Source organism: Marivivens sp. JLT3646, from assembly GCF_001908835.1.
GTDB classification, from domain to species: Bacteria; Pseudomonadota; Alphaproteobacteria; order Rhodobacterales; family Rhodobacteraceae; genus Marivivens; species Marivivens geojensis.
In genome coordinates, this window is sequence record NZ_CP018572.1 from 2,639,282 (window position 1) to 2,867,593 (window position 228,312).

The 228,312-nt window shown below is 53.9% G+C and carries 230 protein-coding genes, 3 tRNA genes and 1 riboswitch (2 of these 234 only partly in view); of the genes, 109 read left to right on the forward strand and 124 right to left on the reverse strand.

Features of this window, described 5'->3' with window-relative positions:
- The 4 genes from BSK21_RS13180 to BSK21_RS13195 form a co-directional block, all read right to left on the reverse strand.
- On the reverse strand, positions 1-196 hold the 5' end (the start) of the coding sequence (locus BSK21_RS13180) for an LON peptidase substrate-binding domain-containing protein (RefSeq protein ID WP_067547392.1). It extends 431 nt beyond the left edge of the window; 196 of the gene's 627 nt are visible here — the first part of the coding sequence; it begins with the start codon at positions 194-196; its stop codon lies beyond the left edge, outside the window.
- Positions 197-223: 27 nt separating this feature from the next.
- Complete coding sequence (locus BSK21_RS13185; protein ID WP_067547563.1) at positions 224-1,123, reverse strand: co-chaperone YbbN; 900 nt, start codon at positions 1,121-1,123, stop codon at positions 224-226.
- Positions 1,124-1,204: 81 nt separating this feature from the next.
- Positions 1,205-1,993 carry an exodeoxyribonuclease III gene (locus BSK21_RS13190; RefSeq protein WP_067547394.1) on the reverse strand — a complete coding sequence of 263 codons (789 nt, stop codon included), beginning with the start codon at positions 1,991-1,993 and terminating at the stop codon, positions 1,205-1,207.
- A gap of 182 nt (positions 1,994-2,175) precedes the next feature.
- Positions 2,176-2,862 (reverse strand): response regulator transcription factor, encoded by a 687-nt coding sequence (locus tag BSK21_RS13195; RefSeq protein WP_067547397.1) that lies wholly within the window; start codon positions 2,860-2,862, stop codon positions 2,176-2,178.
- A gap of 164 nt (positions 2,863-3,026) precedes the next feature.
- On the opposite strand from BSK21_RS13195, the gene ribA reads away from it, so the two are divergent.
- Together ribA and BSK21_RS13205 are read left to right on the forward strand one after the other, a co-directional pair.
- Positions 3,027-4,100 carry a GTP cyclohydrolase II gene (gene ribA / locus BSK21_RS13200; protein ID WP_067547400.1) on the forward strand — a complete coding sequence of 358 codons (1,074 nt, stop codon included), beginning with the start codon at positions 3,027-3,029 and terminating at the stop codon, positions 4,098-4,100.
- Positions 4,097-4,591, forward strand: coding sequence for a L,D-transpeptidase (locus BSK21_RS13205; RefSeq protein WP_067547403.1), 495 nt, complete (start codon positions 4,097-4,099; stop codon positions 4,589-4,591). The genes ribA and BSK21_RS13205 overlap by 4 nt, the downstream gene beginning before the upstream one ends.
- Before the next feature lie 3 nt (positions 4,592-4,594).
- Here BSK21_RS13205 and BSK21_RS13210 read toward each other — a convergent pair whose 3' ends face one another.
- Positions 4,595-5,248 (reverse strand): YggS family pyridoxal phosphate-dependent enzyme, encoded by a 654-nt coding sequence (locus BSK21_RS13210; RefSeq protein ID WP_067547406.1) that lies wholly within the window; start codon positions 5,246-5,248, stop codon positions 4,595-4,597.
- 236 nt (positions 5,249-5,484) lie between these two features.
- On the opposite strand from BSK21_RS13210, the gene BSK21_RS13215 reads away from it, so the two are divergent.
- The gene (locus tag BSK21_RS13215) at positions 5,485-6,597 is read left to right on the forward strand and encodes a porin (protein WP_067547409.1); all 1,113 of its coding nucleotides are present in this window, start codon (positions 5,485-5,487) and stop codon (positions 6,595-6,597) included.
- 106 nt (positions 6,598-6,703) lie between these two features.
- On the forward strand, positions 6,704-6,844 hold the full coding sequence (locus tag BSK21_RS15955; RefSeq protein WP_156529525.1) for a hypothetical protein: 141 nt from the start codon (positions 6,704-6,706) through the stop codon (positions 6,842-6,844).
- Here the strand turns inward: BSK21_RS15955 and BSK21_RS13220 are convergent.
- Entirely contained in the window at positions 6,841-7,419 is a 579-nt protein-coding gene (locus tag BSK21_RS13220; RefSeq protein ID WP_232230437.1) for a site-specific integrase, read from the reverse strand. The two genes, BSK21_RS15955 and BSK21_RS13220, sit on opposite strands and share 4 nt — an antisense overlap.
- 927 nt (positions 7,420-8,346) lie before the next feature.
- Between BSK21_RS13220 and BSK21_RS15960 the strand changes: the two genes are divergently transcribed.
- The 3 genes from BSK21_RS15960 to BSK21_RS13235 all read left to right on the forward strand — a co-directional run bounded on the left by BSK21_RS15960 (position 8,347) and on the right by BSK21_RS13235 (position 9,879).
- On the forward strand, positions 8,347-8,676 hold the full coding sequence (locus tag BSK21_RS15960; protein ID WP_074039071.1) for a DUF6626 family protein: 330 nt from the start codon (positions 8,347-8,349) through the stop codon (positions 8,674-8,676).
- Between the two features lie 427 nt (positions 8,677-9,103).
- Positions 9,104-9,463 carry a hypothetical protein gene (locus BSK21_RS13230; protein WP_067547413.1) on the forward strand — a complete coding sequence of 120 codons (360 nt, stop codon included), beginning with the start codon at positions 9,104-9,106 and terminating at the stop codon, positions 9,461-9,463.
- A gap of 98 nt (positions 9,464-9,561) precedes the next feature.
- On the forward strand, positions 9,562-9,879 hold the full coding sequence (locus BSK21_RS13235; protein ID WP_156529527.1) for a hypothetical protein: 318 nt from the start codon (positions 9,562-9,564) through the stop codon (positions 9,877-9,879).
- A gap of 118 nt (positions 9,880-9,997) precedes the next feature.
- Here BSK21_RS13235 and BSK21_RS13240 read toward each other — a convergent pair whose 3' ends face one another.
- Positions 9,998-10,960: a site-specific integrase gene (locus tag BSK21_RS13240; RefSeq protein WP_067547420.1), complete on the reverse strand. Its 963-nt coding sequence runs from the start codon at positions 10,958-10,960 to the stop codon at positions 9,998-10,000.
- Positions 10,961-10,987: 27 nt separating this feature from the next.
- Here BSK21_RS13240 and BSK21_RS13245 point away from each other — a divergent pair, with 27 nt between their 5' ends.
- From BSK21_RS13245 to holA, 5 genes are all read left to right on the forward strand, one after another.
- Positions 10,988-12,124, forward strand: coding sequence for a porin (locus BSK21_RS13245; protein WP_082959378.1), 1,137 nt, complete (start codon positions 10,988-10,990; stop codon positions 12,122-12,124).
- A 190-nt stretch (positions 12,125-12,314) separates the two neighbouring features.
- Positions 12,315-12,746 (forward strand): DUF3576 domain-containing protein, encoded by a 432-nt coding sequence (locus tag BSK21_RS13250; protein WP_067547573.1) that lies wholly within the window; start codon positions 12,315-12,317, stop codon positions 12,744-12,746.
- Positions 12,747-12,821: 75 nt separating this feature from the next.
- Positions 12,822-15,374: a leucine--tRNA ligase gene (leuS, locus tag BSK21_RS13255; RefSeq protein WP_067547423.1), complete on the forward strand. Its 2,553-nt coding sequence runs from the start codon at positions 12,822-12,824 to the stop codon at positions 15,372-15,374.
- Positions 15,361-15,867: an LPS assembly lipoprotein LptE gene (gene lptE / locus BSK21_RS13260; protein ID WP_067547426.1), complete on the forward strand. Its 507-nt coding sequence runs from the start codon at positions 15,361-15,363 to the stop codon at positions 15,865-15,867. Before leuS ends, lptE begins: the two co-directional genes overlap by 14 nt.
- On the forward strand, positions 15,864-16,886 hold the full coding sequence (gene holA / locus BSK21_RS13265; protein WP_067547429.1) for a DNA polymerase III subunit delta: 1,023 nt from the start codon (positions 15,864-15,866) through the stop codon (positions 16,884-16,886). Before lptE ends, holA begins: the two co-directional genes overlap by 4 nt.
- 52 nt (positions 16,887-16,938) lie before the next feature.
- Here the strand turns inward: holA and BSK21_RS13270 are convergent, their stop codons facing one another.
- From BSK21_RS13270 to BSK21_RS13295, 6 genes are all read right to left on the reverse strand, one after another.
- Positions 16,939-17,148, reverse strand: coding sequence for a hypothetical protein (locus BSK21_RS13270; RefSeq protein WP_067547432.1), 210 nt, complete (start codon positions 17,146-17,148; stop codon positions 16,939-16,941).
- 83 nt (positions 17,149-17,231) lie between these two features.
- Complete coding sequence (locus BSK21_RS13275) at positions 17,232-17,873, reverse strand: YjbF family lipoprotein (protein ID WP_067547435.1); 642 nt, start codon at positions 17,871-17,873, stop codon at positions 17,232-17,234.
- Positions 17,870-19,987, reverse strand: a complete 2,118-nt coding sequence (locus tag BSK21_RS13280; protein ID WP_067547438.1) for a YjbH domain-containing protein — start codon at positions 19,985-19,987, stop codon at positions 17,870-17,872. The genes BSK21_RS13275 and BSK21_RS13280 overlap by 4 nt, the downstream gene beginning before the upstream one ends.
- 170 nt (positions 19,988-20,157) lie before the next feature.
- Positions 20,158-21,327 carry a TIGR03862 family flavoprotein gene (locus tag BSK21_RS13285; protein ID WP_074039042.1) on the reverse strand — a complete coding sequence of 390 codons (1,170 nt, stop codon included), beginning with the start codon at positions 21,325-21,327 and terminating at the stop codon, positions 20,158-20,160.
- Between the two features lie 70 nt (positions 21,328-21,397).
- Positions 21,398-22,006 carry an enoyl-CoA hydratase/isomerase family protein gene (locus tag BSK21_RS13290; protein ID WP_067547441.1) on the reverse strand — a complete coding sequence of 203 codons (609 nt, stop codon included), beginning with the start codon at positions 22,004-22,006 and terminating at the stop codon, positions 21,398-21,400.
- A complete protein-coding gene (locus BSK21_RS13295; protein ID WP_231924734.1) occupies positions 22,003-22,770 on the reverse strand; it encodes an SDR family oxidoreductase in 768 nt (255 codons plus the stop codon). The genes BSK21_RS13290 and BSK21_RS13295 overlap by 4 nt, the downstream gene beginning before the upstream one ends.
- A 107-nt stretch (positions 22,771-22,877) precedes the next feature.
- On the opposite strand from BSK21_RS13295, the gene BSK21_RS13300 reads away from it, so the two are divergent.
- The 3 genes from BSK21_RS13300 to BSK21_RS13310 all read left to right on the forward strand — a co-directional run bounded on the left by BSK21_RS13300 (position 22,878) and on the right by BSK21_RS13310 (position 26,580).
- Complete coding sequence (locus tag BSK21_RS13300; protein ID WP_067547444.1) at positions 22,878-24,377, forward strand: DUF2125 domain-containing protein; 1,500 nt, start codon at positions 22,878-22,880, stop codon at positions 24,375-24,377.
- Positions 24,378-24,476: 99 nt separating this feature from the next.
- Positions 24,477-25,823 carry a TldD/PmbA family protein gene (locus BSK21_RS13305; protein WP_067547446.1) on the forward strand — a complete coding sequence of 449 codons (1,347 nt, stop codon included), beginning with the start codon at positions 24,477-24,479 and terminating at the stop codon, positions 25,821-25,823.
- Positions 25,816-26,580 (forward strand): 3'(2'),5'-bisphosphate nucleotidase CysQ, encoded by a 765-nt coding sequence (locus BSK21_RS13310; RefSeq protein ID WP_318254749.1) that lies wholly within the window; start codon positions 25,816-25,818, stop codon positions 26,578-26,580. Before BSK21_RS13305 ends, BSK21_RS13310 begins: the two co-directional genes overlap by 8 nt.
- Here BSK21_RS13310 and BSK21_RS13315 read toward each other — a convergent pair.
- Positions 26,577-27,797, reverse strand: a complete 1,221-nt coding sequence (locus tag BSK21_RS13315; protein ID WP_067547452.1) for a glycosyl transferase — start codon at positions 27,795-27,797, stop codon at positions 26,577-26,579. The two genes, BSK21_RS13310 and BSK21_RS13315, sit on opposite strands and share 4 nt — an antisense overlap.
- A gap of 3 nt (positions 27,798-27,800) precedes the next feature.
- Positions 27,801-28,670 carry a mannosyl-3-phosphoglycerate phosphatase gene (locus BSK21_RS13320; protein ID WP_231924736.1) on the reverse strand — a complete coding sequence of 290 codons (870 nt, stop codon included), beginning with the start codon at positions 28,668-28,670 and terminating at the stop codon, positions 27,801-27,803.
- A 124-nt stretch (positions 28,671-28,794) separates the two neighbouring features.
- Between BSK21_RS13320 and BSK21_RS13325 the strand changes: the two genes are divergently transcribed.
- The 3 genes from BSK21_RS13325 to lpxK are packed head-to-tail and all read left to right on the forward strand — an operon-like array spanning position 28,795 to position 31,232.
- Positions 28,795-29,040 carry a DUF4170 domain-containing protein gene (locus tag BSK21_RS13325; protein ID WP_067547455.1) on the forward strand — a complete coding sequence of 82 codons (246 nt, stop codon included), beginning with the start codon at positions 28,795-28,797 and terminating at the stop codon, positions 29,038-29,040.
- Positions 29,041-29,047: 7 nt separating this feature from the next.
- Positions 29,048-30,253 (forward strand): 3-deoxy-D-manno-octulosonic acid transferase, encoded by a 1,206-nt coding sequence (locus tag BSK21_RS13330; RefSeq protein ID WP_082959380.1) that lies wholly within the window; start codon positions 29,048-29,050, stop codon positions 30,251-30,253.
- A 1-nt stretch (position 30,254) separates the two neighbouring features.
- Positions 30,255-31,232, forward strand: a complete 978-nt coding sequence (gene lpxK / locus BSK21_RS13335; RefSeq protein WP_067547461.1) for a tetraacyldisaccharide 4'-kinase — start codon at positions 30,255-30,257, stop codon at positions 31,230-31,232.
- Between the two features lie 46 nt (positions 31,233-31,278).
- On the opposite strand, the gene BSK21_RS13340 is transcribed toward lpxK, so the two are convergent.
- Both BSK21_RS13340 and BSK21_RS13345 read right to left on the reverse strand, forming a co-directional pair.
- On the reverse strand, positions 31,279-31,911 hold the full coding sequence (locus tag BSK21_RS13340) for a DsbA family protein (protein WP_067547464.1): 633 nt from the start codon (positions 31,909-31,911) through the stop codon (positions 31,279-31,281).
- 11 nt (positions 31,912-31,922) lie between these two features.
- The gene (locus BSK21_RS13345) at positions 31,923-32,435 is read right to left on the reverse strand and encodes a DUF721 domain-containing protein (RefSeq protein WP_067547467.1); all 513 of its coding nucleotides are present in this window, start codon (positions 32,433-32,435) and stop codon (positions 31,923-31,925) included.
- An 88-nt stretch (positions 32,436-32,523) separates the two neighbouring features.
- Between BSK21_RS13345 and mutY the strand changes: the two genes are divergently transcribed.
- Positions 32,524-33,549 (forward strand): A/G-specific adenine glycosylase, encoded by a 1,026-nt coding sequence (gene mutY, locus BSK21_RS13350; protein WP_067547471.1) that lies wholly within the window; start codon positions 32,524-32,526, stop codon positions 33,547-33,549.
- Positions 33,550-33,600: 51 nt separating this feature from the next.
- Positions 33,601-34,734 (forward strand): alkane 1-monooxygenase, encoded by a 1,134-nt coding sequence (locus BSK21_RS13355; RefSeq protein ID WP_067547474.1) that lies wholly within the window; start codon positions 33,601-33,603, stop codon positions 34,732-34,734.
- 89 nt (positions 34,735-34,823) lie between these two features.
- On the opposite strand, the gene BSK21_RS13360 is transcribed toward BSK21_RS13355, so the two are convergent.
- The 3 genes from BSK21_RS13360 to BSK21_RS13370 form a co-directional block, all read right to left on the reverse strand.
- On the reverse strand, positions 34,824-35,927 hold the full coding sequence (locus BSK21_RS13360) for a site-specific DNA-methyltransferase (RefSeq protein ID WP_067547477.1): 1,104 nt from the start codon (positions 35,925-35,927) through the stop codon (positions 34,824-34,826).
- A 106-nt stretch (positions 35,928-36,033) separates the two neighbouring features.
- Positions 36,034-36,657: a ribonuclease HII gene (locus BSK21_RS13365; protein ID WP_067547480.1), complete on the reverse strand. Its 624-nt coding sequence runs from the start codon at positions 36,655-36,657 to the stop codon at positions 36,034-36,036.
- An 81-nt stretch (positions 36,658-36,738) separates the two neighbouring features.
- Positions 36,739-37,212, reverse strand: coding sequence for a hypothetical protein (locus tag BSK21_RS13370; protein ID WP_067547483.1), 474 nt, complete (start codon positions 37,210-37,212; stop codon positions 36,739-36,741).
- 410 nt (positions 37,213-37,622) lie between these two features.
- Between BSK21_RS13370 and BSK21_RS13380 the strand changes: the two genes are divergently transcribed.
- Positions 37,623-38,327: a response regulator transcription factor gene (locus BSK21_RS13380; protein WP_197498112.1), complete on the forward strand. Its 705-nt coding sequence runs from the start codon at positions 37,623-37,625 to the stop codon at positions 38,325-38,327.
- 3 nt (positions 38,328-38,330) lie between these two features.
- Here BSK21_RS13380 and BSK21_RS13385 read toward each other — a convergent pair whose 3' ends face one another.
- On the reverse strand, positions 38,331-38,642 hold the full coding sequence (locus BSK21_RS13385; RefSeq protein WP_156529528.1) for a hypothetical protein: 312 nt from the start codon (positions 38,640-38,642) through the stop codon (positions 38,331-38,333).
- Positions 38,643-38,739: 97 nt separating this feature from the next.
- Complete coding sequence (locus tag BSK21_RS13390) at positions 38,740-39,087, reverse strand: hypothetical protein (protein ID WP_067547500.1); 348 nt, start codon at positions 39,085-39,087, stop codon at positions 38,740-38,742.
- Positions 39,088-39,743: 656 nt separating this feature from the next.
- On the opposite strand from BSK21_RS13390, the gene BSK21_RS13395 reads away from it, so the two are divergent.
- The 13 genes from BSK21_RS13395 to BSK21_RS13470 all read left to right on the forward strand — a co-directional run bounded on the left by BSK21_RS13395 (position 39,744) and on the right by BSK21_RS13470 (position 54,625).
- Positions 39,744-40,637, forward strand: coding sequence for a hypothetical protein (locus tag BSK21_RS13395; protein WP_156529529.1), 894 nt, complete (start codon positions 39,744-39,746; stop codon positions 40,635-40,637).
- A gap of 11 nt (positions 40,638-40,648) precedes the next feature.
- On the forward strand, positions 40,649-41,605 hold the full coding sequence (locus BSK21_RS13400) for an inverse autotransporter beta domain-containing protein (protein WP_067547505.1): 957 nt from the start codon (positions 40,649-40,651) through the stop codon (positions 41,603-41,605).
- Positions 41,606-41,611: 6 nt separating this feature from the next.
- Positions 41,612-42,676 (forward strand): hypothetical protein, encoded by a 1,065-nt coding sequence (locus BSK21_RS13405; protein WP_067547508.1) that lies wholly within the window; start codon positions 41,612-41,614, stop codon positions 42,674-42,676.
- Positions 42,677-42,782: 106 nt separating this feature from the next.
- The gene (locus tag BSK21_RS15965; protein WP_156529531.1) at positions 42,783-43,424 is read left to right on the forward strand and encodes a hypothetical protein; all 642 of its coding nucleotides are present in this window, start codon (positions 42,783-42,785) and stop codon (positions 43,422-43,424) included.
- 206 nt (positions 43,425-43,630) lie between these two features.
- On the forward strand, positions 43,631-44,272 hold the full coding sequence (locus tag BSK21_RS15970; RefSeq protein WP_156529531.1) for a hypothetical protein: 642 nt from the start codon (positions 43,631-43,633) through the stop codon (positions 44,270-44,272).
- A 460-nt stretch (positions 44,273-44,732) separates the two neighbouring features.
- The gene (locus BSK21_RS13425; RefSeq protein ID WP_067547520.1) at positions 44,733-45,248 is read left to right on the forward strand and encodes a hypothetical protein; all 516 of its coding nucleotides are present in this window, start codon (positions 44,733-44,735) and stop codon (positions 45,246-45,248) included.
- A gap of 83 nt (positions 45,249-45,331) precedes the next feature.
- Positions 45,332-45,904 carry a hypothetical protein gene (locus BSK21_RS13430; protein WP_067547523.1) on the forward strand — a complete coding sequence of 191 codons (573 nt, stop codon included), beginning with the start codon at positions 45,332-45,334 and terminating at the stop codon, positions 45,902-45,904.
- A 282-nt stretch (positions 45,905-46,186) separates the two neighbouring features.
- Complete coding sequence (locus tag BSK21_RS13435) at positions 46,187-47,734, forward strand: class I SAM-dependent DNA methyltransferase (RefSeq protein ID WP_067547526.1); 1,548 nt, start codon at positions 46,187-46,189, stop codon at positions 47,732-47,734.
- A complete protein-coding gene (locus BSK21_RS13440) occupies positions 47,734-48,477 on the forward strand; it encodes a restriction endonuclease subunit S (protein WP_067547529.1) in 744 nt (247 codons plus the stop codon). Before BSK21_RS13435 ends, BSK21_RS13440 begins: the two co-directional genes overlap by 1 nt.
- Before the next feature lie 28 nt (positions 48,478-48,505).
- Positions 48,506-49,263, forward strand: a protein-coding gene (locus tag BSK21_RS13450; protein ID WP_156529556.1) for an IS5 family transposase whose coding sequence is annotated in 2 segments (ribosomal slippage) — positions 48,506-48,827 and positions 48,827-49,263 — 759 coding nt in all. Because the reading frame shifts where the segments join, the coding sequence is not laid out codon by codon here.
- A 94-nt stretch (positions 49,264-49,357) separates the two neighbouring features.
- On the forward strand, positions 49,358-52,453 hold the full coding sequence (locus BSK21_RS13455; RefSeq protein WP_067552788.1) for a type I restriction endonuclease subunit R: 3,096 nt from the start codon (positions 49,358-49,360) through the stop codon (positions 52,451-52,453).
- Between the two features lie 1,368 nt (positions 52,454-53,821).
- Positions 53,822-54,046, forward strand: coding sequence for a hypothetical protein (locus BSK21_RS13465; RefSeq protein WP_156894217.1), 225 nt, complete (start codon positions 53,822-53,824; stop codon positions 54,044-54,046).
- Positions 54,047-54,169: 123 nt separating this feature from the next.
- Entirely contained in the window at positions 54,170-54,625 is a 456-nt protein-coding gene (locus BSK21_RS13470; RefSeq protein WP_067552779.1) for a hypothetical protein, read from the forward strand.
- A 194-nt stretch (positions 54,626-54,819) separates the two neighbouring features.
- Here BSK21_RS13470 and BSK21_RS13475 read toward each other — a convergent pair whose 3' ends face one another.
- Positions 54,820-55,398, reverse strand: a complete 579-nt coding sequence (locus BSK21_RS13475) for a hypothetical protein (protein ID WP_074039043.1) — start codon at positions 55,396-55,398, stop codon at positions 54,820-54,822.
- 136 nt (positions 55,399-55,534) lie between these two features.
- Entirely contained in the window at positions 55,535-56,011 is a 477-nt protein-coding gene (locus tag BSK21_RS13480; RefSeq protein WP_067552773.1) for a hypothetical protein, read from the reverse strand.
- A gap of 260 nt (positions 56,012-56,271) precedes the next feature.
- Between BSK21_RS13480 and BSK21_RS13485 the strand changes: the two genes are divergently transcribed.
- The gene (locus BSK21_RS13485) at positions 56,272-56,823 is read left to right on the forward strand and encodes a hypothetical protein (RefSeq protein WP_156529627.1); all 552 of its coding nucleotides are present in this window, start codon (positions 56,272-56,274) and stop codon (positions 56,821-56,823) included.
- Between the two features lie 67 nt (positions 56,824-56,890).
- Here BSK21_RS13485 and BSK21_RS13490 read toward each other — a convergent pair whose 3' ends face one another.
- On the reverse strand, positions 56,891-57,613 hold the full coding sequence (locus BSK21_RS13490) for a hypothetical protein (protein WP_067552767.1): 723 nt from the start codon (positions 57,611-57,613) through the stop codon (positions 56,891-56,893).
- Between the two features lie 166 nt (positions 57,614-57,779).
- Between BSK21_RS13490 and BSK21_RS13495 the strand changes: the two genes are divergently transcribed.
- Entirely contained in the window at positions 57,780-58,418 is a 639-nt protein-coding gene (locus BSK21_RS13495) for a recombinase family protein (protein WP_067552764.1), read from the forward strand.
- Between the two features lie 62 nt (positions 58,419-58,480).
- Positions 58,481-58,801 carry an H-NS histone family protein gene (locus BSK21_RS13500; RefSeq protein ID WP_197498231.1) on the forward strand — a complete coding sequence of 107 codons (321 nt, stop codon included), beginning with the start codon at positions 58,481-58,483 and terminating at the stop codon, positions 58,799-58,801.
- Between the two features lie 48 nt (positions 58,802-58,849).
- On the opposite strand, the gene BSK21_RS13505 is transcribed toward BSK21_RS13500, so the two are convergent.
- The 3 genes from BSK21_RS13505 to BSK21_RS13515 all read right to left on the reverse strand — a co-directional run bounded on the left by BSK21_RS13505 (position 58,850) and on the right by BSK21_RS13515 (position 60,818).
- Positions 58,850-59,218, reverse strand: coding sequence for a hypothetical protein (locus tag BSK21_RS13505; protein WP_067552758.1), 369 nt, complete (start codon positions 59,216-59,218; stop codon positions 58,850-58,852).
- Positions 59,219-59,359: 141 nt separating this feature from the next.
- A complete protein-coding gene (locus BSK21_RS13510) occupies positions 59,360-60,589 on the reverse strand; it encodes a site-specific integrase (RefSeq protein ID WP_067552756.1) in 1,230 nt (409 codons plus the stop codon).
- A gap of 152 nt (positions 60,590-60,741) precedes the next feature.
- A tRNA-Arg gene (locus BSK21_RS13515) sits at positions 60,742-60,818 on the reverse strand.
- 111 nt (positions 60,819-60,929) lie between these two features.
- Between BSK21_RS13515 and BSK21_RS13520 the strand changes: the two genes are divergently transcribed.
- From BSK21_RS13520 to BSK21_RS13550, 7 genes are all read left to right on the forward strand, one after another.
- On the forward strand, positions 60,930-61,955 hold the full coding sequence (locus BSK21_RS13520) for a LacI family DNA-binding transcriptional regulator (RefSeq protein ID WP_067552753.1): 1,026 nt from the start codon (positions 60,930-60,932) through the stop codon (positions 61,953-61,955).
- A gap of 152 nt (positions 61,956-62,107) precedes the next feature.
- A complete protein-coding gene (locus tag BSK21_RS13525) occupies positions 62,108-63,559 on the forward strand; it encodes a circularly permuted type 2 ATP-grasp protein (protein ID WP_231924845.1) in 1,452 nt (483 codons plus the stop codon).
- A 3-nt stretch (positions 63,560-63,562) separates the two neighbouring features.
- Complete coding sequence (locus tag BSK21_RS13530) at positions 63,563-64,507, forward strand: alpha-E domain-containing protein (RefSeq protein ID WP_067552750.1); 945 nt, start codon at positions 63,563-63,565, stop codon at positions 64,505-64,507.
- Positions 64,504-65,307: a transglutaminase family protein gene (locus BSK21_RS13535; protein ID WP_067552747.1), complete on the forward strand. Its 804-nt coding sequence runs from the start codon at positions 64,504-64,506 to the stop codon at positions 65,305-65,307. Before BSK21_RS13530 ends, BSK21_RS13535 begins: the two co-directional genes overlap by 4 nt.
- A gap of 12 nt (positions 65,308-65,319) precedes the next feature.
- Positions 65,320-66,051 carry a proteasome-type protease gene (locus tag BSK21_RS13540; protein ID WP_067552744.1) on the forward strand — a complete coding sequence of 244 codons (732 nt, stop codon included), beginning with the start codon at positions 65,320-65,322 and terminating at the stop codon, positions 66,049-66,051.
- 180 nt (positions 66,052-66,231) lie between these two features.
- Positions 66,232-66,525: a hypothetical protein gene (locus tag BSK21_RS13545; protein WP_067552741.1), complete on the forward strand. Its 294-nt coding sequence runs from the start codon at positions 66,232-66,234 to the stop codon at positions 66,523-66,525.
- A gap of 160 nt (positions 66,526-66,685) precedes the next feature.
- On the forward strand, positions 66,686-67,108 hold the full coding sequence (locus BSK21_RS13550) for a hypothetical protein (RefSeq protein WP_156529626.1): 423 nt from the start codon (positions 66,686-66,688) through the stop codon (positions 67,106-67,108).
- 93 nt (positions 67,109-67,201) lie between these two features.
- On the opposite strand, the gene BSK21_RS13555 is transcribed toward BSK21_RS13550, so the two are convergent.
- Positions 67,202-67,277: transfer RNA gene (locus BSK21_RS13555), tRNA-Lys, on the reverse strand.
- A 94-nt stretch (positions 67,278-67,371) separates the two neighbouring features.
- Between BSK21_RS13555 and dapF the strand changes: the two genes are divergently transcribed.
- Genes dapF through BSK21_RS13575 form a run of 4 tightly spaced genes read left to right on the forward strand, consistent with a single transcriptional unit; the run spans position 67,372 to position 70,730 of the window.
- Positions 67,372-68,184 carry a diaminopimelate epimerase gene (gene dapF, locus BSK21_RS13560; RefSeq protein WP_067552735.1) on the forward strand — a complete coding sequence of 271 codons (813 nt, stop codon included), beginning with the start codon at positions 67,372-67,374 and terminating at the stop codon, positions 68,182-68,184.
- Positions 68,181-69,434 carry a tRNA (N(6)-L-threonylcarbamoyladenosine(37)-C(2))-methylthiotransferase MtaB gene (gene mtaB, locus BSK21_RS13565; RefSeq protein ID WP_067552732.1) on the forward strand — a complete coding sequence of 418 codons (1,254 nt, stop codon included), beginning with the start codon at positions 68,181-68,183 and terminating at the stop codon, positions 69,432-69,434. The genes dapF and mtaB overlap by 4 nt, the downstream gene beginning before the upstream one ends.
- 40 nt (positions 69,435-69,474) lie before the next feature.
- Positions 69,475-70,098, forward strand: coding sequence for an FMN-binding negative transcriptional regulator (locus tag BSK21_RS13570; protein WP_067552729.1), 624 nt, complete (start codon positions 69,475-69,477; stop codon positions 70,096-70,098).
- Between the two features lie 29 nt (positions 70,099-70,127).
- The gene (locus BSK21_RS13575; protein WP_067552726.1) at positions 70,128-70,730 is read left to right on the forward strand and encodes a glutathione S-transferase; all 603 of its coding nucleotides are present in this window, start codon (positions 70,128-70,130) and stop codon (positions 70,728-70,730) included.
- Positions 70,731-70,733: 3 nt separating this feature from the next.
- On the opposite strand, the gene BSK21_RS13580 is transcribed toward BSK21_RS13575, so the two are convergent.
- Entirely contained in the window at positions 70,734-71,396 is a 663-nt protein-coding gene (locus tag BSK21_RS13580; RefSeq protein ID WP_067552723.1) for an outer membrane protein, read from the reverse strand.
- 330 nt (positions 71,397-71,726) lie between these two features.
- Here BSK21_RS13580 and petA point away from each other — a divergent pair, with 330 nt between their 5' ends.
- From petA to BSK21_RS13595, 3 genes are read left to right on the forward strand one after another with little or no spacing between them, the layout of a single operon-like run.
- Positions 71,727-72,287: a ubiquinol-cytochrome c reductase iron-sulfur subunit gene (gene petA, locus BSK21_RS13585; protein ID WP_067552827.1), complete on the forward strand. Its 561-nt coding sequence runs from the start codon at positions 71,727-71,729 to the stop codon at positions 72,285-72,287.
- A 12-nt stretch (positions 72,288-72,299) separates the two neighbouring features.
- Positions 72,300-73,613 (forward strand): cytochrome b, encoded by a 1,314-nt coding sequence (petB, locus tag BSK21_RS13590; RefSeq protein ID WP_067552720.1) that lies wholly within the window; start codon positions 72,300-72,302, stop codon positions 73,611-73,613.
- 17 nt (positions 73,614-73,630) lie between these two features.
- Entirely contained in the window at positions 73,631-74,494 is an 864-nt protein-coding gene (locus tag BSK21_RS13595) for a cytochrome c1 (protein ID WP_067552717.1), read from the forward strand.
- Positions 74,495-74,548: 54 nt separating this feature from the next.
- Here BSK21_RS13595 and BSK21_RS13600 read toward each other — a convergent pair whose 3' ends face one another.
- The 3 genes from BSK21_RS13600 to thiB are packed head-to-tail and all read right to left on the reverse strand — an operon-like array spanning position 74,549 to position 77,733.
- On the reverse strand, positions 74,549-75,247 hold the full coding sequence (locus BSK21_RS13600; RefSeq protein ID WP_067552714.1) for an ATP-binding cassette domain-containing protein: 699 nt from the start codon (positions 75,245-75,247) through the stop codon (positions 74,549-74,551).
- Positions 75,234-76,781 carry a thiamine/thiamine pyrophosphate ABC transporter permease ThiP gene (locus BSK21_RS13605; RefSeq protein ID WP_367639218.1) on the reverse strand — a complete coding sequence of 516 codons (1,548 nt, stop codon included), beginning with the start codon at positions 76,779-76,781 and terminating at the stop codon, positions 75,234-75,236. The genes BSK21_RS13600 and BSK21_RS13605 overlap by 14 nt, the downstream gene beginning before the upstream one ends.
- Positions 76,750-77,733, reverse strand: coding sequence for a thiamine ABC transporter substrate binding subunit (thiB, locus tag BSK21_RS13610; RefSeq protein WP_067552707.1), 984 nt, complete (start codon positions 77,731-77,733; stop codon positions 76,750-76,752). Before thiB ends, BSK21_RS13605 begins: the two co-directional genes overlap by 32 nt.
- A 43-nt stretch (positions 77,734-77,776) precedes the next feature.
- Positions 77,777-77,879, reverse strand: a riboswitch (TPP riboswitch).
- A 97-nt stretch (positions 77,880-77,976) separates the two neighbouring features.
- Between thiB and aroC the strand changes: the two genes are divergently transcribed.
- Entirely contained in the window at positions 77,977-79,080 is a 1,104-nt protein-coding gene (aroC, locus tag BSK21_RS13615; protein ID WP_067552704.1) for a chorismate synthase, read from the forward strand.
- 44 nt (positions 79,081-79,124) lie between these two features.
- Here aroC and BSK21_RS13620 read toward each other — a convergent pair whose 3' ends face one another.
- The 3 genes from BSK21_RS13620 to BSK21_RS13630 form a co-directional block, all read right to left on the reverse strand.
- Complete coding sequence (locus BSK21_RS13620) at positions 79,125-79,994, reverse strand: DMT family transporter (protein ID WP_067552701.1); 870 nt, start codon at positions 79,992-79,994, stop codon at positions 79,125-79,127.
- A gap of 84 nt (positions 79,995-80,078) precedes the next feature.
- Positions 80,079-80,366, reverse strand: coding sequence for an HU family DNA-binding protein (locus tag BSK21_RS13625; protein WP_067552698.1), 288 nt, complete (start codon positions 80,364-80,366; stop codon positions 80,079-80,081).
- A 132-nt stretch (positions 80,367-80,498) separates the two neighbouring features.
- A complete protein-coding gene (locus BSK21_RS13630) occupies positions 80,499-81,965 on the reverse strand; it encodes an AMP nucleosidase (RefSeq protein WP_067552695.1) in 1,467 nt (488 codons plus the stop codon).
- Positions 81,966-82,156: 191 nt separating this feature from the next.
- On the opposite strand from BSK21_RS13630, the gene BSK21_RS13635 reads away from it, so the two are divergent.
- Together BSK21_RS13635 and BSK21_RS13640 are read left to right on the forward strand one after the other, a co-directional pair.
- On the forward strand, positions 82,157-82,909 hold the full coding sequence (locus BSK21_RS13635; RefSeq protein WP_197498227.1) for a DUF4253 domain-containing protein: 753 nt from the start codon (positions 82,157-82,159) through the stop codon (positions 82,907-82,909).
- Between the two features lie 39 nt (positions 82,910-82,948).
- Positions 82,949-83,797 carry an SDR family oxidoreductase gene (locus BSK21_RS13640; protein ID WP_067552689.1) on the forward strand — a complete coding sequence of 283 codons (849 nt, stop codon included), beginning with the start codon at positions 82,949-82,951 and terminating at the stop codon, positions 83,795-83,797.
- Here BSK21_RS13640 and dxs read toward each other — a convergent pair.
- The 6 genes from dxs to BSK21_RS13670 are packed head-to-tail and all read right to left on the reverse strand — an operon-like array spanning position 83,794 to position 88,975.
- Complete coding sequence (dxs, locus tag BSK21_RS13645; protein WP_067552685.1) at positions 83,794-85,719, reverse strand: 1-deoxy-D-xylulose-5-phosphate synthase; 1,926 nt, start codon at positions 85,717-85,719, stop codon at positions 83,794-83,796. The genes BSK21_RS13640 and dxs overlap by 4 nt on opposite strands.
- 7 nt (positions 85,720-85,726) lie before the next feature.
- On the reverse strand, positions 85,727-86,584 hold the full coding sequence (locus BSK21_RS13650) for a polyprenyl synthetase family protein (protein WP_082959481.1): 858 nt from the start codon (positions 86,582-86,584) through the stop codon (positions 85,727-85,729).
- Positions 86,584-86,826, reverse strand: coding sequence for an exodeoxyribonuclease VII small subunit (locus BSK21_RS13655; RefSeq protein WP_067552682.1), 243 nt, complete (start codon positions 86,824-86,826; stop codon positions 86,584-86,586). The genes BSK21_RS13650 and BSK21_RS13655 overlap by 1 nt, the downstream gene beginning before the upstream one ends.
- On the reverse strand, positions 86,823-87,749 hold the full coding sequence (locus tag BSK21_RS13660; RefSeq protein ID WP_074039045.1) for a histone deacetylase family protein: 927 nt from the start codon (positions 87,747-87,749) through the stop codon (positions 86,823-86,825). Before BSK21_RS13660 ends, BSK21_RS13655 begins: the two co-directional genes overlap by 4 nt.
- Positions 87,750-87,779: 30 nt before the next feature.
- The gene (locus BSK21_RS13665; RefSeq protein ID WP_067552679.1) at positions 87,780-88,481 is read right to left on the reverse strand and encodes a response regulator; all 702 of its coding nucleotides are present in this window, start codon (positions 88,479-88,481) and stop codon (positions 87,780-87,782) included.
- Positions 88,478-88,975, reverse strand: coding sequence for a MarR family winged helix-turn-helix transcriptional regulator (locus BSK21_RS13670; protein ID WP_067552676.1), 498 nt, complete (start codon positions 88,973-88,975; stop codon positions 88,478-88,480). Before BSK21_RS13670 ends, BSK21_RS13665 begins: the two co-directional genes overlap by 4 nt.
- Positions 88,976-89,124: 149 nt before the next feature.
- On the opposite strand from BSK21_RS13670, the gene BSK21_RS13675 reads away from it, so the two are divergent.
- Positions 89,125-89,991 carry a branched-chain amino acid aminotransferase gene (locus BSK21_RS13675; protein WP_067552673.1) on the forward strand — a complete coding sequence of 289 codons (867 nt, stop codon included), beginning with the start codon at positions 89,125-89,127 and terminating at the stop codon, positions 89,989-89,991.
- Positions 89,992-90,025: 34 nt separating this feature from the next.
- Here BSK21_RS13675 and BSK21_RS13680 read toward each other — a convergent pair whose 3' ends face one another.
- The 3 genes from BSK21_RS13680 to BSK21_RS13690 form a co-directional block, all read right to left on the reverse strand.
- Positions 90,026-90,940 carry a DMT family transporter gene (locus BSK21_RS13680; RefSeq protein ID WP_067552670.1) on the reverse strand — a complete coding sequence of 305 codons (915 nt, stop codon included), beginning with the start codon at positions 90,938-90,940 and terminating at the stop codon, positions 90,026-90,028.
- A 102-nt stretch (positions 90,941-91,042) separates the two neighbouring features.
- Complete coding sequence (locus tag BSK21_RS13685; protein ID WP_067552667.1) at positions 91,043-91,540, reverse strand: DUF1097 domain-containing protein; 498 nt, start codon at positions 91,538-91,540, stop codon at positions 91,043-91,045.
- 116 nt (positions 91,541-91,656) lie between these two features.
- Complete coding sequence (locus tag BSK21_RS13690) at positions 91,657-92,442, reverse strand: ABC transporter permease (RefSeq protein WP_231924844.1); 786 nt, start codon at positions 92,440-92,442, stop codon at positions 91,657-91,659.
- A 166-nt stretch (positions 92,443-92,608) separates the two neighbouring features.
- Between BSK21_RS13690 and BSK21_RS13695 the strand changes: the two genes are divergently transcribed.
- Positions 92,609-94,639, forward strand: coding sequence for a 4Fe-4S binding protein (locus tag BSK21_RS13695; RefSeq protein WP_232230438.1), 2,031 nt, complete (start codon positions 92,609-92,611; stop codon positions 94,637-94,639).
- Positions 94,636-95,517, forward strand: coding sequence for an FAD:protein FMN transferase (locus BSK21_RS13700; RefSeq protein ID WP_067552661.1), 882 nt, complete (start codon positions 94,636-94,638; stop codon positions 95,515-95,517). Before BSK21_RS13695 ends, BSK21_RS13700 begins: the two co-directional genes overlap by 4 nt.
- Before the next feature lie 53 nt (positions 95,518-95,570).
- Here BSK21_RS13700 and BSK21_RS13705 read toward each other — a convergent pair whose 3' ends face one another.
- From BSK21_RS13705 to pedF, 6 genes are all read right to left on the reverse strand, one after another.
- A complete protein-coding gene (locus BSK21_RS13705; RefSeq protein WP_067552657.1) occupies positions 95,571-96,356 on the reverse strand; it encodes a xanthine dehydrogenase family protein subunit M in 786 nt (261 codons plus the stop codon).
- 14 nt (positions 96,357-96,370) lie between these two features.
- Complete coding sequence (locus tag BSK21_RS13710) at positions 96,371-98,734, reverse strand: xanthine dehydrogenase family protein molybdopterin-binding subunit (RefSeq protein ID WP_067552654.1); 2,364 nt, start codon at positions 98,732-98,734, stop codon at positions 96,371-96,373.
- Positions 98,735-98,765: 31 nt separating this feature from the next.
- Positions 98,766-99,251 carry a (2Fe-2S)-binding protein gene (locus tag BSK21_RS13715; protein WP_067552651.1) on the reverse strand — a complete coding sequence of 162 codons (486 nt, stop codon included), beginning with the start codon at positions 99,249-99,251 and terminating at the stop codon, positions 98,766-98,768.
- Between the two features lie 26 nt (positions 99,252-99,277).
- Positions 99,278-99,802, reverse strand: a complete 525-nt coding sequence (locus BSK21_RS13720; protein WP_067552819.1) for a CoxG family protein — start codon at positions 99,800-99,802, stop codon at positions 99,278-99,280.
- Between the two features lie 74 nt (positions 99,803-99,876).
- The gene (locus BSK21_RS13725) at positions 99,877-100,785 is read right to left on the reverse strand and encodes an ABC transporter substrate-binding protein (protein ID WP_082959480.1); all 909 of its coding nucleotides are present in this window, start codon (positions 100,783-100,785) and stop codon (positions 99,877-99,879) included.
- Positions 100,785-101,477: a cytochrome c-550 PedF gene (gene pedF, locus BSK21_RS13730; protein WP_067552649.1), complete on the reverse strand. Its 693-nt coding sequence runs from the start codon at positions 101,475-101,477 to the stop codon at positions 100,785-100,787. The genes BSK21_RS13725 and pedF overlap by 1 nt, the downstream gene beginning before the upstream one ends.
- Before the next feature lie 150 nt (positions 101,478-101,627).
- On the opposite strand from pedF, the gene BSK21_RS13735 reads away from it, so the two are divergent.
- From BSK21_RS13735 to BSK21_RS13755, 5 genes are all read left to right on the forward strand, one after another.
- Positions 101,628-102,800 (forward strand): ABC transporter substrate-binding protein, encoded by a 1,173-nt coding sequence (locus tag BSK21_RS13735; RefSeq protein ID WP_067552646.1) that lies wholly within the window; start codon positions 101,628-101,630, stop codon positions 102,798-102,800.
- A gap of 3 nt (positions 102,801-102,803) precedes the next feature.
- Entirely contained in the window at positions 102,804-103,763 is a 960-nt protein-coding gene (locus tag BSK21_RS13740; RefSeq protein ID WP_067552643.1) for a YVTN family beta-propeller repeat protein, read from the forward strand.
- Positions 103,764-103,774: 11 nt separating this feature from the next.
- A complete protein-coding gene (locus BSK21_RS13745) occupies positions 103,775-104,494 on the forward strand; it encodes an ABC transporter ATP-binding protein (RefSeq protein ID WP_067552640.1) in 720 nt (239 codons plus the stop codon).
- On the forward strand, positions 104,491-105,279 hold the full coding sequence (locus tag BSK21_RS13750; protein ID WP_067552636.1) for an ABC transporter permease: 789 nt from the start codon (positions 104,491-104,493) through the stop codon (positions 105,277-105,279). Before BSK21_RS13745 ends, BSK21_RS13750 begins: the two co-directional genes overlap by 4 nt.
- 77 nt (positions 105,280-105,356) lie before the next feature.
- Positions 105,357-105,905: a tetratricopeptide repeat protein gene (locus tag BSK21_RS13755; protein ID WP_067552633.1), complete on the forward strand. Its 549-nt coding sequence runs from the start codon at positions 105,357-105,359 to the stop codon at positions 105,903-105,905.
- On the opposite strand, the gene BSK21_RS13760 is transcribed toward BSK21_RS13755, so the two are convergent.
- The gene (locus BSK21_RS13760) at positions 105,902-106,519 is read right to left on the reverse strand and encodes an ABC transporter ATP-binding protein (RefSeq protein ID WP_067552630.1); all 618 of its coding nucleotides are present in this window, start codon (positions 106,517-106,519) and stop codon (positions 105,902-105,904) included. The two genes, BSK21_RS13755 and BSK21_RS13760, sit on opposite strands and share 4 nt — an antisense overlap.
- Positions 106,520-106,543: 24 nt before the next feature.
- Positions 106,544-107,518 carry an ABC transporter substrate-binding protein gene (locus BSK21_RS13765; protein WP_067552627.1) on the reverse strand — a complete coding sequence of 325 codons (975 nt, stop codon included), beginning with the start codon at positions 107,516-107,518 and terminating at the stop codon, positions 106,544-106,546.
- A 211-nt stretch (positions 107,519-107,729) separates the two neighbouring features.
- On the opposite strand from BSK21_RS13765, the gene BSK21_RS13770 reads away from it, so the two are divergent.
- The 4 genes from BSK21_RS13770 to BSK21_RS13785 all read left to right on the forward strand — a co-directional run bounded on the left by BSK21_RS13770 (position 107,730) and on the right by BSK21_RS13785 (position 113,765).
- On the forward strand, positions 107,730-109,487 hold the full coding sequence (locus tag BSK21_RS13770) for a PQQ-dependent methanol/ethanol family dehydrogenase (protein ID WP_067552624.1): 1,758 nt from the start codon (positions 107,730-107,732) through the stop codon (positions 109,485-109,487).
- A 154-nt stretch (positions 109,488-109,641) separates the two neighbouring features.
- A complete protein-coding gene (locus BSK21_RS13775) occupies positions 109,642-110,316 on the forward strand; it encodes a response regulator transcription factor (protein WP_067552813.1) in 675 nt (224 codons plus the stop codon).
- A gap of 60 nt (positions 110,317-110,376) precedes the next feature.
- Positions 110,377-111,549 carry an FIST N-terminal domain-containing protein gene (locus BSK21_RS13780; protein ID WP_067552621.1) on the forward strand — a complete coding sequence of 391 codons (1,173 nt, stop codon included), beginning with the start codon at positions 110,377-110,379 and terminating at the stop codon, positions 111,547-111,549.
- Positions 111,546-113,765 carry a PAS-domain containing protein gene (locus tag BSK21_RS13785; protein WP_067552618.1) on the forward strand — a complete coding sequence of 740 codons (2,220 nt, stop codon included), beginning with the start codon at positions 111,546-111,548 and terminating at the stop codon, positions 113,763-113,765. The genes BSK21_RS13780 and BSK21_RS13785 overlap by 4 nt, the downstream gene beginning before the upstream one ends.
- On the opposite strand, the gene BSK21_RS13790 is transcribed toward BSK21_RS13785, so the two are convergent.
- From BSK21_RS13790 to BSK21_RS13825, 9 genes are all read right to left on the reverse strand, one after another.
- On the reverse strand, positions 113,762-113,950 hold the full coding sequence (locus BSK21_RS13790) for a hypothetical protein (RefSeq protein WP_067552615.1): 189 nt from the start codon (positions 113,948-113,950) through the stop codon (positions 113,762-113,764). The two genes, BSK21_RS13785 and BSK21_RS13790, sit on opposite strands and share 4 nt — an antisense overlap.
- Positions 113,951-113,988: 38 nt before the next feature.
- Positions 113,989-115,029 carry a tRNA epoxyqueuosine(34) reductase QueG gene (gene queG / locus BSK21_RS13795; RefSeq protein ID WP_067552612.1) on the reverse strand — a complete coding sequence of 347 codons (1,041 nt, stop codon included), beginning with the start codon at positions 115,027-115,029 and terminating at the stop codon, positions 113,989-113,991.
- Positions 115,010-115,675: a glutathione S-transferase family protein gene (locus tag BSK21_RS13800; protein ID WP_067552609.1), complete on the reverse strand. Its 666-nt coding sequence runs from the start codon at positions 115,673-115,675 to the stop codon at positions 115,010-115,012. The genes queG and BSK21_RS13800 overlap by 20 nt, the downstream gene beginning before the upstream one ends.
- 81 nt (positions 115,676-115,756) lie before the next feature.
- Positions 115,757-116,491, reverse strand: coding sequence for a monofunctional biosynthetic peptidoglycan transglycosylase (mtgA, locus tag BSK21_RS13805; RefSeq protein ID WP_067552606.1), 735 nt, complete (start codon positions 116,489-116,491; stop codon positions 115,757-115,759).
- Between the two features lie 285 nt (positions 116,492-116,776).
- Entirely contained in the window at positions 116,777-117,757 is a 981-nt protein-coding gene (locus BSK21_RS13810; RefSeq protein WP_067552603.1) for a hypothetical protein, read from the reverse strand.
- A 19-nt stretch (positions 117,758-117,776) separates the two neighbouring features.
- Positions 117,777-117,983: a hypothetical protein gene (locus BSK21_RS15975; protein ID WP_067552600.1), complete on the reverse strand. Its 207-nt coding sequence runs from the start codon at positions 117,981-117,983 to the stop codon at positions 117,777-117,779.
- Between the two features lie 176 nt (positions 117,984-118,159).
- Positions 118,160-122,698, reverse strand: a complete 4,539-nt coding sequence (gene gltB, locus BSK21_RS13815) for a glutamate synthase large subunit (RefSeq protein ID WP_074039046.1) — start codon at positions 122,696-122,698, stop codon at positions 118,160-118,162.
- A gap of 75 nt (positions 122,699-122,773) precedes the next feature.
- Positions 122,774-123,469: a hypothetical protein gene (locus BSK21_RS13820; RefSeq protein WP_082959479.1), complete on the reverse strand. Its 696-nt coding sequence runs from the start codon at positions 123,467-123,469 to the stop codon at positions 122,774-122,776.
- Between the two features lie 8 nt (positions 123,470-123,477).
- Positions 123,478-124,914, reverse strand: coding sequence for an NAD(P)-dependent oxidoreductase (locus BSK21_RS13825; RefSeq protein WP_067552807.1), 1,437 nt, complete (start codon positions 124,912-124,914; stop codon positions 123,478-123,480).
- A gap of 219 nt (positions 124,915-125,133) precedes the next feature.
- On the opposite strand from BSK21_RS13825, the gene BSK21_RS13830 reads away from it, so the two are divergent.
- A complete protein-coding gene (locus BSK21_RS13830; RefSeq protein WP_067552597.1) occupies positions 125,134-125,937 on the forward strand; it encodes an undecaprenyl-diphosphate phosphatase in 804 nt (267 codons plus the stop codon).
- Between the two features lie 51 nt (positions 125,938-125,988).
- On the opposite strand, the gene BSK21_RS13835 is transcribed toward BSK21_RS13830, so the two are convergent.
- Positions 125,989-126,972, reverse strand: coding sequence for a complex I NDUFA9 subunit family protein (locus BSK21_RS13835; RefSeq protein WP_067552594.1), 984 nt, complete (start codon positions 126,970-126,972; stop codon positions 125,989-125,991).
- A 139-nt stretch (positions 126,973-127,111) separates the two neighbouring features.
- Between BSK21_RS13835 and BSK21_RS13840 the strand changes: the two genes are divergently transcribed.
- The 8 genes from BSK21_RS13840 to BSK21_RS13875 all read left to right on the forward strand — a co-directional run bounded on the left by BSK21_RS13840 (position 127,112) and on the right by BSK21_RS13875 (position 132,073).
- Positions 127,112-127,198: transfer RNA gene (locus tag BSK21_RS13840), tRNA-Leu, on the forward strand.
- Positions 127,199-127,358: 160 nt separating this feature from the next.
- Complete coding sequence (locus BSK21_RS13845) at positions 127,359-127,970, forward strand: ribonuclease D (protein ID WP_067552592.1); 612 nt, start codon at positions 127,359-127,361, stop codon at positions 127,968-127,970.
- A 1-nt stretch (position 127,971) separates the two neighbouring features.
- Positions 127,972-128,937, forward strand: coding sequence for an SIS domain-containing protein (locus BSK21_RS13850; RefSeq protein WP_067552589.1), 966 nt, complete (start codon positions 127,972-127,974; stop codon positions 128,935-128,937).
- Between the two features lie 105 nt (positions 128,938-129,042).
- Complete coding sequence (locus BSK21_RS13855; RefSeq protein WP_156894218.1) at positions 129,043-129,537, forward strand: LPS export ABC transporter periplasmic protein LptC; 495 nt, start codon at positions 129,043-129,045, stop codon at positions 129,535-129,537.
- A gap of 4 nt (positions 129,538-129,541) precedes the next feature.
- Positions 129,542-130,030: a lipopolysaccharide transport periplasmic protein LptA gene (gene lptA / locus BSK21_RS13860; RefSeq protein WP_067552583.1), complete on the forward strand. Its 489-nt coding sequence runs from the start codon at positions 129,542-129,544 to the stop codon at positions 130,028-130,030.
- Complete coding sequence (gene lptB, locus BSK21_RS13865) at positions 130,030-130,782, forward strand: LPS export ABC transporter ATP-binding protein (protein WP_067552580.1); 753 nt, start codon at positions 130,030-130,032, stop codon at positions 130,780-130,782. Before lptA ends, lptB begins: the two co-directional genes overlap by 1 nt.
- Before the next feature lie 224 nt (positions 130,783-131,006).
- Positions 131,007-131,573: a ribosome-associated translation inhibitor RaiA gene (gene raiA / locus BSK21_RS13870; protein WP_067552577.1), complete on the forward strand. Its 567-nt coding sequence runs from the start codon at positions 131,007-131,009 to the stop codon at positions 131,571-131,573.
- Between the two features lie 35 nt (positions 131,574-131,608).
- The gene (locus BSK21_RS13875; RefSeq protein ID WP_067552574.1) at positions 131,609-132,073 is read left to right on the forward strand and encodes a PTS sugar transporter subunit IIA; all 465 of its coding nucleotides are present in this window, start codon (positions 131,609-131,611) and stop codon (positions 132,071-132,073) included.
- On the opposite strand, the gene BSK21_RS13880 is transcribed toward BSK21_RS13875, so the two are convergent.
- From BSK21_RS13880 to cysQ, 9 genes are all read right to left on the reverse strand, one after another.
- Positions 132,070-133,494, reverse strand: a complete 1,425-nt coding sequence (locus BSK21_RS13880) for a sulfotransferase family 2 domain-containing protein (protein ID WP_067552571.1) — start codon at positions 133,492-133,494, stop codon at positions 132,070-132,072. The two genes, BSK21_RS13875 and BSK21_RS13880, sit on opposite strands and share 4 nt — an antisense overlap.
- A 3-nt stretch (positions 133,495-133,497) precedes the next feature.
- Positions 133,498-135,195 carry a beta-1,6-N-acetylglucosaminyltransferase gene (locus tag BSK21_RS13885; protein ID WP_067552568.1) on the reverse strand — a complete coding sequence of 566 codons (1,698 nt, stop codon included), beginning with the start codon at positions 135,193-135,195 and terminating at the stop codon, positions 133,498-133,500.
- A complete protein-coding gene (locus BSK21_RS13890; protein ID WP_067552565.1) occupies positions 135,192-136,202 on the reverse strand; it encodes a glycosyltransferase family 2 protein in 1,011 nt (336 codons plus the stop codon). The genes BSK21_RS13885 and BSK21_RS13890 overlap by 4 nt, the downstream gene beginning before the upstream one ends.
- Before the next feature lie 29 nt (positions 136,203-136,231).
- Entirely contained in the window at positions 136,232-137,446 is a 1,215-nt protein-coding gene (locus BSK21_RS13895; protein WP_198039376.1) for a glycosyltransferase family 1 protein, read from the reverse strand.
- Positions 137,427-138,410 carry a UDP-glucose 4-epimerase GalE gene (gene galE, locus BSK21_RS13900; RefSeq protein WP_067552563.1) on the reverse strand — a complete coding sequence of 328 codons (984 nt, stop codon included), beginning with the start codon at positions 138,408-138,410 and terminating at the stop codon, positions 137,427-137,429. Before galE ends, BSK21_RS13895 begins: the two co-directional genes overlap by 20 nt.
- A gap of 11 nt (positions 138,411-138,421) precedes the next feature.
- A complete protein-coding gene (gene galU, locus BSK21_RS13905) occupies positions 138,422-139,315 on the reverse strand; it encodes a UTP--glucose-1-phosphate uridylyltransferase GalU (RefSeq protein ID WP_067552560.1) in 894 nt (297 codons plus the stop codon).
- Between the two features lie 126 nt (positions 139,316-139,441).
- Positions 139,442-140,680, reverse strand: coding sequence for a glycosyltransferase family 2 protein (locus BSK21_RS13910; protein ID WP_067552557.1), 1,239 nt, complete (start codon positions 140,678-140,680; stop codon positions 139,442-139,444).
- Positions 140,677-141,477 (reverse strand): 3-deoxy-manno-octulosonate cytidylyltransferase, encoded by an 801-nt coding sequence (locus BSK21_RS13915; protein ID WP_067552554.1) that lies wholly within the window; start codon positions 141,475-141,477, stop codon positions 140,677-140,679. Before BSK21_RS13915 ends, BSK21_RS13910 begins: the two co-directional genes overlap by 4 nt.
- Positions 141,478-142,275, reverse strand: coding sequence for a 3'(2'),5'-bisphosphate nucleotidase CysQ (cysQ, locus tag BSK21_RS13920; protein WP_067552551.1), 798 nt, complete (start codon positions 142,273-142,275; stop codon positions 141,478-141,480).
- Positions 142,276-142,416: 141 nt separating this feature from the next.
- On the opposite strand from cysQ, the gene BSK21_RS13925 reads away from it, so the two are divergent.
- Entirely contained in the window at positions 142,417-143,238 is an 822-nt protein-coding gene (locus tag BSK21_RS13925) for an ABC transporter permease (RefSeq protein ID WP_067552548.1), read from the forward strand.
- Here the strand turns inward: BSK21_RS13925 and BSK21_RS13930 are convergent, their stop codons facing one another.
- The gene (locus BSK21_RS13930; protein ID WP_231924841.1) at positions 143,239-143,886 is read right to left on the reverse strand and encodes an alpha-ketoglutarate-dependent dioxygenase AlkB; all 648 of its coding nucleotides are present in this window, start codon (positions 143,884-143,886) and stop codon (positions 143,239-143,241) included.
- A 161-nt stretch (positions 143,887-144,047) separates the two neighbouring features.
- On the opposite strand from BSK21_RS13930, the gene dnaK reads away from it, so the two are divergent.
- The 3 genes from dnaK (at position 144,048) to radC (ending at position 148,018) form a co-directional block, all read left to right on the forward strand.
- On the forward strand, positions 144,048-145,949 hold the full coding sequence (dnaK, locus tag BSK21_RS13935; protein ID WP_067552545.1) for a molecular chaperone DnaK: 1,902 nt from the start codon (positions 144,048-144,050) through the stop codon (positions 145,947-145,949).
- 72 nt (positions 145,950-146,021) lie between these two features.
- Positions 146,022-147,164, forward strand: coding sequence for a molecular chaperone DnaJ (dnaJ, locus tag BSK21_RS13940; protein WP_067552542.1), 1,143 nt, complete (start codon positions 146,022-146,024; stop codon positions 147,162-147,164).
- Between the two features lie 92 nt (positions 147,165-147,256).
- Positions 147,257-148,018, forward strand: a complete 762-nt coding sequence (gene radC, locus BSK21_RS13945; RefSeq protein ID WP_067552539.1) for a DNA repair protein RadC — start codon at positions 147,257-147,259, stop codon at positions 148,016-148,018.
- On the opposite strand, the gene BSK21_RS13950 is transcribed toward radC, so the two are convergent.
- The 3 genes from BSK21_RS13950 to secA form a co-directional block, all read right to left on the reverse strand.
- Positions 148,015-149,577 carry a phosphate ABC transporter substrate-binding/OmpA family protein gene (locus BSK21_RS13950; RefSeq protein WP_067552536.1) on the reverse strand — a complete coding sequence of 521 codons (1,563 nt, stop codon included), beginning with the start codon at positions 149,575-149,577 and terminating at the stop codon, positions 148,015-148,017. The two genes, radC and BSK21_RS13950, sit on opposite strands and share 4 nt — an antisense overlap.
- Complete coding sequence (locus BSK21_RS13955; RefSeq protein ID WP_067552798.1) at positions 149,574-150,602, reverse strand: hypothetical protein; 1,029 nt, start codon at positions 150,600-150,602, stop codon at positions 149,574-149,576. Before BSK21_RS13955 ends, BSK21_RS13950 begins: the two co-directional genes overlap by 4 nt.
- A gap of 172 nt (positions 150,603-150,774) precedes the next feature.
- The gene (gene secA, locus BSK21_RS13960) at positions 150,775-153,471 is read right to left on the reverse strand and encodes a preprotein translocase subunit SecA (protein WP_074039047.1); all 2,697 of its coding nucleotides are present in this window, start codon (positions 153,469-153,471) and stop codon (positions 150,775-150,777) included.
- A gap of 185 nt (positions 153,472-153,656) precedes the next feature.
- Between secA and BSK21_RS13965 the strand changes: the two genes are divergently transcribed.
- The 4 genes from BSK21_RS13965 (at position 153,657) to BSK21_RS16240 (ending at position 156,334) form a co-directional block, all read left to right on the forward strand.
- Positions 153,657-154,499, forward strand: a complete 843-nt coding sequence (locus BSK21_RS13965) for a peptidylprolyl isomerase (protein WP_067552533.1) — start codon at positions 153,657-153,659, stop codon at positions 154,497-154,499.
- Between the two features lie 4 nt (positions 154,500-154,503).
- Entirely contained in the window at positions 154,504-155,718 is a 1,215-nt protein-coding gene (gene argJ / locus BSK21_RS13970) for a bifunctional glutamate N-acetyltransferase/amino-acid acetyltransferase ArgJ (protein ID WP_067552530.1), read from the forward strand.
- The gene (gene mutT / locus BSK21_RS13975; RefSeq protein ID WP_067552527.1) at positions 155,715-156,119 is read left to right on the forward strand and encodes an 8-oxo-dGTP diphosphatase MutT; all 405 of its coding nucleotides are present in this window, start codon (positions 155,715-155,717) and stop codon (positions 156,117-156,119) included. Before argJ ends, mutT begins: the two co-directional genes overlap by 4 nt.
- Before the next feature lie 80 nt (positions 156,120-156,199).
- Positions 156,200-156,334 carry a hypothetical protein gene (locus BSK21_RS16240; RefSeq protein ID WP_292251242.1) on the forward strand — a complete coding sequence of 45 codons (135 nt, stop codon included), beginning with the start codon at positions 156,200-156,202 and terminating at the stop codon, positions 156,332-156,334.
- A gap of 84 nt (positions 156,335-156,418) precedes the next feature.
- Here the strand turns inward: BSK21_RS16240 and infB are convergent, their stop codons facing one another.
- From infB to pip, 6 genes are all read right to left on the reverse strand, one after another.
- Positions 156,419-158,941, reverse strand: coding sequence for a translation initiation factor IF-2 (gene infB / locus BSK21_RS13980; protein ID WP_067552524.1), 2,523 nt, complete (start codon positions 158,939-158,941; stop codon positions 156,419-156,421).
- Complete coding sequence (locus tag BSK21_RS13985; protein ID WP_067552522.1) at positions 158,938-159,573, reverse strand: RNA-binding protein; 636 nt, start codon at positions 159,571-159,573, stop codon at positions 158,938-158,940. Before BSK21_RS13985 ends, infB begins: the two co-directional genes overlap by 4 nt.
- Positions 159,574-159,591: 18 nt before the next feature.
- Positions 159,592-161,199 (reverse strand): transcription termination factor NusA, encoded by a 1,608-nt coding sequence (gene nusA / locus BSK21_RS13990; RefSeq protein WP_067552519.1) that lies wholly within the window; start codon positions 161,197-161,199, stop codon positions 159,592-159,594.
- Between the two features lie 5 nt (positions 161,200-161,204).
- Positions 161,205-161,792: a ribosome maturation factor RimP gene (gene rimP, locus BSK21_RS13995; protein ID WP_067552516.1), complete on the reverse strand. Its 588-nt coding sequence runs from the start codon at positions 161,790-161,792 to the stop codon at positions 161,205-161,207.
- 131 nt (positions 161,793-161,923) lie between these two features.
- Positions 161,924-163,450: an ABC transporter substrate-binding protein gene (locus BSK21_RS14000; protein WP_067552513.1), complete on the reverse strand. Its 1,527-nt coding sequence runs from the start codon at positions 163,448-163,450 to the stop codon at positions 161,924-161,926.
- A 125-nt stretch (positions 163,451-163,575) separates the two neighbouring features.
- Entirely contained in the window at positions 163,576-164,550 is a 975-nt protein-coding gene (gene pip, locus BSK21_RS14005; protein ID WP_067552510.1) for a prolyl aminopeptidase, read from the reverse strand.
- Between the two features lie 55 nt (positions 164,551-164,605).
- On the opposite strand from pip, the gene ubiG reads away from it, so the two are divergent.
- Entirely contained in the window at positions 164,606-165,343 is a 738-nt protein-coding gene (gene ubiG / locus BSK21_RS14010) for a bifunctional 2-polyprenyl-6-hydroxyphenol methylase/3-demethylubiquinol 3-O-methyltransferase UbiG (RefSeq protein ID WP_067552507.1), read from the forward strand.
- Here ubiG and BSK21_RS14015 read toward each other — a convergent pair.
- The 4 genes from BSK21_RS14015 to BSK21_RS14030 are packed head-to-tail and all read right to left on the reverse strand — an operon-like array spanning position 165,340 to position 167,605.
- A complete protein-coding gene (locus BSK21_RS14015) occupies positions 165,340-165,783 on the reverse strand; it encodes a MarR family winged helix-turn-helix transcriptional regulator (protein WP_067552504.1) in 444 nt (147 codons plus the stop codon). The two genes, ubiG and BSK21_RS14015, sit on opposite strands and share 4 nt — an antisense overlap.
- Positions 165,764-166,612 carry a carbon-nitrogen hydrolase family protein gene (locus BSK21_RS14020; RefSeq protein ID WP_067552501.1) on the reverse strand — a complete coding sequence of 283 codons (849 nt, stop codon included), beginning with the start codon at positions 166,610-166,612 and terminating at the stop codon, positions 165,764-165,766. The genes BSK21_RS14015 and BSK21_RS14020 overlap by 20 nt, the downstream gene beginning before the upstream one ends.
- Complete coding sequence (gene grxC, locus BSK21_RS14025) at positions 166,609-166,863, reverse strand: glutaredoxin 3 (protein WP_067552498.1); 255 nt, start codon at positions 166,861-166,863, stop codon at positions 166,609-166,611. The genes BSK21_RS14020 and grxC overlap by 4 nt, the downstream gene beginning before the upstream one ends.
- Positions 166,864-166,891: 28 nt before the next feature.
- Entirely contained in the window at positions 166,892-167,605 is a 714-nt protein-coding gene (locus BSK21_RS14030; RefSeq protein ID WP_067552495.1) for a double zinc ribbon domain-containing protein, read from the reverse strand.
- Positions 167,606-167,702: 97 nt separating this feature from the next.
- Between BSK21_RS14030 and BSK21_RS14035 the strand changes: the two genes are divergently transcribed.
- Both BSK21_RS14035 and hemH read left to right on the forward strand, forming a co-directional pair.
- Positions 167,703-168,452 (forward strand): SAM-dependent methyltransferase, encoded by a 750-nt coding sequence (locus BSK21_RS14035; protein ID WP_232230439.1) that lies wholly within the window; start codon positions 167,703-167,705, stop codon positions 168,450-168,452.
- A 51-nt stretch (positions 168,453-168,503) separates the two neighbouring features.
- On the forward strand, positions 168,504-169,577 hold the full coding sequence (hemH, locus tag BSK21_RS14040) for a ferrochelatase (protein WP_156529625.1): 1,074 nt from the start codon (positions 168,504-168,506) through the stop codon (positions 169,575-169,577).
- A 55-nt stretch (positions 169,578-169,632) separates the two neighbouring features.
- On the opposite strand, the gene BSK21_RS14045 is transcribed toward hemH, so the two are convergent.
- Both BSK21_RS14045 and BSK21_RS14050 read right to left on the reverse strand, forming a co-directional pair.
- Positions 169,633-169,818, reverse strand: coding sequence for a hypothetical protein (locus BSK21_RS14045; RefSeq protein WP_067552489.1), 186 nt, complete (start codon positions 169,816-169,818; stop codon positions 169,633-169,635).
- A 153-nt stretch (positions 169,819-169,971) separates the two neighbouring features.
- Positions 169,972-170,556 (reverse strand): L,D-transpeptidase, encoded by a 585-nt coding sequence (locus BSK21_RS14050; protein ID WP_067552486.1) that lies wholly within the window; start codon positions 170,554-170,556, stop codon positions 169,972-169,974.
- A gap of 168 nt (positions 170,557-170,724) precedes the next feature.
- Between BSK21_RS14050 and BSK21_RS14055 the strand changes: the two genes are divergently transcribed.
- The gene (locus BSK21_RS14055; protein ID WP_067552483.1) at positions 170,725-171,243 is read left to right on the forward strand and encodes a CAP domain-containing protein; all 519 of its coding nucleotides are present in this window, start codon (positions 170,725-170,727) and stop codon (positions 171,241-171,243) included.
- On the opposite strand, the gene BSK21_RS14060 is transcribed toward BSK21_RS14055, so the two are convergent.
- From BSK21_RS14060 to BSK21_RS14080, 5 genes are all read right to left on the reverse strand, one after another.
- Positions 171,240-171,734 (reverse strand): murein L,D-transpeptidase family protein, encoded by a 495-nt coding sequence (locus tag BSK21_RS14060; protein ID WP_067552480.1) that lies wholly within the window; start codon positions 171,732-171,734, stop codon positions 171,240-171,242. The two genes, BSK21_RS14055 and BSK21_RS14060, sit on opposite strands and share 4 nt — an antisense overlap.
- Before the next feature lie 85 nt (positions 171,735-171,819).
- Complete coding sequence (locus BSK21_RS14065; RefSeq protein ID WP_067552479.1) at positions 171,820-173,013, reverse strand: class I SAM-dependent RNA methyltransferase; 1,194 nt, start codon at positions 173,011-173,013, stop codon at positions 171,820-171,822.
- A gap of 22 nt (positions 173,014-173,035) precedes the next feature.
- On the reverse strand, positions 173,036-174,178 hold the full coding sequence (locus tag BSK21_RS14070; protein ID WP_067552476.1) for a CCA tRNA nucleotidyltransferase: 1,143 nt from the start codon (positions 174,176-174,178) through the stop codon (positions 173,036-173,038).
- Positions 174,169-174,762: a CoA pyrophosphatase gene (locus BSK21_RS14075; RefSeq protein ID WP_067552472.1), complete on the reverse strand. Its 594-nt coding sequence runs from the start codon at positions 174,760-174,762 to the stop codon at positions 174,169-174,171. Before BSK21_RS14075 ends, BSK21_RS14070 begins: the two co-directional genes overlap by 10 nt.
- A complete protein-coding gene (locus tag BSK21_RS14080; RefSeq protein ID WP_067552469.1) occupies positions 174,746-175,750 on the reverse strand; it encodes an Hsp33 family molecular chaperone HslO in 1,005 nt (334 codons plus the stop codon). The genes BSK21_RS14075 and BSK21_RS14080 overlap by 17 nt, the downstream gene beginning before the upstream one ends.
- A gap of 77 nt (positions 175,751-175,827) precedes the next feature.
- On the opposite strand from BSK21_RS14080, the gene BSK21_RS14085 reads away from it, so the two are divergent.
- The gene (locus tag BSK21_RS14085) at positions 175,828-176,259 is read left to right on the forward strand and encodes an NUDIX hydrolase (protein ID WP_067552467.1); all 432 of its coding nucleotides are present in this window, start codon (positions 175,828-175,830) and stop codon (positions 176,257-176,259) included.
- Here the strand turns inward: BSK21_RS14085 and BSK21_RS14090 are convergent.
- Positions 176,256-177,020: a hypothetical protein gene (locus BSK21_RS14090; protein ID WP_067552464.1), complete on the reverse strand. Its 765-nt coding sequence runs from the start codon at positions 177,018-177,020 to the stop codon at positions 176,256-176,258. The genes BSK21_RS14085 and BSK21_RS14090 overlap by 4 nt on opposite strands.
- A gap of 126 nt (positions 177,021-177,146) precedes the next feature.
- Here BSK21_RS14090 and BSK21_RS14095 point away from each other — a divergent pair, with 126 nt between their 5' ends.
- The gene (locus BSK21_RS14095) at positions 177,147-178,373 is read left to right on the forward strand and encodes an argininosuccinate synthase (RefSeq protein WP_067552461.1); all 1,227 of its coding nucleotides are present in this window, start codon (positions 177,147-177,149) and stop codon (positions 178,371-178,373) included.
- A 70-nt stretch (positions 178,374-178,443) separates the two neighbouring features.
- Positions 178,444-178,728 (forward strand): SCP2 sterol-binding domain-containing protein, encoded by a 285-nt coding sequence (locus BSK21_RS14100; protein WP_067552458.1) that lies wholly within the window; start codon positions 178,444-178,446, stop codon positions 178,726-178,728.
- Here BSK21_RS14100 and BSK21_RS14105 read toward each other — a convergent pair.
- From BSK21_RS14105 to BSK21_RS14120, 4 genes are all read right to left on the reverse strand, one after another.
- Positions 178,725-179,444, reverse strand: a complete 720-nt coding sequence (locus BSK21_RS14105) for a branched-chain amino acid aminotransferase (protein ID WP_067552455.1) — start codon at positions 179,442-179,444, stop codon at positions 178,725-178,727. The genes BSK21_RS14100 and BSK21_RS14105 overlap by 4 nt on opposite strands.
- On the reverse strand, positions 179,444-180,349 hold the full coding sequence (locus BSK21_RS14110) for a D-amino acid aminotransferase (RefSeq protein ID WP_067552452.1): 906 nt from the start codon (positions 180,347-180,349) through the stop codon (positions 179,444-179,446). The genes BSK21_RS14105 and BSK21_RS14110 overlap by 1 nt, the downstream gene beginning before the upstream one ends.
- Positions 180,350-180,519: 170 nt before the next feature.
- Positions 180,520-181,386: a ribokinase gene (locus BSK21_RS14115; RefSeq protein ID WP_067552449.1), complete on the reverse strand. Its 867-nt coding sequence runs from the start codon at positions 181,384-181,386 to the stop codon at positions 180,520-180,522.
- A 4-nt stretch (positions 181,387-181,390) separates the two neighbouring features.
- Positions 181,391-183,646, reverse strand: coding sequence for an NADP-dependent malic enzyme (locus BSK21_RS14120; RefSeq protein WP_067552446.1), 2,256 nt, complete (start codon positions 183,644-183,646; stop codon positions 181,391-181,393).
- 143 nt (positions 183,647-183,789) lie between these two features.
- Between BSK21_RS14120 and mutS the strand changes: the two genes are divergently transcribed.
- A complete protein-coding gene (gene mutS, locus BSK21_RS14125; RefSeq protein ID WP_074039073.1) occupies positions 183,790-186,390 on the forward strand; it encodes a DNA mismatch repair protein MutS in 2,601 nt (866 codons plus the stop codon).
- 38 nt (positions 186,391-186,428) lie between these two features.
- On the opposite strand, the gene BSK21_RS14130 is transcribed toward mutS, so the two are convergent.
- Together BSK21_RS14130 and hrcA are read right to left on the reverse strand one after the other, a co-directional pair.
- Positions 186,429-186,992: a nucleotide exchange factor GrpE gene (locus tag BSK21_RS14130; RefSeq protein ID WP_067552428.1), complete on the reverse strand. Its 564-nt coding sequence runs from the start codon at positions 186,990-186,992 to the stop codon at positions 186,429-186,431.
- 9 nt (positions 186,993-187,001) lie between these two features.
- Positions 187,002-188,060, reverse strand: coding sequence for a heat-inducible transcriptional repressor HrcA (gene hrcA, locus BSK21_RS14135; protein ID WP_067552425.1), 1,059 nt, complete (start codon positions 188,058-188,060; stop codon positions 187,002-187,004).
- A 114-nt stretch (positions 188,061-188,174) separates the two neighbouring features.
- Here hrcA and rph point away from each other — a divergent pair, with 114 nt between their 5' ends.
- From rph to hemW, 3 genes are read left to right on the forward strand one after another with little or no spacing between them, the layout of a single operon-like run.
- Positions 188,175-188,885 (forward strand): ribonuclease PH, encoded by a 711-nt coding sequence (gene rph / locus BSK21_RS14140; RefSeq protein ID WP_067552422.1) that lies wholly within the window; start codon positions 188,175-188,177, stop codon positions 188,883-188,885.
- The gene (gene rdgB / locus BSK21_RS14145; RefSeq protein WP_067552419.1) at positions 188,882-189,493 is read left to right on the forward strand and encodes an RdgB/HAM1 family non-canonical purine NTP pyrophosphatase; all 612 of its coding nucleotides are present in this window, start codon (positions 188,882-188,884) and stop codon (positions 189,491-189,493) included. The genes rph and rdgB overlap by 4 nt, the downstream gene beginning before the upstream one ends.
- A complete protein-coding gene (hemW, locus tag BSK21_RS14150) occupies positions 189,486-190,643 on the forward strand; it encodes a radical SAM family heme chaperone HemW (protein ID WP_067552416.1) in 1,158 nt (385 codons plus the stop codon). Before rdgB ends, hemW begins: the two co-directional genes overlap by 8 nt.
- Here the strand turns inward: hemW and BSK21_RS14155 are convergent.
- The 7 genes from BSK21_RS14155 to BSK21_RS14185 form a co-directional block, all read right to left on the reverse strand.
- Complete coding sequence (locus BSK21_RS14155) at positions 190,640-191,542, reverse strand: ParB/RepB/Spo0J family partition protein (protein ID WP_067552413.1); 903 nt, start codon at positions 191,540-191,542, stop codon at positions 190,640-190,642. The genes hemW and BSK21_RS14155 overlap by 4 nt on opposite strands.
- A 10-nt stretch (positions 191,543-191,552) precedes the next feature.
- Positions 191,553-192,353: a ParA family protein gene (locus BSK21_RS14160; protein ID WP_067552410.1), complete on the reverse strand. Its 801-nt coding sequence runs from the start codon at positions 192,351-192,353 to the stop codon at positions 191,553-191,555.
- Entirely contained in the window at positions 192,346-192,951 is a 606-nt protein-coding gene (gene rsmG, locus BSK21_RS14165; RefSeq protein ID WP_067552407.1) for a 16S rRNA (guanine(527)-N(7))-methyltransferase RsmG, read from the reverse strand. The genes BSK21_RS14160 and rsmG overlap by 8 nt, the downstream gene beginning before the upstream one ends.
- A complete protein-coding gene (gene mnmG / locus BSK21_RS14170) occupies positions 192,948-194,816 on the reverse strand; it encodes a tRNA uridine-5-carboxymethylaminomethyl(34) synthesis enzyme MnmG (protein WP_067552440.1) in 1,869 nt (622 codons plus the stop codon). Before mnmG ends, rsmG begins: the two co-directional genes overlap by 4 nt.
- An 11-nt stretch (positions 194,817-194,827) precedes the next feature.
- Positions 194,828-196,108 carry a tRNA uridine-5-carboxymethylaminomethyl(34) synthesis GTPase MnmE gene (gene mnmE, locus BSK21_RS14175; RefSeq protein WP_067552404.1) on the reverse strand — a complete coding sequence of 427 codons (1,281 nt, stop codon included), beginning with the start codon at positions 196,106-196,108 and terminating at the stop codon, positions 194,828-194,830.
- A 22-nt stretch (positions 196,109-196,130) separates the two neighbouring features.
- Complete coding sequence (gene rho / locus BSK21_RS14180) at positions 196,131-197,402, reverse strand: transcription termination factor Rho (RefSeq protein ID WP_067552437.1); 1,272 nt, start codon at positions 197,400-197,402, stop codon at positions 196,131-196,133.
- 111 nt (positions 197,403-197,513) lie between these two features.
- Entirely contained in the window at positions 197,514-197,990 is a 477-nt protein-coding gene (locus BSK21_RS14185; protein WP_074039048.1) for a CopD family protein, read from the reverse strand.
- 398 nt (positions 197,991-198,388) lie between these two features.
- Here BSK21_RS14185 and BSK21_RS14190 point away from each other — a divergent pair, with 398 nt between their 5' ends.
- From BSK21_RS14190 to dnaQ, 4 genes are read left to right on the forward strand one after another with little or no spacing between them, the layout of a single operon-like run.
- Complete coding sequence (locus tag BSK21_RS14190; RefSeq protein ID WP_067552401.1) at positions 198,389-198,988, forward strand: nucleoside triphosphate pyrophosphatase; 600 nt, start codon at positions 198,389-198,391, stop codon at positions 198,986-198,988.
- Positions 198,985-199,815, forward strand: coding sequence for a shikimate dehydrogenase (locus BSK21_RS14195; RefSeq protein ID WP_067552398.1), 831 nt, complete (start codon positions 198,985-198,987; stop codon positions 199,813-199,815). Before BSK21_RS14190 ends, BSK21_RS14195 begins: the two co-directional genes overlap by 4 nt.
- Positions 199,812-200,405: a dephospho-CoA kinase gene (coaE, locus tag BSK21_RS14200; protein ID WP_067552395.1), complete on the forward strand. Its 594-nt coding sequence runs from the start codon at positions 199,812-199,814 to the stop codon at positions 200,403-200,405. Before BSK21_RS14195 ends, coaE begins: the two co-directional genes overlap by 4 nt.
- A complete protein-coding gene (dnaQ, locus tag BSK21_RS14205; RefSeq protein ID WP_067552392.1) occupies positions 200,398-201,135 on the forward strand; it encodes a DNA polymerase III subunit epsilon in 738 nt (245 codons plus the stop codon). The genes coaE and dnaQ overlap by 8 nt, the downstream gene beginning before the upstream one ends.
- Here the strand turns inward: dnaQ and secB are convergent.
- Together secB and BSK21_RS14215 are read right to left on the reverse strand one after the other, a co-directional pair.
- Positions 201,128-201,625 (reverse strand): protein-export chaperone SecB, encoded by a 498-nt coding sequence (gene secB / locus BSK21_RS14210; RefSeq protein WP_067552434.1) that lies wholly within the window; start codon positions 201,623-201,625, stop codon positions 201,128-201,130. The two genes, dnaQ and secB, sit on opposite strands and share 8 nt — an antisense overlap.
- A 74-nt stretch (positions 201,626-201,699) precedes the next feature.
- Entirely contained in the window at positions 201,700-202,173 is a 474-nt protein-coding gene (locus BSK21_RS14215; protein WP_067552390.1) for an FxsA family protein, read from the reverse strand.
- Between the two features lie 105 nt (positions 202,174-202,278).
- On the opposite strand from BSK21_RS14215, the gene BSK21_RS14220 reads away from it, so the two are divergent.
- The 3 genes from BSK21_RS14220 to BSK21_RS14230 are packed head-to-tail and all read left to right on the forward strand — an operon-like array spanning position 202,279 to position 204,553.
- Positions 202,279-202,935 carry a Tim44/TimA family putative adaptor protein gene (locus BSK21_RS14220; protein WP_067552387.1) on the forward strand — a complete coding sequence of 219 codons (657 nt, stop codon included), beginning with the start codon at positions 202,279-202,281 and terminating at the stop codon, positions 202,933-202,935.
- 56 nt (positions 202,936-202,991) lie between these two features.
- Positions 202,992-203,966 (forward strand): murein transglycosylase A, encoded by a 975-nt coding sequence (locus BSK21_RS14225; RefSeq protein ID WP_156529624.1) that lies wholly within the window; start codon positions 202,992-202,994, stop codon positions 203,964-203,966.
- Positions 203,966-204,553 (forward strand): Smr/MutS family protein, encoded by a 588-nt coding sequence (locus BSK21_RS14230; RefSeq protein WP_067552381.1) that lies wholly within the window; start codon positions 203,966-203,968, stop codon positions 204,551-204,553. Before BSK21_RS14225 ends, BSK21_RS14230 begins: the two co-directional genes overlap by 1 nt.
- A 2-nt stretch (positions 204,554-204,555) precedes the next feature.
- Here BSK21_RS14230 and hslU read toward each other — a convergent pair whose 3' ends face one another.
- The gene (gene hslU / locus BSK21_RS14235; RefSeq protein ID WP_067552378.1) at positions 204,556-205,857 is read right to left on the reverse strand and encodes an ATP-dependent protease ATPase subunit HslU; all 1,302 of its coding nucleotides are present in this window, start codon (positions 205,855-205,857) and stop codon (positions 204,556-204,558) included.
- Between the two features lie 112 nt (positions 205,858-205,969).
- On the opposite strand from hslU, the gene BSK21_RS14240 reads away from it, so the two are divergent.
- Positions 205,970-206,224 (forward strand): BrnA antitoxin family protein, encoded by a 255-nt coding sequence (locus BSK21_RS14240; protein ID WP_067552375.1) that lies wholly within the window; start codon positions 205,970-205,972, stop codon positions 206,222-206,224.
- Here the strand turns inward: BSK21_RS14240 and hslV are convergent, their stop codons facing one another.
- From hslV to regB, 9 genes are all read right to left on the reverse strand, one after another.
- Positions 206,225-206,782, reverse strand: a complete 558-nt coding sequence (gene hslV, locus BSK21_RS14245; RefSeq protein ID WP_067552372.1) for an ATP-dependent protease subunit HslV — start codon at positions 206,780-206,782, stop codon at positions 206,225-206,227. It lies immediately after the preceding gene.
- Between the two features lie 109 nt (positions 206,783-206,891).
- Positions 206,892-207,212, reverse strand: a complete 321-nt coding sequence (gene trxA / locus BSK21_RS14250; protein WP_067552369.1) for a thioredoxin — start codon at positions 207,210-207,212, stop codon at positions 206,892-206,894.
- Positions 207,213-207,265: 53 nt separating this feature from the next.
- The gene (addA, locus tag BSK21_RS14255; RefSeq protein ID WP_067552366.1) at positions 207,266-210,634 is read right to left on the reverse strand and encodes a double-strand break repair helicase AddA; all 3,369 of its coding nucleotides are present in this window, start codon (positions 210,632-210,634) and stop codon (positions 207,266-207,268) included.
- Positions 210,631-213,615 carry a double-strand break repair protein AddB gene (addB, locus tag BSK21_RS14260; RefSeq protein ID WP_318254773.1) on the reverse strand — a complete coding sequence of 995 codons (2,985 nt, stop codon included), beginning with the start codon at positions 213,613-213,615 and terminating at the stop codon, positions 210,631-210,633. Before addB ends, addA begins: the two co-directional genes overlap by 4 nt.
- On the reverse strand, positions 213,605-214,273 hold the full coding sequence (locus BSK21_RS14265) for a nucleotidyltransferase family protein (protein ID WP_067552362.1): 669 nt from the start codon (positions 214,271-214,273) through the stop codon (positions 213,605-213,607). Before BSK21_RS14265 ends, addB begins: the two co-directional genes overlap by 11 nt.
- Positions 214,270-215,175 (reverse strand): aminoglycoside phosphotransferase family protein, encoded by a 906-nt coding sequence (locus BSK21_RS14270; protein ID WP_067552358.1) that lies wholly within the window; start codon positions 215,173-215,175, stop codon positions 214,270-214,272. Before BSK21_RS14270 ends, BSK21_RS14265 begins: the two co-directional genes overlap by 4 nt.
- A complete protein-coding gene (gene tsaE, locus BSK21_RS14275) occupies positions 215,168-215,626 on the reverse strand; it encodes a tRNA (adenosine(37)-N6)-threonylcarbamoyltransferase complex ATPase subunit type 1 TsaE (protein ID WP_067552355.1) in 459 nt (152 codons plus the stop codon). Before tsaE ends, BSK21_RS14270 begins: the two co-directional genes overlap by 8 nt.
- A 41-nt stretch (positions 215,627-215,667) precedes the next feature.
- Positions 215,668-217,227, reverse strand: coding sequence for a PAS-domain containing protein (locus BSK21_RS14280; protein WP_198039377.1), 1,560 nt, complete (start codon positions 217,225-217,227; stop codon positions 215,668-215,670).
- Between the two features lie 66 nt (positions 217,228-217,293).
- Positions 217,294-218,649 carry a sensor histidine kinase RegB gene (gene regB / locus BSK21_RS14285; RefSeq protein ID WP_067552349.1) on the reverse strand — a complete coding sequence of 452 codons (1,356 nt, stop codon included), beginning with the start codon at positions 218,647-218,649 and terminating at the stop codon, positions 217,294-217,296.
- An 80-nt stretch (positions 218,650-218,729) separates the two neighbouring features.
- On the opposite strand from regB, the gene BSK21_RS14290 reads away from it, so the two are divergent.
- Positions 218,730-219,356, forward strand: coding sequence for an SCO family protein (locus BSK21_RS14290; RefSeq protein ID WP_067552346.1), 627 nt, complete (start codon positions 218,730-218,732; stop codon positions 219,354-219,356).
- A 54-nt stretch (positions 219,357-219,410) separates the two neighbouring features.
- Positions 219,411-219,962: an ActR/PrrA/RegA family redox response regulator transcription factor gene (locus BSK21_RS14295; RefSeq protein ID WP_067552343.1), complete on the forward strand. Its 552-nt coding sequence runs from the start codon at positions 219,411-219,413 to the stop codon at positions 219,960-219,962.
- A gap of 3 nt (positions 219,963-219,965) precedes the next feature.
- Here BSK21_RS14295 and BSK21_RS14300 read toward each other — a convergent pair whose 3' ends face one another.
- Positions 219,966-220,562, reverse strand: a complete 597-nt coding sequence (locus tag BSK21_RS14300) for an HD family hydrolase (protein WP_067552339.1) — start codon at positions 220,560-220,562, stop codon at positions 219,966-219,968.
- 85 nt (positions 220,563-220,647) lie between these two features.
- Here BSK21_RS14300 and ahcY point away from each other — a divergent pair, with 85 nt between their 5' ends.
- Both ahcY and BSK21_RS14310 read left to right on the forward strand, forming a co-directional pair.
- Positions 220,648-222,030 carry an adenosylhomocysteinase gene (gene ahcY / locus BSK21_RS14305; RefSeq protein WP_067552336.1) on the forward strand — a complete coding sequence of 461 codons (1,383 nt, stop codon included), beginning with the start codon at positions 220,648-220,650 and terminating at the stop codon, positions 222,028-222,030.
- A gap of 228 nt (positions 222,031-222,258) precedes the next feature.
- Positions 222,259-222,600, forward strand: coding sequence for a DUF2853 family protein (locus BSK21_RS14310; protein ID WP_067552333.1), 342 nt, complete (start codon positions 222,259-222,261; stop codon positions 222,598-222,600).
- 164 nt (positions 222,601-222,764) lie between these two features.
- Here the strand turns inward: BSK21_RS14310 and BSK21_RS14315 are convergent, their stop codons facing one another.
- From BSK21_RS14315 to tsaD, 4 genes are read right to left on the reverse strand one after another with little or no spacing between them, the layout of a single operon-like run.
- Positions 222,765-223,178, reverse strand: coding sequence for an EVE domain-containing protein (locus BSK21_RS14315; RefSeq protein ID WP_067552330.1), 414 nt, complete (start codon positions 223,176-223,178; stop codon positions 222,765-222,767).
- The gene (locus BSK21_RS14320; RefSeq protein WP_067552327.1) at positions 223,178-223,450 is read right to left on the reverse strand and encodes a YciI family protein; all 273 of its coding nucleotides are present in this window, start codon (positions 223,448-223,450) and stop codon (positions 223,178-223,180) included. Before BSK21_RS14320 ends, BSK21_RS14315 begins: the two co-directional genes overlap by 1 nt.
- Before the next feature lies 1 nt (position 223,451).
- Positions 223,452-224,411, reverse strand: a complete 960-nt coding sequence (locus tag BSK21_RS14325; protein ID WP_067552324.1) for an NAD(P)H-dependent glycerol-3-phosphate dehydrogenase — start codon at positions 224,409-224,411, stop codon at positions 223,452-223,454.
- On the reverse strand, positions 224,408-225,499 hold the full coding sequence (tsaD, locus tag BSK21_RS14330; protein ID WP_067552321.1) for a tRNA (adenosine(37)-N6)-threonylcarbamoyltransferase complex transferase subunit TsaD: 1,092 nt from the start codon (positions 225,497-225,499) through the stop codon (positions 224,408-224,410). Before tsaD ends, BSK21_RS14325 begins: the two co-directional genes overlap by 4 nt.
- A 69-nt stretch (positions 225,500-225,568) precedes the next feature.
- Here tsaD and BSK21_RS14335 point away from each other — a divergent pair, with 69 nt between their 5' ends.
- The 3 genes in view from BSK21_RS14335 to BSK21_RS14345 are tightly spaced (at most 60 nt apart) and all read left to right on the forward strand, a layout consistent with a single transcriptional unit that may run on beyond the window.
- On the forward strand, positions 225,569-226,267 hold the full coding sequence (locus BSK21_RS14335; protein ID WP_067552320.1) for a uroporphyrinogen-III synthase: 699 nt from the start codon (positions 225,569-225,571) through the stop codon (positions 226,265-226,267).
- Between the two features lie 60 nt (positions 226,268-226,327).
- Positions 226,328-227,548: a COG4223 family protein gene (locus tag BSK21_RS14340; protein WP_156529623.1), complete on the forward strand. Its 1,221-nt coding sequence runs from the start codon at positions 226,328-226,330 to the stop codon at positions 227,546-227,548.
- A gap of 10 nt (positions 227,549-227,558) precedes the next feature.
- On the forward strand, positions 227,559-228,312 hold the 5' portion of the coding sequence (locus tag BSK21_RS14345) for a heme biosynthesis protein HemY (protein ID WP_067552312.1). Its footprint extends 689 nt past the window's final position; only the first 754 of its 1,443 coding nucleotides appear in the window; its start codon is at positions 227,559-227,561; its stop codon lies off the right edge, out of view.

Below are 228,312 nucleotides of genomic sequence, written 5' to 3' on the forward strand. Positions count from 1 at the left end.
CGATACGATGCAACCCACGCCCACCATTTGGCTGAATCATTCCCAACAACCGCTCAGGCGTCTTCATGACGTCCTCGATCATCGCAAGATATCGAGGTTCAAAGATATGCAATGGGAGCTTTGCGCGCGGCAGCAACAAAGCTCCCGGAAGCGGGAATACCGGAATAGCGAGCGGTAGATCGGATGATGTCCTCATAACCCGCAAAGTAGGACGTCCCGTCCGTCAGGCAAATATCATCGACGACAAACGGCGGCGGCCGTTCAGAACAATCGGGTCATTGGGCTTGAGAGCGTCGAATATCTGGAACATTTGAGCTTTGGCAGCGCCATCATTCCATTCCCGATCACGACGGAACATTTCCAAGAGTTCATCTACTGCTTCGGCAACTTGTCCTGCCGCATGCAATGCCTGCGCAAGATCCATCCGAAGCTGCATGTTATCAGGGTCTGCAGCGACCGCAGCACGCAGGTCATCGACTGGCCCTGCCTTTTCAGCCTGTCGAGCCAGCGCAATTTGTGCAAACGCCGCTTCGATTGGGGCCGCTTTGGAAATTGACACGGGAACGCCGTTCAACACAGCTTCTGCCTGATCGAGGTCACCCATCGCAACATAACACCGCGCCAGACCACCAAAGGCCGCTGCATTTTCGGCTTCTTCACCAATAATGGCACCGAACACTTCAGCCGCATCGGTCGCGTTACCTTCGGCAAGCATATTTTCAGCTTCGTCCAGGGCAGCCTCTAGGCCCTCAGCACCACCCAAAGACGCTAATTTTGAAACGAACTCTTCGATCTGGCTTGGTGGGATGGCACCTTGGAACCCATCAACGGGCTGGCCTTGGAAAAACGCATATACAGTTGGAATGGACTGAACGCGCAACTGGCCGGCGTAGCCTTGGTTTTCATCCACGTTGACTTTGACCATTTTCACAGCCCCACCAGCCTTGGTCACCGCAGCTTCAAGCGCAGGCCCAAGCGTTTTGCACGGACCGCACCACGGCGCCCAAAAATCTACGATGACCGGAACCTCTTTGGACGCTTCGATAACATCCTGCACAAAGGTTGCGTCGGTTGTGTCAATGACCAGATCGCTGGTCGTTTTTTGTCCGCCAAGTTCGAGCATCATGCCCTCCTAGAATTCTATTTGCCCTTATATGAGCAGCCTGCGACGGGAAGACAAGTTACATCCCGTTAATGAAATGTTTTAAATGTCGAAGGTCGCGAAAACTGGTGCGTGATCGCTTGGTTGTTCCCATCCGCGCACGTCGCGTCTGATCCGACTGGAGTGCGCGGCATTCGAAATATCTGGCGTCGCCCAAATATGATCCAAACGACGACCTTTATCGGCTTCGTCCCAATCCTTCGCACGATAGGACCACCAGCTATAGAGCAGCCCCTCAGGAATATCCTGCCGCGTAATATCAACCCAATTTGCTGACTCTTGAACTTGGGCAAGGTGTTCAACCTCGATCGGAGTGTGGCTGACGATCTTCAACAGCTTTTTGTGATCCCAAACGTCATCTTCGCGCGGAGCAATATTGAAATCACCAACGATCACGGTCTTTTCTGGCTTGGTCTGGTGAAAGTAGTCCCGCATCTCGGTTAGATAGTCGAGTTTTTGACCGAACTTCTCGTTCTTTTCACGGTCAGGCTCATCACCGCCCGCAGGAATGTAAAAGTTCTGAATCGTCACACCGTTCTCAAGCCGCCCTGCAATATGACGCGCATGATTGAGCGTTGCAAAATCTCGAGCATCCGTTTCGACAATGGGCATCTTGGACAGGATCGCCACTCCGTTATAGCCCTTCTGGCCACGTGCGATCATGTAATTGTAGCCCAGCGCCTGAAACGCCTCGAACGGGATCTTCTCGACGGGGCTTTTGCATTCCTGCAGGCAGAGCACATCTGGCATATCTTCGGTCATAAGCCGAGACACGAGTCCTTCGCGCAAGCGGACAGAGTTGATGTTCCAAGTGGCCAGCGAAAAAGTCATATCCTTCTCCATATTTCAGACAGATGTGTAGCGTGAACATGCGACTACGACCACCAGTATCACGCAGAAAAAAGCCCCCGCGAATTGCGGGGGCGAGTCCAACAGGGAGGATGATGGCGTGACCCTGCCATCAAGGGAACGATTCAACCTATACGACATTTTGGTCGTATTTTATACTCAAATCAGGCGACCAACCGATATCCACCGCTCTCTGTGACCAAAAGGCGAGCATTGGATGGATCGGGTTCGATCTTTTGACGTAGGCGATAGATATGCGTCTCGAGCGTGTGCGTCGTGACACCCGCGTTGTAACCCCAGACCTCGTGAAGCAGCACATCGCGCGGCACAACGCCATCAGTCGACCGATATAGATACTTGAGGATGTTGGTTTCTTTTTCCGTCAGACGGACCTTTTTATCGTCCTCAGTCAGCAGCAGTTTCTGCGCTGGCTTGAACGTGTATGGCCCGATTTGGAACATAGCGTCTTCGGACTGTTCATGGGTCCGAAGCTGTGCACGGATGCGAGCCAGCAGAACGGGGAATTTGAATGGTTTGGTAATGTAGTCATTGGCCCCAGCATCCAAACCTAAAATCGTGTCGCTGTCGGTATCATGCCCCGTCAGCATCAGGATTGGACATTTGACACCTTGCTTGCGCATCACCTTACAAAGCTCGCGTCCGTCCGTGTCAGGCAAACCAACATCCAGAATCACGAGATCATAGATCCCTTCTTTGACGCGACCGATCGCGTCGTGACCGTTGCCAGCCTCAAAAACATCGAAGTCTTCGGTCATAATTAATTGTTCGCCCAGCGCTTCGCGCAGGTCATCGTCGTCATCGACAAGCAAAATGCGTTTGAGTTGTGCCATAGCGTTTTTGGCCTCCATTCACGTCTGATTGAACATCTGTGACTTGGTACGCTTTAGAGCAAGGTTTCCGACAAAAATTCACGCGGTCGTGTCGTAGAGAAGGGAAATGTTTCAATTCCCTGCAAATCACCCTAGTTAAGTCAGACAAAGCAAAGGTTTCGACGATGGGATTTGCACCCGATATTACAGAACGACTAGCGCGTGCCCGTGCCGATTTACGCATGGGTGTTCCTGTTGTGCTGGAAAGTGGCGCGCTCATTCTAGCGGCGGAAACACTAAACGCAGCCCGTTTGGCCGAGGTCCGTGCAATGGGTGCGGCCAGTATTGCGATCACATCTCACCGCGCTTCGACACTCAAGGTCGCAGCCTACGACGGCGATCTGACACGTATCGCGTTGCCTGTTGATGCTGCGCTGACATGGGTTCGCGGCATTGCCGATCCGGCTGATGACCTGAGACAACCCATGAAAGGCCCGCTCCACGCACGTCGTGAGGGTTCTGCAGAACCCGCCCGTGCGGCAATTGCCCTGACTAAAGCCGCGCGTTTACTACCGGCGGCGATCATGGTGGACCTCCCCAATCCAGTGAGCTTTGCACAGTCCCATAATCTTACAGTCGTTCCCGATTCTGCCGCAGTTGCCACGGATTTGTCGCCACTCGACCCAATTATCGCGGCCCGTATGCCACTCGACGTTTCAGAAGCAGGCCGCTTGCACATCTTCCGCCCGCACGACGGCGCCGAAGAACACTATGCTGTGGAAATCGGGCAGCCCCCGCGGGACAAACCCGTTTTGGCGCGTCTTCATTCCGCTTGTTTTACTGGCGATGTTCTCGGTAGCCTGAAATGCGACTGCGGTCCGCAATTACGCGGAGCGTTGGCGCAGATGGGTCAAGAAGGCGCGGGCGTCCTCTTATATCTCAATCAAGAAGGACGCGGCATTGGCCTCGCCAACAAAATGCGTGCCTACTCGCTTCAGGATCAAGGCTTTGACACTGTCGAAGCAAACCACCGCTTAGGGTTCGAAGACGACGAACGCGATTTTCGCATCGGAGCAGAGATTCTGCGCCGGATGGGGTTCAGCTCGGTTCGGTTGCTCACCAATAACCCTGCAAAAGTCGCTCGTATGAACGATAGCGGGATCGAAGTCGTGGAACGCGTCGCCCTCAAGGTCGGTGAAAATCGCCACAACCACCATTACCTTGCGACGAAGGCTTCGAAATCAGGGCACCTCCTGTGACACCGCTCGATCTGGTTGTCGGCCCGACGGGCTTACGTTTCATGAACCGTCATTTCGCCTGCAACATCGGGCGCGGCGGTGTCACGGACAATAAACGCGAAGGCGACGGCGCAACCCCACGTGGACAACACCGCATCGTTGGCATGCTCTATCGACCGGATCGCATCGCGAAACCAACCGACTGGGCGGTGCCGATTGGTTACGGTGATCTATGGTCCGACGATCCCAACCACGAGGACTACAACCTCATGGTTCGCGCACCCTACCCGCACAGCCACGAAACACTTCGGCGCGCTGATCCGCTATATGACCTTGTTCTGATTCTAGATTGGAACTGGCCCTACGCAGCCAAGGGACGCGGCTCTGCCATTTTCATCCATCAATGGCGTCGCCCCGTTTATCCGACCGAAGGCTGCGTGGCCCTTTCACGACGCGACCTGCATTGGATCGCACCTCGGATCAGCTACCAAAGCCGAGTTTATATACTATAGCCCTTAGCCGTAGTCGCGCTTACCAAAGATTGCCGACCCGACGCGGACATGAGTCGCACCAAAGGCAATCGCCTTTTCAAAATCGGAACTCATCCCCATCGAAAGCCCCTCAAGGCCGTTCCGTTCCGCAAACTTACGCAAAAGCGCAAAGTGCATCGACGCTTCCTCGTCCGCTGGCGGAATACACATCAAACCCCTAATCGGCAGATCAAGCGACCGGCATTCCGACACAAAGGAATCGACCTCTGCCGGCAAAATCCCTGCCTTCTGCGGCTCCTCACCCGTGTTCACCTGGATAAAGAGGTCAGGACAAGACCCGATCTCTTGGGCGATACGCGCAATCGCATGTGCCAGTTTCGGACGATCGACCGAGTGGATCGCATTTACCAACTCCATCGCCGCCCGAGTCTTATTGGTTTGCAGCGGCCCAATCAGATGCAAATCGATTCCGTCGAACTGTTCGCGAAAGGCGGGCCACTTTCCTTGCGCTTCTTGAACCTTGTTCTCACCAAAGACTCGCTGCCCTTCGCGCAAAACAGACTCCACTTTGGTATTGGGCTGTACTTTTGAGACAGCGATCAAAGTGACGCTTCCCTCAGCGCGACCACTTTCGGCCTCAGCTTTAGCAATGCGGTTTTTGATGTCCGACAAACCCATAACGCGCTCCTGATCGTCTTTTGTTTTAAGGCGGCTACGCAGGACATAGGCCGATCACGCCCCCCTGTCACCCGCCATTTCCGCGATAGACGGGTGTGTCCTTCGTGCATCATTTTTGATCAAGGCACCGAGCGAACGGGGCAAATGACTTGAGTGGTGGGGGCTTTGGGCGCACATATCCTGCCAATGCTAGGTTCACTGGCATTCATGTGAATGCAAATACACGAGGGTAAACCATGAAAAAGATCCTTCTCGCTTCCGTCGCACTGACAGCTTTCGCTGGCGCAGCTGCTGCTGAAGTTACTCTGTCGGGCGACGCTAAACTCGGCTGGAACGATGACCACGAAGGTGGCGTATACGCTGTTGCTAACGTTGATATCACCGCTTCCCAGACTCTGGACAACGGCATCACTGCAGGTTTCGTATATGGTATGGAACTTGAGCAGCTGGAGAACGGTGCGCTTCAAGCTGGCGATTTTGATAACAACCTGAAACTGACCATTGGCAATGACATGTTCACCCTGTCTGGCGGTCAAGCGGAAAACGCTGCGTTCGGCACCTGGTCTGGCGTTGCTGACATGGCACAAGACGGCTTCTCTGAGCATGATGCTGAAGAAGTACTTCGCCTCGACCTGAACTTCGGTCAAGTATCGACTGCTGTTTCGGGCATTATCAACCCAATCAGCCAAGACCTCGTACAGATGTCTTACGGTGTTGCTGCTGATCTCGGCGCTGTATCTGTAGTGGCTTCCTACCAGGAAGCAGGTCCGGCTGCTGTTGGCAGCAACACCGCTACCGACGCTACTGCTGCCAACGTGGGCTACATTGATGATGACGCTGAAGACTACAACGCTGACGAAATCTTCGCAGTATCTGCGGCATTTGCTGCTGGCGGCGCTGACTTCGTAGTAGCATATGCCGACAACCGCACCGATAACGAAGACTCGACCGGTATGTCCGTGTCCTACGCTATGGGCGACTACACTCTCGGCGCTCACTACGTATCTGAATCGGCAAACGCTGACGATACCTTCGGTGTAAGCGTTGCTTACGCTGCTGGCGCACTCGCTGCAGACGGCTCGTGGACTTCGGTCAACGACGTTGTTGAGTACAGCCTCGGTGCTTCTTACCAGGTCGACGACGCAATCGTAGTTGGTGTTGCACTGCTTGATGGTGATGACGCAACTGCAGACGATCACGGCACAGCAGTCTACATGACCTATGACCTCGGCGCTGGTGCAGCTCTGAAGGCTTCGTATGCAGACGCAGCAAATGCTGCTGGCGCAGCTGTGGATGACGTTGCTGGCTACCGTGCTGGCTCGACCATCGAGCTGTCCTTCGCATTCTAATCTGACCCTGTCAGTTTGAATGAGAGAGCGGCGCTTCGGCGTCGCTCTTTTCTTTTGGCACAGCCGATTCTAACTTTGCTCCAACCAACACTTCGACGAGGCTGTAATGCATAAGATCGCCCTACTCTTGACTGCAATGCTGCTGCTCAGCGGCTGTGGCACAGCCAAAGGCTTCCTCGATGGCACAGGTAGTGTGCTGGAAGGCATGGCTACTGATGTGCGCGGCTTGGGCGGGATGCTGAACTAAACCAGCTCCACTGCACGTGCCAACTGCACTTCGTTTACGTCGATGTATCGCTGCGTTGTTACGATGCTGCGATGCCCAGCCAAAGCAGCCAACACACGCACATTTACTCCGCTGTTTGCCAGCTTGGTGATGAATGTTCTGCGTCCGCTGTGACTGCTTGCCCCTTTTAGCCCAGCTGCACTGTAGATGTTTAGAAACAGCTGACACATGGTATTGGCTGAGAAAGCACCGCCTATCTGTGTTTGAAACAGCGGTGTGTCTGGCTTGCGCTTGCGAATGACTGGGTAATAGTCAGCGAGCGCCTTGTTGAGCTTGCGTCCTACAAACACTCTGCGCTCAAATCCGCCCTTGGTCTGCTCTGCTGCGAGTACGAAGCTGTCGCGTACTTTGCCTGAGTCCTCGTACACATCTGCTATCTTGAGCCCTGCAATCTCGATTACACGCAGCCCTGCAAGGAAGCTAAGCTGTAGGATCGTTCGATCACGTACGCAGTGTCTCCGTGCTCGACAGTAGTTCAATACCATCTTGATCTCGTCTTCGCTCAGTGTACGTGCTTGCGCCATCTTCTGCTCCATTCTCTCATCTCTGGCAGTACACACAGCATAAGCTCTGAGAGCCTGGTTGGACGACCGAAGATGGCTCCACTGCGAGGCTCAATAACTTCAAATACTTAGCGTGTTCTCTCAGCAAAACACGATTTTATGAGAGGTTGGGTGTCAACAAATGCCGCAAAACTGAACAGCAGTATTGAACCAGAAAAAATCGGTTGGTTGGCGAAGTTGATAAATAACTATGTAAGGCAACACATAGGCGCACAAACAAAGGTAGACACTGATTTAGATTTGGCAGGCAGTACTACAGGCACAACTACAAACGAGATAAAGGTTAGCACGCCGACTGTAATAGTGCCGCAAATCCGTTCTGATGTGAGACGGTGAGTAAACGTACTGCTCGTTGTACGCTTCAATCAACTACCCCATCCTTGTCGGTGGGATGCTTAAAGTTGCAAAGGCATAAATGTTCAGCCAGCCAGCAGCTTTGATTGTCGTAATAGTGTGGTGAATGATGTGTGCTCATGTATGTGCAGCACAGTCAGCAAGTGAAACGGATGACAGCCTCGATAAGAGACCCGTTATCACATGAGATAGCTCAGCTGTATGGGTCTCATGTGTGCGTATGATGCGCTGGTAATAGAGATGATAGCAAAACCTGCTCTCCCAGTAATGGTTCAGCGATACAGCCTGACATAGCGACGCGAAAGGCGTGCGTGTTTAGATCGATGCCCAAAGGGGCGTTGATCTAACTGCTCGGCGAAAGGGATTTAGATAATAGATCATCAATAGATGTCTAAATGATCACCAAGCACAGCAAGCGAAGTGCATACGAAGCGCGATGTGTGAAGGTGATACACAGACGCTATAGCGGATGTGTTGAAACAGCTGAGCACGAATAACTGCCATCATGTGTTGATTGATAAATACATCAACAAGGAGGTGGTATGGATGACTGTTGGATTACTGGAACAGATACGTGATCAGTTGAAGAGCTGTAATGCTGTAAGCAGTGAACGCGAGTTCTGCGAGCAATGGCTGGGCAAGAGTGCGTGTTATATGCGTACATTACGATTTACGGGTACAGCGCCCAGTGCCGATGCACTCAGTGTCTGTGCCAGCAAGCTCAAGTGGCATGAAGGACATTTGTCTCAGAGCACACAAAGTCATCATGTGCATTGGGCTGGGGTGTTTGGCAAACTGCACACGCAGTGCATCAAAGCGATTGAAACCCAAGCAGAGCGCAAGTGGCGCAGCCGAAATGGGGTATTGCATCAATGAGAGCAGTGCTGCAAAATCTGCTGGTGGAGTACTTAGCGATTTGGGGTGGTGATTTAGCAGCCCCAGCAAGGCACAAGCTGTGAGTGCGCTGTCAGATATACAGCGTGCGTTGAACGTGGTGCGACGCATTGCAAACGAAGAAGCTTATAGCACCAAGCTGTCTGCATTGGCTCTTATGCATGATGCGATGGGAGATGTGCTGACGAAGCTGCGCGACACTGACAAACCCAAAGCACAGCCTCGTCCTCGTGCTCCCAAGCCGCCCACTATGCCCGTGCCTAAGCCAACCGCTCCTTCGCCACAAAGCCCCAATCCGCCAAAGCCTACTCCTCGCCCATTTACTGAGCCAGAAATCGCTACAGAGAAATAAACTTGCCCAACATCAGTGTGGCTCTAAGTATCACTATGGCACTATATGGAGGATACAATGCCGACACTCGCAGAACTGATGAAGAAACACAATGTAACACCAATGCAAAGCCCAAGTGCTGGGCCACGCTCTAAACTACTGGTGCAAGCAGAACGTATGCTGTCCACGATTGATACTTACAAGGATGTAAGTGAGCTAAATGGTGACACAACGCAGTACTGGTGGGCACCACAAAGCGTTGATGGCAAGCGCCGTCTAAGTGCTCGCTACGGCGGCAAAGTGGTAGAGGGCTTTATTACCTATGCCGACAATAGTCTCGAAGGTGTGCGTGATGCACTGCAGAACTTCCACGCTATCATCAAAGACAGCACCGATGAGACTTGGGCTGCAGAAGAAGAGCGCCGCAGAAAAAAGTAATACGGCGTGTTGTACGAATGTATGAGCAAGTTGACACTGGGCCGCTGTATGACCAAGCGGTCCAGTTGTTGAGCACCTACAGATCCGTTGCGGCACGCATGGCAACTGCAAGAGCCAGTACACGTGGCAAGCTGGATAGACGGCTTGAGCAGTTAGGTGAGCAAATCTCTGAGCGTTTGGGTGAGCTGGCAGAGCATGAACGCATGGCGTTGACTGGCTGGCGTGATGGCATAATCGCTGGCACTTATGACGTTGATCATGAAGCCCTAATGGAACAGCCTTATGAAAGCATACGTCGCATAGATCGCTGGACTGAAGAATATGATCCCGCTGACTATGAGACGACACAGCCGGTATCTGCATCATCCAATCCCAATGCAGAGCTACTCAAGTTCTTACGCACGGGGCTGGACTGAGGCGTTTACTCAGCAACAGAACACAGGATCATCTGTGCGATTTTGGCGTATTTGTTGCGATTTATAGCTGTTCAATATCTGCTTGCAGTTGGGGCTGACTGGCATAGTGATGCAGGGATCAAATACGATCCAAGTCGATAGCGCCTGCAATAATATCTACGCGATCCTGCAAAGTATTAGGGAACAGCTGAGCATACCGTTCCGTCATCGAAATATGATAATGCCCCAACAGTCGCTGCACTTCGTAGATACTGGCGCCATTGTTGATCAGTAGACTTGCATATGTATGACGAAGATCATGCATACGCACTGACGGCAAAGCAGCACTTTCTCTCGCTTCTACAAAGGCATTATGCAGGCTTGTATATGGGGCTCGAGTACGGGGATTGGCAAAGATCCAACTGTCACGTGTTGTCGGCACACCCAAAACTTCTGATCGCGCTTTGACTTGCTGCAGCACTGACAGCGCCTTGTCACTCAACATAACTGTTCTGCTGCGCCCACTTTTACTCACAGCGACAAACAGTTCCTTCTTGCGCTCATCAATATCAGTCCACCGAGCAAGTCTAAGTTCGCTCTTCCGCGCACCCGTCAACAACAGCAGCTTTACGAATAGATGCAGATACGGATGACTGCTGCGCTTACAGGCACTGAGCAAGCGTCGTATCTCAGCTTCAGTTAGGAACCGCTGCACGTAGTCTCCAACGGGCAACTTTCTGATCGCTGCGCCCTTGAACACGTTCTTGTCCAAGTATCCCCAATGGACGGCGATGTTTAGGATACGGTTCAGCATCGATGAGTGCTTATTTACCGTTGCGGGTTTGTAGCCAGCATCAATCTGATGCAGCACCCAGCTATCCAAGTCCTCACTGGTAATCTCTCTCAGCGGCTTTTGACCCAGTGATGAGCGGATGTGCTTGTTGAACACATAGTAGTCCAGCTGACTACGACGCTTGGTAGCCTTTGCAAACGCATAGTACTTTGCATCAAAGAAGTCTGCGAGCGTTACAGCTGGCTCTGCAGCTTCGCTCACAGCCACGCTCTTCTTGTCCTTGCCGAATAACTTCGAAATCGGTCGCATATCGAATATCTCCTTGCTACAACGCTAATGTCAGCTGCACACAAGGACGACCAAGTTCTTGATTTAGGTAGTGAAAAATACTCCGACTACCATTCCGCTATCCTTCTCGCTTCCGTCGCACTGACAGCTTTCGCTGGCGCAGCTGCTGCTGAAGTTTCCTTCTCCGGCTCGGCAACTGTTGGCAACCTAAACGGCTATACAGCTGGCTCCAGCGACACAACGACCGATGGCATGTACTGGGATGCGGATCTCGGCGTGTCGATGTCTCAAGAGCTCGACAACGGCATCACCGCTGCAGCTTCGTTCACCATTCTGATCGCGGATGGAAACAACGGTAACACTGATCTCGACACTGACGAAGACTTCGTATTGTCCTTGTCGTCTGACATGGGTTCGCTGTCATTTGGCGACGTTGAGTTTGCTGCTGTTTCCGCATGGAAATCTGCTGGCGACATGGCTACCGATGGCTTCCGCGAAGTTGATGATGAATCCGTTCTCAAAGGTGAAGTATCATTCGGCAGCGTAACTGCTGCTGTTGCATACGTAGCTGACTCGACTGTCACGACCGACTCGCTGACCGACCTGAGCGCTGCTGTGACTGCAGACCTCGGCGCAGCTACCGCCGTAGTCGCGTTCCAGGAAGAGACTGCTGACCAAGATGAGATGTTTGGTATCAGCGTAGCAACGTCGCTGTCTGGCGTTGACCTGACTGTTGCGTACTCGTCCAACAACACCACCGATAAAGACTCGACTGGCATTAAAGCTGTATACACCATTGATGCTGTGAAGTTGACCGGCTTCTACGTAGCAGAATCTGATCAAGAAGATGGTTACGGCCTGACCGTTGATTATACTGCGGGTGCATTGAAAGCTCAGGCATTCTTCGCGAACGTAAACGATCTGGACGAAACCCGTCTGCAAGGCTCCTACGACCTTGGCAACGGTCTTGTTCTGACTGCTGGTACAATTGACGGCGACAGCAACACCGATGGCGATTTCGCTAACTACATCGTTGCTGAATACGACCTGGGTGGTGGTGCATCGCTGATGGCTTCGTATGCTGACCTGAACAACGATGGTGCTACCGCATACAATGACATCGATACTTTCGGTGGTTACGAGCTGAATGCTGGCACCACTCTTGAAGTATCCTTCGCATTCTAATCTGACCTCGTCAGTTTGAATGAGAGAGCGGTCCTTCGGGGCCGCTCTTTTCTTTTGTGACCACAGGTTTATCCCTTAAGCCTTGTGACAGGCTCTGCCCCACGTTACACATTTTGCGACGTCGGCCCCAAAGCGGGGTCATGGACATGAGGGCAATACTGTGACCGCTTTCCAAAAAACGACCCGCGCGATGCTGGTGACCACAATGGCCTTGGGCCTATCGGCCTGTTCGGGCGGCTTTAGTTCGCCGTTCAGCGGCTTATTCGGCGGCAAATCGAACGATGCTGGCGCTGTGCGTCAGGCAACGCGGACCGCTGGATCAGAATCTGTGGCCGTGAACCGCTACCTCTGGGCCGCTTCGATCGATGTTCTGTCGTTCTTGCCAGTTGAGAGTGTTGACCCCTTCACAGGCGTGATCGTCTTTGGCTACGGCACCCCACCGGGTGGTGGCCGCGCATACCGTGCGACTGTACATATCTCTGACCCTGCGCTTGATGCTCGTTCGCTCAATGTCGCGCTGCAATCGCGCAATGGTGCGGTCAGCCTTGAGACACAGCGCGCTGTTGAAGACGCAATCCTCGCCCGTGCTCGTCAGATCCGTATTCAAGACCGCGGCCTATAGAAACTGCCGCGAAAACCTTTTAATACCGCGCCGGGCCCTGTTGCCCGGCGTTTCCATGTCCCAAAGGACCGATCCATGTCCCGCTATACAGCCGCTGATATCGAACAAAAATGGCAAGCCGCCTGGGAACAGGCTGGCGTATTCACCGCAAAACGCGATGAGACAAAGCCGAAATACTACGTGCTCGAGATGTTCCCCTATCCGTCGGGCCGCATCCATATGGGTCACGTGCGGAACTACACGATGGGTGACGTGGTAGCGCGTTTCAAAATGTCGACAGGTCACAATGTTTTGCACCCAATGGGCTGGGACGCGTTCGGTATGCCCGCGGAAAACGCAGCGATGGCATCGGGCGGCCATCCCAAGGACTGGACCTATAAGAACATCGCCGACATGCGCGGCCAGATGAAACCGCTTGGCCTGTCGATCGACTGGAGCCGTGAGTTCGCGACCTGCGATCCAGAGTACTATGGCCAGCAGCAGGCGCTATTCATCGACATGCTAGACAAGGGTCTGGTCTATCGAAAGAACGCCGTGGTAAACTGGGATCCAGTCGATATGACCGTTCTGGCGAACGAACAGGTGATCGATGGCAAAGGCTGGCGCTCTGGTGCCGATGTTGAGCGCCGCGAGCTGACCCAGTGGTTCTTTAAGATCTCGGATATGGCTGGTGACCTGCTGGACAGCATCGATGACCTCGATGATTGGCCGGCCAAGGTAAAGCTGATGCAGGCCAACTGGATCGGTAAATCACGCGGCCTGCAGTTCTCGTTCGAACGCACCGACGCTGGTGAGGCGATTGAGGTTTATACCACACGCCCTGACACTCTGATGGGGGCCTCCTTCGTTGGCATTTCGCCCGATCACCCGATTGCGAAAGAGCTGGAAGCCAATAACCCAGAGATCGCGGCATTTGTCGCTGATTGCCGCAAGGGTGGCACGACCGAAGAAGCGCTGGAAAAAGCAGAAAAGAAGGGCCTTGATACAGGTATTCGTGTCAAACATCCGCTGGACCCGTCCAAAGAGCTTTCTGTTTGGATCGCGAACTTCATTTTGATGGACTATGGCACGGGTGCAATTTTCGGTTGCCCTGCACACGACCAACGTGACTTTGACTTCGCGACGAAGTACGGCCTCGATATTACGCCGATCTTTGTTGCGGATGGCGCGGAAGAAGAGACCCTGACAGAAGCCTATACCCCGCTGAAGTCGGAAAAGGTCCGCTATATCCGTGGCTTCGCAGGCCAAGACGTTCAAACTGGTGAAGAGGGCGTGACTAGCGCAATCGACAAGGCTGAGGCCGAAGGCTGGGGGACGGGCGTGACCAAATTCCGCCTGCGTGATTGGGGGCTTTCGCGTCAGCGCTACTGGGGCTGCCCGATCCCAGTCGTTCATTGCGACGACTGCGGCGTTGTTCCTGAGAAAAAAGAAAACTTGCCTGTTCAGTTGCCTGACGATGTCACCTTTGACGTACCGGGCAACCCGCTGGACCGTCACCCAACGTGGCGCGATTGCGCTTGCCCGTCTTGTGGCAAACCAGCCCGCCGCGAAACGGACACCATGGATACCTTCGTGGATTCGTCGTGGTATTACGCGCGCTTCACATCGCCACGCGCTGATACTCCGACAGTTCAGGCTGATGCTGACTACTGGATGAACGTAGACCAGTATATCGGTGGCATTGAGCACGCGATCCTTCACCTGCTTTATTCACGCTTCTTCGCACGCGCGATGAACGTGACGGGTCACTTGCCCGATAGCGCACGCGAACCGTTCAACGCGCTCTTCACCCAAGGCATGGTGACACACGCCATCTACCAGACGACCAACCCTGAAAATGGTCGTCCTATCTATCACTATCCCGAAGCGATTGAGCTGCGGGACGGTAAGGCATTCGTCATCGCGACGGGCGAAGAGGCACAGATCATTCCGTCTGCCAAAATGTCGAAATCTAAGAACAACGTAGTCGACCCGTTGAACATCATTTCATCGTTTGGCGCTGATACCGCCCGCTGGTTCGTTTTGTCTGATAGCCCGCCAGAGCGCGACGTCGAATGGACCGCCGCTGGTGCAGAAGCAACGGCAAAGCACCTTGCTCGTGTGTTCCGCATCTGCGCAGACATTGCAGAGATGGACGACGCCACGACCGAGAACGATCTGGAGCTGCTCAAGGCAACGCACAAAGCGATCTTTGACGTAACCCAAGGCTTTGAATCATTTGGCTTTAACGCCGCGATTGCGAAACTCTACGCGTTCACAAACCTCCTGCAGAAATCATCCGCTGGCGGTAAGGCAAAGAAAGAAGCAGCGCGCATTCTGGCCCAACTGATGTCGCCGATGACACCGCACCTGTCCGAAGAACTCTGGTCGCTCTTGGGCGGTGAGGGACTTGTGACCACAGCTGCGTGGCCCGTTGTCGACGAAGCCATGCTGGTCGAAGACACAGTCACCCTGCCGATCCAGATCAACGGCAAACGCCGCGCGGAAATCAGCGTGCCTGCTGATATGTCGAAGGAAGAGGTTGAAAAGCTCGTCCTTGAGAACGAAGCTGTGGTCAAAGCGCTGGACGGTGGCCAGCCGAAAAAACTGATCGTGGTTCCAGGTCGTATCGTCAATGTCGTCGTCTAAATCCCTTACCCGCTATACCCGCCGCGCCCTCTTAGTGGGGGCCGTGGCAGTATTGGCGGGGTGTGGGTTTACGCCGATCTACGGCAACAATGGTTCTGCATCCAACCTGCGGGGCAAGGTCGCTTATGACACGCCTGACACGTTGGATGGCTATCATTTGCGCGAACGCCTCCAACGACGTTTGGGACAGACTGAAACGGCTGAATACCAACTGACCGTCAGAACGACTCTCAGCAGCAGTTCGGTCGGGATCGCAGAAGACTCAACTGTTTTGCGCGCGACATTGACGGGAACTGCTACCTTCTCTTTGGTTGATGGCACGGGTTCTATCGTCACAAACGGCACGGTCGAAACCTTCAGCGGTTACTCGACCACTGGGAACGTTGTGTCGACCCGTTCGGCTGAACAAGATGCACATGAACGTCTCTCGATCGCTCTCGCCGACCTCATCGTAGCCCACATTCTTGCGGCTCAAGTCGCTGATAAGCCATGAAATTAGGTGCACGCGAAGCGTCTGGTTACTTCCGCAAACCAGACCCGAGCAAGGCCGGCCTATTAATCTATGGCACCGACGGCATGCGCGTGGCGCTTCGCCGCAAAGAAGTCGTCGATGCCCTCGTCGGGCCACAAGGTGAAGCGGAAATGCGTTTCACTCGCATAGCCGCTGCCGATTTACGCAAAGACGGCGCTCTGCTGAACGACGCGATCAAGTCCCAAGGTTTCTTCCCGGGACAACGCGCGGTCTTAGTTGAAGATGCCGCCGACGGTCTGGCAGATACAATCCGCGTTGCGCTGTCGGATTGGAGGGATGGCGACGCACAAGTGATCGTGACAGCGGGTTCGCTGACCGCAAAGTCGTCGTTACGCAAATATTTCGAAGCCCACCCAAACGCATTTGCGATTGGAATCTACGACGATCCACCTGCCCGTGACGAAATCGAAGCCAGCCTTGTCGCAGCAGGACTTAAGGCGATTGGTCGCGATGCAATGGACGCTATCGTCGCATTGTCGCGGACTCTTGATCCAGGTGATTTCCGTCAGACAATCGAAAAACTAGGCCTCTACAAACTCAACGATAGCAGCGAGTTAAGCGTCGAAGATGTCGATGCGTGTCGGCCTCAGTCGGCGGAAGCTGGTGTGGATGATCTATTGAAGGTTGTTGCTGATGGGCAGCCCCAGCTAATCGCACCGCTTTTGCGAAGGCTTTACGCGCAAGGCGTCAATCCCACTGGTTTATGCATAAACGCAAACCGCCATTTTCGCGCTCTGCACACTGTCGCATCAGACCCTGGGGGACCGTCGTCAGGTATCGGGCGGCTTAGGCCACCAGTGTTCGGCCCGCGTCGTGACGCAATCCTTCGACAAGCCAGCACATGGGGTCGTGAACGACTAGAGCGCGCTTTGAGCGAGCTTTTGACCACCGACCTCACACTCCGTTCATCCTCAAAAGCACCTCAGCAAGCCCTAATGGAGCGCGCTTTGGTCCGCCTCGCGATGATGGGCAAACGGTAAAACAAAAAGGGCGGACCAATGGCCCGCCCTTTAAAAACTCTATTTGGACCGATTAGGTGCCCGAAGAAGACGACGAACCAGCAACTGCAGCAATTGCGCCCAGTGCCAGCAGCGGAAGTACAAACTTCGAGAGGCCTGGCTTCGGTGCCACGGCCACAACACCAGTGTTAACTGGCTGTTGAACAACAGCGTTCATGCCACCAGCGTGAGCAGAAGTTGCTGCAACTACGGCAACAGCCGCTGCGAGAAATACTTTACGCATTAGATATGCTCCAATTGAATACCAAACTAGACTTTGGATACCCCGAAAAACCCTCGCAATCAACTTTCAACTTTGAATTGATCTTAGAATTGCTGCGTTGCGGCATGTCCGACGCTTTTGCCAAGCCATTGCTGTGACTGAACGACGTCGCGGGACCCATTCACCCAATAATAATTGGCGAATGCGACGTCTTCGCTTCGGCAGGTCTCCTGCAGTTTCGTTGCCCCAAAGCTACGGTCAAGAATCGTGACTTGATCCTGCCCGACGGTCTCAAGCTCACACGAGAATTCCATTCGGATAACGTCATCAGAAGAATCAAGTTGTTCGATACGACGGGAATAAGTTCCCGTACCACGGCGCAAGGCTGCCGAAAGGCCACGTGTATCAGCGGCATAGATGTCTTCACCAAATCCACGCGTTGCTACGACAATCCCGCCATCAAGCGTGATGGTCATCCCGATAGACGAAATCCATGTCTCTTGATTTCCGTTGGACCCGATCTTTTGAAAGACGTCTGCTACCTCCAACGACGGAACAGCGGCCAAGATGACAGGAATTTCCGACGCAGCTAGATCGGCGAAGGTGTAGGTCGGAATGGCCTCTGCATCGGGCTGAGTAAAGCGTGACTTAACTGCAGCCGACACTTTCGATGCCGTGTTTCCTTCGACCAATGGACCGCAGGCAACGAGCGCTGAAAATGCGACAAATATAAGTGGATTTTTCATCGCCAGAACCGTCCCCAAGAATCACCAAAGTCTGAAATGTCACCAGACCGAATTGCATCGTAAAGTCGCCCATCCACATCAAGCCGCGCACCGCCGTCTCGAGTTAACGAACTCAATCGGGTGTCGACTAGCTGCGTTGAAGGCATACCGGTCGCCCAATCCATCGGAATAGTTAGACGGATACCTTTATCAAACGAGCCTTCACCAAAGTCTTCAAACGGAACGTCAGTAAAGGTTGCATAGGCCCCAATTCGCCAACCGTTTTGGAATTCTCGATCCACAGAAACGGTCGCACCCCAATCGCCTGCCAAATACCGACCCGCATCAACTTGCAGGTGGAAGTCATTTTGCATTGCCCAATAGGCGGACAAATGGCCCGTGATGACATTGTAGTCTTGGAATCCGAGGCCCTGATCAAAATCACGCTGCGCGGTGTAGTTCAGCTCAACCCCAAATGCGAGGTCGCTATCAACTGGCCTCCAGAGTAGCTCTGTCGAAATACCGCCGAACATGGGCTCAAGATAACCGAAGGTTACCCGTGAAAAGAGTTCCGAGGCGGGGCGGCCATACCAAGCAAATGTCAGGTAATCGATCCCTCCATCACCTTGATCGGCATAATATGGCGCGTAGCGACGAACGGGTTCGATTGTCGAAGCGGAAATCGATGGATTGTCGATCCGGTTGTCGTAAAACGATTTACGGACTGAACCCGCAACGACGATATTTGGACGAATTTCGTACCGCATCGCAGCTTCGATACCGACTTCGACGGTGGCAGGATTCCGGCTATCGAAAAGCGTTAGCTCTCCATACGGCATGATGCCCCACTTAAAACTGCTCGTTTGAGTCGGAACAAGATCCGCGTCATCACCAACCGTCGCCTCAGACACATCAGCGCGAGCATAAACCGCTTCGGCAGACCCAACTTGGTTTTCGAGATTCTCCAAATCACTCCGTTTAATCGTCGTCGTAGAAGTCGGAACGCCCAATCGGGTTGGCTCGAAAATGAAAGTCTCAACTGACGGTGGCAGCGCATAGGTCAGCACGCGCGAAATACGCCCGACGGCCTGTGCCTCGGATCTGTATTGGGTATTCTCATACCGAAGGCGGATAGAGGTATCGGTGAGTTCAATACCCTGAATAACGATCCCATCTTGACCGAGTGCTTCAACGAGAGCGGTCTGAATGGTCTCATCTGACAACACCGATCGATCCCACGTACGAGCGGCGCGCAAGTCCTCTGGCCGCACGACGACTGGCATCGGCGCGGTATCGTAACCGCCAACCGCAGGACGACGATTTGGGTTCAAAACCGATGTAGCCGTAACGCCGATTTCGCTACCGTAGAGCGCATATATGCCAAGTTCGTAGTTTTCGTTAGGGTGATACTTGAGGCCAAAGTTCAACGGCGACTTATGGTCGAACGTCCCGTTGGCTACCTCGCGATCGTAGGCATCTGAGGAATACTCAGCTGCGAAAGTCAGCGAAGGGTTAATCTGCCATTCGACCCCACCGAACACTGCGGCGTCACCACGAAAATAGAGGTCATATGCAGGAACACCACCTCTGCCATATATGCTGCTGCGCGACGGACGCGTTTCCATTGCGCTCGCAATTGCACCTAGCGGGTTGGTAAAGCCGTTATAACTCCCCATTCGGCCCCAACCGATGCCTGCGGTGGCTCGCAAATTGGTGCCAATTGTTTTTGTTCCGACGACATACTCAGAAGTTAGAACGCCCGTTCCCATAAAGTCACGCAGCCCGACAGCAACAGCCGGAAGCCATTCGGATTCGTTACGCAGCTGATATTGGAAATCAAAGCTCCTATCATAAAGCGTACCCGTATCCACGCCAGTATAATCAGGGATGATTGAATAGCGAAACGTGCCCGACAACCTCGGCAAAATCTGAAAAGTGATAGAGACGCGGGTTTGATCTTCGAAGGCCGATATCTGGCTCGATAGATCTGCATCCTGCGCGGACAAGGCTGATGGCATTTCAATGATACCGATCGTCCCGTACATTGAATATTCAGGACGCCAATCCTGCGCCATTACTGTGGTTGGCCCAAAAACCGAGGCCGCCAGTGCGAGCAATCCGCGCAAAACAGTCATCAAAACTCTCCTAAATTCGGAGTTCTTGTACCTTTCGAAATCTAAAATACAAACATCGCATGAAGTCTTGATGCGAGTAATCTCTCAGGGTTGCGAAACTGCATCCCTCTTGGACTCTTCGCGCGCATAAGATTTAGCCCGCCTTGGGCCACCCAAAAAATGGGATCTCGTTATTGCCCGCCCGCGTCGAGTTGCGCCGCATACTCAATCGCCGCCAGCGCCGCATGCCGCCCCGTCGCCAGACACCCCGTAATTAAATACCCGCCTGTTGGAGCTTCCCAATCGAGCATTTCGCCAACGCAAAACACGCCCGCACGGCCTCGCATCATAAAGCCATCATCCAAAGCGTCGAACCTCAGACCGCCCGCGACAGAAATTGCCTCATCTATGGGGCGGGGGCCGCTATGTGGAATGGATAGATTTTTCAACAAGTTCGCCAGATCATCAGGGAATGGACGGCCAAACTCATTCAAAAGGGCAATTTTCACTGGATCGAGGCGAAGCAATTTTCGGAGGACATTCGAGAGTGACTCTTTGCCTTTCCGAGAGAGCTTTTTTCGGATGTCCTCAACGCTCAGAGACGGCAAAAGGTCGATGGTCAATGGTGCGCCATCACGAACTGCAGCCGATATTGCATAAATCCCGCCGCCTTCGATCCCACGCGACGAGATCACGAATTCTCCGCTGGATTTTTGGGCACCCGCCACGAGCGTGCACCCCTTAACTGGCGAGCCGAAATGGGACGACATATGGTTCGACCATGGAACGATGAACCCCATGTTGGCGGGTTTGAACGGTGCGATGTCGTCAGGGAACTGATCAGCCCATAGCCCATCAGACCCAAGCCGCGCCCAACTCGCACCACCGAAGGCGAGGATGACGATATCGGCCGATACGGATTGCATGCCAACAGGTGTCTCAAAAACCCAATCGTCACCGTCCCAACCCGTCCAACGCCACCGCGTTTGCAACTTTACCTGCTGGGCATCCAACCGCTTGAGCCACGCCCGCACCAGCGGTGACGCCTTCATCACCACGGGGAACACGCGTCCCGTAGAGCCTATGAATACTTCTTGGCCGAGGTCATTTGCCCACTCGATAACTTGGTCAGGGCCGAAAGCGGACAAAGCCGCAACCATCGAGGCAGGAATGTCGCCATAGGCGCCTAGGAACCCAGACCCAACTTTGGTCAAGTTCAAACCTGATTTACCCGCCATCAGAAATTTGCGCGCGGGTGACGGCATCGCATCGGCGATCAAAACGGAATGCCCAGCAGCCGACAGAACATCTGCCGCCATCAAGCCCGCTGGACCCGCACCGATCACCAATGCCTTTGCCAAATGCCTGCTCCGTCTGAAAACACTTAACCGACGGGTAACATGGGGCAGGTCAGGTTCCAACTACCGGCGATTAACCGACAAGACCTTTGATACCCGCGATATGGCTTGGATTTGCGGTCAACGCATCTGTAGCTATCTCGCGGACCGTGGGCATCAACTCTTCAACCTCGACCAAACGATCAACAAGCCCAAAGGACAGCGCCTCGTCGGCGGTGATCTTTTGACCACCCATCAGGATCAGTTTCGCGCGGCTTGGACCAATTAGCGCAGCCATTCGTTTCGGATCAGACGGTTGCGGCAAAAATCCCAGCTTCATGACGGGATAAAAGAACTTTGCCGACGGGACAGAAATCCGCAGATCACACGCCAAAGCCATCCCAAAGGCACCACCCGCCAACGTGCCATTGAGCGCAGCAATCGTCATGCATGGCAGCGCGGCAATCGCACCAGACAGGCGTTCCCATACGGGGTTAGTGGCTAAACCTGCGCGGGCCTCGTCCAAGTCAGCACCCGCGCTGAATACCTTGCCTGCGCCCGTGATGATGAACACCTTGGCAGCGGTCGCAGATTCCGCAAATTCAGCCAGTTGGGTCAGCATCTCTTCGGTCAGAGAATTCGCTTTCTCTTGGCGGTCAATCGTAGCGATCCAAAGATCACCCTCTTGGTCAAAACGGATCATGCCACACCTATTGCCTTGCGTATTTCAGGCTCTCTTAGTTTCACATCCTGCCCCAAATAGACATCGGCCTCTTCGCCGCACATCCAGACCAGAGCCTTAGCGGGCCACTCCGGTGGAATATGATCCGACCATTCGAGTTCCGCCACGGGGCCTAAGCCTGAGGATTTGATATCCCGCTGCATCTGGGTCGCGACAGTGCCAGGCGACAACCCCAAAGCACGGATACCTGCGGCCCGATATTCAAGGTCGATGTGACGGGTCAACATGTAGGTTCCAGCTTTTGATGCACAGTATGCTGACCAAGATTCGTAGGGGTTATGCGCAGCGCCTGAAGAGATGTTCAAAATGGTCCCGCACCCTTTTGAAATCATGCCGGGCAATACAGCGCGTGCACCGTGAAATACGCCTTTGAGGTTCACATCGACGGCAAGACCCCACTGATCCACATCGGTCTCGGCAAGCGGTGCCATTGGCGCAATGACACCCGCGTTGTTCACCAAAACATCGATGCCGCCGAACTGTGAAAGCGTGCGTTCAATGGCAGATTGAACCGAATCGAATGACGCAACATCGCAGGGAATAGCCTGTGCATTTGGCCCAATCTCTGCAGCAATCTCTGCAATCCGATCCGCACCGCGCGCCAAAAGAACAACATTTGCGCCTTGTTCCGCAAATTCTCGTGCTGCAGCCTCACCAATGCCTCGGCTGGCACCCGTAATAGCGACCGTTTTACCTGTCATCTTCATGTTTTCTTTCTCCGTCATCTTTATCGCAGCCGACTGAATGGTTACTTTTAGACATAAGTGATCACTGCCATGACACTTTAATGGCAAAATATTTTTCAAGAGTTGTCTGGGAAAGGATACCCACTATGAATACTAGCAAATTTGGCGCAAGCGTTTGCCTTGCCGCACTATTCACCGCTCCCGCAGCTTTTGCAGATGTTACTGCCCAAGAGGTTTGGGCCAATTGGAAGTCCCAAATGGCCATGTACGGCACCGATATGATCACATTCGGTGCGGAGACGATGTCGGGCAACACGCTGACGATCGAAAGCACCACATACGATGCTGATCAGGACGGCATTACGATTAAAGCGGAGATGGGACCGATTATCCTGACCGAAAACGGCGATGGCACTGTTTCGGTCAAGATCCCCGAGCAATACCAAATGTCGATGGGCAACTCCGAAAACTTCGCCGAAAACCACGCGACCATTTCCATCGCTGTTGCCAACTTTGATATGGTCGCCAGCGGAACTGCGGACGCGATCAATTACGATGTTTCGGCGGATTCTTATCTGCTTGAACTGGCAGAGGCGTTTGACGGCGGAAAACCCGTACCGATTGAAGCAAACCTCAAGCTCAACGGATTGTCGGGCGTCTATTCAGTCCTCACAGGCGATCTACAGACTATCGGCTATGATCTGTCGGCGACCTCAATGGATGTGTATTTCGACCTGAACGAAGAGTTCGAGAAAATGAACTTGTCTGGCCAAACAACGGGCATGTCCCTTGCGTCGACCATGATTGTGCCAACTGATCTTGACCAAAAATCGCCCGAGACAATGTTTATCGACGGTGCCGAGATGTCGTTCGATTACACCGCAGGCCCCTCAACTTACATCATAAGCGTCACGGATAGTTCTGGCACGATCAACATGGCAAGCGCGACCGAATCTGGCCACCTCAGTTTTGGTTTGGATAAGGACGCTATGACGTTTGCTGCGCTCTCAACTGGTTTGAAGTTCCAAGCCATGGGTGGGCAGGTTCCGCTGCCTCTGGATATCACTGCAAGCGAATACGGAGTGAGCTTTGAAATGCCTCTGGCTAAGACCGAAGACCCCGCTCCGTTTGCGGCAGGGATCACCCTGACGGACCTTGGCCTCAACGACATGCTTTGGATGATGGCAGACCCACAAGGCATCCTGCCTCATGACCCGATCACCTTCCAAGTCGCTGTAACGGGCGCGGCCAAGCTGTTCTTTGACGTAATGGACCCGAAACAAGCCGCAGCGCTTGAGCAAACCGATGTTCCGGGCGAACTGCACTCTCTGACCCTTCAAAACCTGAAACTCGCCATAGCTGGAGCAGAGATCACAGGGACGGGTGATTTCACCTTTGATAACACTGATCTCCAAACCTACGGCGGCTTCCCACGCCCCGAAGGCAGCCTGTCTTTGGTCGGCAAAGGCATCAATGGGCTCTTGGATAAGGTCGAACAAATGGGTCTGCCCGTCGGTGATCAGATCATGACCGCACGGATGATGTTAGGCATGTTCACCCAGTCAACTGGTGAAGATCAGATCGAAACTACCATCGATATGAATGCCCAAGGCAACGTGATGCTTAACGGTCAACGTATCAAGTAAATCAACAGCCCGTCCCAGTGACTTCGGGGCGGGCACACGATGCCGGACTTGCAGGGACAGGCCCTGCGGTCTAGGTCATGGGTGACCAAAGGTGTGCCCATGACAAAATCGCTTTCTGACCTGACCAGCCTACTTCTCGATCTCGCCCGTAAAAGCGGTGCCGATAGTGCCGATGCATTGGCCGTCGATGGAACTTCGGTCCACATCGACGTTCGAGGTGGAGCGTTGGAGGCCGCCGAACGATCCGAAGGCGTCGATGTCGGCTTGCGCGTGTTAGTCGGCCAACGGCAGGCCTGCGTATCGACCTCAGACACACGACCCGATGCGCTTCGCGAATTGGCAGAGCGCGCGGTCGCGATGGCCCGCGTGGCCCCCGAAGATCGGTATGCTGGGTTGGCAGCTGTAGAACAACTTGCCAAGGATACCGATAGCAGCAGGTTAGAACTCTTCGACCCAACGCCTGAGCCTGATCCAGCCATGTTGCAAGACGATGCAGCCCGCGCCGAAGCGGCTGCATTGGCAGTCGACGGCGTAGAACAAGTGATTGGCGCATCTGCAGGCTACAGTCATCGCCGCGTCCACCTTGCTGCAACGAACGGGTTCGCAGCTGGGTATGAGCGGTCAGACCGTGGCATTTCCTGTGGTGCACTCGCTGGAACGGGCGGCGGGATGGAGCGTGACTATGATCACGACAGCCGCATTTTTCAGTCCGATATGCGCGACGCGGCGGACATCGGTCGCACCGCAGGGGAACGCGCAATCGAACGCCTCAACCCGCGCCGCCCCAAAACCGGCAGCTATCCAATCCTATTGGATGAGCGCATTTCTTCGTCGCTGATCACCCACCTCTTGCAGGCGGTAAACGGCAGCATGATCGCACGTGGTTCATCGTGGGCACGAGGCCTGAAAGGCACCCAAGTCCTCCCCGAAGGTCTGTCGTTAATAGAGGACCCACACCGCCCACGCGCGAGCGCGTCTCGTCTCTTCGACGCCGAAGGGTTACCTACAGCCCGTCGTGCGATTGTTGAAAATGGCGTCCTAACTGACTGGACCCTCGACCTCGCCACAGCGCGGCAATTGGGACTGACCAGCAACGCCCACGCGGCTCGCAGCACTTCTTCAACGCCCAGCCCCTCTGTGACGAACGTTGCCTTGACCCAAGGCGACAAATCCCGTGCTGAACTCATCCGCGATATGGGTACGGGATTGTTGGTAACCTCGTTCATCGGTTCAACTATCAACCCAAACACGGGCGACTATTCCCGCGGTGCCGCTGGTTTCTGGATCGAAAACGGCGAAATCACGTATCCCGTCAATGAGATCACCATCGCAGGCAATCTCATCGAGATGCTGAAACGGATCACTCCCGCCAATGATGCCCGCCAACACCTAAGCCGTGTTGTACCATCGCTCTTGGTCGAAGGGCTGACGCTTGCCGGTGACTGATCTCGACCTTCTAATAGTCGCGGCCCGCAAAGCTGGCGATATCGCAGCGGACTTTTTTAAGTCAGCGCCTAAGGTATGGGACAAACCCGCTGGGCAAGGCCCAGTGACCGAAGCCGACCTGGCTGTCGATACCATGCTGCGGGCGACGCTGACCGCAGCGCAGCCCGACTATGGTTGGCTGTCCGAAGAGACCGACGACACTTCGGATCGCCTATCAACAACCCGCCAGTTCATCGTCGATCCGATCGACGGAACCCGCGCGTTTATTGACGGTTCCAAAGACTGGGCCCATTCGCTCGCCATTGTCGAAAACGGACAAGTTATAGCGGGCGTCGTTTATCTACCTATGAAAGACCAAATGTTCGCTGCGTGGCACGGCAAAGGTGCAACGCTAAACGGTGAAACTCTGCATATTGGGGGAACCGCAACACCGCCAACGATCCTCACGAACACGCCGACGATGGATGTAACGAACTGGAAAAACGCACAGCCGCCTAAGGTCGACCGCCATTTCAGATCGTCACTTGCCTACCGTATGTGCCTCGTCGCGGAAGGTCGTTTCGACGGTATGATCACGTTGCGCCCAAGTTGGGAATGGGACATCGCTGCAGGCGCTCTGATCCTCGCTGAGGCGGGTGGCACCGTGACCGACAAAAAGGGCGCGCCGCTGCGCTTTAACAATCCTCATCCGCAGGTGAACGGCGTTATCGGTGCAGTACCAACCTTCCACCAAACCCTCGCAGATCAACTGCTCTAACCAAATTCTGCGTTGTCGCCTGCTACGGCCTTTAGCATATCAGTCAGGATCGCAGGATCGGCAGCGTTTACGCGGCTCCAGTTCGGGATGAACGGCGTTTCCATCGGGTTATCGAGGAACACGCTTCCTGCCTGCATGATATTCGCAGCGAACAGCTCAACCGCAGTCTCTTCGGCGTGCCGATCAAGATCAAGACCGTTCATTCTCGCGTCGTTGTAGTAGGTATCGATGAGGTCGAGGGCCATTCGGTAATAGGTCGCTTTGATCGAACGAAAGACCTCTTCGCTCAGCACCGTGCCATCGGCAGCAAGCTTGCGATACAGGGCTTTGCAAATGTCGACCGACATCCGGCTGAGCCCCTTGTTCGCATCATCAAGGGAAAGATCCTGATGTTTGTGATCATAGCGATCGCTGATCTCGACCTGACAAACGGCCTGCGGCGATAGGTTCCGCCAAGCCTCGGACAAGAGGCCAATTTCTAACCCCCAGTCTGACGGAATGCGCATATCCGGCAAAATCGCCGTACGCATCGCGAACTCCCCTGCGAGCGGGTATCGAAACGACGATAGGAAATCGAGGTAATCTCGCTGCCCCAAGACCTTCTTTAGCGACTGCAGAAGCGGCGTAACCAGCAAACGACTAACCCGCCCATTGAGCTTGCGATCCGCTACGCGAGGATAAAAACCTTTGGACATTTGATAGGGGAATGCAGGGTTGGCGACGGGATACACAAGCCGCGCCAACATATCCGCCGAATAGGTCACGACATCACAGTCATGCACGGCAACGACTGCAGCCTCCGCTTGGGCCAATGTGTACCCAATACAGAACCAAACATTCCGTCCTTTGCCCGGTTCGTTTGGCGACAAGTCCAGCTTTTTCAAACGTTCATCAATCGCCTGCAAACGCGGGCCATCATTCCAAAGAATGTCGTGGTTCACCTTGAGACGAGAAAAGAACTGCCGCGCATATCGGTATTCCGCTTCGGTTGCACGATCTAGACCGATGACGATTTTGTTGAGGTACGGCACCTTATTCAGTTCGTTGATGATGGCGGGCAAGGCCTCGCCTTCAAGTTCTGAAAACAACGATGGAAGGATGAGGTTGATTTTGCGGTTCATCCCAAAAGTAGACAACTCATTCGTCATCGCTTCGGTGGATGCAGTCCGCAAATTGTGCAGGGTCGCGATGCTTCCGCTTTGGTGAAAATCGGCCAAGGGTCAAACCTCCTGTTGTTTTCTGTTCGGCTCCGGATTCCAAATTTCAACGTATTTCAGAACCGCTTCGTTCCAGCCCGCAGGCCCAACCAGTTTCGTACGAATAATGCGCCCATCGGCCTCTCCGATGAGAGGTGGCAGCGGCGCAGCATTGGGATTCTTCACCACCACGCCCAATGACGCCGCTTGCAACATTTCAATATCATTCGGCGCATCGCCCAGCGCCATCGTTCGACAAGGCGCGAAGCGCGATGAAAGCTCTCTCATCCGATCCGCCTTGGTGGTGCCGCGCGAGAGGGTCAGGAACCGCCCGCCACGCCGTGCTTGCACTCCATGCTCAGCCAAAACCGCTATAAATTCCACTTCCGCTTGCGCGTTTCCGCGCCACACCCCAGGTTCAGAAAATTGACGGGCATAAGCCAATCGTGCCTCAGGCATGGACAATCCAGTTTCATGCGCAATGCCCTCTACACCCCAATCGGTGAACCCTTCAAAATCACGGCGCAAGGTATTCGGTATCTGTGAGAGAACTCGCATAATCCTGTCATGATCCACTCGATCATTTCCAGCGGTCGCTCCACCTTCAAGAATGCCAGCACCATTCTCTACGATTGCAGGCATATGGCCGAACCCAATTGCATCCCGAAGCTGTTGAATTTCGGCGGCAGTCTTTGAACTCGCTAAGATCAGCGGAATATTCCGCGCTCTCAATCGATCCAATGCAGGCGCAGCAGGCGCCCAAGAGTAAGTTTCATGATCCAGAAGAGTTCCATCCAGATCGGTGAACACGGCGATGCAGGGCAATGCGGTCCTCTTTTCTTCTCCTGTAGGGTTGGCCATGAACGACCAGAAGGCAAGTAAAAATTTCTGCACCGCAGCAAACCCTTGAACTGCAGAAGGTTAGGGCAAATCTGTATCGGAACCATGACGGTGGTTCTCTTGACCCTTTGCCGCCAATGCTTAGGGTGGCGCACATCCAACACAGCGGAGTTTCCCCATGGCCAATCGTCTGCATCTCGTCTTTGGTGGCGAACTTGTTGATCCCAGCACCACGACTTTCAAAGACGTCAACAATATCGATATCGTCGGTATGTTCCCCGACTATCAGTCTGCCCATGATGCATGGAAAGCAGCGGCTCAGCGCACCGTTGATGACGCACACACACGCTATTTCATCGCTCACATCCACAGGCTGCGGGACGAAGGCCTCGCGGCTTCCCCAACCGAAGAACTGGGTCTGTAATCCCTAAATGGCATCGTCATTGTTCCTGAACCTCTACCTCTTGGCCCGCCCCTGCGGGTCAGGCGAGGCCATAGGCGCAAACGAACCTGCCCCCCCGTCCCAACCCGTCATTTGGGTGCACTGTCGAAACACCGCAGATGCTGACCACATTAGACGGGTCATGTGGCAAATGCAGGACGACCTCGAACAGGTTGCATTTGTCGTGACGGGATCGTCGCTAGACACTGACATCTCGCCAGACCCGATGATCACGGTATCAAAAGGACCAGGCCGAAACCTTCGGGATATTTCGCGGTTCATTGAACACTGGAAACCCATCGGACTGATGTGGATTGGGGGACAAGTTGATCCCGCGATCATAGCAGCAGCCGACCGATGTTCGTTTCCGAAATACCTGATCGCTGCGGACGCAAACGACTTTATCCCTGAAGGGCGGAAGTGGCTCTTTGGGATGCGCCGCTATCTTCTTTCGGTTTTCAACGACGTCCTCGCCGCTGATAAATCCAGTGCCGAACGGTTTCGCCGTTGGGGTGTCGCTTCTGACCGCGTCGAAGTCATAGGACATTTCGATGATCAAGCGCCCGTTCTGTCATGCAACGACGCGGAACGTGCCGATTTCGCAAAAACCGTCGACACCCGTCCGATCTGGCTCGTCGCAAATGCGATCCCCGCCGAGATAAACTTGATCATTGAAGCGCACCGCAGCGCATGCCGCAGGTCACATCGGTTGCTTTTGATCCTCGTTCCTCAGGACACACGCCAAGCACCCGAACTCGCCGCGAAACTCATCGATGCTGGATTTGAAACCGTTCTGCGGTCGGAAGGCGACCCGACCGAGACAACCCGTGCACTGGTCGCCGATCTCGATGGTGAATTGGGGATGTGGTATCGGGTTTCGCCGATTACTTACATGGGCGGCACGTTGACCAGAGGCAGCCGCCATCCGTTTGAGGCCGCGGCACTTGGCTCTGTTGTCGTGCATGGACCTACAACGGCACCCTATGCTCGATTCTATATGCAGCTCGACAATGCGGGGGGTGCGGCACCGATTGCAAACGGCGCAGCACTGGCCAAAACAATCGAAGACCTGCTATCTCCTGACCTTACCGCTCAGATTGCACACGCCGCTTGGGATGTCACATCGCGCGGTGCAGAAGTTACAAACCGGATTGCCGCTCTGATCAGCACAATCCTAGACAAGGCCGAAGGATAGGATGCGCGCGCCCGACTATTGGTTCACCCCCGCAGACAAGCCCGCGCTTATCGCGCGGCTATTGTCTCCTATTGGGGCGCTCTATGGGTTTGTGACTGCGCGCCGCGTGGCTAAGTCGGGGTATCAAGCTTCTGTCCCCGTGATCTGTGTCGGCAACATCAACGTTGGCGGAACAGGCAAAACACCAACGACAATCGCACTGGTCCAAAGGCTTATTGCCCTCGGATTCACCCCTCATGTTGTGTCACGCGGGTATGGCGGCAAAACCATTGGCCCAACTCAGGTTCGGGAGAGAGACCACAGTGCCGAAGATGTAGGCGACGAACCCCTTCTGCTCGCAGCATTTACCCCCACTTGGGTCGCGCAGGATCGTGCGGCGGGCGTTAAAGCGGCAGAAGCGGCTGGGGCGGACGTCATTTTGCTCGACGATGGGTTTCAGAACCCGTCAGTGGTGAAAAACCTGAGTATCGTCGTCGTCGATGCGGCGCGTGGCTTTGGCAATCGGCGCGTCATGCCCGCTGGTCCACTTCGTGAAACGGTTGAGGCAGGACTGAAGCGCGCACAGATCGTACTGTCGATTGGAACCAACGGCCTGCCATTGGGGAACGTGCCTGTTCCGCGCGTTAATGGACGACTAGCACCGCTACAGACGGGAATGCCGTGGGCGGGAATGCCTGTTCTCGCTTTCGCAGGGATAGGCAATCCAGAGAAATTCTTTGCCACGCTGCGCGAGCTGGGTGCAAATGTCATTCACGGTGAACCTCTACAAGATCACCAACCACTGACACCCGCCCTCATGCTCCGCCTAGAGGCAGAGGCCCAAATGCGCGGCGCTCAGTTGGTCACGACTGAAAAAGACGCGGTTCGTCTGCCAGATTCGTTCCGGTCAAAAGTGCTGACCGTTCCAGTGAGACTAGAGCTCGAAGACTGGGGGCCAATCGACAGCGCACTCTCCGCGATCGGCATCACCCAAAAATAAAGGGCAGCCATAGGCCGCCCTTCCAACCTGAAACATCGTTTCAGTTTTATTCTGTGTAGCCAGCCTCGGTCAGCTTTTCATCGAGAATTGCTGCGAACTCTTCATAGCTCATGTTCGAATATTTCTGACCTTGGATCAGGAATGACGGCGTTCCTTCGATGTTGTCACGAACGCGGTTCTCTTCGTACCAAGCGACCAAAGCCTGCGCGGTATCGGCGTCCTGCATACAAGCATCCAGTGTCGCGTCATCAAGTCCCGCAACCTTGCCAATATTACGAAGATTCGCAGCGATCTGCGCAGGTTCACCCTGTGCCCAATCACGCTGGCGTTCGAACATCATCGACACTATCCCGTGGAAGCGCATTTCGCCACCACAGCGCGCAATCATCGAACCCCACAGGCCGTAGCGGTCGAAAAAGACCTCACGGAAGACAAAGCGCGCTTTGCCCGTGTCGATATAGTTCGCTTTGATCTGCTGGAACTGATTGGCATGGAAATTCGCACAATGCGGGCAGGTGAAGGACGCATATTCTACGATCTCTACTGGCGCATCAGGATTGCCCAGCACCATATCTGGGATACCAGCGGCAGCCTCTGCCTCTTGGGCAAATAAGGGGAGGGTCATACCGCCAGCCATCATGGCTGCACCGGCGGTGGTGAGGAAAAGACGTCGTTTCATTACTGCCTCTGTCAGGTTTTCCGTTTGCTTAACACATTGGTCGCCAAAAGCTCTAAGGCTTGGCGCAATCCATCGTCTCCGACACCCTGCCCGATATCGCGGGCCTGTTCGACCACTTCAGGGGCGGGCGCGGGTTTCTCTGCTTTGGGCGCATGGCTAAATGCCACCTGCCCGTCGCTAAATCCGGTCGGTGCCGTCTGCGTGACCTTCACTCGCGCAATTGCACGGTAGCCATAGCATCCGTTCACTTTTTGCAGGATTTGTTCTTTCTGCATCTCAAGGATCGGAGCCATCGATCCAGTGGTCAAAAGCGTGAGCGTCGCACCCATGCCGTTCCGCCCATACGACACGTTCACAGGTCGCGCAATTGAGGCCGTCTGCTGCCCCACGATCTCTTCCCAGTGGGTCAAAAGACGCGACACGGCAAAGCCACGGGACTCGCTTGCCTCGCGGATGCGGGTCTGCATCAGGCTTACGGCGCGGGAAAAACCGCGTGTGGTTCCATTGGAGCGTGGCTGTTTCATCTTAGTGACCTATGTTACCGACCGAGACGGCAGTTGCCAGCGAAACCACTGTTACAGGAGCTAAAGATTGCGTGACGGCCTAAGTGACATGCTTTTGGAATGGTATGACCGACATGCCCGCGTCATGCCATGGCGCACATCGCCCGCAGATCGCAAGGCGGGCGTTATGCCCGATCCCTATCGTGTGTGGCTGTCAGAGGTGATGTTGCAGCAAACGACCGTCGCCGCCGTCAAAGACTATTTCCGCCGTTTCACCGAACGCTGGCCTACGGTAGTTGACTTGGCAAACGCTACCGACGCCGATGTCATGGCTGAATGGGCAGGCCTTGGCTACTATGCCCGCGCGCGGAATTTGCTGAAATGCGCCCGCGCGGTGGTGGCGGATCATGGCGGGAGATTTCCTGACACGCGTGAGAGTCTGTTGTCCCTCCCTGGAATCGGGCCCTACACCGCAGGTGCCATTTCTTCGATCGCGTTCAACAGATCTGAGGTTGTCGTGGACGGCAACGTCGAACGTGTGATGTCGCGGCTCTACAACTTCCATACACCGCTACCTGCTGCCAAGCCCGAACTTACGGAGCTCGCTCTTGGCCTGACGCCAAAGGATCGCGCCGGCGACTACGCTCAGGCCGTCATGGACCTCGGCGCGACCATTTGCACACCCAAAAGCCCAGCCTGCGGGATCTGTCCGTGGCGCGATAGGTGTCAGGCCCGCATCGAAGGAACCGCAGCTGAACTACCGAAAAAGGCCCCAAAACAGCCGAAACCGGTCCGATTTGGCATTGCCTACGTCGCTCGCAAGCCCGACGGTTCGTTCCTTTTGGAGACACGGCCAGATAAAGGGCTTCTGGGTGGGATGCTCGGCTGGCCCGGATCGGACTGGAACGATGCGCCTATGGCAGCGCCACCAATAGAAGCTGCGTGGCAAACGCTCAATGTTGAAGCTCTACATACGTTCACTCATTTCCATCTGCGCCTGAGTATCGAAATCGCGCATGTTCCCGCAGAGGCCGAACCAGAAAATGGGGTGTTTATGACTTTAGACCCCAGTGCGCTGCCCACAGTCATGCGCAAGGTCTATGACCTCGCGGTGGGTGCTTTCGGCACTGATTGAAACCCTAAACCCATAGGCGTAACATTCAGCCAAAGGTAGAGGATCGATCATATGACGCCCGCAAAATCGGTTGGATCATTCACAAAAGCCCTGCCGTTTTGGCTCTCATTAGCTCTCGTCCCGCTACCTGTTCTTGGTGCTGTATACGGCGGTTGGACTTTGGCACTGACGCCGCTACTCGCGTGGCATATCTTTACCGTCGTTGACGCCGTCGCTGGTCTAAACGAAGAAAACCCAGACCTCGAAACCCCAACGAAAGACCTATTTTGGTATCGGCTGATCACCATGATCTGGCCTCCCGTGCAGTTCATGATGATTTTCGGACTTCTGGCTTATGTCACATCGACAACCCATCTGAGCGTCGGCGAAAGAATCGCAGTGATGCTCGATGTTGGTATTCTCTCGGGCACGATTGGAATCGTGTATTCGCATGAGTTACTGCACCAGAAAAATACGTTCGAACGGTGGCTCGGGGACATTCTTTTGTCGATGGTCCTCTATTCGCATTTCCGAACCGAACACCTACTGGTCCACCATATCTACGTCGGCACGCCGAAGGATGCCGTGACGGCTCGCTACAACGAAGGGTTCCACCGTTATTTCGCGAGGGTCCTAGTGACATGCCCACCGTCTGCTTTTGACGCTGAACGCAAGATGCTTGCCCGTCGAAACCTCGCCTGGTGGCATCAGAGCAATCCGTTTTGGCGGTATGCGGCCCTGCAGCTGATGATGCTTTCCATTGCGTTTGCGATTGGCGGGATCGCTGGCCTTGGCCTCTTTATAGTTCAGGCCTTCATGGCCATCCTTGCCCTCGAACTAACCAACTATGTTGAACACTACGGACTGACCCGTAGGCATTTGGGTGACGGGAAATACGAACATGTCAAACCGCATCATTCGTGGAATGCGTCTCATACCGGCACGAACTGGCTGCTGATCAACCTTCAGCGCCATTCGGATCACCACTACAAACCCGATAGACGGTTCCCGCTCTTACAAACCTACGATGAGACCGAAGCGCCGCAGTTGCCATTCGGTTATCCGCTTATGGCAATCGCTGCGCTAGTGCCCCCAGTTTGGCGGCGCTGGATGAATCCCAAGGTCCGAGCATGGCGTCGGCAATACTACCCCGACATAACCGATTGGTCGGCCTATAAAACCGCCAGCAATCCAATGCCTCGATAGCAAAAAGCCCCGCCGAACAAACGGCGGGGAGGTATGAGCCTACGACAGCCGAGCAGGGCTGGTGGCTCTGGCGGTAACTCTTGATCAGCTTAGGCTGACATTTCCGAGCGGATCTGCTGGCGCAGAAGATCAATCGGAACAGTCTGACCGTCCCGTTTGAAGTGCCAGTAGGTCCAGCCATTACACGACGGTGCGCCTTCGAGATGAGCGCCGACCTGATGGATCGACCCCTTCATATCCCGACCGACAATTGAACCATCCGCACGCACCTTGGCCGTGTGACGACCATTAATGCTGAACAGCTCTTCGCCGGGACGAAGCAGACCACGTTCGACCAAAACGCCAAAAGCCACACGCGGCTCTGCCCGTTTGGACTGAGAAACCTCAAGCGCTTCTTTGTCGAACTTGCGAACAGCTTCGATGCGTTTCTTCGCGACAAGACGGTACGCTTCTTCGCGCTCAATGCCGATAAATTCGCGACCCAGCATCTTGGCAACTGCACCAGTCGTGCCTGTGCCAAAGAAGGGGTCCAGAATCACATCCCCCGGGTTTGTCGTGCCGAGCAGAACACGATGGAGGAGCGATTCCGGTTTCTGTGTCGGATGCGCCTTATCGCCTGCATCATCTTTCAAACGCTCATGACCTGTGCAGATCGGTAGAACCCAGTCAGATCGCATCTGCACACCTTCGTTCAAAGCCTTTAGGGCCTCGTAGTTGAAGGTGTATTTGCTGGCTTCTTCTTTCGATGCCCAAATCAGGGTCTCATGCGCGTTGGTCAGACGTTTGCCGCGGAAGTTGGGCATGGGGTTCGACTTGCGCCACACCACGTCATTCAAAATCCAGAACCCTTGGTTCTGAAGTTCGGCACCCATCCGAAACACGTTGTGGTAACTGCCGATTACCCAGATTGCACCGTTCGGCTTAAGCAAACGGCGCGCCGCTGCCAACCAATCACGGGTGAACTGGTCATAGGCCGCAAAGGACGAAAACTGGTCCCAGTGATCATCAACGGCATCGACTTTGGAGTTATCGGGGCGATGAAGATCGCCACGAAGTTGGAGATTGTAGGGCGGGTCCGCAAAAATGAGGTCCACGCTATTTGCGGGAAGCGAATTCATTATTTCAATGCAATCGCCCGCAAGAATACTATTCAGAGGGAGCGCTGCCGCGCCCTTCTCTTCTGCTCTGATCATTTTACTGCCTCGTATAACCGGCGGATTTTTCCGCTCTATGGTTGGCCTTAAGATGAGTCAGAGGGGGGACGGTGTCAAAAAGTTTTTTGAATCAAGCCTTTAAGTTTTATTCTTGATACAAGATGTTGTGCACGGGTTTAAACGATCGCCTATGATGTGGTGTAACCCCTTTTTTTACGAGTGCTTCGAGGTGTTCTTTCGTCCCGTAGCCAGCATTTCGCTCCCATCCGTAGCCTGGAAACTGTTGCGCTAAGTCCACCATAATTTGATCTCGACACATTTTTGCCGCAATTGAGGCGGCCGCGATTGAGACGGAACGGGCATCTCCCTTTACGATGGCCTCCGCGGGAATCTGGATATCTTTGGGAATCTTATTGCCGTCGATCAACGCATAGTCAGCAGGAATAGACAGTCCATCGAGAGCTCGGCACATCGCCAAGTGCGTTGCATGATAGATGTTGAGACTATCCACCTCTTCCACTGATGCATGGGCGATCGATACGTCCGCCACATCCAAGAGCGCCTCTAACAAGATTGCGCGCTTTTTCGGGGTCAGCTGTTTAGAATCATTCAGGCCGTCGGGCACCTGCGCGGGATCGAGCACGACAGCACAGGCCGTCACGGGGCCACATAAAGGACCGCGACCCACCTCGTCCACACCTGCGATACGAAGGTAACCAAGATCCATCGCGGCGCGTTCAAATGAAAAATCAGGAGCAATCTTTGTCATAGCTCCACCTAAAACGGGGCGAGGGTAATTGTCCAACCCTCGCCCGCCCGCGGCACCTTTGGTGCCTGCTGCTCGACCTTGTTATCGACGTTCCTCGCGGAACCCGTATTGACGAAGGCACGACGCATTGTAGCCATTTCGCGTGTGACCATTTCGGCGATAGGTCGTCTGGCAATCGCTGGGGAGTGCGTCGAAGTTCGCGTAAGTCCGACGCAGACAACGGCTGTTATACAACTCTCGTGTTTCACCACGGCGGTTCAGTTCGATGCTGCATGCTTCGGGCAAAGGCGAGACACGGCGGGCGTTATGGCCCCAATTGTCACGACGATGATCATCATGACCGCGCGCACCTTCCCTGCGGTTTGGGTAGGTTTGCGGCGGTGTGACCTGAACTTGCGCTCGTCCATTATTGTCAGAAAGAGCCGCACCGACGATGGCGATCATAGCCAATCCTGCCAGCGCCTTTGCTACATCATCATTGCCAGCCTGCGCTGTGGTGGGCACCGAAAGCGCCAGCGAAAGTGCGGTCAGTCCCGCGGTAACTGTCTTGAACATGGTGTGTCCTTTCTTCGTCTGACGCGATGGTGCGTCGTGATGAAAGGACGATGGGATCGTCGCCGTGTGTCGCTCAATATCAGTGCTGAGCCATTGAATAACACGCCCTCACAATCATTAGGTTATTGAATAGCACTGCACCTTCTGGTGTTCTGATTGCATCATGAAACACGCGATATCCTTCATTCTTTTCCTGATGGCGTCGACTGCGCATGCAGATTGCTACGCAGACTATAAGGCCAAACAGGATTCCCCATTGCGTCTGCAATACGGGGTCGCTCGCATCGACGGGCCATGCACTGCCGCGCAAGCTGAGGCAGAACTCTCACCCCGCCTTGAAACTGCGGGCTGGGTATTATTGAACGTCATGGATGTATTTGACGAAACCGGACTCGAACAAAGACGGGACAGTGCAGGTGAATTCTATCTCCGCTTCTGAAACACGCGCGACAGGCAACAAATTCGTTCTCGGCGGGATCGCCGCTGTGGTGCTGATCCTACTGGTCACCGCAGTGGTGATGTTCGCAAACCTGCCAGACGCAAATGCGTTCAACGCACGGGTCGAACAGATCTTTGTTGAGAATGACGGATTCACTTCACAGGCTGAACTGAAACTGCTGGAAATCCTCGCCCAATCGGGCACCGCGTTTTCGGACACAATCGCGTCTTATCAGACTCTGATCTATGTCCTACTGGTTTTCGCGACTGCGCTTCTAATCGCGGCCATCACGTTCCTTGTTATGCTTGCGCAACTCAATCGACGGATGGGCCACATCGAACGAAAAGGAATCGAAGTAAATTCATTGTTGATCAGCCGCGACCAAAACACCGTCTATCTGAACAACTTTGAATTCAAACTTACCGAAGCTGCGATCGAAACGCTTTCTGTTCTTGCCGAAGCACGCATGGACGACGATGTGTTGTCAGGTGCAGAGATAGAGGCCGTGATTTCCGGCCGAAACGCTGCCGACTGTGACGAAGCGGCGGGTGCGACCCGCATCAAACGCTTGCGCGACACGTTGGGCAATCAGATGGTCAGCGAGTTGTTGGTCAAAAACATCGCGCGGCGCGGCTATATGCTCGCCATCGATAAAAACGTCATACGGATGGTGTGATCGTTAGCTCAAGAAGTAGGGATCGGCGCGGCGCCAGTAATGCATCAGATCACGCCCTTTAACCGGCGATATGCCCATTGCCTCTGCAGCCAGAACGTCACCCGCGACTAAGGCCGCCATTTTGTAGGCAATCTGAGGGCCGCGTGCTGCGCGGCCATCTTTAAATACGTCTTCGATTTGAGCAGCAGCCGAGGTGAGAGCAAAACAAATCATCAGCGCTTTTTGCTCGGGCCACCGTTGCGCGATATGCCGAACGACACCCCTGATCCGCTCTGGATCACCAGCTGCCAATTCGCCGATAGCGAACTCGATCATATGATCTAACTCTGAACCGTTCATACCCACCTAGCCCCCAAGGCTTTACCATTTCTTAACGATTCTTAGCTCAATCAACTAGTTACAATTCAGAAACTTACTGTATCCGCAGGAAATTCGGATCAACCCGACGCCAGAAATGCAAGAGGTCCTCGGCAACCGAAGGAACCTGCCCCATCGACTGAACGGCATGCACATCCGCCGAAATCAAAGCAGATAGACGATAGCCCAGTGGGATCACAGGATCGGACGCAGCTGCCTCGCCAAAACTGTCTTCGATCGCTTCAGTTGCAGAGGTGACCGCGTATACAAGCGCCAATGCCGGCTGATCTGGCCAACGCTCAGCCATTTTGCGCACCATCGCACGCTTGCGATCCTCGTTCCCCGACAGGAGTTCCTCCATCGCAAATTCAATCATTTCATCTAATGGCGCGGCTCTCGTCATTGCCCCATGTCCTCGTCAAAATTTGCCCCACGCAACGACTTTATTCAATCTTTCCGCGAATGTCCTGCATTTGTTAAGATTTTGATTAATTCCTAAAATACAGAGACTTTGCTGCTTCATAGTGGCGCAAAATCACGAACACATCCGTACATATTTGTATCGCTAAAGTTGTGCGGAATATTGGGATTTGGTGACCCCGACAGGACTTGAACCTGTAACCTGCCCCTTAGGAGAAGGAAGTCTTAAAAATTTATCATTTTAAATCAATAAATTAGTATATAAGTGTTTATTTTGTAAACCATTTGTGAATTCCGATACCTAATTAATTTATTGATTTTATTATACTTTATTAAAGGTCAAACAGTCAGAGAAAGCACCAAAAATTTAGTAACTTTCATACAACACTATCGTGGCTGAACCGTGATTTTCAACCAATTCAAGAATGACCACGAGGATGCTCGAACCGAGACGACTAGAGTCGTATTCTGGTTTTGCGCTCTTAGCCCAACCCAAGACTGTCCTTTTCATTCCAGACAGCTATCCCAATGAGAGAGATCAGGTACCTTGACCGACGACAACTTAGATCTGTCAATGAGTATCATTATTGGACCTCAAATCCCAATGGTCGTGACAACTCAAGAGTTTGGGACATCGCAATGAAAAAGACAGCATTACCAATATTGATATCTATTGCCGCACTATCGGCAGCGACAGCACATGCACAAGACCACCGCTGCTCCGACAGCTCAGACTACGCTGCTCATGCAAGCAATCCCGAAAGAGATGGTGCATGCTATGCGACACCACAATCTCTCACTCTGAAAGTTCATGAGTTCGGATTGTGCAAAAGTGCGTCTTCGCCGTCTGACCAAGCGGATTGCACAACATTATTTTTGAGTGCTGCAGGTAGAGACATGCAGATGGCTTCAGGTCAAAGCCTGTCCTTGATGGATCAGGTCTCGCTCGAAGAAGGGACGTATACGCACGCCTATCTCGTTTTGAATACTTTTGTGAAAATGGAGACTGTCCTCGACTTTGGAACAGATCCGAGCAATTTTCGTACTGATCTTCAAGGAAGAACTGGGCGATACTGTTTTACCAATGGGCAAGACTATAACACGAACCCTGATGACATAGTTGAATGCTCGAACTCTTTAACCAACTTGGCTGAAGCATCCGAAACTGTGGGTCTTGGTGACGATAACGGGTACAATAATACGATGCTCGGCTACCAAGTTAGCATTGGCGGTGTAACGGTCGATATGGACCTCTACATGTTAGACAGCTCGGGCGATCTGTCGACAAACGACAACGACGACTTTGCTATTTACGCAAGCCAAGCCCTCACGAGTAGCGTCTCTATCGGTCAAAATACATCCAATCTTGATATCGCCGTTGCAGTATCAGACTCCTCGGAAGTTACTTTTTCGCCAGCAGGTTTAGGCAGTTTCACGGTCAGTGGCGGCGTACCAGTTACCTGCAGCAACTCTGATGGTTGTGTTTACGACATGGCTTGGACCGGTCTCCAGTTCGTCATCACCGCACAATAACGAGGTTACATATGAAAAATTTTCTCATTTCGACCGCACTGTGCTCCGTCTTTGTCGTCAGCAGCGTCTCATTTCCGTATGCGAATGAAATCGAGACAGTGAAGAGCCGCATCAGTTCGACTTTGGTTCAAATTGCTCAATCTCCAGACCCTGCAGCGGTTATGGAAGACCTCGCAAAAGACTATGTCTTGGGGGAGGTAAACAACCAAATCAACCTGCTCGAAGAACAAGCCCTTCAAAACAGCAACTGGAAATACCTTGGGGTTACTCTTGGCTTCGAAAACGATGAACCATCTCTGGAAGTAATGTCGGTCTACGGGCTACACGAAACCTCGAACTGGTTCTTCTTTAACCAATCCTCACTCAATACCTATGATCAACGGACAACGCTGAACGTTGGATTTGGTGCTCGTCACATTAATGATGCCGAAAGCCTGATTTTAGGAGCTAACGCATTCTACGATTACGAGTTTGGATCGGAGCATCGTCGGGTCGGAGTTGGGGTCGAAGCGTTTACAGAAGACCTTGAGTTCCGAGCGAATGGATACCGAGCCCTGACAGGCGAAATCCTGTATGACTCTGTATATGAGACTGCGTTGGACGGTTATGATGTAAAGCTTACTTACAACATGCCTGAGTATCTCAACTCATCCCTCTATTTCCTCACCGAATACTGGGAAAACGACAGCGGATACAGCACTGACAAGAACTCACTTGGCTTAACGGCAGAACTTGCCCCCAACCTCACTGCAAATCTAGCCGTTGCGAAAACAGGTGATGAAGACGCTCAGGGTGAGGTTAGCATCGCTTACTCGATCCCATTTGGCGGTGGACACCAAAGAACTAATTCGAGATCCGCCTCCTCTTCACCAAGATCACTTCGAAATATGCTCTACATTCCAGTCGAACGTGAAAACAGAATTCACAAATCTTCAGTCCGCCTCGGCGTGACAATGAGTGGAGTGTAAGGTCTAATGACTGGGCATCACCTGCCTTCGTTAGAACGAAGGCAGGTGATCAGTTTTTATGATCATTACATTTTTCGGATAGTGAAAGCTCTGACCATGTTAAAATTCGACAAGACAAACAGAACTCTCTCAAAACTCTCCGAAACCAACTTCAAAAAAGAGAACTTGCTTGAAAGAACGGACCTGCAAGCGGCAATCGTTTCTTCGTGGGATGCCTTTAGGAACGAGATTGGCTTTTCATCTGCCGTCTTAATCGGACAAGAGATCAACCCTGACGACTCGACTTCTGACAGGCTTGATATCCTAGCATTGGATGCTGAGGATTCTTCGTTAATCATCTTTGAGCTGAAGAGAGACAAGAATAAACTCCATTTACTTCAAGGACTTACCTATGCAGCGATGGCTTCAAGTAAGACCAAAGATGAACTTCGTTCAATTGCATCCGCTCAAAAGTGTTATGAATACGAAGAACTTCTTGAGATCCTCGATACGACTGAACTCCAAAGCGATATCAAGATTGTTCTGATCGCTGAGGCATTCCATCCGGAAGTAATCATAACAGCGGATTGGCTTACAAATTACGGAATCACGATATATGCTTTCGCCATCGATGTTCATAACGTTGAAGGTGAAACCCACCTTCGGTTTGAACAACGGTATCCACTGAAAGAGCTGACAGACGTTTACGAAAGTCGGAAGAAGCGAGCTGATAAACCAGAACTCAAGCAGCTTTCTTGGAACGATGTCATATCAACTTGCGAATATTCATTTGCTGAACGAGCCATATCTATGTGTCGCCTACTGCAAGAGGGTGACCCATCACGTAAGCGCTTTGTCCGAATAGTGAAGGAATTTGAAGGCTTTCAGGAGCTGAGCTTTATGTTCCGGCGCAAGCACGTCAATGTCTACCTCAAGGGCGGAAGCGAAGAAACATTCCGACATTTGGTGTCGAAACTACCTCAATCTGTTGAAACAAAGACGGGAACTTGGCGGGATGGATACAGTCTTCAAATGACAGAAGAAGTCGAATTTTCGACCTTAGTGAATTTGGATGACCGCTTCAGATATTGAAGAGACCAAAGCGTTCTACCTTTCTCTCACGAACTGGACCCATTGAAGATTTTTGTAATCAATTCAGTCAAAAATTTGATTGGCGCTCGAACGATACGGAGTAACGATGAGCCTGAAGATCGTCGACGACGACATTTATGATCAAGATGGTAACTGGCTGAAGAAAATTGAGTGTCCAAAGTCTGCTCAGCTCAAGGATATGCAGTCTTTGTCCAGCACCATGTCAAAGTGCAGTCTATGTGATCATGTAGTGCATAACACAGACCTTCAAGCACTGCTGTGGTATCCTGAGAAACGCCGGTATGACACAGCCAAGCAAAAGAATGGAGAAAGCCGTGGCTGCGAAGACGACGAAGCGCCAGACTACGCCAACGCTGCAAGAAAGGCTGTCAGAAATCGATTGGGATCTTCTGGAGGAACTGGACCAGCAGGACGAGGGTCAATACCTTCCAATGCAGGACAACCAGACACCATCAGAGGGTCGATTGATCCTAAACTACGCCAATCCTCTGGACTTGGCGGAGGACAAGGAATCTTCTCCTCAGCCACTCCCCAAGGGTCTCCTCAGCAAGTAACCCAAGAGGAAGTAAAGCAAGCAGCATCTGATGTTGCTGAGGTCTTCACTATTGGTAAGGCTGGAACGAAGTATGAGAAAGGTATCAAGGACATCCCAACAGCACTACGTCTAGCTAAAGCACTAGATTACGCTGTGCAGACATTTGGTGTCGAAACTACCTCCATCTGTTGAAACAAAGACCAGAACTTGGCGGGATGGATACAGTCTTCAAATGACAGAAGAAGTCGAATTTTCGACCTTAGTGAATTTGGATGACCGCTTCAGATATTGAAGAGACCAAAGCGTTCTACCTTTCTCTCACGAACTGGACCCATTGAAGATTTTTGTAATCAATTCAGTCAAAAATTTGATTGGCGCTCGAACGATACGGAGTAACGATGAGCCTGAAGATCGTCGACGACGACATTTATGATCAAGATGGTAACTGGCTGAAGAAAATTGAGTGTCCAAAGTCTGCTCAGCTCAAGGATATGCAGTCTTTGTCCAGCACCATGTCAAAGTGCAGTCTATGTGATCATGTAGTGCATAACACAGACCTTCAAGCACTGCTGTGGTATCCTGAGAAACGCCGGTATGACACAGCCAAGCAAAAGAATGGAGAAAGCCGTGGCTGCGAAGACGACGAAGCGCCAGACTACGCCAACGCTGCAAGAAAGGCTGTCAGAAATCGATTGGGATCTTCTGGAGGAACTGGACCAGCAGGACGAGGGTCAATACCTTCCAATGCAGGACAACCAGACACCATCAGAGGGTCGATTGATCCTAAACTACGCCAATCCTCTGGACTTGGCGGAGGACAAGGAATCTTCTCCTCAGCCACTCCCCAAGGGTCTCCTCAGCAAGTAACCCAAGAGGAAGTAAAGCAAGCAGCATCTGATGTTGCTGAGGTCTTCACTATTGGTAAGGCTGGAACGAAGTATGAGAAAGGTATCAAGGACATCCCAACAGCACTACGTCTAGCTAAAGCACTAGATTACGCTGTGCAGACATTCGGTGTCGAAACTACCTCCATCTGTTGAAACAAAGACCAGAACTTGGCGGGATGGATACAGTCTTCAAATGACAGAAGAAGTCGAATTTTCGACCTTGGTGAATTTGGATGACCGCTTCAGATATTGAAGAGACCAGAGCGTTCTACCTTTGCAACAAGAACTGGACCCATTGAAGATTTTTGCAATCAATTCAGTCAAAAATTTGATTGGCGCTCGAACGATACGGAGTAACGATGAGCCTGAAGATCGTCGACGACGACATTTATGACCAAGATGGTAACTGGCTGAAGAAAATTGAGTGTCCAAAGTCTGCTCAGCTCAAGGATATGCAGTCTTTGTCCAGCACCATGTCAAAGTGCAGTCTATGTGATCATGTAGTGCATAACACAGACTTTATGTCTGAAAGTGACATCATGACCCTCTTGAGGCGAGATCCAAAGGCATGCCTTAAAATTAGTGTTTCTAATCCCATATTTGAGGTTCAATCATGATAGATGGTCTATATCCAGGGGGCGAAGAACGCCTTACTAACTTTAATGAGCTGCCAGTTGTTAAGACTTGCTACGCCACTGATGAATTAAACGAAGCAGTGCAGATTGGGCATCAAGTCTGCGTCTTGCAAATCAAAGAGAGCCGTGACCTGAAATTAAAGGGGTTGTTACTGCGCAACCGCCTGTCTGGTGAGTACCGTCTCGTTTCTGATCGAACCATGTTTGTGCAGTACGGAAATGTAATCGAATATTCTGATGAAGAATGGGAAACGATCCATGAGGTCAAAGGATATGCTCGCAACAGACCAGCATCGCAAGGTTGGGGGGCATATATTCTTCCATTAGGAATAAGGTCTGGTGACAAAGTTTATATCGAAGATCTCATTGAAGATATCGTTGCGGATAGCTTCTGGTACTCCGTGCATCCGGCTGTTGATGCTGTAGGCGTTTGGAACGGGACTTCAATCGACATTGATCGCAGCATTTATAAGCGGTTTATGCGGATCGGATGAGGTCGTTTCAATAATCGCTCAACTCTGACCGTATGACCATCAGTCACTATCTCCCTTAGCATGAGCAGTCATTAGGCTTACAAATGAAATATTTATTGTCCTTATCACTCGTCATGGTTTGGGGTGTGTCAGCAGCGCTCGCTGCAACTCTCTCTATAGAGGACCAGCGTGCGATTGACGCTATAACCGCTGAGTTCCAAGAGAGGTGTGATGCTGCACAGGGTAATTTTCGTGACATCGATGCTGATATGGACATCCCGCTCAGCGGTGAGCTGACCTTGGGCGAAAGTAAGGTTTATCAAATCCCAATTACTACTGAAGGAAAACTCGCAACAGTTTTGGTGCCTGAGTTTCGATGCACAAATATAGGCTATGCGTGGTGTGGCACGGGTGGCTGTGGTTTCTTCATTATAGTCGATGGCGTTCCTTATCGAAATTGGGGCAGCCACCAACCACAGTCGATAACCATTCCGACACATACCAGCGAACAAGTTGTGATTATATATCCACAACACGGTAGCTCTTGTGAAACAGCCTCAGACCAAAAAACGTCCGGTTTTGACCCTTGTTTTTCTCTTTTGATTTGGAACGAACGCTTGTCGACGTTTGTGTCACCTGATGGCTCGATTGAGCTATGGTTTCCAAATATGCCTTGATGAAAAATGACCTTAATTTCTAATTTCTTGGCATCAACAGTACTGTCTCAAATTCAAACCTAAAATCGTCGAATAATGAAGAATTCTGTCAACTGCCGGGAAATCCTACTTCTGGCTGGATGACCATCGACTTCAGCAACTGCTATTTACACTGAATCGCTACTTATCCTGTGTGGTGAGAATGTCATCTCGAAGCATGAAAAACTTTCCCCTTATGCTTGCGTTTATCGGCACTTATGACAATCTAGTAGCATAGATTTCTAAGTATTGGCAGCGAGTTAGATGAGCGCAGACTTCAAACAAACACTATGGAAAGCCGCCGACAAACTTCGGGCGCAGATGGATGCTGCTGAGTACAAGCACATCGTCTTGGGGCTTATCTTCCTAAAGTATATTTCTGACACCTTCGTTAAGCAGCAAAACAAGATCCGAGAGATGGTGTCGGATCCTAACTCGGAATACTTCATCGCAGAGGATCCGGCTGAGTATGCAGACGAGTTGGAAGAACGGGATTATTACACCCAAGACAACGTTTTCTGGGTGCCTCAAGAAGCACGTTGGGAAGCGCTGAGAGCCAAGGCTAAGCAGCCTGACATTGGCTCAATGATCGATAACGCCATGACGGCGATTGAGAACGAGAACAATTCGCTCAGAGGTAAGTTAGATAAGCGGTTTGGTCGTGCTCAATTGGGTCAAGGCGTGCTGGGCGAGTTGATCGACCTGATCTCGACCATTGGCTTCGCCGATAAGTACAACTCCTCCGATCTCCTTGGCGAAGTCTATGAATATTTCCTCGGTCAATTTGCTTCAGCAGAGGGTAAGAAAGGTGGTCAGTTCTATACTCCATCTCACGTAGTGAAGACACTTGTCGCTGTGCTGTCCCCTCACTCTGGGCGGGTCTATGACCCCTGCTGTGGCTCTGGAGGTATGTTTGTTCAGAGCGAAGAGTTCGTAAGAGCACACGGTGGTCGTGTTGATGACATCTCGATTTATGGTCAAGAAAGCAACCCAACCACTTGGCGCTTGGCAGCAATGAACCTAGCAATTCGTGGGTTCTCGGCTGATCTTGGCAAAGAGCCTGCGGATACGTTCGCAAGGGACCAATTTCCTGACCTCAAGTTCGACTACATCATGGCAAACCCGCCGTTTAACATCTCGGACTGGGGTGGTGAGAAGTACGAGGGCGACACACGCTGGAAGTTTGGGCGCCCGCCAGTTGGAAATGCCAACTACGCTTGGCTTCAGCATATGCTGTGGAAACTTCGTCCGGGCGGTCAGGCAGGTGTCGTGCTTGCTAACGGGTCGATGAGTTCAAACACAGGTGGCGAAGGTCAGATCCGAGAAGCGATGGTTCGAGGTGACGTTGTCGAAGTGATGATCGCATTACCCGGTCAGTTGTTCCTCAATACACAGATCCCAGTGTGTCTTTGGTTCCTCACTAACGACAAGACAATTAACGGACGAGACCGTAGAGGTGAGACTTTGTTCATTGATGCTCGTCAGTTGGGAACGATGGAAACTCGTGTTCTTAAGGTTTTCACCGATGAGGACATTACCAAGATTCAAGAGACGGTTCAGTCGTGGAAGACGGGTGAAGGTTACGAGGACATTGCCGGATTCTGTAAGTCAGCGTCTCTGGAAGAGGTTGAGAAGAATGGTTTTGTACTGACGCCCGGTAGATTTGTGGGAGCAGAAGAAACATCGATGGACACAGACGTGTTTACGCAAACGATTAAAAAATTAACAGAGTCACTGCATGCTCTGCATGATAAGTCTTCGAAGTTAGACCAAGAGATTGTTTCAAACCTATCTATCTTTGAGGATGTGTAGTGCGCTTAGTTCCTGTTGATACTTACCTTAACTTTGGAAACGGAAAAAAACGCCCTGCCGATGAGGGAAACGGAACGTTCAAGGTATTTGGTTCCAACGGAGTTATTGGTCACTGCGATGAATTCAATAATCCCGCCGGAACTATAATAATAGGTCGTGTCGGGTCTTATTGTGGTTCGGTGCATTACAGTCCACGGCAGTGCTGGGTTACTGATAATGCAATCAAAGGCACAGCAAAGACTGGTGCTGATGCTCGCTATTGTTACTACTTATTGTTAACGAGGGATTTGCATTCGTTGAGAGGCGGTTCCGGACAACCCCTTATCAATCAAACAAGTCTTAAATCCCTTGAAGTACCCGAACGAAGTTTATCTGACCAAAGAGCTATCGCCCACATCCTCGGCACCTTAGACGACAAAATCGAACTCAACCAAAAAATGAACCAAACTCTTGAAGAGATTGCCAAGGCAATCTTCAAGTCATGGTTTGTAGACTTTGATCCTGTGCGAGCAAAGACAGAGGGTCGCCCCACAGGTCTTCCCCCTGAAATCAGTGACCTGTTTCCTGGTGAGTTGGTGGACTCAGAGATTGGGGAGATTCCGAAGGGGTGGGGCGTATTCAAAGTAAAGGATGAAGCAATCCGGTTAAAGGTAGGAAAGCTGTACAGCAATAAAACCGTTGAAGAAGAAGGTTCTATCCCTGTTCTAGGGTCAGGACCCATTGATTTCCCTGGGATGGCGTGATTCACGGTCCGAAAAACGAGCGGTGAACATGTCTGATCTGTTTTGGCTGACCGACGCCCAGATGGCGCGTCTTGAGCCCTTCTTTCCGAAGTCCCACGGCAAGCCACGCGTCGATGACCGACGTGTGCTGAGTGGGATTATCTTCATCAATCGCAATGGCTTGCGGTGGCGGGATGCCCCCACCGCCTACGGTCCGCACAAAACGCTCTACAACCGTTGGAAACGATGGAGCGACAAGGGTATCTTCGCGCGAATGATGGCCGGTCTGTCTGCCGAGCACGGCGAGACGAAGACCGTGATGATCGACGCGACGTACCTCAAGGCCCACCGAACAGCGACCAGCTTGGGCGTGAAAAAGGGGGGCGTGGACGCCTGATTGGTCGGACGAAGGGCGGCATGAACACCAAATTGCACGCTATCTGCGACAGCCAGGGCCGACCGCTGAACCTCTTCGTGACGGCTGGGCAAGTCAGCGACTACATTGGCGCACGGGCATTGTTGAGCAGCTTGCCGGATGTTGATTGGCTGCTTGGTGACCGTGGCTATGACGCCGACTGGTTCCGGGAAGCGTTGAAAGACAAAGGGATACGCGCCTGCATCCCTGGCCGCAAACAGCGCAAGACCACCGTGAAGTATGACAAGCGCCGCTACAAACGGCGCAACCGGATCGAGATCATGTTTGGCAGGCTCAAGGACTGGCGCCGGGTGGCAACCCGCTACGACAGATGCCCGAAGGTCTTCCTCTCAGCAATCGCCCTCGCAGCGATCGTCATTTACTGGCTATGAGTCCTGACCCTAGAGACACACTCCTCCCCAAACTTATCTCCGGTGAACTCCGCATCCCTGACGTCGAGAAGTTCCTTGAGGAGGCGGGTATCTGATGGCGCTGGTGACGGAGGATCTTGTCGAACAGCAAAGTATCGAGTGGTTCAAAGATCTCGGTTACAAATACGTTTGTGGTTATGACATCGCTCCCGATGGCGAGACACCTGAGCGGACTGATTATCGTTCAGTCATACTCAAAGATCGCCTTCTCTCTGCTCTGAAACGCATCAATCCCGACATCCCAAAACCAGCGATTGATACGGCGCTGTCACAACTTTCAAACCCCAATATCCCAGCCCTGATGTCTGCCAATAGACAGGTGCATTCATGGCTTACAAATGGTGTGAAAGTCACGTTTCACGAAGGCAACCAAGAAGTCGGTCGACAGCTCAAGGTTATTGATTTCGACAATCTCGACAACAACGATTGGTTAGTCATCAATCAGTTCACTATTCATGGTCATAAACAAACCCGCCGCCCTGATGTTTTAGTTTTCATCAATGGTCTGCCACTTTCGGTGATTGAGCTTAAAAACGCTGCAGACGAAAACGCCGACATCTGGGCAGCCTATAATCAGCTTCAAACTTACAAGACGGATATCCCCGATCTCTTCAACTACAACACTTGCATGGTGATCTCAGACGGGATCTTTGCACGGCTTGGATCGCTTTCTGCCAATGAAGAGCGGTTTATGAACTGGCGGACGATCGATGGCATTGAGGTTCATCCGCTTGGCAAGCACCGAGAGCTTGAGACCCTGATTAAAGGGCTTTTCAACAAAGAGGTTTTCCTCAACTATCTTAGGTACTTCTGCCTGTTTGAAGATGATAAGACGGTGATCAAAAAGATTGCTGGGTATCACCAGTTCCATGCGGTCCAAGCTGCTGTTGAAAGTGTAGTCAAAGCTTCCTCTCGGGATGGAAACAAGAAAGGCGGAGTTGTCTGGCACACCCAAGGTGCAGGCAAGAGCATTGAGATGGCTTGCCTTGCTGGACGTTTGATTGCCGAACCTCGACTTGAAAACCCAACCTTGGTTATGGTGACCGACAGGCAAGATCTGGATGGTCAGCTTTTTGGTGTCTTTGCTGGCGCTGGCGACCTTCTAGGAGAAACACCTAAACAAGCAAACTCCCGTGCTGAACTGAGAGAACACCTTCGCAATCGACCGTCTGGTGGCATCATTTTTACGACGATCCAAAAGTTTGGTCTCGATGCTGATGAAGACAAGTTTCCCGTGCTGTCTGATCGCCACAACGTGGTTGTGATCGCCGACGAAGCCCATCGCACGCAGTACGGTTTCAAAGCAAAGATTGACGGAGAGACTGGCGCCATCAAGTTCGGTCTCGCCAAGTCACTGCGGGATGCGCTGCCCAATGCCACTTTCCTCGCATTTACAGGTACGCCGATCTCGCAAGATGATCGGGACACACAGGCAGTGTTTGGCAACTATGTCTCTATTTATGACATCCAACAGGCAGTCGAAGATGGTGCGACTGTACCGATATATTACGAGTCTCGCCTTGCCAAAATTAACCTTAACCATGAGGCGCTGCCGACCATCGACGATGAGGTAGAAGACATCCTCGACAGCGAAACAGCAGATGAACGTGAGAAGGAAAAAGCTAAGTCACAATGGTCGGCACTAGAAGCAATTGTTGGGACTGATGCTCGCCTTCAAGAAATCGCTGAAGACCTAATCAAACATTATGATACCCGCAGCCAAACCCAACCGGGCAAAGCAATGATTGTCGCTATGTCCCGAGACATTTGTGTTCGTCTCTATGACCAGATCATAAAGCTGAAGCCCGAGTGGCATTCAGATGACCACATGCAGGGTGTAATAAAGGTTGTGATGACCGCTTCGGCATCAGACAAAGCCTATCTTCAGCCACACCATACGAACAAAGCGCAGAAGAAAGACTTGGAAAAGCGCTTCAAGAACCCTGACGATCCGCTGAAGATCGTGATTGTCCGTGATATGTGGTTAACGGGCTTTGATGCTCCCTGCCTTGCAACCATGTACATCGACAAACCAATGCAAGGAGCCAACCTTGCGCAGGCTATTGCTCGGGTTAACCGTGTCTTCAAGGATAAGCCAGGTGGACTGGTTGTTGACTACATCGGCATTGCACCACAGCTCAAAGAAGCCCTAGCGACCTACAGCGCAGCCAAGGGCAAGGGTCGTCCAACCATCGATAGCAGCGAAGCTCTGCGGATACTAAAAGAGAAGATCCAAGTTGCTCGTGATATCCTCCATCCTATCGATTGGAGCGATTTCAGAACCAAGGCTTTGGCTCTTATCCCCGATTGTATGGACCATATACTTGGACAAGAAGACGGTAAGCGCAGATATGCGGATACAGTGCTTCAAATGACAAAGGCATTTGCACTTTGTGGGACGCTCGACGAGGCGCTGGAACTTTCGCCCGAAGTAGCTTTCCATCAAGCCGTGCGAGCACCACTCATTAAAGGAGACAAAGGCGACACGCCTCCTAGGGATGTCAATTACGAGCTCAGGCAATTGGTGTCACAAGCCGTGGTGGGTGAAGGTGTATCTGACATCTTTAAACTTGCGGGCTTGGATAGCCCTGACATCTCAATTCTATCCGAGGACTTCTTAGCTGAGGTGATGAAGATGCCTCACAAGAACTTGGCTGTCGAACTTCTGCAAAAGCTGATCAAAGACGAGATCAAATCCAAGTTCAAAACCAACGTCGTCAAACAGCGCAAGTTCAGCGACCTTCTGCAAGCCTCACTTGGAAAATATGCAAACAGGGCAATTGAAGCTGCTCAGGTGATTGAGGAGCTGATCGCAATGGCTAAGGCTTTCCGAGACGATCTAGCCCGGCGGGATAGCCACAATCTGAGCGACGAAGAAGAAGCCTTCTATGATGCCTTAGCCAAAAATGAGTCTGCTCAGCAGGCAATGGGCGAAGAAGTTCTCGTGGAAATGTCTCGAGAAGTTGCCAAGAAGCTAAGAGAGAACCTGACGGTCGACTGGGCTGTTCGTGATAGCGTAAGAGCAAAGCTTCGTATTCTAATCCGTACGCTACTACGCAAATACAAGTACCCGCCTGATCAATCGAAAGATGCTGTGGAAATGGTTCTACGTCAGGCTGAAGTGATTTCTGAGTTTGAGATGGCAGCTTAAGGAGAAAAAGTTTTGGCGGGAAGCGACACGATCCTCTGATTGAACGTTAGAAGCTAAAACTCCATGAATAGGTGTTGACCGAAAAATAGTAAAAGTTTGGTATGGGTGTTGAGTGATAACTTTTACTATTTTTGAAGATGCGTTTAAGCAAGCCATGCCTTTCCAAGCACGAAGTGCTAGTCCCAGCTGTAATTAATCAATGGATTTCACTTGAAGTTATGAAACAGCGTAGCATTTGGCATTTCAAATTTTGTCAGAAATTTTAATATTTTTTCAATTTCACCATAAAGATAGGACCTTTGGCGTATAAATAGCTATATCATTCACCAGCTATTTACACCATCATGCCTACTCCTAACGATTTTAAGACTTACTATCTCGAACACCGAGTCCCTAATCCTGTGAATATTACCTTAACCCAGAAGCAATTTTCTGATGGGATATGGTTGGACGACTTACGCTCCGAGCAGAATTTTCGTCACTTTTCCAACAAATTGAACTCAAGAATATTTGGTAACAAGTTCAAGAGGTTTGGCAAGAAGCTATCGATGTTGGTGGTACGAGAGAGTGACGGTACACACCGTCATCACCTACATTGCATTATTGAGTGTCCAGAACACATTTCTGAACCATTCTTCTATGCGATTGTTAAGAGTTGCTGGTCCTCTACGAAGTTTGGTTATAACCAAATCCACTTTGAAAAACCTACTACCGATGATCGTGAACTTGGCTGGGTCAATTATTGCCTCAAGCTACGCACTAAATCAGTTTATTCCGATAGTATCGATTGGTCGAACTCCACCTGTTTCGAGCTTTGTTGAGTATAGACTCCTAAGCAGCTCTACCGATGCGTTTTGCACTATCATGACTTGGTCAAACCTAACGGTTTACCTTTAATTCTTAGTATTACCTAATGCCAAGTAAATTAAATATTAAAACCAATAAACCCAATAACAAACCAATCAAAATCAATTCAGTCAAAGGAAAGCATTATGAAGTATCAGCTAATGAATTTTAACATTTCATATGAACTTAAAGCAGTTCTAGACGAGCTATCTAAGCGAAAGCATATGTCCAGAACATCAATTCTAAACGATCTAATCGCTACTCACTGCCCACAAGAACTGAGGATCATGAGACAGCTATCTGAGGATTTCAGCCAATGATCTCTTCACTCTCAAGCCCAAGCAGCAAGTACGACCTCTCTCGTTCGATCCTAAAGCTTCAAAACCCAAAGATTGAAACACATGAGATCCTAGACACTAAAGACCTCCAGAAGCTGGACCGACGGCTTAAGGAGCTGAACCGTACCAGCCAGCTATCAGTTGTGATTATTAGGAGCTGAAGATGGTACGATTTAAGACGTTCATGACCGAAGGTCGTTATCCAGTTTGGACAAAGGCAGTAACGGTAGGTCTCGTGATCAAGATCAGAAGCTTGTCTATTGCGATTGAGCAAGAACAGGATCCTGTGAAGCAAAACAAGCTGATTGCTCAACAGAATAAGCTGATAGCATATCTGAACGGACTTGGGATTGCCGTTAACACAAATGATCCAAGGTTGATGACAAGTGTTCGATCTAAGCTGAAGTAATCGGCATTGTGCTTGCTGGGTATGGAAAGAAGTCGTGACGCCTGACAAAGACATTTGAAACAAGGTATTGCGATTCGTCAGAGCTGTGTCACTCTACGCTTAGTATCGAGGCTGGAGTTAGCGATGAATTATACAACCGAACAGCTTAAGCAGATGTTCAATGAACGTCATGGATCGAAAGAGATCGAGCAGCTAATCACTAATGCGAAGCGGATCGGTCACGAAGAAGCAGTACAAATTGGCGAACAGCGACTCGCACAAGTGTTTCACGATGCACAGACAGGTCAGTGTCCAGTTCACAACGCTCTGATGAAGCAAGTTCAAGCCTATGAAGCAGTGTTGAGTGAAAAAGCGAAGTCAAAACAGGTAGCTTCATATTCTAGACAAAAAATTAAAAAAGTCGGTGCGGTACAGATGTTGAAGGACCTGTTGAACAAGGACTCTGACACGATTGGTCTCAATAAGCTGCGAGAGACCGGAAACCTACAAGCGGCATATGAAAACGTAGTGATTGCACATCAATCTTATTTTAAGCCTGATGAAATTGCTGAAGCAAAGCGTCGTTTAGGGATCGCCTAACGACCTCCAAAGCCAAAAAACAAGCTATACTGGAATCTCAAATCACAACAAGAATACAGTTTGTTTTGCGTCAAGTTTCAAAAGAATGTTGACCCAGAAAAAGAAAAACCCCTCACTAAGGAGGGGTCAGTTGGTCTAAGCCAAAATAATTTAAGAAACTTTAGTTTAGACTAAGGAGAAATGTAGTAAAATACTTAAAATTGACTATAAACCATTTCTTTTTTGCTGAACTTCAAGATTTTGCTAATCGTATTTTTGATAATACGAAATGGTCGGTCCAGAAATCTATGCTTTAGTGCATACACAACATTCCACTTGAACCAGTATCTAAATAGTTCAGAGTTCGTTTTGACCTGTGTGTAGCCGCATTGATCGATGTAAAAATCTTTGACGAAGGATCGTCGATTGCTTTCAATTTCGAAATTGTTGATGATAAAGCCGTTAAAGTCGTCATTTCGATCAAACATAGATAATTTCGTTGGAATAATTGGGACAAAACCTTCCATGTCCATCCACTGTTCATTGAAGAATCTATTTTTGAACTCTAGCTTGAGGAGTTCTGTAATCTCCTCGTGTCGCATTTTCATTAGAATTGGTTGATTTTTGATATAATCGTCCAGAAGAAATTGTGGAGCATTTAAGGAACTTAGGTGATCCGTTAGATCATCAATTTCTTTTAGGGTACATTCCCAAAAGATACTAAAAAGTTCATCCAGCTTTACATCAATTTCTGAAATGATTTGGTCCATTGAATTGATAGTGTCTTTAGTCATTTTATAGTCCTTTTCCTATTTGACTTCATATTTAAAATTTAACATTTTCCCGTTGATGGATTTAGGACAATAGAAGGATCAACTACTGTCCCATTCGATCTACAATTTTTTGATAAGTGAGGAGATTTCAGAAACTCTATTTGAATTTTTCAAACGTCTTTGGACCGAATCCAACGATATAATCACCATCAAATGTCGAGAGATCAATCACACCTTCTTCCAAGACTTCATCAATCCGCTTCTCTGTTGCTATCGAATATTCAGCGTTCTCTCCCAAAGTGAAAAAACCATAATCAATTACTTCACTTCCATCGATATGGGAAATGTGGAAGCAACTATTGAACAAGAAATTCAAATCTTTGGATTTTCGATAAAAGTTAATTCCAAAATTCATTACTGACAAAAGATCCATACCTAACCACTTTTTAAGAAGCCTGTGTGGAGTGCAGCGAACGATACCAAACGGCAACCTCATGTGGTTGATGTATTCGCAGCGTTCCTTAAGCGTCATTTTTTGAACATGTTTCTTCCTTAGCTCTTTGGTCAAATACAATGGATCAAAACCCATCTGCTTCATAATTAACGAAATTTGCTTATCTGTAATTTTTGACATTTTTTGCCCTTTTCTGAGGATGTATATTTCATAACAAACCGAATATTTTGTTTGATATAGATAGTATAAAGTGAATAATGGGGTAAATTTAGGACAGTAGAAGTGAAGCAGTGATGTCCCAAAAGCCGATAAACATTTCTATGAGATCGAAGAAGCAACACATTCGGTTATGGTTTGAGTGTTTGCAAATCTGCCACTCAAATCCTGAGTATTCCGAGAATCTAGAGAAATCGAAGAACTTCTATAAAGAGTGGGGCGATGTGAAAGACATCAAGTTTGATGCTTGGTGGAAGGATCACAAATATCTGTTCGACGAAGTAATGGTAAAAGAAGTTTCCAAGGTCTCCAGCTCACCAAACACATTGACCCTTAGTATTCCACTTAACGAGAGCGTCTCGACGATTATAAAAGACGTAAAGCGAATTGTTGAGCAGAAGCAATCTGAACGTTTAGCTGAACTAGGGGAGAACGAGACCAACCGAAAATCAAAGAGAGTAGGAGTAGGGAAGTACAGTTTCACACAGAAAGAAATTAAAGGTTTGTTCCATTACCAGAACTTAGAAATGTATAAAATTTTTCTAAAACTGAATAAACCTTCAATCAACCGTAACTTCTTGATAGAAGTCAGGAAGAATTTTGACAGTCGAGTACGTTCTCAACTGCGCAGGACGATGGTTAACCTACCTCAGATTAACGACTTTGATAGGTTCAAGACAAACGCTGATTTTGAAGATGTCATTCGATCCGTGCGGAGAAGTCTCAAATCAGTCGAAAAGACACTTCTTAATGTAAGCGAGGGGCGTTTCCCCTAATTTTTGCAATTCTCTGGGAATGATTGAAAAGCTTCTCAATCATTCCCTAATTTCAATTATTTCACTATTATTTATTTAAATATTCTCTTTTTGATTGATATTCATATTCAAAAATCAATACCAGGAGTTTTGTGTGTTTTTGGCTATTTGACAATACCGGCGAATTTCGCACTATGTCCATTTTTTCTTCAAGCCAACGTCCGTAATCTTGGAACCAATTTTCGCTATCTTCATCCGACAAATTTATCCGAAAAGGTTCCTTTTCCTCCTCGCTCATGTCGCACCAAAGGAAAGCCTCAACAATTTTACGATCTTCTTCTCCAATATTATTATCGTTTTCCAATTCATCGATAGAGCATTCATTTAGATTATTCATCATATCTTCAGGCAGCGACGAGCTTTCGTCTTCATTTAACTTCAATCGAATATTGTAAAGTGTATACTCACAGGAATCCCGAAACGGATCGCTAATTTTCGATAGGTCTGAAATAATCTCGATATTGCTCATCCGTTGATAGAAAGTGGTTTTCCGATCCACATAATCGGAAACGTCTTTGAGATTATCCAGGATATCTGCAAGCTCATCCTCAAACTTATTCTGACCATAAGCCTGAAATTCGGAAATGAATTGCTCAATTTCTGTTGTATCGATGTGATCTGGGATAGCACAAGCTTCAAGCATTTTAAGAAAAGTGTCATAGTCACATAGCTGCGCTTCACCCTTCGTGATCTCAATGATTTTTTTATTAAGTTCATCGAATGCTTTGATAATTTTGGTTGTATAGTTCATAATAGGTTTCCTTTAGTTAATGTCCCATGCATTAAATTTACACAACCCAACCGTTCAGCTTTAGGACTTCAGTTGGAACAACTGCTGTCCGATTTGTTGTCAATAAGGTTGTTTATATCGATACCGTCCTAAACAAACGTTGGTCTGTTGAGGACGGATTTCGGTTATGGTTGATTATGTGGTCTATTATCGTGTCTCCACTGCGAGGCAGGGGCGATCAGGATTAGGGCTGGAAGCTCAGAGACGAATGGTTGAAGGCTTTCTTCAATCCAGTGATATCGTACTCGAAGAATTTACCGATATTGAGTCAGGGAAGAATGATGGTCGGACAGGACTGAACAAAGCAATTGCATTGGTGAAGAAGACCAAAGCAAAGCTTCTGATCCCAAAGCTTGATCGCTTTTCACGTAAAGTATCGTTTATCTCAGGAATAATTGACCAAGGGGTCGAATTGGTGGTGTGTGAACATCCCAATGTAAGCACCTTCTTCCTTCACCTCCTTGCTTGCTTTGCGGAAGAGGAGAGACGGCAAATCTCCGAACGTACCAAGGCAGCATTATCTGTGGCGAAGAGTCGTGGTGTTGTTTTGGGAAAGAATGCTCAAGTCTTGGCAAAGCAAAGACGTTCAGAAAAACGAGTACGAGCTGAAAGTCTCAGAATTGTATTTGAACAAGCGTACCTTGAGACAGGTTCAGCAAGCGGAACTGCTAAATGGCTTAACCAAAACAGTATTCCTTCGCCCAATGGAAAAATCTGGCATGTCCAGCCGACAATCAATTACCTCAAAGCCCTTAAATTAATTTAATATGACCAATCTTGATTTTTAGTTTTATTAACGTTAAATCGACCCCGTTGCAAAAATGGGGGATCCAAATGGACCTTAACAATCTTTCGCTAAATGAATTGAAGAAACTCCGCTCGGATGTAGATAAAGCAATTTCTTCTTATGAGGACCGTCTGAAGAAAGACGCTCTCGCCGCTGCTCAAGCTGCTGCAAAAGAACATGGTTTCGATCTTGGTGAGTTGCTGGGTGGAACTGCTAGTAAGCGCAAATCCAAGGGTGCAGTTGCACCTAAGTACGCTCACCCAGAGAATTCCAGCCTGACCTGGACTGGTCGTGGTCGTCAGCCAAAATGGATCAAAGAAGCTCTTGGTTCTGGCAAGACACTTGAAGACCTCGCAATCTAACCAAGACAGGTTAGTAGCAAAGGAAAGGACCGCCTAAGCGGTCCTTTTTTATTGGGTGAAGCGCTTTCGTATCGATGAACTTCTTTCCTCAATTAGGAGATCAAGTTCGCCAACTCTTACAAGGTCAATCAGGTGGTCGATTGTCTTTCGAAGCTGGTCATCATCCTTACAAACAATTGCTGTTTTGCCCTCTTCAAACTCCAAAGGTTTCTTGGCGTATCGTGCTTCAAGACGATATGAACCATCTTCACTTTGCCAGAACCACATTCGTGGGGACCAGTGTCCGTTCAGATGAAGATCAAGTTCCTTGAGCTGGTTCCTGAGACCATTGATCAACCGATTTCGCTTGGCGGCGATAGAGTTGGACTGTGGTTTGTCTGCTGAGTTAGCCAAATTGAGTTTCATCGTTGCCATCATAACCTCCTATGAAGATGACCCTCGGTCCCCCCTTAGACGCTCAATGACAACGGCGATGGATTAACTATTCTCGACAGTCTTCAAGATTCCGCTCTTGGAGCGGACGACATCCGACTCAGTGCTAGAAGACATTTGGTCCAATCAATCAAACGGATACGAAATCTGATCACCATCATCGAATGAGCGCTGATTGGTAGACTGCTTGATCGTATCCATCACGTCCTTGGTCATGATGTGACCATAGAATTTTTCGATCATCTCGACCGATGTACCCATTTGTTTTGAGAGGACATAGGGATTGATATTCCCCTTCAGACGTTGAGTTCCGTAGAAGTGTCTCAAGGAATAGATCGTCCGATTCATCCCGCCCTTTTCAATGGGAACCCCGCAGAACTTCAGCATGTTGTTAAAAGACGTCTTGAACGATGTGTAAGGACCACCTGTCTTGCCACTGATAAACACATATTCCGTTGGATCAGGCGAATGCCCTAACTCAGACGCTCGCAAGTCGTAGAGACGTTTCAGATAGGTGTCAGAATAAGGATTGAGGACCACATCACGCTCGCCTGTTTTACCAGAGACCCGAAGGATGAAGTGTTTTCCTTTATCGGATGTAACCGAGGACACATCTTCCCATCGAAGGTTTCGCATTTCACCGACACGGACCCCACTGTTGCTCATCAACAGTACATACTGTTGAAGCAGGAACCTCTCACGCCAATGCCCAGTATCGATTCCCTCAGAGACCCAAGACCGCATAACTTTGGTGATCTTCTTCCATTCCGCCAAGGTGAATGTCGGTCGTCGGTTCACACCATTCGTTTTTAATTTGGGGATCTTGATAAGCTCTTTGATGTAGCCACGCTGGTAGCCAAACTTGAAGATCGACATGATAGCTGACCGTTCACGGTTCAGCGTATCATCTGAAGGTTTGCGACGTTTGTAATTAACCTTTCGCCAATCCCAATACTGATAGAAGTCCTGTGTTGAGATACGATCGAAGATCATCGACCCAAAATAATCGAGAGAATACAGACCAGCATATTCAACAGTCCGATCAGCTTTTGCTTTGCTGTCGTAAGTGTTGAGTTTGGTCTGCTTCCATTCCTCAAAGACTTTCCTGAAGGTTCGACCGTCAAGGTTTCCGCCACTCTTCAGATGGAAAGTTATCTCCTCGTGAGTCTTAAACGCTGCCGACACTGCTTGGGATCGGTCTTTGGTCTTCAGTGAGCGAACTCGGAACTTATAGCTACCATCACCTTCTAAGACCTTCAGTCGAACATAATAATTCGACGATTCGTCTCTTTTGTAGATGACGACCTGTCCGTCGCCTCTGAGGTCTTCGTAAGAATTATTCTCGCTTTTTGTCAACGAACTCACCCAAGCTGATTTTCATAAACATATCATAGGGTAGAGGGTAAAATCACCGATTTTTGTAAACAGCTTGTAAATTAGATTTTTACAGATTTTTGAGAATCTGTTTCCAAAATGGAATCATAAACACCTGTTTTTAAATGATTTTTTGGTGACCCCGACAGGACTTGAACCTGTAACCTGCCCCTTAGGAGGGGGCTGCTCTATCCAGTTGAGCCACGGGGCCATCACTGCCTTGAATGCCTCCCTTTGTTTCGGGCGTCAATCGTTCGGGCTTGGACTGGCGAGGAATGTGTGGATAAATGCAGGGTAATAATACTGTTACAGGACGAATGCCGTGAAAGCTCCTAGCAAACGCCCCCTTACACTTCGCGACGTGTCCGAGGCATCTGGCGTCAGCGAAATGACTGTCAGCCGCGTTTTACGCAACAAGGGGGACGTCAGCGATGCGACCCGCAAACGGGTGCAGGATGCTGCAAAGTCGCTCGGCTACGTTCCAAACAAAATTGCAGGCGCGCTGGCATCGCAACGTGTGAATCTGGTCGCCGTGATCATCCCCAGCCTAGGGAACATGGTTTTCCCCGAAGTGCTGTCTGGCGTTTCCGAGATTTTGGCCGACACAGACCTGCAGCCCGTTGTGGGCGTGACGGATTACCTTCCCGAGAAAGAAGAAAAGGTCCTGTTCGAGATGCTGTCGTGGCGTCCATCGGGCGTGATCATCGCAGGCCTTGAGCATTCTGATGCGTCGCGCGCAATGCTGCGTCAGGCCGGCTGCCCAGTGGTCGAGATCATGGACGTCGACGGCCACCCTGTTGATGCCTGTGTCGGCATTTCCCATCGTCGCGCTGGTCGCAAAATGGCGGAGTCGATCCTCCAGAACGGCTATCGCAAAATCGGCTTTATTGGGACGAAGATGCCGCTCGACCACCGAGCTCGGAAGCGGTTTGAAGGTTTCACACAGACGCTCGCCAAAGCTGGGATCGAGATCTCGGATCAGGAGTTCTATTCCGGCGGATCGGCGCTGGCGAAAGGGCGCGAACTGACTGAAAAGATGCTCAAGCGCAGCCCCGACCTCGACTTCATGTATTTTTCCAACGACATGATCGGCGCAGGTGGTCTGCTCTACCTCATCGAGCAAGGTTACGACATTCCGGGCCGCATCGGCATTGCTGGCTTTAACGGCGTTGAGCTGTTGGACGGTTTGCCGCGCAAATTGGCATCTATGGACGCGTGCCGCCGCGAGATTGGCCGCCGCGCAGCGCAGATCCTTGCGGACCGTGTGACCAACCCAGACGCGGATGAAGGCCTCGTCGTTGAGCTAACGCCAAAGCTGCAGCCTGGCGACACGCTCAACCGCTCGTAATTTGATCGATTGCAAAGAGAATCAGCGCAAAATTTTTGTGCTGATTTCTTTTTCAGCCCCAGACAGTGCATTTGCCGGGGTGAAATTGCCTATTTATTGAACAAAAGACCATTTCACATGCGAAACCAATCATAGTTCCAATTGTGCGCCCCATGCTCGCTTCTAAGATCGAAACCATGGAAAAGCCCAATATTTTTGACGAAATGACAGGTGTAAATGGGGACGACATTCGCGCCCCATACACGGATTTCAACGCATGGTTCGACGGCGAAGATCCAGCCCGACTGCGTAAAAAACAGCGCGAGGCGGAAGACCTCTTTCGCCTCACTGGCATCACCTTCAACGTCTATGGGCGCGCCGCCGCATCAGAGCGATTGATCCCGTTCGACATCGTGCCGCGCGTTATTTCGGGACGAGAATGGGCTCGACTATCACGCGGGATCGAACAACGCGTTCGTGCGATCAACGCCTTTCTTTATGACATCTACCACCGGCAAGAGATCGTGCGTGCTGGGCGGCTACCTGCGGAAATGATCGCAAAGAACGCGGCCTTCTTGCCGCAAATGATGGGGGTCAGTCCCGCAGGTGGTGTGTACACGCATATTGTCGGCATCGACCTTGTCCGCACGGGGCCTGACGAATTCTACGTCCTCGAAGATAACGCGCGCACGCCTTCTGGGGTGAGCTACATGCTCGAAAACCGCGAAACGATGCTGCAGATGTTTCCAGAACTGTTTGCACGCAATCGGGTTTTGCCTGTCTCGAATTACCCTAAGATGCTGCGCCGCTCCCTAGCCGCTTGCGCTCCAGCCGCTACCTCCGACAAACCGACGGTCGCTGTTCTGACCCCAGGCATCTACAATTCGGCCTACTACGAACACAGCTTCCTCGCTGACAAAATGGGCGTCGAATTGGTGGAGGGCCACGACCTACGGGTCGTCGATGGGCGCGTCGCGATGCGAACGACCGAAGGGTACAAAGCAATCGACGTTCTGTATCGCCGCGTGGATGATGACTACCTCGATCCGCTGAATTTCAATCCTGACAGCCAGCTCGGCGTTCCAGGTATCATGGACGTCTATAAGGCGGGCGGCATAACAATCGCCAACGCTCCCGGAACAGGGATCGCCGACGACAAGGCAATTTATAGCTACATGCCTGACATCGTCGAATTCTACACCGGTGAAAAAGCTATCCTGCAGAACGTCCCGACATGGCGCTGTAGCGAACCCGATAGCCTCGCCTATGTCCTCGACAACCTGTCCGAATTGGTCGTCAAAGAAGTTCATGGATCTGGCGGCTACGGGATGCTCATTGGACCGACCGCGACGAAAAAGGACATCGAGACGTTCCGCCGAAAACTCAAACTGCGGCCATCGAACTACATCGCACAACCGACTCTATCGCTCTCGACCGTGCCCATTTTTACGCGCTCGGGCCTCGCACCACGTCATGTAGATCTGCGACCGTTTGTTCTGGTCAGCCCAGACCGTATCGACATCACACCGGGGGGACTGACACGCGTCGCCCTCAAGAAAGGAAGCCTTGTCGTGAACTCTTCGCAAGGTGGCGGCACCAAAGACACTTGGGTTCTGGAGGAATAAGAGATGCTGGGAAAAACAGCCGGCGGCCTCTTCTGGATGTTCCGCTATCTTGAACGATCCGAAAACACGGCACGCCTTATCGAAGCGGGACTGCGCATCGCCCTAACCCGAAGCGGATCAACGGACGAAGAATGGATCAGCGTTATGCAGACTGCTGCCGTTCTTGATGGTTACAATGTGGCCTACGACAGCGTCGTCACCCGTGATCAGGTAATCGACTGGATGCTCCGCGACCGCGACAACCCATCCAGCGTCCTAAACGCCGTCGAATACGCACGCAACAACGCAAAAACCGTTCGCACAGCCCTAACCCGTGAAGTTTGGGAGGCCGTGAACGAATGCTGGATGTCGCTCAAATCCGCGCTCGCTCGCAAGGTAGCGGAACGTGACCTACCGCATGTCCTTCAGTTGATACGCCAACGCAGCGCTTATGTGCGCGGTGCGCTTCACGGGACGATGCTGCGGAATGATATCTACAACTTCGCACGCATCGGCACGTTTTCGGAGCGGGCAGACAACACAGCGCGCATCCTCGATGTGAAATATTACGTTCTGCTGCCATCCGCGATGGCCGTTGGGTCGTCGCTCGATAACGTCCAATGGCAAACGATACTGCGGTCCGTATCTGCCGAAGGCGGTTTCCAGATGGCCTATGGCCAAGACCCGCGTCCACGCGAAATCGCGCAATTCCTCATCCTAGATCGGCGAATGCCGCGCAGTCTCGCGTTCTGCATAGAGAAAATGCGGGCGAACCTTGGCTACCTGATGTCGGACTATCAGACGCGGTTGCCCTGTCACGATCTGGCCGAAAAGCTCGCCCTCCAAACCATGCAGTCCAGCATTGATGAGATTTTCGACACTGGTCTGCACGAATACATCCAGCTTTTCCTCGAGGACAACGCTCTCCTCGGCCAGCAAATCGAAGTTGATTATCGTTTCACACAATGACCCAGACGCTCTCAATCCAGCACACAACGACTTATCACTACGACGAGCCAGTGCCTTACGCGCTACTCCAACTTCGGTTGCGCCCAAAAGATCACCATGGGCAGACCGTGCGCAATTGGGTTGTCGACGTCCAAGGTGGAAAGATCGAAGTCGAATACGATGATCAGAATTGCAACCACGTAAGCTTGATCAGTTTCGACGCGGATGTGACCGAGGTCAAAGTTACCAGCAGCGGTCAGGTCGATATCAAAGAGACGAATGGCATCACGGGCCAGCATCAGGGCTTTACGCCTCTGTGGCTTTTCGAACAGCCAACTCCACTGACCAAGGCGGGCCCAGCCTGTCGTAAGATCCTTGGGCAAGTTTCTGGCGAAGTGGGCACGTTGGCATGGCTACACGACCTATCAAACGTAGTTCGCGCCAAGGTTGCCTATGAAATCGGTGCATCAAATGTTGGTTATTCCGCAGAGGACGCAGCCCAAGCTGGACATGGCGTGTGCCAAGACCACTCGCACATTTTTATCGCCTGTTGTCGTGCTATGAACATGCCGAGCCGCTATATCTCGGGCTATCTGATGATGGACGATCGCACGCATCAAGACGCAACACATGCTTGGGCCGAGGCCTATGTCAAAGACCTCGGATGGGTTGGTTTCGACATCTCAAATGGTATTTCGCCTGATCGTCGGTATGTGCGTGTCGCATCAGGGCTGGACTATGCAGACGCAGCCCCTGTATCCGGAACGCGATTTGGCACCGCTTCCGAAAGCATGGCGGTCCAGTTACAAGTGCAGCAGTAACGGACGAGTTAGATGACTTATTGTGTCGGGATGCAGTTGAACAACGGTCTGATTTTCATGTCAGACACGCGGACCAATGCGGGTGTCGACAACATTTCTACCTTCCGCAAAATGTTCACCTTCGAAGCTCCTGGTGAACGTTGCATCACCTTGATGACGGCCGGAAACCTCGCCACCACTCAAGCCGTGATCTCAATGCTCGAAGAGCGAACGAAGGCACCTGACAATCGGTCACCCTCGATCCTCGAGGCGCCTTCCATGTTTCAGGTCGCCCGTTTGATCGGGGACACATTACGCGAAGTGATCGCGCGGAATGCCGACGCAGGGCAGCGCGCAGACTCGACCTTCAATGCCACCGTCTTGGTCGGCGGACAGATCAAGGGCAGCCCACCACGGATGTTTTTGATCTATCCCGAAGGCAACTTTATCGAAGCGAGCGACGACACTCCGTTCTTCCAGATTGGCGAGACGAAATATGGCCGACCGATCCTCGTTCGAGCTTACGATCCCGACATGAGCTGGGAAGCCGCTGTTAAGCTGCTGCTCGTCAGCTTTGACTCGACCATCAAGGCGAACCTGTCGGTGGGCCTCCCGCTCGACCTCCAGATCTATACGACCGATAGCTATCAGCGGGGTCTGTCGAAACGGATTACCGCAGAAGATGCGTCGTTTAGATCGATCACAGATGGCTGGGGCGACGCCCTAAAAGCCGCATTCGACAGCCTTCCCGAAATCTCACTTTGATATTTTTTTATCGTTTGTTGGAGCAAATTGCTCTGACTTGTGCTATAGTGCCCTCAAAGCGTCTAAATATGTACGCTCATTACCCATATTAACCACCACCTACGTCTTATGAGCACGCGTAGAACACAGCGCGTTTGCGATATCAGCATCAGGCACAATATCAAAGGTACCCAACTGGCCATGTCTAGTCTCAAAGCAATCTCGCAACTGCGCGTTCTTCTTCGGGATATGGAACGCTCACTCGGGCTAAGCGAACTCACTGACGTTGAGCGTGACTTGCTTTCTGCAGCGGCGGAAGTGTCGATGTCCACAGGGACCCTAAAGACCGCAGACCTTATGACCCACAAGCTGACATCGTCAGTCCCCCGTGCGTCCTTTTTCCGTGCGCTCCGTGTGTTGGATATGAAGGGCTATTTGGTGTCCGACGCTGACCTCGGAAAAGGCTGGTATCGTTTGAACCCAGAACTCAAATAGTGACTCTCCGAGTCGGAATATAGCGGAAGCGGCGCAACTTATGAGAAATGAGGTCCTGAGAACGGTCATCGTTTCCGCATGCTTCCTGACCGCCTTTTGGATTTCCATTTTTGTTCTGGGCCCGATCCAAAACTATTTTTTGGGTGATCTCCCCAACTACTTGAGCCTGCTTTTTCTGCCGCACGGCGTCCGCCTACTGACGGCATGGCTCTATCGCGAAAAGTCGGTCCTCTACGTCTTTCCAGGTGCGCTACTGTCGCACATGTCGTCTCAAGGAATCGGAGCGATTACAGAAGCCTCTGTTTTGACGACATTGATCGGATCAGTTGTCGGAATCGGAGGGATCCTCGCTGTCGAAGCCGTAAGCGGCACGAAAATCACCTCACTCAAATCGATGTCTCAGTGGAAATTGCTCCTTATCGCAGGAGGAATCGCCTCACTGGCCAACTCGATTCTCAATTGCTTGATCTATGGGACCGACGTGATTCAGGGGATTGGTTATTTGATCGGCGATATTTCCGGTCAATTCTTCTTGATGGTGATTTTGGTATTCGTGTTTCGAATCGAACGCCGTATGGCCTGAAAAGCTCGGAAACCAAGAAAAACCTGTAAACTTAGGTTCAAGAAACAAAAAAGGCGCCCAAAAGGCGCCTTTTTTCGTTCTCTTTAGAGAAAGTGGTGAGCCGTGCAGGATTCGAACCTGCGACCCACTGATTAAAAGTCAGTTGCTCTACCAACTGAGCTAACGGCCCACTGTGGAGGGGCTTCTAGAAAGGTCGCTGGGTAGGGTCAACCCGAAAATCGCGATCTCTGGATTTAATTTTTATCGAAGCGTATACGACGACCATGCGCGCAGAACAAAATACCGGCCTGCCGTTCATGAAAATGCACGGTTTGGGCAATGATTTCGTAGTCATTGATGAACGCGTCCTCGGCACAGTCGTGGACGAAGCCTTGGCTATTGCCATGGCCGATCGCCACATGGGAATCGGGTTCGATCAACTGGCAACCATTCACGAAGGCCGAAATTCGGACCTTCATCTGGTATTTTGGAACTCTGACGGATCGCAATCAGCCGCCTGCGGAAACGCGACTCGCTGCATTGCCCGCTGGGAAATGGACCGTACGGGAAAAACAGCCCTTACGATCACTACAGATCGCGGCACGCTGTTCGCCAAAGATGCGGGCGATGGCCTGACCTCGGTGAATATGGGGCCACCCCAGCTGAACTGGGACGAAATCCCGCTCGCACGTGAAATGGATACGTTGTCGTTACCGATTGACGGCGCACCGACGGCGACTGGTATGGGCAACCCACACTGCACGTTCTTTGTCGACGATGCCGAGGCTGTCGATCTGACAACCTTTGGCCCCATGATCGAACATCACCCACTCTACCCCCAGCGCACGAATGTACAGGTCGCCACTGTCATCGGTCCTGATCACATTCGTATGCGGGTTTGGGAACGTGGCGCAGGCCTGACACTCGCGTCTGGGTCGTCGTCCTGCGCGACCGCTGTCGCAGCGGCCCGCAGAGGGCTCACAGGGCGCAAGGTGCGGATTGATCTGGATGGCGGCACTCTCCACATCGACTGGCGCGAGGATGGCGTCTGGATGACTGGCCCAACGGCGCATGTGTTTGATGGTACCTGGCGATGAGCGCGCCTGTCTTTTCGACCTTGGGCTGCCGCCTGAACGCCTACGAAACCGAAGCGATGAAAGATCTGGCCGCGAAGGCTGGGGTAGAAAATGCTGTGGTCGTGAATACCTGTGCGGTGACATCCGAGGCCGTGCGCAAAGCCAAACAAGAAATTCGCAAACTTCGCCGCGAAAACCCTGATGCCGTTCTGATCGTGACTGGCTGTGCCGCACAGGTCGAGCCCGAAACATTCGCGTCGATGCCAGAAGTAACTCGCGTCATAGGCAACACCGAAAAGATGCAGGCAGATACATGGGCATCCATGGCCCCTGACCTCATTGGTCAAACCGAGGCCGTGCGCGTCGACGACATCATGTCGGTCACCGAAACCGCTGGCCATTTGATCGACGGGTTTGGGACACGATCGCGCGCCTACGTTCAGGTTCAGAACGGGTGCGATCACCGTTGTACGTTTTGCATTATCCCGTTTGGCCGCGGCAACTCCCGCTCGGTCCCTGCTGGTGTCGTGGTTGATCAGATCAAACGGTTGGTCGATAAGGGTTATAACGAAGTCGTCCTCACAGGCGTGGATTTGACCTCGTGGGGCGCCGACCTGCCTGCCACGCCAAAACTCGGCGATTTGGTCATGCGCATCTTGAAACTGGTGCCTGACCTTCCGCGTCTTCGGATCAGTTCGATTGATTCTATCGAAGTTGACGAAAACCTAATGCAGGCCATCGCCACTGAACCTAGGCTCATGCCTCACCTACATTTGTCGCTACAGCATGGTGACGATTTGATCCTCAAACGGATGAAACGCCGTCACCTCCGCGATGACGCGATTCGCTTTGCCGAGGAAGCGATCAGGTTGCGACCTGATATGACCTTTGGCGCGGACATTATCGCGGGCTTCCCGACCGAGACCGAAGAGCATTTTCAAAACTCACTACGTCTGGTCGATGACTGCCACCTAACGTGGCTTCATGTGTTTCCCTATTCGATCCGTCAGGGCACACCGGCCGCACGGATGCCACAAGTGAACGGAAAACTGATAAAAGATCGCGCCGCCCGCCTTCGCGCCAAAGGGGACGAACGCGTCGCCGCCCATCTGGCGCAACAAATCGGTCGGACGCATCAAATTCTGATGGAAAATGCCCGTATGGGTCGGACAGAACAATTCACCGAAGTGATGTTCGATACCGACCAAGCCGAATCGGAAATTGTGACCGCTACAATTCTGGGTGTTGACGGGCAGCAACTTCGCGCCTGATCGTTGTCTGTCGACACGAAAGTCCAAACGAAAGCGCACCATGCATCCGAATCCGATCTACCGACAGATGCCGCCCGACCAAGCTATCGAATTCGCTCGGGATCGGGCGTTTGGGACCCTAACGGTAAACGGTGATGAAGGACCACTGGCCTCGCATGTGCCGTTCCTGCTCTCTGAGGACGGTAAGATCGCAGATATTCATCTCGTTCGGTCTAACCCGATCGTCCGTGCCATATCAGAGCCTCAAAAGTGCCTTTTGGCGGTGAATGGGGCCGATAGCTACATCTCGCCCGACTGGTATGGCCTCGACGACCAAGTGCCCACTTGGAATTATGTGGCAGCACATCTGCGCGGAACTCTCGAAAAGCTGCCCGACGGCGCAATGCGCGACATGCTTGACCGCCAATCGGCATTTTTCGAATCGCGCCTTCTGCCAAAGACGCCTTGGAAAACGGACAAAATGCCAGACGACGTAATTGAGCGAATGATGCGGCAGATCGTTCCTGTTCGACTGACCATCACCTCTGTCGATAGCACATGGAAGCTCGCCCAAAATAAGACCACCGAAGCACGGTTGGCCGCCTCGAACGAGGTAGACAAACATGGATTTGGTCTAGAGCCGCCTACGATTGGAGCCTTGATGCGGGCGACTCTCGCTGATTAACCTCGGACAACACAACGTAGGATACAACTATGAAACTCATCGCCTCGATCACATCCCCATTCGTTCGGAAAGTCCGCGTTTTGATCCGCGAAGCTGGCAAAACCGACGAGATCGAAGAGATGATGGTCGCCACCACGCCTTTGGCCACCGATTCGTCGGTAATCGCGGCCAACCCACTGGGAAAAATCCCCGCATTGCTCCGCGAGTCAGGCCCTGCAATTTACGATAGCCGCGTCATCACGCGCTACCTCGACACGCATTGGGACCTCGGCCTATATCCAGCTGATCGCCAGTGGGATGTTCTGACGCTCGAAGCGACCGCAGATGCGATTCTCGAAGCTGCCGTGGCGATTGTCTACGAAGCCCGTATGCGTCCCGCCGAATATCAGTATCCTGAATGGGTTGAGGCTCAGTGGGCAAAGATTGACCGTGCGCTCACAGCCGTCGAAGAGCGCTGGATCAGCAACCTTTTGGGACCGCTCGACATGGGTCAGATCGCGATTGGCGTCGCGCTGTCCTACGTCGATTTTCGTTTGGGAGATCGGAATTGGCGCGCCACACGGCCTGAGCTGGCAAAGTGGCACGCCGAGTTCGCGGCACGGAAATCCATGACGGACACCGTGCCGGAATAAAGGTTAGAACGTGTAGCTCAGGCCAACGTTCAGCGCATTTGTGATCAAGTCGAACTTGATATTACCGCCGTTGTCCAAATCGATATCCTGATGGCTGTAGGTGAACTGGTATTCACCAAATACAGCCCAGGTATCGTTGATGTCATATTTGGCACCTGCATAGAGGCGGGCTGCAGCGCCGGTGATCTGGTATTCCCACGTATGGGGGCCAGCCGCTGCCTCGATGTCCACGTGGGGGAAGGTGAAGCCCAAACCGCCGCCAACGTAGGGAGTTACAGAGCCATTGGCAAACTTGTCATTCCAGCGGTAGGTCGCATTTGCGGTCAATACGTTAATACCATCAGTCAGCTCAAATCGTTTATAGCCCGTATCGTTTAGAGATTGCTCATCGGCATAAACTTTGGCGTGTGTATATTCGATGCCGAACCCGAGATTATCGGTACGCCACCATGTCCCACGGAAGCCGTAGTAGGGAGGCATAGCAAAAGGTTTGCCTTCCCAGCCAAATGTGTAGCTTGTTAGACCACCATTATTTGGATCATCCATCGTGACCGGAGAATGAGGTGCGCCCTGAGTGCCCGTGTAGCCACTAATTTCGAATTCTGCCGCGGCGAAGGTCGGCAGTGCGACAAATGCGAGGGTCGCGAGAAGTTTGGCTTTTGTCATGATAACATCCCAAAATTGATATTTGTTCCCGTCCTACGCCTCGAGCCCTAAGCTATCAAGCGTCGTGGCGGCTTCGCGTCATTTTGCCTCCCGCACAAAAAAATCGCTACGGAATCTAGCAAATATCGAAATTACCCCCAGTTTACGGGGCAAATTGTGGTTTTTGCGCCATCTTTCCACTCCCTACGACCTTATTCCCAATGCCTGCGCCCGATTGTCCGCTAGACGCGACAGGTTTTGATAGCTAAACAGCGCCCGAACGGACGGCGGTTTTCTGCCGTCTGTCCTATTCGTATGGGCCGAGGCCCGGAAAAATCGGAGATGCACCCCGTGTCACATCAAGAAGAACACCAGGGCACACGCCGCGATTTCATCTACTACGCTACCGCAGGTGCGGGCGCAGTGGTGACCGGCGCCGCTGTCTGGCCTCTCGTTAATCAGATGAACCCGTCCGCAGACGTTCAGGCGCAAGCCTCGAAGCGTGTAGACGTTAGCTCGGTTGCCGCTGGCACCCAGTTGACCGTTCTGTGGCAGGGCAAACCTGTTTTCATCCGCGCTCGTACGCAGGAAGAAATCGACGCAGCTCGCGCAGTTGAACTGAATGCGCTGCCTGACCAGAATGCTGAAAACGCAAACTTGGCTGCCGATGCAGATGCTTCGGACGAAAACCGTGCCCTGTCGGAAGACGGCGTATGGCTCGTTCAGATGGGCGTTTGTACCCACCTTGGTTGCGTGCCGCTCGGTGAGTCGGGCGATTTCGGTGGTTGGTACTGCCCGTGCCACGGATCGCACTACGACACCGCAGGCCGCATCCGCAAAGGTCCGGCACCGCGCAACCTCGATATCCCCGTCGCTGCCTTTATCGACGAAACCACAATCCAGCTCGGCTAAGGAGAGGCACGAATGTCCGGTATCCCGCACGATCATTACGAGCCGAAGACTGGCGCAGAAAAGTGGCTCCACAGCCGCCTGCCCGTCATCGGCCTTCTCTATGACACCCTCATGATCCCCACTCCGAAGAACCTTAACTGGATGTGGATCTGGGGCATTGTCCTGGCCTTCACACTGGGTCTTCAGATTGCAACTGGTGTTGTGCTCGTCATGCACTACACCCCGCACGTTGACATGGCGTTCGCTTCGATCGAACACATCATGCGCGACGTGAACGGCGGTCACATGATCCGCTACTTCCACATGAACGGCGCATCGCTGTTCTTCGTGGCTGTTTACGCCCACATCTTCCGCGGCCTTTATTACGGCTCGTACAAAGCACCACGTGAAGTTACATGGATCATCGGTATGCTTATGTACCTGATCATGATGGGCACCGCGTTCATGGGCTACGTTCTGCCTTGGGGCCAGATGTCCTTCCACGGTACCGCTGTTATCACCGGTCTGTTTGGTGCGATCCCGTTCATCGGTGAATCGATCCAGACTTGGCTGCTCGGCGCATCCGCTGTTGGTCAACCCGCTCTGAACCGTTTCTTCTCGCTGCACTACCTGCTGCCGTTCGTTCTCGCTGGTCTGACCATGGTACACATCTGGGCTTTCCACTCCACAGGCAACAACAACCCAACAGGTGTTGAAGTTCGTCGTGGCTCGAAGGAAGAAGCACAGAAAGACACGCTACCGTTCTGGCCCTACTTCGTCATCAAAGACCTCTTCGCACTCGCTGTGATCCTCGTGGTCTTCGTTGCTATCGTCGGCTTTATGCCGAACTACCTTGGCCACCCAGACAACTACATCCCAGCAAACCCGCTGGCGACACCTGCGCACATCGTTCCTGAATGGTACTTCTTGCCGTTCTACGCGATCCTGCGTGCGTTCACCGCTGACGTTTGGGCTGTTCAATTCGTAAGCTTCATTACTGCTGGTATCGTCGACGCAAAGTTCTTTGGCGTTCTCGCGATGTTCGGTGCGATCGCTGTGATGGCTCTGGCACCTTGGCTGGACACCTCCAAAGTACGTTCGGGTCGTTACCGCCCGATGTTCAAATGGTGGTTCGCTCTGCTGGTCGTCGATTTCTTCGTACTGATGTGGGTTGGCGCACAGGCAACAACCTTCCCGTATGACTGGATCTCGCTCATCGCTGCGACCTACTGGTTCTCGTACTTCCTCATCATCCTGCCGCTGCTGGGTGTTATCGAAAAGCCGCTGGCTCAGCCTGCGACCATCGAGGAAGATTTCAATGCCCACTACGGCAACCCGGCCGAGTGAGAAAGGAAACAAGAACTATGTTCCGTAAACTGACCCTTTCCGCCGCGATCGCTCTTGGTCTGTCCTCCGGTGCCGCTCTGGCATCGGGTGGCACCAGTCACGTCGAAGATTTCGCATTCTCGTTCGAAGGTCCGTTCGGCTCTTACGACCAGATGCAGCTTCAGCGCGGTCTGAAAATCTACACCGAAGTTTGTTCGGCATGTCACGGCCTCGAGCACGTTCGCTTCGGCACCCTCGCCGATGAGGGCGGACCGCACTACGGCATCGACGAAGTCTGGGACTACGCAGGTCAATTCGAAGTTTGGGATCCTGAACTTGCAGACGGTGAAGGCGACTTCCGCGCCGCTACTCCGGCTGACAAATTCCCGGGCTCGTCGCTGTCGAACGCACCTGACTTGTCCCTGATGGCCAAAGCACGCGCTGGTTTCCACGGCCCCTACGGCCTCGGTATCAACCAGATCGTTAAAGGCATGGGCGGCCCCGAGTACATCGCGTCGCTTCTGTCGGGCTACGAAGAGGCACCTGAATGTGCACCTGAAGGTTTTGACGGTAACTACAACACCGTCTTTACTGCAGGCGGCTACCCGAATGAATGTAAAGACGAGCACGGCAACCACCTCTATCCGGGCAGCTGGATTGCGATGGCGCAGCCGCTGTACGGCGAAGACACTGAATTCGACGATGGTCACTCTAACGACCTGCACCACGAAGTTCAGGACGTTGCTGCGTTCCTCATGTGGGCCGCTGAACCTAAACTCAACGCTCGTAAAGAAGCTGGTCTGACTGGCGTGATCTTCCTGATCGTTCTGTCGGTTCTGCTCTACATGACCAACAAGCGTCTGTGGGCGCCGCATAAAGGCAAAAAGCGCGACGAAGAGTAATCTGACGCGCTCTGAATAAGAAAGGCCCGCCAAATTGGTGGGCCTTTTTCGTTTCTATTGGTTCGTTCCCAAATACCGCCGCAACATTTCGGGCGGATTATCCAGCACCTCTCGCGTGGGCAAAGGCGCAAAAATCTTCCCTTCATCGACCAGCGCAATCTGATCAGCGGCGACCACTGCATCCTGCGGATCATGTGTCACCATCAACACAACACGATTGTCACTCAGCGCTCGCTCCCGCACGAGGGCCAGCATCTCTTGCTTGAGACCGGGACCCAAAGCCGCAAAAGGTTCATCCAAGAGGATCACAGGACGATCTTGCAGCAAAAGCCTCGCAAGCGCGGCACGGCTCTGTTGCCCACCTGAAAGAGCGGCAGGCTTACGCGTTTCCATACTCGACAACCCAACGCTCGCGAGCATTTCATCGACGCGTCGCTGCTCATCACTCGTCAGCCGAAGCGAAGCACGCAGCGCGAGGCCGACATTCTGAGAAACGGTCAAATGAGGAAAGAGGTTATTGTCTTGGAACAGAATCGAAACCGGTCTCTGATCTGGTCGCAAATCCGTAATCGGTTCACCGCGCCACAACACCCGTCCGTACGCTTGATAGAAGCCCGCGATCACAGAAAGGATCGTTGACTTGCCAGCACCAGAGGGACCGATGAGGGCTGTAACCTGCCCCACTGCAAAGCCTACATTTGCCGATAGGTGGAAATCACCCTGACGAACATTCAGGTTTTCAAGCATCAGCATCGACCCGTCCTCCCCTGTCGAAAATCCAAAAGGCACAAAGGCTCAGCCCCAACAATACAAGTGCCGCGCCAGACGCAGCGTCCGTGCGATAACTGCCCATCAATTGATACATCAACAATGGCAAGGTCTGCTGGTCCGAGGTCGCAAAGAGAGCGATGACACCTAGGTCTCCCATAGAAAGAGCCGCAGCCAATCCTGCTGCAAAGCCGAGCGGCTTTCGTATGCGAGGCAGGACAGCAATCCTAACCCGCACCCAGCCTTTCATCCCAATCGAATCGGCAAGTCGACCGTAATCCGCCTCAACACGTTCAAACGCTGGCGCGATGACGCGCAGCGCGAAAGGAAGCGCCATAAGCGCATTCATCAAGGCTGTGACCAGCAGCGCTAATTTTGCGGGATTGAACACAGGTTGAACAACAACAAAGAGTCCCGTCCCGACCACCAATGATGAAGCAGCGAGAGGCAAAGCTGAAGCCAGCCCAACTGCGCGTCCGCCCCGCATCGATAAGAGGACTGCGGCAGCGATGGTTAAAGCTGTAGAGACAGCCGCTACCGAAACCGAACGCGCAATTGCGGGCAAGACGGACACAGGCAAATCGGACAAGCCAATCACACCTTTGATGATTACCATCGACAGCGGCAGAATCAGAAATGCAGCGGCAAACGCGATAGCGACTACATCGCACAACCGCGCCCATAGAGTGGCTCCGTCCCAACGCGGCATAACGCGGTCAAGTCCCGCGCCAAAGCCTTCGGGAACAGTGATAAACCACGCAGCCAGCGCGGCGATAATGGACAAGCCAAATTGGACAGCAGCCAAAAGTGCAGCCCGCCCGAGGTCGAAGTCAAATCTCACAGCTTGATAGATTGCCAACTCAACAGTGGTTGCCTTTGGGCCACCACCTAGGACGAGCGCGACTGCAAAGCTGGTCAAGCAAATCAAGAAAATCGCCATGAACGCACCTGGCAAAACGGCGCGCAACATCGGGCGCTCGAGCATCGTGCTTACCGAGGCACCGAGGCTAACAACCAACCGAAACCTCTCGGAAGGTATAGCGATCCAGCCTTGCAGGATCATTCGCACCGCAAGTGGAAGATTGAAGAACACATGAGCCAGCACAACGCCGCCTAACCCATAGATTGATATCCGATCCCCGCCCGCCAAAGCGATCGCATCATTCAAAAGACCATTGCGCCCAAAGACGGCCAACAGCCCCATGACCGCGACAATGACTGGCAAAATGAACGGAGCGCCTAGCAGCGTAATAAGGACCGAACGACCTGGAAACCTGCGTCGTGACAGCGCCCGTGCTACAGGGATTGCCAATACTACGCTGGCCGCAGCAGATAGTATGGCCTGAAGCACGGTAAACCGAACGGCGGCCCATTCAGCCCGACCTAATCCCCCACGCCTTCGGCCCGCCAAAGAACAGCCAATAGTGTTCCCAGCGTCAACACCAGCACGAGGGCGATCACCATCGCCCCCGGCCAGCGTGGATAGTTTATTGAGCGAGTGCTGCGCGCCATGCGTCAATCGCCGAACCCGACGTGGCAGCCGCGTTCTCAGAGCTCAGCAACAGAGCGGTCGAGGGTGTGACGAGGGTCTCAAACCCTTCGGGCAGACCCGCCGCAGGTGTCACTGCAGGATACATCCAGTTGGTTGTCGGGATTACCGACTGGAACCCTTCTGTCGTCATGAACACGAGGAAGGCATCCGCAAACTCAGGCACATCGGTCGAGGCGACTTTCGCCGCAACTTCAACCTGCATGTAGTGCCCTTCGTCAAAGGCCCACGACGTCTTGCTGTCGTCGCCTTCCGCGATCAGGTGATAGGCCGGCGAGGTCGTGTAAGACAAAACGGCGTCTGCTTCACCTTCGAGGAACAGGCCATAGGCTTCAGACCAACCCGGGGTAACGGTGACGATGTTATCCGCCAGATCAGCCCAAATCCTGCCCGCTTCGTCGCCATAGGCCGCTTCGACCCAGAGGACGAGGCCCAGACCAGGTGTCGACGACCGCGGGTCTTGGATCACGATTTTCAGGTCGCTTGCCGCCAGTTCACGGAAGTTGGCCGGTGCGTCGACATCTTTCCCGGCAACGAAAGCAAAGTAGCCCCAATCGAACGGAACAAATGTGTCGTCCGACCACTCAATCGGCAAATCATAGGTTGCGGACACGCCCGACGCCGCGAAAAGGCCCGTTGCCGCTGCATCCGCGGTCAGGTTCGTATCGAGGCCGAGCACGATATCTGCATCTGTATTTGCCCCTTCGAGTTTCAGGCGCGACAGCACTGCAGCGCCGTCACCAGCAGCGACAAACTCCAGATCACAGGCACATTCGGCTTCAAAATTTGCTTCGATCTGCGGACCTGGGCCCCAGTCGCTGTTAAAGCCGTCGTAAGTATAAATCGTCAGGGTCGATGTTTCAGCGATTGCGCCAGTAGCAACGAAACAAAGTCCTGCGACATGGGTGAGGGTGGTTTTCATAATGGTCTTTCCTCTTCATGCGCCGAACGGACGGGGGTCAAGAGGATCAACTCTGCACCTTCCCTCCGCCGGTCTTAACCGGTTCAGGTTCAACGGGTCCGCTTTCGCATCTCAGCCCTGTTGTCAGAGCACCCCGAGGTAACCGCGAACATAGACGCGCGAAAACGATGTTCAAGAGGAATTCGCAAAAGACCTTGGCCCCTCGCCCTGTCCGCGATAGAGGAAACAACAAAGGAGGCGCCCATGTCGTATAATACCTTCGGTCACATCTACCGCACCACCACGTGGGGCGAGAGCCATGGTCCAGCTTTGGGCGCAACTGTCGACGGCTGCCCTCCAGGCGTGGCGCTGACACCAGAGATGATTCAGGTTTGGTTGGACAAGCGCAAACCGGGCCAAAACAAAAATACGACCCAGCGCAACGAACCCGATGCAGTGAAAATCCTGTCTGGCGTGTTTGAAGGCGTGACCACTGGCACCTCAATCCAGCTGATGATCGAAAACACAGACCAGCGGTCCAAGGACTATGGCGACATCGCCCAGACCTTCCGCCCGGGCCACGCTGACCTCGCTTATCACCAAAAATATGGCCTGCGCGATTATCGCGGCGGCGGTCGTTCCTCTGCCCGTGAAACGGCTGCTCGCGTTGCATCCGGTGGTGTCGCGCGTGAGGTGTTGAAAACACTCGCGCCCGCAATCGAGATCAAAGGTTACATGGTCCAGATGGGCGACAAAAAGATCGACCGTGATCGGTTCGATTGGAACGCCATCGACCAGAACGATTTCTGGTGCCCTGACGCACAAATGGCGTCGGAGTGGGAAGACTACCTGCAATGGCTCCGCAAGGACGACCACAACAGCGTTGGCGCAGTGATCGAAGTCGTGGCGCGCAATGTCCCTGCGGGGATCGGCGCTCCGATCTATGCAAAGCTAGATACCGATCTCGCGGCTGCGATGATGTCGATCAACGCCGTCAAAGGGGTTGAAATCGGCGAAGGCATGGCTTCAGCGGCCCTTACAGGACGCGACAACGCTGACGAGATCTTCTTTGAAGACGGTCAGGTGCGTTACGGGTCAAACCACGCTGGGGGCATCCTTGGTGGTATTTCCACTGGCCAAGACGTCGTCGTGCGCTTTGCTGTGAAGCCGACCTCGTCCATCCTGTCGCCGCGCCGTTCTATTCGCATGGACGGCACCCCGACCGAAGTCGTCACCAAAGGTCGCCACGACCCTTGCGTCGGCATCCGCGCAGTCCCCGTAGGTGAAGCGATGGCGGCATGCGTCATCCTCGACCATATCCTGCTCGACCGCGCCCACACTGGCGGCAATCGAGGTCAGATCGGCTAATCCTACTAATGATCAAGATACTAAGCGGCGCCCAAGAGGCGCCGTTATAGTTTTGCGCCTTGCTTGGACAATTGGACGGCCAAAATCCCCGTAGCAATAATCGCAACGCCGATCACGTCCCAGTGAGTCAGTTCCTCTCCAATCAGAGCCCACGCGATGGTTACGCCAAAGAACGGGTTCAAGAAGTGGAAGGTTGCAGCTTTGATTGCTCCGATCCGCTGAACGAGCAGGAACCAGACAAGAGTTGCCAAAAGGCCGGGAACCAGAGTGGTGTAGAAGAACGCCACGATAAGCTGCCAGCTCCAAATAATATCCCAGCTTTCGAGCAGAGTCGCAGGCACGGACAGAACGGCCGAGCCGACCAGCATTTGTAAACCAACGATCATCAAAACGTTGCCGCCAGAGGACGCACCGCGCACAGACAGCGTTGCAATCGCCAGCGCAGTCACACCAATGGCGCACAGAACGAGGCCCATAACATCAATCGTCCCCGAAAGGCGTGCGCCCATAATCACGGTCACGCCGATAATCCCAGCGACAAGCCCGAGCATACCCAGCGGCTTTGGCCGATCGCCCATCACCCACCCGAAAAGCGCAACGATCAACGGCATCGTCGCTGCAATGATTGCAGCCAGTGACGCTTCAATCGTTTGCATAGCGACGAAGAACAGTCCGAGATAGAGCGCGTTCTGGCAAACACCAAAAATCAGCGTTGCCTTCCATTGGTCTCGGGTCAGTTTGGCCCGCTGTCCCATCGCATACGCAATCGCGATCCCAAGAAGACCCGACACCAAAAACCTCAGCGATAGTGAGGCCATCGGCGGGGCATATTGGACGATAATTCGTGCAGAGGTGAAGGCAGATGACCACATCAGGGCAAATGAAAGCCCCATCAAAATAGCACGTAAATCCATAATGTCCCCGAGAATGAAAAAAGGGCCGCTGATGCCAGCGACCCTTTCTTAAGAATGCGTCAGGTGCAAGACCTGCAGAACGACTTATGCGTTAACGCTGTCTTTCAGTGCTTTCGCGATGGTCATTTTCACAACCTTGTCTGCCGGCTTCGACATGGTTTCGCCGGTTGCAGGGTTGCGAACCATACGCTCGGGACGCTCGCGGCAGTAGATTTTGCCTACGCCCGGAAGGGTCACAGCGCCACCGCCCGAAACTTCGGAGGTGATGATATCGATCAGAGCTTCGAGACCAGCGGTTGCGGTCTTTTTGTCTGTGCCTGCTTTTTCAGCGAGTGCGGCGACGAGTTGCGCCTTAGTCATCGGCTTTGCCATTTTTATGGTCTCCCTAGTTCCGCCCGATATTGGGCCTCATGTCCCGTATAATAACGGTATATAGTAGATCACCACTATGAAAAGTGGATCGATGCAAGCAAAAAAGCCCTATTTTCGACCAAAAAGGCGAAATCAGAGGAATGCTGTTTCCTCAAAGCTGCGCAATTTCCGACTATGGATGCGTTCAAGAGGCATTTCTCGCAGGTGTTCCATAGCCCGCACACCAATCATGAGGTGCCGTGCGACCTGTGTTTTATAGAAATCTGAGGCCATTCCTGGCAATTTCAACTCGCCATGCAGCGGCTTGTCAGACACGCACAGGAGCGTGCCGTAGGGCACTCTGAAGCGGAAGCCATTGGCGGCGATGGTCGCGCTCTCCATATCGAGCGCTACAGCCCTTGATTGGCTGAGCCGCTGCACAGGGCCAGAGTGGTCCCGTAGCTCCCAGTTGCGGTTGTCGATGGTCGCAACGGTGCCTGTGCGCATGATACGCTTGAGATCGTAGCCAGAGACCTCTGTGACCTCTGCCACAGCATTCTCGAGCGCGATCTGAATTTCGGCAAGTGCGGGGATCGGAACCCAAACGGGCAAATCATCGTCCAGAACGTGGTCTTCGCGCAGGTAAGCATGAGCCAAAACGAAATCACCCAACCGCTGACTATTCCTCAAACCAGCACAGTGCCCAACCATCAACCAAGCGTGCGGACGAAGCACTGCAATGTGGTCTGTTGCTGTCTTAGCGTTCGACGGACCGACGCCAATATTGACCAAGGTAATACCCGATCCATCGGCGCGTTTAAGGTGGTATGTCGGCATCTGCGGGAGTTTTGCAGGAATAGGCAGCGGCTCTGCAGCGCCCGTGATCACGATGTTCCCTGGCCCGACGAATTCGATATAGCCGCTATCGGGATTAGCCAGCATTTGGCGGGCGTAGGCTTCGAATTCTTCGACGTAGAACTGGTAGTTCGTAAACAACACGTGGTTCTGGAAGTGATCTGGCGCTGTCGCCGTGTAGTGCGACAACCTCGCCAGCGAATAGTCCACCCGTTGCGCCGTGAACGGAGCGAGTGGATGCGATCCGTCGGGGTATGTGAATCCAGTGCCATTCACGATGTCATCGTGCGTAATCGACAAATCAGGCACATCGAAAACATCCCGCAAGGTGAAATTCATCGCGCCTTCTTGGGGGATCGTAACCGCCGCATCGTTCACAACGGCAAAATGGACAGGAATTGGCGTCGTGGAGGGTCCGATTTCGACCGAAATGGAGTGATTTTCGATCAACTGACCAATCTGCTGACGCAAGTAATTCGCAAACAAACGAGGCTGCGTCACAGTCGTCGAATAGACGCCGGGCGTTGCCACATGGCCAAAGGACAGACGGCTATCGGTCTGGGCATAGCTTTTGGTTTCAATTCTGATCTCGGGATAAAACGCGCGATAGCGGGCCTCTGGCTTGCCTTCAGTAACAGCGCGTGAAAACTCTTTGCCAAGGAACTGAACGGCTACATCGTATAATTCGATCAAGCGCTCGACGGCCTGATCTGCGTTATCAAAGCTCTCCGCCGCCAACGTGTCGGCCGTAATGATTTGCTTCATTCTTCTACCTTTTTGGAATTGTTTTGGACGTCGGCATGCGCCCCGATTACAGGGTCAGAGTATCTGGTTATGATGCCTGATAGGTCCATCCTCAAATCTGACACCAGTTATGCAACGTCTTCAAGACGCAATGGCACTTGCCGCTGGCAAAGCGATGATGGCAAATGGCGTCAAACCGCTTGGGGGCGAGCATGAGTATTTTGAAAAAGTTATTTGGCCCAGATGATGATCAGGCTTTGATCTACGAAGCTGGTTCTCTGATCGAAACGACGGTGACTCGCTTTCCACTGATCCGATGTCACAGCGATCTCGCTCAGGCCGTCATCGCAAAAGAAGCCCAAAATCGGGACCATACTCCCATAATCATCGGTTCAATCCGATCCGTCGAATTACTGAACGATGCCACGCCGCGACCCATCACGGACATCGCGTTACGGGCTGCAAAATTCGATTTCCCTGCGTGGATGGATCAGGCAAAGCTTGATTGGGCTGCCCGATCCAACAACACAAAACAACCGGTTCCGCCACGCGGACCATCAAATACGCACACCAACCATGCCGATGCTATTGATAGCGCGGTCTGGGATCCTGCACGCGGCGCGGCGTTGCAAACGATCTACATCGCGCTCTTCCCCACCGCGGACCCGACCGAAGTGCCTGCCTACCTCGATTACGGTGGATGGAATGCCTTTCCAGAAACCGAAGTCCATATGGGGCTGATGCGCCGCTGGCGCGATCGCTTCGGCGCACGGCTGATTGGTCATAGCCACGACACGCTGACTTTTCACGTTCTACGTCCACCTCACACACTTACCGAAGCGCTGACGCTTGCCGAAGAGCACTACGCCTATTGCCCAGATGTCGTTGATCAGGGGTTTGAAACGCTGGATACGCTTGCTGGCGCTCTCATGAATGCGGCCACTTGGCAGTTCTGGTGGGACTGACCACTTGACCGCGTCACTGGTCACGTCACATTGCGAAACATGAAAACGCTTCTCTCATTCGGTCACGGCTATTCCGCCCAAGCCCTCAAACGACTTCTGCCCGACGATTGGACGGTGATCGGGACAACTAGGTCCGCCGACAAAGCGGCAAGGCTGCTTGCTGATGGCGTCGATCCCCGGGTTTGGCCCGGCGCTGACATGCGGCCTGCACTAGACTGTGCGACGCACCTTTTGATTTCTGCCGCGCCGAATGAAGATGGAGACCCAGTTCTGCAACACCTACGGGGCGAAATTCTATCGCGAGCCGATACCTTTGAATGGGTCGGATATCTGTCCACGACGGGCGTCTATGGTGACCACAGTGGCGATTGGGTGGATGAAGATGCTCCCCTGACCCCAGCCACAAAACGTGGGCAACTGCGGGTTAAGGCAGAGGCTGAATGGCGCGCTATGGGCCTACCTCTCCATATCTTTAGGCTCGCGGGAATTTACGGTCCCGGTCGTGGACCGTTTGCGAAAGTGCGCAATGGGACGGCGCGGCGGATCATCAAACAGGGGCAGGTGTTCAGCCGCACCCATGTCGAAGACATCGCGCAGGTGCTTTGGGCCTCAATCAACCGCCCTAATCCGGGGGCCGCATATAATGTCTGCGACGACGACCCTGCCCCGCCCGAAGATGTAATCGCCTACGCGGCGAAACTGTTGAATCTTCCAATCCCGCAAGCCGAGGATTTCGATACAGCAGAAATGACCCCAATGGCGCGGTCGTTCTATGCCGAAAGCAAGAAGGTGAAAAACGACCGGATCAAGGACGAATTGGGTGTGATTTTGAAGTATCCAGACTACCGCAGCGGTCTGGATGCCCTTCTCGCCGCTGGAACCGACTAGGCAGTCTTTCCGATCGCCGCCACACCAAGAACCTCGAGCACTTTTGCTTCAATGTCCTCGGCGTTCAATCCAGCCGTCGCATACATATCGCGCGGATTGGCGTGATCGATGAACGTATCAGGCAAAACCATTGAACGGAATTTCAGACCTGCGTCGAATACACCCTCGTCAGACAGCAATTGCGCAACGTGGCTGCCGAAGCCACCGACTGCACCTTCTTCGATAGTGATCAGAGCGTCATGATCTGCGGCCAGTTTCACGACCAATTCACGGTCAAGCGGTTTTGCAAAACGCGCATCCGCCACGGTCGGAGAAATGCCTTTAGCGTTCAGGCTTTCGACGGCTTGCATAACCTCATGAAGTCGTGTCCCGAACGAGAGGATCGCGACCTTCTTACCCTCAACAATCATGCGTCCTTTGCCGATTTCGAGAGGCTCGGCATCGGTCGGGATTTCGACTCCAACACCTTCACCGCGAGGGAAGCGGAATGCGATCGGCCCTTCGTCATGCGCCGCAGCCGTCACAACCATCCGCACCAGTTCGGCCTCATCCGCAGCAGCCATGACAACCATGCCTGGCAAATTCGCCAGAAACGCGACATCAAAGCTGCCCGCATGTGTCGCGCCATCAGCACCAACCAGACCAGCACGGTCGATAGCAAAACGAACGGGCAGACGTTGGATTGCAACATCGTGGACGACCTGATCGTAACCGCGCTGCAGGAACGTCGAATAGAGTGCGCAGAACGGTTTCATTCCGCCTGCGGCCAGACCAGCAGCAAAGGTCACCGCATGTTGTTCGGCGATACCGACGTCAAAGCAACGTGACGCATAACGTTCCATGAATTTAGATAGACCCGTGCCATCTGGCATTGCAGCCGTGATCGCGCAGATTTTTTGATCCTTCGCCGCCAAGTCGAGCAAGGCCTCGGCAAAGACATTCGTGTAGCTTGGCGCGTTGGAGGGCACCTTGTGTTGCTTGCCACTCGGAACGTCGAATTTGGCCGTCGCGTGACCTTTGTCACGTGCCGCCTCGGCGGGGGCATAACCCTTACCTTTTTTCGTGATTGCATGAATCAGGATCGGACCAGTTGCTCGCGCCTTGACCGTGCGCAAGACGGCCAAAAGCTGCTCCATATCATGCCCATCAATCGGCCCAATGTAAGAGAAGCCAAGTTCTTCGAACATAGTCCCACCGACGGTCATATGCTTGAGCATATCCTTCGCACGCTTGGCACCCTCACGGAATGGCGGAGGAAGCAAGCTGACAGCACCCTTGGCAGCCGCTTTCAACTCTTGGAACGGAGCGCCTGCGTAAAGACGCGATAGATAAGACGACAGAGCGCCAACCGGCTCTGCAATCGACATCTCGTTGTCGTTCAGAACAACGATCATCCGCTTACCCAAATGACCCGCGTTGTTCATTGCCTCAAATGCCATGCCCGCAGACATGGACCCATCACCGATCACCGCAATCGCGTCGCCGACACCCTCTTCGGTCACGCCGCCCAAATCGCGCGCCACGGCAAAGCCGAGCGCAGCGGAAATCGACGTTGAAGAGTGACCAGCCCCAAAGGCGTCATACGGGCTCTCACTGCGTTTGGCGAAACCGGACAGGCCATCTTTTTGACGGAGGGTCCGAATACGATCCCGACGACCTGTTAAAATTTTATGCGGGTAACACTGGTGAGAAACGTCCCAGATGATCTTATCTTTGGGCGTATCGAACACCGCGTGAAGCGCGACAGTCAGTTCCACCACACCAAGCCCAGCACCCAAATGCCCACCAGTCACAGAAACCGCACTGATCGTCTCGGCACGCAGTTCATCGGCGACGTGACGCAGTTCACCATCCGACATCCCTTTGAGGTCCGCAGGTGAATGAACGCGGTCGAGGTGTGGCGTCATCGGTGTGTCAGTCATGGCTGTCTCACTTATCGCGGGCGATCACAAAACGTGCCGCGTCGCGCAGGGTTTGCGCGGTTTCACCATAGATAGATAGGGCATCGCAAGCCTCAGTCACCAAATCGGCCGCGCGGCGTTTCGCCCCGTCCAAACCCAAGAGGGACACGAATGTCGCTTTGCCAGCTTCCGCGTCTTTACCAACAGCTTTACCAACTGTTTCTATATCGCCAGTTACGTCCAGAACGTCGTCCCAGATTTGGAAGGCCAGCCCCAAAGCATCGCCATATTGTTTCAACGGACCAATGTCCGCGCCCGCCATTCGAGGCCCCGCGGTCGCAGACCACGTGATGAGCGCTCCCGTTTTGCCGGCCTGTAATGTCGTGATCTGGTCGAGTGTGAGTGGAGCCGAAGCGGTCTCTGCTGCGATGTCCAACGCCTGACCACCGACCATCCCACGCACGCCCGACGCATCGGCAAAAGAACGGATCAGATCTATCCGTCGCTCAGCGGTACAGTCAGCGGAAGCCAAGAATTCAAATGCTAAAGATTGAAGCGCATCACCCGCAAGGACGGCAGTTGCTTCGTCCCATTTGCGATGAACGGTTGGTTGCCCACGGCGCAGATCATCATCGTCCATGCAGGGCAGATCATCATGCACCAGAGAATAAGCATGCAAACATTCGATAGCCGCCGCGGCCTTCGCTGCGTTCGGTACGCCGTGGAGAGCCGCACCTTCGAGAACTAAAAAACCGCGTAACCCTTTTCCGCCGCGCACCGCATATCCCATCGCATCAGCGACAGGCATATCAATGCCCGAGAGCGCCTGCGCGATTTCAGCCTCAGCCAGATCGCGAGCGCGGGTTAGTGCGGCAGTCAATGACATTAGCCAGCGTCCAGCGGTGCCGTTCCAGTCGGTGCGCCATCGGCGCCCAAAGTGATCTTGGCCACTTTTTCTTCGGCTTCTTTCAGCTTGGCCTCGCAACGAGCCTTCAACGCAGCGCCACGTTCGTAAAGCGCGATGGAATCGTCAAGCGCCACGTCGCCATGCTCAAGACGGTTCACAACCGACTCCAGCTCTTTCATCGCCTGCTCAAAGCTCATTTCGTCAACGGGCGTGTCAGTCATCGGCCTCTTTCCTCCAGAACACTTACATGGGTGGCAGCGGAGGCTGCCAACGCGTCAAGGTTATAGCCACCTTCCAATGCAGATACCACGCGCCCGTTGCAAGAGGCCTCGGCAATATCACATAGGCGGTGTGTCACCCAGGCAAAGTCTTCGGTCTCGAATTCCAACTGGGCAAGCGGATCATCACGGTGTGCATCAAAGCCTGCAGAAATAATCAATAGTTCGGGTGCGAAAGCCATAAGGCGAGGGAACACTTGTTCTTCGTATACTTTGTGAAAAACGTCAGAGCCGCTGGCGGGGGGCAAGGCGATATTCAGAACGTTGTCGAACTCACCCGTATCGACAGGATCACCGGTACCGGGCCAAAGCGGCATCTGTTGCGATGTGATCGTTAGGATACGGGGATCGCCCTCGCACAACGCCTGAGTGCCATTGCCGTGATGGACATCGAAATCAACGATAGCAACACGGCGCAATCCATGGTGATCGAGCGCATATTTCGCCGCAATCGCGACATTGCCGAACAGACAAAAGCCCATTGGGATTTCTTGTTCTGCATGGTGACCGGGGGGGCGAATGGCGGCAAAGGCGTTTTTGACGTCTCCGCTCAGCACTTTGTCGACTGCGAGCAGTACAGCACCTGCAGCACGATACGCCGCCTCAAGAGATCCGGGCGACATATGTGTGTCAGCATCCAATTGCCGTGATCCCGATGAGGGCAATGCCGCACGCAGCCGATCAATGTAAGACTGCGGATGGCACCGTTTTAAATCATCGTCCGCCGCCATTGGAGCAGAAAAGCGCTCCAAAGGAATATCAGACAAGGCGTCCAACACGACCTGAAGACGGGCAACCTGTTCAGGATGTCCGTCGGGCGTCACATGGTTCAAGCAGGCGGGGTGTGTGATCAGAGCTGTGGTCATACCGCAAGGAACCCCAATCCCATCCGTCCGTCAATCAGGCTGCAACATGTAACCCGAACCGCGAACCGTCTGGAGATAGCGAGGCTGCTTCGGATCGACTTCGATCTTGCGGCGCAGACGGGTGATCTGAACATCGACAGCGCGTTCCTGCGTTTGCCCACCAGATCGGCTAAGCTCCTCGACCAAGGTGCCCCGCGATACGGGCTCACTGGGCTTGGCGCTGAAAATCTTCATCAACTGGCTCTCGGTCGCGGTCAGGCGGATCAGATCATCACCCTTCCACAACTCTCCCCGATCCACATCGTAGCGAAACGGACCCATATTGAGAGACTTCGGCACCACGACAGCCGGAGCCGCTTGCGGAACACGACGTAAGATCGCGTTGATCCGCAAGAGCAGTTCCTTGGGTTCAAACGGCTTCGCAAGGTAATCGTCAGCGCCCGCTTCCAAACCAGCAATCCGGTCGGATGTCTCGCCTTTTGCAGTCAGCAGCATAATGGGCGTGCCCAATCGTGCCCTCAGATCGCGGCACAACGACATACCGTCCTCACCAGGCATCATGACGTCCAGAACGATCAAATCGAATTCAAGACCAGACAAGATACGACGCGCATGAGCCGCATCGCGCGCCGTGCTCACCAAAAAGCCATTCCGCATCAGGAACTTTTGCAGAAGTCCTCTGATCCGTTCATCGTCATCAACAATTAGAATATGGGCGTCATCGGCGCTCATGTCGTTCTATCCCTCAGCGCCTCGTATTGACGACGCATGTCCGTATCCATCATGGCCTCAAGAACTTGACGGAACCCCCCTACTGCTGCTGGACCTGCGGCGCGAAACGCAGCCCGCATTCGATCCCGCTGCGCATCGGACAGCTCGCGTTCTAGACGCTGGCCAGCTTCAGTGAGGAAAAGGTGACGTTCACGCTTGTCCTCTTGGCCGACCCTGCTCTCTACCAAACCGTCATCGATCAAAGCACGCAACACACGATTAAGGGACTGTTTTGTAACACCAAGAATAGACAGGAGATTATTGACAGTCGTGCCTTGGCTTCGATTGATAAAGTGGACTGCACGGTGATGCGCCCGTCCGTAGCCTTTTTCTTCGAGGATGCGATCAGGGTCTGCCGTGAAACCGCGGTAGGCAAAATACATCGCCTCGATCCCCTGCCGTAGCTGTTCATCCGTCAAAAACAGCAAGGACTGTCCGCTTGGCACGTCATTCATGGCCGAAACCCTTCTTTCGTTCACCAATAGAATACGTCAGCCTTGTTGACATTCCAAGCCTTCACTGTTAGCGAATCTCATGAATTCACGCAATTTTACGATAGAAATCGTAGTGCGTTGAGAAATAAATGAAAAGCAGAGGGTGCACTATGGCTGGCTATGATGATCGTGACGGTAAAATCTGGATGGACGGCCAGTTGGTCGATTGGCGCGACGCGAATGTCCATATTCTGACCCATGCGCTGCACTACGCATCGTCCGTTTTCGAAGGTGAGCGCGCTTACAACGGCAAAATCTTCAAATCGGTCGAACACTCCGAACGTCTCCTGAAGTCGGGCGAAATGCTCGACATGCCGATCCCCTACACCGTTGAAGAAATCGAAGCTGCGAAGAAAGCTGTCTTGGATGCGAACGGCCTCACCGACGCCTATATCCGCGTCGTCGCTTGGCGTGGCGCTGGCGAAGACATGGGTGTTGCATCCGCTCGCAACCCTGTCCGCATGGCTGTGGCCGCTTGGACTTGGGGTGCCTACTACGGCGACGCAAAGATGAAAGGCGCAAAGCTGGACATCGCAAAATGGAAACGTCCGTCGCCAGAAACTATCCCGACCGCTGCAAAGGCGGCTGGTCTTTACATGATCTGCACGATGTCCAAACACGCCGCCGAAGCCAAAGGTTGCTCCGACGCGCTGTTCCTCGACTATCGTGGCTACGTGGCTGAAGCCACCGGCGCGAACATCTTCTTTGTCAAAGACGGCGAAGTTCACACACCAATTCCGGACGCGATCTTGAACGGCATCACCCGTCAAACTGTCATCGGCATGCTGCGCGACAAAGGCATCAACGTAATCGAGCGCCGCATTCAGTTGGAAGAGTTGGCTGACTTTGAACAGTGCTGGCTGACGGGCACCGCGGCCGAGGTCACACCCGTAGGTCAAATTGGTGACTACACTTTTGAAGTTGGTGAAATCACCCGCTCTATCGCAGAGGACTACGAAGCGCTTGTTCGCGCCTAATCGTAAGCTTTGATGAACATTGTGTCGCCGTAGGTTAGCCCTGCGGCGACATTGCTTTTCGGGTCTTGGTTCGTTCGAGCCCAAGCTGACGTTCGCGCCATATGATCAATATGCCAGCAAAGATCACGACGGACGCACCAATCAACGTTGTGCTTGTCGGCACCTCATCAAAAAATGCAAATCCAATGGCGATCGAAAAAAGCATCGACGAATATTCGAATGGTGCCACGAACGACGCATCCGCAAGCCGATAGCTTGAAGTGAGAAGGATCTGACCGACGCCACCAATAATACCCGCAAGCACCAAAAGTGCGGCCTCTTTGGGCGTCGGCACGACCCAGCCCCAGTAAATCGTCAACAACGACAGTCCAGTGGCCGTGACGGAGAACCAGAATACGATCGATGAGGTCGTCTCAGTCTTCGTCAGTTTGCGAATAAAAACCTGTGCCAAGGCTGCTGTGACAGCAGACCCCAGCGCCAGAACCGCGCCAAGTGTCTCTGACACATCGATGACATCGACCGATAACCTTGGTGCCATGATGATCATAACCCCGACGAGGCCGACAGCGACTGTCATCAGTCGGAACAGGCGGACCGGTTCATTCAAAAACATCGCAGCGAAGACAACCACGAAGATCGGCATCGCGTATCCAATTGCCGTCATCTCAGGTAGTGGTAAAAGGCCCAACGCCCCAAAAGTCATGGCCATCGCAGAGGTGCCGATCACGCCGCGCCAAACGTGGTTCATTGGGTTTTGCGTTTTAAAACCAATCCTCAACTCTTTGCGCATCGCGAGCCAAACAACGATCACTGGAATGGCAAAGAGGGATCGAAAGAAAACCGATTGTCCTGGTGGAACATGGTCTGAGACAGATTTGATGATCCCCGCCATGACAACAAAGAGAAGCACCGACAATACTTTGAAAATGATGGCTCGGAAAAACTGCATAGGTCGCCTTTGTTCTAGGGACCTTGTAGCACTCAATGGGCGCGCGCCAATGGGTATTCTGAACGCTAGGCGGCGCGCCCTGAAAACACGCCGCCGTACTGATCACTCAGCCTTTGCAACCATGGCACCTGCGATCTTTTCAGATACGATGCCAAAGACGTTGCCTACAATGAGCGAGACCGCGATCATCATAGCCGCCTTGCCAAGAGCGGCAGTATCAGTCAGCGCAACACCCGTCAGAAGCGTACCCGCTGCTGTTGATGCATGGCCGTAAACGCCCGCTGGAATGGTGGCGAGGGCGGGCAGATGCGCGCCCAGCACCAGAACAACCACTGAAACACCCACGATGATGGATGTGACAATGACGGAGCCAGCGACCGATCCGACAACGAACAAGGTCACGGCAGCGACGGCCACGCCCCAGATGTGGTTAATGCTGTTCTTAGTCAGAGCCTCAAATTTTCCGCCCGTGTGGTAAAATGCGCCCCAACCGATAAAGAGCGCCCAGACCTGTAGACCCGCTCCGTTACCAAGGCAGACCCATGTTGCCACGGCCGCCAATACACCGATTGAAATCGCTAATGCATTAATCAAGTTCATAGTTTCTCCTTCCCTGTTTACCCCTCTCCTCTGAGGGCAAGCGAAACGGTAGAGAGAAGCCTGTCCGGCGGGTATTAGACCTTAAGTTGATAAACTAAAGTCGAATACCACTAATGTTAAACGGAATTTTTACCCTGAAGTTGACGCCATCTCGTGGCTTTTGCCTCAATCGGTTGGATCAACAAGTATTCGATCAACAGCATGATCACGATAAACGCGCCAGAGTAGGCCAACACGCGCGCCACATCGAACATCTGGAAATAGAGGTGAATTTGAAACCCAATCCCGTTTGATCGACCTAAGAATTCGACAACGAGAACCAGTTTCCAAATAATGGCCAGCCCGTTACGCGCACTCGCCGCCAGGAACGGAGCCAACTGTGGAAGCACGACATGGCGTAGACGCTGCATCGGCGACATGCCAAAAACCTTCGCCATTTCGGCCACTTTTCTGTCCATCGCCCGCGCGCCTTCGCGCAGTGTCACGATGACGAGGGCGGTTTTGTTAAAGGCGACCGCGATTATCGCCGAAAGATCATTCAAACCGAACCACAGGTAACACAGAACGATCACGACCAAGGCGGGCAGGTTTTGCGCAAGTATAACCCATGGCTCTGCCCATCTGTTCATTCGCGGCAGCGTGCCCAGCATCACCCCAATGATCGAACCCAAAACCATCGCAACCACAAAGGCAGCGGCAACGCGCTTGAGCGTTTGCCAGAGGTGAAAGGGCAGACGCCCCGAGTCGATCTCGGACAGGATGAGTTTGAAGACAACGATTGGATCGGGAAAAATCCTTGGCGTGGCGTAGATCATGCTGACCACCCACCATAGCGCGATCATCCCCGCCAGCGATCCAGCGAGCACAGCCATGCGTGAGAATAGTCCCGTCATTTGAGGCATCACAGCCCTCCCTATGGCTCACCATTTCGCCTCAGTGGGCCCCAAGTCAACAAAGCCAAGCGCAGGTCAAGACTTAGGTCGTATGGGTCAAACCTCAGTGCATGCATAATGTTTCGCCATGCGTTTGATATTGAATTCCCTCAGGTCGCTTTTGGTTGTGCTGTTGATGAGCCTCTTCAGCACGCAAATAACACATGCCGAGACCATGACCCGCGAACAAATGTCAGAGTTTGTCAGTGCTCCAATGGCGCTGGGTGACCCTGTAAATGATCGCGGCGTCTGGGAGTTGCTGAACTCTGGTGGAGCGCACGTTGGCTACGTGTTCGAAACTGGAATGCTTGCGCCCTTACCTGGCTTTGCTGGCGAACCGATTAATATGTTCGTAGCCATCGACCTCGAAGGGCGGTTCATTGATGTGCGGCTCATCTCTCACCACGAACCCATTTTTGTATCGGGTCTAGGCGAGGCGCCGCTCCGTTCGTTTTTGGAACAATATAGGGGGTTGTCGATATCTCAGCCCATCGTAGTCGGCACACCCTATGGCAATGCGTCGGACGGATCGGCGCTGGTCTATTTGGACGGTGTGACCAAAGCGACGGCCAGCGTCCGCATTGCGCATGAATCGATACTGGCGGCCACGCGCACGGTTGCGCAGGAAAAGATGCAAGGCGTTGCCTCGGTCCCGCCCGCCACGCCAAACATGACCTATCATGAGGACCTAGACTGGCCGCGCCTTATAGAACAGGGATTGGCCCAGAACATACGTGTGACCAACGCAGAAGTCGAAGCGGCGTTCGAAGGCACCCCCTTTGCCCGAACTGACGCCGAAGCTCTGTCCGATCCAAATGGTGCGTATCTGGACCTTTGGATTTTGGATATCGGACCGCCAACGATTGCCCGAGCAGCATTGGGTCAGGACACCATCGATCAACTAGAGGTGCTTCAACGGTTAGTACCGTCCTCAGAGATGATCCTCTTGATCGAGAACGGACGGCACGGATTGGTCGGACCTGATTTTGTCCGAAACACCTCGCCCGACTGGGTGTCAGCAACGCAAGATGGTTTGCCCATTCAGTTACGTGATGCGGATGTCTCGGTCGATCTCACCAGCGGTGGCCCAGATGGTTTTGCGATGATCCTTCGAACGGATCGCCGCCTCGGGTTTGATCCCTCACGCGATTGGGTTCTCCATATTGATGCCTTACGCGAACGCGGCGTTTTCCAGCCCGAGATTGGTCGGATCACATTGGACGCAGAATACACTGCTGCGCCTCGGTTCTTTATCAGCAATACGGGTCAGCCGATTGAAACGTCACCACTCAAAGAGGCCCTTCGCAATCGCCAAACCGACCTGATCATCGGCGCGATATTCGTTACCGCACTGCTGATAGGCTTAGGCTTTGGGCAAAGCTGGATCGCAGAAAAGGCGCGCCTCACCCCAGTCCGCCTTTCGATCCTCGCCTTTGTCACGGTGTTCGTCGGTTGGTGGGGACAGGGTCAGCTGTCCATCGTTACAGTCACAGGCGTCTTGCAGGCCCTCGTCAAAAATCAATCGATGACGTTCCTCCTCTACGATCCATTCTCATTGCTGATTTGGGGTGCCGCCATCGTTGGATTTGTCCTTTGGGGTCGCGGGCTGTTTTGCGGCTGGATGTGCCCTTTTGGTGCCTTGCAGGAATTCTCACACCACCTCGGGCGATTGCTGAGGCTCCCTCAGATCAAGGTTTCAGACCCTTGGGACAATCACCTCAAATGGATGAAATTCTTGGTACTCGGAACCTTGATCGGCGTTGCCCTCTTTGCACCCAGCTACAGTGTGAAAGCCGCAGAAGTAGAGCCATTCAAAACCGCAATCTCAGTCTTTTTCGTCCGCAACTGGTATTACGTTGCCTACGCCTTGTTTTGGCTAGTGCTCGGGATGGTGATTTTCAAAGGGTTCTGCCGCTATGTCTGCCCACTCGGCGCCGTCATGGCAATCGGCGGCCTGCTTCGAGGCCGCAATTGGATCGAACGCCGCGAAGCCTGCGGCACGCCGTGTCAATTGTGCAAGGTCCGCTGCAATTACAATGCGATCAAGAAGGACGGCGCAATTGCATATTCGGAGTGTTTTCAATGCTTCGATTGCGTTCAGATTTTTGAGGATCGCAAACAATGCGTTCCACTGATCCTCGCTGATCGCAAAGGAGCAAAGCCATGATCACCCGCCGCCGTGCTCTCAAGATTTTTGCTGCCGCCGCAATCTTGCCCACGGCATCATTCGCACTGGATAGACGCTATGCGCTGGGCGCTGATGTTTCGATGAATTTGCGTGGACCAGATGAAATCACCACCGCCGCTCGCGCTGCGGCTTGGACTGAAATTGATCGCATAGAAAACCTGTTTAGCCTCTACAAAGAGTCTGATTTAACCCGACTGAACCGTGATGGAGTGCTCCGCAATCCTGCGCCCGAGTTCGTTGAACTGCTGAAACTATGCGACACGATCCATCGCGCAACAGGTGGTCGGTTCGATCCCACCGTGCACCCCCTTTGGCTAGCTCATGCTCACGGAGGCGACATCGCCGCCGCGAGGGCCAATACGGGGTGGCACAGGGTCGAGGTCACTCACGATTTAATTCGTCTTGCGGACGGGCAATCCCTCACGCTGAATGGCATCGCACAGGGCTATGCCACTGACCGCGTGACAAAGATACTCAAGGACCACGGGCTAACGCATGCGCTGGTCAATATCGGGGAATACAGCGCCCTTTCTGGTCCTTGGCAGCTCGGGCTCTCTGATCCTGCGTTTGGGCAACTCGGTCAATTCACACTCTCAGATCGTGCGACCGCGACCTCTAGCCCCGCCGCGATGAGGCTTCCAGACGGCACGGCTCACATCATTGATCTTACGGGGGCCAGCGACATTCCACAGTGGTCGACAGTTTCCGTTTGCGCGCCCAGCGCAGCAATTGCCGATGGACTATCAACAGCGCTCTGCCATGCAACAGCTGTCGAAATTCCCCTGATCGCAGCACGTCTCGACGTGCCACTCACCATCCGCCTCATTGATCTGTCGGGCAACCTTCGCACCCTTTAAAACAGAAAGGCCTCCGTTTCCGGAGGCCAATCTTACCCAGAGGTAGTTGGGTTTTATTTCGCAGCAGCAACCGCACGTTTGGTCATCACCTTAATCAGGTGAGCGCGATATTCCGCGTCACCATGAAGGTCGTTGATCAAGCCATCAGCCGACGCGGTCAGACCTTCAACCGCATCCGCAGAGAAGTTCGCAGACAGTGCAGCCTCAGCATCGGTCCAACGGAAAACACCGTTTTCAGAAGCGCCTGTCACCGCAACACGAACGCCGTCCGCGTATTTGGCGACGAACACACCAACGAGGCTGAAGCGCGATGCGGGCTGAACGAACTTTTGATAGTTCGCTTTTTCCGGCACTGGGAACTTCACCGCTGTGATGATTTCGCCTTCGTTCAGGGCTGTGGTGAACAGACCCTGGAAGTAGTCATCCGCAGCGATCTCGCGGTTATTGGTGACAATGGTCGCGCCCGAAGCAAGAGCCGCAGAGGGGTAGCACGCCGACGGGTCGTTGTTAGCCAACGAACCACCAATAGTGCCACGGCTACGGACTGCTGGGTCACCGATATTGGCCGCAAGAGCAGCAAGCGCCGGATAAGCCGATGCTTCAGCTGCGACGGTGGCGTGGGTTGTTCCACCGCCAATGGTCAAGGTTCCGCCATCGGCGCAAACCCCTTTCATTTCGTCGATCGCCGAAAGGCTAACGAGTGTGGCAGGTGCTGCCAAACGTTGCTTTAGTGTTGGGATGAGAGTCTGACCCCCACCCAATGCCTGAGCCTCATCACCAGAAAGGGCGGCGACGGCTTCGGCCACGGTTTTGGGACGGGTTACGTCAAATGCATACATGATACGTCCTCCTCTTACTGGTTGATTGCTTTCCAGACGCGGTGAGGCGTCAGGGGCATGTCGATGTGCGGAACGTTCTTACCACCAGAGGCAAGAGCGTCGATGACAGCGTTCACAACTGCAGGCGGGGAACCGATGGCACCAGCCTCACCACAGCCTTTCACACCCAGCGGGTTGTGAGTGCACGGTGTGCAGCAGGAATGGTCAACGATATAGAACGGAACGTCATCTGCACGCGGCATTGCGTAGTCCATGTAGGACGCAGATTGCAGCTGACCGTTTTCATCATAAACCGCCGCTTCGAGAAGTGCCTGACCGATACCTTGAGCGATACCGCCATGGACCTGTCCTTCTACGATCATCGGGTTCACCACATTACCGAAGTCATCCGCAGCAGCGAACTTCTCGATTGTGACTTTGCCAGTTTCTGGGTCAACTTCGACCTCACAAGCATATGCACCAGATGGGTAAGTAAAGTTGGCTGGATCGTAGAATGCCGTTTCTTCGAGACCTGGCTCGATGTCTTCCAGCGGATAGTTGTGCGGGACATAGGCCGCGAGGGTAACGTCGCCCCATGCGCATTCTTTGTCGGTACCAGCGACGCTAAATTTACCGTCCTTCAGTTCGATGTCTGCTTCAGATGCTTCCAGCAGGTGTGCTGCGATCTTTTTCGCCTTGCGAATGACCTTTTCAGCAGCACGCACCATCGCTGAACCACACACAGCAAGCGAACGGGAACCATAGGTACCCATACCGAACGGGATCTTAGACGAGTCGCCGTGAACGATGTCCACTTGGCTTTCGTCGATACCGATCATCTCTGCGATAACCTGCGGGAAGGTGGTCTCGTGGCCCTGACCGTGGCTATGTGCACCGACCATGACCGAAATCGAACCCGTTGCGTTCACACGAACGGTAGCCGCGTCATAGAGACCTGCACGAGCGCCCAGCTGACCAACGAGGTTGGACGGTGCGATACCGCATGCCTCAATGTAGCAGTTCACGCCCAGACCACGCCATTTGCCTTTGGCTTCAGACGCTTTGCGGCGAGCTTCGAACCCGGAGATATCCATGATCTCTTCCATACGGTCCATCGTCGCGATGTAGTCACCAGTATCGTATTCCACAGCAACCGGAGTTGCGTATGGGAACTGTGTGATAAAGTTCTGACGACGCAGAGCAATCGGATCAACACCCAGTTCGCGGGCCGCCTTATCGACCAGACGTTCCAACTGGAACGTAGCTTCAGGACGACCGGCGCCGCGGTAGGCGTCGACTGGAACGGTGTTGGTAAAGACCGCCTTAACGTTCACATAGATCAACGGGGTTTTGTAGTTACCCGCCATCAGCGTGCCATGGAGCCATGTCGGGACCGATGGTGCAAAAGTGGACAGATATGCGCCCATGTTTGCATAGGTGTCCGTTCGGATCGCCATGAAGTTATTGTCGGCATCCAAAGCCAGTTCAATCTTGGTCTTGTGGTCGCGACCATGAGCATCCGACATGAATGCTTCGGAACGGGTCGATGTCCATTTCACCGGACGACGGATCTGACGCGATGCGAATGTAACAAAGGCTTCTTCCGCGTAATGGAAGATTTTTGTGCCGAAGCCACCGCCAACGTCAGGTGCAACAACACGCAGTTTGTGCTCTGGGATACCCAGAACAAATGCGCCCATCAAAAGACGGATAACGTGCGGGTTTTGCGAGGTGGTGTAGAGCGTCGATTCATCGTTCGCTTGGTTATAGTCACCAACAGCAACACGCGGCTCCATTGGGTTCGCGACGAGGCGGTTGTTGATCAACTCAAGCGTGGTAACGTGCGCCGCTTTTTCAAACGCTTCATCAACTGCCGCCTTGTTTTCTTCAACAAAACCCCAGTCGTAGCAGAGGTTCGATGTCAGTTCGTCGTGAACCTTTGGTGCATCGGGAGCGAGTGCAGACACCATGTCCACAACAGCAGGAAGCTCTTCAATGTCGAGTTCAATGGCTTCGGCAGCGTCGCGCGCTTGCTCTTTGGTTTCCGCAATAATCGCTGCAATCGGATCGCCAACGTGACGGACCTTGCCGCGTGCCAAAACGGGGTGACCCGGTTCCTGCATCGGTTGGCCGTGACGGTCAGTGATCTGCCATCCGCACGGAAGACCGCCGACGCCCTCGAAATCCGCACCTGTAAAAATGCGAACCACGCCAGGCATGTTTTCAGCTGCTGAGGTGTCGACCGATTTGATGATGCCGTGTGCAACATCGGACCGCAGGAAATGCACGTATGTTTGGCCGTGCAGGTTGATGTCATCTGTATACTGACCTTTACCGGTCAGGAATCTTACGTCTTCGCGCCGCTTTGGGCTGGCGCCGATACCATGATCTTTAGGCATTTATTCCTCCCTAGACTGTTGTCGACGCCGCTTACTCAGCAGCGATTGCGCTTACGTCCTGCCCGCTGGCCGCCATGATCGCCTTCACGATGTTATGGTAACCTGTGCAGCGGCAGATATTGCCTTCAAGGTGGTGACGGATCTCAGCCTCGGTGGGCTTGGGGTTCACCTTCAAAAGCGAGGACGCAGCCATGATCATCCCCGGAGTGCAGAAGCCGCACTGTAGTCCGTGATGTTCCTGGAAGGATGCCTGCAGGGCCGACATTGTGCCGTCCGCGTTGCCCATACCTTCGATGGTGGTAACCGTCGCGCCGTCTGCTTCGAGCGCGAACATGGTGCAGGACTTCACCTGCAGCCCGTCCACATGCACGGTGCACGCACCACACTGCGAGGTATCGCAACCAACGTGGGTTCCCGTCAGTCGTTGCGCATCACGTAGAAAATCTACGAGTAGCGTCCGACCTTCAACTTCGCCGCTTACGGACTTGCCGTTCACGGTCATTGTGACTTTGGTCATGTTTCTCCTCCCTGAAACGATTGGGCTCAGCCGCCAAATGTGCGTTTGAGCCAGCCTTTCTTCACTTCCGCCTCGGTCGCTCCTTCTTCGACGGCTCCGCTCTCCTCAGCGGGGCCTTCGACGACCGATTGGAATTTCGTAAAAAATTCGTCTGCCAATTTACGGGCAACACCATCAATGATCCGACTACCAAGCTGGGCAATCTTACCGCCAATCTTAGCCTCAACATCATAGGACAGCTCTGTGCCACCTTCGACTTCGGCAAGGCGCACCTTCGCACCACCTTTGGCAAAGCCAGCAGGACCACCTTTGCCTTCGCCACTAATGGTGCAACTTTCGCCTTCGACGATATCGGTCAACTGAACGGCGCCCTTAAAGGTCGCCTTCACCGGGCCGATTTTTTGGACGACTGTCGCCTCGAAACCTTCTTCAATTGATCCGGCCATCTCCTGACAGCCTGGGATGCAATCTTTCAGAACTTCGGGATTCAGCAATGCGGTCCAAACCTCATTTTTGGGTGCATTGATCACGCGGGAATCAGAAAGTTCCAAGGTTTCCTCCATCTTTATGCACCCAAGCTAATCCGATGGGCGCTAACATTCATATAAGACTAAAGGGCTAGACCCTAACGTTCTGGGGCCAAAAAGGTCAGCCCATAGTTTTCAAAAATCTGCTCAATCCGACCGTCGTCCAAAGCAGCAACAATGGCATCATCAACAGCGTAGCTAAGGGGACGGTACGACATGTGGACCGCAACACCAACAGTCCATTTGCCAACGGCGAAATTTGGCAAAGGCGGTGCGTAAACTTCTGTCTCATCACTCGCCCAGTGTTCCAACCGTGCCAAAGGCCCCATGGCCGCGCGCACGTCACCCGCGTCAATCGCTTGCACCGCGTCGCCTACATCAGGGTAACGATGGATATTCGGAGCCGCAGCCATTCCCAACAAGTTGGTTAGGTAGAAATCAGCGATAGTGTCATTTTCCACCCCGACTGGGTCAAAGCGGAAATAGGGCGGTGTTGGCTGACTGTCCTCGTAGAACACTGGATCATATGCGATGCCGATCGTGTCAGCGTAGACCTGCCCCGTAAATGTCACTTGCTCGACCCGACACCCAAGATCACTGTTGTATGGAATGTGCATCATCACGTTCGCGACCGACCCGCCGACAACGGGACCTTTCCAAATCCAGTTGCGCAAATCAGCTTCGACGTTTTCGCCCGAGGTCACGTATTTAAAGCGCGGCTCGACGCCCAGCGCTTCGGCAATCAGACGGGCGATCTCGACGTCTACACCACGATCTTCGGCACCGTCTTTCCAGCTGTATGGGGGAAGGTCTTCGTAAACGGCGAACTCGATCCATCCACGTTCAACAATCGTGTCCAGATCTGCCCCAACATAATCGCGAGCCGTATTCTGGGGGCGTGCGCTCGGCGCGTAATCTTCGCACCGAGCATTTGCAAAATTGACCGACCCGATTGCGAATGCAATCGCTAGAATGGAACGCGCTAGAGCGGATCGGCTTTTAGTCATCAGTGCGCCGCCGACAGACCAACGGTAAGGATTTCGCCTGCATGTTTGTAGCTCTCAGGCGTATCACTGATGGAACGCGCAGCTTCCCATGCGATGGAGACAGCCACAGGTGCACCGGACAGGGTTTCGATGCTCGACGCAATTTCATTAAGTTCGGTTTGAATGGCGGCAGCATCGCCATCACCACCCGTAGACATCGACATGAGCAGATCACGCAACTCCATCAAGCGGGGAGCTTGATCTGTGACCATCACGTCATCAGGACGAGTTTCGATATAGGTGCGGATCGCCCAGCCCGCTTTCTGACCGAGGATTTCACCGAACGCAGGCATCTTTGTAGTGCCATTTTGAGTATACCCATGCTGAAAGCGCTCAACGAACCACTCGTCGCCGTATTCTTCGGCCTCAAGGAAACGAAGGTCTGGAGCAAGACCGCCGGAAATCACGCCTAAACCGTGGCAACGTGCGCAGTTCTGGTTGTAGCCGGACGAGCCGATCTCAACAGCTTTGAGCCATACTTCGTCACCTGCTGCTTCAGCGCGGTACGGGTTCTCACCCAACCATTCGTCACCTACATCAGGCAGAGCATCGGTATTAATCGGCTGAGGCGCCACGTCGCCATGAGCATGTGCCAGTGCCGCAACCGCGATGAATCCGGCTGCGAAAATCGACGTCTTGCGTGACGTTTTCATGAGTGTTCCTCCTCGAACGCATGTTTGGCGTTTTGATTGCCATGCTCTCGTCACACTAATCTATGCGACCTTGGTTTAAGGGGAGCCACGACGATAGTCGTATTCGCCTCGCCTCTCTGAGGCCCTAGGCTGCGGCTAGGGAGGATCACTATGAAGACCGTAACGCGCACATTTTGCGGGCTTTTTGCGCTTTGCTTGGCTGCACCTGTCGTTGCCGAAACCGTTGTGAATATTGCCTACCTGCGTCAAGAAATTGACAGGCCCCCTGTTCTATCGAACCTCGATGCCGTCCCCGAAGACGAAGGAATCGCTGGTGCTTTTGTCGGACTCGAGGACAACATCACCACGGGGAAATTCCTCGGCCAGATTTTCATGCTGGATATTCGCAGCGTCCCAGTAGGTGGCGATCTTGTGGCGGCCGCCAACGAAGTTCTGGCCTCTACCGACCTCATCTTGATTGATGCGCCCAGCGCAGACATGACCCAGATCGCTGATCTGGAGGCAGCTAAGGATACCTTGTTCTTTAACGTCTCGAACTACGACAACGCGCTACGGGATGACGGATGCCGTGCAAATCTGCTGCACACACTGCCAAGTTACGCGATGCGGTCGGACGCCCTGATGCAACTCCTACAATCGCGGCGATGGACCGACCTCGTGATGGTGTCGGGCACCCATGAATCAGACATCGCGTTCGCAAACGCCTTGCGGCGGTCAGCGACTAAATTCGGCCTCCGGATCAGAGATGAAAAGGAATGGGTTTTCGACGCGAATATGCGCCGCGCCGCCAGCGCCGAAGTGCCTTTGTTCACCCAAGACTTTCCCAACCATGACGTGATGCTTGTCGCCGATGAAACGGGCGACTTCGCGCGGTATCTGCTGTTCAACACTTGGGAACCCGTGCTCTTGGCTGGATCCGAAGGCGCGCAACCTGTCGCGTGGTCCCCCGTGATGGAGCAATGGGGCGGCGTTCAGCTTCAAAACCGTTTCGAAGAGTATGCAGGCCGCTCAATGCGTTCGGTCGACTACGCTGCTTTCGCCGCCATTCGTGCCATTGGCGAAGCCGTCACACGGACGGGATCAGCTGATGCCTCCGTCTTGCGCGACTACATCTTATCGCCCGAATTTGAACTCGGCGCTTTCAAGGGCCGCCCGCTTTCGTTTCGGGATTGGGATGGCCAGATGCGTCAACCCATCCCTGTCGTCCACGCACATGCGGTGATCGCGGTGCCACCAATGGACGGCTTTTTACACCCAGTTAACGAGCTCGACACACTCGGGATTGATAAACCCGAGTCCCGCTGCTCAGCGTTTACGGAGTAGTCCATGAAAAAGATTTTGATTCCCGCTTTATTGGCAGCAAGTCCTGCGATGTCTGGTGAGATTTGGGTCACCAATGAACACGACGATACTGTCAGCGTCATCGATACCGAAACCTACGAGGTCACCCGCACAATCGAGGTAGGGGAACGCCCCCGAGGCATCACATTCTCCAAAGACTATTCGGTCGTCTATATCTGCGCATCCGACAGCGACACGGTGCAGGTTATAGACCCTAGTACAGGCGAAATTCTACACGACCTCCCGTCAGGCGAAGACCCCGAACAATTCGCGCTGCACCCCGACAATCGGCACCTCTACATCGCCAACGAAGACGATGCGATTGCCACCGTGGTCGATGTCGAAACCCGCAAGGTCATCGCCCAAATTGACGTAGGCATTGAACCAGAAGGCATGGCAATTTCTCCGGATGGCATGATTGCAATTACGACCTCTGAAACGACCAATATGGCGCATTGGATCAACACAGAAACGCACGAACTGTTCGCGAACACTCTGGTGGATAGCCGCCCCCGTCACGCAGAATTCACCCACGATGGAAGTCAGCTTTGGGTTAGCTCGGAAATCGGCGGAACGGTCACCGTGTTTAACGTGGCCGACCAATCGGAGATCGCGAAAGTCAGGTTCGAGATCACAGGCGTTCACCCCGACAACATCCAACCTGTCGGCTTTGAATTTACCGAAGACGGTGAAACGGTATTCGTTACTTTGGGTCCGTCGAACCATGTCGCGACGATCAACGCGAAGACCTTTGAAGTCGAAGACTACATCCTCGTGGGCCGCCGCGTCTGGCACATGGCATTCAACGACGACAACACAGAGCTTTACACCACCAACGGCGTGTCTGGAGACGTCACGGTGATTGATGTTGCAAGCCGCACACCGATCCGCACAATCAAAGTCGGTCGGTTCCCTTGGGGCGCAGCATTTCGACCGACTGAGTAAAGGACGACTAAGTGAGCGCACTCCGCGTCAGCGATCTGCACTACCGATACGGCTCGAAGGTGGCGCTAGATGGCGTCGGCTTTAGCATTGACGAGGGTCGGTTTTGCGCGCTCCTCGGACCCAATGGAGCAGGAAAATCCACGCTTTTTTCCCTGCTGGCTGGTCTTCTGGCGGCTCCGGAAGGTGGAATCGCTATTGCGGGTCATGACATGAGAACCCAGCCGAAGGCAGCGCTCGCTCGAATGGGGGTCGTGTTTCAACAAACCACACTCGACCTTGATCTGACGGTCGCGCAGAACTTGCGCTATTTTGCGGCACTGCATGGATTGACAGGTCGTACAGCGGCAAGCCGAATTGATGAAGCGCTTGATCGTTTGGACATGCTAGAGCGTGCATCTGAGAAAGTCCGAGCCCTAAACGGCGGTCATAGACGACGGACAGAGATCGCACGCGCACTGCTGCATCGACCTGCCGTCATGCTGCTGGACGAACCAACTGTTGGACTCGACGCTCCGGCCCGAGCCGCGATCACGAACCACGTTCATGATCTCTGTGACGACACACAAATGACGGTTCTATGGGCGACACATTTAACCGACGAAGTCCGACTGACCGACGAGTTAGTTATCCTTCATAAAGGGAAGGTTTTGGCATCTGACACGGCCCACCGCATCGCCGGTGACCGCCCCCTGCAGGCTGCGTTCCTCGAAATGGTCGGTGAAACAGGATGATATACTTCACCGCCCTCATCGCCATTATTCAACGCGAGGCGCTCCGCTACATCGGTCAACGAGAGCGCTTTATTGCGGCCCTGGTCCGTCCGCTGGTTTGGCTTTTGGTCTTTGCAGCAGGATTCCGTGCGGCGCTCGGCCTTTCGATCACGCCGCCTTACCTGACTTACATCACCTACGAGATTTACATCATCCCTGGGCTGTGCGGCATGATCCTGCTGTTCAATGGGATGCAGTCGTCACTATCGTTGGTCTACGATCGTGAAATGGGATCAATGAAGGTGCTTTTGACGGCCCCTCTGCCCCGTTGGTGGTTGCTGTTCTGCAAACTATTCGCAGGTGCTATCATCAGCATCCTACAATGCTACACCTTCCTACTAATCGCGGGAATCTACGGCATTCGGATGCCCACGATTAGTTACGTCACCGCATTCCCCGCCCTGTTGGTAGGTGGGCTGATGCTAGGAGCCTTGGGCCTCGCGCTCTCATCGTTCGTGAAGCAATTAGAGAACTTCGCAGGTGTGATGAACTTCGTAATCTTCCCGATGTTCTTTCTATCCTCTGCGCTCTACCCTCTCTGGAAAATGGCCGAAGCGGGCCGTTTGTTGCACAACATTTGCGCCGTGAACCCCTTTACTCAGGCTGTCGAATTAATCCGATTTGCACTCTATGCTCAGTTCAATCAGCCCGCACTTGGCTGGAGCCTTCTCGCAACTGCTGCATTTCTCGCGCTGGCAATCTGGGGCTACGACCCTGCCCGAGGTTTGATCCGCAAAAAGGGCTGACGCCGATCTACGACCATAGGAAGGGCGACTTTTCATCGGGTTTTCGCTAGTCTCAACGGATAGGGAGGACGATGCATATGTTTAAGTTTGCTTTCATCATCGCAATTTTAGCGACACCAGCCTTGGCCGAAGAAGATGATCTATCGCTCTACGGAGACCTCAACCGAGAAGAGCTAACCATGGATCGTATCCTCGAAGATATGAGCCGCGGCGAGACGTCGATGACAGGCTGCGCTGCGGGGTATTTTATGACCAAAGGTGGCAATCATGACAGCGCCCGTCTTACCTTTGAAACCTGCGCAGATGCTGGCTATTCCGCCGCGATGTCTTGGATGGCCTATATGGAGGACAACGGGTTTGGTGGCGACGGCTACATCTACCCTGAGGCCGCGGCAGAATGGAACCGTCAGGCCGCCGAAGCGGGCGATCCAGTCGGCATGTTTAACCACGGTATCGATTTGATGCGCGGCTGGGGCGTCGAACAGGACAGCGAGGCAGGTAAAATATTTGTCGATCAGGCTGCATCGCAAGGCGTCGAAATTGCTCAGCGCCTGCGTGGCGCAGACTATGATTTAAACGAAATCACGCCTGACGCAGACAACCGGAAATTCTCGCCGTTGTTTTAAACAACGACAGCAGGTCGGCCATCCAATCGAACGATGCGATCCGCCAATCGTTCGGCTTCACGCTCTTCATGCGTGATCAGAAGCGTTGCGGGCTGATCATCCGCCCTGAGCTTTTCAAAGAGTGTCATCATTTCTTCGGCCAAGGACGGGTCAAGCGATACGAAAGGTTCGTCCATCAGCAGGATATCAGGACGCAGGGCGAAAGCCCGCGCGAGCGAGAGGCGCCGCTGTTGTCCGAGGCTGAGTTGATCGGGGAAAAGGTCGGCCTTATCTGCCAATCCCACTCTGGCTAGATGATCCAAAGCATCGCGTTCGGAAATACGCGTGGCGAGGCATAGGTTCTGCGCCAAGGTTCGCCAACGAAGCAAGGTCGGTTCTTGGAACACGACGGCTGGAACACCGCGCAATCGGACTTTGCCATGATAACCCGTCTCAAGCCCCGCAATGATCCGCAGCAACGTCGTCTTACCGATCCCAGATGGCCCCGTCAGAGCAACGGTTTCACCACGCGCGACATCAAGTGTGAGCCTGCCGAGAATTGGCGTTCCCCTAATCGCGAAACCGTCCAATTCGACCGACAAAACGGCCGAGCCCGCCAAAGCGGGCTCTGTCATTTTTCTGAGAGTGGCCACCACTTCTTAGTTCCGTGGCTGAAGGAATATGCCCGAAGGCATTTCGGTCATGTCACCCACTAACTCTGCACCACCAAGTTCAATCATAAGCGCCATCATGCGCGCCGCGGCTGCTTCATCAACTGATCCAGCCGCAGGAATACCCGCGATAAAGCCCGCTTTGAGAGCTTCAAACTGCTCATCCGATCTCGCGTTCATGCGATCCCGCAAACGATCCCACGCAGCAGAATCAGTTGCAAGGAGCGCCTTGGCATCGGCTGAGGCATCGGCCAGCGCGTAAACCAGGTCAGGATTTTCGGCGAAAGTTTCACCATGCACCACATAACCCAAAAGCGGTGTTTCCGGATCTAGTCCCAACGCCTCTGCTGCGGTCGAAACATCGACCAGACTGTGCATACCACCCGCTTCCATTTTCGCAGCCCAATGCCAGAAATTGATTGCGCCTTGGGTTTCGCCAGACAAAGCCGTTTCGGCAATCAGCGGCGGGGCGCCAAAGACCTGTTCAGTCTGCGCAACGAGGTCCAAGCCGAACTCTTGCTGCGCGTAGGCCCGTAAGATCAGCCAGCTTTTATCAAGAGGCCCACCAGCGATCCCAATCTTTGTGCCATCAAGATCAGCCAAAGTCTGCGCGGGGCTATCGTCTTTCACCAATAGACCGCCTACCGCTTTGGAGTATGGAATAAAGACCAGATCAACGCCGGCTGCCTTTTGACGTGCAACCCAGAGCCAATCCGACACAATTACATCCGCTTCACCGCCCAAGAACGCAATCTGGGAAGCGTTGCCACCACCCATGCCCGTCACTTCGAGGTCAAAGCCATGATCCGCGTCGAACCCATAATGGGTAATCGTGTCCAACTCCCAGTTCACGGTGCCCGATTCCATGACCGCAGCACGCAAAACTGGCGTTTCAGCAAAGGCCGAAGAGGCTGCAATCACGGCACAAACAGCCGCTGAACCCAGCGTCTTGAGTAAAGTCATTTATTCCTCCCTAGTTGAAGGAACACTATCAGCGCACAGCTTTGCGGAAATACGACCATAGGCGCAATTGCTGCAGTTGCATCTACGACCATAGCTACGACCATGGTGTAATTCCCCTTGGATTAAACGCTCCCAATACTTGCGGCGGGGAGGAAGTGCGGAGTCCATCCGTCCTTCTTAAGACCCTCGAATTCGAGAACGGGAGGAACAGATGAAGCGTTTCATCATGGCCGCGTCGGTCAGCCTTATGGCACTGGCATCAACGCAGGCAACCGCACAGGTCACCGAAGAAGAAGTGGCCAATGACCAAACCATTACAGATCAAATCGTGACCAACGGTATGGGTCGTAACCTTCAGCGTTACAGCCCGTTGGATCAGATCAACACTGACTCAGTTCAGAACCTCGTGCCTGCGTGGGCGTTCTCGCTTGGCGGTGAAAAACAGCGCGGTCAGGAAACTCAACCGCTTGTTTACGATGGCATTATGTATGTCACAGGTTCCTATTCGCGCCTTTACGCTATCGACGTACATACTGGCGAAGAAATTTGGCAATACGACGCGCGTCTCCCCGAAGGCATTCTACCTTGCTGTGACGTGATCAACCGTGGCGCTGCGATCTACGGCGACAAAATCTTCTTCGGGACACTCGACGCGCGTCTGGTCGCATTGGACCTGAAAACTGGCGACGTTGTCTGGAACAAGAAAATTGCGGATTACCGCGCTGGCTACTCCTACACAGCAGCACCCCTCATCGTGAACGGCCTCATCATCACAGGTAACTCGGGCGGTGAATTCGGTATCGTTGGCGAAGTTCAAGCACGCGACACCGAAACAGGTGAGCTCGTCTGGACCCGTCCGGTGATCGAAGGTCACATGGGCACCCTGAATGGCGAAGAATCGACCATGACTGGTACGCTCAACGCGACCTGGCCGGGGGACATGTGGAAAACTGGCGGCGGCGCAACGTGGCTCGGTGGTTCGTATGACATCGAAACCGATACACTCGTCTTCGGTGCTGGTAACCCTGCTCCTTGGAACTCGCACCTTCGCAACGCCGGCACACCTGTTGAAGGTAATGCAGGCGATAACCTCTACGCAGCATCCCGCCTCGGCATCGATCCCGCGACTGGCGAGATCAAATGGCACTTCCAAACGACCCCGCGCGAAGGCTGGGACTTTGACGGTGTGAACGAAGTGGTTGCCTACACTGACCGCGATGGAAACGACCGCTTTGCAACCGCTGACCGAAACGGCTTCTTCTACGTTCTGAACCGCGAAGACGGTGCGTTCGTGAATGCAACGCCGTTCGTGCGTGACATTTCGTGGGCTTCGGGCATCGATGAAAACGGTCGTCCGATCTACAACGAAGACAACCGACCTGGCGATCCAACCGCGGCATCTGATGGCGACAAAGGCGAAATGGTCTTTGCAGTTCCATCGTTCCTCGGTGGTAAGAACTGGATGCCGATGGCCTATTCTCAGCGTACCGGTAACTTCTACGTTCCGTCGAACGAATGGGGCATGGATATTTGGAACGAACCTGTGACCTACCGCGAAGGCGCTGCCTACCTCGGTTCGGGCTTCACCATCAAACCGCTGTTCGAAGATTACATCGGTTCGCTTAAAGCGATCGACCCAGATTCGGGCGATATAAAGTGGGAATACCGCAACGAAGCTCCGCTCTGGGGTGGTGTTATGACCACGGCTGGCGGTCTGGTGTTCTTCGGCACACCTGAAGGCAAGTTCATCGCACTGAACGATGAAACTGGCGAAGAAGTTTGGTCCTTCCAGACGGGTTCGGGCATCGTTGGTCAGCCTGTAACATGGGAAATGGACGGCGCGCAGTATGTGTCGGTCGTATCTGGCTGGGGTGGCGCTGTTCCGCTCTGGGGTGGCGAAGTTGCAAACCGTGTGAACTACCTGAACCAAGGTGGCATGGTTTGGACATTCAAACTCGCTGGCTCTTAATCTAGCCAAAATGAACTTTGGGAACGCGCCTTCGGGCGCGTTTCTTTGTTTTTGACATAAGACCTTTGTGTCGTAGGAGGATGGCCGCTACCCTGTTAGCCTAGGGTTCCGATAACTCCGGACTCTGACCATGTATCCTTTACGCGCAATGCCCATGACAAATACTTTCGCAACCGCCCTGCTCATCGACGACCACCCGCTTTTTTGCGACGCGTTGTCCATGACCCTGCGGACCGTTGCTGCCATTCAGCAGATTGATACGGCAGAGAATCTCGAAACTGGCCTTCGGAAAATAGCGAACGGCGCTACGCCTGACGTCATTGTCTTGGACTTAAATTTGCCAGACGTGAGCGGCCTTGACGGCCTGATCCGCCTGCGCACAGCCGTGCCGATCACCCCGATTGTCGTGGTGTCGTCCATGGCGGACCACCGAATGATTGGATCCTGCATTCGTGCGGGTGCTACTGGATTTGTCCCCAAACATAGCCAGCGCGATGTGTTCCGCATGGCATTCGACAAAATCGCACGTGGCGAACGCTATGTCCCTGAAGGGGTTCCGCTCGACACAGACCCGAACACACCGCTGACCGACCACGAAGAAGCCATCGCCCGCTTGTCTCGCCTGACACGCCAACAGGCCCGAATTCTTCAGCTGATCTGCGAAGGGAAACTTAACAAACAGATCGCTTATGATCTGACAATTGCCGAAACTACGGTAAAAGCACACGTTACGGCGATCATGCGCAAACTGGGTGTCCAAAGCCGCACACAAGCGGTTTTGATGGCACAGGAGGCCAGCTTTGCATCTGTCTTGCACGACATGTCCTGACAGGCATACGATCCCATCGACTCGCCACCCGCGTGGGTCGATTAGCCAAGGAGGGGGGCTATGGGAGGAAGCGGGAGGTCGTTGCTAGACGCAGCGACTCATCTGACAGGAATAGTGAAGTCGGCACAGGTACCTTGTGACGCTAAGGATCCTATTGCAGCACTCAGTGACGCATTGGGCGATGGTCCTTTTGCGCTTGTCATTCTGTTTGCGAGTCCGTGTTCGGACTTTAAATCTGTCGTTGCTGAAGCAGCCCAAACTTTACCAACAGAGCATGTCCTCGGATGTACCACCGCGGGTGAACTCGGTCGGGGTGGTTATGACGAAAAGACAATTGTGGCGATGGGGCTTCCCGCATCCCATTTTGCTGCTGCACCGATGCTGATCCCCGACCTTGAGGACCTCGATCAACAGGAAATCGTCGGACAAATGATCCGCACGCGGACCGTCCTCACCTCGCAGGCACCAGAATGGCAGCATGAATTCGCGTTCCTCGCCGTTGATGGCCTGTCGGTCAAAGAGGACGAAGTTGTTTCGGCGATTTCAAGCGGCCTCGGTCCCGTTCCGCTGTTTGGAGGATCGGCAGGCGACGGCGATCGATTTGGTGCCACGCTCGTCTCACTGGATGGGCAGGTCCATGCCCACGCGGCTGTTTTATGTTTCGTCCGCACGATTTGCCCTGTCCATGTATTTAGTCTCGACCACCTGAGACCAACCGAAATTCGCATGGTCGTGACAGAGGCCGACCCGAAACGACGGATCGTCCGTAAAATCAACGCAGAACCCGCTGCACGCGAATATGCGCGGCTGCTCGGCAAAGACCCTGAACAACTGTCAGCCTTTACCTTTGCAGCACACCCCGTGGTCGTGCGCTTTGGCGGCACGCACCATGTTCGCGCCATTCAACGTGTCTTGGACAATGGAGACTTGGTCTTCTTCTCAGCCATCGACGAAGGGCTGGTACTCGCACTTGCCGAACCCGAAGACATGGCGACCCACTTGGAACGGGAGCTCAAAGCTATCGGGAAGGGACGCAAACCTGATGCGATCTTTGCCTGCGATTGCATCTTGCGACGGGTAGAAGCACAGGAAAAACAAGCGACGACGGCTTTGTCCCAGATCATGGCGAACAATCGCGTCGTAGGTTTTTCCACTTACGGCGAACAGATCAACAGTATGCACGTGAACCAAACGATGACAGGGGTGGCGATTTTCGCGCCTGATGGTGAATGACACCCAATTCACTCACTCTGATCGACCTATCTGAACCTATTGAACGGCAGCGAGATAAGCTGCTGAAAATCTGTGATGCGCTGATGCAGCGTGTCGAACAGAACCACGACGACCGCAGCGCGGCATATACCCAGTTCCAGCGTGCGGTCCTTTTGGAAGAGCAAGTCCGAGAACGTACTCGTGACCTCGAACACGCGCTCGACCTTTTGAACGAATCCAACGCGCGTCTCGCAACGGCGAACCTTGAAACCGAACGCGCCCGTTCTGACCTCGCCAACGCGATTGAAACGATCCAAGAAGGCTTTGGCCTGTTTGACTCGGACGGGACGCTGATCATGTGCAACAGCCGTTTCGGCATGCACATGCCCGATATTCGCAGTCAGTTGCGCCCTGGGCTTAGCTTCAACGACTACGTCGGAATGGTGAGCCGTAGCCGATACCTCCACCTGCCCGACGGTTCATCCGCCGAAGCATGGGTGGCTCAACGTATGCAACGCCACGGCGAAGAACATGTGATGTTCAACGTCCGCATGATTTGGGATCGTTGGGTGCAAGTCAGCGAACATCGCATGGCTGGCGGGCAGACCGTGGTCATGCAGACCGACATTTCCGACATCATTAGGATGGAACGGATGGAGCGCGGTCGCCTGATGGATGATCAGGCAAAACTAATCCGCGCAACGCTCGAACACATCAATCAAGGCGTCGGCATTTTTGACCACAATCAGCGACTCGTCGGATTTAACCAACGGCTTGCGCACCTCATGTCCATCCCCCTGACCCAAATTCGGATCGGGCTGGATTTCGAGATCATTCTCAGACTTATCGAAAACGATATTACGATCGAAGGAGAAGTGACGGGTGGTGGTTTGATGCGTTGGGTTACACGGACCGACCCGCGCCCACCACTCAGGTTCGAATTTAAACGCGGCGAAACCCGATGGTTTGACCTCTTTGCGGAAGAGATGCCTGACAAGGGCTTCGTGATTTCGATCACAGATATCACCGCTGAAAAAGATGCGGCACGCGCGCTATCGCTCGCCAATGAATCGCTCGAACAACGCGTGACGGAACGCACGCTCGAACTTGAAGATGCGCTCGCTGTTGCGGAACGGGCAATTGCATCAAGGTCACGCTTTGTGGCGGCGGCGTCTCACGACCTTTTGCAACCCCTATCCGCCGCAACGCTCTATTTGTCGTCAATCGGCGAAGAACTCACTGATCCGCGCCACAGTGAAGTCGTGAGCAAAGCACAAAACGCCCTAACCTCTGTCCAAGACATCATCGAAGCCCTCTTGGACATTTCCAAACTAGAATCGGGACGTGCTGCGGTCGATATTCACCAGATCGATCTGGGCGCACTACTTCGCCAGCTGAGAGATGAGTTCGAACCAATTGCTGCGAAAAAGGGGCTACGATTAAAGGTCCTGCCTTCTGATCTAAGGGTTAAATCGGATGCGACCTACATCCGACGCATCCTGCAAAACCTGATTTCCAACGCAGTTCGCTACACCAACGAAGGCACAGTTCTTGTGGGCACCCGCAGGACAAGGCGTTCGGTGCGGGTCGAGGTGTGGGATACGGGGCCAGGCATTCCGGCCTCCGAACACGAAACGATTTTCAAAGAATTCCACCGCCTCAACGCGCGATCCTCAGCCTCCGAGGGCCTCGGCCTTGGCCTCGCCATCGTGGACCGCGCCTGTGCATTGTTGCGACATCCGCTGACGGTCGAGTCTACCGAAGGCAAAGGCACTGCCTTTAAGGTCACTGTCCCGCTTGCTGACGATACGACGCATATTCCGCCGTCGCGGCTGTCGGTGCCTGCTCAAACGACATGGCGGCACGACGGGCTTGTCGTTCTGCTCGTAGAGAACGATCTGGACATGCGCCGCGCCCTTACGCTGCTGCTGGAAAAATGGAACGTCGAGGTTCTCGACGTCTCATCGGGCGAAGAAGCCGCCCGATTGATAACAGAAATCGACCTCGCGCCCGACGCGATGCTCATCGACTTCCAGCTGGATAATGGCGAACTAGGGACCGAAGTGATCAAGCGGTTGCGCAGCCTTATAGGACGCGTTCCAACACGCCTCATCACGGCAAATCGAAACATCGACGTACACGCCCTAAGCGCAAATATCGGCGTCGAGGTTTTGAACAAACCAATCGACCCGATCTCGCTACACCTGTTTCTCGAAACGGCTGGGTCGAGGAATTAAGCGTCGTATCCGCGATCAATTTCACAGAATTTCACGACTGCCGTTTCCGAACCTGATGCTTTGTGTTGGCGATGCAAAACATCATAGACGCGATGACGTTTGCTCTGACGATCAATGGCCAAGTAGGCCCGTACACGCGGTGTTTCCAAACGGGTTTTGGGATGATCGGTGATATGTCGTTGCATGGCATTCTCCTCCTATCGGGATCAAGCCATACCATATTTTAGCGCGAAATGCGATCCATGGCCCATTTGGCGGCGTCCGAAACGGTCGCATCTGGGTCTGAACACAATGGCGTAACGGACGGAATATAGGCAGCATTCTCCGTATTTCCGATCGCATATAATACGTTACGCACAAATCGGTTTCGTCCGATACGTTTGATTGGACTGCCCGAAAACTTTGCCCGAAACTCAGCGTCGTCCAGCAAAACTAACTCTGCCAAATCAGGCGCGATCAAGTCTTCACGGGCGGCATATTTGACCTCACGCGCCTCTACCGCAAATTTGTTCCACGGGCAGGCCGCAAGACAATCATCGCAACCGTAAATCCGATTGCCGAGCTTTTCTCTGAGGTCGAGGTCAACAGGCCCACTGTGTTCGATGGTCAGGTAAGAAATGCAACGCCGCGCATCTAGCTGATATGGCGCGGGAAACGCCTCAGTTGGACAGGACCTAAGACAAGCAGTGCATGATCCACAGTGGCTTTGCTCTGCAGCATCAGGCTCAAATTCAATCGTCGTGAAAATCGCACCGAGGAAGAACCAGCTCCCCAACTCGCGGCCCAAGAGGTTCGTGTGTTTGCCTTGCCACCCCAGTCCCGCCGCCTGACCGAGCGGCTTTTCCATCACGGGTGCCGTGTCGACAAAAACTTTGATCTGTTCGCCAGGGCAAAGCGACAGCAACCAGCGACCGACGGCCTTTAGGCGCTTTTTGACAACGTCATGGTAGTCTCGGTTCTGGGCATAAACGCTGATCGCGGCTTTGTCGGCCTGCCCAACAACCGCCATCGGGTCATGGCTCGGGGTATAGGCTTCGGCCAGCATGATGACCGACTTGGCCTCGGGCCATAGCGCCGTTGGATTGCCACGCCAATTCATGCGTTCGGCCATCCACGCCATTTGGCCATGACGCCCTTCGTCCACAAAGACATGTAGACGATCCGCAATTTCCGGAACCGCATCAGGCCGACACACACCCATCGCCGAAAATCCGGCATCAATGGCGTAGGCCTTTAGCTGGTCCTTAGAAATCAAGGTTTGCATACTGCGGGGACTGCGGGAAACCAGGGATGTTGTCCGCAAGGATCGAACGGAAGGCTGGACGCGATTTGATCTTTGCGTACCAGTCTTTCACCACCTCAGAACGGTTCCAATCCACGTCAGAAACATAATCAAGGCAGGACAGGTGCGACGCAGCCGCAAAATCGGCCAAGGACAATTCATTCCCGGCCAACCAGCGGCGTTTCTCCAGCAACCACGTCATGTAGTCCAAATGATACTTGATCGCTTTAGCGCCCGCTTTGACGTTTGAACTATCGGGATAACCCGTGCCCATCAGTTTGCGAAACACACGTTCGCCCATCAGCTTGGATGTGACTTCGTGATAGAACTTGTCATCAAACCACGACACGATACGGCGCACTTCATATTTGCCATCCGCGGTGCGCGGCATGAGCGCTGGTTCGGGAAATGTATCTTCTAGGTATTCGCAAATCGCCATGCTCTCGGTCAACATTTTATTGCCCATCTTCAAAACGGGCACCTTGCCTGCGGGGTTGCGGCGACGGAATTCGGGATCTTGCTCCCAATACCGTTCTTCAACCAGTTTAACCTCTACCTTCTTTTCACCAAGGCAGAGGCGCACTTTGCGAGAAAATGGGGACAGGGGAAAATGATACAGTACGTTCATCACTAGCTCCGAAAGGTATTGTTCTCTCCATGCCAGCCTCCCGCGAAAGGATCAAGGGAGGACCCCGAAGGAGTCAGCGAACTAGCCGGAAGTCGCCGTGAAGCAGGCCGCTCGCCCATCGTTCAGAATTGTTGCGGCACCATCTGCGATGCTTGATGCGCGGTTGATCAACGCCCGATCTGGACGTGATGCACTACGGGTCTTTGGTGACGGCAGGACCGCTGCCAAACGTGCGGCCTGTATCGCGGTCAATTGGGACGCATCGACACCAAAATAATGCTGAGCTGCGGAACCTACGCCGAAAACGCCTTCGTCGAATTCAGCAATGTTCAGATAGACTTCAAGGATGCGTTTTTTGGACCAAACCAGTTCGACCACAGGCGTCATAAGGGCCTCTAGGAGTTTGCGAAACCAACTCCGATCCTGCCAGAGATAGACGTTTTTAACGACCTGCTGTGAGATGGTGGAGCCCCCTCGAGTGCCACCCTGCGCCATTGCGAGCTGAATAGCAGATACATCCAACCCCCAATGCAAACAGAAATCCGCATCTTCTGCGGCGACAACGCTACGGGCCATCACTGGCGCGATATCTTCGATCCCGACCCATTGGTGATCAACCGATCCCAGCCGCCAGCTTTCAGATTGCATATAGGGCGTAATCGGAGGGTTCACGACCGAGAACAGCACAATAACAAAGAGGCCAAAACCTAGTACAGCCCACAGCGCCCTGAACGCCCAGCGCCTGAAGCCTGAGCGTAAACGAGCCGCAAGTGATTGCGACTGGACGGACGATTTGCGACGCGTGGCTTTGGACATAGCCACAGGTATAGTTGGATGTCACCGAACTGCAAAGTCAGCTTTGCAGAGGGTTTTTCCACCACAACATCAATTGCCTGCAATGCAGGGATGGAGGCCGTATTTGTAATTTGCAGGTGGGACTGTCGCACGTTGCCCTCTCAATACTCATCATTCGAAACAATTGTGAATATGGGGGCGGAATTGGTCGATAATTTGAAACAACCTAAGGATATTTTGATCAACCCAAGGTAATTTCAGGGCAAAAAAATGGCGCGACCATCAGATCGCGCCATTCTGGGGAACTTAGGCGGCTTTGACGTCGAGTTTGACCAAAGTCTGGTTCAACAAGATGTACGCAATCTCACCAAAGGTCACAGGACCAGTGAAACCACCAGTCTTTTTGCCTTCGAGGTCGCCGTAGAGGTAGTTCAGGATGCAGTTGCAAGAATACTGACCGACACCTGCTTCACCGATGCTGTTCGCGAAAGCAGCCGCATAGTCAGGCTGCGGTGCTGCGAGCTTGTATTCCATACCAGCAACGATCGGCGCATAAAAATCGACGCGGCCATCTGCAACATCAACGGTTTGAACCGACACGTTGACCATCGAACCAGCATAGTTCGCAACGAGCGGCAGACGTGTATCTATTGCATTGTCTGTCAGATACTGCGCGAGGTTCACCTCAACGCCGTTCACTTTTGCAGTCCGCGCGGTGAAGCCGGTTTCTGAAAAGACGACCGACATCTCTTCGCCTTGGGTGAAGATGTTCACGATGTCGAAATCAACTGACGACCCTGCAGGCAGTTCAACATGCAACAGCACGGCAGCGTTCTCTAGCTTCGCACCTGTGCTGCCATCTACGACGACAGAGGCTTCGCTTCCAAGTTTGTCGAGATGCACGCCTGTCACCCAACCTACCAGCGGCTGGTCAAAGAGGTCTGCGTCATTGACACTATCAAGAGCAAAGCGAATGTGCGCATGGGTCATTGCGGGAACGAGGATGACCGTGAATCCTCCCGCATTGTAGCCCTTCGAGATGGTCGCAACTTCATCAGGAGACACAACGCGAACTGTCGCATCAGTCGCATCATCAATGGTGGTGCAGAACAGTTTATCCTGAACGACAGCACCGCCATTCTCGGTAACAAAGTATGCGGTCGAGCCACCAATCCACTTACCAGTCGGCAATTGGGCCATCAGATTGCTGCCACCAGCTACGACCAAAACATCTCCCGATTGGATACGTTCTGCGGCTTCGGCAACACTCAAGAGTTCGTTTTTCATAATTTTAACCTTTGTTACCTTAGATGTTTGCCAAATCAGCCGCCAATTGCGGTTTGGTATCAGTGGTTTGCTGAAGTTCAGACACAACGGCATCAATTGACGCCGGGTTGTTTTGAACTTCGAGGCGCATCCGCGTTAGCATGATGCGAGTTCCCAGCGACGCCTTTGAAAGGTCACTGTTGCTGGTTAGCAGAGCTTTTAGCTTTGCCGATGGAATAGTGGACATGCCGACCTTCTCCCGATTTAAAAACAAAAAAGGGGATCATCGTGAGTGCTCAGAACCCCTTTGGGTCCTCAACGGCAGTTGTCGAGCTCGTTTTATTTATTACAAAAATTAAATCTGTTGATAAAAAACGCCGGCAGTTTCCTGCCGGCGTTTTCTGCATGTTTATTTTAACTGACTTACTCAGCCGGCATCGCCGCGACTTCGTTTGTCAGTGGCGCCTTGAGGTGAACCAGCATCTCTTTCGGGCACACCTGAACGAAGTTCGCCTTCTCCGCCTCCCAATGCTGAAGGATTTCAGCAGCTTTACGGCTGCCAGTTTCCTTCGCATGGCGCTCAACCAGATCTTTCAGTTGAGCTTCCCAGTGATCAACAGTGACTGGGCAAGTGACCAAGGTTTCCATGTTCATTAGAGGCTCATTAGCGCCTTCAGGATCATAAAGGTAAGCCATACCACCCGTCATACCAGCGCCGAAGTTCGGGCCAATCGAGCCGAGGATAACCGCAACACCGCCAGTCATGTATTCACAACCGTTGGAACCACAGCCCTCGACAACCACCTTCGCACCAGAGTTACGGACAGCGAAACGCTCGCCCGCGCGACCGGCGGCAAAGAGGTAGCCGTCAGTCGCACCATACAAAACGGTGTTACCGATGATCGTGTTTTCAGAGGCAACCAGTGGCGAGTTCATCGGCGGGCGTACAACAATCGTCGCACCCGACAGACCCTTACCGACATAGTCGTTCGCGTCGCCAGAGACTTCGATCTTCAGACCGGGTGCGCCAAACGCGCCGAGGGACTGACCTGCAGAACCTTTGAGTTTCACCGTCAGGTGATCAGGCTGCAGCGAGTTGCGCATACCGAAGTTCTTAACGATGTGGCTCGATGTGCGAGTACCGATGGTCCGCAGGGTGTTTTGAACAGCGTATTCCAGCTGCATCTTCTCACCATCGCGTAGGAAGCGCTCAGCGTCCTTAACGATTTCAGCGTCCAGCGTGTCTGGAACAACGTTACGCGGCTTGTTCAGATCGTATTTGATCTTATCTGCACCATCGACCGTGATCAGCAACGGGTTAAGGTCAAGATCGTCGAGGTGAGCAGAACCACGCGATACCTGAGTCAGCAGGTCTGCACGGCCCATTACCTCGTTCAAGCTACGTGCACCGATCGACGCGAGGATTTCGCGAACTTCGGTTGCGTAGAAGGTGATCAGGTTCACGACCTTCTCAGCTGTGCCAGTGAATTTGGCGCGCAGTTCTGGATTCTGGGTGCAAACCCCTACAGGGCAGGTGTTCGACTGGCACTGACGTACCATGATACAGCCCATCGCGATCAGAGCAGCCGTACCGATACCGAATTCTTCGGCACCCATCATCGCTGCCATGACGATGTCACGACCAGTCCGCAGACCACCATCAGTCCGCAGGGTGACGCGATCACGCAGGTTGTTCATCGCGAGCACTTGGTGCGCTTCGGTCAGACCCATTTCCCACGGCAGACCCGCGTATTTGATCGAGGTTGCAGGCGAAGCACCCGTGCCACCGTTGTGACCCGAGATAAGGATGGTGTCGGCTTTCGCCTTCGCAACACCAGCCGCAATCGTACCAACGCCCGACGACGCAACCAGTTTGACCGTAACCTTAACAGTCGGGTTGATCTGTTTCAGGTCATAGATCAGCTGAGCTAGGTCTTCGATCGAGTAGATGTCGTGGTGCGGCGGCGGCGAAATCAGCGTCACGCCTTTGGTCGAGTGACGCAGACGTGCGATCAGGTCGGTCACTTTCATGCCCGGCAGCTGACCACCTTCACCCGGTTTTGCACCCTGAGCAACCTTGATCTCGAGCTCTTCACAGTGGTTCAGGTATTCGGCTGTTACACCGAAACGACCCGAAGCAACCTGTTTAATCTTTGCCGACGGGTTGTCACCGTTCGGTTCCGGAACGAAGTGCGCTGGATCCTCACCACCCTCACCAGAGTCGGATTTCGCACCAATGCGGTTCATCGCAACGTTCAGCAGCTTGTGTGCCTCAGGCGACAACGCACCAAGAGACATACCAGGCGTTACAAAGCGCTTACGGATCGACGTGATCGATTCAACTTCTTCGATCGGAACTGGCTTGCCCATCGGCTTGATGGCCAACAGATCGCGCAGGTGGATCGGCGGGTTCGACTGCATAACCGTCGAATACTGTTTCCACAGTTCGTAGGACGCGCGGTCACATGCCGACTGCAGCAAGTGCATAGTCGACGCTTCCCAAGCGTGCTTTTCGCCTGAACGACGCGATTTGTAGATGCCACCAATCGGCAGCACATTCGCGCCCGATTTCCAGCCTTTCGCGTGCACTTCTTCCAGCTTGTGCTGGATACCGTGCAGACCAATGCCCGAAATGCGACTGTGCATACCTGGGAAATATTCCGCAACCATCGCACGCGACAGGCCAACAGCTTCAAAGTTCAAACCACCGCGATAGGAGGCGAGAACCGAGATACCCATCTTCGACATGATCTTCAGCAGACCAGCATCGACAGCAGCGCGGTAGTTTTCAACTGCGTCTGTCAACGAAAGATCAATCAGTCCACGTTCGATACGATCAGCAAGCGAGTCCTGTGCCAGATATGCGTTCACTGTGGTCGCACCACAGCCGATCAGAACCGCAAAGTAATGCGGGTCGATGCATTCAGCCGAACGCACATTGATTGATGTGAACGTCCGCAGACCTTTGCGGGTCAGCCAGGAGTGAACCGCCGACGTCGCAAGGATCATCGGCATCGGAACTTTGCTTTCGTTCTGGTGTTCGTCGGTCAGAACGATGTGACCAGCGCCCGAACGCACCGCATCTTCTGCCTCGGAACGAACGCGAGCCAAACCCTGACGCAGAGCTTCCTGATCCGAACCAGCTTCGAACGTACAATCAATGAACGCAACGCTATCTCCGAATTGTTCGACCATTTTGTCGAACTCAGCGTTGCCAACAAACGGGCTTTCCAGAACCAGAATTTCGGTCTGCGAGCTGTCTTCGTCGAGAACGTTCTTCAAGTTGCCGAACCGCGTTTTCAGCGACATCACGCGTGTTTCACGCAGCGAGTCGATCGGCGGGTTGGTGACCTGAGAGAAGTTCTGACGGAAGAAGTGCGACAGCGGACGGTACTGTTTCGACAGAACCGCAGAGGGTGTATCGTCACCCATCGATGCGATGAGTTCTTTGCCGTCCTCAGCCATCGTAGCCAAAACCTGCTCGAGCTCTTCGAGCGAATAGCCTGCAGCGACCTGACGTTTACGCAGAGCGTCGCCAGAGAACAGGGTCTTTTCTTCGACGTTGCCCATCAAATCGGTCAGGTCGACAACTTTCTCGATCCAGTCACCGAACGGCTGCGCAGACGCGAGTTTATTTTTCATCTCGAGGTCGTGGTAGAGCTTGCCCTCTTTCATATCGACGGCAATCAACTGACCCGGACCGAGCGCGCCTTTTTCAACAACGGTCGCTTCATCAGTAGGGACCATGCCAACTTCAGAACCAGCGATCAGCTGACCGTCGCCGGTGACAACGTAGCGCAGCGGACGTAGGCCGTTACGGTCGAGACCACCGCAAACCCAACGACCATCAGTCATTGCGAGAGCAGCCGGACCATCCCAAGGCTCCATCACAGCGTTGCAGTAAGAGTACATATCCTGCCACGCCTGCGGCATGTCTTCGCCCTGCTTGGACCATGCTTCAGGAACAAGCATTGTTTTCGCCATCGGTGCGTTACGTCCAGCGCGAACGAGAACTTCAAACACAGTATCAAGGGCACCAGAGTCGGAGGTGCCGGCAGGGATAATCGGTTTGATGTCTTCAGCCATGTCACCAAAGGTCGAAGATGCCATGCGAATCTCGTGGCTCTTCATCCAGTTGATGTTGCCTTTGATGGTGTTGATCTCACCGTTGTGCGCAAGCATGCGGAACGGCTGAGCCAAGCGCCACTCAGGGAAGGTGTTGGTTGAATAACGCTGGTGATAAATCGCAAAGGCCGATTCAAAACGTGCATCCATCAGGTCCGGATAGAATTCTGCAACCTGCTCTGCCAGCATCATGCCTTTGTAAATGATCGAACGGCAGGACAGCGAACAGAAATACAGCGACGGGATCTGAGCTGCCAGAGCAGCTTTCTCGATCCGACGACGAATGATGTAGAGTTCGCGCTCGAACTGCTCTTCGTCGATGTCCTTATCACAACGGATCAGGATCTGCTCGATCTCTGGGCGGGTCGCGTTCGCTTTCTCACCAAGGCAATCTGTTTTCACAGGAACGTGGCGCCATCCGTAGATGTAGTGACCCATGCGAAGCACTTCGGACTCAACGATTGTGCGGCAACGCTCTTGAGCACCGAAATCGGTACGCGGCAGGAACACCTGACCAACTGCGATCAGTTTGTTCATGTCTGGCTCGTGGCCAGTGCGACGAATTTGGTCGTAGAAGAAGGTCACAGGAATCTGAACGTGGATACCCGCGCCATCACCCGTTTTGCCGTCTGCGTCGACAGCGCCACGGTGCCAAATCGCCTTGAGCGCGTTGATCCCGTTATCGACCACTTTGCGGGACGGCTTACCATCAAGCGCAACAACAAGCCCAACACCGCAGGACGAATGTTCGTCGTCAGTACGGTAGAGGCTGTTCTTCGACATCCACTCGCGCTTTGCCTCTTCGGCTGCGACCCAGTTTTCATCATAGATGGTCATGAGGCATCTCCTTGGAATTCAGGACATTGTCGGGCGCAACCGTCGCGCAACCGCAGTCATGATTAGTAATCAGGTTCATGAACGCACCGCCTTGGAAAGCGTAGCGCCACAGTCATAGATCGGGGTCATGGACAGAAACCCGCCCTCACCCGGAAAGATAAAGTCGACAGGGCGATGATCTTGGGTGATCTTTTCGCCGCTGGCAGTCGTGAATGTGCGCACACCAGATAGAAAAGTGCGCCATTCGGGATGGACGTATTCGTTGCCTTGCACGGTTTCGATGTCACCGTTGGAACGTTCGATCTGCACTACGAAGCTGGTCACCAGAACGTCAACACCATCGATGGTCTCGGTTTCGCCGGTTAGCTGGTCTTCACCAATGTACTGGGTCGCCCCGCTTACATCGCCGTTCGTGAAAAACTCGAACGTATCGCCGCCTGTTGCCAACAACTCGGTTAATGACGCAGGGTCGAGAGCCCCAGCCATCAGCCGTGTTGTTTCGCCACGGGCGGGTGAAAAACTCTCGATCCATTGGGCCTCGGCGTCAATAATACCGAGGTAGGTCATGCCTTCTTGATTGAAATCGACACGCCGCTGGTAGCCCTCGGGATCGTTTGAGCAGTGAAAGATGTGAGACACAGTGCAGCTGCGTTTCTGCATGCTGACGTAGGCTTCACAGCCTTCGGGCAAAGCAACCTGCTGCGCACCCACGGCAGAGCCAGCGGCGCAAACCGCTGTCAAAACCAAAGTGAGGGAGCGCAAACCGATCATCGTAAGCCTTATTCCGCTGCTACCGTTGCCGATTGGCTCAGGTAGGACAGGATAGACTGAGCGCAGTCGCGACCGTCGCGGATTGCCCAGACAACGAGCGATGCACCGCGAACGATGTCACCTGCTGCATAAACGCCGTCAAGGCTTGTTTGGCCTGTGCCAAAGTCCGCCTTCACAGTGCCCCAACGGGTCACGTCCAGACCATCAACGCCCCATAGCTTCGGCAGGTCTTCGGGTTCAAAGCCCAGCGCTTTGATCACGAGGTCTGCAGGCTCGACATAGTCAGCGCCTTCGATCACTTCAGGCATTTGGCGGCCAGACGCATCTGGAGCACCCAGACGCATTTTCTGGACTTCAACGCCAGTGACGGAAGTATCGCCTTCAAAACCTTTAGGCGCAGCGAGCCAGACGAATTCGACGCCTTCCTCTTCTGCGTTTTGAGTTTCGCGCTGCGAACCCGGCATGTTTGCACGGTCACGACGATAGAGACACTTCACCGAGGTCGCACCCTGACGGATCGCAGTCCGAACGCAGTCCATCGCGGTGTCACCACCGCCGATCACAACGACGTTTTTGCCTTCTGCGTTCAATTCGCCCGAATCGTATTCAGGAACATCGTCGCCAAAATTCTTGCGGTTCGACGCTGTGAGGTAATCGATCGCACGAACGATACCTGACGCCTCAGAACCCGGAGCAACCAAATCGCGGGTCTTGTAAACGCCGGTCGAAATCAGGATCGCATCATGCTTTCCACGGATCGCATCAAAGGTCAGATCTTCGCCGACATTGCAGTTCATGACGAACTCAACGCCAGCGTCTTCCAACTGCGCGATGCGACGCATCACGACGTCTTTTTCCAGCTTGAAGCCCGGAATACCGTAGGTGAGCAGACCGCCAGCGCGGTCGTAACGATCATAAACGGTGACTTGAACGCCATGGCGACGAAGCACATCAGCAGCAGCGAGGCCAGCAGGACCAGCGCCGATGATGCCAACGGATTCGCTACGCTCTGCGGCAGGAACGATTGGTTTCACCCAACCCTGCTCCCACGCGGTGTCAGTGATGTACTTCTCAACCGAACCAATGGTGACAGTGCCGTGACCCGATTGTTCGATGACACAGTTGCCTTCGCACAGGCGGTCTTGCGGGCAGATGCGACCACAGATTTCTGGGAAGGTGTTTGTCGCTTGGCTGATCTCATATGCTTCTAGCAAACGGCCAGAGGCAGTCATGCGGAGCCAATCAGGGATGTTGTTGTGCAGCGGGCAATGCGCCTGACAATAGGGCACACCACACTGGCTACAACGGCTCGCCTGCTCCTCTGCTTTGGCAGCAGCGAACTCGGAATAAATTTCGTTGAAGTCCTCACGACGAACTTCCGCGCCACGCTTTTCGGGCATGTCACGGCCAACCGTCACGAACTTTAGCATCTTTTCAGTAGCCACAGGCATCCCTCCGCAGTCTTCTCGGAGTTGCTGATTAATTCGTCTCAAAAGAAAAGAAAAGTCAAAAGTACTGACCTATTTTTCAATAATTAACCTTCCAGCACCCTCAAAGTCGGACAATTGATCAAAATTTAGGTAACTTATGCTGACCTTTTAAAGTTACCCGAAATGGATCATGACAATCCTCGTAGGCATCAAAATCGCTCAAGGTCGGAATTCATGAGTCTCTACTACCTGCTTTTAGTTGCTGTAATTCAAGGACTTACAGAATTTCTGCCCGTATCATCCTCGGGTCACCTCGTTCTACTTCCACATCTTGTCGGAACCCAAGACCAAGGCCCCGCGATTGATGTCGCCGTTCATGTCGGCACTTTGGGCGCTGTCATACTTTTCTTCTGGCAGGATGTGAAAAGTGCGATTTTGGGCGTCCCCCGCATGCTCACAGGACGAATCGATACCGATGGTTCGAAATTAGCGTTCCTTTTGATGATCGCCACGATCCCCGTCGTCATCATAGGGCTGATACTCAAAGTGACAGGACTTGCTGATCAAATGCGGTCCATCAGTGTGATTGGCTGGTCGATGCTGCTGTTTGGCGTCGTGCTCTACTATTACGACCAGATCGGCTCCGAAGAAAAAACCATTCAGGACTGGACCTTGGGCGAAGCGATCAAGCTCGGTCTTTGGCAAGCCGTGGCACTGATACCAGGCACCTCGCGTTCTGGCATCACGATCACTGGGGCTCGCAAGATGGGCTACAACCGCAAAGACGGTGCCCGCATTTCCATGTTGATGTCCATTCCAACCATCATCGCATCAGGTGTTCTGCTTGGCGCGGATGTGATTGGTCAGGCGGATTGGGAACTGCTGAAGCTGGCAGGGATTGGCGCCGTATTTGCCTTTGCCGCCGCGATGCTCGCTCTGTCTTTGATGATGAAGCTTCTGAACACGATCAGCTTTACGCCCTACGTCATATATCGCGTCATCCTTGGTGTGATCCTTATCGCTGTCGCCTATACGTAAAAAGGCGCACCGATGGTGCGCCCCTTTAAAATGCTTAGAAACCTGAAATGCTTAGCTGTGTTTCAGGTTTTTTGCTGAATCCTTGATCGCGTCATACTGACCCGACGGACGGAAGCGCCACAGGTAGTCGGGCAAAACTGCTTCCATGTTTGTCGGAACAATACCAAACGCCTCAAAGCCCTGAGCGCCTTCGCTCACAACGTTGTCGACGCGAAGGTTTTTCACCTGATCACTGGTGATCGGTGCCTTTACGATGCCGAGCGATAGCGCTTGACCGATACCACCAAAGGTCGCAATCAATTTTGCGATTCCAAATGGGATGTTCAGAACCAAACGGCGACGATGAACGATCGTCAGCATCGTTTCCATCAGCTCGCGGAATGTCGCGACAGCAGGACCACCCAGTTCATAGGTGCCCGATGCCACATCACCGACGACAGATTTGACTGCAGCCTGAGCCACATCATCCACCCATACCGGCTGGAACTTTGTATCAGCGCCAACGACTGGAAGGATCGGACCAAAACGGGTCATGCCTGCGAAGCGGTTAAAGAACTCATCCTCGGAACCGAAAATGATCGATGGGCGCAGGATGATTGCCGAAGGGAATTCTGCCAGAACCGCCGCTTCACCAGCCGCTTTGGTCTGTGCGTATTCGCTGTCCGCATCCGCATCAGCGCCGATCGCAGAAATCTGAACCAACCGTGCAACGCCTTTTTCGGCAGCCAGACGTGCAACGCGAGCCGCGCCTTCTGCTTGAATCGATTGGAATGTGTTGCGACCCGACTCAGCCAAGATACCGACACAGTTCACAACGGCATCTGCACCATCCATGACCGCAGCAACGCTCGCATCATCGCGAATATTGCAAAAAACTGGCTCGACCTGACCGACAGCGCCATAAGGTTTAACGAACAGCGCCTCATTGGGATCGCGAGTTGCGACGCGAACGCGCCACCCCTGCTGAGCCATACGACGAGCAATATAACGACCGACGAAACCCGATCCGCCGTAGATTGTGACAAGCTTGGACATGGAGCGCCTCTTTCGAAAACTTGGCTTGGTTTACCCCTCGGGCCCTTGGCAGACAAGGCGCAATCGGGGTTTTGCATTTTCTTCATGAAATAGCATTGACAGTGCCACGCCCCACTCGTAGAAGCCCGCCACCATCTGTGCCCAGATGGCGGAATTGGTAGACGCGCTGGCTTCAGGTGCCAGTGACCGCAAGGTCGTGGAGGTTCGAGTCCTCTTCTGGGCACCATAAAATCTTCCTCATATGTTTTATGGAATTAAATACGCCTCATACGGCGTGTATCAGTCGTTTTCGCCCTCACCTGCGTTCCATCCCGAGGTTGCGCGATAACGTCAGCAGGTCTAGACCCATTCCAAAGCCTAAGGCCAAAGACTCTGGAACGAAATTTATGGCGAACTTCCTGTATCAGAATGACCTTCCCGACGGACTAGACCTCGGAGACACCGTCGCAATTGATTGTGAAACGATGGGTCTGAACCCGCATCGTGATCGTCTTTGTCTTATTCAGATGTCGGGTGGCGATGGAAACTGCCACATCGTTCAGGTCGCTTTTGGTCAGACCGAAGCGCCAAATCTGTGCAAAATGCTGACCGATCCAAACGTCCTGAAACTGTTCCATTTCGGTCGATTTGATATTGCAGCAATGTACAAAACCTTTGGTGCGCTCGCCGCTCCGGTCTACTGCACAAAAATCGCGTCAAAACTGATACGCACGTTTACAGACCGCCATGGTCTCAAAAATCTTCTGCAAGAACTCCTAAGCGTCGACATTTCAAAGCAGCAACAACAGAGCGACTGGGGCGCGGAAACGCTTACCAACGCGCAATTGGACTATGCCGCGTCGGACGTGCTGTATCTTCATCGTTTGAAAACTGAACTGGACAAAAAGCTTGCCCGCGAAGGTCGCACAGAGATTGCCCAGTCATGTTTTGATTTCCTACCAACACGCGCACAGCTCGATATCGCCGGCTGGCCCGATATGGACATTTTTTCGCACTGACATGGATAGAGAAAAGCTCATCAATACCGCCCGCCGCGTGATCGAAGACGAATCGCGCGCACTGACTGTTCTGGCCGAGACGATTGGTGACAATCTCGCCCAAGCCGCCGAACTGATCCTGAACGCACCGGGTCGCGTGATCGTATCGGGCATGGGCAAGTCAGGTCACATCGGGAAAAAGATCACTGCAACATTGGCTTCCACAGGAACGCCCGCGCATTTCGTGCACCCTGCCGAAGCCTCGCATGGCGATCTGGGCATGATCACCAAAGGCGATGTTGTGCTGATTCTATCGAACTCTGGCGAAACGCCTGAACTGGCCGACCTCATCGCTCACACGCGTCGCTTTGGGATTACCATGATCGGTATCGCGTCCCGCAGGGAGAGTTCTCTTATGCAGCAGGCCGACGTGCAGTTGCTGCTCCCGCAATTGGGCGAAGCCTGCGGTCATGGCGTAGTTCCAACCATATCCACCACCATGACACTGGCACTTGGGGATGCACTGGCCGTTGCACTGATGGAGCATCGTGAATTCGGCGCTGAACATTTCCGCCAATTCCACCCAGGTGGCAAGCTAGGCGCGCGCCTCTCGAAAGTGCGCGATTTGATGCACAAAGACGATACGATCCCGCTCATCGCGGAAAGCGCGGCGATGGGCGATGCTTTGCTCACCATCAGCCAAAAAGGGTTCGGCGTCGTTGGCGTTCTCAACTCGGAGGGTTATCTCTGTGGCATCGTAACCGACGGCGACTTGCGCCGTCATATGGACGGACTACTGGATCATACCGCTGGTGAAGTGATGACCAAATCGCCTCGTACCATCGGTCCCGATGCCCTCGCTGAAGAAGCTGTTGCCGTGATGAACGAAAAGAAGATTACCTGTCTATTCGTCGAAGACCCTGTCCAGTCGGGTCGGGTCGTAGGCATCCTCCACATCCATGACTGTCTGCGTGCAGGTGTGGTGTAACAGTTGCAAAACGACGCCTACAGCCAGTTCGTCTCTTGGGCAAAGGTGGTTCTTCCCCTTGGAGCGATCATTCTGTTGTCGACCCTTTTCCTAATTGCCCGAAACGTGGGTGACACAAGCCAAATTCCATATGCCGATATCGAAGAGATCGCGCGACAGCCTCGGCTTTCCGCGCCCAAAATGGTTGGCATGAGCGAGACGGGCGGGACCTACACAATTGAAGCAGATGTCGCACGACAGGACCCCGACACAAATAACGGCCTCATTGCTGAAGCCATTGTGGTCAACATGACCACCATTGACGGGATTCAGACCACCGTGTCTGCGGGCGTCGGAAAGCTCGATTCCGATGCAAAGGTCGTCACGCTCAATAGCCTAGCGCGTGTCGCAACATCCGATGGATATTTGATGGAGACCAGAGGCCTCGTCACCTCTCTCATCGACGGTAGCCTCGAAACGACTGATCCGCTCGAGGTTCGCGCGCCCTACGGAAGTTTGACCGCTGGACGTTTGACGATCACGCCAGATTCAGACGAACCGCAGCTAATTGTTTTCAACAATGGGGTCAGGCTGATATATCAGCCCCAATCCAAGGAATAACCATATGTCTTTGAAACGCGGATATTTGTTTGCCCTGTCGCTATTGCTGGCATCCCCAGCCATTGCGCAAACGAATATTGCGTTAGACGGATTCTCCGCAGATGCGACCGCACCTGTTGAAATTGCGTCCGAATCTCTCACCGTAAACCGCGAGTCTGGATCGGCTGTATTCACTGGCGATGTCGTGATTGCCCAAGGAAAGCTCCGTCTATCCGCTGATAGCGTTGAGGTCATCTATCTAGAAGCAAGCGGCGATATTTCCCGCCTTCTTGCCGAAGGTCACGTGATCTTTGTCACCGAAAATGATGCTGCTCAGTCGGATCAAGCCGAATACAATCTAACCGACCGCCGTCTCGTCATGACTGGCAATGTCATATTGACCCAAGGCGCCAGCACCATCGCTTCGGACCGCATGACCGTGAACCTCGACACAGGCGAAGCGCAGCTTGATGGACGCGTGCGGACCACGCTTACACAGCAGGACAACAATTGATGACTGACCTCTCTGTCACCGAAGGCGATGTTGGTCTGCAAATTGTCAATTTGCGGAAAAGCTACAAAAAGCGGACCGTCATTCGGGACGTAACGCTGCGTCTCAATCGCGGCGAAGTGGTCGCCCTACTCGGTCCGAACGGCTGCGGTAAAACCACGACCTTCTATTCAATTGCTGGCCTCGTTTCTCCTGAAGGCGGTAAGGTGATTGTGGATGGCCGCGACGTAACTGCCCTGCCCATGTATCGTCGAGCCCGCCTTGGCATCGGCTATCTCCCCCAAGAGATGTCGATATTCCGCGGCCTCAACGTCGAAGACAACATCATGTCGATCCTCGAAATTTGCGAGAGCGACCCGAAGAGCCGTCGCGAACGACTCGAAAGCCTACTCAGCGAATTCAGCATCGAACACCTCCGCCGTGCGCCGGCACTAGCGCTGTCAGGCGGGGAACGTCGCCGCGTTGAAATCGCCCGCTGCCTTGCTGCTGGCCCGAAATATGTGCTCTTCGACGAACCCTTTGCAGGCGTCGACCCGATCGCCGTCGGTGAAATTCGCCACCTCGTATCTGATCTAAAAAACCGCGGCATCGGCGTTTTGATCACTGACCATAACGTCAGGGAAACACTGGAAATTGTGGACCGTGCATACATCCTTCACGATGGCAAAGTCCTCATGTCTGGCACCACCGAAGACGTGGTGCGCGACGAAAACGTGCGCCGTGTTTATCTGGGCAATACGTTCCGCGTAAACTGACCGATTTTCGCCGCTACCCGAAGTGGGTCATTGACAAAACTTCGGATCGGTCGTGTCATGAAGGGGATGACACAATTTGTTCCCCTTCGCGTTCCCTCGCAGGCTCACCAGCCTGACGGACGCGCTCAGACCAAATGTCATCTTATCCCACACACCATCATACCAGCCGCGTTGACTCGCGAATGCTTTTCTATGGTCGTGTAAGCAAGTGAAGAGGAGATACCATGCGTTACCAAATCAGCGGAAAACAAATTGATATCGGCGAAGCCCTGCAGAGCCACGTTAAAACCGAACTCGGTGAGACGTTGGGCAAATACGCAGGTCGTCCAACCGATGCGGTTGTTATCTTCTCCAAGTCCGGTCCCGAATTTGTTTGTGAAACCGTTGTCCACCTTTCGACTGGCCTCACGGCCCAAGCAAAGTCGCATGCCCATGAAATCTATGCAGCTTTTGATGGCTGCTGCGAAAAAATGGACAAACAGCTCCGTCGCTACAAACGTCGGTTGAAGGATCACCACTCCGAAAGGACAACTCCGGTTGAACTTATGGCCAGTTCCTCTTATATCCTCGCCGCAACCGAGGAGTCGGAAGACGAGAGCGAAGCAGCTGTCGCGCCGATGATCATCGCTGAGATGGAGACCAAAATTCCATCCATTTCAGTTGGTGAAGCGGTGATGCAGATGGAGTTGGCCCATAGCACGGTCCAGGTCTTTAGAAACGAAAAACACGGCGGACTGAACGTAGTTTACCGCCGGGAAGACGGAAACATAGGCTGGGTCGATCCGAAGTAATCGACCTTTGCCGTCGAAAGGCCCAAGGCGATTTAATGCAACTTTCGGATATTCTAAAGACCGATGCGGTCAAGACAATCACGTCTTCGACCAGCAAGAAACGGCTGTTCCACGATCTCGCCGACTTGGCGCAGAATTGCTACGGCTTTAATGCGTCTGACGTTGTCGATGCGTTGCTGGATCGCGAAAACCTTGGGCCTACTGGCGTGGGACACGGCATTGCCTTGCCCCATGCCCGCTTAAAAGACGCAACATCAGTGCGCGGCATCTTCCTGCGTCTCGAGAAGCCACTCGACTTTGATTCCGTTGATCGCCAGCCTGTGGACCTCGTGTTTGCACTCTTGGCACCCGACACTGCTGGTGTTGAGCACCTCAAGGCTCTTGCGCTCATTTCGCGCACAATGCGTGATCCTGCGATCTGTGCAAAGCTACGGGCGAATAGCGATCCTGCGACCCTGCACGCTATTTTGACTGAAGTTCAGTCGACACAGGCCGCCTAAGCGCGCCACGCGTCAAACCCAAAACTCATGTAGTCGCGTGAATAGGCATCGTTAGATGCCTTTTCCAATTCTGCGTCATAGATGCGTGCCAAACGATCCGCGAATGGATCGGTGACGGATGCAAAATCTGGAGCATCCGTACGACCTACGGACGCAGCAAGGTATGCCAAGTCCAAGGGGAGTTGGTCCTCGCGGATGATAATGTCTGGCGTTGCGAAATTCGAAAACCCTTGAACAACGGCCCATTGCGAGGCCCATGAGTTATCAACCCTGATCGCTGTCTGCGCCTGCACGTTTGCCTTGAGGAAACTCAGGAATGACAAAAATGCTGCCCGATGTGCATCGTCATCGTAAGCCTCGCTCGGAGGGGTGTCTTTCGGGATCGGCACCTTGAACATCTGGCGCAGGGTCTTGCGGATTTCACCATAAACAGGCCCGCCCTCCAACCCGAGGATATGTGTGCAGAACGCAGCGTGGGCCCGCGCCAAAGGATGACGCACCACCGTAAACGCACGATGCCCAGGATTAGACCGTTTCCACTGACGCACCGTCTTCTGGGTAAAGCCCTCCATCACAGGGGCACCATCCAAACGGGCCAACCATTCTGCCACGGCAGCCTCTGGTCCACCTTTGATTGGCATATACATCAATGGCGTATCAGCCGCCGCGATATACTGCGGGATCATTGCGCCACGGCGCGGTTCAAAGTTCGGCGTGCGAGACAGATTGAACCGATCCAAACGCGTGAGCGCTCGCTCCATCGCGTCGAAGTTACTGACCTTCTCAGATATCGACGCTGGGTTCTGCTTCTTGAGCGTCTTATCAAGAGCCTCAAGCCGTGCATCCGTGCCGAGGAATGCCGAGAGGCCATTCATCACATCAACGTCTTGCAGGTCCTCGTAAGCAACATAGAACGCTGTTTGACCCGTCTTTTGCAGGCTGTTGAGCAAGAAGATTTGGAACTCTTGTAACGCCGTCAGGTGGTTTTCAAACTCTTCGGCATTGAAAGCGACGGTTTCAGATCGAGCGTTCTTAACATTCGTCAACTTCCACTGCCCCGTCGCCTGCGCGATTTTCCAACTCACATAGCTATCGACGGGATTTCGGGTCAGCACGATCTTTGCACAACGCGGATCAGACAGAGCAATGTCCAAAACGCGCGGATCGTGGTCATGGAAGTAACGGAAGCCGCCCAAACCCTCGGAATGCGCTTTTATCGTATCAATCAGATGGTTCGCATTTTCGTCTCGCTGAGCTTTCGACACACCCAAGATATTGTCTTTGTTCGGGTAGCCAATGAAATGCGGGTTAAACGCCTCGCCGTGGCACACGATGCCGTCAAAAGCGTTCAAATTTGCTTCGAGGAAATTCGACCCCGTCCGCATTTCAGCAAAAACAACAAAGTAATCGAATTTCGACATAAACTACCGAACCAAATAGGGTTTTCGCGCACTGCGCGGTTCATTTGTGGCCACAGGATCGACTGGAAAATCGCCCATGAGGTAGGGGTGCATCCCCTGATTTTTCAAATTCTGTAGGAACTGCCCAAAGCCAGTCAAATCGACCATGCGCGGGGCTTCAGTTAAACGGCGGACGTTCTTTCCCGTGATCTCATCCACAACCGTTTGGAGCGCTTCCATCGGCGACTCAATGAACTCGGCCATGGTCCAAATTCGGACGCGCGCCTTTGTATAAATCGCACGCAACGCCAGTAGGTGTTCGCTTTCGATCCGCTGAAGCCGCGCGGCCTCTTCACGGAGATCCGCAAAATTGCGGTTCGACTGGAACAAAGGCACCGCCCACGCGCCCGAGATCACACTGATCTGTGCATTAGGATCACGCGCAACGTCCCAGCTGATATCTTGGGTGTCATGTGGGCCGAATTGGAAGCACTGACGTTCGCCGCGGGTATTCCAAACAAGGCTCCGCAAGAAGCTTCGCGTGTTGTAGTCCCGCAACTTCGGACAGTCCGACAATGCACCAACAAAAGTCGACTGACGCCCCTCGAACTCAACCCGTTCCGGTGCAAACAAGTGACCATGCACCCGCGCACCCGTCGCTTTAGCCAACCACGGTTCGAAATCCTCGAACAGTTCGGTAAAGCCTTCGAACATAGAATATGGGCCGCAGGTTACGCCATTCTCCCAATCTTGGTTCGGGAAACGGCTCTGCATGTAGAGACCCGCGCGACCACGGGTTCGACGGTCGACAGCGCGAGCAAAAATTCGGTCGATTTTACCCGGGTTCGGTTCAGCCGCCTTTAGGCCTGCCGACGGTCCAAGGAAGGCGTCATACAAACGGTTCGCATGCGGCCAAATCTTACGCGCCACAAAACAATCCGACCGCCGCAATAGCTGCAGGTGGTCGTCATAGAAAATGTGCGGCTTCCCTTGGAAATCGAATTTCGACAGGGTCAGCGAACGGCTCTCGACGTTCGGTGAATACAAACGAGACAGCGTTTGGAAATAGCTCTCGTCGGGAATCCAGACCTTCTTGAAATACCGATCATAGGTTGGTCGATCTGGGTCTTCGAGGATGGCAGACAGAGTCTGACGCGTCAGGCACCACCATTGCGAACCCATGTGCGGGACGATGCCCTTGGGGATTTTACGTTTAAATTTCACGCGACGCTGTAAGTCGACGTAGAAATCGAACAACTGTCGCTGGGTCTTCCACGAAAACGGAAACCGCAATGTGAAACGTTCGTGGTCAAGCCCGCCGACAGTCCAGGGCACGTCGGCCGTTGTCGCGCTCTCGATAAAATCGACGCGTGGACGCTCGGCTAAATAGTCGTGTAGTTCATCGACAGGCCGCAAAGGCAAGCACGAACCAGACGCCAGATAGACATGCGTAACCGATGGATGTTCCCGCAGGATTTTTTCGCTGGCTTCTTGGGTCGCAGCAACGATGCCCCACGTTCCCCACTCACATTTGTGACGGGGCGAGAAGGTTACTTCAGGCATGTCCGAGACGGCACTTACAAATTTGTCGTAGCGCGCTTTGTTCACCTTAGCATCAACATGAACAACAACCGGACAACCGCTTTTCACCCAATTGCGGATCACCTGCTCTGCGCGATGCAGCGCGGTGTGAACCAACATAACCACCCCAACCTGCGTCATGCCCAGTTCCCCTTGGACATGAGGCCCAGAATTTCAAGCTGGCGCCAGTTGATGTATTTTTCGGACCACTTGCACCACAGATCTGTGTTGTCCTGTAGCCCTGCGACGTAGGCCTTATATTCATGGCTCGCCGCGTAATGTTGTTTACGCGCGATTTCCTCGTGGGCTTTGACGGTCAGCGTATCGAGGAATTTCGTATGCAGCAGAATACCTGATGCCTTTTCGCCACCCCATTCATCGTATACGAGGTTCAAACCACGCGGCAGCAACATGTGAGTGCTACTGACATAAGCATATCGACGGTCCCATTTGACCAATGGAACTTTATTCAACGCGGGCGCACGCTCTGGATTGTCTTGGAAAAACGCTCGCGCCCGTGGTCCACCTTGGATCCAAAGGTTACCGAATGACGGGTTCCGCTGGATGGCGTAATTTCCGCTATCAAACCAGTTTGCGATCTCTAATGGATCGTCACCGCGGCGGTACGGGATCGCAGAAATGGGGCCCTTTGGATACATATCCAGCAACATTGCCGAGAACGACTTAATCGACGACGCGTCGAGCCAATCCGTCAGAGCGCGAATGGGTCGCGTATCGCAGAACGGAAAAACAAACAGCTCATCTGGATCGACGACCAAGGTCCAATGCCCGTGGCCGTATCGCATCAACAGCCAGTTCACCCAATCGATGCCAAAGCGGGACCGCTTATAGCTCTTTCCTGTCGACCAAAGCGAAACGTCCGACTGATCCGCGAGATACTCTCGCCCACCATCATCGCTATCGTTGTCGATCATCAAAAAGTGGTTAACGCCGAGGTCGCGATAATACTTAAGGAAATACGGCAACCGCACGTCTTCGTTGCGCAGTGTCGAGACAAGCAGAATATCGCTTTTGCGAATTTGAGAGGTGCGATCTGCAATAGGCGTAAGCTCGTGACGCTTACTCAGCGCACGAACGAGCCAGCGACGACGCTGAACTCTTAACCTGTATGATCTCCAAAGCCCCAAAACGGCCCCTTACCTAGTCAGCTTACAAGCTAAGCTGTCGCTACTCCCAACACAGCCGCAAAGTGATCGTCCCACTTTGGCAATGATACGTAGGCAGCCCGCTCCCCGTCTTCGTTTGTCTTTAATTCGTTAACGGTTTCCCGCCAAGAATAGTTATCTTGTGGGTCTAGGTAAACAATCCGATCACCCAAGGTTTCGCGGTAAACGGGTAAATCTGCGCAAACAACAGGCGTGCCCAGCGCGGCAGCTTCGATCGGGGGCATCCCAAAACCTTCTGCGATCGACGGAAATAGCATCCCCTTAGAGCCATGAACGACCGCCGCGAGAGCAGAATCGCTCAGATCAGGCACTTCGATCACATCGGGAACGCCGCGATCCAAAGCCTCGAAAACCGTTTGGTTCAGCCAACCACGATTGCCGCAGATCAACAGAAGAGGGCGCTGTTCGGCATCCAGAGACTCCCAAACCTCAAGCAAGAGAGAATGATACTTCCGCGGCTCAATGGTGCCGACTGTCACAAAATACGGTCGAGACAGATCAAGGTCTGGCGGAATTTCAGCATACCGCGGCATCACCGGATCAATACCCGGATGCGCCACAATGATCGGCGGAACACGCCCGTGCCGCTGCAGATGGGGTGTGAGGCTATCGCTCGTAGATTTGGACACCGCGATTACACGGTCGGCTTCTTCGGACACGACGCGCAGTTGCCGATTGAAGTCGGTGACAGTTTGCGGACGCTGTACCTCAGGATAATCCAACGGGATTGTATCATGGATCATCACATGGACGCGTGCATTGACGCTTAGTTTGAACGCAGAAACGAATTCAAACTCCAAGTTCGTATGCCCAACGATGTAGAGATCAACACCTTTGGGCAAGTGCTCTGACAACATGAGCGCCAATCGGCCGCGTCCACAACGGGCAAGACGGTGCTTGCGAACAAAGCTTTGTGCCGCCTGAACACGCGTTGGCATCTTGAACCTGAGACGTGATAGAAGGTCCGACTGCCCCCATTCACCTTTCAACGTCGCCCGAAGAATGGATTGCCCGCCAGAGCGGTCCAACAAAACATACCCGTAGGACGTTCGCGCGATGAAATAGCAGGGAACATCGTCGGCTAGGAAACGGCGCAGATAGGCCAGTTCGACACGATCAACACCAGTCAAGACTCGACCCGCACGCCCGACCAGACGTGTGATGTCCAGAACCCTGCCTGAAGCGTTATTTATTATAGTGTCCACTTTGGTGCCAGCGCCACGCGTCTGTAATCATTTCACGAAGTGTAGACCGAGACGGCGCCCAACCCAACTCCTCAATTGCACGCGTGCTACCTGAGACCAATTTCGTTGCATCACCGGGCCGACGATCCCCTTCGATCATCGGGACCTCTCTGTTCGTGACCTCCGCAGAATGCGCCACGACCTCGCGGACGGAGAAGCCACTACCGGTGCCCAAATTAAACACCCGACCGTCTTTGCCATCTTCGAGCCACTTAACGCCCAACACATGCGCATCAACGAGATCACAAACGTGAACATAGTCGCGAATACAGGTGCCATCAGGTGTGTCGTAGTCAGTACCAAAAATCGTCAACGCTGCACGCTTACCGTCAATCGCATCCAACATGAGCGGAATGAGGTGCGTCTCTGGCTGGTGGAATTCTCCGACTTCAGCTTCGGGATCGGCGCCCGCGACGTTGAAATATCGGAAAATCACTGACCGCAGACCATGGCTCTGACCAAAATTAACCAACATGTCCTCAATGGCGCGTTTCGATGCACCGTACGCGTTGATCGGCTGCTGAACACAGGTTTCGTCAAGCGTCACGCCATCCTGTTCACCGTAGGTGGCACAGGTGGACGAGAACACGAACTGCATACAACCCGCATCGACAGCGGCCTCAATCAGATTCAGGGACCCGCTGACGTTGTTGCGCCAATAACTCCCTGGATCTTTCATACTGTCGCCAACTTGGCTCAGCGCCGCGAAATGCATCACGGCAACAGGTTTATGCTTTGCAAAAACCTCGTCCAATCGCACGCGATCTAGCAAATCACCTCGTTCAAATGGACCGAACTTTACGGCGTCTTCCCACCCAGTGATCAAGTTATCAAAGGTAACGGGCGTATAACCCGCCGCCTTGAGTGCTTTGCACGCGTGCGAGCCGATATAGCCCGCACCACCCGTTACCAGAACAGTTGTCATAAACCTCGCCCTTAGAGTTGGGCCTGACGAACCGCGTAGAGATCATCAAGATACGTTTCGAATTCACCGCGAAGGTCAGACCGAGCAAGACCAAATGCAACAGTTGCCTGCAAGAAGCCAGCCTTGGAACCGCAGTCAAAACGTTGGCCTTCGAAACGATAGCCGAAGACGTTACGGTTCTGACGCAATTCTTCCGCGATCGCATCGGTCAGCTGCAATTCACCGCCCGCGCCACGATCAATGGTCTCAAGGTTCCGCATCACGTCGGGGGTCAGAATATAACGGCCAATAACGGCGAGGTTGGACGGCGCATTCTCGGGCTTTGGCTTTTCAACCATGTTCTTGACCGAAACGACCGACCCCATATCAGCTTTGACATCCAAAAGACCGTAGGACGACGCTTTCTCCTGCGGGACTTCCATCGCGGCAACCATGCAGCCGCCCGTTTCCTCATAGGCTTCGACCATCTGCTTCAAACATGGTTTATCAGCCGCGATCACGTCGTCAGGCAGCATCACCGCAAAGGGTTCATCGCCAATCAAACGACGGGCACACCATACCGCGTGGCCCAAACCCAAAGCACGGTGCTGACGAATATACGCAATCGCGCCGCTCTCCATGTAGGTGCTCTTCAAAACGTCGAGCAGTTCATGTTTGCCCTTCGCTTCGAGGTCAGTTTCCAGCTCCACCGAGCGGTCAAAATAATCTTCGAGTGCAGATTTCCCCTTGGACGTCACAAAGATAAAATCGGTAATCCCTGCCTCGCGGGCCTCATCAATCGCGTATTGGATCAATGGGCGATCCACGAGAGTCATAATTTCTTTGGGGACCGATTTGGTTGCGGGCAAAAACCGTGTTCCGAGACCAGCAACCGGGAAAATCGCTTTGGTTACTTTTCTGCTCATGTCGTACTCCAATTAACTTGGCTAAATTTTTTTCAAATGCCGCCTATCACAACAAAAATGCCGTTCAAATCGCCTTATTCACAATAAGTAACAGTATCTACAGGCTCGGCACTTTTCAGCCCAACGCTACGGAAATTTGTCTCTAATCCCAGCCAACCGGCTCATTTCATGTGCGGTTCGTGACTTTTTTGTCCACAGACGGAACACGGGGTCCGACCGGTCGGAGCGACCAAACAATCCTCCGCATTGCAACCAAATGCCGTCTTCTTGGAACCGGACGTGATGGAATAGAGCCGTTAGGCTGTAGCGGAACACGGTCACACGGTAGCCTTCTTCACGGGCCATTCGAGCAGCAGCCTTGACCCTCGACCACGAATACCAGCGCCCGACCAACGCCATGTGCCCTGCGTCAATGACGTCTTTTTCAAACTTCAAGAACGGCTCTTTTGACGGGGGAATAGGTGCAAGAGGAACGATATTCGCGGTTTCACCCTCAAGCAGACCTTGGACCATAGTCGCCATGAGCACTGACACATCCTTCGGCTCAATCCGCCCTGCGATCATATGCTCAATCAACCGCCGACGTTGGGCTTTGACTTCGGCGTCGATGACCGGACCGTGTTTTGTCTCGGGCAAATGCTTACGCAGGTAAATCTTTAAGCTCCGACCGATTGGGAAAAGCGTTGTCGGCGCACGATCCTCACGGCGCTTATCACTGGCTGCGAAACCATGATGAACCTGAGCCCGCGGGACAATCGCCGTTGTCATTTCCAATCCAGCCAGACGCATATTCAGGTCTGTTTCATCCAGATAGAACTGAAATGCAGGATCAAAACCACCTAACTTACAAAGCAGATCACGATCAAAGGCCATATTCGTGCCTTCGGTTTTGATACCTTGCTGCGCGGAGCCTTCAACGCAAATAGGATCATCACTGTCGAGGAGCAGTTCTTCGGACCAGCCGTTAGGCCGGACGTCACGGGCTCTCCATTGAAAAGAGATGCCATTGCGACCCCTTACATAGCCGCCAGCCGCAACGGCCTGACGGCTTGCAATTGGCCCGACGAGATGATCGAGCCACGTTGGCTCTGGGATCGCGTCGTCATCGATAAACGCGACAACACTGCCTGCCGCCACCTCAAGCCCTGCATTGCGCGCTGCGGCAATGTTGGCCTCATCGAACGGGATCAATTTGATGTACTTGGCAATGCCGCCCGCAGCCATCTCTTCGCAGCCGCGTTGATCCGCGACCACAATGATTTCGAAGTTCGGGTGCAATAGCTGCATCAGCCCCTTCACGCACCGCCGCAAATGCTGCGGGCGGTCGCGGCTGACGACAATTACACTGACAGGAACCGCGCTCACGCCGCTCCCATTTTCTTGAGCATTGCTTCGATACGCGGCACGTCTTCGGGGTTGTTCAGCTCCCAGAATTGGCGACCACGACCTTCGACCTCAACGCAGAGAACATGCACACCACGCTCAAGGAAACGAAGCTGCTCAAGCCCTTCCAGTTTTTCCAATGGGCCAGCAGCCCAGCGAGGGTAGGCCGCCAAAGCAGAGGGACGGTAAGCATAAACGCCAACGTGGTGAAAAACGGGTGTTTCTTCGTTATCAGAGTAGGTGTTGCCCGTATAAGGAATGACCTCTTTGCTGAAATAGAGCGCGTTATAGTCGATGCCGAACACAGCAGTCGTGCCACCCACGCGCCCAGCGCGGCGATCTTCAAGGAACCCGTTAAGGGCTTCACCTTCAGTGCGCAGAACAGGTGTCGCAACTTCGGCAACGGGGCTCGCCTTAAGGCCCTTGATCAATTCTTCGACGAACCAATGCGGGGTCAGCGGCGCGTCACCCTGAAGGTTCACAACAACATCGTAACCGCCGCCCAGTTTATCAAACGCTTCCGCGCAGCGCTCTGTGCCGTTTTGGCAAGACTCTGAGGTCATAACGACCTCGGCACCGAATGCTTCCGCAGCCTCGCGGATACGATCGTCATCTGTTGCAACGACAACTTTATCCACGCCCTGAACCATCATCGCGGCTTCCCAGCTGCGCTTGATGAGGCTTTTTGCTTCGCCCGTTGCGCCCTTTAGCTCAACGAGCGGCTTCCCCGGGTAGCGAGTAGACGCAAAACGTGCTGGAATTACGATGAGTGTGGACACTTAAGCCTCCTTGAGATCAACGCCCGGCGCATAGGCAATAAAGAACGGGTTCGCGAAGCCCTCTTTGCCATAGCGAAGCGGCTGATGGTTGTCGAAACGCACAACGTCACCACCTGCTCCGACCAAGACAGCGTGTCCAGCCGCCGTATCCCACTCCATGGTGCGGCCAACGCGCGGATAGAGGTCGGCCTCACCCGTGGCGACAAGGCAGAACTTCAACGACGAGCCTGCGGATTTCAAATCTTTGGATTTGTATTTGGCCAAATAGTCATCTGTTGCCTGATCGCGATGCGATTTCGAAGCGACTACGAACAGCGCCTCATTATCGGGTTTCGACACACGAATAGGCTTCAGTTCGCCAACGATCTCCTTGTCGAACGGACCGATTTCTTCGACCGCGTTACCGCCGGCATCGGTGTAGAACAGGCGTTCTTTTGCTGGCGCATAGACGATACCGCGCACAGGCGATCCATCCAGAACATAGGCAATGTTCACAGTGAAATCACCGCGGCGGTTGATGAATTCTTTGGTTCCGTCGAGTGGATCAACGATCAAAAACGTTGAAACATCTTGGCCGTGGCTGTCCGCTTGCTCTTCGGTGACAAGGGCCACATCCGGGAACGCAGCACGCAATCCAGCCGAGATAATCGCGTCGGCTGCCTCGTCCGCCTCGGTCACTGGGCTCTCGTCACTCTTGGTCTTAATTTCAAAGTCAGGGCTGTTGTACACTTCCATGATCTTTTCTCCTGCTTCGAGCGAGAGCTGACGCATCACGGTGACGAGTTTTTCTAAATTCATTAAATTCTCCTGACGGACTGCCCGTATTTACCATAAAATTGATCGGCAAAGTCGTGCCTCTTATGGTAGAGGCTTAAGAGAACGGCAAGAAATTCGTTGATATTCGGGCGCAAGACCCGGCCAGTCACAGGCAAGTTTAAGATGTTCCAAGTCAAGCAACCGCGCACAATGCTGGGGTCCTTCGGGTCCATGCTGGAACTCATCTTCCACTCGACTGTACGCGAAATTCGTAAAAGCCACCGCAACGCAATCGTCGGCCTGTTGATGAACATGGTGCAGGCGCTCGTTTTTGTTGGCGCATTTTACCTAATGTTCCAACTCTTGGGGATGCGCCGCAGTCAAATCCGAGGCGATTTTCTTCTCTACATCATGTCTGGGGTGTTTCTATTTCTCACCCACACCAAAGCAATGGGGGCCGTTTACGGATCTGGCGGATCGACCTCAGCGATGCTCAAACACGCACCGTTGAATTCGCTTATTTTGATCGCGTCGGCCGCATTGGGTGCACTTTACACGCAGATCCTCTCACTCCTGACGATCCTGTATCTCTACCATGTGATCGGTAACCCGATCTCGATCGATAATCCCGTCGGCGCGATGGCAATGCTGTTACTCGCTTGGTTCTCGGGTGTAGCAATCGGCGTGATTTTTCTGTCGGTCAAACCATGGTTTCCAGAGTTCACAGGCATTGCGCAGCAGATTTACGCACGCATGAACATGATCGCCTCTGGCAAGATGTTCGTCGCCAACGCAACGCCGAGCTACATCCTCGCCATGTTTGACTGGAACCCGTTGTTCCACTGCATCGATCAGGAACGCGGCTTTGTTTTCGTGAATTATTACCCGCACCACAGCAATTACGTTTATCCGATCATCGTTAGCGTGGTGTGCATCACAATCGGCCTCATGGCCGAATTCTTCACCCGCAAATACGCTTCTGAAAGCTGGAGCGCCGCTCGGTAATCACGTCACCACCCGCAAGGTGACATTGATACGACCACCGTTGGTCAAGAGCGTCGATGTGTTCGGCTTCACCCGATCAATGCCGTGATACAGAAGGCGCGCGGATCCTCCAAGGACACAAACATCCCCGCTTTCCAGCCAAATACTCTCGGTCGAACCACCGCGTGTTTCGTTTCCAATTCGGAACAATGCAGAGTCTCCCAGAGAAATCGAAACCACAGGAGCACCGAAATCCTTTTCATCCCGATCCTGATGCAAACCCATTTTTGCTGTCGAGGAATAGTAGTTGATCAGACAACTTTCAGGACTTCGCTCTGACCGAGAGACTGCATTCCAAACGGCAAGAACCGATTGCGGAATCTCAGGCCATTCGACACCTGAGGGGTGCTGCGGTTCGTAACGATAACCTTTTGCGTCAGACACCCAACCGAATCGACCTGCGGATGTCATCTTAACGCTCATGGACTGCCCGCTAGCCGTTTTTGGCATGAAGAACGGAGCCACTTGAGCGACCAAGCGCAAATCATCAACCATCGCGGACTGCTCAGCTTTCGATAATAGCCCCTTGAACACATTCACACCGCGAACATTCAGGGTTGGCTCTGGTTGATCCCGCATATCTTTGTTGCCCAAGTTGTTTTTTACCATCTTTGCGGCCCTGCCCCCGTTGCAGGCGGCAATTGTCAACCTTATATACCCGTTGATCCACGGTTCGGACCACTTTCCGAGCCAGATTTAACTCCAGATGGTTCAGGTGCCGTTCACCGGGCCTGGGCAGCTCAAACCGCCTAAGAAGAGGGATTTGAAAAATGGGAAAAGTCATTGGTATTGACCTTGGTACCACGAACTCCTGCGTAGCCATCCTTGATGGTTCCAAACCGCGCGTCATCGAAAACGCTGAAGGCGCACGCACAACGCCGTCGATCGTCGGTTTCACCGAAGACGAACGTCTTGTTGGTCAGCCGGCAAAACGTCAGGCCGTCACCAACCCTGACAACACCGTTTTCGCTGTTAAGCGTCTTATCGGTCGTCGAACTACCGACGCTGAAGTCGAAAAAGACAAAAAGCTCGTCCCCTACGCAATCGTAGACGGCGGCAACGGCGACGCATGGGTTGAGATTCGTGGCGAGAAATATTCGCCGAGCCAAGTTTCGGCTTTCATCCTTCAAAAGATGAAAGAAACCGCTGAGTCCTACCTCGGCGAAGACGTGACCCAAGCGGTTATCACCGTTCCGGCATACTTTAACGACGCTCAACGTCAGGCAACCAAAGACGCCGGCAAAATCGCTGGCCTCGAAGTTCTGCGTATCATCAACGAACCGACCGCTGCGGCTCTCGCCTACGGTCTGGACAAAGATGAAACCAAAACCATCGCTGTATATGACCTTGGCGGCGGTACATTCGACGTTACCATCCTCGAAATCGACGATGGTCTGTTCGAAGTAAAATCGACCAACGGCGACACCTTCCTAGGTGGTGAAGACTTTGACATGCGCATCGTCAACTACCTCGCTGACGAGTTCAAAAAAGAGCACGGCGTTGATCTGACCTCTGACAAAATGGCTCTCCAGCGTCTGAAAGAAGCCGCTGAAAAAGCCAAAATCGAACTGTCGTCGTCGCAGCAGACCGAAATCAACCAGCCGTTCATCTCGATGGGTTCGAACGGTCAGCCGCTGCACATGGTCATGAAACTGACCCGCGCAAAGCTGGAAAGCCTTGTTGCTGATCTGATCAAAAACTCGATCAAACCGTGTCAGGCTGCTCTCAAAGACGCTGGTCTTACCACATCCGACATCGACGAAGTCGTTCTGGTTGGTGGTATGACCCGCATGCCGAAAGTTATCGAAGAAGTAACGAAATTCTTCGGTAAAGAGCCGCACAAAGGTGTGAACCCGGACGAAGTTGTTGCGATGGGCGCTGCTATTCAGGCAGGCGTTTTGCAGGGCGACCTGAAGGACCTCGTTCTTCTGGACGTGACCCCGCTGTCGCTGGGCATCGAAACGCTGGGTGGCGTGTTCACCCGTCTGATCGACCGCAACACGACAATCCCGACCAAGAAATCCCAAGTCTTCTCGACCGCAGAAGACAACCAGAACGCTGTGACCATTCGTGTGTTCCAGGGTGAACGCGAGATGGCTGCCGACAACAAAATGCTCGGTCAGTTCAACCTCGAAAACATCCCACCGGCACCGCGCGGCATGCCGCAGATCGAAGTGACCTTCGACATCGACGCAAACGGTATCGTATCCGTTGGCGCGAAAGACAAAGGCACAGGCAAAGAACAGCAGATTACAATTCAGGCCTCTGGCGGTCTGTCGGACGAAGACATCGAAAAGATGGTCAAGGACGCAGAAGAAAACGCAGAAGCCGATAAGAAGCGTAAAGAGCTGGTCGAAGCGAAAAACCAGGCTGAAAGCCTCGTTCACGCAACAGAGAAATCGATCGAAGAGCACGGCGACAAGGTTGACCCGTCGACCATCGAAGCAATCGAACTGGCAGTCGCTGCCCTCAAGGACGAACTTGAAGGTGATGACGCTGGCAAGATCAAGTCGGGCATCCAGAACGTAACCGAAGCGTCCATGCGCTTGGGTGAAGCCATCTACAAAGCATCCCAAGACGGTGGCGACTCTGACGCTGCTGACAACGATAGTGCAGATGACGACATCCTCGACGCTGACTTCGAGGACCTTGGCGAAGACAAGCGCGGCTAATCATAGCCCTGCTGTGAATAGGCCGGCTCAGACTGACTGGGCCGGTTTGTTCCTTTCCCAAAGGGGGAACGCATGTCAAAACGCGATTATTACGAAGTTTTAGGTGTATCCAAAGGCGCGACTGCGGAAGAGCTTAAGAAGGCCTACCGCACGAAAGCCAAAGAGCTGCACCCAGACCGTAACTCTGACAATCCGGACGCAGAATCTCAGTTCAAAGAAGTGAACGAGGCTTATGACGTCTTGAAAGACGCCAACAAAAAAGCAGCCTATGACCGTTATGGCCATGCTGCGTTTGATGGTGGCATGGGTGGCGGACCACGTGGTGGCCATGGGCACGGTGACTTTGCCTCTGCCTTCTCTGATGTTTTCGACGATCTGTTTGGCGACTTCATGGGTGGTGGCCGTCAGGGTGGTGGTCGGTCTCGGGCACAGCGCGGAAACGATCTACGCTACAACCTGCGCATAACTCTCGAAGAAGCCTTTGGTGGCCTTCAAAAGACGATCAATATTCCTGCATCAAGCCAGTGTGGTTCGTGTAACGGAACGGGTGCCGAGGGCGGCAGCGAACCCATCACTTGTCCGACCTGTTCGGGCATGGGCAAAGTTCGCGCTCAACAGGGTTTCTTTACCGTCGAACGAACCTGTCCGACCTGTAACGGTATGGGTCAGACGATCAAGAACCCGTGCAAATCCTGCCACGGTGCAGGCCGTGTTGAAAAAGAAAAAGCACTGTCGGTCAACATCCCGGCAGGCGTTGAAACTGGTACTCGCATCCGCCTTGCTGGCGAAGGCGAAGCCGGTCTACGCGGTGGCCCATCGGGCGACCTGTACATCTTTATCGAAGTGGCAGAGCACGAGCTCTTTGAACGCGAGGGGACATCCCTGTTCTGCCGCGTTCCCGTGTCGATGGTTGATGCGGCGCTGGGCGGTGAAGTTGAGGTGCCAACAATCGAAGGCGGACGTAGCCGAGTTAAGATCCCTGAAGGTAGCCAATCTGGTCGCCAGATGCGTCTTCGCGGTAAAGGTATGCCCGCTCTGCGCGGCGGCTCGACCGGCGATATGCTGATTGAGCTGGTCGTCGAGACACCTGTGAAACTGACGTCCAAGCAAAAGGAACTCCTCCACGAGTTCCAAGAGCTAAGCACAGAGAACAACCCACATTCGTCGAAATTCTTCTCGGCGGTGAAAGGGTTCTGGGACTCGATGAAGGGCTAATCCAGCTATCATCCCAACGATCAAAGGGCGGCCATCACGGTCGCCCTTTTCGTTTACTCCGCCTTAATCAATCATAGGCGAAGCTCTCGGCCATGACCCAGACCCCGTATATGGCAGAAGCGCCGCTCCCGTTTTTCGACCTCAGTGATGAGGTTGTTTTACCTGTTAAGGCAAAGGGGCAGCCATCCTACATCAAGGATCATCGTACCCGCCTTCGGGAACGGTTCATGACGGGTGGTGCGGCGGCCCTCCCCGACTATGAAATGCTGGAACTTGTGCTCTTTCGCGCCATCCCCCGTCAGGATGTGAAACCTCTGGCTCATGCCCTGCTGGATCAGTTCGGGGACTTCGGTCGTGTGATCACCGCTCCGACCACTACCTTAAAAGGGGTCAAGGGCGTAGGCGATGCGGTTGTCGTTGAACTCAAAATCATCGAGGCCGCCGCCCAAAGGCTCGCACGATCCAAGATCATGCAACGTCAGGTGATCAGCAGTTGGAATGAGGTGCTCGATTACTGCCACACGGTCATGGCGCATCGGGAAACCGAACAATTCCGAATCCTGTTTCTCGACCGAAAGAACATCCTGATCGCTGATGAAGAGCAGTCCAAAGGCACAGTCGATCATGTGCCCGTCTATCCCAGAGAAGTCGTCAAACGGTCACTTGAATTGAACGCCTCCGCTTTGATCCTCGTCCACAATCATCCGTCAGGTGACCCGACCCCATCAGAGGCCGACATAACCATCACGCATCAGATCGCGCAGGCGTTAACCGTCATGGGAATCACACTGCATGATCATCTGATCATTGGGAAATCTCGGGAACTCAGTTTCCGCTCCGAGGGCCTAATCTAATCACCGACCCATAGTTCAACACGGCGGTTCATGCGGCGACCCCACTCTGTTTCATCGCAACCCATCGGTAGGGCTTCACCGAAGCCATTCGCCGAAATCCGCACCGCCTCGGGAACCTCACCGCCCAGCGCTGCCGTAAGTTCGGCCAATACCGCGTTTGCTCTAGTCTGAGAGAGGTCCTTGTTGACGCTCGCAGGCCCAGTGCCATCGCTAAAACCCGCAAGCGTCAAACGGCGACCATCAAACTGGCCATCGCGGATCGCTTGAGCGAGGAACAACAAATGCGATTCAGAAACAGGTGTCAGCGTGGTCGCGCCCTCGGCAAATCGGAAGGTTGTCGACAAACGCGCTTGCCCATCCAGCGTCCGCAACATTCCTTGGAGCTCGGTCAATGAAACCTCACTACCCGCCTGCAGGATCGCGTTTGCCAGCCGCTCGCCCTGCTCATCCCATCCAATCGGCACCACACCTTGGTCCACAAAACCAGCTCGCCGAATGACGGCCTGGGCCTCATTGCTACGCAACCAAGCCAGAAAATCCGCGGCCTGTGGTGCGATACGATATTCAGGCAAATAGAGGTAGAGCGGCATCGTCAGTGGATAATCACCCGTCTTCAACGACGTCCGGCGAGGGATGGACCTCAATCCACAAACATCTTGCAAAATCATCGGCGCCGCTTTGCCAAAGGCACCCATCGGCACGACCCCGATAGCCTGCGGGTCTTCAGCCACAAGGTTGGTCATCTCAAGCCCCACACTAACGCGGGTGGCATCTTCGACCGCATCTGAGTCACCCAAAACCATGGATTGAAACCCATGCGCTTGATCAGAGTTTTCCGTGGCCAAGATAGGATGGACTAACCCATCATCCCCCTTGAGGTCGGACCAGTTCGTAACCTCACCACTGAACACAGACGACAAAGCATCCAGAGAAATGAATTTGACAGGTTGGAGCGGGGATACAACGGGCACCAACGCATCGAGCGCCAATATGCGCGCGCGACCATTCGCGTTCAACGCCCCTAAACCCGCAGCCATCGATGCCGCGTTCTCCGCCGACGTCGCAGGACGTGCGGACATGACCACATCGGCTGTTCCTCTGCGTTGCATTTCAAAACCAACCGAACTCTCGTTCAACGCGAAATAGACCTGCAGTTCGGGCGCACCGAGAGGTCCAATCTGATATTGCAGTGCACTTTCGCCTTCGAGCGCCGAGATATTCAGGTTCTGTTGCCGTCCGTATGCCTCGACCAACGCAGGAAGAAGGACCTCGCCAATGCGGGGCGATCCTGCAAACCGAAGCTCGGCCGCCCCATTCGGTGCAGGGCAACGCAATCCCTCGCAAATCACGCCTGCATAGGCGACGGTCACAACGCCATATTCGGTCCGCAGGCGCATGTAGTCGCCATCAAAGCTTAGGACATCACCACTAATCGCGAGTCCACCCTCTGTCCGTAGATTAACGGGTTCAGCAATGGCGATGTCATACGCAAAGAGCGCGGCCAAAACAGCCGCGCCAATGCATTTCAAATTCAGGCTCTTACAACTTATACGCGTCATTTCGCGGCGAGTGTTAAGTCCGTGAACATATTTTTCAACACAAGAAAGTCTCCAACTGCATCGCAGTCCGGCATAGTGACTTGTAGGTCAACAGCTTCGGCGTCGTGCTCTGGCCCGATCTGGATGCTTTGGGCTGCAACGTCCCGTCCGCAGTTGCGGATCGTGATCGACGCTTCAACGCTAAGCTCGATCGCTCCGCCAGACGCAGAATGAGCTGTCGGGTAGGTATAGACCTCCGCGATCAGAGGTTCTGGTAAGTCGGCATTGCCGAGCCGCACAAGGAAACCCTGCCCATTCGCCGCAGCACTTGGTGACCGAGGTGCATCCATCCAGACATGACCATCCGCCCCAAACTCCGCACCAAACTCAAAGGCATGGATACCGACCGCTGCATTGCCCTGCCACTGCAGAACCGCGCGGTCCAAGTCTGAGACATCAGGAACGGTTGCGCTCGCTACCGCGCCCATGCCATCGTCGAATGCCGCAATAAATACGGCGTTTTCAGTGAGAGCTGGAACTTCAGCCGCAAACTGGCCGTCCTCATCTGTCGCGACAGAGAACATCATACCCTGATGGTGAACAGTGAACCGCGCCTGTGGATAGCACGAGGCGTCCACCGTCAGATTTACCATGCCATATGCAGTCGCTTCCGCCGCCATTTCAGGCACACAGTCGACGTTCAACGCGATCTCATCCGAGAGCTCGGAAATTGGATCGTCGGGGCCCGTTGAGGCGACAAGAATCGGCACAATGTCAGTCACGACAGGATCAATGCTGGCGGGCACCTTCAATTCTGTCACGTGAACCTCAGGTGCGACCATGAATGGGCCCGCGTCTTCTGGCAGGTCAACATCGCGCAGCGCTACAGATGGCTCAACTAAAACGGTGCTCTGAACGGGTGCAGGCATTGCCTCAACATCAGTCGAACGTTCAGCAAATGCATTGCCGTTTTGCATAACAAAACCTACGGCAAGAGCAGCCGAAAACGTGACGCCAGCAGTCATCATTTTTCTAGAGCGGGACAATTCACCCTCCACCAACACTTAAATTCAGTTTTCAACCTAGGGGTGGAAGATGGTGTTAGCTGGACCTGACTGGGGAAAGTTCTGGGCTGAATTGGGGCGAAATTGCTCAATGGACCGAAAAAGGCCGGCGTCATTGCTGACACCGGCCCCTAATTTCACCAGTTACTGAAGCTCAGAACTTGCCGTGGCAGTATTTGAACTTCTCGCCCGAACCACAGGGGCACGGATCATTGCGCGACGGATCACCCCAAGTCGTAGGGTCGTTCTCGTCAAAACCTGGTTTTGCATTCGCTGCAGGATGCTTTGGCTGTTCAGCCGCTGCAGCTGCCGCCTGCGCCTGACGTTGCTGCTCCACCATCTGCCGCAGCATTTGTTCTTGCTGCTCTTTGGACATCGGCTGAATGCGCGAAAGTTTCTGAGTCACATCCTCACGCAGACCATCCAAAAGGCTTTCGAACAGCTGGAAGGCTTCTGTCTTGTATTCATTGAGCGGGTCACGCTGCGCATAACCACGGAAACCAACAACCGACCGAAGGTGTTCGAGCGTCAACAAATGCTCGCGCCATTTACCATCGATGGTTTGAAGCAGGATCTGCTTTTCGATCTGGCGCATAGTCTCTGCACCAAAGGCTTCGGCCTTTTCAGCCATAAGCGCATCGGTAGCCTCGTAGAGACGGTCGCGGATGTCGCTGTCGTCTACGCCCTCTTCAGACGCCCAATCAACGACAGGCACGTCAACGCCCAGCTTGTCGAGACACGCAGCCTTCAGGCCGTCTGCATCCCACTGGTCCGCATAGGACCGCGCGGGAATGAATTGATCGACCAGATCGTCAACAACGTCCTGACGCATATCGCCAACAATCTCGGACAGGTCCGCCGCTTCCATGATCTCGCGACGCTGTTTAAAGATCACCTTACGCTGATCGTTCATCACATCGTCGAATTTCAAGAGCTGCTTACGAATGTCGAAGTTGCGGCCTTCGACCTTGGCCTGAGCACGTTCGAGCGACTTGTTCACCCACGGGTGGATGATCGCTTCGCCCTCTTTCATGCCAAGGCCAGAGAGAACCTTCTCCAGACGCTCGGACCCAAAGATACGCATGAGGTCATCGTCAAGCGACAGGAAGAACACCGAACGACCTGGGTCACCCTGACGACCCGAACGACCGCGCAGCTGGTTGTCGATACGACGAGACTCGTGACGTTCCGTTGCCAGAACGAACAGGCCGCCAGCCTGCTTAACCGCCTCTTCGTCACCTTTGTGCGCTTCTTCGATCTGCGCACGGATGGCTTCAGGGTCAGCCTCAGGGTTCGCAGCAATCGCTTCGAGAACTTTATGTTCAACGTTACCGCCGAGCTTAATGTCGGTACCACGGCCTGCCATGTTGGTCGCAATCGTCACAGCACCGAGTTTACCTGCCTCTGCAACAATCTGCGCTTCTTGCTCGTGCTGACGCGCGTTCAGGACGTTGTGCGGGATTTTCGCAGCGGTCAAAAGCTGCGACAGGAATTCCGATTTTTCAATCGAGGTCGTGCCGACAAGGATAGGCTGGCCTTTTTCATGGGCGATGCCGATCTCTTTAACGATGGCGTCAAACTTTTCCTGTGCCGAGCGGTAAACCTGATCGTGTTCATCTTTACGCGCAATCGGGCGGTTGGTCGGGACCTCAACAACACCGAGACGGTAGATTTCCATGAACTCGTCGGCTTCGGTCATCGCCGTACCCGTCATGCCGCCCAGTTTTTCATAAAGGCGGAAGTAGTTCTGGAATGTCACCGATGCGAGGGTCACGTTCTCAGGCTGGATCGAACAGTTTTCTTTGGCTTCGATCGCTTGGTGCAGGCCATCGGACAGACGACGACCCGCCATCATACGGCCTGTGAATTCGTCGATCAGCACAACGTTGCCGTCACGAACGATGTAGTCTTTGTCCTTGGTGAACAGCTTATGGGCGCGCAGACCTTGGTTCACGTGGTGAACAATTGTGGTGCTTTCCGGATCGTAGAGCGACTGGTCAGCGGGCAGAATACCCGCATTTCGCAGACGTTCTTCGAGGAATTCGTTGCCCTCATCGGTAAAGGTGACCTGACGAGACTTTTCGTCGATGGTGTAATGCGTTTCAGCCAGCTCAGGGATCAATGCATCTATGGCTTTATAAAGTTCCGAACGGTCTTGCGCCGGACCCGAAATGATCAGCGGAGTCCGCGCTTCGTCGATAAGGATAGAGTCGACCTCGTCCACAATCGCGAAGTAATGCTGATGCTGCATCATCTGGCTCAACTCTGACTTCATGTTATCACGAAGGTAATCGAAACCGAGTTCGTTATTCGTCGTGTAGGTGATGTCGCAAGCATAAGCCGTGCGCTTTTCGTCTTCGGGCTGCTGAGGAACCACAACGCCAGTTGTCAAACCCAAAGCACCATAAACTTTGCTCATCCATTCAGCGTCACGACGAGCGAGGTAATCGTTCACCGTCACAACGTGAACGCCTTTACCTGTGAGCGCATTCAGATAGGCCGCGAAGGTCGCCATAAGCGTTTTACCTTCGCCCGTCTTCATCTCGGAAATGTTACCTTGGTGCAGGAAAATCCCGCCCATCAACTGCACATCAAAGGCCCGCAGACCCAATGCGCGCTTGGCGGCTTCACGACAGTTTGCAAATGCCTCGGGCAGCAGCGAGTCGAGTGATTCCCCGTTCTCAATACGTCCTTTAAATTCGTTGGACTTTTCGATCAGCTGTTCATCTGTCAGCTTCTCGAATTCGGGCTCCAGCGCGTTGATCTTTGCGATGATCGGCTTGGTTGCCTTGATCTTGCGGTCGTTCGCGGTGCCAAACACCTTTTTGGCCAGCGTTCCGAATCCCAGCATGTTCTCTCCGCGCCCTCAATTTGGGGCCTAATGACGTCGTTATGATGAGGAGGTTGCTTGTCGCTCACAGCAGCAACGCCTAAACAGGTGACAAGACGGCCCCTCAATGCCTCTTCGGGATGTAAGGGGAGGGCCATAAAGTGTCAACGCTGCGGGGCTTTCGCGGCCGAAATGGGAAAGATTTGATGAAGAAATTCGCTACATTCGCAGCAGTAAGTGCCCTCGCCCTCTTTGCGGCTACTGCACAGGCTGAGGAACCGACCGGAAATACCGTCGTCGCGACTGTAAACGGCACCGATATCACGCTGTCGCACATGATCATCACCATGGCGCAACTGCCCGCCCAATATCAGCAACTCCCGCCCGAAGTTCTCTGGGACGGTATCCTTGAACAGCTGATCCAGCAGCAGTTGCTCGCCGACGAAATGACTCACCTGCCTGCACGCGCTCAATACGCGATCGAGAACGAAACCCGTTCGATCAAAGCGGGTGAACGTATCTCTGTTCTGTCCGAAGCTGCAGTCACCGAAGAGGCTCTTCAGGCTGCTTATGACGCGCAATTCGCGGACGCAGAGCCGACACCTGAATACAACGCATCGCACATCCTCTTGGCCACCCAAGAAGAAGCGCTCGCCGCGAAAGCTCGCGTTGATGCAGGCGAGGACTTCGCAACAGTCGCTACCGAACTGTCGACAGGTCCATCTGGCCCGAACGGTGGCCAGCTCGGTTGGTTCGGCCCAGGCATGATGGTCGAGCCGTTCGAACAAGCCGTTGTCGCAATGGAAGTCGGCACTGTGTCCGAACCTGTTGAGACACAATTTGGCTGGCACATCATTAAACTGAACGAGACCCGTGATCAGGCAAACCCGACCCTCGACGATATGCGCGATGAACTCGCCGCTAAAATCCAAGAGGAAATGATCACCACCTATCTGGCTCAGATCACCTCTGACTCGGACATTACACGCATCGAAGCTGGCTCGATCGACCCGGCCGCTCTCACCAACCTCGACCTGCTGGAGCAGTAAAACTATGCCCGTCTCGCCTCTTGCCCCTGCGGCATTCCCCGACCTTCCAGTCATTGATGGCGTCCGTTTTGCATCGGCTATGGCTGGTGTGAAATACAACAACCGCACCGACGTGATGCTGGCCGAATTGGTCGAAGGCAGCACCGTTGCGGGCGTATTCACCCGCTCGGCCACACGGTCGGCGAACGTTTTGGACTGTCAGGCCAAGAACGGGAAAACTCAGGCGGGACGGGCCGCCATTATCGTGAACTCGGGCAACTCGAACGCCTTCACTGGCGCACGCGGTGTAGAAGCCGTCGACGCTCTTTGCGCAGGCGTTGCAGAACAGACTGGCATCGACGCTGACCGCATCTTTACCTCGTCGACTGGCGTGATTGGCGAACCCCTGCCTTACGACCGCATCACCGCGAAAATCGGCGAACTATCCGCAAACCTCAACGCGGGTGGCATCGAAGGCGCTGCTAAGGCAATCATGACCACTGACACCTTCCCCAAGGGGTCCGCGGCTGAAATCACCGTGAACGGTCAGACGGTCAAGATTGCGGGCATCGCCAAAGGTTCAGGCATGATCGCGCCAGACATGGCCACCATGCTAGTCTACATTTTTACGGATGCGAAGATCGGATATGAGGCACTGCAGGGCGTCCTGTCAAAACTCACCGATAAGACCTTCAACTGCATCACCGTCGACAGCGATACGTCGACCTCTGATACGCTCCTCATCGGTGCTACGGGCGCGTCTGGCGTTGATGTCTCTGACAATGCTGATTTTGAGGCTGCGCTCCACAAGGTGATGCTCGACCTGTCTCATCAAGTGATCCGCGACGGCGAAGGCGCAACTAAATTCGTAGAGATCCAAGTTACGGGCGCGGCGAGCGACGCAGACGCAAAACGCGTGGGCCTTTCGGTCGCAAACTCTCCTTTGGTGAAAACCGCAATTGCTGGCGAAGATGCCAACTGGGGTCGTATCGTTGCCGCTGTTGGTAAATCTGGCGCCCAAGCAGACCGTGATCGTCTCTCCATTCGATTTGGCGATATCACCGTGGCAGAAAACGGATGGCGCGCGCCGAATTATTCCGAAGCTGACGCAAGCGCTTACATGAAAAACGCTGAACTGATCATCGGTGTTGATCTCGGTATCGGGACTGGCGCGTCAACGGTTTGGACCTGTGATTTGACCTACGAATACATTAGGATCAACGCGGACTATCGCTCGTGACGAAGAAAATCATCCTCGTTTCAGCAGTCGCGCTCATCGACGTCGATGGGCGCGTCCTGCTTGCGCAACGGCCCGAAGGAAAGTCCCTCGCGGGCCTATGGGAATTCCCGGGTGGTAAAGTCGAAGCAGGCGAAACGCCCGAGGCAGCGCTGGTCCGCGAACTCCACGAAGAACTCGGCATCGAAACGTGGAATTCCTGCCTCGCGCCGCTGACGTTTGCCTCGCATAGCTATGACGATTTCCACCTGCTGATGCCCTTGTTTGCGTGTCGGCGCTGGAATGGCACACCGCAGCCCAAAGAGGGACAAAAACTGGCTTGGGTCCGCAAGAATCAACTGAACGATTACCCGATGCCGCCAGCCGACATTCCGCTCATCCCAATTCTACGCGACTGGCTCTAAAATCATCCTTTGGGATAGCTATTTTTCGCATCTGCACCTCAGGTAACTTCACCTCTAGGCGACAACCTGAGGTGTTAGATATGTACCGTACAATTATTATCGGCAGCAGTGTGTCCTTGCAGGGCAAGTTTCTGCGCGATGCGGATAACGGCAACGTTGTAATCAGCGTCGGCAACCGCACTTACGTTGGGCGTCCAGCAAACGTTGCGGCCTAACTTCGGAACCTTTCCGATATGACAAAGAAAAAGGGACGGTCCGCTTTGGACCGTCCCTTTTCTTTTGCGCGAAACGCGGCCTGATTACAGGCTGCGCTCGATTTCTTCACGTTCGAAGATCTCGATAACGTCACCTGGACGGATATCGTCATAATTCTCGAACGCCATACCGCATTCCTGACCAGACAGAACCTCGGACACTTCGTCTTTGAAGCGCTTGAGGGTCTTGAGAGTGCCTTCGTGGATAACAACGTTATCACGCAGCAGGCGCACACCAGCCGAACGACGAGCCACGCCTTCGGTGACCAGACAGCCAGCAACTTTGCCGACGTTGGAAACCTTGAACACCTCTTTGATGTTCGCGTAGCCGATGAAGTTCTCGCGGATTTCTGCGGACAGAAGGCCAGATGCAGCAGCTTTGATATCGTCAACAAGGTCATAGATGACCGAGTAGTAACGAATTTCAACGCCCTTCTGGTTCGCGGAGTTACGTGCCGGTGCGTTCGCACGGACGTTAAAGCCGATAACCGGAGTGCCCGATGCTTCTGCAAGACCAACGTCAGTCTCGGTGATCGCGCCAACGCCGTAATGAATGACGCGAACGCGGACTTCGTCGTTACCGACTTTTTCCAGCGCCTGAACGATAGCTTCAGCAGAACCCTGAACGTCAGCCTTAACAACAACGGGCAGCTCAGAAACGTTCTCGTCTTCTTTCGCTTTAGCCATCAACTGTTCAAGGGTGGTCGCTGCACCTGCCGCTGCGCGTTTTTCTTTCGCAGCATGAGCACGGTATTCAGCAATCTCACGCGCCTGAGCTTCGGTTTCGGTCACGTTCAGAACGTCACCTGCTTCTGGAGTGCCGTTGAGGCCAAGAACCTCTACAGGCACAGACGGGCCAGCCTCGTCTACACGCTCACCTTGGTCATTGATCAGCGCGCGGACTTTACCCCACTGCTCACCCACAACGAAGATGTCACCACGTTTCAGAGTACCGTTCTGCACCAGAACAGTTGCAACCGGACCGCGACCCACATCGAGTTGAGCTTCGATCACAGCACCCTGAGCAGCACGGTTCGGGTTCGCTTTGAGTTCGAGAATCTCTGCCTGAAGCGCAATCGCTTCGAGGAGGCTGTCGAGACCCATGCCCGTTTTCGCCGAAACTTCAACGTCCTGAACGTCGCCAGACATCTTCTCGACCACGATTTCGTGCATCAAGAGGTCTGTACGGACCTTATCGGGGTTGGCTGCTGGTTTATCACATTTGTTGATCGCAACGATCATCGGAACTTTCGCTGCTTTAGCGTGTGCGATTGCTTCGATGGTCTGCGGCATCACGGCATCGTCTGCCGCAACAACGAGAACAACAATGTCTGTCACCTGAGCACCACGAGCACGCATAGACGTAAACGCCGCGTGGCCCGGAGTGTCGAGGAACGACAGAACAGCTCCAGAGTCGGTGGTTACCTGATATGCACCGATGTGCTGGGTAATGCCGCCAGCTTCGCCAGATACAACGTTCGCCTTACGGATCGCGTCGAGAAGCGACGTCTTACCGTGGTCAACGTGGCCCATGATGGTGATGACCGGCGGACGCGGTTTCAGGTCTTCAGCTTTGTCCTGAACCTGTTCAATCGCCTGCTCAACGTCAGCATCCGACACACGCTGTACGCGGTGACCGAACTCTTCGATGATCAGTTCTGCGGTATCCGCGTCGATCGTCTGGTTCTGTGTCGCCATGATGCCGTTCTGCATCAAAGCTTTCACAACATCAGCCACACGTTCGGCCATGCGGTTTGCAAGTTCAGCAACGGTGATCGCTTCAGGAAGCTGGACGTCACGCACGATTTTCTCGCGCTGCATTTGTCCACCCATCGCTTTTTGACGGGCTTTCTCTTGCTTACGCTTCATCGCCGCCATCGAGCGGTGACGACCGTCACCACCTGCCAGCGCATCATTCAGCGAAAGCTTGCCAGAGCGGCGGCCACCATCACGCGATGCCACTTTGGCTTTCGCGTTTTTCGCATCATCACGGGCGTCGTCACGTTGACGATCAACCTTGCGCGGGCCAGCTCCTACGGAACGACCAGAGCGGTCATCCTCAGCACCAGCAGGCGCAGCGGCGGCAGCAGGTGCCGGCGCAGCTGCGGCGGCTTTCTTTTCTGCGGCAGCAGCACGTGCAGCTTCTTCAGCTTCACGCTTCTTGCGCTCTTCTTCTTCCGCTTTCGCACGGAGCGCTTCTTCGCGCTCGCGCTCTTCGCGTTCTTTTGCCTCGATTTCGGCACGACGACGATCACGCTCTTCTTCGCGTGCTTTGTCTTCGGCCTCACGCCTTGCGGCATCTTCGGCTTCGCGGGCTTTCGCGACCGCGAGTGCTTTCATACGGCGTTCCAGTTCGGCATCCGAAATGCCTGCCGGACGCTTGGAGGGGTCACCTACAGTCGGTCGTGTCGTGCCACCAGGTTTGGCCGCACCCGGTTTCGGGACCACAACGCGTTTGCGCTTGGTCTCAACCACGACGTTCTTGGTGCGTCCGTGGCTGAAGCTCTGCTTCACATTTCCCGAACCGCCACGCAGACCAAGAGGTTTTTTTCCGTCGTTATCGCTCATCTAGCTACTTTTTCCTTTCCGGTGGCCGAATTGCCGCCGTCAGTTATACGCATGCTTTTCAGCTTTGCGGCTTCCTCTACAACACGGTCGCTGAGTCCGCCATAAGCGAGCGCGCCATGTATCACACTTTGACGCCCGAAAGCCAAACCCAATTCATCAGCCGTGAGGCAGTCGAAATATCGGGCGCCTTCCGGCGTCCAGAGTTTGGTTTTTCCGCGCGCGGACCCATCGCTAGCTTGCAAGAGAACGCGAACACGTTCGCCGCCTGCCAACCAGTCCTTAACTTTCTCAAAACCCCCGATTGCATAGCCGCCTTTACGAGCCAGCGCGATCAAATCTGTCACACGGCGCACAAGCTGGCGCTCCACATCATCGGCGAGCCCTTCAGGCACCGTCACCGGAGCCTTTGCAGATCGTGAAAAATGACCCTTTCCAGCCTGTTCCAGAGCACTGCGAGTGGCTGACACCCACATACCCCGACCGGGAAGTTTCTCCATCACATCAGGATAGACCTGATTATCAGGACCAACCACAAAGCGGATCAACCCAGAGACAGGCTGAACTTCGCCAGTGACAATGCACTTGCGTTCAGTTTCCATATCTCGATTTTTATGTTGTCCGCCACGGGTCATTCTCAAGAACTCCGAGGATTACTCCTCAGCCCCCTCTTCGATCTCATCTTCTGCGTCCGCTTCGAGTTCTTCAGGGTCAACCCAGCCAAGCATGACGCGAGCGGTCATGATCATGTCCTGAGCTTCTTCAAGGCTCACGTCGAACTTCTCGAGGACGCCATCGTCCTTAACGCGTGCGCCATCCACAGTGGTCCAGCCGCCAGCCAATTCCCAGTCCGCGCAGGTCGCAAAATCTTCGAGCGATTTCACACCGTCTTCGGCCAAGGCTTCGATCATTTGCGGTGTCAGACCTTCGAATTCAACGAGGCTGTCTTCGACGCCCAACTCACGTGCACGTTCCATCGCTTTGCGGTTCTGGGCTTCCAGAACGTCACGAGCGCGCGCTTGCAGTTCATTCGCGGTGTCGTCATCAACGCCGTCAATTACAAGCAGTTCGTCAATGTCAACGTAAGCAACTTCTTCGAGGTTGGTGAAGCCTTCGGACACCAGCAACTGAGCAAAGAACTCGTCGAGATCGAGGTTTTCCATGAACAACTTGGTGCGCACTTCGAACTCGGCCTGACGACGTTTGGATTCTTCTTCCTCGGTCATGATGTCAATGTCGAGGCCAGTCAGCTGCGACGCCAGACGCACGTTCTGACCACGGCGACCAATCGCGAGCGACAGCTGCTCCTCAGGAACAACGACTTCAATTTTGCCAGCTTCTTCGTCCAGAACCACTTTCGACACTTCTGCCGGCTGCAGTGCGTTCACGAGGAAGGTTGGTGTGTCTTCGTTCCACGGAATGATGTCGATCTTCTCGCCCTGAAGCTCGTTCACAACGGCCTGAACACGGCTACCGCGCATACCGACGCAAGCGCCGACAGGATCGATCGAGTTGTCGAACGAGATAACAGCAATCTTAGCGCGCGAACCTGGGTCACGTGCAACAGCTTTGATCTCGATGATGCCTTCGTAGATTTCCGGCACTTCCATTTTGAAGAGCTCAGCCATGAACTCAGGAGCGGTGCGCGACAGGAAGATCTGCGGACCACGAGGTTCACGACGAACGTCTTTAACATATGCACGAATACGGTCGCCTGGGCGGTATGCTTCGCGGCCGATTTTCTCATTGCGACGCAGAACAGCTTCACCAGCACCTACGTCAACAATGACGTTGCCGTATTCTTCGCGCTTAACGGAACCGTTGATGATGGTGCCTGCGCGGTCTTTGAATTCTTCGTACTGCTTGTCACGCTCAGCTTCGCGGACTTTCTGAAGGATAACCTGCTTTGCGGATTGAGCTGCGATACGGCCCAATTCAACTGGCGGAACTTCTTCAGAGAATTCGTCACCAACTTGCGGGTCAGCCATATACTGTTTGGCCTGCTCAACGGTGAACTCAGCCTGATAGTTTTCAAGTTCTTCGTCAGCAACAACGGTACGGACGCGGGTAAAGGTTGCTTTACCAGTCTTGCGGTCGATCGACACGCGAATGTCCATTTCCGAGCCGTAACGCGATTTCGCTGCACGAGCGAGCGACTCTTCCATCGCTTCGACGACCAAGTTCGGGTCGATCATTTTCTCGCGGGCTACGGCTTCGGCTGTTTGCAGCAGCTCAAGCTGGTTGGCAGAGGTAATTGCCATATCTATTACTCCTCGTCGCCATCAATGATGGTTTCAACTTCATCATACTGGGCCTCATCGATTTGGCCCTTGTCTTTGCGACCGCGCAGAACTTCGCGGATCAATTCGTCTGTCAGCACCAATTTGGCATCTGACAGCCAGTCGAATTTCAGACCGATGGTGATGTCTTCGCCCTGCTCATCAAGCGTGATCAGAACTTCATCACCTTCAACGCCAGCAAGCTGGCCTTTAAAGCGCCGACGACCGTCGATCATCTCGCTGGTTTCGATCTTGGCCTCGTTGCCGGCCCATTGCTCGAAATCCTTAAGACGTGTCAGCGGACGATCAATACCGGGGGACGACACTTCGAGGCTGTAAGCCTCAATAATCGGATCCTCGACGTCGAGCGTTGCCGAAAGCGCGGTCGAAATCTTAGCACAGTCATCCACCTCGATGGTGCCATCGGGCTTCTGCGCCATAACCTGCAAGGTGGTTTCCTTGAGGCTTTTCATCAAACGGACACGCACAACTTCATACCCCATGTCCTCAATGACAGGGGTGATAATTTCTGCGATCCGGCGGTCCAATGCCGCCTTGGCGATCAGATCAGTCATCTGTTCTCCAAAAACAAAAAAACGGGCTCGCGGCCCGTCGATCTTTCCCGGTGGAGCGTCGGGTCGGAACCGTCAGCGCCGCTGTTGAGAGGCCATATAGGCCCATACTGCTGAGTCTGCAAGGGAAACCGTTAGGCCACCCACCACCGTTCTGCCATCCGCGCGTTATCCATCGGCCAAAGGTTGCCAATCGACGTGGGCGTAGCGACCCGATCCGACCTTGCACCAATCCAATTTGCAAAAGCAGGAATAATTGCGCCGCCCTGATCGCGCAGGATTTTCTGCATTTCAGCATAGAGATCCGACCGCAGATCAGGGTCAAATTCCGCTCGCGCCGCGACCAACAGCTGCTCGAACCGTCCATCCGCCCAGCGCGTATCATTCCAAGGGCTGCCTGCGTGGTATGCCGTCGAGAGCATCCAGTCCTCGGTCACTCGACCCGACCAATAAGTGGCCGTGAAAGGCTTGCTACCGAATGTGTCACCCCAATACCCGACGGATGCCGCCTCTTTGATCTGAATATCAATGCCCGCAGGCGCTGCGGCCGTGCGGAAAAGTTCAGCCGCAGACGAATTCATCGCAACATCGGACGTGAACAGATCAACCGAAACCTTCGACAATCCGGCCTGACGCAAATGCCATGCGGCACGCTCAGGATCATGGGCAATAGGCGCAAGTCCCGCATAGAACTGGTTCGCGGGTCCAATCGGGCTATCCGCTGCAACTCGTCCGTGACCATGCAGCACCTGATCAACAATCGCCTGCCGATCAATGCCATGCTTGAGCGCCAGACGAACATTCAGATCATCAAACGGAGCCGTATCTGTCCGCATTCCAAACGCGAGGTGCATATTCCCCGTCGTCTCAACGATATTTATGCGTGGATGCGTCGAAAGCCTCGATACGGCGGCAGGGTCTACCCGATCAACCGCATCCACTTGCCCCGTAAGAAGCGCATTCATCCGCCGCGCACGATCATTCATCGCCACGAACTCTACTCGATCGAACCAACCGGCCGTGCCGTCTTTGTAATGGCTCTGCACGCGACGCCCGACAAACCGTATCCCCGGTTCAAAGGTCTCAACGCGGTAGAGGCCAGTGCCGATCCCCTCCGCGATCGCTTCATCGATCTGGCCCGAGGGATAGATGATCAGGTGATAGTCGGACAGCAAATATGGAAAATCCGCATTCCCTGAGGTCAACGTGAATCGCACCTGATGGTCAGACAAACGGGAAATATCTTGGATACCATCGACAATGACACGTGCGCCCGATGCCGTACCCCGATGGAAATCGAAGCTGTCGATCACATCCTGCGCGACAAACGGTTTTCCGTTGTGAAAGGTCACGCCACGCCGCAAGGCAACCGTCCAAATCCGTCCGTCCGCCGATGACTCCCAACTCTCGGCGAGTTCACCGACCAATGACCCATCCGCCGTTACTTCGGTCAAACAATCAAAGACAGCGCCCTGTCCGCAAGCAATCATAAAGCTGTCTGAAAACGTCCGTGCATCCCAACTGTCCAAAGGCGATGCCCCCGATAGACCAACAATGAGTCGCCCACCAACGGAACCCGCCCGCGCCGATACACCCGATGCAGTCAAAACCGCAGCGGCGATACCGTATTTCAGCAGGTTTCTTCGTTTGTAGGACTGCACCTGTGCAGACTCCTTTTGACTTCAACTTGAATACCGTAGCGAAGCAAATCGCTTGGGTCCATGCCATCCACGAACTTGTGGCAGGCCATCAGGTTACCTGCGGCCCCCATATGGACGCATGGTCATTAGAACTCTGCCGCGATCTCATCCATGATCCGCACTAATTCCCGCGTGATCCCCGGTTCAGACAGCGCATGGCCCGCCTGTGGGATCATCCGCATCCGCGAGCCAATCCAGCCTTTGTGCAATTTGTAAGCCGAGGTCGGCGGACAGATCATGTCATAACGACCTTGGACAATGTGGCCGGGGATGCCTCTCAGACGGTGGAGGTTGTTCAGGATCGCGGTGTCTTCGGTCAGAAACCCTTTGTTGATAAAGTAATGGTTCTCTAACCGCGAAAATGCCCGCGCGTATTCACCGGGTGCTTCGCCTGCAAAGCCGTTGGATTCGATGGATGCCAGCGCGTTCTCCCAATTGGCCCAAGCCCGCGCGTAACGAGTTTCCTCCATCAGGTTTCCGCTGAACAAACGGCGGTGATAGGCGCCAATCATATCGTCCCGCTCTTCCTCGGGAATGAGGCTTTCGAAACGGGCCCAAAGGTCGGGCCAGAATGCACCCGCACCACCGCCGTAGAACCAATCCAACTCTGGATCAGTCATCAGGAATACGCCGCGTAGGATCAAACCTGACACGCGTTCAGGATGGGTCTGAGCGTAGATCAATGCGAGCGTCGCGCCCCAGCTTCCGCCAAAGGCAAACCAGCGCCCGATATTCAGGGTTTCGCGGATCTTCTCCATATCCGCGACGAGGTCCCACGTCGTGTTCGCCTCTGTGCTCGCATGAGGCAATGACCGACCGCATCCACGCTGATCGAACAGAACGATACGATACACCTCTGGGTCGAAATAACGACGCATGGCGGGGCTACAGCCTCCACCCGGTCCACCGTGAACAACTATGACAGGCACACCGTCACGCCGACCACATTGTTCGACATACACTCTGTGCCCGTCACCCACATCCAGCATCTGCTGGTCAAATGGGTCGATCGGGGGATAAAGGTGCGGCACCGCGCGTCTTTGACCTGAGACTTTGTCCATGTCACCTCTATATAGCACGGTAAACCGCCAGACCATTCCCCCTTTGGAGGCAAAGATGACCCAGACGACCGTTGATCCCGCAGAAGTTGCCAAATTCGAAGCTATGGCCGCAGAATGGTGGGATCTTGAGGGCAAATTCAAGCCGCTCCACATGATGAACCCGATCCGGCTGAAGTACATAACCGAGCAAATCGCAGCAGAATTTGGTCGTGATCTGGACAATGACAAACCGTTTTCAGGCCTGCGGATACTCGACATCGGTTGTGGCGGTGGTTTGTTGTGCGAACCGATGGCACGTTTGGGGGCGACGATTGTCGGCGTCGATGCCGCGGAGCGGAACATCCCCGTAGCCCAAGCCCACGCCCGTCAATCAGGCCTCGACATCGACTACCGTTGGACCACCGCCGAAACGATGGCCGCCGCAGGGGAGCAGTTCGATGTGGTTCTCAACATGGAAGTTGTTGAACATGTGGCCGATCCATTGGCTTACCTGACCGCGTGTCAGCAGCTTTTGAAACAGGGGGGTCTGCACATCTGTTCGACCATCAACCGCAACCCCAAGAGCTTTGCCGTTGCGATTCTGGGAGCAGAGTACGTGATGCGCTGGCTACCAAAAGGCACGCATGAATGGTCAAAGTTCATCACGCCAGACGAACTCTATGACTTGATCCGGAAAGGCGGCCTCGACCCCGTTGATCGCAAAGGATTCGTGTTCAATCCAGTGCTATGGACATGGTCAATCAGTGATCGCGACTTATCGGTGAACTATGTCACCGCATCGATCAAACGTTAATCGTTTTCGCTCAGCTGCAACCGCAGCTCACGCAAGACAGGCAAAACGGCGCGGACTTTTTCTGCGCCGACTTTATCAACGAGACCAGCAATCACTGGTGTCATAGCGGCAAGCGCCGCATCACGTGCAGCAAGACCCGCAGGGCTAATAGCTACCAGCTTGCGCCGCGCATCGTCCCAATCGGGACGAATATGAACCCAACCCGCCCAATCCAATTTGCCCAACGTATTCGTCATCGCTCCACGGGTGAGGTGAAACGTCTTTGCCAATTGCGCTGGCGTGCGTTCATCACCGGCATGAGCAAGGTGATTGAGAACGGAAAAATGGGACAACTCCATACCCTTGGGCAGCACGCGAACCACATTGGCGCGAGCCAACTGATCCACGGTCAGGATCTCGCTAAAGAGCGAAACGGCAAGGTTATTTGAATTCTTGTCCATCCGGTCCCCTAAAAACTCGATCATGCAACAAAGACGGTACGCGCGCCCGCGCTTGTGCCACCTCATCGGGGTTCAAATCAATGAAAACAATGCCTTCGTCCACTCCAGCATCGACTAAAACTTCTCCCCAAGGGGAGATTACCATCGAATGACCGTAGGTTTGACGTGGTTTGCCCGAATGCACCGAGTGATTACCTGTTTGCGCAGCAGCCAGAACATAAGCCCCGTTTTCAATCGCACGCGCCCGCAAGAGAGGTTCCCAATGCGCGGCGCCCGTGACGGGTGAAAACGCAGCGGGGGCCAGTAGGATCGTCGCTCCAGCCTGACACAAAGCGCGATGCAAATAAGGGAACCGAACGTCGTAACACACTGTCAGCCCCAAGGTGCCAAAGGGCGTTTCGCATGTCACCGCCTCTTCCCCCGGTCGGAACCCAGCAGATTCGCGAAACGTCTCAGTCTCAGAGACCTGCACGTCGAACATATGGATCTTGTCGTATCGGGCGCGGATCGACCCGTCGGGCGCGATCACAAAAGACCGATTGGCAAAACGCCCATCGCCGTCCCCCGTTTTGATCGCGAGTGACCCGATGGCGAGCCAAATTCCATGCTCTGCCGCAGCTTGGCGCAGCCCAGCCAAAACGGGATCATCTGCTTCGAGATGTAGAACGTCGTTCTGATGCTGTCGGTCTTGGCTAATTATATTGGTCACTTCAGGTGTGAGAACGAACCCCGCACCACCTGCAACGGCCTCAGCCATCATCTCTATGACCCGAGACAGGTTCGTCAGCGGATCATCACATGAACAGATCTGTAAAAGCGCGGCCCTCACGCCAGCATCGGGTCGAGCTTCCCCGCGCGTTCAAGTGCAAACAGGTCATCGCAGCCCCCAACATGGGCGCCATCAATGAAAATCTGCGGCACGGTACGGCCACCATTTGCACGCTCTACCATTTCGGCGCGACGATCGGGGTGTTCGATCACGTCGATCTCAGTAAAGGCGACACCTTTAGAGGTCAGCAGATGCTTTGCGCGGTGGCAAAAGCCACAAAACGGGGAGGAGTAGATTTCTACGGGTTTCATAACGGACCTTTCGTGTTCACCCGTATATTTAGGTTTCTTTATACGCTCGCGCCAGTGTCAGAACGCAAACCTGCTTTGCGCCAGCCAAACGCGCCCCTTCGGTCGCCGCAGCAAGAGTTGCCCCAGTGGTCATCACATCATCGATGATCAGAACGGACCGCCCCCGCATACGACAGCCATTCTTGGGATGCGGTCTGATGGAACCTTGCTGAACAGCAAGTCGGGCCTCGCGCGACATGCCTTCGGTCGGCCTTGTACGATGCACTTTCGCCAAACCATCAACGACAACGGGCCGACCCAAAATACGACCTGTTTCGGCAGCTAAAAGGGCCGATTGGTTGAACCTGCGCCGAAACAACCGCGTCCAATGAAGCGGAACGGGAACAATAACTGTATCATCACTCAGCAATGGTCGGGCCGCGCGAGACAACATCGCTGACAGCATTGGCACAAGGTCTTGTCGGTCCCCGTGTTTGAGCGAGAGAACCAGCTTTCGCCCTCCACCCGAATATCCGAACACAGTCCGCCCAGTTGCCCAAGGCCGCGGCTCCACAAGGCATTCGTCGCAGAGCGCTGTTTCATCCTCGCCCATCAACGGCACACCACAATGATCGCAAACCAGTCCATTCACGAAATCCGTGGTGGCCCAACAGTCCGGACAAAGACCAAAGTCGGCGTCGGTGAGTTGATCACATAGGCCACACTGACGCGGCAGAACCATGCGGACAACACTATGCAACATCGTTGGTATTCCCTAAACAAAGGGCATGAGAACCCCGCCAAATATCGCCGACCGCGCCTCACTGGACCGCAACCGGTCTCGTATGACTGCAACATTCATGCTTAATGCTGTGGCAGACGAGATTCAGGAAAGACTGATCGAGGTTAACAGGCCGTTTAACGCGCCCGCGATTGTCTCTGGTCAGCCTGAATATTGGGCGACGCACTTCCCTGATGCGGTCCAAGTGGCGGATACTGATTTATTGACCTTGGATACGGGACGGCATGATCTCGTGGTCCATGCCATGTCGATGCATTGGGCAAATGACCCCATCGGCCAAATCGTCCAATCCCGTCACGCACTCAAACCGGATGGCCTGTTCCTGGGCGCGATGTTCGGGGGGCAAACACTCCACGAACTACGGACCGTTCTAGCCGAAGCAGAGAGCCGCGTGACTGGCGGCCTATCGCCCCGCGTCGCCCCAATGGCAGAGATCCGCGATCTTGGCGCCCTTTTGCAACGGTCTGGCATGGCATTGCCCGTTGCGGATGCAATGCCGCTGAACGTAACTTATGAGGATGCTTGGGCGCTGATGCGTGACCTACGTGCGATGGGAGAGGCAAACGCGCTGTCGCAACGACTACGAAAACCGACCCGCCGCGCGGTCTTTGACGAGGCGGCAAAGCTCTATGCCGAACACTTTAGCGATACGGATGGGCGTATTCGTGCAACATTCGAAGTAATCTTTTTAACAGGCTGGGCTCCTGATGAGAGCCAACAAAAGCCACTCCGCCCTGGATCAGCCACGGCGCGACTGGCGGACGCACTTGGTGCAAAAGAACTCAACCTGCCCCAGACGGATGATTGACCCATCGGGGTTTTGACATATCTCTGGCCCAAACTACGGAACGGGACTGACATGAAAGACGTAAAGAACACTGGCGGAATGGCAAAATGCCCCGTCCACGCACCTGCCGATCACCCCGCCATCAAACCGCGCCGGATTGGTGTTTTGCTGGCCAACCTCGGTACGCCTGATGCGACGGATTACTGGTCGATGCGCCGCTACCTCAGCGAGTTTTTGTCTGACAAACGTGTTATCGATTACCCCGCGTGGAAATGGCAGCCAATCCTACAGGGCATCATTCTGTCGATCCGTCCGCAGAAATCTGGCGCTGCCTATCGCTCTATCTGGAACACCGAAAAAGACGAAAGCCCGTTGATGACCATCACACGGGACCAAACGACAGCGATCCGCGCAAGCTTGCAAGGGTTGTTCGGTGAGCAAGTGATCGTCGATTTCTGCATGCGCTATGGTAATCCATCGACAGAATCGAAAGTCCGAGAGATGGCTGATGCGGGCTGCGACCGCATCCTGTTTTTCCCGCTCTATCCGCAATACGCGGGTGCGACATCAGCCACTGCGAACGATCAGTTCTTCCGTGCGCTGATGAAGGAAAAATTCCAGCCCGTCGCACGCATCGTACCGCCCTATTTCGAAGATCCTGCTTATATCGACGCGCTAGCTGAATCGGTGCAGCGTGCCTATGACGCGATGGACGAAAAGCCCTCAATGTTGGTCTGTTCATATCACGGCTTGCCGAAACGTTACCTGACCGAAGCTGGCGACCCCTATCACTGTCATTGCGCAAAAACCACGCGTCTCTTGAAAGAGCGGCTCGGTTGGGATGACACGCAGATTAAAACGACCTTCCAGTCGAAATTTGGTCCTGAAGAGTGGCTTCAGCCCTACACCGTCGAAGAAGTCGCGCGCTTAGCTGAACAGGGTCACAAACACATTGCAGTGATCGCACCTGCCTTCAGCGCCGATTGCATCGAAACGCTGGAAGAAATCAACGAAGAGATCAAAGAGAGCTTTGAAGAGGCTGGTGGCGAGCATTTCAGCTACATTCCGTGCCTCAACGACGACCCTGCGCATATCAAAGCGCTCACCGGCGTCATCATCCAGAACCTCAAAGGTTGGATTGGGTAAAAGAAAAGGGCCGGTTGCATAGCAACCGGCCCAATCTTGTCACTGAGACTTCGAATTAGTTCGAAGCTGCAGCAGCGATCAGAGCAACCAGGATCAGCGGAATGATCAGGCCCGAAGCGGACGACGAAGTCGCTGCTTCTTCAACAACTACTGGCTCAACAGTTACAACCGGAGCCATGCCACCTGCGAAAGCAGCAGAAGCGAAACCGGTGAAAGCAGCGGCGAGAGCGATTTTTTTCATAACAATTCTCCAATTTTCTTGTCGCAGGAACCTAAGTGTTGAGGACGGTCCGCGACAGTCAAGACTTACCTCGTGTACGAGTGTAAACTAGATAATCAGGCGTTCTGCCAAGAGGTTTTCTTATTTTTGCCACAAAAGATTTTGTGATTGTGGTTAAATCAGCAACACCTGAGTGCCTACTTTGGTCAAACCATAAAGCTCTGCGATGTGTTCATTGTACAGGCCGATACACCCATTCGACGACCGACGGCCAATTTTACGCGTGTCGTGGGTGCCATGGATTCGGTAATACTGCCACGACAGATAGAGAGCGTGGGTTCCCAATGGATTATCTGGGCCCGGTCCAATGTAGTCCGGCCATTCGGGGTTCCGCTCTAGCATCGACGGTGTCGGACGCCATTCAGGCCCAATAACGCGACGCACAATCTCTGTTTTTCCCAAGCGGGTAAGATCGGCGGTCAACGGCACAGAGGTCGGGAAGAGCTTGTAAACAGACTGGTCTTCAGACCAGAAGTGCAATGCACGGCTCTGCGTATCCACCAAAATCGCACCGTTGCGAAGAGTGTCGAAATAGGGCCGCCAATCCAAGGATCGGAAGCTCGAGATATTCCGTTGAACCGAATGCGAAATATCGCTTTCGATTTCGGTCGAACCTTCGGTCTGCGCAACGCTGCGGGTGCCTATGGTTGCGGCGGCAGCGGCCACAAATGCACGGCGGCTAAATTTCGGGTCGGTCATGTCTGTATGCTCCGGCGTGGTAAGGGCCACGGTTGTTTGATGATGAAATACGCTTTTGTGCTGTTTCATTCAATTCACACATAGCGGAGATCGGCCAAACCTTGCGCAACTGGGTTTGAATTGCCACGAATCAAAGGATATGAGTTTCGCGTCTAACAGGAGTTCATCATGAATCGTCGTCACGTTATGTTCGGGTTCGCGGCTTTGGGTCTTGCGGGCTGCACGTTGGGTAACGGGCCGCGCCTTGGTCCAGATGGGCTTCCCTTACCCTCTATCTACGTCATCCAACCAAACGACGAAGCTGCGATCGAATATCGTATGCTCGACGGTGTGAACGTGCTGCGTCAGGCGCGTGGCCTGACACCACTTACGCTGAACGCGCAACTGAATGCGGCTGCGGCGACTCATTCGCGTGATATGTCCCTCCAAAACCGTCCTTGGCACTTTGGGTCCGACGGCTCCTCGCCGCTCGACCGTGGTCGTCGTGTTGGCTATTCGGGGCAAATCTTGGGTGAAAACATCTCTGAAACTTTCGAGACAGAGATGCAGACCCTCGCTGCGTGGCTTGAACAGGCAGACACTCGCGATGTGATCCTTGACCCCAACGCCCGCGAGATGGGCTTTGCGTGGTTCCAAGAATCAAACGGTAAAATCTGGTGGACTTTTGTGACCGGCAAGCCCCTTTAAGGGTAGATAAAGATCGGCGTCCCGTTCGGGACCATGGCATAAATCTCTTCGATCTCAGCGTTCGAGACAGCGATACAGCCCGCCGTCCAATCAATGCTGCTATCTGCGATAGATGGCGTCCCGTGGATGAAAATTTCTCCGCCTGGAGAGCGCCCTTGTGAGGCAGCATAAGCTCTATCCTGAGCGTTCGGATATGAGATACCGAGCGACAGGTGATAGGCCGAGTTCGGATTCCGACGGTTGATCACATAAGTTCCTTCAGGCGTCTTACCGTCACCCTCGAACTGTTTGTGTCCCTCTGGGGCAAAACCCATGCGGATGTCGTAGCTCCGCATCACATTGGTATCGTGCATAAGATACATGCGACGCGCACCTTTGTTCACAACAATCGACGTGATCTCTGGCCCTTCGTAAGCCAAAAATTTGGTCGTCCGCCCACACGACGATAGGCCAAGCGCGATGGTTAGGATCAACAGAATCCGTGTGAACATTAGGTACTGCCTCGATGCGATTTTCGCTTTTATTGCGCACCGTCTACACGAATTTGAATCCGCCGCCTAGCTACCCAAATTGACATCACTTGCGCGTAAATGCAGCAACGACCTCGATGTGGTGTGACCAACGGAACTGATCGACGACCGTCACGGGGCCGAGCGTAAAGCCCGCGTCAATCAAGGTTCTCGCATCTCGAGCAAAAGTCACGGGATTGCATGACACCATCGCCACTGTAGCGACTTTGGACTCTGCAATTTCAGCAACTTGCGCCTCTGCACCTGCACGCGGCGGGTCGATTACGATAGCGTCGAATTCATTCAGTTCGTCGGGCAAAAGTGGACGGCGGAACAGGTCACGCGTCTCGACCGAAACGCGGTGCAACCCGCCAGTGCTGCGCCAACCACGGTCCAATGCGTCCATCATCTCTCGGACGCCCTCAACCGCGTGAACCGAAGCCTTACGCGCCAAAGGCAGGGTAAATGTCCCCGACCCAGCAAAGAGGTCTACGACCTTATCCGCATCGCCGACAATCGCGCTCACCGCATCTTGTAGAGCTTTCTCACCGTGCTTGGTCGCCTGAAGAAACGCCCCAGGCGGTGGCACGACAAGCGACCCTCCGAAATCCTGACGTGGTGGGTGAATGGTCACGACGGGCTCGTCAACCCAAACCAACCGCGCGATCCCGAATTCATTCGCCCACTTCGCCAGATCGACCCGCAAATCAGTCGTAAGCTCTTTTTCGGTCTGGATATGCACATCGGGACCATCAACGCTCATGCTGACGGTCATCGCGACTTCAGCCTTACGGCTCGCAGCGAGGGCGGTTAGCGCGTTGAGTGCAGGGAGAGTTGCGATCAGTTCTGGCGCCAAAAGCTGACAATCTGGTACCTCGACCAGCGTGTCAGAGGCGCGCGCATGGAACCCTACAAGCGTTCCCTTTTTTGTGCGACGGCCAGCCAATTTCGCGCGGCGACGAGATTTGATAGGGCTTGTGATCGTTTCCGCGATGGTCGCTTCAATCCCCTGCGCAGACAGGGCACGCTCAACAGTCGATGCCTTCCAAGCCGCAACGAAGGCGTCGGATGCATGCTGCATCGCGCAGCCACCGCAGGATTTATAATGGCGGCATGGCGGGCTAACACGATCAGCCGAAGGAGAGACGATACGAACGCCATCATCTGTGACTTCGACCTCTTCCGAGGGAAGCGTGCGCGGAACCATCGTGCCGTCTTCGGCGCGACCTAAACCAGTGTGTGTGAGGCTTTGAATTTTCATGTCGCTTCCTTAGCGGGGCAATTCATCCTGCGCTAGAGATCAGAGCATCTCGCGACAACGTAAATCCAGAGGCGATCCAATCCGCTTCGAGTTTGCGAAGCCGTTCGCCCAATGCAGCCCCCGTAAATGCTGGCATCAGATCAGCCGCCTTCACAGGAAACGATTGCTGCATGGCATGATGCACGATCGCCAGATCGTCGGGATCAATTGGTTGTCCCATCGATGCTTGACGCACGAGGTAACTGTCTTCAGAGGTGTCTTTGAACCGATATCCTAACTCGGGAAAATCCAAGCAGACGCCAGCCTGAATAGCCTCAAGCCGCCGTTTATCTGCGTTCGACAAACGCAACCGCTCAGGAACATCCTCGCCGCCGATGACCGCCAATCGACGGATCGGATCAGGACTACGGTCGCCCTCTAAATGAACAAGGATCGCGAGGTTTTGTGCCTGCGCGCCGGGGAGGACCGCATACAGCACTCCGCTCGCCGCCATTGCGGCCATCGCAGGCGCAGGGTCAGCGGCGGACAAGAGTTTACGCATTTCAGAACCAACACGCTCTGAAGACAATTGCGCCAATCCGTCGAGGTTTTCAGCGCAAGCAGCCAAACCATTGGCATCAATGCCCAGCGCAGGATCGCCATACCAAGCCGAAAAACGGAAGAACCGAAGAATGCGCAAGTAATCTTCGCGAATGCGCTGATCTGCATCACCAATGAACCGAAGATGCCCAGCGCGAAGGTCGGGTAGACCATTCACGGGGTCAAACACTTCACCATTCGGCGCAGCGTAAAGCGCGTTCATCGTGAAATCACGACGGCGGGCGTCTTCTTCCATCGTGTCCGCAAAATCGACGACCGCGTGACGACCATCCGTGTCGACATCCCTTCGGAAGGTGGTAATCTCAAACGGGATTCCATCGGCAACTACGGTGATTGTGCCGTGATCAATGCCAGTCGGGATCGCCTTTAAACCGGCCTGTTTTGCCTGTTTTAGAGTCTGTTCTGGCCGCGCATCCGTCGAAATATCCAAATCCGAGACAGGCTTTCCGAGCAAAGCATTCCGAACGCACCCACCGACAAAGTAGGCTTGAAACCCACCGTCCGTCAGCGCCGTGCACACGGCCTGCGACGCAGGGTGCGTTAACCAATCCGCCGTCAGTCGCATAGACGTTCCGCCAATCCGCGCAGCATCCGCGCAGTGGCCCCCCAGATGTAATACGGGCCATAAGGTGCGGTGAAATAATACCGTCGGCGTCCCTGCCAACGACGCCCCTCGATCCGATAATTCGTGCGGTTCGCAATATGGTCGAAGGGTACGGTAAAAACCTCCTCGACCTCTCCAAGTTCAGGAACAGGTGTCCAGTCGCCTCGGATCATCGAAACGACTGGCGTCACAACATAGCTCGTGACCGTTTCGTGGGACGGCAAAGTTCCCAAGACATTGACCTGAGAAGGGTCTAACCCGACCTCCTCCTGCGCTTCACGCAAGGCCGCATCTACAAGTGTCTCGCCCAGCTCAACCTTCCCACCGGGAAAGGCGATCTGACCTGGGTGGTGTTTCAACCGGGCCGACCGTTTGGTCAGCAAAAGCCGACCGTCCTCGTGGAACGCTACCAACACCGCGGCTGGCTTGAGCACGCGGTTTTCAGGGAGCTTTGTATCTGGGTTCAGATCGAAATCAGAGGTTTCGCCGCCCTGAGCATACAAGGCGGCGATTAGGCGGTCTTCTGCCTTATTCCTCTGAATCATCCGGTTTTTCCGTTGCTTCGAACCCGAGCGTTTTCGGGTCAAATTGGTAATGCGCGCCACAGAACTGGCAGTCTGCTGTCACGATACCCTCTGGTGTGGTCATGTGTGCAATATCTTTTGCCGAATAGATCGACAGACTTTGACGAACACGGTCCGACGAACACGAGCAGCCGAATTTAACGGCTTGGGCATCATACACACGAGGGCGTTCCTCGTGGAACAGACGGACCAAGAGGTCGGTCGGCGGAACAACTGGCCCGATCAACTCGAGAGAATCAACGGTATTCAGCAAGATGTTCGCGCGATTCCAGTTTTCACCTTCATCCTCATCCAGCAAGTCAGCGGCAGTCAGAACGCCTTCTTCACCCGTTGCTTCCTCGCCTTTTGCAAAAGGAGAGGCCTTTGGCATGTGCTGCAGCATTACACCACCAGCGCGCCATGCTTCATCCTTACCTGGAAGCGTAGATTTGCCGAACGACAGCTCGAACCGTGTCGGGAGCTGTTCAGACTGCGCGAAATAGGTTTCAGCGCAGGCAGAGAGTGATCCACCAGCAATCGGCGTGATGCCTTGATATGGGGTAGTGCCCTGCCCTTGGTCGATCAGGATCGCGAAATAACCTTGCCCGATCATCTCGAACGGGGGCTTCGATGGATCGAGGCGGGTTTCATCGAACGACGCATAGCCACGAATACGACCGATCTCTCCTTCGGACTGCGGCGCGTAATAGTCTGTCGCGATCAGACGCGCAGGCCCGCTACCGCGAACCTGCAGGGACAGTTTCCAACGCAGTTTCAGCGTCTGACCGATCAGTGCAGTCAGCAGAGCCATCTCTGCGACCAAGGCTTCGATCTGATCTGGGTAATCATGCTGCTCCAAGACGCGATTAAGAACCCCGTCCAAACGGGCCACGCGACCGCGCACGTCCGACGCATCGAGTTGAAACGGGAGTACAGTGTCGTCCCAAGCGATCTGGCTGCCGAGTGTCATAGGCTTTCCTTGTTAGGCGAGGTTTGGCATACCGCGTCCATATAAGCGCATCAAGCGCAGGTCCAAGGGGTTTTATCATGAGTATTCGATTTGGTGAGCCGATCCGGCGTGACGTGAAATACAAATTACGCCCCGGTGCATATGCAATTTTGCCCCTCGGTGGGCGCCTTTTACTCACTCATCAAGCAGAGCCTGAGGACGAATACCAGCTCCCCGGTGGTGGCATTGATACAGGCGAAAGCCCGATTGCCGCGCTTCACCGCGAAGTGTTCGAAGAAACAGGGTGGCACATCGCAACCCCCCGCAAAATCGGGTTTTATCGTCGTTTCTGCTATATGCCTGATTACGATATGTGGGCCGAAAAGATCTGCCACATCTATCTCGCGCGTCCTGTCGCACGCATCAGCGCCCCGACCGAAGCAGGCCACACGGCGCTTTGGATGGACAAAGACGCGGCCGAGGTTCTCGTATCAAACGAGGGCGACCGCGCCTTTATCGCGTCTCTTTAGTCGATCAACGGACGTTTTTCGATCAAATGCCCGTAGAGCGTGGTCAGAATGCTGATTCCGACCATGATGAATACCCAATTCGCGGCCACATCCAGAACAAACGCGATGATGCCCGCGAAGTTATAGACCTGACCAATGATCAAGCTGATCAAAAAATTTAGGATCGCTAGTATCGCCGAGACACCAAAGATGGTGCCGGCCATCGGTTTGGTCGCAGCCATCGACTCGGACACTTTAAGCGGTTCACGCAGTGCAGTTGCGGGCAGAACGAGGCCAATGCGGAGCCAAAGGTACGAAACCACAAAACCCAAACCAACACCAAGGAAGATCGCAAGCCCCATCGAAGCCGTAAGCGCCGTGAGAAGGCCAATCACAAATGCCAAGGCAAACACGACCAATGCGATCAACAAAGAAAGAACAAGCGTCCGCCCGATATAAGCACCGATAGGCTGACCTCTGAACGCGGGCAAAATGCCGGGATATTGTTCAAGTAGTACAAAGCGGTGCCATGCAACGGCGATCCATGCAAAGACAACTGTCATGATGATGATCGCAAGCAAGACGAATAGAAACGCAGCGCCAGTATTCGCGCTACTGCCCTGTTCCATTTCGGAGAGAAATTCAAAATTTAGTCCGAACCCTAGAAAGCTCAAACCGATCAACAAGAGACCAACCAAGATCGGTCCAACTGATACCTTGAGAGCCTCAGCGAGGTTGCCGAAGATCATGTTGAAAGAGTGTAAAATCAATTTCCACGCCATAACGTAGCTCCTATTTAAATATTTCGCAGAAAGAGCCACGTCAGGCCCCCTTCCGTCAATGGGCTTCCCTTGCTTGCGCCCTGAAAAGAAGGTATCGCCCTGTCGATCTAATTAAAGGAGAGCCCGATGTCTGCACCCAAGAAAGTGGTCCTCGCCTATTCCGGCGGCCTCGACACGTCGATCATACTGAAATGGTTGCAGACCGAGTACGGCTGCGAAGTTGTTACCTTCACCGCCGACCTTGGTCAGGGCGAAGAACTGGAACCTGCACGTGCCAAGGCTGAAATGCTCGGCATCAAGTCCGAAAACATCTACATCGAAGACGTTCGTGAAGAATTCGTTCGCGACTTCGTCTTCCCGATGTTCCGCGCGAATGCTGTTTACGAAGGTCTCTACCTTCTCGGCACCTCGATCGCTCGTCCGCTGATCTCCAAACGTCTTGTTGAGATCGCGCACGCCACGGGTGCTGATGCTGTGGCCCACGGCGCAACAGGCAAGGGCAACGATCAAGTTCGTTTCGAACTGTCCGCATATGCGCTCGACCCATCGATCAAAGTGATCGCACCATGGCGTGAGTGGGATCTGACCTCGCGTACCAAACTCATCGAGTTCGCTGAACAGAACCAGATTCCGATCGCAAAAGACAAACGCGGTGAGGCACCCTTCTCTGTTGACGCGAACCTTCTGCACACTTCGTCCGAAGGCAAAGCGCTGGAAAATCCGGCCGATGCAGCACCAGAATACGTCTACCAGCGCACCGTTTCGCCGGAAGAAGCACCCGATACACCTGAGTTCATTGAAGTCACCTTTGAAAAGGGTGACGCAGTGGCGATCAACGGCGAGGCAATGTCGCCCGCAACGATCCTCACCGCTCTGAACGAATACGGTCGCAAACACGGCGTTGGTCGTCTCGACTTTGTTGAGAACCGCTTTGTCGGTATGAAATCGCGCGGTATCTACGAAACTCCGGGCGGCACCATCCTGCTCGAAGCACACCGTGGTATCGAACAGATTACCCTCGATTCCGGCGCTGGCCACCTCAAAGACAGTCTGATGCCGCGTTACGCAGAGCTGATCTACAACGGCTTCTGGTTCTCGCCTGAGCGTGAAATGCTGCAAGCTGCCATCGACAAATCCCAAGAGCACGTCACTGGCACCGTTCGCCTGAAACTCTACAAGGGTTCGGTCAACACAGTTGGTCGCTGGTCGGACCACAGCCTCTATTCCGAAGCACACGTCACGTTCGAGGACGATGCTGGTGCATACGATCAGAAAGACGCTGCAGGCTTTATCCAGCTGAACGCGCTGCGACTGAAGCTCTTGGCTGCACGCAACAACCGCGTCAAAGGCTGACGCAGCGTTTCAATTGCGCAATTCATGGCCGCTCCTTAGCCGTATCTCACGGCATATGTAGGGGGCGGCCATGTTATTTTCAGAGATCGTTGAACGTCTATCAAAAGGGCTAGACCCGAGCCGTTTGAGCGACGTTCTAAAGTTTGACTGCGGGCAAGATGGCGTCGTCACGCTCGGCCCCAATGGAGTCGGCACCGTGGACCAACATGCCGATTGCACCATCGCAATAACGACCGAAAACCTTGCCAAACTACTCGCTGGAAAGCTGAACCCGATGACGGGTGTGGTGACTGGCAAACTAAAAATCTCTGGCAACCCTGCGGTCGCCATGAAACTCGGTAAGTTACTGGGCTAGAGCCGAATTTTCAGCCTCTCCAGACGTTCATGATGCGGAATCGCCTGTTCTAGCAGGACTTCGTGCTCTGCCTGAACCGCAGGCAAAGGGCCCTCTGCGCCCGCAAATCCTGTCGAATTATGAACGGCGTCATACCAAACTTTGGACCAGACGCCGTCGGCAGGATGCCCGCCTGTTGGCCATGACAACATCGTTGGGTCCCAATCCAGACCCAGCGCATCACACAGTGCGCGCAGCATACCTTCGGGATTTTGACGGATATCAAAGCTATCAATCACGATGGGTCGTTTGCCGTCAGCAACGAGCTGATCAAACAATTCGCTCTGCTGGGTGAACCCAATGTCGGCCAATGTCAGATCAGCGTATTTCTTCGAGAAACTCGCGATCACGCGGGCCGGATGACGCAAGAGAAACACGTTTTCGACTGCGGAAATCCAATCGCGCGGAATATCGGGCAGCATGTGTTGGCACATGTGTTTTTGGTAGAAATGGGGTTTCCCCTCTGAAATAGGCCCCAAAAGATCGTCAACTACGGCAACTACATCCGTTTTCTGCGAGGCGATAACCTCATCTCGCATCGGGTGATCTAAACCCGTTTTCTCCAAATAAGTCGCATAAAATGGCTCATCGACAACGGCGAAATCATCGCGCGCTCCGAAAGAGTACATCATCGCCGTCGATAAGTTTCGCGGCCCCGACCACATTGCGATCCGCATCAGTTTGCCTCGCTTTCGATCAGTGCTTTGTAAAGGTCACGGATGCGCTGCGTAACAGGCCCCATTGTCCCAGTTCCAATCTGCCGACCATCGATTTCAGACACAGGTGTTTGCGCACCGAATGTGCCCGTAAGGAATGCCTCATCCGCGCCGTAAGTATCTACGAGAGAATAGTTTTTCTCGAACACTGGAATGTCGTTCTGACGACAGACCTCAATCACCTTGGCCCGCGTAATACCGTTCATGCAGTAGTCACCCGTGCTCGTCCAAACCTCGCCCTTTCGAACGATAAAGAAGTTGCACGCGTTGGTCGTGTTCACAAACCCATGAACATCGAGCATCAGGGCTTCGTCTGCACCGGCCTTTTCCGCCGCAATGCACGCGAGGATGCAATTCAGTTTAGAGTGGCTGTTCAGCTTCGGATCTTGGGTCATCGGCAAACCGCGTATGTGCGGAACCGTGGCAAGACGGATCGGACGCGGTATGGACGGTTTCGAATGTTCCATGATGATCGTCACCGTCGGGCCCTGACGCGATAAGGACGGATGTTGAAACGGACGACTTTTGACACCGCGCGTCACCATCAGCCGCGCATGCGCATCGGTTGTCATTTCATTCGCGGCGCGCGTTTGTTTGAGCGCATCGATAACCTCGGCACGGGTCATCCCGATATCGAGGTCGATCGCTTTCGCCGCCTCGAAAAGTCGATCCATGTGATCATCGAGAAACGCCCAGCGCCCGTCATATAGACGAAGCCCCTCCCAAACACCGTCACCCAACATGAAGCCTGAATCGTAGACCGACACCAAAGCTTCGGCCTTGGGGACGATACGACCGTTGAGGTAAATGAGGATGGCTTCGTTCCGGCTGTCTTCTTCCGCTTGGTGCGTGGTCACATGTGTCATCGCATCCTCCTTTTGATCAAAAGGCTAGACGCGAGATCGAGCACAGAAAAGCGAAAAATTGGCTTTAACTCCGCGGGGAATTCATCGACTAAAATTATCGAACAGGACGAGAGAATCCAAATATGAACATAATACAAAATAGACTCTAAAACCCCTTATTAGGGTCTATTTTAAGGGCGAAACGCCTGCACCTCGGCCAAATCGGGGATCACATCGGCAGTGCCTTTGCGTGTCACCATCAATGCGCCCGCCTTAGTCGCCTGCTGGATCGCCTGCGCCATCGGCATCCCACGATCCAACCCAGCGAGGACATATCCCGTGAATGTGTCCCCTGCCCCAGTGGTATCAACGGGATCAACTTTGATCGCGGGGAATTCAGTTCGGGTTCCACCTTCGATCAAAACCGCGCCTTTCGATCCCATTGTGATGATGACTGACGCAACACCGAGTTCTTCGGCATCCTTGCCCAGCGCATCGCGGAGCTGCGCCATTTCAATCTCATTCAAGATCAAGAAATCGAGGTATGGCAAAACGGCCTGAACTGCTTCCGCGGAAAACGGTGCAGCTGCATAAGCGACCCGAAGCCCCATTTCGCGTCCAAGGGCCAGTGCATCCGTCTGACCGTTGGTTTCGTTCTGCGTCACGATCCAATCGCCAACTTGGGCCTCGGACAATGCGCCACGGATCAGATCATCAGGAATGGCAATGTTCGCACCTTGATGAAGGACGATCGCATTCTCACCTTCGGCATCAACCATAACAATGGCTTGGGCGGGATCGGCATCAACAACTTGGATAAATCGGGTATCGACGCCGTATTCCATCAAGCGGTCGCGGGTCCAAAGACTGTCTGCCGTCACCGCACCGATATGCCGAACGTGCGAACCAGCGCGCGCTACCGCAACTGACATATTTGCACCTTTACCGCCTAGAAAAACCTGGCGGCTCAGTGATGCGAGAGTCTCCCCTGGGGCGGGAATATGCGGCATGGAATAAACGATGTCGGTGTTGATCGACCCTAAATTCCATACCGCCATGTCATCATCCTACGTTGCAGGCAGCCAGAACCGCCATGTTCATGATATCGTTCACTGTCGATACCGTAGAACAAATCTGGATGGGCTTGTCCACGCCAGCGAGGATTGGACCAATCACGGTCGCACCACCCATTTCCTGCATCAACTTGACCGAGATTGACGCCGAGTGACGAGCGGGAACAACAAGAACGTTTGCCGGACCAGTGAGACGGCTGAACGGGTAATGTTCCGCCGATTTCGGGTTCAGAGCCACGTCCACGGTCATCTCGCCTTCGTATTCGAAGTCGACGCCGCGTTTGTCCAGAACTTTCGGCGCGATATGCATCTTTTCAGCGCGTTCAGACACTGGATAACCGAAGGTCGAGAACGACACGAACGCAACACGCGGATCAAGACCGAGGTCTTTGGCAACTGCAGCGCCACGCTCCGCAATGTCGGCCAGGTCTTCCTGGTCTGGCCATTCGTGAACCAAGGTATCTGCGATGAGAACGATGCGTCCTTTGTTCAGTATGGCAGAAACGCCCGCCGCGCCCGATTTCGGGCTCGCGTCGAACACGTGGTTAATCGCTTCGAGGACGTGCGCAGATTTACGGGTCGCACCAGTGACGAGGCCATCACCATGACCATGAGCAAGCATCAGTGCGCCAAACACATGGCGGTCGCGGGATGCGAGACGGTTGATATCGCTGCGATCAAAGCCTTTGCGCTGAAGGCGCTGATACAGAAACTCTTTGTACTGCTCGAGGTGCTGCGTGTTGCGCGCATTTACGACTTTGACCTCGTCAATCGCATCGGACAGGCCCTCTTGCGTCAGCAGATCAGCAACTTCCTGTTCACGACCGATGACAAGAGCTTGGCCCATGCCGCTGCGCTGATATTGAACCGCTGCACGGAGAACGCGTGGATCATCGCCTTCGGCAAAGATAATGGTCGCTTGAGCAGCACGTGCACGAGCGCTGAGGCTCTGCAGGATGCTCGCAGTCGGATCCATTCGCGACTTCAGCGACAGCTCGTAAGCTTCCATGTCAACGATCGGACGACGCGCAACTCCCGTGTCCATACCAGCTTTGGCAACGGCGGTTGGGATGCGGTGAATCAAACGCGGGTCAAACGGCGTCGGAATGATATAATCACGGCCAAAGGTCAGCTTTTTCCCATAGGCCACAGCAACTTCGTCAGGCACATCTTCACGAGCCAATTCAGCGAGAGCATTCGCACAAGCGATCTTCATCTCGTCGTTGATCGCACGAGCATTCACGTCGAGCGCACCACGGAACAGATAAGGGAAGCCCAGAACGTTGTTCACTTGGTTCGGATAGTCAGAACGCCCCGTCGCAACGATTGCATCCTCACGAACGGAATGTGCTTCTTCAGGCGTAATCTCTGGATCAGGGTTCGCCATCGCGAAAATAACGGGGTTCGGCGCCATGCTGGCAACCATCTCGGTCGTCACAGCGCCTTTGGCCGAAACACCCAAGAACACGTCAGCGCCGTTCATCGCGTCCGCAAGGGTGCGAGCATCCGTGGCCGCAGCATGAGCCGACTTCCACTGGTTCATACCTTCGGTACGGCCTTTGTAGATAACGCCCTTGGTGTCGCACATGATGCAGTTGTCGTGCTTTGCGCCCATCGCTTTGACCAGCTCAAGGCATGCAATCCCTGCCGCACCCGCACCGTTCAGAACGATTTTACAATCTTCGATCTTTTTACCAGAGATGTGCAGCGCGTTGATCAGGCCAGCGGCACAAATAACAGCGGTGCCGTGCTGGTCGTCGTGGAAGACGGGAATATCCATCTCTTCTTTGAGACGCTGCTCAATGATGAAGCATTCAGGCGCTTTGATATCTTCGAGGTTGATGCCGCCGAACGACGGTCCAAGCAGGCGAACAGCGCGGCAGAATTCATCTGGATCTTCGGTATCAACTTCGAGGTCGATAGAGTTCACATCTGCGAACCGTTTGAAAAGGACGGACTTGCCTTCCATCACCGGCTTAGACGCGAGTGCGCCAAGGTTCCCAAGACCAAGAACAGCCGTGCCGTTCGAGATCACCGCAACAAGGTTGCCCTTATTAGTGTAGTCATATGCCGTCTCAGGGCTGGCGGCGATTTCTTCACAGGGGACTGCAACGCCGGGCGAATAAGCAAGCGACAAATCCCGCTGGGTCATCATGGGCACGGTCGCTGAGACCTCCCATTTACCGGGGGTTGGTTCCATGTGGAACGTCAGTGCATCCTCGCGTGTGACCTTAGATTTGGACATTGCTTCCTCCGTTAGCGCCACAACCCATTACCTTTCCTTACACTATTGCCGCAACGGGATATCTTTGCACTTTCGTCGCTAACATTGGCTGGTTAGGTATATTCCCGACCGAAAAGAGGAAAATTATGTCCAACGTCACGCCGATGATGGCGCAATATCTCGAAATCAAGGCCGCTCACCCCGGTGCATTGTTGTTCTATCGCATGGGCGATTTCTATGAGATGTTCTTTGAGGATGCCGTTGCGGCCTCAGAGGCGTTGGATATTGCGCTGACCAAACGCGGTAAGCACGACGACGAAGATATTCCCATGTGCGGCGTCCCCGTTCATGCCGCCGAAGGCTATTTGCTGACGCTCATCCGCAAAGGGTTTCGCGTCGCAGTTTGTGAACAGTTGGAAAACCCCGCCGAGGCAAAGAAGCGCGGCTACAAAGCGGTCGTCAAACGCGATGTCGTACGCCTGGTCACACCTGGCACACTGACCGAAGACAGCCTTCTGGACGCACGCCGCCACAATTACCTCGCCGCTTTTGCCGAAGTACGGGATGAGGGCGCATTGGCGTGGGTCGATATTTCAACGGGCGCGTTTCACGTGGTTCCTTGTGCGGCGGTTCGGCTCGGACCCGAGCTGGCGCGCCTCACTCCGCGTGAAGTTCTGCTGTCCGACGATAGCGCACACCGCACAACTGTCGAAGAGTCAGGCGCCGCCGTGTCGGAACTCGGTAAAGCTGCGTTTGATAGCACTCTGGGCGAAAAGCGTCTGTGTAATCTCTATGATGTTGCCTCACTCGACGCGTTCGGGACCTTCACCCGCGCCCAAGTTTCGGCCATGGCTGCTGTCGTTGAATATCTGGAGATTACCCAAAAAGGTAATCTGCCCCTACTACGCCCGCCTGTTGCCGAAGGTGAAACCGCCAATATGCAGATCGACGCCGCGACGCGTCGGTCGCTCGAATTGACCCACTCTATAGCAGGCGGTCGCGCTGGATCTCTCCTCGCTTCGATTGACCGCACGGTTACAGCTGCTGGCGCCCGCTTGCTGGAGCGTCGCCTGTCCTCTCCGTCTCGCACAATCGAGACTATTCAGGCCCGACAGGATGCAGTGAGTTATTTTGTCGAAGAAACAAAACTGCGCCAATCGATCCGCGATGGGCTGCGTGGTGTACATGATATCGACCGGGCCCTCTCGCGCCTCGCTCTCGATCGGGCAGGCCCTCGGGACATGACAGCAATCCGCAACACTCTGGGTCAGGCAGAGCAGATCGCAGCAAGTTTACCCGAAGGATTACCCGACCACCTGCAGTCAGTGACGGGCGACCTGACTGGGCACGACGACCTCTTGGATCTCTTGGATCAAGCGCTGGTGGCAGAACCGCCACTACTGACCCGCGATGGCGGCTTTATCGCACCGGGTTATGACGAGGAACTGGACGAAGCCCGCACCCTTCGGGACGAAGGCCGCAGCGTAATTGCCGCGATGCAGGCGGAGTATTCAGAACTCTCAGGGATTCCAAGCTTAAAGATCAAACACAACAACGTTCTGGGTTATTTCATCGAAACCACCGCGACCCACGCGGAGAAGATGATGACGCCACCGCTGAACGAAACCTTTATCCACCGCCAAACCACCGCCAATCAGGTGCGTTTCACCACCGTTCCGCTAAGTGAGATTGAAACCAAAATCTTGAACGCAGGTGGTCGGGCGCTGGAGATCGAAAAACGTCTCTATTCAAGCCTAAGAGAGGCCATTATTGCAAAAGCTGCCCCTCTGTCGGCTCTCGCTCGGGCGCTATCCGAATTGGACGTTTCTGCCGCCCTCGCGGACCTCGCGAAGGCCGAGGACTGGACCCGCCCAGTCGTCGATACGAGCCGCGCCTTTGATATTTCAAAAGGGCGCCACCCTGTCGTAGAACAATCGTTGAAAAAATCGGGTGACCCGTTTGTGGCGAACGATACCGACCTGTCCAAATCGAACATCTGGCTTCTCACTGGTCCGAACATGGCGGGTAAATCGACCTTCCTTCGCCAGAACGCACTGATCGCGGTTCTAGCTCAGATGGGCGCTTGGGTACCTGCGCAGTCTGCACATATTGGTTTGGTCAGCCAGATTTTTAGCCGAGTGGGTGCGTCCGATGACCTCGCTCGTGGTCGTTCGACCTTCATGGTCGAGATGGTTGAGACCGCAGCGATCCTGAACCAAGCCGACGACCGCGCTCTGGTCATCTTGGACGAAATCGGGCGTGGAACAGCGACATACGACGGCCTGTCGATCGCTTGGGCAACGCTAGAACATCTTCATGACGTGAACCGTTGCCGCGCACTGTTCGCGACGCACTACCATGAAATGTGCCAGCTTGCGGACAAACTAGACGGCGTCGACAACGCAACCGTCACCGTGAAGGAATGGGACGGCGATGTGATCTTCCTCCACGAGGTAAAACGCGGCACGGCAGACCGTAGCTATGGTGTACAGGTCGCGCGCCTTGCTGGTTTGCCCGCTTCTGTTGTGAATAGAGCCAAGGTCGTTCTGGACGCTTTGGAAAAAGGTGAACGCGAAGGCGGCACGGCCCAGAAAGCGTTGATCGATGACCTACCGCTCTTTGCCGCCAGTGCCCCAGCACCTGTGCCCGCGAAACCCGAACAGTCCCAAGTCGAAGACCGTCTCAAGAATATTTTCCCCGACGATCTATCACCCAAAGAGGCTCTATCCCTGCTTTACGAACTAAAAGAGCTGGCGCAAAAATAACGCCAGCTCCGAGTTTTGCTTGATTTTCTGGGGTCCGATTAGGACGCAGGCATCGACGATACACCGACCTGTGCAGGACGCAGCAGACGGTCGTGGAGCATGAAGCCGAGAGCTGAAACCTGGATAATATCGCCTGCTTTAGTGCCCGGGAGTGGTGCCTCAAACATCGCCTCATGCTGCTGCGGATCGAATTTGTCGCCAACAGCCGGTTCAATCTTGGTGATGCCGTGCTTTGCGAACACGTTCAGCAGTTCGCGCATGGTCAGTTCGATGCCCTCGATCAGAGCGGCTTGAGCTTCGCGCTGATCTTCAGAGATCGCATCAATCGCACGGTGCATGTTGTCATAAACGGGCAGCAAATCACGCGCCAATTTCGAACCACCATAGTTTTCAGCTTCACGACGATCACGCTCTGCACGGCGGCGCGAGTTTTCGGCATCCGCAACGGCACGCAAGAAACGGTCTTTGAACTCGTCGCGCTCTGCGGTCAGTTGGGCAAGCACATCAACTTCGCCCTCGCCTTCGGCCTGATCTTCTGCACCCAGTTCAATTTCGTCAGCCTCGGCGGCAAGTTCATCAAGGCTTTTCGGTTCTTCGCTCATTTCTTTTCCTCAACTTTGTCCGGACAGGACACGCCCGACCAGTTGCGCTGTATAATCTACGATTGGCACGATCCGTCCGTAATTGAGACGAGTCGGCCCAATGACGCCAACAGCGCCAATGATCTTACGGTCGGCGTTCATATATGGAGAAACCACCAAAGAGGAACCCGAAAGTGAAAAAAGCTTGTTCTCTGAGCCAATAAAAATGCGAACGCCCTCGCCTTCTTCGGCAAGTTCTAGGAATTCAGAGATATCTTGCTTGCGTTCGAGGTCGTCAAACAGCGTTCGGATGCGTTCGAGGTCAATACCGCTCTCTTGATCAGCGAGCAGATTGCCTCGTCCGCGCACGATAAGGCGTTCAGTCGATTCGCCCTTGTTTTCCCAGACAGCGATGCCGCTCTCGACGAGTTGTGCGGCGAGACTGTCAATTTCTTGACGCCTTGCATTGATCTCACGGGTCATGACGGTGGACAGTTCGGATAGCGTGCGGCCCTCGGCAAAGGAATTGACGAAGTTCGCGGCCTCACGAAGTGAACTCGGCGTTTGACCAGCGGGCGGCGTGAAAAGACGGTTTTCCACATGGCCATCCGCAAACACGAGCACGACCAATGCGCGGTCGGGACCGAGCGAAACAAATTCAATATGCTTGATCGGCGCTTCGTGTTTCGGCGTCAGAACCAAAGACGCGCCCCGGGTCACACCAGACAACGCAGACCCTACCCGATCCAAAAGCACATTCACATCGCCATTCGCAGCGTCCAGCGTTTGATCAATCTTTTCACGGTCATCCCCGCTAAGATACACCTCAAGCAGCCCGTCCACAAACATCCGAAGGCCCGTTTGGGTCGGAATTCGCCCCGCAGACACGTGAGGGCTACCAACGAGGCCGAGGTATTCTAGATCCTGCATCACGTTGCGGATCGTCGCCGCGCTCACCTTTTCGGACATTTCGCGGGACAAAGTTCGCGACCCAACAGGTGCACCAGTGTCCAGATAGCCCTCAACAACACGGCGAAAGACTTCGCGTGAGCGGTCATTCATTTCACTTAACAGTGGCGTATTGTTCATTTCAGCGTTTCCCTAAAGCGAGACAATTAAAACGCTGGGGATCGGCGCGTCAATCGGGCTTGGTTTTCGGACCCGTCCAGCGTATCCCACCCTCAACAGATAAAGGAGAGTTTAATGCGCCCCTCAGGTCGTCAGATAGATGAAATGCGTCCGATTTCAATCGAAGTCGGTGTCACAAAACATGCCGAAGGGTCTTGCCTGATCAAGGTGGGCGACACTCATGTCCTTTGCACTGCTACGATAGAAGACCGCGTGCCTCCGTTCATCAAAGGTTCGGGCCTTGGCTGGGTGACTGCTGAATACGGCATGCTGCCGCGTTCGACAGGTTCGCGGATGCGTCGCGAATCCACGCAAGGCAAACAAGGTGGCCGCACCGTTGAGATCCAGCGTCTGATAGGTCGCTCCCTCCGCGCTGGTGTAGATCGCGTTGCGCTGGGTGAACGCCAGATCACCATCGACTGTGATGTGATCCAAGCGGACGGTGGAACCCGCTGCGCATCGATCACGGGTGGTTGGGTCGCGCTGAAACTCGCCGTCAACAAATTGATGAAAGCGGGCGACGTGATCTCTGATCCGCTGGTGAACCCTGTTGCGGCAGTGTCCTGTGGCATCTACGCAGGTCAACCTGTTCTGGACCTCGACTATCCAGAAGACTCCGAAGCAGGCGTGGACGGCAACTTTGTCATGGCCGGCGACCGTCTGGTCGAAGTGCAAATGAGCGCCGAAGGCGCAACCTTTACTCGCGATCAAATGGCGAAGCTGATGGATCTCGCGGACAAAGGCATTGCCGAACTCGTTGCCGCACAGCTTCAGGCCGTAAAATGACACGGCGGTTTGACGGTAAAGAGCTGGTTGTCGCCACTCACAACAAAGGCAAGCTCGAGGAGATCGCTGATCTCCTCGGCCCGTTTGGGATCACGCTGACTTCTGCTGCGGATCATGGTTTATCTGAGCCTGAGGAAACCGAGTCCACCTTCGTCGGCAACGCGCGGATCAAGGCACATTACGCCGCAAAAGAGACTGGTTTGCCTGCTCTCTCGGACGATTCAGGGATCGAGATCGATGGGCTAGATGGCGCACCAGGTGTCTACACCGCAGATTGGGCCGAAACGCCAAACGGTCGTGATTTCGTCATGGCGATGGAAAAAACATGGGCCAAGCTGGAAGAGGTTAACGCCCCATTCCCTCGGACCGCTCGTTTTTGCTGCACCCTCGTCCTCGCTTGGCCAGATGGACACGACGAAGTGTTCCCTGGGATCATGTCTGGACAAATCGTTTGGCCGATGCGCGGCGATCAAGGCCACGGCTATGACCCCATTTTCCAGCCTGACGGCTACGACATCACGTTTGGTGAAATGGACCGTTGGGAAAAGAACAAGATCAGCCACCGTGCGGACGCGTTCGCCAAACTGGTAAAGGGTTGCTTTGCCTGAGGATTGGGAAAACGGGGGCTTTGGGCTCTACATTCACTGGCCGTTTTGCCAGTCGAAATGCCCCTATTGCGACTTTAACAGTCACGTCGTCGCGTCCATCGACCAAGAACGTTGGGCGCGCGCCTATTTGTCCGAGATCGAACGCGTTGGGCAGCTGACCCAAGGCCGCATCCTCAAATCGGTTTTCTTTGGCGGCGGGACACCGAGCCTCATGAACCCAGAATTGGTCCAGGCCATCCTTGATAAGGTTCGCTCCACGTGGCGTATGACCAATTCCTGCGAGATCACGCTCGAAGCTAACCCAACGTCCGTCGAAGCAGGCCGTTTCCATGGATACCGCGATGCAGGCGTGAACCGCGTTTCAATGGGATTTCAGTCTCTAAATAACGACGATCTTCGTGCTTTGGGTCGTTTACACAGTGTCGAAGACGCCATGAAAGCCTTTGATGTTGCGAGAAACGTGTTTGACCGCGTTAGTTTCGATCTGATCTACGCGCGACAGAACCAGACGCTTGAAAATTGGCGAATTGAGCTGAAACAGGCTCTGTCTTTGGCTATTGATCACCTGTCTTTGTATCAGCTCACAATTGAAGACGGCACAGCATTTGGTGATCGCTACGCAGTTGGCAAACTCCGCGGTCTACCTGACGACGACACCGCTGCCGACATGTATGACGCAACCCAAGAGATCTGCGATCAAATGGGGTTCCCTGTATACGAGGTCTCGAACCACGCCCCCGAAGGCGCGGAAAGCCAACATAACCTGATTTATTGGCGTTACGGCGATTACGCTGGGATCGGCCCTGGCGCGCATGGACGACTAACGCTCAACGGCGTCAGGCATGCGACCGAAACCTATACTGCTCCACAGATGTGGCTCAATGCAGTTGAAACAAAAGGCAGCGGTGAAACGCTATCCGACGCGCTAACCGCCGAAGATGCAGTTACTGAGTTTCTCTTGATGGGTATGCGTCTCACCGAGGGCGTTGATATTAAGCGCCTTCAAGCTTTAGGCGGCGATCGGTTCTCAAACAACATAAACCGTATGACCGAGATGGGCTTTGTTGAAACGAAAGCGGGCCGCCTGTGCGTGTCTGCAACTGGGCGGCCCGTTCTAAATGGCGTTTTGCGAGAGCTTCTTGCCGATTAACCGACCGACAAAATACGCAGCAAGTCGTCAAGTTGATCGAGGTTCGAATAGCTGATCGTCACCTTACCAGCTTCGCTACCAACGGGATGGTCGATCGATACCTTCATTTTGAGATTCGCACTCAGTTCCTGTTCGAGTTGGGCTGTATCAGGGTCTTTTGCAGCCGCGCGCACACGATTGTTTTGCGCGACTTTTTCCTTCGCGGGATCCACTTTAACCAGTTTCTCTGTTTCGCGGACAGACAGCCCCTGTTGTATGATCTTTTGCGCAATCGCAGAAGCTTGATCATTACCAACCAACGCTCGTGCGTGGCCCGCGCTTAGCTTGCCTTCGATCACTTGCGTCTGCACATCGTGTGGAAGGTTCAAAAGGCGCATCAGGTTCGCAATATGGCTACGGCTTTTGCCAAGCGCTTGGCTCAGTTGTTCTTGAGTATGCCCGAAGCGATCCATCAGCTGCTTGTAACCCGCCGCCTCGTCAATTGCGTTCAAGTCAGCGCGCTGGATATTTTCGATGATCGCAACTTCGAGGACTTCAGTATCAGTGAAATCCCGAACGATAACAGGCAGTTCATGAAGTTTAGCGATCTGCGATGCACGCCAACGGCGTTCACCTGCAACGATTTCGAATTTAGCCTCGTCTCGAGGCGATTTGCGTACGATCAAGGGCTGAATAACGCCCTTTTCTTTTATCGACGACGCAAGTTCGTTTAGCGCATCTTCGTTGAAATAACGGCGCGGCTGATCGGGGTTCGGTTCAATGCGCTCAATTGCCACCATAAGATCAGGGGCACGCGGCGCTGGCGCTCCGGTGCTGCGATCTACAGGGGCGGTTACGTCGGACATGAGCGCGGAAAGACCGCGGCCAAGCCCACGATTTCGGTTCGGTTTATGAGCCATCTGCCTCTCCCTATTTCTTTTCTCGTTCGATCAGTTCTTCGGCTAGCTCGCGGTAAGCCTGACTGCCGCGTGATTGTGGATCGTATTCCAAAATGGTCATCGCAAAAGACGGCGCCTCGCTCAGGCGAACGTTACGCGGAATGACCGTTTTAAAGACCAAATCCCGTAGGTTTTCGCGCGCATCATCCTCAACCTGCTGAGATAGATTATTCCTACGATCATACATCGTCAAAACAACCCCCTCGATGGCAAGGTCGGGATTAGCTGTTAGACGCACCTCGCGGATCGTCAACATCAACTGTGACAGACCTTCGAGCGCATAAAATTCGCTCTGCAATGGCACGATCACTGAATCCGCAGCAACCATAGCATTGATCGTTAACAGGTTAAGTGAGGGTGGGCAGTCGATAATGATATAGTCGAGCGCGAACGCATCAATTGCTGGCTGCCGAAGAGCGTCATGGAGCAGGAAGCTCCGCTTCTCGTTGGAAATAAGCTCAATATCAGCCGAGCTAAGGTCAGTCGTCGCAGGAATAACCAATAGATTTTCTACGCTCGTCTTATGGATCGCATCAAAAAGTGATTCCTCACCGACGAGCAGATCATAAGTTGTTACATTGCGCTCATCCGGCTCGATACCCAAGCCAGTTGACGCGTTCCCTTGCGGGTCGAGATCGACAAGCAAAACATTCCGGCCCAATTCGGCAAGCGCAGCGGCCAGGTTGATCGAGGTGGTTGTCTTACCAACTCCACCTTTTTGGTTCGCCACCGCGATAATTTTTGGCTGAGTGGTCCGGCTCAAATCAGACACGAGAAAATCCTTTGATTGAAATCACGCAAGCATCGCCATTGGTGATACTTGGCACCTTATTGTAATCAAAGGCCCAAGTATGCTTTGCCTCAATTATTTCATCGTCTGCTATTTTCCCCTTTTGGAATACAGCAATGCCGGTCGGAGCCAGATGACGCTCTGCAAAACCAAGAAGAATGGTTAACGACGCCAGCGCGCGGGCTGAAATCACATCGGCATTCTGTGGAGGCGCCAATTCGATACGGTCATCTAGGACAATGGCATTCAAATTCAGTTCACGGATCGCTGTGCGCAGAAACGTCGCCTTGCGTTGATCGCTCTCAATCAGAGTAAAGCGTGCGTCCGGCTTCTTCTCAACGGCGATAGTTGCAAGGATGATGGCAGGAAAACCACCGCCACTTCCTATATCAACCCAGTGGTTCCATTCGTCTGGTGCAGATGCCCAAACCTGAGCAGAATCTACGATATGGCGGTCCCAGATGTGATCAACGTCGTTACGAGCGATCAAGTTAATCTTCTTCGTCCATTTCCGAACGAGGTCCTCAAAAGCACCTAACCTCTCTAATGTTTCACGTGAAACATCTACACCTGAGATCATGCCGACTTCGCCTTTTCATGTTTCCTGATCCGCGCGAGCAACAAAACGAGAGCCGCTGGAGTCATACCCTCGATCCGCGAGGCTTGTCCGATCGTCGTTGGTCTCACGCGGTTTAACTTCAACGCCAGTTCATTCGAAAGACCAGACACGCCTGTGTATTCGAACCCTTCGGGAATTTGCACCTCTTCGTCTCTACGCAGGCTTTCTATATCCTTAGCTTGTCGAGAAATGTAATGAGCATAAAGGGCGTCGCGTTTGATCTGCTGGCGAACCTCGCTCGTGATCTTAGACGCTTCCGGAACAAGGGCCAACAGCTCGGCATCTTCAAACTCGGCAAGCGACAAGGCGTCTAGCGCCGTGCGACCGGGACCGTCAGGGTTCAATTTAACTCCCGCATCCGCAATCTGGCGCGCGCTCAATGCTACCCCAGACAGAACATCACGTGCATTTGTAATCGCGGTCATTTTCTCGCTGAAGGCCATCCAACGGTTATCGCCGACACAGCCTGCATCCCGACCAAATTCGGTCAACCGCTGGTCGGCATTGTCAGCGCGAAGAGAAAGGCGGAACTCCGCCCGTGACGTGAACATGCGATAAGGTTCGGACACACCGCGGGTGATCAGATCGTCGATCATCACACCAATGTAGCTGCTTGTCCGGCTGAAGATGATTGACTCACCGCTTTGGGCAGTACGCGCAGCGTTGAGACCAGCGACAAGCCCTTGCGCCGCAGCTTCCTCATATCCAGTTGTGCCGTTGATTTGACCGGCCAAAAATAGCCCTGCGACGTCACGAAGCTCCAAAGTCGGTTTCAGCGCACGCGGGTCAACATAGTCATACTCGATCGCGTACCCAGGCTGGAGGATCGCAACATTCTCCAAACCTTTCATCGAACGAACATAGGCTTCCTGCACATCGACAGGAAGCGATGTCGAAATACCGTTTGGATAAATCGTCGGATCATCCACGCCTTCAGGCTCAAGGAATACTTGGTGCGACGACTTATCTGCGAAACGCACGACTTTATCTTCAATTGACGGGCAATACCGAGGGCCGATGCCCTCAATATGCCCACCATACATCGCGGAACGAGACAGATTGTCACGGATAATCTCGTGAGTTTTCTCGTTGGTATGCGTGATTCCGCAGGAAATTTGCGGCGCAGTTACGGATTTCGACAAGAACGAAAAGAGTGAGGGTTCATCATCACCTGGCTGGCTTTCAAGATCTTTCCAGTCAATCGTCCGACCATCTAATCGTGGCGGCGTGCCCGTTTTCAAACGACCAAGCGGCAATCCAAATCCATCAAGGCGTTCCGCCAACTTGATCGAAGGCTTATCCCCCATCCGACCGCCCGACTTTCGAACATCCCCAATATGGATAACACCACGAAGGAAGGTCCCAGTCGTTAGAACGACAGCGCAGGCTTTGATCTCTGACCCATCGTCCAAAATCACACCGGCAACACGGTCACCGTTCATGATTAGATCGGTCGCCTCACCCTCGATAACCGTGAGATTTGGCTGGATCTGAACCAGATGCTGCATAGCGGCCTTATAACGGGCTCTGTCCGCCTGCGCACGTGGTCCTTGAACCGCTGGTCCCTTTTTGCGGTTAAGTAGGCGAAACTGAATGCCGGCAATGTCCGCCGCGATACCCATGACGCCATCGAGCGCGTCAACTTCACGGACGAGGTGCCCTTTACCAAGGCCACCAATCGCGGGGTTACATGACATAACGCCAATAGAATCGAAGCTAAGAGTGACCAGCGCTGTTTTCGCACCCATTCGGGCCGACGCATGTGCTGCATCGGCTCCAGCATGACCACCACCGATCACAACAACATCAAAGTCCAAATGTTTCACGTGAAACACTCCTATTTTCCGATGCAAAAGCTGGAAAAGATAACGTCCAGCAAATCTTCTACATCCACACGACCCGTGAGCGACTCTGTCGCCCGTGCCGCTGTTCGAATCTCTTCCGCGATAAGATCGGTCATTCCCGTTTCGCTGTCCACGAGCGCAATCGCAGTATCCAACGCCTCACACCCACGAAGGAGTGCTATTCGGTGCCGTTCTCGCATGGCGACGCCAACACGTGCGGTCTTGGCGATTAGTCGCTTTTCTATCAGAGCTACAAGACGATCAATACCCGCGCCCGTCTTACCCGAGACACCAATCTCAGCGCCATCAAATTGATCCTGCTTAGCTCGGACAATCAGCGTATCATTATCAAAATGCTGTGTGATATCTTCACTTATATCCAACATGTAGATAATGAGATCTGCTGCCTCGGCTCGTTTCCGTGCCAATTCGATCCCCAGACCTTCGACGATATCATCCGTCTCGCGAAGGCCAGCCGTATCCAGAACGGTGACTGGCAGGCCACCCAAATCCATACGGACTTCGATCACATCACGCGTGGTTCCCGCAATCTCCGAGGTAATCGCCGCTTCCCGCCCTGCTAACCGGTTTAGGAGCGTCGACTTGCCGACGTTCGGTGACCCAACGATTGCTACCTCAAAGCCATCACGAATACGTTCAGCGATCCGCACACCTTCCGCTTCGGCCTGCATTTCGGTCTGAACACCGCGCAACAGTTCGGTAACTTCGGGCATCACATCGACGGGCACGTCTTCATCAACGAAGTCGATCGTTGCTTCGACCAACGCCGCCGCGCGAACCAACCGTTCACGCCACACAATGACCTTATCGCCCAAGGCACCCTGAAACACACGAAGTGCTTGTTTTCGCTGCGCTTCTGTCTCTGCATCGATCAGGTCGGCTAGACCTTCAACCTGCGCGAGGTCGAGACGCCCGTTTTCCAGCGCGCGCCGTGTAAATTCACCTGCCTCAGCAAGCCGAAGTCCGTCATAACCAGACAACTCAGACAAAACAGCTGCAATAATTGCAGGCGAACCATGCAATTGAAGCTCAACAACCTCCTCGCCCGTGAAGCTCCGCCCCTTATCGAAGGTCAGAACCAAAGCTTCGTCGATCAGATCGCCCTGCCCGTCCAAGATCCGACGCAATCCGCGGCCCTGAGGCAAATCACAACACAGCCGACGTCCAGCTTCGAACGCGAGAACGCCCGAAATCCGAATGACAGCAACGCCTGCTTTGCCCGACGCCGTGGCCAGGGCATAGATCGTGTCCATAACCAAATCCTCCTTGTGGGGATTAGCTATTCATTGAATCGAAGAAGTCAGCGTTCGATTTAGTTTGTTTCAACTTACCGATCAGGAATTCAATTGCATCGGTCGTGCCCATTGGGTTGAGGATACGACGCAGAACGTAGGTTTTCTGCAGATCGACCTTATCCACGAGAAGATCTTCCTTGCGGGTGCCAGACTTGAGGATATCCATCGCTGGGAAGACACGCTTATCAGCAACCTTGCGGTCCAGAACGATCTCAGAGTTACCAGTACCTTTGAATTCTTCAAAGATAACCTCATCCATACGCGATCCTGTGTCGATCAGCGCGGTCGCGATGATGGTCAACGAACCACCTTCTTCGATGTTACGAGCCGCACCGAAGAAACGTTTCGGGCGTTGCAGCGCGTTTGCATCCACACCACCAGTCAGAACTTTACCCGACGACGGAACAGTCGTGTTGAACGCGCGACCCAGACGCGTGATGGAGTCAAGCAAGATCACAACGTCGCGTTTGTGTTCCACAAGGCGTTTCGCCTTCTCAATGACCATCTCGGACACGGCAACGTGACGCGATGCGGGTTCGTCGAAGGTAGACGACACCACCTCGCCTCGCACAGAGCGCTGCATGTCAGTAACTTCTTCTGGGCGTTCATCGATCAGAAGAACGATGAGATAGCACTCTGGGTGGTTCTTTTCGATGCTGTGCGCGATATTTTGCAGCAATACCGTCTTACCGGTGCGCGGCGGAGCTACGATCAGCGAACGTTGACCTTTACCAATTGGTGCGACGAGATCGATAATTCGAGCCGAACGATCCTTAACGGTTGGATCTTCGATCTCCATTTTCAGGCGTTCATCGGGATAAAGTGGGGTCAGGTTGTCGAATGCAACCTTGTGACGCGCCTTTTCAGGGTCTTCAAAGTTGATCTTCTCAACACTGGTGAGCGCAAAATAACGCTCGTTGTCGTTTGGCTCTTTGATCACACCTTCAACGGTGTCCCCTGTACGAAGCGAAAACTGACGGATCATGTCAGGGGACACGTAAATATCATCTGGACCCGGTAGGTAGTTTGCCTCTGGCGAACGCAAGAACCCGAAACCGTCTTGCAAAACTTCCAACACGCCATCGCCACCGATGATCCAGCCCTCATCTGCGCGTTCACGCAGGATCGAGAACATCATATCGCCCTTACGCATGGTCGATGCGTTTTCGATTTCCAGCTCTTCAGCTACAGAAAGCAGGTCTTTGGGGCTTTTCGCCTTGAGATCGGCAAGGTTCAGGCGGTCTTGCGACATGACAAACCCTTTCGCGGCCATCCGGCCGGCATAGTGGTAAATTTTACAGACAGAGTCCCCTCCGGACGAAAGGGCACTTCTATTACGCGCAGGACCGCGTCGGAGTCAAATTTAGAATTTAAAGATAACCGAGAAGACAATGATCAACATCAGAACGGTCGGAACCTCATTCATCAAACGATACTGACGCCCTGTCAGCGTGTTTTTCCCGTTCATGAAATCCTTGCGACGATACCCAAGCCAGTGATGGAACCATGTCATTGCAATTACGGACGCGCCTTTGGTGTAGGGCCAGACCATGTTCCACCCCACAACTCCGGGTGTGAAAACCAACATTAGACCGAAAATCCATGTGGCGATCATTGCGGGGTTCATGATTGCTCTTAGCAAAAGCCGTTCTTGGTGCTGGAACAGCTTGTCCATATCACTGTCTGCTTCGACGCCCTGCTTTTTCAGTCCTTCGACGTGATAGACGTACAAACGTGGGAGGTAGAACAGTCCGGCCATCCAAGACATGACCGAAACGATATGAAGGCTCTTTGTCCAAAAATAGGATGCGCTTAGAGCATTTAGAATCCAGTCGATCATTCTTTGTCTCTCTCAGTACTTCTTACTTATATAAATAAAGAAAGAAGAAAGGATTTTGATTGTTGTACTGTGGATAACACAGCTATTCGAGATTTTCCCCAAGTTTATCCAGATACTCACAGGCATCCACAAGGGTGAAATGATCTGTGGATATTAAAATTAACATTATTTAATAATAGTTTAACGTATCATGCGCCAAATTGACTCTTAGAACGGTCGGAGTCCTTTGTCGATTCTTGGTCTGCGCGTCACATGGCAAAGTTATCCTATCCCCATCTTGGTGAACTGTGCTGGAATCGGGAATGAATGACGGGCTATTTGCCCCAAGCGCCGTCAAGCCCTAAGAACTCCCCAAAGTACACCCAAACTCTTATCGGTTTATCCGAGGATTTATCCACATGGCTGACCCTATCATCCTCGCATCCAGCTCTGAAATCCGGGCAACTCTGCTCCGTAATGCAGGGGTTCCGTTCACAACTGAAAAGCCCCGTGTCGACGAGGAGATGATCCGCGCGTCGCTTGAAGCAGAAAAAGCATCGCCTCGTGATATTGCAGATTTCCTTGCTGAAGCCAAAGCCCGAAAAGTGAGCCTGAAGGCCAACGGAGCGTTGGTGATCGGCTGTGATCAGGTCTTGGATTTCGACGGCACCGTCATGTCAAAACCCGCAGACTTGTCCGAGTGTCTCGCGCAACTAACCGCCCTACGCGGCAAAACGCACCGTCTGCTTTCTGCTGCGGTCATCTATAAAGATGGTGAACCACTTTGGCGTCACGTTGGTGTAGTGCGTTTAACGATGCGTGAGTTTTCTGACGACTATCTGAGCGACTACGTTGTCCGCAATTGGGAGTCCGTCCGCTGGTCAGTGGGTGGATATAAGTTAGAAGAAGAAGGCGTGCGATTGATGTCGCGCATTGAAGGTGATTATTTCAACGTGCTTGGTCTTCCGATGATCGAGCTCCTAAACTATTTGACCGTCCGAGGAGCACTACCCGCATGAGTGACGTTAAGATCCCATTAGCTGGTGTTATCGGCTGCCCTATTTCGCACTCGCGGTCCCCAATCTTGCATGGGTATTGGCTTAAGAAATATGGCATCGCAGGCCACTATGTTCCGATGCACGTCGAAGCCGTCGATTTCGAAGTTGCTGTTCGTAATATGCACAAACTCGGATTTGTCGGCTGCAATGTAACGATCCCACATAAAATCCGCGCGATCGAGATTGCTGATGTTGTGACAGATCGTGCGTCAATGATTGGTGCTGCAAACACGCTGACCTTCCGCGATGGGAAAATCTACGCCGACAATACAGATGGATACGGTTTCACGGCGTCCATTTGGCAAGGTGCGCCAGACTGGCAACCTGATGCTGGACCTGCGCTTGTCTTAGGCGCTGGTGGCGCAGCGCGGGCAGTGATCACTGCGCTTTTGGATAGTGGTGTTCCCGAAATCCTGCTCGCGAACCGCACGCGGACGAATGCTGAAGCGCTCAAAAACGATTTCGGAGCAAAGATTAAAGTTATCGAATGGGTGCAGGTTGCTACGAATCTTGGCTCAGCCTCTACGGTTGTGAATACGACTTCGCTGGGTATGACCGGCGGACCAGAGTTCAAGGTGAACCTTGATGGCCTGAAGCCGAAAACAGTGGTCGCTGACATTGTTTACACCCCTCTGCGGACAACACTCCTCGACGAGGCCGAAAAGGCTGGCTGTCATACCGTTGATGGCCTTGGAATGTTGCTCCATCAGGCGGTTCCAGGATTTGAACGCTGGTTCGGCCATCGTCCTGACGTGGACGACGAAACGCGGCGTGTGATTTTAGCATGACGTGGAAACTTGGCCTGACCGGATCAATCGGGATGGGCAAATCCACGACCGCTGCCATGTTCCGCGATGAAGGCGTGCCCGTTTGGGACGCAGACGCAACGGTTCATAAGCTTTACGAAAGGGGTGGTGCGGCCGTTGCGCCGATTGAACAAGAGTTCCCAGATGCCATTGTGGATTGGGCTGTTGATCGCGATCACCTAAAGCAAATCATCGCCAAAGATATGACTGTGTTGCCAAGACTTGAAGCGATTGTTCATCCGCTTGTTGCAGCCGACAGGGCAGAGTTTTTAGACACGAATAAAGCTGAAATCGTCGTTTTCGACATTCCGCTTTTGTTTGAAACGGGTGCTGATGAGTGGCTTGACTCTGTGTTGGTCGTGACCTGCCCACCAGATGTTCAGGCCAAACGTGTTTTGGATCGTGGAACAATGTCGCCTGACCAATTCCAGATGATCTTATCGCGACAAATGCCCGATTCCGAAAAACGCGCGCGCGCAGATCACGTTATAGAGACGCTGACGCTAGACGCGACCCGTGCTGCTGTGCGAAACCTGATTGCAGAGTTGAAAACAAGGCAGTCCCATGCGTGAGATCGTTCTCGATACTGAGACCACAGGATTTGAACCCCACAGTGGGGATCGCATCGTTGAAATTGGGTGTCTGGAACTTCTGAACCACATGCCGACTGGCAAAACGTTTCACGTTTATATCAACCCCGAACGATCCATGCCGATGGATGCGTTCAAGATCCACGGGATTGGTCCTGATCTTCTCGAACCTCCGCAAGAGGCACAGCCGGGGCAGGTAAAACTGCGTGACAAACCCTTGTTCGCCGAGATTGGCCAGAAGTTCCTCGATTTCATACAGGATTCAAAACTGGTGATTCACAACGCCAGCTTTGACATGAAATTCTTGAATGCAGAGCTGGGATGGATGGGGTTGCCGTTGATCCCGAACGATCAGGCTTTGGATACGCTGGCAATTGCCCGCAAGAAGTTCCCCGGTTTACCAGCTTCGCTCGACGCATTGTGCCGTCGATTTGGCATCGACAACTCGAACCGCACGCTCCACGGAGCGTTGCTCGACTCTGAAATTTTGGCGGATGTGTATCTCGAACTGATCGGGGGTCGTCAGCCTGACTTTGCTTTGGCAACGTCGTCGCAATCATCGAGCAGAACGAATGTCGCTGAAGTGGATGACTGGCGGCCAAAACCGCGGTCGACGCCCCTGCCCTCGCGGATCACCGAAGAGGAAGCCGCCGCCCATGCCGAATTTATCGGTAAGATGGGCGACAGCGCGCTTTGGAAAAAGCTTAGTTAGGCTGTGCGGGCGCTTCGGCCTGCTGAGCCTGAACGCGGCGAGCAATTTCACCACGGTAGATCGCAACAAAGTCGATTGTGTCGAGGTTCACAGGCGGGAAACCACCGTCACGGGTGACGTCAGATACGATCCGGCGAATGAACGGGAAGGTCAGGCGCGGGCATTCGATCATCAGGTAGGGATGCATCTGGTCTTCCGGCACCCCTTCGATGTGGAACACGCCAGAATACTCGAGCTCGAGCAGGAACAGCGGTTCTTTGTCAGCTTTGGTGTTCGACGAAACGGTAAGTTTCGTGATGACTTCGTACTGGTTGTCCGCACGTTTACGCGCATCAAGGCTAACCTTCACGCCCATTTCTGGCTGCGGATCACCCTTTACGCCCTTCTGAGCGAGGATGTTCTCGAACGACATGTCACGCACGAATTGTGCGATGATGCGGTTCTTGATCTGCGGCTGCTGCGCCGCTTCGGGGGTCTGGGTCTCGGCCATCGGGCAACTCCACATTTAAAAGGTCGGGGATTGTCTATCAGGCCTTTGCCAGACCCTCAATGCTCATGGACTTTTTAATGACGTGTCCATCCCGATGGATGGGTCGGATGTTTGTCTGGATCAACAGGTTCGAAGTCGCCATCGATCACATCGTCATACCGTTGCTGTTGGCGCGGCGGCTCGCCGAATTGGAACTTCTGCACGTTTACCTTGGTGCGCAGATACTGGAAAACGCGGCTCCTCACCTGCGGAATAAGCAGCAAGAACCCAACGGTGTCCGTGAAAAACCCGGGGGTGAGCAGGAGTGCACCCGCAAACAAGATCATTGCACCGCTTGCCAAGGATTCTGATGGGTCACTGAGGCTGCTAAAGCTCTGCCGCAATTTACCTAGCTCTTTTGCGCCCTCGCTCCGCACCAAATTCGCGCCGATGACGGCTGTCGTCAGCACGATCAGAAGCGTCCAAGCAAGCCCGATTGCCCCGCCAATAGAGATGAAAAGCGCGATCTCGATCATCGGAACGGCAACAAAAGGTATCAAAAGCCACATCATAAGTCCTTTCTGACCCGTGGTGGACTTGACCGGGCCTCTGCCATACATAAGTCGGGTGGGTAGAGTTTTGAATGCCCACCCAACGAACAAGAGGTTTTTCTTATGAACGGAGTCCTAATTCAGCTGCTGGTCCTAGCTGGCGTTGCTGTTTTCCTGATCCTACGCTTGCGCAGCGTTCTTGGGACCCGTGAGGGATTTGAAAAACCTGCCGTCACGCGAAATGAAACGCCCGATCGTCGTGCTAATTTCGAGGTCATTGAGGGCGGCCCAGACCGCGACATCGTTGATAACGTTCCCGAAGCCAGTCCCGCCGCCGATGCTTTGGCTGCGATGAAGCGTGTGGACCCTGACTTTACCGTATCCGAATTCCTGCAGGGTGCCCGCGGCGCGTATGAAATGATCCTCATGGCCTTTGAAAAGGGCGATGTGGCATCGATCCGCCCATTCATCTCTGAAGATATCTACGACGTCTTCTCTGACGTGATCGCAACGCGCGAAGCTGAAGGTCTAACTGTCGAAGCGACATTCATCGGGATTTCCGAAATTGCGGTTCAGGACGTTGAGTTCAACGCCGACACTAAAGAAGCCGAAGTCGCAATCCGCTTTACGGGTGAATACACCTATACGGTACGTGACAAAGCGGGTGACATCGTTGAAGGCGGGCCAAACAGCACCAAACGTCAGCGCGATGTCTGGACATTTGCACGCGCTATGGGCAGCAACGATCCGAACTGGGTCCTTGTGTCTACAGGTGAATGATGCGGCGGGTCGGGCGCGCGATAGCGTTCTGTCTGACCCTATTTTCGGGGGCGGCTATGGCCGAAACGACCTACACGCTTCTTGATTTCTCGGATTTGAATGGTTGGGCAGAGGATGATCATTCCGCTGCCTTTACTGCGTTCAAAGAGACTTGCGACCTGATGAGCGATCCGGAATGGACAACGCTTTGTAATCTCGCGAACGACGTGTCCGATGCACGCGGATTTTTCGAGTTGTTCTTTAAGCCCGTTATGGTCACCGATGGCGAACCGATGCTGTTCACGGGGTATTTTGAGCCTGAATTGCGTGGCAGCCTTCAGCGAACGGCGACCTTTCGTTACCCGATTTACCGTCTCCCTAGTGCCCTGCCCCCAACTGGTCCGTGGTTGACGCGCCAAGAGATCGAAGAGAACGGCGCTCTAGCGTCCCAAGGGCTTGAGATTGCATGGCTCGCTGACCCCGTTGATCGGTTTTTCCTTCAGGTCCAAGGATCTGGTCGTATTCGCCTCCAAGACGGCTCTGTGATCCGTGTGGGATATGCGGGGAACAACCGCCGTCCCTATTCGTCGATCGGCCAAGAACTGATCCGACGCGGCATCTATAGCGAACATCAGGTTAGCGCGACAGTCATTCGGAATTGGGTGCGCAACAACCCAGACGAAGGCCGCGCCCTGCTTTGGACCAATGAAAGCTACGTCTTTTTCCGCAACGTGACCGAGGTTCCTGCCGAAAAAGGACCTCTTGGTGCGATGAACAGGTCCATTTCGGCTATGCGCTCTATCGCTGTTGATCCAGCTTACACGACGCTCGGTGCGCCTGTGTGGATTGAACGTCACGGCGCAAATGCGATGAACCGTCTTATGATCGCTCAGGATACAGGCTCTGCGATCAAAGGTGCGCAGCGTGCCGACATCTTTATCGGCACGGGCGTTGAGGCTGGTCTGGAAGCGGGCGAAATCAAAGACACGGGTCGCATGATCATGCTTTTGCCGATCCAGATGGCCTATGCATTGGTCCCTGAGGTCATCTGATGGCCCGCCGTCGCCGTCAGCTAACGGCTGAGGAAAAAGCTCTTTGGGATCAGGTGGCCAGCACGACAACCCGCCTAGCGCCTGAGGCACCTACAGTTGTGCCCGATGACCCTGTGCGGGCACCGTCCCATCATCCTGCGCCCGCGCCGATCCCACGGTTTCGGGTTGGGGCAAAGGTGGATTTAAAGCCTAAACACAGCATTGCCGTCCCGATCCATGAAGCGCTAGCCGCTGCTCCTATTTCGATGGACCACAAAACCCACCGCAAGATGACCAAGGGCAAGCTGTCGCCTGATGCACGGATCGACTTGCACGGCATGACCTTGCACGAGGCGCATGGCGAGCTGACCCACTTCATCCTGTCATCGCATGAAAAAGGCCACCGCTTGGTTCTCGTGATCACAGGCAAGGGTAAGGATCGCGACGAAGGTGGCCCGATCCCAACCCGTATGGGCGTTTTGCGGCATCAAGTGCCACAATGGCTACGGCTTCCGCCGTTGGGGCGGCTGGTCTTGCAGACAACGCCTGCCCACCTCAAACACGGCGGGCATGGCGCATATTACGTTTACCTGCGGCGCACGCGCTAAGGTTATAGCACGTAGCGGCTCATATCGGTGGAGCGTGACAACTCACCAACATTCGCTTCAACATAAGCCGCATCGATTTTTACGGTTTCACCCGACCTATCTGGTGCGTTGAAGGACAGTTCTTCAAAGACCCGTTCGATGATCGTGTAAAGTCGCCGCGCACCGATGTTTTCGACCGATTTATTGACCGTCGCTGCGATATTCGCGATCGCCGCAATTCCATCCTCGGTGAATTCGACGGTGACGTCCTCAGTGCCCATCAGAGCCGAGTATTGCAACGTCAGCGCATTGTCTGTTTCGGTCAAAATACGCACGAAGTCGCCTTCGGTCAGGTCATTCAATTCGACGCGGATCGGCAAACGGCCCTGTAATTCAGGCAGTAGGTCCGACGGTTTAGCGACGTGGAACGCACCCGACGCGATGAACAGGATATGGTCGGTCTTAACAGGACCGTTTTTGGTCGACACCGTGGTGCCTTCGATCAGAGGAAGCAGGTCGCGTTGCACACCTTCGCGGCTCACATCAGCGCCGCGTGCATCAGTACGGGCACACACCTTATCGATTTCGTCCAAGAACACGATGCCGCTTTGTTCAACGGCTTCAATCGCGGTTTTCTTCACCAGTTCGTCGTCTAGCAGCTTGTCAGCTTCTTCTGAAACGAGCACATCATAGCTCTCAGCCACGGTTAGTTTTTTCTTCACCGAGCGCTGGAACGCCTTACCGAACAGATCACCGAGGTTCATCATCCCGCCCATCTGCGGTTGACCCGGTATTTCAAAGCCACCCATCGGGTTTGAAGTGTCCTGAATTTCCAACTCAATAACGGTTTGATCCAGTTCGCCCGAACGGAGCTTGCGGCGAAAAGCCTCGCGAGTGCCATCGCGGGCCTCGGTGCCTGCAATCGCGTCAATCACGCGCTCCTCTGCGGCGCGCTGCGCGTTTGCCCGAACGTCCTCGCGCATGAATTCACGGGTTTGCAGGATCGCAACGTCAACCAGATCGCGGATGATCTGTTCTACATCGCGCCCAACATAACCAACTTCGGTGAATTTTGTGGCTTCGACCTTAATGAACGGCGCGCGGGCGAGTTTGGCCAAACGGCGGCTGATCTCTGTTTTACCAACGCCAGTCGGTCCGATCATCAGGATGTTCTTTGGGTAGACTTCATCGCGCAGATCATCGCCCAGCTGCTTGCGGCGCCAACGGTTGCGAAGCGCAACGGCGACGGCGCGTTTGGCCTCATTCTGGCCGATAATAAAGCGATCAAGCTCGGATACGATTTCGCGCGGGGTAAGGTCTGTCATGGTGTCCTCTTTTCAACACTTCCGATCTAGGCATCTGAGCGGCAAAAACCAACCCGCACTGTCGTGTTGGATTTGTATATATACGTGATAACCTGTGATCGGAGGACGAAAGATGACCGAGAACCTGCCGAAGAAAAAAATCATGGTTCGGCGCGTCACATCGCCTGTCCGACCTCGTGCGGTCGAGGAAACCGCATCGCAGGTATCCAGTTGGGAAGATAGCCCCCTCGACCTTCCCGAACCCAAACAGGCGATTTCCCTGCGCGTAGATCGCGATGTGTTGGAGTTCTTTAAATCAGGGGGAAAGGGGTATCAGACCCGCATGAACGCTGTCCTGCGGGCCTATATGAAATCTCAAAAACGCTGATTAAGCTTTGATTTTTTCGACGGTCAGTTTGCCGTTTGTATAAACGCAGATATCGGCCGCAATCGCCATTGCGTCCCGCGCAACGGTTTCGGCGTCTTTATCGGTGTCCATCATTGCTCGCGCTGCAGCGAGGGCAAAATTCCCGCCCGAGCCAATCGCCGCCACGTCATGTTCTGGTTCCAGAACGTCACCCGCACCTGTGATCACGAACAAATCCATACCGTCGGTGACGATCAGCATCGCCTCGAGTTTCTGGAGGTACTTATCCGTCCGCCAATCTTTGGCGAGGTCCACGCTGGCGCGCATCAATTGACCCGGTGTTGCCTCTAGCTTCTTTTCGAGACGTTCGAGTAGGGTGAACGCATCGGCTGTCGATCCGGCAAAGCCGCAAACAACGTCCTGACCACCGGGAGACAAACGACGTACTTTGCGCGCGGTCCCTTTGATCACGGTTTGACCGAGGCTGACCTGACCATCACCTGCGACAACTACCTCGCCGCCTTTGCGCACACCGATGATCGTCGTGCCGTGCCATCCGGGGAATTCGCTCTCTGCCATATCGGGCCTCCTGTCGTTTGTTCCTATATGGCGGGCAGGGCGCATTGGAACAAGAGCAACGCAAAAGGGCGCCGACTAGGGCGCCCTTTCGAAAGGATAGTCGGTTGGATTAGATCGAGTCTTCGATCCAAGCCTGCAGTGCCGCTTTGGGAGCAGCACCTGCTTTGTTGGCGACAACTTCGCCGCCTTTGAAAACGAACAGAGCCGGAATACCGCGCACACCCAGCTGAGCAGGGGAATTCGGATTTTCGTCTACGTTCACTTTGACGATCTTAACTTTACCGTCCATTTCAGCAGACAGCTCTTCGAGAGCTGGGCCGATCATGCGGCACGGGCCACACCATTCAGCCCAGAAGTCTACGACGACGGGAATATCGGACTGACGCACTTCGGCGTCGAAAGTTGCATCGGTGACAGCTACGGTGGCCATTTGTCTCTCCTACAGGATGTCGGGTCAGAAGGTATGCAGACCCCAACAGATGGTCAAGCCGTAGCGGCGCGACGCAACGCCGCCATGACAATTTCAGATGGCAAATTCATCAACTTTCCTGTCGTCGTCCATAGGATCGAGCAGTCGATCTGGCGATCTGGGTAAATTTGCGATATTGCCGCGTGATAGGCCCCCATTTGGCGAAGGACCCCTTCTGGGGTCTGCTCGGGCTGTTCGGGCACGATGCGATTTGTTTTGAAATCCACGCAGGTTACGCTGTCCGCTGAGATGATCAACCTGTCGATTGCGCCATGAATTCGCCCGCCGAGCTCAGATAATTCAGCGGTAATCTCGACCTCGGCCAGAGTATCAGGTGCAAAAACGGCGGCCAAAGTAGGATTGTTCAGCATTGCGATCACATCATTGAGAAGTGTATCGCGATCATCGATTAATCCGATGTCCTCATCGCCTGACATAAGAGCCTGACCGATCCGATGGCGTTCAGATTCGGGGTGGCTCGGCAGATGTTCGAGCAGCATGTGAACCATGCGACCACGAGCAAGAGCCACTTCTTTATCCACGTCGATGAGTTCCCCGGCTAGAGCTTTCGCCCCGCCCAAATCAGACGGCGAAATTGTTGTGGCCCGCTGCGGTGGTGCGTCGACGATTGGCAAATCAGGAATGTCGATCGTTGCTTTAGGTACTTCGACTGTAGAATTAAGTTCTAAGCCGCTCCAATCGTGAACAGAATAGCGGAGAATATCCATTCCCCCGAACGGCACCGTCTCAGCGCCCAAATGCTCCATCGCTGAACCAACGATGTCATACCATGCCTCTGTGTTGTCTTTGACATCACCCGCGCCACAAAGAATGAGCCACTTTTCAGCTCGCGTCAGCGCCACATAGAGCAGCCGTCGACGTTCGCGGATTTCGGCGGCTTTCGCGTCGTCGATAAGGGGGGCGATGGCCTCTGGCGTGTCCTCGCTGAGCGGACGCCAAATGGGTCCGACCTCAGATTTCAGAATGCTGCCACGTGCCTTGACGTCTCGCGTCTGCGTTTCGGGCAGGATCACAATCGGCGCCTCGAGGCCTTTAGACCCGTGTACAGTCATCACGCGAATTTCGTCGCTGTCGCCGTCCATTTGCCGCTTTACGGTGACGTCTTCGGCTTCCATCCAGTGCAGGAACCCCGTGAGGCTCGGTACTGTTCCTTGTTCGTAAGCAAGCGCCTGAGATAAGAGCGCGTCGATGGCGTCCTCAGCTTCCGCGCCCAATTGCCGAACGAGCGATTTACGACCGCCGTGGCGCGTTAGAATGCGCTCAATCAGGTCATAGGGTCGTAGAAAGTCTGCGCGGTTTCGTAAATCATGCAGGACCTCGAGTGTTTTGCGGTGCTGTTCGGTTTGGTCGCGTAGCGCCTCCCAAAGATACCCTTTGCGACCATAAGCGAGGGTAAAGAGGTCCTGTTCGGACCATCCAAACAACGGCGATTTCAGTGCTGCCGCAAGGGATAGATCGTCCTCTGCCAAAGCGACAAAGCGCAGGAGCGCGAGGATATCCTTGACCGCCAGTTGGTCGTTCAGAATCAATCGGTCAGCGCCCGCAATCGGCAGGTTCAAATCCTTACACGCACGGATGATTTCGTTGAACAACGTCTTGCGTCGTTGGACGAGGATCAGGATGTCACCAGGCCGCACAGGACGCCGATGATAGGTGCCGGTTTTCCCGTTTTCCGCTGGAATAGTCTCTGTTTCTAGCATCACCTTAATGTTCTGTGCGATGCGTTGGGATAGCTGAACATCGGCCTCTTCATCGCTGACGAGGTCATGCGGATCGTGCCAATCATTCTTCTCTGGCTTTTCGGTTTTCTCGACAAACGGCCAGAGATCGACGCGCCCTGGCATCTCTGATTTAAAGGCACTGTGGATCACCTCGTCACTCAATCCTTCGGCCAAATCGCCAGTGAAAGCATGGTCTACGAATGACAGGATCGCGTGGGAGGATCGGAACGAAAACTGAAGCTCTGTCGAGATCAGCGGCGTTTCTGTATTTTTGAGTGCCGCATCAAAATACAGGCGCATGTCGTCGAATTTCTCAGGGTCCGCGCCTTGGAACGAATAGATCGACTGCTTTTTATCGCCGACTACGAAAATAGTGCGTTGTTGATCGGCGCGCGCGCCTTCGCCTGCTGCGAATTCACCCGCCAGCGCCTTAACCACATCCCATTGCGCTGGGCTGGTATCTTGGGCCTCATCAACCAGAATGTGGTCAATTCCGCCGTCCAGTTTGAACAGCACCCATTCGGCCACTTCTGACCGTTTCAAGAGGTCGCGCGTTTTCAGGATAAGATCGTCAAAATCCAGCAAGCCACGCTGAACTTTTCGGTTCTCATAGGCAGGAATAAACACCTTCGCAAAATCGTAGAGGAGCATGGTGCGGTCGAGTGCGGCACAGGCCTTGAGGTGTTGGAACGCAGCGGCTGTCCGATCCATCCACGCATGTAGGTCGTCAATCACAGGCGCGAAGGCTTCGACTGCTTTCGTGTGATTTGACTGTGGGTAGTTCACCGACTTTGAGGTGTTCTTTCCCGCGTATAGGAATTCGGAAAATAGAGATGAAAGCAGGGAGAAATCGGGATTCTTGTAATCGAGCGACTTTAGAGTCGCTGCGAATTTCTTGTATGTATCGGTCGTAGAAGCCGCGCATTGAACGATCTCTTCCGCTAGCGCATCTTCGCCACCGATCAGGGCGATGGAGATTGCGTCGGATGGCTGCGCACCTGCGGGCAAACCAAACCCAGCGGCAAGATCATCACGGGTTACATTACGCTGAAAGTCATCCTTGAATCGCAGCACATCCTTGGCCAGTGCCATCAATTGATCGTCGGACACGTGCTTGGCCACGGCGTCGATCACGTAGGCATGAGGGCCTTCTGCGATTTGGTCCAGCACTTCGGCGCGCAATAGCTCTGCCGCGCGATCTTCCATCTCAGAAAACTGCGGAGAGACAGACGCCTCTAGAGGAAACCGGCGCAGGATCGACGAACAAAACGAGTGAATGGTTTGGATACGGAGGCCGCCAGGGACTTCGATTGCAGTGGCGAATAGGCGACGAGCATCGGCGAGCTCTTCCGTCGGAAGCGTGCCTTCGACACCCATATCCCGCAAATCTTTCCGCAACTGGTCGTCGGGCATCATGGCCCATTCGCCGAGGCGCTTGAACAGACGGTTTTGCATCTCAGCCGCAGCTGCTTTGGTGTAGGTCAGACACAGAATATGTGAGGGATCGACCTTATCGAGGAGGAGCCGCGCCACGCGGTCCGTCAGAACCCGTGTTTTGCCCGACCCAGCGTTTGCCGATACCCAAGTAGATGCCCGTGGATTGGCGGCGGCAATCTGGCGAAGTGTTGCGTCGTCTTTCATTTCAGAACCTCCGCTTTGGGCGCTTGGCTCAGGTTCCATTCACCGTATCGCGCGAGGTGATCGTAATCGCTGCCATAGGCCGAGGTTTCGGCGGCCATCATCGCCGTGTAGCCCCGCGCAGGATCGGTCCAAGCTTTGATTAGGAGTTGGAACTTCGTCCATTCGTCATCGACGGATAGATCCTCGATCGCATCTTTGCGTTTCTTCGGGGACGCATCCGTCAGAATGGGCGCCCGAACTGGTTTTGCGCCCGCTTTGATCGGGATGAATTCCGCATCCAAAGCCTCTTTGCGGCCAATGTCATTGAACGCGCCCAGCGCAACCATGGCCGCCTCAAGGATAAGCTGCTTGTCAAAATAGAGTTGCTGTTTCTCGCTCGGCGGGGTGCCCGTTTTGTAATCGTAAAGGATGACCCGACCGTCGTCGGTCTTATCAATACGGTCGGCCTTGCCCTTGAGCTTGAAGTCGAGGTCGGGGAGGGTGATTTCCCCCCAAGCTTCAAGCTTGGCTGGCGCACCGCGTTTACGTCGGTCAATTTCGGTCGAGAGGAACCAATCCGCCGCGCTGTCCATCCGCGCATACCAAAGTCGCCGCGTTGCGGGCCATGGACACTGGGCATCCAGTTCATCTTTGGTGAGTTGCATCAAACGATCACGGGCCGCAGGAGTGGCGGGGTCGTGGTCTTCGCTTATGAACTTCTGCAGAACATCGTGGATGATGTTGCCGCGCAACGGGGCATCGGCCGTCGGGACCAGAGGGTTCAACGCATAAAGTCCGAGCACTTTTTTCGCGTAGATCGCATAGGGATCGCGGATCAGCGTTTGGACTTGCGTGACGGACAGTTCTTTTGGCCGTGCCTCGACAGGCGGGCAGGGCGATGGGCGTGGCGCAGGGGTGCCTCGTGGTTTGTCCGCAGCGCTGATGGCTTCGGCGGTTTTGATCCACTTCGACCCTCGCTCTCGCATCGCTTTGAGCGCCTCGGGTCCAGACTGATCCGCCAGACCGTCGAGCAAGTTGGTCAATCGGTTCACCCAGCGCGATGGAACGGTCTGGGCTTCCTCGGATCGCGCTGCACGAGTGATCCAAACTTCCTTCGCAGCAATGGCCTGTTGGTAGTCATGCGCAGACAGACCAATGCGACGTTCGGGCAGTAATAGCCCCGATTTTAGCCGCATGTCCCTGTTTAACCACGGATCAGGCGTAGGCGTTTCGGGCCACGTGCCGTCGTTCATTCCGCCCAAAATAACTAGGTCAGCGCTTTGAGCGCGGGCTTCTAGCGTACCCCAAAACAAGATGTTCGGATGGCTGATGTCGGGATTTTGTACAACGGCACCTGACAGTATCGAATTAACAATCTCGATATAATCGCGAGCCGATAATGAACCGCCGTGTATGGCTTGAAGTTCCAGATCAGTCATCACTGCCTTGGCCTTGCGACCAGCGGCTTCATCCCAGAGCCCACTTTCGCCAGCCATCGGGCCAGCGGCAAAGGCTTCTGTCAGCGCCAAATGCTGTGCAACGTGATCGGGGAGTGGGAGATCATCGTCAGGCTTTGGCCCGCTATGGATTTGATCAAGCAATCCCCCGATCCATTCGGCCCAGTCCTTTTGCGCGTCCTTTTCGGCCCAGCCGCGCAGGTCGGCACCCGTTGGATAGGCTGGGCCTTTCTTGCGAATTGAGAGCTCTAGTTCGTTGGTAAGGCGGACATGGTCGCCACGGTTCCCGCCCGATGACACCAGCGGATGTTTCAGCAGCGCAAGCAGGCTTTCGCCCGTGATCTGATCGACCCGCAAACCAGCGACCTGACGCAGCAAACGTCCCGGCGCAGAAAGGTGCAAAGGTTGACCTGCAGAGTCATCTGGAACGACGTTCCAACGATCCAGTGCCGCAGCCACCTGACGTGTGAGCATTCGGTCGGGGGTGATCAACGCGGCAGTGATCCCTTCGTCCATTGCAGCGCGGAGCCGCAGCGCAATCGTTTCGGCCTCTGATCTGGGGGAGGGCGCCTCGACCAAGGTCACGTTTTCCATCGCGCTGGGCAGATCGCCTAATTCTTTGCCGTCCTTCAGCCATTGATCGGTCACAGGAGCAGGGCGTAGCGATAGCGAAATCACCCGATTACGCGCGGGGCTAAACGGTTCGGTCGTGTCCCAAGGACGGATGTCCGAAATCGAAAGGTCCAGCCGCTCCATCAGTAGCTTAAAGCGGTACTGGGGATGGTCCTCGAACCGCCGGCGGTCGGTCATGGCGTCCCAGATCGCGGGGGGCATGTCGTAATCCACACCGGGGAGGATCACCGCGCCTTGGGGCAGGCGTGATACGGCCTCCATCAACATCGCGGTCGCGCCTCGCGATCCGGTTGAACCCGCGATGATGATTGGGTGCGTCGGAGGGGCGTCAGACCAGCTGGCAATGAGGCGTTCGATCACCATCCGCTGGCGTGCTTCGACGTCTGGTGGTTCTTGGGCGAAGTCGAAGTACTTAAGAACGATGCCGATGAACTCTTGGGTACGCGCCCAATGGCCCGACCTATCAGTCACGTCGAGGTCTAGCACGGCTTGCGGATCGACCCCTTCGCCATGCATTTCGTCCATCAATTTGGCGAGGCTATCCGAGAGCGCATAAAGCGCCGAGCGCGGCGCCAAATCGGGTTGACTGTCTAGCAATGCACCGACCAAGGGCGCCAATTCCAAACGACGACGCAGGCTCGCAACAGGGGGTGGCACGTCGATTGCCACAGGATCGCGGGCAAGATCAGTGACCAGCCGCAGTCGTGGCAGCAACCCCGCAGGACCGTTGTCGAGCACCTCGCGCATTCTACGCTGCATACGACGTGTGTTCAGGAAAATCTCAACTTTAGCGACCTCTTCGGGTGGCATTCCTTGCAGCCGCTCCATCACACCTTTGGTAAGGGAGTCGGCGAAATCCACCCCAGGGGGGAGACCAAAAATGCGGGGCTTATCGGTCGGTTCAAACATCATCACTCAACATCCTTTCGGCCACCGCGATGCTTTCGGGGCGGCCAACGTCACACCATTTACCATTATATTCGACGCCGTAGAGCGTTCCTCTAGCCAGCATTCGGTTCCAGAGCTCCCACATAGAGAACGATTGTTCCGTGACTTCGTCCAGATCAGTCGTTCGAATGATCTGGCAGCCCGTATAGATCGCTCCAGCACAGCGCTGAATTTTACCCGTCTGGTCGGTTATGAAATCACCCTGACCCGAGTGGCCCAGCGCGTTGTCTTTGCTGACGAGCAAAAGGAGCCCCTCCATATCGTCGCGCCAATGTTGGTGCAGCGTATCAAAGGGGTTATCGCCGCGCCAAACTGCATCCGTGTTCATCGTGAAAACAGGCCCATCGCCCAGCAACGGCAAAGCATGTTTCAAACCGCCGCCAGTCTCACGTAGAAGGTCAGTTTCGTCCGAGATGTGAACATCCGCTGGGACGGCATCGCGGATTTGCTCTGCCTTATAATGCACGTTCACCACGCGGGTGAGCCTCTCTGCCAAATCGAGCGCATGAAATAAGAGCGGTTTGCCCGCAACATTCACCATCGGCTTGGGTCTGTCGTTGGTCAGCGGCGCCATTCGGGTGCCAAGGCCAGCAGCAAAGAACAAAGCAGATTTTGGTGTCATGTGGTCAGGTCCGGAAGGATCAATTCGGAAAGGTCTCGCAAGTCTGGATGAGCCAGATCGCGTCTGAGGTGGCTGATCACGCGCGGGATTAGTGGCTGATATTTCAGCTTTTTGTCACGCTGCACTAGTCTAGCAAAAATACCGAGTATGCGGAGGTTTCGCTGCACAGCGATCGTCGAAAAGGCTGCCATATCGGCATCTTTGGTCAGTGCATCAACCGTGCGATCAGACACATCCCGCCGTGCATCGCGCAGTAGCGACACAAGGTCATACAAAGGGTGCGCCAAAAATGCGTCCTGAAAATCAAGCAGGCCGACGCGATCCGTCCCTTCTTGTTCGGGCCGCCAAATCAGGTTCTCAGCATGAAAATCCCGTAGTGAAAGGGTGTAAGGGTGAGGGGCCAAACGCTCTAACGCAGCCTTCATTGCAACGGTGATTTTTGACCCATCGGCGCTGGGCGCATACCATTCGGAATAAAGCCCGACCATGTCAGCGCCGACATCGGGCGTCATCGTTTTCAGACCGGCTGGGGCAGGGCATGCGCTGATTTGTTGGATGCAGTCGGCAGCGGCTTGATACAGGGTCAGTTCATCCCCATCACCCGTCGCAATCCAATCGGCAAAGTGACGTGGGCCTAAGTCCCCAATGACCGCGAGGCCTGCCGTTTCATCGCATTTCAGGATTTCTGGCGGACATAGTCCAATGCCTGCGAGGTGTGTCGCTATACGCAAAAACGGCGCGAGGTCTTCACCAGCTTCGGGCGGCGCGATCATCAGGATCACGCTTTCCCCATCGGGACTGAAGAGCCGTCGATAGCTACGAGCAGAGGCGTCGCCCGCAACAGGGGTTTGGTGCCAGTCCTGCCAAATGGTTCCGTTGAGAAATGTAGCAACATCAGACATCGATTATGCCCAAACGTGTTTCCCAATCCGCTGGGCCAACAAACGTGACATGGTGTGGATCGGCGGCCACAAACTGCAATGTCAGAGCCGATTTTGGCGCAAGATCGGCCAAACGATCGGGCCATTCGATAAGGCAAATTGCGGATTCGAATGCTTCGTCCAAACCGAGCTCAATCGCCTCGTCAGGGTGGCTAAGTCGATAGAGGTCACAGTGCCAGATATCGACGTCGTCCTCGTAGGTTTGAACCAAGGTAAAAGTCGGCGATGGCACGTCCTCTTCGTAGCCAAGGCGGGCGCGGATAAGGGCGCGTGAAAAGGCGGTTTTGCCGGCGCCAATATCCCCTTCTAGGAGTAACACATCGCCAGCCCGCAAAATCGGCGCGATCCGCTGCGCAAGCGCATCGGTGTCCGCTTCGGACGGGAGTAAAATCGGGCCCTTGGTAAATGTCATGCCCCCAAACTAAGGGTTGGTGGTGCACTCGCAAGAGGCAATCAACCTTGCGCCGCCCAAAGTGCGATGACGGCTTCGCGTCCAGACTTGCTATCGCCCGTATGACGGAACCGAACGAGCGTCGCACCGTTGGGCATCGGGCGAGTGCTGCACTCCAGTAAACGACCATCATTGTGACGTATGGTATCGCTCCAGACCTGAGAAGATCGACTAAGGCCACCACCTTCACGCAGCCTCGTCCAGATTGGCGTTGGGGCTGAGGCGTCCTGCCAAATGCGGGATTCATCAAGCAGGGTAGAGCCGACAAAGGGCGCAGTTTTCGTGTAGTTCCAAAGCTGATGGTAGCTTTGGTTCGACATGATCATGGTTCCTGCCGCCGAAAAGACCGCGATAGCGTCATCTAGGCTATCCATCACGGCCTGACCCATTTCGATTTGTGCTTCAAATCGCCGAGTGAGCGAGATTTCAGAGGTCACGTCTTCGACAAGAAAAGCCAAAGCACCGTCAGGATGAGGTCGTCCGACAAACCTGTACACTTGACCGTTGGAAAGTTCCCAATTCACCGAATAACGTCCTGCTTTGGCCTCTTTCTCGAGCGATACAATTTGATCGCGCCATGATCGCTGATCAGCTGCAACATGGATGTTCTTTTGGTCCCGAAGCCTGTCGAAAAAGGTGTGCAGTTTGGGCCGAGAAGCGAGGAAATCGGAAGGAATTTCGGTCAGATCGTGAAGGGCAGGGTTGAACACGATCAATTCGCGGTCACTGTTGAAGATGGCCAAACCAACTGACAATTGGGCAAAGGTTTTGACCAAGGTTTGCACATAGCTGCGTTGGGTTTCTTCGGCTTTCGTCACCTTTGTTACATCGACGGCAAAGTGGATCGTCTCGGCGTTGCGATGCGCCTTGGTGACTTCAAACCATTTTGGCGGCCGACCGGTGCCTAGGTCTATGCTGTGACGTGTTGGGATGAGGTCGTCTTGGGTATCGAGATTAGAAAACAACTCCGCAGGCGGCCATGGTGGGATTTCGGTTTCCGCATAACCAGCCACCAGCGCGGCGAAGTCTAGGTAGCTCCGATTGGCCCAAGTGATTGTACCCGTGTCATCCTGCTTCCAGATCAACTGAGGTGCGCTTTCTGCTATTCCGCGCAGGGTATGAAGCTCGTCCTCAATCGATGTAAGCGTCGCGATATCAACGGCTGTTCGGCGTCGAAATCCTTCTTGATATGTGACGCGGATGATCCCGTCACAAAACTCAACATCGAGACGTAAGTCTGGGTCTGAGGGGGATGTCAGCACCATTGATCCACCTGACTGGATTGAGGACATTGTGGTCCTGATTTGAGGGAAATTCGACGCAAAGAAACCGAGGAAGCGATCCCAATCCGTTTTCTCTGTCGCTCTGCGACGCAGAAGGGCCTTAGCGGATGGCGTCGCATCAATCAATTTCGTCTCGTCAAAGAGAAACACGATCTCATCTTCGGCTTCGCGGATCATGGCGCGGGCGCTTTGGTTTTTCAGATCTAAGAACCGCGCCAGAACGGTAATGATTAATCCCGCCGCCGCGACAGAGATGAGGCAGAGCCCAAAAAGATACATGCCCGACATCGGTCGAATCCCTTGTTTGCAACAAAGGAACTTTTATGGATCAGGGTTAATTGCGCGTTAATCGCCAAAGGGCAGGTTTTCACCCAAACCGCCAGCGCGGTCGCCCTTGGACGGGTCGATCTGGTCGCGGTTCCATGTGACGGCGACCAAGGCCCCACCGAGCGCCCCGCCGTTCGCAAAATCGAGCCGCGCCCCTGACCGTTCAAGCAACGTTTTCGCTATAAACAGGCCCAAACCCATGCCTTCGTAACCTGGGCGACTGGTGTCTTCCCGACGCCGCATGAACGGATCACCGATGCGAGCCAGAATGGCAGACGGATACCCTGGTCCATCGTCCGAAATGCGCACACTGACGGATTTGTCGGTCCATGTGCTTTCGATTAGTACTTTATCCGACGAAAAATCGACCGCATTTTGCACAAGGTTGCGAAGTCCATGCACGATTTCTGGCCGACGTTCGATGATCGGTTGGCGTGCTGGCATCTCTGTTTCATCAGAGATTACGAATTCCAATCGTTTGCCACGCATCAGGTGGGGTTCGGCAGCTTCTTGCAAGAGACCTTCTAATGGAACGCGGCGCATGTGCAGGTCGTCTTTGCCTGCGCGGCCCATCGACCGAAGGATCGCAGTGCAGCGATTGGCTTGTTCCCCGATCAGGCGCACATCGTCTGCAAGGTCTGGATCATCCCCCAATTCATCTAACAACTCACCGCTGACCAGCTTAATCGTCGCGAGAGGCGTGCCCAATTCGTGCGCAGCAGCAGCGACAACACCACCCAAATCGGTGAGCTTTTGTTCACGGGCAAGCGCCATTTGCGTCGCCAGCAAAGCATCAGACATTTCGTGGATCTCAGACGTGATCAGACGCGCATAAGCGCCAAGGAATACAACACCAATCACAAGCGCGACCCAGAACCCGAACCGAAAGAGGTCGGGCATCTGCAATACGTCACCTGCCATTGATCGTAGCGGTATGTGCCACGCAGCGAGGGCGGTTAGAATAAGGATCGTGATGATCCCGAGGATTGCAGTATCGCGGAGACGCAAGAACGTTGCTGCGATGGTGACAGGTGCTAGCACCAACAGGGCAAACGGGTTGTTCAAACCGCCAGTGAGGTACAGGAGCAGACACAACTGAAGCAAATCGAAGAGAAGCATCAGCATCGCTTCGAGTTCGGACAGACGCTTGGTTTCGGGATACAGGAACGTCGAAAACAGGTTGGCGATGATTGATGCACCGATTGCCATCGCGGCAAGGCCTACCTCAAGGTCGAGGCCTAAAATCCGCACCGAAACAACGAGCGCAGTGATCTGGCCTAGAATGGCAATCCATCGCAAAATGACCAAGGTCCGTAGGCGGACCCAACTGCTTCTCTCGCGATCGTGATGTTTGATTTGCCGGTCAGGGATCATTTTCGTCCAATCTGCGTCATGCTGAACTATTGTTATTTGGACCCGCAGCGGCAATCAATGCGCGACCAAAGGAGAGTTCGATGGAAAAGAAAATTGCTCTAGCTGCTGTATCAGTCGCCGCGTTGTTTATTGGTGGTACCTTTGCCGTGGTGAAATTGAACGCACCTGATCAGGATTTCGCTCAATGTGGTGCAACAGCAGTCGCTGGCAGCTCGATCGGCGGTCCGTTCGAACTGGTGAACAAGGACGGTGTGACCGTCACCGATACTGATGTCATCACGGGCCCGACCGTTTTGTATTTCGGCTACACCTTCTGCCCAGATGTTTGCCCGCTCGATAACATGCGCAATTCTCAGGCGGTTCAGATCCTTGATGAAAAAGGGATTTCTGTCACGCCAGTCTTTATTTCCATCGACCCTGAGCGGGACACTCCAGAGCGCGTGGGCGAATTCGCCTATAACTTCCACGACCGTATGATTGGCCTCACAGGGACGCCCGAACAGACCGATGCAGCCTCCAAAGCCTATCGGACCTATTACCAGAAAGAGGCTAATGGTGATCCTGAGTATTACCTCGTTGATCACTCTGTTCAGTCCTATTTCAACATCCCAGGCTATGGTGTGATTGACGTTTTCGGTCACAACGACACTCCAGAAAACGTGGCGCAAAGGATGGAGTGCCTGATCGAAATGGTTGGTGCGAATTGACCTTGGGGCCTCTGCCCGCTACCTGTTGAGAGCGCGATATATGAGGCGGACCTAATGGATAATGAACCCATTGATCTGGGCGAAGACAGAACGCTGCTCTTGGTGGATGATGACGAACCGTTTTTGAAACGGCTCGCCAAGGCTATGGAGAAACGTGGGTTTTCTGTGGAAACCGCTGGGTCGGTCGTTGCTGGTAAGGCAATCGCGACCGCTCGACCGAGTGCCTATGCGGTCGTCGATCTAAGGCTCGAAGATGGGAACGGTCTGGACGTTGTTGAAACGCTGCGCGAGCGCCGTCCAGACAGCCGTATCGTCGTTCTTACAGGATATGGTGCGATTGCAACGGCTGTGGCTGCAGTGAAAATCGGCGCAACGGACTATTTGTCCAAGCCCGCCGACGCCAACGACATCGTCAACGCTTTGCTGCAAAAGGGTGATGAGCTACCGCCGCCGCCTGAAAACCCAATGAGCGCGGATCGCGTGCGTTGGGAACATATCCAGCGGGTCTACGAACTGTGTGATCGCAACGTGTCCGAAACGGCACGGCGTCTGAATATGCACCGTCGGACGCTTCAGCGTATTCTGGCAAAGCGTAGCCCGAAGTAAGGGTTACATCTCAGCAAGCAAGGCCGCGTGACGCGCGGTGAAATCCTTGCGAACCTCGACTGGGGGACGCAAACGGATGCCCAATTTAGCAACCAATTGTTTGTCGAGCTTTCCAAAGAGCTTGTCCGCCTCGCTCGCCGAAAATCCCGCAATCTGGGTCGCTTCCAACCACGCGCTGACTTTGTCCGCTTCCTTGATCCGCTTCTTTATCTCAGTGGGTAATTTTGCGGGCAGCCCAAACCGAATGTGGATGGCCGCAGTCAGTCGTTCATCGAGTTCGCCGTAATTCGGACCGACCGCTGCTTTAACAGGGCTGATCATGTCGCCGATCACGTATTCAGGCGCGTCATGTAGCAATGCCGCTAGCTTCCATTTGGTCGCAATACCTGGGTTATCACGGCTGAAAATCTCTTCGACCAGCAGCGAATGTTCTGCGACCGAATAGGCGTAGTCGCCGATTGTTTGCCCGTTCCAGCGTGCAACAAATGCTAACCCGTGGGCAATGTCTTCGACCTCGATATCCATCGGGGTCGGGTCCAAAAGATCGAGCCGCCGACCTGACAACATACGCTGCCATGCGCGGGGTTGTTTCGCTGCCATGATTTTTCCAGTCCGTCGAAGTTGTCGTAGTAGGTCTACAGTGCTATCTGACCCGCAACAATTGTATTGGAAAGGGCGTTTCGCCATGGATTACGTCGTCAAGGACATCTCACTTGCAGCATTCGGCCGCAAAGAATTGAATATTGCAGAAACCGAAATGCCGGGTCTGATGGCGTGCCGCGCAGAGTTCGGTGAATCGAAGCCGCTCAAGGGTGCACGCATCGTTGGTTCGCTCCATATGACCATTCAGACAGCGGTACTGATTGAGACGCTGGTCGCTCTTGGTGCAGACGTGCGTTGGGCATCGTGTAACATCTTTTCGACCCAAGACCACGCCGCAGCAGCCATTGCTGAAGCTGGCATTCCGGTCTTCGCAGTGAAGGGTCAAACCCTTGAAGAACATTGGGATTATCTCGACAAATCCTTTATGTTCCCTGAAGGCGCGAACATGATCCTCGACGATGGTGGCGACGCGACCCTCTACGTTTTGCTTGGCGCTCGTGCTGAGGCTGGCGAAGACATCATTCCAGTACCGCAGTCCGAAGAAGAAGCCGTGATCAAAGCGCAGATCCAAAAGCGCATGAAGGCAAGCCCGGGTTGGTTCACCAAGACCAAAGAAGCGATCCAAGGTGTATCGGAAGAGACCACCACAGGCGTTCACCGTCTCTACGACCTACACAAAAAAGGCCAGCTTCCGTTCCCTGCAATCAACGTGAACGATTCTGTGACCAAGTCGAAGTTCGATAATAAATACGGCTGTAAAGAATCGCTCGTTGATGGCATCCGCCGCGCAACTGACGTGATGATGGCCGGTAAAGTGGCTGTTGTTTGTGGCTACGGCGACGTTGGCAAAGGTTCTGCTGCGTCCCTCGCAGGCGCTGGCGCGCGCGTCAAAGTGACTGAAGCTGATCCGATTTGCGCACTGCAAGCTGCGATGGACGGCTTTGAGGTTGTTCTGCTTGAAGACGTGGTGTCTTCGGCTGACATCTTTATCACCACCACTGGCAACAAAGACGTGATCCGCATCGAGCACATGCGCGAGATGAAGAACATGGCGATCGTTGGCAACATCGGTCACTTCGACAACGAAATTCAGGTAGCGAGCCTGCGGAACCATAAATGGACGAACATTAAGGATCAGGTCGACATGATCGAGATGCCGTCTGGCAACAAGATCATCCTTCTCTCCGAAGGCCGTCTGTTGAACCTAGGTAACGCAACTGGTCACCCGTCGTTCGTGATGTCCGCATCCTTCACCAACCAAGTTCTGGCTCAGATCGAACTTTGGACCAAAGGTGATGAATACCAGCCGGGTGTTTACATCCTGCCGAAGCACCTCGACGAGAAAGTTGCGCGCCTGCACCTCGATCGTATTGGCGTGAAGCTGACGACCCTCTCGAAAGAGCAGGCAGACTACATCGGCGTCACCGTTGAAGGTCCGTTCAAACCAGAGCACTACCGCTACTAATCATCGGTAGGTTTGCGAATTCGACCGCCGTCCCAATGGGGCGGCGGTTTTCGTTTGCGGTTTTGGTGGTGTCAGAGTGCAACACAAAACATGCGATTTTTCGCAGGCATCGCGATTTATGGGTGGATTTTGCTTTACCGTTACACGGCAGCGGGCATAGGCTTTGCTCATCCTAGGGCTGTATTTATTAATTTGGCCCGCGTGCAAAACAAACGAGGGGGCACCAGAATGGGTAAACGGGACGACCTGATCGCCAAATATGCCGACGATCTTAAGAACAAATGTGGCATGACACCGGATATGGACTTGCTGAAAAAGGTCACTATCGGCTGTGGTCCGTCGATTTACGACGCTGACGCAAGCACCGTTGCGGCCTCGCAAGAGTCCGAGCTGGACACCGTGAAAAAGAACTTCCTGATCAAAAAGCTTGGCCTTAAAGACGGACCAGAGCTGGGTGAAGGTCTGAATGCCGTCATCGAAACCTACGGCAAGTCAGAGCGTAACAAATACCGCGCCGTAGTTTACTACATGTTGGTGAAACACTTCGGCAAAGAAGCTGTTTACGGCTAATCCTTACGGATTGACGAAAATGCTAAGGGCTTTTCCTTTGAGGAGAGGCCCTTTTTGCACGTAGGATAGGTCAAACAGCCAGAATGGCCGACCTTTTCCAGCGTGTGGGAGCGCGGGTGAGAAAGGGGTCTAGCCAATGTTATGTGGCTGGACCCTGATCCCGTTTAAATGCCGCCCATCGTGCAGATCAGCTGCCATTCGGCCTCTGTCACGGGTTGGACAGAGAGACGAGAGTTCTTAACCAGCACCATGTCCGCCAATTCCGCCGTGGCCTTGATCTGGTCGAGCGTCACTGGACACGGGAATGGAGTGACAGCTTTCACGTCGACGCAATCCCACTTGGGATCGTCGGCGGTGCTGTCAGGGTGTGATGTGGCGCAGACCTCTAGGATGCCGACTATCTCTAATCCTTGGCGAGAATGGTAAAAGAACCCTTTGTCGCCAATCGCCATAGCCCGCATATTGTTGCGGGCCTGGTAGTTTCGAACGCCGTTCCATTCTTCGCCCGCGTCCCCTTTGGCGACGAGGTGGTCCCAGCCAAAAACATCCGGTTCAGACTTGAACAGCCAATAGGCCATCAGCCGATCACCTTTTTCCATTCTTCGATACGAACTTTTTCGAACAGTCCTGCTTTGGCGTAGGGATCATTGTCTGCCCAAGCCTGCGCCGCGGCAAAATCCGCCACGTCGAGGATAATCATCGACCCATGCATCTCGCCCGCTTGATTCAGGAACGGACCAGCCATTTCGACCACACCAGTTTCCTTGATGTAGGCAAGGTGAGCCTCGCGGTTGTTCAGGCGAAGTTGAAGCGCACCGTCTTTGTCTTTGGTGATGATTGCAAAACGCATTTTATTCCTCCTTGAGCGGGCGCGACAGCAACCCTTGAATGGCTTCTGTTATGCTGGATTTTCCATCCAGCAATCCAGATAACATGGTGACGATCGGCATCTCGATGCCCTTTTCGCGTGCGAGTTTTGCAACGGCATGAGTGGTTGCGAGGCCCTCTACGGTGATCGACAGATCGAACCCTTCCATACGACCTAGAGCGAGGCCGTAGCGATAATTGCGCGACTGTTCGGACGTGCAGGTCAAAACAAGGTCCCCAAAGCCAGACAGCCCCATCAGAGTTTCAGATTGGCCACCCATCGCGATGGAAAGACGCATCATTTCTGCCATACCGCGCGTCATGAGAGCCGCGCGCGCGCTGTCCCCCATGCCTTCACCGATGCAGGCGCCACAGGCAATTGCCATTACGTTTTTCAACGATCCGCCGAGTTCGGCGCCGATCACATCTGTCGTGCGATAGAGCCGCAAAGTTTTGGTCGACAGGTCGGCTTGAAGCTGCGTGCCTACGCCGTCATCCGCGCAGGCCAAGGTCAGCGCAGTCGGCAGCCCCTTCGCAATGTCAGCGGCAAAGCTGGGTCCAGTGAGGATCGCAGCTGTAGCGCTTGGGATCAGTTCGGAGATCGACGATGCCGTGCCTTTGAGCGTAGTCAGGTCGATCCCTTTGGCGCAGGACACGATGGTTTTGCCAGCAAGGCGATCTGTATGGGTCGATAGAAACGCGCTGATCTGTTGGGCAGGAACGGCGAGTAAGATAGTGTCGGCCAGAAAAACAGTCTCTAAATCGGCGGAAACATCGATATTTTCAGGCAAGATCACATTGGGTAGACGGGGGGTCGTGCGGGTCGTACGCATCGCCTCTACCATCGCGGTGTCGCGTGCCCACAGGTGAACGGGCGCTTTTTTCCCCAAGGCAACCGCCAGTGCTGTGCCGAATGCGCCTGCGCCTGCTACTGCGATGGTCATGCTTTCGCTCCCTTTTTGCCAGAGCCTAAAAGGGCGGGGGCACGGTCGTCTAGTGGCCATCTTGGGCGGGCCTTAAACGTCATGTCATCGCTCTGACCTGCGAGTAGTCGAACACCGCCTGCATAGGCGATCATGGCCGCGTTATCAGTGCAAAGGTTCAATGGAGGCGCGACAAAATCAGTCTCTAATTCGGCACAAAGCGCCATAAGTGCGGCCCTGATTGGCCCGTTAGCAGCCACGCCGCCAGCAATTGCAAAAACGCGTTTTTCAGGCTGAAGTCCAAAATACTCAGTCAAGGCGCGGCGCGTTTTCTCGGTCAAAATATCTGAGACTGCCAATTGGAACGCTGCAGATAGATCGGAACGGTCTTTTTCCGTTAACCCACCTTTTTCCGTAACTACGGCATCGCGTGTGCGCAGAAGTGCGGTCTTGAGCCCCGAGAACGACATGTCGCAGCCAGCACGATCCAATAGAGGGCGCGGCAGGGCAAACGCCTTTGCATCACCTGTCTGCGCAGCTCGTTCCACATGAGGACCGCCCGGTTGTGGCAGTCCCAAGAGACGAGCCGTTTTGTCGAACGCTTCCCCCGGTGCATCGTCGATTGTTCCACCGATCCGACGGAACGTTTCGGGCCCTTCCGCGATCAGGAACTGGCAGTGCCCACCTGAAACCAGCAGCATCAAATAGGGAAATGTCACCGCATCGGTCAGGCGGGGGGTCAATGCATGACCTGCTAGATGGTTCACACTGACAATTGGCAAGCCTGTCGCGGTCGCAATACCTTTGGCGCACATCACGCCAGACAGAACGCCCCCGATCAATCCAGGCCCAGAGGTAACAGCGATGCCGTTGATGTCGCTTAACGTCATGCCCGCTTCGGCCAAGGCCTCTTCGACGCAAATATCGACGCGCTCAGCATGGGCGCGGGCAGCAATTTCAGGCACCACGCCGCCAAAGTCCGCATGCAGGTCATTCTGACCCTTCACCACCGACGCGAGGACGGTCGCGGTATCGTCCAAACGCACGACAGCGGCGGCTGTGTCATCACAACTGCTTTCGATGCCAAGTATGGTCAGGGCTTTTGTCATGTGGTCCTGTTGGTTAGATGTTAATGGCAGGTATCACTCTGCACGCGCCTGAACAATGCCGGAGCCGCTATGACCATTCTTGTTCTCACTCGCCCCCAAGCCGACTCCGAGCGGTTTTTAGCTGCGGTCGAGGCGAAGTTTGGCCCTGTAAAGGCGGTCATTTCCCCTGTGATAGAGGTGGTTTCACTGCCTGTTGAAGTGCCGTCCTATGATGAGGTGATCCTAACTTCGGCGAATGGGGCGGCAGAGGCGAAACGGCTGGGTGTCAAAGCTGGAACGCGGGCGTGGTGCGTCGGTCAAAGAACGGCAAAAATCGCGTTTGAGGCCGGATTAGAGCCTATTTCTGCCGATGGAAATGCAGACGACTTGGTCGAACTGATCCAGTCACAATGCACTGGAACGCTCTGTCACATTCGGGGGGTCCATTCGCGGGGGCAGGTCGCTGCGCGGCTCATTGCGCAGGGCCACGTCTGCAAAGAAGTGATAGCCTACGATCAGCGCGATATTCCGCCCACAAAGGCCGCGCTTCAGGCTCTCCAAGGAACTGATCCGATTGTTTTGCCCTTATTTTCGCCGCGTAGCGCACTGCTTATTCCAGCGGTTCATCAGGCCCCTGTGCATGTCATCGCCATGAGCTGTGCTGTTGCTGCTGAAGTGGCCGACCTTGGTGCCGATACTGTTACAATTGCTGAAAACCCTAATTTTGAGGCCATGCTTGCGGCGACCTGTCGCCGTCTGGACCGCCTTTTGCGGCGTGGTCGTGCTTGAGGCGCGATGCGGCAGGGCATAGGTTGGACTTGAATTTTAATGGGTTGCGAGGATTCGTCAGTGTCAGAGGAAGAAAAGCCGAAAGTCGAACCAGAAGGTGACGCCACTAGTGGTGAGAAACTTGATGAAGACCAGCAGGCGATTGAACAAACCGATGACATCGAAGATGCCGAAGTCGTCGAGGACGACACGCCAGAAGATGATGAATCTCTGACCGAAGAGCCGTCAGATGACGATCACCCCTTTGTCGAAGAAGAAAAGCCCGAAACGCCAGATGTAGCCGCGCAGCCCGAAAAGGCCCGTAAGGGTGGGTTCTTGGGCGCTGTGCTTGGCGGTTTGATCGCTGGTGGCATCGGCTATGGCGCGGCGTGGTATACTCTGCCCAAAGTTGACCCCGCTGCGATTGACGCCCAATCGGCAGAGATCGCTGAGTTACGGAGGTCGATTGAGACCCTGCAGGCTTTTGACCCAGAAGCGATGATCGACAGCACGGTTGGCGCTCGTACGGATGCTGTTCAACGTGATTTGACGGACTCAATTGCTGAAATCGCAACCAAATTGGATGCGATCGATACGCGGATTGCTGCTGTAGAGGCGCTCCCGCTCGGCGGTGAAGCCACGGTCGCGTCGATTACACAATCTGTTCAGGCTCAATCTGACGCGCTGCGTGCAGAATTGGCGGACCAAGAGGCGCGCATTCAATCTATTGCCTCTGCAACGGCTGATCAGTTGCAACAAGCCCGCGATGCCGCCGCCGCCGATGAGGCCGCCGCTGCAGAGGCCGAAAAATCAGCGATGCAACGTGTTGCGATTGCACGTGTTCAAACCGCGTTGGAGGCAGGCACACCCTTTGCCGATGCGCTTCCTGATCTTGAGGCTGTGCTTGGTGTCTCTATCCCAGCTGGACTTGCAGCCCCCGCCGCAGAGGGCGTCGCGACCTTGGTCACATTGCAGGATGATTTCCCCGCCGCAGCTCGCGCCTCACTCGATGCGGCCCGCCGCGCTGGCGTGGCTGGCGAAACTGGCGGAACAGTGGGCGGGTTCATGAGCAACCTGTTCAACGTGCGTTCTGTGGCCCCGCGTGAGGGCACAGATGTGGACGCTATCCTGTCCCGTGCCGAAGCCGCCGTCCGCGATGGACGTGTTGCAGACGCGATTGCAGAACTTGATGGTCTACCCGAACAAGCAGCGGCACAAACCGCTGCGTGGCGCGAATTGGCAGAAACGCGGCTCGCCGCCTTTGCCGCGCTTGATGACCTAGTTGTAACGATGAACCAGTGAGGCCCCGATGATGCTTTGGTCCCTAATTAAGATCCTTGCCTTCGTGTTGGGCGTAACCGCACTGACCTACGGTGCAATGGAATTGTCACAAATCCAGGGCGAGGTGCTGATCACCTTTGCTGGTTTGGAAATGAGGCTCGGCCCACTTGAACTTGCGTTCGCTCTCGTCGGCATGGTCGTACTCACTTGGGTCATGTTCAAGCTGTTGGGCATGTTGGTGGCGTTCCTCAAGTTCCTAAACGGTGATGAAACGGCTGTATCGCGCTACTTCACCCGCAACCGTGTGGAGCGTGGGTATCAAGCTCTGACCGAAGGCATGATGGCTGTTGCCTCTGGCGAAGGTCATCTCGCATTGGCCAAAGCAGCCAAGGCTGAAAAGCTGCTCGATAAGCCTGAATTGACGACCCTCTTGATTGCCCAAGCCGCAGAGGTTGCAGGCGATCAGAAGAAGGCTGAAGCCGCCTACAAGCTCCTTCTGACCGAAGACCGTACACGGTTTGTCGGCATTCGAGGATTGATGCAGCAGAAACTTGCGGCAGGTGACACTGAAACAGCGCTGAAGCTCGCGCAGAAAGCCTTTGAACTGAAACCCAAGCACGAGGCCACTCAGGACACTCTCCTGAAATTGCAGGCCGATAGCGGTGACTGGACGGGCGCACGTGCGACTCTGGCCGCTAAGGCGAAGTCGGGTGGTCTGCCCAAAGATGTGCTGCGTCGCCGTGATGCGGTCTTGGCTCTGTCCGAGGCCAAAGACCTCATCAATG

What these genes read in the sequence shown, in the direction of transcription:
- addB (WP_318254773.1), bottom strand. Translation starts at nt 213,615, where the DNA reads ATGATGTTTGAACCGACCGATAAGCCCCGCATTTTTGGTCTCCCCCCT.
- BSK21_RS13250 (WP_067547573.1), top strand. Translation starts at nt 12,315, where the DNA reads ATGCTGGTGACCACAATGGCCTTGGGCCTATCGGCCTGTTCGGGCGGC.
- BSK21_RS13425 (WP_067547520.1), top strand. Translation starts at nt 44,733, where the DNA reads ATGATAGATGGTCTATATCCAGGGGGCGAAGAACGCCTTACTAACTTT.
- rph (WP_067552422.1), top strand. Translation starts at nt 188,175, where the DNA reads ATGCGCCCCTCAGGTCGTCAGATAGATGAAATGCGTCCGATTTCAATC.
- BSK21_RS13530 (WP_067552750.1), top strand. Translation starts at nt 63,563, where the DNA reads ATGCTGGGAAAAACAGCCGGCGGCCTCTTCTGGATGTTCCGCTATCTT.
- BSK21_RS14095 (WP_067552461.1), top strand. Translation starts at nt 177,147, where the DNA reads ATGTCTGCACCCAAGAAAGTGGTCCTCGCCTATTCCGGCGGCCTCGAC.
- BSK21_RS13710 (WP_067552654.1), bottom strand. Translation starts at nt 98,734, where the DNA reads ATGCCTAAAGATCATGGTATCGGCGCCAGCCCAAAGCGGCGCGAAGAC.
- BSK21_RS13195 (WP_067547397.1), bottom strand. Translation starts at nt 2,862, where the DNA reads ATGGCACAACTCAAACGCATTTTGCTTGTCGATGACGACGATGACCTG.
- BSK21_RS13295 (WP_231924734.1), bottom strand. Translation starts at nt 22,770, where the DNA reads ATGACGGAGAAAGAAAACATGAAGATGACAGGTAAAACGGTCGCTATT.
- BSK21_RS13790 (WP_067552615.1), bottom strand. Translation starts at nt 113,950, where the DNA reads ATGCAACGACATATCACCGATCATCCCAAAACCCGTTTGGAAACACCG.
- BSK21_RS13355 (WP_067547474.1), top strand. Translation starts at nt 33,601, where the DNA reads ATGACGCCCGCAAAATCGGTTGGATCATTCACAAAAGCCCTGCCGTTT.
- hslU (WP_067552378.1), bottom strand. Translation starts at nt 205,857, where the DNA reads ATGACAGACCTTACCCCGCGCGAAATCGTATCCGAGCTTGATCGCTTT.
- BSK21_RS14270 (WP_067552358.1), bottom strand. Translation starts at nt 215,175, where the DNA reads ATGTCTGATGTTGCTACATTTCTCAACGGAACCATTTGGCAGGACTGG.
- BSK21_RS13965 (WP_067552533.1), top strand. Translation starts at nt 153,657, where the DNA reads ATGAAGAAATTCGCTACATTCGCAGCAGTAAGTGCCCTCGCCCTCTTT.
- BSK21_RS13800 (WP_067552609.1), bottom strand. Translation starts at nt 115,675, where the DNA reads ATGAACGTACTGTATCATTTTCCCCTGTCCCCATTTTCTCGCAAAGTG.
- BSK21_RS14050 (WP_067552486.1), bottom strand. Translation starts at nt 170,556, where the DNA reads ATGACCGACCCGAAATTTAGCCGCCGTGCATTTGTGGCCGCTGCCGCC.
- lptA (WP_067552583.1), top strand. Translation starts at nt 129,542, where the DNA reads ATGTCTTTGAAACGCGGATATTTGTTTGCCCTGTCGCTATTGCTGGCA.
- BSK21_RS14315 (WP_067552330.1), bottom strand. Translation starts at nt 223,178, where the DNA reads ATGGCCTATTGGCTGTTCAAGTCTGAACCGGATGTTTTTGGCTGGGAC.
- tsaD (WP_067552321.1), bottom strand. Translation starts at nt 225,499, where the DNA reads ATGACAAAAGCCCTGACCATACTTGGCATCGAAAGCAGTTGTGATGAC.
- BSK21_RS13385 (WP_156529528.1), bottom strand. Translation starts at nt 38,642, where the DNA reads ATGATCGAGTTCGCTATCGGCGAATTGGCAGCTGGTGATCCAGAGCGG.
- ubiG (WP_067552507.1), top strand. Translation starts at nt 164,606, where the DNA reads ATGACCCAGACGACCGTTGATCCCGCAGAAGTTGCCAAATTCGAAGCT.
- BSK21_RS13245 (WP_082959378.1), top strand. Translation starts at nt 10,988, where the DNA reads ATGTCAGCTGCACACAAGGACGACCAAGTTCTTGATTTAGGTAGTGAA.
- thiB (WP_067552707.1), bottom strand. Translation starts at nt 77,733, where the DNA reads ATGAAAACCACCCTCACCCATGTCGCAGGACTTTGTTTCGTTGCTACT.
- rsmG (WP_067552407.1), bottom strand. Translation starts at nt 192,951, where the DNA reads ATGATCTCAGGTGTAGATGTTTCACGTGAAACATTAGAGAGGTTAGGT.
- BSK21_RS14240 (WP_067552375.1), top strand. Translation starts at nt 205,970, where the DNA reads ATGACCGAGAACCTGCCGAAGAAAAAAATCATGGTTCGGCGCGTCACA.
- BSK21_RS14185 (WP_074039048.1), bottom strand. Translation starts at nt 197,990, where the DNA reads ATGATCGACTGGATTCTAAATGCTCTAAGCGCATCCTATTTTTGGACA.
- BSK21_RS13785 (WP_067552618.1), top strand. Translation starts at nt 111,546, where the DNA reads ATGACACCCAATTCACTCACTCTGATCGACCTATCTGAACCTATTGAA.
- BSK21_RS13435 (WP_067547526.1), top strand. Translation starts at nt 46,187, where the DNA reads ATGAGCGCAGACTTCAAACAAACACTATGGAAAGCCGCCGACAAACTT.
- leuS (WP_067547423.1), top strand. Translation starts at nt 12,822, where the DNA reads ATGTCCCGCTATACAGCCGCTGATATCGAACAAAAATGGCAAGCCGCC.
- BSK21_RS13325 (WP_067547455.1), top strand. Translation starts at nt 28,795, where the DNA reads ATGGCCAATCGTCTGCATCTCGTCTTTGGTGGCGAACTTGTTGATCCC.
- hslV (WP_067552372.1), bottom strand. Translation starts at nt 206,782, where the DNA reads ATGGCAGAGAGCGAATTCCCCGGATGGCACGGCACGACGATCATCGGT.
- BSK21_RS13430 (WP_067547523.1), top strand. Translation starts at nt 45,332, where the DNA reads ATGAAATATTTATTGTCCTTATCACTCGTCATGGTTTGGGGTGTGTCA.
- BSK21_RS13340 (WP_067547464.1), bottom strand. Translation starts at nt 31,911, where the DNA reads ATGAAACGACGTCTTTTCCTCACCACCGCCGGTGCAGCCATGATGGCT.
- BSK21_RS13390 (WP_067547500.1), bottom strand. Translation starts at nt 39,087, where the DNA reads ATGACGAGAGCCGCGCCATTAGATGAAATGATTGAATTTGCGATGGAG.
- lptE (WP_067547426.1), top strand. Translation starts at nt 15,361, where the DNA reads ATGTCGTCGTCTAAATCCCTTACCCGCTATACCCGCCGCGCCCTCTTA.
- BSK21_RS13660 (WP_074039045.1), bottom strand. Translation starts at nt 87,749, where the DNA reads ATGACCACAGCTCTGATCACACACCCCGCCTGCTTGAACCATGTGACG.
- BSK21_RS14090 (WP_067552464.1), bottom strand. Translation starts at nt 177,020, where the DNA reads ATGGCGTGGAAATTGATTTTACACTCTTTCAACATGATCTTCGGCAAC.
- hemH (WP_156529625.1), top strand. Translation starts at nt 168,504, where the DNA reads ATGAAAGACGTAAAGAACACTGGCGGAATGGCAAAATGCCCCGTCCAC.
- mutS (WP_074039073.1), top strand. Translation starts at nt 183,790, where the DNA reads ATGATGGCGCAATATCTCGAAATCAAGGCCGCTCACCCCGGTGCATTG.
- BSK21_RS13620 (WP_067552701.1), bottom strand. Translation starts at nt 79,994, where the DNA reads ATGGATTTACGTGCTATTTTGATGGGGCTTTCATTTGCCCTGATGTGG.
- BSK21_RS13465 (WP_156894217.1), top strand. Translation starts at nt 53,822, where the DNA reads ATGACCGAAGGTCGTTATCCAGTTTGGACAAAGGCAGTAACGGTAGGT.
- trxA (WP_067552369.1), bottom strand. Translation starts at nt 207,212, where the DNA reads ATGGCCACCGTAGCTGTCACCGATGCAACTTTCGACGCCGAAGTGCGT.
- BSK21_RS13680 (WP_067552670.1), bottom strand. Translation starts at nt 90,940, where the DNA reads ATGCAGTTTTTCCGAGCCATCATTTTCAAAGTATTGTCGGTGCTTCTC.
- BSK21_RS13470 (WP_067552779.1), top strand. Translation starts at nt 54,170, where the DNA reads ATGAATTATACAACCGAACAGCTTAAGCAGATGTTCAATGAACGTCAT.
- BSK21_RS13235 (WP_156529527.1), top strand. Translation starts at nt 9,562, where the DNA reads ATGGCAACTGCAAGAGCCAGTACACGTGGCAAGCTGGATAGACGGCTT.
- BSK21_RS13765 (WP_067552627.1), bottom strand. Translation starts at nt 107,518, where the DNA reads ATGACTTTACTCAAGACGCTGGGTTCAGCGGCTGTTTGTGCCGTGATT.
- BSK21_RS14265 (WP_067552362.1), bottom strand. Translation starts at nt 214,273, where the DNA reads ATGACACCAAAATCTGCTTTGTTCTTTGCTGCTGGCCTTGGCACCCGA.
- BSK21_RS14220 (WP_067552387.1), top strand. Translation starts at nt 202,279, where the DNA reads ATGAACGGAGTCCTAATTCAGCTGCTGGTCCTAGCTGGCGTTGCTGTT.
- BSK21_RS13545 (WP_067552741.1), top strand. Translation starts at nt 66,232, where the DNA reads ATGTCTAGTCTCAAAGCAATCTCGCAACTGCGCGTTCTTCTTCGGGAT.
- BSK21_RS14325 (WP_067552324.1), bottom strand. Translation starts at nt 224,411, where the DNA reads ATGACCATCGCAGTAGCAGGCGCAGGCGCATTCGGCACAGCACTGGCG.
- BSK21_RS13395 (WP_156529529.1), top strand. Translation starts at nt 39,744, where the DNA reads ATGAAAAAGACAGCATTACCAATATTGATATCTATTGCCGCACTATCG.
- BSK21_RS13505 (WP_067552758.1), bottom strand. Translation starts at nt 59,218, where the DNA reads ATGATGGCAACGATGAAACTCAATTTGGCTAACTCAGCAGACAAACCA.
- BSK21_RS13635 (WP_197498227.1), top strand. Translation starts at nt 82,157, where the DNA reads ATGAGTATTTTGAAAAAGTTATTTGGCCCAGATGATGATCAGGCTTTG.
- BSK21_RS13650 (WP_082959481.1), bottom strand. Translation starts at nt 86,584, where the DNA reads ATGTCATTGACTGCCGCACTAACCCGCGCTCGCGATCTGGCTGAGGCT.
- BSK21_RS13480 (WP_067552773.1), bottom strand. Translation starts at nt 56,011, where the DNA reads ATGTCAAAAATTACAGATAAGCAAATTTCGTTAATTATGAAGCAGATG.
- BSK21_RS13670 (WP_067552676.1), bottom strand. Translation starts at nt 88,975, where the DNA reads ATGAATGACGTGCCAAGCGGACAGTCCTTGCTGTTTTTGACGGATGAA.
- BSK21_RS13210 (WP_067547406.1), bottom strand. Translation starts at nt 5,248, where the DNA reads ATGGGTTTGTCGGACATCAAAAACCGCATTGCTAAAGCTGAGGCCGAA.
- BSK21_RS13925 (WP_067552548.1), top strand. Translation starts at nt 142,417, where the DNA reads ATGTTCCAAGTCAAGCAACCGCGCACAATGCTGGGGTCCTTCGGGTCC.
- BSK21_RS13455 (WP_067552788.1), top strand. Translation starts at nt 49,358, where the DNA reads ATGGCGCTGGTGACGGAGGATCTTGTCGAACAGCAAAGTATCGAGTGG.
- BSK21_RS13370 (WP_067547483.1), bottom strand. Translation starts at nt 37,212, where the DNA reads ATGTTCAAGACAGTTACCGCGGGACTGACCGCACTTTCGCTGGCGCTT.
- BSK21_RS13525 (WP_231924845.1), top strand. Translation starts at nt 62,108, where the DNA reads ATGCTCGCTTCTAAGATCGAAACCATGGAAAAGCCCAATATTTTTGAC.
- BSK21_RS13270 (WP_067547432.1), bottom strand. Translation starts at nt 17,148, where the DNA reads ATGCGTAAAGTATTTCTCGCAGCGGCTGTTGCCGTAGTTGCAGCAACT.
- BSK21_RS13300 (WP_067547444.1), top strand. Translation starts at nt 22,878, where the DNA reads ATGAATACTAGCAAATTTGGCGCAAGCGTTTGCCTTGCCGCACTATTC.
- queG (WP_067552612.1), bottom strand. Translation starts at nt 115,029, where the DNA reads ATGCAAACCTTGATTTCTAAGGACCAGCTAAAGGCCTACGCCATTGAT.
- BSK21_RS14155 (WP_067552413.1), bottom strand. Translation starts at nt 191,542, where the DNA reads ATGGCTCATAAACCGAACCGAAATCGTGGGCTTGGCCGCGGTCTTTCC.
- BSK21_RS13705 (WP_067552657.1), bottom strand. Translation starts at nt 96,356, where the DNA reads ATGTATGCATTTGACGTAACCCGTCCCAAAACCGTGGCCGAAGCCGTC.
- holA (WP_067547429.1), top strand. Translation starts at nt 15,864, where the DNA reads ATGAAATTAGGTGCACGCGAAGCGTCTGGTTACTTCCGCAAACCAGAC.
- rho (WP_067552437.1), bottom strand. Translation starts at nt 197,402, where the DNA reads ATGTCGCAAGACCGCCTGAACCTTGCCGATCTCAAGGCGAAAAGCCCC.
- BSK21_RS13770 (WP_067552624.1), top strand. Translation starts at nt 107,730, where the DNA reads ATGAAGCGTTTCATCATGGCCGCGTCGGTCAGCCTTATGGCACTGGCA.
- BSK21_RS13280 (WP_067547438.1), bottom strand. Translation starts at nt 19,987, where the DNA reads ATGACTGTTTTGCGCGGATTGCTCGCACTGGCGGCCTCGGTTTTTGGG.
- BSK21_RS13880 (WP_067552571.1), bottom strand. Translation starts at nt 133,494, where the DNA reads ATGTCGAAATTCGATTACTTTGTTGTTTTTGCTGAAATGCGGACGGGG.
- BSK21_RS13675 (WP_067552673.1), top strand. Translation starts at nt 89,125, where the DNA reads ATGGCTGGCTATGATGATCGTGACGGTAAAATCTGGATGGACGGCCAG.
- BSK21_RS13185 (WP_067547563.1), bottom strand. Translation starts at nt 1,123, where the DNA reads ATGCTCGAACTTGGCGGACAAAAAACGACCAGCGATCTGGTCATTGAC.
- BSK21_RS14035 (WP_232230439.1), top strand. Translation starts at nt 167,703, where the DNA reads ATGCTTAATGCTGTGGCAGACGAGATTCAGGAAAGACTGATCGAGGTT.
- BSK21_RS13835 (WP_067552594.1), bottom strand. Translation starts at nt 126,972, where the DNA reads ATGTCCAAGCTTGTCACAATCTACGGCGGATCGGGTTTCGTCGGTCGT.
- BSK21_RS13845 (WP_067552592.1), top strand. Translation starts at nt 127,359, where the DNA reads ATGGCGAACTTCCTGTATCAGAATGACCTTCCCGACGGACTAGACCTC.
- BSK21_RS14080 (WP_067552469.1), bottom strand. Translation starts at nt 175,750, where the DNA reads ATGACACTCGGCAGCCAGATCGCTTGGGACGACACTGTACTCCCGTTT.
- BSK21_RS13190 (WP_067547394.1), bottom strand. Translation starts at nt 1,993, where the DNA reads ATGACTTTTTCGCTGGCCACTTGGAACATCAACTCTGTCCGCTTGCGC.
- secB (WP_067552434.1), bottom strand. Translation starts at nt 201,625, where the DNA reads ATGGCCGAGACCCAGACCCCCGAAGCGGCGCAGCAGCCGCAGATCAAG.
- infB (WP_067552524.1), bottom strand. Translation starts at nt 158,941, where the DNA reads ATGAGCGATAACGACGGAAAAAAACCTCTTGGTCTGCGTGGCGGTTCG.
- BSK21_RS13230 (WP_067547413.1), top strand. Translation starts at nt 9,104, where the DNA reads ATGCCGACACTCGCAGAACTGATGAAGAAACACAATGTAACACCAATG.
- BSK21_RS14030 (WP_067552495.1), bottom strand. Translation starts at nt 167,605, where the DNA reads ATGTTGCATAGTGTTGTCCGCATGGTTCTGCCGCGTCAGTGTGGCCTA.
- BSK21_RS13400 (WP_067547505.1), top strand. Translation starts at nt 40,649, where the DNA reads ATGAAAAATTTTCTCATTTCGACCGCACTGTGCTCCGTCTTTGTCGTC.
- BSK21_RS14320 (WP_067552327.1), bottom strand. Translation starts at nt 223,450, where the DNA reads ATGCGTTTTGCAATCATCACCAAAGACAAAGACGGTGCGCTTCAACTT.
- BSK21_RS13240 (WP_067547420.1), bottom strand. Translation starts at nt 10,960, where the DNA reads ATGCGACCGATTTCGAAGTTATTCGGCAAGGACAAGAAGAGCGTGGCT.
- BSK21_RS13360 (WP_067547477.1), bottom strand. Translation starts at nt 35,927, where the DNA reads ATGATCAGAGCAGAAGAGAAGGGCGCGGCAGCGCTCCCTCTGAATAGT.
- BSK21_RS13575 (WP_067552726.1), top strand. Translation starts at nt 70,128, where the DNA reads ATGAAACTCATCGCCTCGATCACATCCCCATTCGTTCGGAAAGTCCGC.
- mtgA (WP_067552606.1), bottom strand. Translation starts at nt 116,491, where the DNA reads ATGTCCAAAGCCACGCGTCGCAAATCGTCCGTCCAGTCGCAATCACTT.
- BSK21_RS13740 (WP_067552643.1), top strand. Translation starts at nt 102,804, where the DNA reads ATGAAAAAGATTTTGATTCCCGCTTTATTGGCAGCAAGTCCTGCGATG.
- regB (WP_067552349.1), bottom strand. Translation starts at nt 218,649, where the DNA reads ATGATCCCTGACCGGCAAATCAAACATCACGATCGCGAGAGAAGCAGT.
- BSK21_RS14060 (WP_067552480.1), bottom strand. Translation starts at nt 171,734, where the DNA reads ATGTTCACACGGATTCTGTTGATCCTAACCATCGCGCTTGGCCTATCG.
- gltB (WP_074039046.1), bottom strand. Translation starts at nt 122,698, where the DNA reads ATGACCATCTATGATGAAAACTGGGTCGCAGCCGAAGAGGCAAAGCGC.
- BSK21_RS13930 (WP_231924841.1), bottom strand. Translation starts at nt 143,886, where the DNA reads ATGGTAAAAAACAACTTGGGCAACAAAGATATGCGGGATCAACCAGAG.
- BSK21_RS15970 (WP_156529531.1), top strand. Translation starts at nt 43,631, where the DNA reads ATGAGCCTGAAGATCGTCGACGACGACATTTATGATCAAGATGGTAAC.
- BSK21_RS14085 (WP_067552467.1), top strand. Translation starts at nt 175,828, where the DNA reads ATGAGTATTCGATTTGGTGAGCCGATCCGGCGTGACGTGAAATACAAA.
- dxs (WP_067552685.1), bottom strand. Translation starts at nt 85,719, where the DNA reads ATGACTGACACACCGATGACGCCACACCTCGACCGCGTTCATTCACCT.
- BSK21_RS13330 (WP_082959380.1), top strand. Translation starts at nt 29,048, where the DNA reads ATGGCATCGTCATTGTTCCTGAACCTCTACCTCTTGGCCCGCCCCTGC.
- tsaE (WP_067552355.1), bottom strand. Translation starts at nt 215,626, where the DNA reads ATGACATTTACCAAGGGCCCGATTTTACTCCCGTCCGAAGCGGACACC.
- BSK21_RS13630 (WP_067552695.1), bottom strand. Translation starts at nt 81,965, where the DNA reads ATGAAGCAAATCATTACGGCCGACACGTTGGCGGCGGAGAGCTTTGAT.
- BSK21_RS13365 (WP_067547480.1), bottom strand. Translation starts at nt 36,657, where the DNA reads ATGACAAAGATTGCTCCTGATTTTTCATTTGAACGCGCCGCGATGGAT.
- BSK21_RS14070 (WP_067552476.1), bottom strand. Translation starts at nt 174,178, where the DNA reads ATGCGACTGACGGCGGATTGGTTAACGCACCCTGCGTCGCAGGCCGTG.
- dnaQ (WP_067552392.1), top strand. Translation starts at nt 200,398, where the DNA reads ATGCGTGAGATCGTTCTCGATACTGAGACCACAGGATTTGAACCCCAC.
- galE (WP_067552563.1), bottom strand. Translation starts at nt 138,410, where the DNA reads ATGACAACTGTTCTGGTAACGGGTGGTGCGGGCTATATCGGCTCGCAC.
- ribA (WP_067547400.1), top strand. Translation starts at nt 3,027, where the DNA reads ATGGGATTTGCACCCGATATTACAGAACGACTAGCGCGTGCCCGTGCC.
- BSK21_RS15955 (WP_156529525.1), top strand. Translation starts at nt 6,704, where the DNA reads ATGCATAAGATCGCCCTACTCTTGACTGCAATGCTGCTGCTCAGCGGC.
- dnaJ (WP_067552542.1), top strand. Translation starts at nt 146,022, where the DNA reads ATGTCAAAACGCGATTATTACGAAGTTTTAGGTGTATCCAAAGGCGCG.
- mutY (WP_067547471.1), top strand. Translation starts at nt 32,524, where the DNA reads ATGCTTTTGGAATGGTATGACCGACATGCCCGCGTCATGCCATGGCGC.
- BSK21_RS13760 (WP_067552630.1), bottom strand. Translation starts at nt 106,519, where the DNA reads ATGACAGAGCCCGCTTTGGCGGGCTCGGCCGTTTTGTCGGTCGAATTG.
- BSK21_RS14055 (WP_067552483.1), top strand. Translation starts at nt 170,725, where the DNA reads ATGAATCGTCGTCACGTTATGTTCGGGTTCGCGGCTTTGGGTCTTGCG.
- BSK21_RS13595 (WP_067552717.1), top strand. Translation starts at nt 73,631, where the DNA reads ATGTTCCGTAAACTGACCCTTTCCGCCGCGATCGCTCTTGGTCTGTCC.
- aroC (WP_067552704.1), top strand. Translation starts at nt 77,977, where the DNA reads ATGTCGTATAATACCTTCGGTCACATCTACCGCACCACCACGTGGGGC.
- pip (WP_067552510.1), bottom strand. Translation starts at nt 164,550, where the DNA reads ATGGACAAAGTCTCAGGTCAAAGACGCGCGGTGCCGCACCTTTATCCC.
- BSK21_RS14100 (WP_067552458.1), top strand. Translation starts at nt 178,444, where the DNA reads ATGTTATTTTCAGAGATCGTTGAACGTCTATCAAAAGGGCTAGACCCG.
- BSK21_RS15960 (WP_074039071.1), top strand. Translation starts at nt 8,347, where the DNA reads ATGACTGTTGGATTACTGGAACAGATACGTGATCAGTTGAAGAGCTGT.
- rdgB (WP_067552419.1), top strand. Translation starts at nt 188,882, where the DNA reads ATGACACGGCGGTTTGACGGTAAAGAGCTGGTTGTCGCCACTCACAAC.
- BSK21_RS14045 (WP_067552489.1), bottom strand. Translation starts at nt 169,818, where the DNA reads ATGAAAAAAATCGCTCTCGCCGCTGCTTTCACCGGTTTCGCTTCTGCT.
- radC (WP_067552539.1), top strand. Translation starts at nt 147,257, where the DNA reads ATGACCCAGACCCCGTATATGGCAGAAGCGCCGCTCCCGTTTTTCGAC.
- BSK21_RS14105 (WP_067552455.1), bottom strand. Translation starts at nt 179,444, where the DNA reads ATGCGGATCGCAATGTGGTCGGGGCCGCGAAACTTATCGACGGCGATG.
- BSK21_RS13220 (WP_232230437.1), bottom strand. Translation starts at nt 7,419, where the DNA reads ATGGAGCAGAAGATGGCGCAAGCACGTACACTGAGCGAAGACGAGATC.
- BSK21_RS14065 (WP_067552479.1), bottom strand. Translation starts at nt 173,013, where the DNA reads ATGAAAATTCAAAGCCTCACACACACTGGTTTAGGTCGCGCCGAAGAC.
- BSK21_RS13655 (WP_067552682.1), bottom strand. Translation starts at nt 86,826, where the DNA reads ATGACTGACACGCCCGTTGACGAAATGAGCTTTGAGCAGGCGATGAAA.
- BSK21_RS14310 (WP_067552333.1), top strand. Translation starts at nt 222,259, where the DNA reads ATGGGTAAACGGGACGACCTGATCGCCAAATATGCCGACGATCTTAAG.
- BSK21_RS14230 (WP_067552381.1), top strand. Translation starts at nt 203,966, where the DNA reads ATGGCCCGCCGTCGCCGTCAGCTAACGGCTGAGGAAAAAGCTCTTTGG.
- BSK21_RS13735 (WP_067552646.1), top strand. Translation starts at nt 101,628, where the DNA reads ATGAAGACCGTAACGCGCACATTTTGCGGGCTTTTTGCGCTTTGCTTG.
- BSK21_RS14280 (WP_198039377.1), bottom strand. Translation starts at nt 217,227, where the DNA reads ATGTATCTTTTTGGGCTCTGCCTCATCTCTGTCGCGGCGGCGGGATTA.
- BSK21_RS13625 (WP_067552698.1), bottom strand. Translation starts at nt 80,366, where the DNA reads ATGGCAAAGCCGATGACTAAGGCGCAACTCGTCGCCGCACTCGCTGAA.
- BSK21_RS13695 (WP_232230438.1), top strand. Translation starts at nt 92,609, where the DNA reads ATGAGCCTCTTCAGCACGCAAATAACACATGCCGAGACCATGACCCGC.
- addA (WP_067552366.1), bottom strand. Translation starts at nt 210,634, where the DNA reads ATGAAAGACGACGCAACACTTCGCCAGATTGCCGCCGCCAATCCACGG.
- BSK21_RS14290 (WP_067552346.1), top strand. Translation starts at nt 218,730, where the DNA reads ATGGAAAAGAAAATTGCTCTAGCTGCTGTATCAGTCGCCGCGTTGTTT.
- BSK21_RS14190 (WP_067552401.1), top strand. Translation starts at nt 198,389, where the DNA reads ATGGCTGACCCTATCATCCTCGCATCCAGCTCTGAAATCCGGGCAACT.
- rimP (WP_067552516.1), bottom strand. Translation starts at nt 161,792, where the DNA reads ATGACTGATCTGATCGCCAAGGCGGCATTGGACCGCCGGATCGCAGAA.
- BSK21_RS13290 (WP_067547441.1), bottom strand. Translation starts at nt 22,006, where the DNA reads ATGATCCGTTTTGACCAAGAGGGTGATCTTTGGATCGCTACGATTGAC.
- BSK21_RS13830 (WP_067552597.1), top strand. Translation starts at nt 125,134, where the DNA reads ATGAGTCTCTACTACCTGCTTTTAGTTGCTGTAATTCAAGGACTTACA.
- BSK21_RS14120 (WP_067552446.1), bottom strand. Translation starts at nt 183,646, where the DNA reads ATGTCCAAATCTAAGGTCACACGCGAGGATGCACTGACGTTCCACATG.
- lpxK (WP_067547461.1), top strand. Translation starts at nt 30,255, where the DNA reads ATGCGCGCGCCCGACTATTGGTTCACCCCCGCAGACAAGCCCGCGCTT.
- petB (WP_067552720.1), top strand. Translation starts at nt 72,300, where the DNA reads ATGTCCGGTATCCCGCACGATCATTACGAGCCGAAGACTGGCGCAGAA.
- nusA (WP_067552519.1), bottom strand. Translation starts at nt 161,199, where the DNA reads ATGGCAATTACCTCTGCCAACCAGCTTGAGCTGCTGCAAACAGCCGAA.
- BSK21_RS13750 (WP_067552636.1), top strand. Translation starts at nt 104,491, where the DNA reads ATGATATACTTCACCGCCCTCATCGCCATTATTCAACGCGAGGCGCTC.
- BSK21_RS13810 (WP_067552603.1), bottom strand. Translation starts at nt 117,757, where the DNA reads ATGAAAAACGAACTCTTGAGTGTTGCCGAAGCCGCAGAACGTATCCAA.
- BSK21_RS13665 (WP_067552679.1), bottom strand. Translation starts at nt 88,481, where the DNA reads ATGAGCGCCGATGACGCCCATATTCTAATTGTTGATGACGATGAACGG.
- BSK21_RS14300 (WP_067552339.1), bottom strand. Translation starts at nt 220,562, where the DNA reads ATGGCAGCGAAACAACCCCGCGCATGGCAGCGTATGTTGTCAGGTCGG.
- BSK21_RS13700 (WP_067552661.1), top strand. Translation starts at nt 94,636, where the DNA reads ATGATCACCCGCCGCCGTGCTCTCAAGATTTTTGCTGCCGCCGCAATC.
- lptB (WP_067552580.1), top strand. Translation starts at nt 130,030, where the DNA reads ATGACTGACCTCTCTGTCACCGAAGGCGATGTTGGTCTGCAAATTGTC.
- BSK21_RS13535 (WP_067552747.1), top strand. Translation starts at nt 64,504, where the DNA reads ATGACCCAGACGCTCTCAATCCAGCACACAACGACTTATCACTACGAC.
- BSK21_RS13690 (WP_231924844.1), bottom strand. Translation starts at nt 92,442, where the DNA reads ATGCCTCAAATGACGGGACTATTCTCACGCATGGCTGTGCTCGCTGGA.
- BSK21_RS13305 (WP_067547446.1), top strand. Translation starts at nt 24,477, where the DNA reads ATGACAAAATCGCTTTCTGACCTGACCAGCCTACTTCTCGATCTCGCC.
- grxC (WP_067552498.1), bottom strand. Translation starts at nt 166,863, where the DNA reads ATGAAACCCGTAGAAATCTACTCCTCCCCGTTTTGTGGCTTTTGCCAC.
- BSK21_RS13215 (WP_067547409.1), top strand. Translation starts at nt 5,485, where the DNA reads ATGAAAAAGATCCTTCTCGCTTCCGTCGCACTGACAGCTTTCGCTGGC.
- BSK21_RS13275 (WP_067547435.1), bottom strand. Translation starts at nt 17,873, where the DNA reads ATGAAAAATCCACTTATATTTGTCGCATTTTCAGCGCTCGTTGCCTGC.
- BSK21_RS13405 (WP_067547508.1), top strand. Translation starts at nt 41,612, where the DNA reads ATGACTGGGCATCACCTGCCTTCGTTAGAACGAAGGCAGGTGATCAGT.
- secA (WP_074039047.1), bottom strand. Translation starts at nt 153,471, where the DNA reads ATGCTGGGATTCGGAACGCTGGCCAAAAAGGTGTTTGGCACCGCGAAC.
- BSK21_RS15965 (WP_156529531.1), top strand. Translation starts at nt 42,783, where the DNA reads ATGAGCCTGAAGATCGTCGACGACGACATTTATGATCAAGATGGTAAC.
- BSK21_RS13875 (WP_067552574.1), top strand. Translation starts at nt 131,609, where the DNA reads ATGCAACTTTCGGATATTCTAAAGACCGATGCGGTCAAGACAATCACG.
- BSK21_RS13490 (WP_067552767.1), bottom strand. Translation starts at nt 57,613, where the DNA reads ATGAACTATACAACCAAAATTATCAAAGCATTCGATGAACTTAATAAA.
- BSK21_RS14130 (WP_067552428.1), bottom strand. Translation starts at nt 186,992, where the DNA reads ATGAGCGAAGAACCGAAAAGCCTTGATGAACTTGCCGCCGAGGCTGAC.
- BSK21_RS14195 (WP_067552398.1), top strand. Translation starts at nt 198,985, where the DNA reads ATGAGTGACGTTAAGATCCCATTAGCTGGTGTTATCGGCTGCCCTATT.
- BSK21_RS13600 (WP_067552714.1), bottom strand. Translation starts at nt 75,247, where the DNA reads ATGCTGATGCTTGAAAACCTGAATGTTCGTCAGGGTGATTTCCACCTA.
- BSK21_RS13950 (WP_067552536.1), bottom strand. Translation starts at nt 149,577, where the DNA reads ATGACGCGTATAAGTTGTAAGAGCCTGAATTTGAAATGCATTGGCGCG.
- BSK21_RS14015 (WP_067552504.1), bottom strand. Translation starts at nt 165,783, where the DNA reads ATGGACAAGAATTCAAATAACCTTGCCGTTTCGCTCTTTAGCGAGATC.
- BSK21_RS15975 (WP_067552600.1), bottom strand. Translation starts at nt 117,983, where the DNA reads ATGTCCACTATTCCATCGGCAAAGCTAAAAGCTCTGCTAACCAGCAAC.
- BSK21_RS13685 (WP_067552667.1), bottom strand. Translation starts at nt 91,540, where the DNA reads ATGAACTTGATTAATGCATTAGCGATTTCAATCGGTGTATTGGCGGCC.
- BSK21_RS13850 (WP_067552589.1), top strand. Translation starts at nt 127,972, where the DNA reads ATGGATAGAGAAAAGCTCATCAATACCGCCCGCCGCGTGATCGAAGAC.
- pedF (WP_067552649.1), bottom strand. Translation starts at nt 101,477, where the DNA reads ATGAAAACGTCACGCAAGACGTCGATTTTCGCAGCCGGATTCATCGCG.
- BSK21_RS16240 (WP_292251242.1), top strand. Translation starts at nt 156,200, where the DNA reads ATGTACCGTACAATTATTATCGGCAGCAGTGTGTCCTTGCAGGGCAAG.
- argJ (WP_067552530.1), top strand. Translation starts at nt 154,504, where the DNA reads ATGCCCGTCTCGCCTCTTGCCCCTGCGGCATTCCCCGACCTTCCAGTC.
- BSK21_RS13780 (WP_067552621.1), top strand. Translation starts at nt 110,377, where the DNA reads ATGGGAGGAAGCGGGAGGTCGTTGCTAGACGCAGCGACTCATCTGACA.
- BSK21_RS13715 (WP_067552651.1), bottom strand. Translation starts at nt 99,251, where the DNA reads ATGACCAAAGTCACAATGACCGTGAACGGCAAGTCCGTAAGCGGCGAA.
- BSK21_RS14110 (WP_067552452.1), bottom strand. Translation starts at nt 180,349, where the DNA reads ATGACACATGTGACCACGCACCAAGCGGAAGAAGACAGCCGGAACGAA.
- galU (WP_067552560.1), bottom strand. Translation starts at nt 139,315, where the DNA reads ATGAGCAGAAAAGTAACCAAAGCGATTTTCCCGGTTGCTGGTCTCGGA.
- BSK21_RS13580 (WP_067552723.1), bottom strand. Translation starts at nt 71,396, where the DNA reads ATGACAAAAGCCAAACTTCTCGCGACCCTCGCATTTGTCGCACTGCCG.
- BSK21_RS14115 (WP_067552449.1), bottom strand. Translation starts at nt 181,386, where the DNA reads ATGGCGGTATGGAATTTAGGGTCGATCAACACCGACATCGTTTATTCC.
- BSK21_RS14075 (WP_067552472.1), bottom strand. Translation starts at nt 174,762, where the DNA reads ATGATTCAGAGGAATAAGGCAGAAGACCGCCTAATCGCCGCCTTGTAT.
- BSK21_RS14335 (WP_067552320.1), top strand. Translation starts at nt 225,569, where the DNA reads ATGACCATTCTTGTTCTCACTCGCCCCCAAGCCGACTCCGAGCGGTTT.
- BSK21_RS14295 (WP_067552343.1), top strand. Translation starts at nt 219,411, where the DNA reads ATGGATAATGAACCCATTGATCTGGGCGAAGACAGAACGCTGCTCTTG.
- BSK21_RS13475 (WP_074039043.1), bottom strand. Translation starts at nt 55,398, where the DNA reads ATGACTAAAGACACTATCAATTCAATGGACCAAATCATTTCAGAAATT.
- BSK21_RS13775 (WP_067552813.1), top strand. Translation starts at nt 109,642, where the DNA reads ATGACAAATACTTTCGCAACCGCCCTGCTCATCGACGACCACCCGCTT.
- BSK21_RS13725 (WP_082959480.1), bottom strand. Translation starts at nt 100,785, where the DNA reads ATGACTAAAAGCCGATCCGCTCTAGCGCGTTCCATTCTAGCGATTGCA.
- BSK21_RS13540 (WP_067552744.1), top strand. Translation starts at nt 65,320, where the DNA reads ATGACTTATTGTGTCGGGATGCAGTTGAACAACGGTCTGATTTTCATG.
- mtaB (WP_067552732.1), top strand. Translation starts at nt 68,181, where the DNA reads ATGAGCGCGCCTGTCTTTTCGACCTTGGGCTGCCGCCTGAACGCCTAC.
- coaE (WP_067552395.1), top strand. Translation starts at nt 199,812, where the DNA reads ATGACGTGGAAACTTGGCCTGACCGGATCAATCGGGATGGGCAAATCC.
- mnmE (WP_067552404.1), bottom strand. Translation starts at nt 196,108, where the DNA reads ATGGACACGATCTATGCCCTGGCCACGGCGTCGGGCAAAGCAGGCGTT.
- BSK21_RS13755 (WP_067552633.1), top strand. Translation starts at nt 105,357, where the DNA reads ATGTTTAAGTTTGCTTTCATCATCGCAATTTTAGCGACACCAGCCTTG.
- ahcY (WP_067552336.1), top strand. Translation starts at nt 220,648, where the DNA reads ATGGATTACGTCGTCAAGGACATCTCACTTGCAGCATTCGGCCGCAAA.
- BSK21_RS13495 (WP_067552764.1), top strand. Translation starts at nt 57,780, where the DNA reads ATGGTTGATTATGTGGTCTATTATCGTGTCTCCACTGCGAGGCAGGGG.
- dnaK (WP_067552545.1), top strand. Translation starts at nt 144,048, where the DNA reads ATGGGAAAAGTCATTGGTATTGACCTTGGTACCACGAACTCCTGCGTA.
- BSK21_RS13820 (WP_082959479.1), bottom strand. Translation starts at nt 123,469, where the DNA reads ATGATCGGTTTGCGCTCCCTCACTTTGGTTTTGACAGCGGTTTGCGCC.
- BSK21_RS13885 (WP_067552568.1), bottom strand. Translation starts at nt 135,195, where the DNA reads ATGACGCAGGTTGGGGTGGTTATGTTGGTTCACACCGCGCTGCATCGC.
- BSK21_RS13985 (WP_067552522.1), bottom strand. Translation starts at nt 159,573, where the DNA reads ATGACCCGTGGCGGACAACATAAAAATCGAGATATGGAAACTGAACGC.
- hrcA (WP_067552425.1), bottom strand. Translation starts at nt 188,060, where the DNA reads ATGAACAATACGCCACTGTTAAGTGAAATGAATGACCGCTCACGCGAA.
- BSK21_RS14225 (WP_156529624.1), top strand. Translation starts at nt 202,992, where the DNA reads ATGGCCGAAACGACCTACACGCTTCTTGATTTCTCGGATTTGAATGGT.
- BSK21_RS13640 (WP_067552689.1), top strand. Translation starts at nt 82,949, where the DNA reads ATGAAAACGCTTCTCTCATTCGGTCACGGCTATTCCGCCCAAGCCCTC.
- cysQ (WP_067552551.1), bottom strand. Translation starts at nt 142,275, where the DNA reads ATGAATTTAGAAAAACTCGTCACCGTGATGCGTCAGCTCTCGCTCGAA.
- BSK21_RS13345 (WP_067547467.1), bottom strand. Translation starts at nt 32,435, where the DNA reads ATGAAACAGCCACGCTCCAATGGAACCACACGCGGTTTTTCCCGCGCC.
- BSK21_RS14215 (WP_067552390.1), bottom strand. Translation starts at nt 202,173, where the DNA reads ATGTGGCTTTTGATACCTTTTGTTGCCGTTCCGATGATCGAGATCGCG.
- raiA (WP_067552577.1), top strand. Translation starts at nt 131,007, where the DNA reads ATGCGTTACCAAATCAGCGGAAAACAAATTGATATCGGCGAAGCCCTG.
- dapF (WP_067552735.1), top strand. Translation starts at nt 67,372, where the DNA reads ATGCGCGCAGAACAAAATACCGGCCTGCCGTTCATGAAAATGCACGGT.
- BSK21_RS13570 (WP_067552729.1), top strand. Translation starts at nt 69,475, where the DNA reads ATGCATCCGAATCCGATCTACCGACAGATGCCGCCCGACCAAGCTATC.